Raw genomic sequence first — 224553 nt, forward strand, 5'->3', positions numbered from 1 at the left:
CGCGTTACCGATCACCCCACCAGCATCGGCGAACCACCGCCGCCCCGTCTGATGCGACACACCCGCCGCCCGTGAGGCAGGTTTCACAGCCACCCCCGCCCGCACCCACTCCCAAAACCTCACCTGCACACCACGCGGCAACCGCGCCCGAACCACCATCACAACCTCCGATCACAACCGGTGTTGCAACGACCCCATGAACCCAAGGCCCCTTCGGGGCACCTCGCTTTTGACCTCTACAGGAGCATCCTTCGAGGCATGAGGCCGTCGCCCGCGAGGGGAACTTTTGGGGCGTCTAAGTCCCTGAAGGTGACCTTCGGGGACGAGAAAGTGCCCCCGTATCCGAGGGTAGCGCGGTGGGGTGTCAGAAAGGGCGGGCTGGGGAGAGGGCGCGCACGCGGGGGATCACTTCTTCGGCGAAGCGGCGCATTTCCCGTTCGAACGGCTGGAACTGCAGCATGAAGGTTTCGATGCCGAGGTCCGCCCAGTCCCTGATCCGCCGCGCGACCGTGTCGTAGCTGCCGACCAGTCCCGCGGCCGTGCCGCCGTTGGTGCCGATGTGCGGGTACTTCGTGAAGGTCTGGAACATCACCGCCTTCGGGTCCGCGTCGGCGACCAGGCGTTCCCAGCGCGCCTTTCCGGCTTCGGCGAGTTCCCACAACGAAGCCAATTCGGCCTCCGCCGCCTCGTCGGTTTCCCGCGCAACGGGGAAAGCGGACAGTCCAAAGCGGACTGGAGCGCCTTCGCGGGGCCGTGCCGCCACATCGGAAATCAGCCTGCTCACCTCGTCGCGCGGCTGGCCGTTGATGAACCACACGTCCGCCTTGTCCGCGACGAGCGCGCGGGCCGGATCGGACTCGCCGCCGACGTAGATCGTGGGGCGTTCGCGGTGCGCGTCGATCGGGCGGAGCTGGTAGTCCGAAACCTGGAAGTACTTGCCCTGAAACGAAGTCCGCTCGCCGTTGAGCAACGAGCGCACCACGCTGATCCATTCGCGGCCGTAGGCGTACCGCTCGTCGTGCTCGGCGAAGGCGATGCCCGCGCGCTCCAGTTCCGGCTTGAACCAGGCGTTCACCAGGTTCAGCCCGAACCGGCCGCCGCTGATCTCCTCGATCTGCAGAGCCTGCTTGGCCAGCACGACCGGGTGCACCAGGTACGGCTTGATCGCGGCGATGATCTCGATCTTCTCGGTCAGCGCCGCGAGCGCCGCCGCCGAGGTCCAGGTTTCGAGCTGGTCCAGCTCATCGCCGAACGGGTTCACGACGTGCTGCGCGATCAGGGTCGAGTCGAAGCCGAGCCGGTCCGCTTCGACGACCAGTTCGCGGTTGCGGGCCCACGACGCGTCGACGGGATCTTCGGGATGGTCGAACGGACCCCACGAGCCGTACACGACCGTCCAGACGCCGAACCGGGGATGCGCGACAGCAGTCATGCCGATGACCATGCGACACGCGCCGTACCCGGTCAACGATGTCCAGTAGGTGAACTCAGAACAACCCGTCGCCCCAGTAACCGCCTTCGCGCACACCGGGCGGCACCGCGAAGATCGCCGAACCGGTGTGCTGCACGTACTCCATCATCGCGTCCTTCGAGGACAGCGCGTTCTGCATCGGGATGAACTGCTTGCGCGGATCGCGGTTGAACGCGATGAAGAACAGCCCCGCTTCGAGGTGCCCGACCCCGTCGGAACCGTCGACGAAGTTGTAGCCTCGGCGCAGGATCTTCGCCCCGTTCAGCGTTTCCGACGAGGCGAGGCGGATGTGCGCGTCCTCGGCGACCGCCGGCACCCCGCCCTCGCCACGCACGTGCAGGTCCACCTGGTCGAACTCCTGTGCCTGCCCGAGCGGCGCGCCGGTGCCCTTGGTGCGGCCGATGATCTGCTCCTGGCCCTGCAGGGTTTCCCGGTCCCACGTCTCGATGTGCATCCGGATCCGCCGCGCGACCAGGTACGAGCCGCCCGCCATCCACCGCTGCCCGTCCGCTTCGGTCGCCCACACCTGGTCGCGTACCAGGTCCGCGTCCTCGGCCTTGACGTTGTTGGTGCCGTCCTTGAACCCGAACAGGTTCCGCGGCGTCATCTGTGTCCGCGACGTCGACGAACTGCGCCCGAAGCCGAGCTGCGACCAGCGGACCTCGGTCACGCCGAAGCCGAGCCGCACCAGGTTCCGCACCGCGTGCACGGCCACCTGCGGGTCGTTCGCGCAGGCCTGGATGCACAGATCGCCGCCGCTGCGCGCCGGGTCGAGCTTGTCCTTGGGGAACACGGGGAGGTCCACGAGTGCGGCTGGACGTTTTCCCGCCAGGCCGAACCGGCCGTCGAACAGGCTCGGCCCGAACCCGATCGTCAGCGTCAGCGACGACGCGGGCAGATCGAGCGCCTCCCCGGTGTCACCGGGCGGGGCCGCCGCGGCACCGCTGACCGCGCCACCTGGCGTCACCTCCTGGCCCGCGGTCATCCGCCGCGCCGCGTCGGTCCAGGTGTGCAGCAGCTTCGCGAGTTTCGCTCTGTCCTTTGTGGTCACATCCAGCGCGGCGAAGTGCAGGTTCTCCTGGGTCGGCGTGACGATGCCCGCCTGGTGCTCGCCGTGGAACCCGACGAGATCGGTCGCCGCGTGCGCGGGCGCGTCCTGCCCGAACCGGTCGATGCCGACCCCCGCCGCCACGCCAGCACCGGCGAGCGCGACACCCGCTCCGGTCATGCCCAGCACACGACGCCGCGAAACCGTCATTTCGACACGACCTCCGCGACCTTGCTCAACGGCTCGCTCAGCGAATCGACCGCCGAGGCGAATTCCTTGATCTGGTCCTGGGAAAGCGCGGTGTAGAGCTTGAACACGTCACCCTGGCGCTGCTTGGCGAGCAGGCCGCCCACGTTCGCGAACTCCTTGTCCAAAGTAGACAGCAAGGCCGGATCGCGTTCCTGCACGACGGGGCGCAGCGCCGCGATCGCCGCCTTCGAACCGTCCACATTGGCCTGGAAATCGGAGAGGTCGGTGTGCGAGAACGCCTCTTCCTCGCCGGTGATCTTCCCGGTCGCGACCTCGTCGAGCAGCCCCTTCGCGCCGTTCGCGAGGTCCACAGCGGACAGTTGCAGCGTCTTCGACTTGTCCACGAGCGAGCGCACGTCGGTCATCAGCTTATCCGCGATCTGCCCGCTGTCGGCCTGCAGGCCGGAGACCCACAGGTCCTTTTCCAGCCGGTGGAACCCGGTGAACTGCTGGCCTGCCTCCAAATCGGCCTCGCGCGCGTCGATCTGCGGGTCGAGGTCGCCGAACTTCTCGGCCACCGGCTCGATCCGTTCGTAGTACACCCGGGTGCTGGCGTAACGGGTCTTCGCGTCGTCGACGTTGTGCGCCTTCATCGCGTCGACGAACTTCTGCGTTTCCTCCAGCAGCGCGGTGGATTGGTTCGCGACGTAGCCCGCGTAGCTCTTCGTCGCTTCGGCGAGCTTCGCGTTCGCGTCCGACTGCCGCTGTGCGCCGCCGGTGACGGTGAAGTCGCCGCGGATGCCGGCGCCGACCATGCCCGGCTTGCAGGCCGTCTGGTACTTGCCCGCGTCGGGCACCTCGACGATGAGCCTGCGGTTGAGACCCGGCGCGATGTTCTCCACCTCGCCCATGATCCGGTCGCCTTCGGCGTAGAGGTAGAACTCGGTGATCTTGGTGCCCTTGTTGGTGATCTCGAAGGTCACGTTGCCCGCGTCGGCGGTGGTCGCGGCGACCTTGCACGCGTCGTCGGCGGCTTCGACCGCGATCGGCCCGCCCGCGGCATCCTGCTTCTGCCCGTCGCAGGCGGCGACGGCCGCAAGGAGGCCGACTCCGGCGAGGACGAGGGGGATTCGGGACACGTGCTTACTCCTTAGTGCTCGCCGCGGCCGGTGCCGGGGCGCGTTTTCTGGTGGGGCGCAAGAAGAGCGGCAGCACGATCGCGACGTAGGCGACCCAGGCGACGGCCTGTAGCACCGTCGTCTGCTGCGAATAGTTGAAGATCCCCTTGAGCAGCACGCCGTACCAGCTCGTTTCCGGGATCGCGTTCGAGGCGTCGAAGGCGAGCGTGGTCAGGCCGGGCAGGAACGCGGCCTCCTGCAGGTCGTGCAGGCCGTAGCCGAGCACGCCCGCGGCGACGAACACCAGCAGCACGCCGGTGATCTTGAAGAACTTCCCGAGATCGAACCGGACGGCGCCGCGGTAGAGGAGGTAGGCCAGCGCCACCGCGACCAGGATTCCCACGGCGAACCCGATCAGCGGCTGGGTGGTGCCCTGCTGCGCGGTCTGGACGGTCGAATAGAAGAAGACCGCGGTTTCGAGTCCTTCGCGGCCGACGGCGAGGAAGGACAGCAGCAGCACGGCGAGCGGCCCGACGTCGAGCGCTTCGTCCATCTTGCCGCGCAGTTCCGCGGCGATCGTCCGCGCCGCCTTGCGCATCCAGAAGATCATCACGGTGACGAAGGCGACCGCGATGATCGACAGCCCGCCGCCGAGCAGTTCCTGGTGCTCGAAGCTGAGCTGCGCGGTGGTGTAGGTGAGGATCGCGCCGACCGCGACCGACAGCACCACCGCGGCGCCGATGCCAAGCCACACCCACCGCAGCGCGTGCCCGCGCTCGGTCTTGACCAGGAAGGCGACCAGGATGCTGACCACGAGTGCGGCTTCGAGGCCTTCGCGCAGGCCGATGAGCGCGCTCGACACCAGCACCGGGCACCTCCGAGTCCGCCGAATTCAACCTGTTGGTTTTAGGTAAGGCTCACCTGAAAGTCCAGTCACGCCGGGTGTTCGGCCCAATCGATCCGGGCATATCGGGCTGGTTAGGTTAGGGTAACCGCAGGTCGGCGCGCCGCGAACAGGTCGATAACGAATTGTGTGCTACCCGGCCCCCGGCACCAGTAACCTGGCCGGGTGGCCGAACCCGCCCCAGTGGACACCGATCCGGCACCATCGGCCCTGCCCCCGGGACATCTCCCGCCAAGGCCCCCGTACGTCGGCAGGCTCGCGCTGGCCGGCGGACTGGTCGTGACCGCGCTGATCCTGATCTTCACCGTCGGCATCGACCGGGGTGAGGAAGCCGCGGACGACGGGCCGCCGCCCCCGCCACCCGCGCTGCCGGTACCCGAGCTGAAGCCGCCGAAAGGCGCTGTCGCACCCCGTGCCGCGCTGGTCGCGCCCGTCGACCGGCCCAAGGCCTCGGACGAGGCGGCGCTCGACGAGTGGTCGAAGAAGGTCGCCAAGACCACGCAGATCTCGCACCGCACCCTCGCCGCCTACGGCCGAGCCGAGATGTGGATGCGCACCGAAGCGCCCGGCTGCAAGATCTCGTGGGGCACCGTCGCCGGTATCGGCCGCGTCGAATCGGCACACGGCAACTTCGCCGGCGCGGAGGTCGGCCCGGACGGGCGCGTGACGAAGCCGATCATCGGCCCGCCGCTCAACGGCGCGCCGGGGGTCAAGGCGATCAAGGACACCGAGCACGGCGTGCTCGACGGTGACACCGAATGGGACCGCGCCGTCGGGCCGCTGCAGTTCCTCCCGGTCACCTGGGGGAAGTGGTCCGTGCGCGCCAGCAGCGACGGCAAGCCCGCCGACCCGCAGAACGTCGACGACGCGGCGCTGACCGCGGCGCGGTACCTGTGCTCGGCAGGCGGCGACCTCGCCACCCCGGACGGCTGGTGGCGCGCCGTGCTCACCTACAACCAGTCGGTGTCCTACGCGCAGGACGTGTACAGCGGCGCCGAGGCGTACGCGCAGGCGAGCCTGCGGCCTTGAGGGCAAGCTTGCCGTCATGACGGACGTTGATCGGGTGCTGGACGGGGTCGGACCGCGGCTCAAGGCGCTGCGGAAGGATCGCGGCACCACGCTGTCCGCGTTGTCCGAGCGCACCGGGATCTCGGTGAGCACGTTGTCCCGCCTCGAATCGGGGCAGCGCAAGGCGACGCTCGAACTGCTGCTGAACCTCGCCGCCGCCTACCAGGTGCCGCTCGACGACCTCGTCGGCGCGCCGCCCGTCGGCGATCCGAGGGTCCGCTCCGAACCGCGCAAGATCGGCGACATGCTGGCGATCCCGCTGAGCCGTCAGCCGGGGCAGCCCCAGGCGTTCAAGCTCCTCGTCCCGCCTCGGCCGCTGCCGGAAAAGCTGGCGACGCACGAGGGGTACGAATGGCTCTACGTGCTGAGCGGGCGCCTGCGGCTCCTGCTCGGCGACGCGGACGTCCTGATGGGGCCGGGCGAGGCCGCCGAATTCGACACCAGGACCCCGCACTGGTTCGGCAGCGCCACCGAGCACCCCGTCGAACTGCTCGTGCTGTTCGGGAAGCAGGGTGAGCGCGCGCACCTGCGCGCGGCGGCGCGGAAGTGATTCGGCGCGGCCCGTCGCGGGTAGGCCGGGGGTATGGGCGAAGTCGAGAAACGCGCCGAGACCCGCGCGCACCTGCTGCCGGAGGAAGAGCGCGCCGACAGCGACGACCCGCGCGCGCAGGCGCGGGCGGTCCTGAAGGAATCCGAGGAGCGCACCGAGAAGCCGGAGCCGGAGCAGCGGCGCACCCCGGAAGAATCGGCCTGATTCTTGCGCGGGGGAGCCTTGCCGGGGCGGGCGCGCTGCCCCGAAGGTGCCCGTCAGGGACGGCTGCGCGAGGAAAATCGCGCCGTTTCGCGCGGGAAGATCAATCCTGCAGCGCGATCCGGGCGGTGACCTCGCCCAGCGCGTCCTGGTACTCGGGCGCCGGGTTCATCGCCGACGCCATCTTGAGCTGCGCGAGCGCCTCTACGAACCGGCCGAGCCGCTGCAGTGTCCTGCCCAGCACGAACCGGGCGTAGTGGTCGGAGGGGTCCAGCTCGATCACCCTGGTCAGCGCGCGCTCCGCGCGGTGCAGCTGAGCCGACTTGAAGTACGCGCGCCCGGCGAGGAGTTGCACGCTCGGCTTGTCCGGCTCCGCGTCGAGTACCGGTTTCAGGGCCTTCAACGCGTCGAGCGGGCGCGCCTTGAGCAGCGCCTCAGCTTGACGGAACGCCTGGAACCGGTCCTCGCTGGCATGATTGCCTGTCGGATCCTCGTCAGCCATGGTCCCTTCGACGTTACTCCGCCGCACCGACTTTCTCGACCATCGCGAGCCCTCATCCCGGGGTGCGGTCGCGGCCGCCGGAACCGGACATGATGCACTTGCTCGCCATGAGCGACGACGACCGCCGGGAGGAATCGCTCCCGATGGCACAGAGTGAGAACTCGCAGGACGAGACCGTGCAGGGGGACCCGCGCTACCTCGGACTCGCGCCCTACCTGTACTACGCCGACGCGACCGAGGCGCTGGAGTGGCTCGTGCGCGTGTTCGGGTTCACCGAGAAGGTGCGCTACGTGGATTCGGCCGGTGTCGTGTTCCAGGCGACGGTACTGGCGGGCGACGCCGAGATCCAGCTCGCCGGGGTGGGGTCCGAGTACTGGGAAGCCAAGGGCGTCGACGGCCCGGTCGGCCAGCTGAACATCGTCTACGTCGACGACGTGGACGCCCAGTACGAGAAGATCGGCGCGCTGCTGGAGGAGGTCTCGCAGCCGCAGGACCAGCCGTACGGCGCCAGGCTGTTCACGGTGCCCGACATCGGCGGCAACAGCTGGACCTTCTGGCAGCAGATGTCCGACCAGGTGGATCTGCCGTCCGGCTGGCAGGAGGTCCGCCCCGAATCGTGACGGAGGATCACCCGCCTCCGCGCGCGTGCCTCCAACGGGTGATACAGCGCTGCGGCTACGCTGGGCGGCGTCTTCGCAGGACAACCAACGAGGAGCAGGCGTGGCGGTCATCGAGCAGGTAGGCGCGCGCGAGATTCTGGATTCGCGTGGCAACCCGACCGTGGAAGTGGAGGTGGCCCTCGACGACGGCACGCTGGCGCGGGCCGCGGTCCCATCGGGGGCGTCGACCGGTGAGCACGAGGCCGTCGAGCTGCGCGACGGCGACCCGGCGCGCTACGGCGGCAAGGGCGTGGAGCGCGCGGTCGCCGCGGTGCTCGACGAGATCGGCCCCGAGCTGACCGGGATCGAGGCGGTCGACCAGCGGATCGTCGACCAGAAGCTGGTCGACCTCGACGGCACCCCGGACAAGTCCCGCCTCGGCGCCAACGCGCTGCTCGGGGTTTCGCTCGCGGTCGCCAAGGCCGCCGCGGACTCGGCCGAGCTGGAGCTGTTCCGCTACCTCGGCGGCCCGAACGCGCACGTGCTGCCGGTGCCGATGCTGAACATCCTCAACGGCGGTTCGCACGCGGACAGCAACGTCGACATCCAGGAGTTCATGATCGCGCCGATCGGTGCCGACTCCTTCCGCGAGGCGCTGCGCTGGGGCGCGGAGGTCTACCACTCGCTGAAGTCGGTGCTCAAGGGCCGCGGCCTGGCGACCGGCCTCGGTGACGAGGGCGGCTTCGCGCCGAACCTCGACAACAACCGCGAGGCGCTCGACCTGATCCTCAGCGCCATCGAGAAGGCGGGCTACGTGCCCGGCCGCGATGTCGCGCTCGCGCTCGACGTCGCCGCCACCGAGTTCTTCGCCGACGGCGCGTACACCTTCGAAGGCTCGAAGAAGAGCGCCGAGCAGCTCACCGCGTACTACACCGAGCTGGTGGACAACTACCCGCTCGTCTCGATCGAGGACCCGCTGGCCGAGGACGACTGGGACGGCTGGGTGCGGATGACCGCCGAGCTGGGCGAGCGCGTGCAGATCGTCGGCGACGACCTGTTCGTGACCAACCCGGACCGGCTCGAAGAGGGCATCAACCGCCGCGCGGCGAACGCGCTGCTGGTGAAGGTCAACCAGATCGGGACCCTCTCCGAGACGCTCGACGCGATCTCGCTCGCCACCTCGTACGGCTACAAGAGCATGATGAGCCACCGCTCCGGCGAGACCGAGGACACCACGATCGCCGATCTCGCGGTCGCCACCGGCGTCGGCCAGATCAAGACCGGCGCGCCGGCGCGCAGCGAGCGCGTGGCCAAGTACAACCAGCTCCTGCGGATCGAGGAAACCCTCGCCGACGCGGCGCGCTACGCCGGCGACCTCGCGTTCCCGAGGTTCACCCCCGAGGCCTGAGCGGCCCTGGAGGGGCGTTGACGCGATGACACAGCGAAGCAGGGACAGGGACCGCCGCGGCGCCAGGGCCGAGAGCTCGGCGGCGCGGCGGCCCGTCCGCGCCAGACGTGAGACGACGGGCAGGACCACGCTGCGCCGCGGGCTGAGCGCGAAACGCGCATCCGGTGCCGCGAAGGTGCTCGGGATGTCCAACACGCGGCGTGCCGCCGTCGTCGCCATCGTCGTGTGCGCGCTGGCGTTCACCATCGCGGTGCCGTTGCGGACGTACCTGACCCAGAAGTCCGAGGTCACCGTCCAGGAGCAGAAGCGGGCGGAGCTGCAGCAGGAGGTCGCGAACCTCCAGGCGCGGCAGAACCAGCTCCGCGACCCCGCCCAGATCGAGGCCGAGGCCCGCAAGCGCTTGCGCTACGTGATGCCGGGGGAGACGCCGTACATGGTCCAGCTCCCGGAGGACAAGGCGCAGCCGCAGGCGCCGCAGCCCGGACAGCAGCCCGCCCCGCAGGGCGCCTGGTACGAACGCCTCTGGCACAGCATCACCGGCTGATTCCCCCTTTTTTGATCCGTGAAGGCCACCATGACGGCACTGGACGCCGTCGTGGTGGCCTTCACGGCATGCGGCCCGCGGTGGGGGCGCGGTCCCGCCATGCCCCGAAGGTGACCTTCGCGGCGTCAGATTCCCCGAAGGCGACCTTCAGGGACCTGAACGCTCGCCGGGAGGGGACCTGAGCGCTCCCCGGTGGGGCGTGAGCGCTGCCGGAAGGGGCGGGGGCGCCGCCGGGGAAAGCCCGCCGCTTATTCTTGGGGACCGTGAACACCACTGGGCAGTACGAGGACGTGACCGAGGCCGACCGCGCGGTGATCGCGGAGCAGCTCGGCCGCCCGCCCCGCGCGCTGCGGGCGATCGCCGCGCGCTGCCCGAGCGGGCACCCCTCGGTGGTCCAGACCAGCCCGCGCCTGGAGGACGGCACGCCGTTCCCCACGCTGTACTACCTGACCTGCCCGCACCTCGCGTCCATGATCGGCGGGCTCGAAGCGTCCGGTCTGATGCGCGAAATGACCGAGCGCCTCGCCGTGGACGAGGAATTGGCGGCGGCGTACCGGCGCGCGCACGAGTCGTACCTCGCGGAGCGCGACGCGATCGACTCGCTCGGTCACGAGGTCACCGCGGGCGGAATGCCGGGGCGGGTGAAGTGCCTCCACGCGGTCGTCGCGCATTCGCTCGCGCGCGGTCCCGGGGTGAATCCGTTCGGTGACGAAACCCTTGTCCGGCTTCGGGAACTGGGCTGGCCGTCGGGCGGCTGCGCGTAACGCGCGACCCTGCCCGCACGGGTGAGGATCGGCCGTCCGGAGTAACGATCAAGACGGCTCCGCAGATACTGCGGCCAGACGGGTGAAATCCGAAACGGGCTGCTCGCGGATCCGGCAGGTGGGGGATGAAACCGATCCGGTACTGCGGCAGTCTCAATACCTGGCTTTCACATCGGGTGGATGACCATAGGGCGGGAACTGTGCCACCACTGGGCTGGCCGGTACGGGAGGGCTTGCGTTGTGCGCTTGCGGGTGTTGACGGGCAGAGTCGGGGGCGCGGCACGAAGAGTCGGCGCACGGCATCGGACGATCGTCGCGGTAGTGGGCGGCGCGCTGGCCGTGCTCCCCGCCGTGGCCGCGACGAACAGCACGGCCAGTTTCGTGAACATCTCGAGCACCGAGCACAGCCGTGACGCCGCGCTCGAAGGCGGCTACGACCCCGAGGCCGTCACCTTCGTCGGCGTGGACGGCAGCCTCCCGCAGGCGCCGAAGCCGATCCCGCTGCCCGCCTACGAACTTCCCAGCGGCCCGCTCGGCATCCCGGGCACCGCGCTCAAGGCGTACCACAACGCCGCCGACATGATGGCCAAGCTGCAGCCGAACTGCCACATCGACTGGGCGCTGATCGCCAGCATCGGCCGCATCGAGTCCAACCACGCGCGCGGCGGCTACGTCGACGCGAAGGGCAACACCCTCGAACCGATCCTCGGCCCGGTGCTCAACGGCGTCGGCGCGGTCGCCGCGATCCCGGACACCGACGGCGGCCGCTACGACAGCGACGTGGTGTGGGACCGCGCGGTCGGCCCGATGCAGTTCATCCCGGCCACCTGGTACGGCTACGCCTCCGACGGAAACGGCGACGGCGAGACGAACCCGAACAACATCTTCGACGCCTCGCTCGGCACCGCGCGCTACCTCTGCTCCGGCGGCCTCGACCTGGCGAACCCGGACAACCTGCGCACCGCGATCTACCGCTACAACAACTCCGACGCCTACGTGAACTCGGTGATCCTCTGGGCAGAGGGCTACCGCAAGGGCGTGGCGCCGCTGCCGGACAGCAAGGTCCCGGTCGGCGCGCCGGACGCGGCGGCCCAGCCGCCGCCGCCTCCCGTGCCGCCGCCACCGGCGCCGGTCACCCCGCCACCGCCGCCGGCCACGACACCCGGCGGTTCGGGCACCATCCCGCCGAGCCACACCGGCGGCCAGGGGACCAAGCCGACGAAGCCGACCACCTCGACTTCGCCGCCGCCGACCTGCACCACGAGCACATCACCGTCGCCGACGGCATCGCCGCCGACCACGGGACTGCCGCCGTGCGCCACCACCAGCACCTCGGCACCACCCACCGGCGGTACGTCCGGGAAGACCTCGGCGGCTTCGACGCGCTGACGGCCGGTGACGGTGGTTAGGGTGTCCCCATGCCTCGTGTCGCCGCCATCGACTGCGGAACCAACTCGATCCGCCTGCTCGTCGCCGAACTGACGGTGCGCCACGACGGCACCGCCGACCTGCGCGACCTGCACCGCGAAATGCGGATCGTGCGACTCGGCCAGGGCGTCGACGCCACCGGCAGGCTCGCGCCGGAAGCGCTCGAGCGCACCCGCGTGGCGCTGGCCGACTACACCGTGGCGGCACGGCGCAAAGGCGCCGAAAAGGTCAGAATGGTCGCGACGTCGGCGACCAGGGACGCGTCCAACCGGGACGATTTCTTCGCGATGACGCGGGAAGTGCTCGGCGTGGAAGCCGAAGTGATCTCCGGTGACGAGGAGGCGCGGCTTTCGTTCACCGGCGCGGTCGGCGAACAGGATCCCGACGACGGTCCTTTTCTCGTCGTCGACATCGGCGGCGGGTCGACGGAACTGGTGCTGGGCACCTGGGACGGGCAACGCGCCGAAGTGATCTCCGCACGCTCGGTCGACATCGGCTGCGTGCGGATCACCGAGCGCGCGTTGAAATCGGATCCGCCCGCCGCGGAAGAGATAGGTACCGCGACGGAAATCGCCGCCGAAGTACTGGCGGAAGCGTTCGCCGCGGTCGATGTCGGGAAGGCTCGCACCTTGATCGGCGTCGCGGGCACCGTCACCACGCTGTCCGCGGTGGCCCAGGAATTGCCGGAGTACGACTCCGAACGCACGCACCTTTCCCGCCTTTCGCGCGCGGATATCACGAGAGTGTCCGAAGCGCTCCTCAGCGTCGATCACGCTGCCCGCGCGGCGAATCCGGTGATCCACCCCGGCCGCGTCGACGTGATCGGCGGCGGTGCGGTGATCGTCAACGTGCTGACCGAAGAGCTCGCGCGACGCGGCGGTCCCGGCGAGCTCGTGGTGAGTGAGCACGACATCCTCGACGGCATCGCGCTGTCCTTGATCGGGTGATGAATTCGCGTCCCGCGAACCCGATCGAGGGACGCACGGTAAACGATCGGTAACCTGATGTGTGGCTTGGTGCTTTCGGGGGACTTGGCTACCTGCAAAAGTCCCGTTCCAGCAGCGCGTCTTTAGCTATCGTGATCCTTTCGCAATGGTTTACTCCTGTGATAATGCTTGCCACTACGGCTAGGTTCTTCTCACCTTCCGGGAAAGCCGTCGTTGCTTCCTGCGCGCGGCCCGGTCGAACGAAGTTGGAAGTTGGAGGGAATATGCGGCGATCGCGCTGGGTTCCGGCGGCCGTGCTGCTGACATCGGTGAGTCTGCTGGCTGCGTGCGGGGGCGGCGGTGACACCGGAAGCGGCAGTGACAAGGGCAATGCCGCGGTCACGGTGTACGGCACCGAACCGCAGAACGGCCTGTTGCCGTCGAACACGAACGAGATCGGTGGCACGAAGGCGCTCGAGCCGATGTTCACCAAGCTGGTGAGCTTCGATTCGCAGACGGGTGCACCGTCCAACGCGATGGCCGAGTCGATCGAGTCGTCGGACGCGAAGACCTACGACATCAAGCTCAAGAAGGGCTGGAAGTTCCACGACGGGACCGAGGTCAAGGCGAAGAACTTCGTCGACGCCTGGAACTGGGCGGCCAATGCCAAGAACGGCCAGCTCAACTCCGCCTTCTTCGAGCAGATCGAGGGCTTCGACGCGGTCAACCCCGGCAAGAACAAGACGCCGACCGCGGACAAGATGACCGGCCTGCAGCTCGTGAACGACTACGAGTTCAAGGCCGTGCTCAAGGCGCCGTTCTCGGTGTTCCCGACCAAGGTCGGCTACGACGCCTTCGCGCCGCTGCCCGACTCGTTCTTCACCGACCCGAAGGCGTTCACCGAGCACCCGATCGGCAACGGCCCGTTGAAGTTCGTCTCGCGCACGCCGAACGTGGACATCAAGCTGACCCGCTTCGATGACTACCAGGGCCAGGACAAGGTCAAGTTCAAGGACCTGACCATCAAGATCTACTCCAGCCAGGAGACGGCGTACCAGGACCTCAAGAGCGGTCGCCTCGACTTCATGGAGACGCTGCCGCCCTCGGCCGTCACCGGCGGGAAGTACAAGACCGAACTGGGCGAGAACCTGGTCGAGGGGCACCTGCTCGGCATCAGCACGATCGCGATCCCGTACTACGTGCCGGGGTACAACAACATCCACCTGCGCAAGGCCGTCTCGATGGCGATCAACCGCGAGCAGATCGTGCAGACCGTCATGAACGACACCTACACCCCGGCCGACAGCTGGGTCTCGCACGGCATCGAGGGCTACCGCCCCGGCGTCTGTGGTGAGGCGTGCAAGTACGACCCGGTCAAGGCGAAGGCGGAGCTGGCGCAGTCCGGGTTCACCGGCAAGCTGACCATCACCTCCAACGCCGACGGTGGCCGCAAGGAGCCGCTGGTCGCGGCGTGCAACAGCATCAAGAACGCGCTCGGCATCGAGTGCGACTTCGTGCCAGCCACGAACTTCGGCCAGTACCGCGGCATCGTCGTCGGCAAGCAGCTCACCGGGATGGGCCGGTCGGACTGGTCGGCGGACTACCCCTCGATCGAGGACTTCCTGAACCCGATCTACAAGACCGACGCCGGTTCGAACGACTCGGCCTACTCCAGCCCGGTCACCGACGAGCTGCTCACGAAGGCCGACGGCACGGCGGACAAGGCGGCGGCGATCAAGGCGTACCAGGCGGCGGAGGACCAGGTCGCGAAGGACCTGCCGCAGATCCCGGTGTGGGACGAGAAGGGCGTCGCGGCGAAGTCGAAGCGGCTGAAGGTGGCCAAACTCGACTTCCGGCGCATTCCCGACTACCCGTCGATTGAAGTGGGCTAGTAACCACCCGTGTTAGCGCACTGATCTAATGGTTCCGGCTCCCCCCGACCGGGGGAGCCGGAACCTTCCCACCACTAGGAATTCCACCCATGGTTCGCTATGTTCTCCGGCGACTGCTGCAGTTGATCCCGGTCTTCCTCGGGGCCACCTTCCTGATCTACGCGCTCGTTTGGGCGCTCCCCGGTGATCCGTTCGCGGGAAAATGCGGTCAAACCGCCTGCCCCCAGTCCTTCGTCGACGTGATGACGGCGAAGTTCAACCTCAACGACAACATCTTCGTCCAGTACTTCAAGTACCTCGGGAACCTGTTCACCGGTGACTTCGGCGAGACGTTCTCCGGGAACAACATCGGCCAGATGATCGGTGACTCCTACCCGATCACGGTCCGGCTGGCGCTCATCGCGGTCGCCATCGAGGCCATCATCGGCGTCACCGCCGGCATCATCACGGGCCTCCGCGGCAACCCGTTCCTGGACAACCTCGTCCTCGTGGTCACCCTCGTCCTGATCGCGCTGCCGGTGTTCGTCACCGGTATCGTGCTGCAGCTCGTCCTCGGTGGTGACGGCCTCGGCCTCATCAACGCGAGCGTCTCGGCCGATCCGACGATCGGCGAACTGATCATCCCCGGTTTCGTGCTCGGGTCGCTTTCGATGGCCTACATCGCCAGGCTCACCAAGACGAACATCGCGGAGAACCGCCGTTCGGACTTCGTGCGCACGGCGATCGCCAAGGGACAGCCGAGGCGGCGCGTGGTGGGCATCCACCTGCTCCGCAACTCGGTGCTCCCCGTGCTGACCTTCCTCGGCACCGACATCGGTGCGCTGATGGGCGGCGCGATCGTCACCGAAGGCGTGTTCAACATCAACGGCATCGGCGGTCTGATCTTCCGGGGCGTCTCGGAGAAGGACGGCGCGACGGTCACCGGCATCGTGGTCCTGCTCGTGATCGTCTACCTCATGGTCAGCCTGATCGTCGACCTCCTGTACGCCGTTCTCGACCCGAGGATTCGTTATGACTGACCCCAGCTCGACGGCGATCCAGGCCGATTCCGGCGGCGCGGACGCGCTCGCCCACGCCGGCGGCAGTGGCGGCGACAAGGCGCAGAAGCCCCGCAGCCTGTGGGGCGACGCGTGGCGCGAGCTGCGCCGGAAGCCGACCTTCATCATCTCGGCCGTCCTGATCGTGGTGGTGGTGCTGATCGCGCTGTTCCCCGGCCTGTTCTCGGCGAGGGACGCGGCGTTCAGCGACCTGAACCACGTGAACGAGGCGCCCTCCGGCGACGCCTGGTTCGGCTACGACAACCAGGGCGCCGACGTCTACGCCCGCACGATCTACGGGACGCGGACCTCGCTGCTGGTCGGCCTGTTCGCGGCGCTGCTCACCGTGGTGATCGGCTCCCTGTTCGGCATCATCGCCGGGTTCTACGGCCGCATGGTGGACAGTGTGATCTCCCGGTTCGCCGACATCTTCGCGGCGATCCCGTTCGTGCTCGGCGCGATCGTCATCCTGACCACGTTCAACCCGCCCGGCTCCGATCCCGGCGCGTTCCGCGTGATCAGCCAGGTCGTCGCGTCGATCGCGGCGCTGTCGTGGCCGGTCGCGATGCGCATCATGCGCGCCTCGACCCTGCAGGCGAAACAGCTCGACTACGTGAAGGCGGCGCGAGGGCTCGGCGCCAGCACGGGCCGGATCATCTTCCGGCACCTGCTGCCGAACACCCTGTCCTCGGTGCTCGTCTACGGCACGATCGCGCTCGGCGCGTTCATCGGCGCCGAGGCGACACTGTCCTATTTGGGCATCGGTGTGCGCTCCCCGGTCGTGTCGTGGGGATCGCTGATCAACGACGCCAAGGACTACTTCCAGGCGGCGCCGCACATCCTGCTGTTCCCGGCCGGTTTCGTGACGGTGACCGTGCTGGCGTTCGTCATGCTCGGCGACGCGGTCCGCAGCGCCCTCGACCCCAAGTCCCGATAGGAGGAAGCCGGAGCAATGTCGACGGCGTATGACGGTTCCACCAGTGCGGTGGCCGATCCCAGGGGCTCCGAAGGCGCGGGCCCGCTGCTGGAGGTCTCCGACCTCCGTGTCGAATTCCGCGGCCGGGACGAGGTCGCGAAGGTGCTCAACGGCGTCTCGTACCACGTGGATGCCGGGGAAACCCTTGCCGTGCTGGGAGAATCCGGTTCGGGCAAGAGCGTGACCGCGCAGACGATCATGGGCATCCTCGACTCGCCGCCCGCGGCGGTCACCGGCGGCTCGGTGAAGTTCCACGGCGAGGAGATGCTGACCGCGGCCGAGTCGCGGCGCGTGGAGATCCGCGGCGAGGGCATCGCCATGGTGTTCCAGGACGCGCTGTCCTCGCTGAACCCCGTGTTCACCGTGGGCTGGCAGATCGAGGAGCAGCTCCGCGTCCGGCGGGGCATGAGCAAGGCGGACGCGCGCAAGCGCGCGGTCGAACTGCTCGACCTGGTGCGCATCCCCAATGCGAAGCGGCGGATCAAGGAGTACCCGCACCAGTTCTCCGGCGGGATGCGCCAGCGCGCGATGATCGCGATGTCGCTCGCGCTCGACCCGGAGCTGCTGATCGCGGACGAGCCGACCACCGCGCTCGACGTGACGGTGCAGGCCCAGATCATGGACCTGCTGGCCGAGCTGCGGCGCGAGCGCAACATGGGCATGATCCTGATCACCCACGACCTCGGCGTGGTGGCCGAGGTCGCGGACCGGATCGCGGTCATGTACGCGGGCCGGATCGTGGAGCAGGCCGACGTGCACGAGCTGTTCCGCAAGCCGGGGCACCCGTACACGAAGGCGCTGATGAACTCGATGCCGCGCCTCGACCTGAAGGGGCAGGCGCTGGAGACCATCGAGGGCCTCCCGCCGAGCCTCGCGCACATCCCGCCGGGGTGCCCGTTCAACCCGCGCTGCAAGCGGGCAGAGGACAAGTGCCGCACCGAACTCCCGCCGCTGCACAATCTGGGCCTCGGCCGGACGAGTGCGTGCCATTTCGCTGAAGAGGTTGTGGAAAGCCATGGCTGAGCCGATCCTCCACGTGGACAACGTGGTCAAGCACTTCCCGGTGCAGCAAGGGGTGTTGTTCAAGCGCACGATCGGCCACGTCAAGGCCGTCGACGGAGTCTCGTTCGATCTCGAGCGTGGTGAGACACTCGGCGTGGTCGGTGAATCCGGCTGCGGGAAGTCGACGCTCGCGCAGGTCCTGATGCGGCTCGAGGAGCCGACCTCGGGGGTCGCCGAGTTCGAGGGCAAGGACATCTTCAAGCTGCGCGGGCAGGAACTGCGGAAGTGGCGGCGCGACATCCAGATCGTGCTGCAGGACCCGTACACCTCGCTCAACCCGAGGATGACCGTCGGCGACATCATCGGCGAGCCGTTCGAGATCCACCCGGACGTCGCGCCGAAGGCCGATCGCGCCAAGCGGGTCCAGGACCTGCTGGCGACGGTGGGCCTGAACCCGGACTACATCAACCGGTACCCGCACCAGTTCTCCGGCGGCCAGCGCCAGCGCATCGGCATCGCCAGGGCGCTCGCGCTCAAGCCGAAGGTGATCATCTGCGACGAGCCGGTGTCCGCGCTCGACGTGTCGATCCAGGCGCAGGTGATGAACCTGCTCGGTGATCTGCAGAAGGAATTCGGACTGTCCTATGTGTTCATCGCACACGACCTGTCCGTTGTTCGTCACCTTTGCACCAGGGTCGCGGTGATGTATCTCGGAAAGATCGTGGAGATCGGCACCGAGGACGAGATTTACACCAGGCCATCGCATCCTTACACACAGGCACTGCTGTCCGCGGTGCCGATCGCCGATCCGGCGGTGCGCGGAACGCGGCAGCTCATCCGGCTCGAAGGCGACGTGCCGAGCCCGATGGATCCGCCGTCCGGCTGCCGTTTCCGCACCCGTTGCTGGAAGGCGCAGGACATCTGCGCCACCGAGACACCCGGTCTCGACAACCGCACCGGGCACCTGAGCGCGTGCCACTTCGCCGAAGAGAAATCGGTCGTTCCCTAACTTTGGTCGGAAGTGCCTATCTATTTCGGGCATATCTGACGTAGGTTATTGCCACCGTTTCTCCAGGAGGAGTCAGTGAAGAGATCCAGGATTCTCGCGGCCGTGTTCGCGGTACCGCTGATCGGCGGTATCGCCGCCGTTTCCGCGCCGACCGCGATCGCGCAGCCGCAGTTGTCGGGAGCCACCACCGAATTCACCGTGCTCGCCGCCGAGGGGCAGAGCGCCGCCTCGGCGGAGCAGGCGATCAGGGACGCGGGCGGCACGGTGGTGCACACCAACGCCGCGGTCGGCCTGATCACCGCGACCGCGCCCGCGGTCGGCTTCACCGAGCGGGTCTCGGCGAACCGCGCGGTGTTCGGCGCGGCCAAGGCGAAGGCCATCGGCCAGGCGCCGAAGGACCGCCAGGTCACCAAGCCGGACACGGTGGAGAAGGAAGCAGCGGGCCAGGGCGGCGCGTCGGCGAAGAAGGCGAAGCCCGTCGGGCTGGACCCTCTCGACGACAAGCTGTGGGGCCTGAAGTCGACCCGCTCGGACCTGGCCCGCACCAAGCAGGCCGGTGACAAGCGCGTCAAGGTCGGCATCATCGACACCGGCGTCGACGGTTCGCACCCGGATCTCGCGCCGAACTTCGACGCCGCCGACTCCCGCAACTTCGTCAAGGACATCCCCACCGACGAGAACGGCGCCGTCGTCGACGGGCCGTGCGAGTTCCGCGGCTGCGTCGACCCCGCCGACCACGACGACAACGGCCACGGCTCGCACGTCGCGGGCACGATCGCCGCGGCGGCCAACGGGTTCGGCGTCTCCGGTGTCGCACCGAACGTCACGCTCGTCAACATCCGCGCGGGGCAGGACTCGGGCAACTTCTTCCTGCAGCCCACGGTCGACGCGCTGACCTACGCCGGCGACGCCGGGATCGACGTGGTCAACATGTCGTACTACGTCGACCCGTGGCTCTACAACTGCAAGACGAACGCGGCCGACAGCCCGGCTCAGCAGCTCGAGCAGCGGACCATCATCGAGGCCGTCACCCGTGCGCTGAACTACGCGCACCGCAAGGGTGTCACCGAGGTCGCCGCGCTCGGCAACGAGCACTCCGACCTCGGCAAGCCTCCGTCCGACGCGACCAGCCCGAACTACCCGAGCAACAGCGCGCACCCGCGTCCCATCGACAACGGAAGCTGCTTCTCGCTGCCGGTCGAGGGCCCGCACGTGCTGGGCATCGGCTCCTTCGGGCCGTCGCAGGCGAAGGCCGACTACTCGAACTACGGCACCGAGCAGATCTCGGTGTCGGCGCCGGGTGGGTACGCCAGGGACTACTTCGGCACGGATCAGTTCAACGTCAACGAGAACAAGATCCTGTCGGTGTACGCGAAGAACGTGGCCGTCGCCAAGGGTGACGTCGACGCGGCGGGCAACGTGACCCCGCAGGGCGCCAAGCTGGGCGTGCAGAAGGCGGTCGCGAACGACGGGCGGGTCGGGTACTACCAGTACCTGCAGGGCACGTCGATGGCCACACCGCACGCCGTCGGTGTCGCCGCGCTGATCGTTTCGCAGTACGGCAAGCCTTCCCGCGGCGGTTTCGGGCTCGCCCCCGACGCCGTGCAGCGCGTGCTGGAAGGCACCGCGTCGAAGGTCTCCTGCCCGACGCCGAGGACGGTCGACTACCTGAAGGAAGGCCGGGACGCGTCGTTCACGGCGACCTGTGAGGGCACGCCGGACTTCAACGGCTTCTACGGCCACGGTGCCGTCGACGCCTGGTCCGCCGTGACCCACGGCGCGCCGTTCGTCCGCGGCTGATCCGTCGTTGCGCAAGTGAAGCGGCCCCCGGGTTCTCCCGGGGGCCGCTTTTCGCTTTGTCGTAAGCCTTACGAAGCGAGCTTCACCGGGGTGTTCGGGTCGCCGTCGATCGCGGCGGCGAGCTGCGGGACGAGCCGGTCGAGCTGGAAGGGCAGGCTGAGCACCGAAACGAACGAGGTCGCGTGCCCGTAGGGAGTGCCGTCCTCGACGAACACCTCCCGCTTCTCCTTCGCCACCTTCAGCCCGCTGTAGAGCCGGTCCGACGCGAGTTTCGCCTGGCCCTCCGCGGCCGTGCCGACCACCCAGATCAGCACGTCGCGATCGAGCAGGTCGGTGCGCTCGGCGCTGATGTTCGCGCCGAACTTGTCGCCGATCGCGGCATCGAGGTCCGCGGGCAGCTTGAAGCCGAGCGAGGTCAGCAGCCGTGAGCGCGGGTCCTGGCTGCCGTAGACGAAGTACCCGTCGTAGGTCGTCGCCATCAACGCGCCGGCGCCCTCGAACCTCGGGTTTTCCTTGCGCACCTTGGCGAACCGGTCCTCGACGCCCTGCACGAGCTTGGCCGCCTCCGCCTGCTTCCCGACGATCCGGCCGATCTGCTTCGTGGTCTCCTGCCACGGGATGCCGAAGTCGTTGTACTCCTTCGGCTGTGCCACCGTCGGCGCGATCCTGGCGAGCTTGTAGTAGCTCTCCTTCGTCATCCCCGAGTACAGGCCGATGATCACGTCGGGCCGCAGCGCCGCGATCTTTTCGAACTGCGGGCCGCTGGTGTCCTGCAGCACCTCCGGGACCGGCGCGCCGGCCAGCTTCGCGTCCGCCCACGGGCCGATCTCGCCGGGGAAGGCGCCGACCCACTTCGTCGTCGCCACCGGCACCACGCCGAGCGCGAGCAGCGAGTCCTGCTCGGTGAGGCCGACCGTGACCACCCGCTTCGGCGCGCGCTCGATCGTCGTCGAGCCGTACTTGTGGTCGATCGTGACCGGGTACGCGCCCAGCCCTTGCTGCCCGGAAGCCCGCTCTGGCGCGGACGAGCAGGCGGCGGTGGTCATGAGCGCGGCGGCGAGGGCCCCGGCGAGGATGCGGCGAATCACCCGCTCACCCTATAGGTAAGCCTTACCTATCCGGGGCGCCTCCGGTTGCTCGTGCCCTGGCTCGTGAATAAGCAGATTCGCCGGGCACAGCAAGATCGCCCCTCCAGCGGAGGCGCGCGCCCATATTTCACCCCTGGCAGGACGTCCCCACCAGGGGACACAGATGACTGAAGGCGTCCTTCCGGGAATCTGACGCCGCGATCTCGCCCCTCGTGGCGCGCGGCACGGTGTCGCGCATGCCCTGAAGGGCCCCTTCCAGGTCAGATTCCGTCAAGGGCCCCTTGAGGGCATGCGTGACGAGACCTCGCCTTGACCGGCATAGGACCATCCTTCACAGCGTGCGGCGCGCGCAATCGGCCCTTGCGAGGGGAGGATTCGCGGCGCTCATGCCCCTGAAGGCGTCCTTCCGGGAATCTGACGCCGCGATCTCGGCTTTCGCAACATGGCTCCGGCTGCCGATGTCCCGAAGGGAGCCTTCGGGGCATCGGCGTCCCTGAAGGTCACCTTCGGGGCATGGGGGAAGGCGGGCGGCCTACCGGTTCGAGGAGGACTGGACGAAGGCGGCCAGGTCCTTCGACTGCTGCACCCGTGAAGGTTCGTGGACGTACATCATGTGGCCTGCCGGGTAGTACGCCGACTCGATGTTCTCCCTCAGCTCCTCCGGGATGGCCAGCGCGGCCAGCACGTGCTCGGCGGCGAAGTACGGGGTCGCCCCGTCGTAGTGTCCGAACGCGACGTGCAGCTTCAGGTGCGGGTTCGCCCGCATCGCCGCGCTGAGCGCGCCGACCGCGGTCACCGGCCTGCCCTCGAAGTCCGAATAGGACCAGTTGCGCACGACGTCGAGCGAGAGGACCTGGTACGGCAGGTCGTTCTCGTAGCCGAGCTCCGTGCGGATGTAGTGGTTGAACGCGGCCGAATAGGCGCCGATGATGCGCGACACCGACGGGTCGTCGCTCATGTGCTCGCGGCCGCCGTCGGGCTCCCACGTGGTGAACCGGCCGTCCATCCGGCCGGTGACCAGGCCGCGGTCGCGCAGCAGCTCGGTGAAGAACCGGACGTGCTCGATGCGCAGGTTCACCCTGTCCACATAGGACTCGTCGAGCCCGGTGAGCGAAGCGAGCGTCTGCACGGCCTCGGTACGCGCTTCCGGGGAAAGGCGCGCGCCCTGCGCGAGCGCGTACGGCAGCTCGCGCGAGGCGAACTCCTCCGCGTCGGCGAGCACGTCGTCGAGCGGGCGGTCGCCGTGCAGGCCGTGGTAGTGCGCGATCGCGGCATAGGTCGGCACGAACAGCGAGTGGGCGAGGTCGTTGCCCTCGTGGAAGCGGATCGTGCCCATGTCGAGCACCGACGAGATGAGCATCAGCCCGTTCAGGTACAGCCCGCAGCGCTCCTGCAGGTGCCCGGCCAGCGCCGCGGCGCGCAGCGTGCCGTACGACTCGCCCGCGAGGTACTTCGGCGACAGCCACCGCTCGTTGCGCGACACCCACAGCCGGATCACCTCGCCGACGGACTCGATGTCGGGCGTGAAGCCGTGGTAGTCGGCGGGCTTCTCGCCCGTGGTGGCGCGCGAGTACCCCGTCGAAACCGGGTCGATGAACACCAGGTCGCTGTGCGCGAGGAGGGTCTCCGGGTTGTCCGCCAGCCGGTACGGCGGCGGCTCCGGCGAGTCGACGTCACCGGAGACCACGCGGCGCGGCCCCAGCAGCCCGAGGTGCAGCCAGACGCTCGACGCGCCGGGGCCGCCGTTGAACGCGAAGGTCACCGGCCGGGTCGTCGGGTCGGCGCCGTCCAGGGTGTACGCGGTGAGGAAGACCTCGGCCTTCGCCTGGTGCCCCTCGAACTTGCCGTCGGTGAGCACCTCCTTGCGCAGCACGATCCTGCCCGCCTCCGCGGTGTAGGCCAGCTTGCGGCGCTTCACGGTGATCGTGTGCTGGGTGGCGACCAGGTCGTCGGCGGGCTCCGCGCTGGTGGGCTCGGCGGCTTCGGGCTCGCCCTGCTCCTCTGCTTGCTCACTCATGGGACCAACCTACCGAGCACAATGCGTGTCGTGCCTCAACGACGCCTGCGCTCCCTCGCCGAACTCGACGAGGCCGTCACCACCTGCCGTGCCTGCCCGCGACTCGTCGAATGGCGGGAGCGGGTGGCCCGCGAGAAGCGCGCGGCCTTCGCGGACGAGACCTACTGGGGACGGCCGGTGCCCGGTTTCGGCCCGCACGACGCGTCGCTCGGCATCGTCGGTCTCGCCCCCGCCGCGCACGGGGCGAACCGCACCGGCCGCATGTTCACCGGCGACCGTTCGGGTGACGTCCTGTACCAGGCGCTCTACGACGTCGGGCTCGCGTCGCAGCCGACCGCCGTGTCGATCGGCGACGGGCTGACCCTGCGCGGCACCCGGATCATGTCGCCGGTGCGCTGCGCGCCGCCGCAGAACAAGCCCACCCCCGGCGAGCGCGACCGGTGCCGTCCGTGGCTCGCGCGGGAACTGGAGTTCCTGCGGCCGACCCTGCGCGCGATCGTCGTGCTGGGCGCCTTCGGCTGGCAGGCGCTGCTGCCCGTGCTCGCCGACGCGGGCTGGCCGGTCCCGAAGCCGCGGCCGTCGTTCGGCCACGGCGCGCACGTGCTCCTCGGCGACCTGCACCTGTTCGGGTGCTTCCACGTCTCGCAGCGGAACACCCAAACCGGCAAGCTGACTCCGGCCATGGTGCGCGAAGTGCTCGTCGACGCGGCCGCGGCGGCGGGGCTGCGGGACTGCGGGACTTAGGTCCCGCCACGACGCGACCGTTGATCCCTCGCGCGCCGGAGGGGTTCGGGCGGACCCTGGAGCAGGAAGGGACCCGGCCCCGGCTGAATCGGTGCTGAAGTAGCCGCGACGCTGGTCACAGCGGGATGGGGTCCCCGAGCGGTACCGCCAAAGGAATGGGAGCATGGAACCATGGCCGCAGCGAAGTCGGAACCGACACGGATCTTGGTTCTCGGTGGTGGGTACGTCGGTCTCTACACGGCGTTCGGGCTCCAGAAGATGCTCCGCGCCAACGAGGCCTCCGTCACCGTCGTCGACCCCCAGCCGCACATGACGTACCAGCCGTTCCTCCCGGAGGCGGCGGCCGGTGCGATCGAGCCGCGGCACGTGGTGGTGCCGCTGCGCCGCGTGCTCAAGCGGTGCCACGTGCTGACCGCGCGGGTCACCAAGATCGAACACGAGCGCAAGTCCGTGACCGTCGAAGCGGCCGACGGGCACATCGAGGCGCTCAACTACGACGTGCTCGTGGTGGCGCTCGGCGCCGTCGCCAGGATCCTGCCGATCCCCGGCCTCGCCGAGCAGGGCATCGCCTTCAAGACCATCGGCGAAGCGATCTACCTGCGCAACCACGTCATGACGAAGCTGGACGAGGCGGCCAGCACGCTCGACCCCGAACTGCGCAAGCGCCTGCTGACGTTCACCGTCGTCGGCGGCGGCTTCGCGGGCATCGAGGCGCTCGCCGAGCTCGAGGACATGACGCGGTTCGCCACCCAGTACTACGAAAACATCAACCCCGAGGACATCCGCTGGGTGCTCGTCGAGGCCGCCGGGCGGATCCTGCCCGAGGTGCGCGAGACCCTCGGCGTCTACACCGTCGAGCAGCTCGAGAAGCGCGGCATCGAGGTGTACCTCTCGACGGCGGCGAAGTCGTTCGAGAACGGGCACGTGGTGCTCTCGGACGGCACGGAGTTCGACACCGACACGATCATCTGGACCGCGGGCGTCAAGGCGAACCCGGTGCTCGGCAACTCGGACCTCCCGCTCGACAAGCGCGGCAGGCTGCAGGCCACCGCGGCGCTGCAGGTCGTCGGCAACCCGGACGTGTGGACCGCGGGTGACATCGCCGCCGTCCCGGACCTCTCGCGCACCGAGGCCGATCCCACGGCCACCTGCCCGCCGAACGCGCAGCACGCCGTCCGGCAGGCGCGCCACCTCGCGAAGAACATCATCAAGTCGATCCGCGGCGGGCAGCCGAAGGACTACTTCCACAAGAACCTCGGCGCCGTCGCCAGCCTCGGCCTGCACAAGGGCGTCGCGGACGCGCTGAACCTGAAGATCAAGGGCTTCCCGGCGTGGCTGTTCCACCGCGCCTACCACGTCAAGGCCATGCCCACCTTCAACCGCAAGGTCCGCATCGTCTTCGACTGGATGCTCGGCGGCCTCTTCCGTCGCGAGGTCGTCTCGCTCGGGCAGATCAACAACCCGAAGGAAGAGTTCACCCGCGCCACCAAATCCTGACCTTGCCGCACCGGGGCACCGGTCAGTCCCCTAGGCTGACCGGCGCCCCCGTAGCCCAACCGGCAGAGGCAGTCGACTTAAAATCGACAAAGTGCGGGTTCGAATCCCGTCGGGGGCACTCGATTCACGTGTCGGTGTTGTGTGCGTCAGGGCAGGCCGTCGCGTAGGGCTGTGAACAGGTGGTTCAGGCGCGTGCGGTGAGTCTTCAGCACGGTTTTCGTTGGGGTGCCTGCGATTCGGTGGCGGGCGGTTTCGGTCAGGACGGTGCTGTAGCCCGCGAGGAAGAACGCGGCCAGCAGTGTGCCGTCGCCGGTGAAGGCCGGGTCGTCATTCAGTTCTTCGGCCAGTTCCTGTTGAAGTTCGGCCGCGATGGTTCGTGCGTGCGACACGAGTGCGGGTGAGTTCGCGACCGTCTGGAAGAAGGGCGCGGAAGCGTCGGCGAGGCCGGAGAGCGGGTGCCGGGCGTCTAGGAGGCGGAAGCTCAGGTCTCGCAGGGACTCCAGTGCGTCGACGCCCGGTGCGCGGTCGCGGACGGCCGAGCGCAGCAGGTCCGCCGCGTCGGTCGCGCGGTCCAGGAAGAGGTCTTCCTTGCGCGGGAAGTGGTTGAAGACCGTCACGCTCGAAACCCCGGCTTCGCGCGCGATCTCGGAGACCGTGACGGCTTCGTACCCGCGCTCGACGAACAACCTGTTCGCGACCTCCAGGATCCGTGCGCGTGTCCGGGGGCCGCCGCGCTCGCTGGTCCGGGGCATGGATCCCACTTCCTTGTGTGACTAAATTTAGTCAGTTAATCTAGTGTGGAGGAACAGTTCGATCGAGGGGAGCCGAGTCATGAGCGAGCGTACTTTTCCCGCTCCGTCCACGGTCAGTGAGCAGGCGCGGGCCTGGCTCGCCTTCGACGGCGGTGAGCTGTCGTATCCGGCCGCCGGGGACACCGAGGCGTGGCTCGCGATGGCCGAGCGGGCGAATCGATCCACGGCCCAGCGGTTTCCGGTCTCCGAACTGCCGGTCCACGTCGAGGATCTCGACGCGGGCGGCGCCACCGTGTACGCCGCGAGACCGCACGAGGCCGGGGACGATCCGGTGTTCCTCTGGATGCACCCCGGAGGCCTCCTGGTCGGCGGTGGCGACGCGTGCCGCGCGACGACGGCCAGGACCGCCTTGTCCACCGGCATGCTCGTGTGGGGCGTGGACTACCGGCTGCCGCCGCTGCACCCGTACCCCGCCGCGCTCGACGACGCGCTCGCCGCCTACCGGCACCTGCTGCGGGACCGCGATCCGTCGCGGGTGTTCGTCGGCGGCGATTCCGCGGGCGGGAACATCGCGGCGGCCCTTCTGCTGCGCGCCAAGGACGCCGGGCTGCCGATGCCGGCGGCGCTGGTGCTCAACACCCCGCAGGTCGATCTCACCGAGGCCGGTGACACCTTCCAGACCCTGGCCGGGGTGGACAACGTGCTCCGCAGCCTGCGAGCGACGAACGCCCTCTACGCGGCGGGGGCCGATCTGCGGGATCCGTACCTGTCCCCGCTCTTCGGCGAACTGTCCGGCTTCCCGCCCGCGTTCCTCCGGAGCGGCACCCGCGACCTGTTCCTCTCGAACACCGTCCGGATGCACCGCGGACTGCGCGACGCCGGGGTGGCGGCCGAACTGCACGTGTTCGAAGCCATGCCGCACGGCGGTTTCGGGGGCGACACCCCGGAGGACCGGGAAGCCGCCGCCGAACAGCGCCGCTTCCTCGGCAAGCACGGCGCCTGGCCCGTGCCTACGAAAGTAGGGCAAAACTGTTGCCGGACCTCGTGAATCCCTACCATCGAAGTTCATGGAGCTGGACGCCCGGCATCTCAAAGTGGTTTGCGCCATCGCCGACGCGGGCAGCTTGAACAAGGCCGCGGCCAGGCTCGGGCTGTCCCAGCCGGCGCTGACCAGCCAGCTTCGCCGCGTCGAGCAGGTGCTGGGCGGTCCGCTGTTCATCCGCACCCGCCAGGGCGCCACGGCCACCAGCCTCGGCGAGTTCGTCGTGGCCAGGGCCAGGCCCGTGCTGGGCGTGCTCGACCGGCTGCGGGAGGACAGCATCGACCACTGCGGATCCGCCGGGGGCCGGCGGCCGCTGCGGTACGTCGCCACCCCGGGGCCCCTGGGCGCGGGGCTCCTCCGCGACCTCGAACGGCTGTGGCCGGGCGGAGCCACCTTGCGCACCGAGCCCGACGCCGCCGTCGCCGCGGAGATCACCGCCGACGGGCAGCAGGACCTCGCCGCCGTGGTCGTCTACCTGCCGCCGGGCACCGCGCTACCGGCCGGGCTGGAGAACCTGATCGTGGCCGAGGAGCCGGCGTTCGCCCTCGTCAGCGCTCGGCATCCGGCCGCGAGCAGGGCCGAGGACGGTATCGCGCTGGCAGAGCTGAGCGACGCTGCTTGGGCGTTGCCCCCGCCGTCGAGCAGCGGGCTGATGGCCGCCTTCGTCGAAGAGTGCTCGCGGGCGGGTTTCACCGCGCGGGTCCGCTACGAGGTCGAGGCGAGCGCGGCTCGCGAACTCATCGCGGCCGGGGACGCCGTCGGCCTCGGGCAGGCGACCTTCCACCCCACGGACAACATCGTCGCGGTCGCGCTGCGCGACGAACCCCTGCGCATCCGGCACCTGCTGCTGTGGCGCACCGCCAGCGCGATCGCCCCGATGATGCCCACGATCGCCCACCGGGCACGCGAGGCGTACCAGCGCGCGGTCGACCGCAGCCCGCACTACCTCGCCTGGCTGGCCAGGCCTCGCAGACCGCCGCGAGCGCACCGGCAGACCGCGGCCTCCCGCACCAGGGATCTGGCGCCGCAGGGCTGAAAACCGATTGTCCCGGTCGCGCCGGGGCACGGCCGGGACAATCGGTGGCGGGTCAGTGGACGAAAGTGCCCGCGAGTTCGGCCTGCCGGATGCTGTCGGCGACCAAGCCGCCGCCCGCGTTCCGCTTGACCTGCGCCGCTTCGGTGGAGTGCGGTGCGGTGGTCTTGCACGACGTCGGCGAGCTGTGCCCGGACATCAGGTAGTCGCACCGCCCGTTCCGGTTGTCGGGCAGGCCGAGGATGTGCCCGAGTTCGTGGGCGGCGATGCGCGGCGGGTAGAAGCCCTCGTTGACCGCTTCCCGTCCCATGTAGAAGGTGCCACGGCCGAAGCCGCCGGGGTAGGTCCTCGGCCAGCCGTCGTCGGCGAGCACCTTGACCGTGGCCTGGCTTCCGGTCCCCGGCTTGAGCTGGATTTCCGGCACCGCCTTGTTCCACGCCTCGGCGCCCTCGGTGACGGCCGCCTTGAACTCCTGCGCCTGGCTGGCGTCGTAGTAGATCGTGCGAACCTGGACCGAGGTTGCCGAGGACGCGGGTGCGCCCACCAGAGCCGGGGTCATGACCGCCATGCCGAGCGCGGCGACCAGGGTCATCGCGGCTTTCCGGAACGACATCGTGCCTTCCTCCTTCGGGTAAGGGCGGGCTCAGCCGCCGATCTGCTGGTTGATCCAGGGCAGGTGCGCCGCGATCCCGGTGTACAGCGTCGTGGTCGCGCAGTCGCCCCGGTTGTCGCCAGGGCCGTGCGTCTCACCGGCGAGGGTCCAGTCGCCACGGGTGCCGACGACCGCGGGCCCGCCGGAGTCGCCGTGGCACGCGGAATGCGCGCGGTCGCCGGAAACGCAGAGGTCGTCCGCGGTCCCGCCGCCCGGTGCGCACTGGCGGCTGGCCAGCACGGTCAGGTCGATCTCCTGGAGCGTGGTGGCGTTGCGGCAGGACGGCCAGCTCATGCACCCGAAGCCGAGCAGGCGCACGGCCGTCCCCGCCGCGGGCGCCGACTGCGTCATCTTCACCGGTGCCGACCGCGCCGGTGCGGACAGGTGCATCAGGGTGAGGTCGGTGCCGGGCTTGGTGATGTTGCGATCGATCCGGACGGCCTCGCCGCCGGAGTTCTTGCTGGTGGACCCGACCCGGCCCTGTGCCGCGGAACCGCAGTGGTGTGCCGTGACGATCCATTGCGGCGCGACCAGGCTGCCACCGCACCCGTTGCTCAGCGAGGTCATGAAGGAATAGGTTTCGCTGGCGTTGTGCCCGCCGATGATGCTGGGCTGGGCGGGACTCGAAGGCGCGGCGTCCGCTATGGTCGCACCGGATGCCGCAACAGCCATCGCGCACGCGCCGAGCGCCGCCAAGATGATTCTGCGCATGGGAACTCCCGATCAAGGTTTCGATGAACTGGGACTAAAGCGTTCTCCGTGCTCGAAAATGCGAGACGTCAACTCCGGGCGGCGCGCCGCGGGCCGAAAAGAGTATCTCAACGGATATCCGGTCCGGCCACCGTCTAAAGTAGGTTTTGTCAGTGTGTCGCCATCCTGCTCGATCTTCGCGCACTTCAGGGTGGCTCAACCGGGAAGATGCCCATAGTGGCATTTCGCTATAACGTCATGTTATGACTCCGGTGTGCGCCGGGTATTCCGCGCCGGAAAACGATCCGTGGCCGAACTTCCGAAAAGGGATGAATCCACGCGCCCGCGGCACGGCTCGGCGATCCGGGCACGGGTGCCCGACCGGGGCCTCCCCGAGGGTGGGCTGGTCCATGACTACTGGCTACGGCCGGACGGTGGCGAATGTCCGCTGGCGCTTCGCTTGACGAGCGTCGCCAGGCCGGGGCGGTCCAGGTTGTGGCGGATCCGGCCGGATCGGCCACTGTTCCGTGACCCTTCAAATAGCGGGACCGTCGTGCCAGGTGCTATCGGGGTGTTCGGGCAATGGTGCCGTTCGGACGGTCGGGATCGACCGTCCGAACGGCACCGAAGTGACAATGCTCAGCCTTGGCTCCGCGCAATACCGGGATTTCGGGTGCGGAATTCCAGGGTGCCCGCCCAGGCCGGGCGCGGTGCGATCCGGGCCGTTCTCGTCTCCGCGCGCTCGGCTTCGGCGACGTATCGGGCACCGCCCTCCTCGCCGAAGAAGCGGCATGCCGCCTCGGCTTGTTCGGGCAGCATGCCGCCGAATTCGGTGATCGTCACCTTTCCGCGCAGCAGCAGCACTTCCGGCGGTTGTGGTCCGGTGCCGATCGTGCTGGCGACGTCCGGGCGGATGCCCAGCGGCGGGCAGCGCGGGTACGTGCCCATCACCAGTTCTTCGCCCGTGGTGTGGTCACGGCTGGAGATCGGTCGCGGCGAGGAACGAACCGTCCATGTAGAACGGCGTCGACCGGTGCTCGTCGACGATGAGCCAGCGTTCGCCGTCGCGGCGGAAGCCGATGGTCGAGCGGAACCACATCTCGAACCCGGCCGCGGCCGAGCCCATCCGGTCGAGGCTGCGGCAGAACGCGACGTCCTCGCCCGCGGTGACGGTCAGCTCGCTGATGTCGTAGTGCACGCGGCCGCCGAACTTCGCGAACCAGTTCCGCATGCGGGCCGGGTCGCGCAGTTCGACGGCCGGGTGCAGCAGCGGCGGTTCGAGGTCGAACTGGACGGCGTCCGGCGCGTAGTGCGAGGCGAGCAGGTCCGCGTCGCCGGTGCGCATCGCCTGTTCGCGGTCGGCCATGAGCTGGCGGATTTCGGCGGCTGCCTTGGTGTCGGTCATGGGGTGCTCCCTCGTTCCCGGCATCCGGTGCGGATACCTCTCGTGAGGGATGTAGAAGCTGGCGCGCCGGCTTCGACACCGCGGTGAGAGAATTTCCCGACCTTTCGGAGGCGTTCATGAAGTACCTGATCCTGATCCACAGCAACGAGGCATCCCGGCAGGCCTGGGAAGGGCTCAGCCAGGAGCAGCGGAGTGATCTCGGCCGGGGCCACCTGGCCCTGCGGGAACTGCTCGCGGAGTCCGGCGAGCTGATCGTCTCGGAGGGCCTCGTCGACCCTTCGCACGCGAAGCGGGTGCGTGTCCGCGACGGGGAGACGATCGCGACCGACGGGCCGTTCGCCGAGGTCAAGGAGCACCTCGCGGGTTTCTACCTGATCGAGTGCGACAGCATGGAGCGCGCCGTGGAACTGGCGGCGAAGGCACCGGACGCGGCATGGGGTGAGGTCGAGGTGCGGCCCATCTTCGACCTGAACGGGATCGAGTTCTGAGCACGCCCCGCGCGCTCGAGGACCTGCTGCGCGAACTGGCGCCGCAGGTCCTCGGCGTGCTGCTGCGCCGGTTCGGCGGCGGTTTCGACACCTGCGAAGACGCCGTGCAGGAAGCCTTGCTGGCCGCCGCCACGCAGTGGCCCGCCGAAGGCGTTCCCGCCAATCCGAAGGGCTGGCTGATCACCGTCGCCCACCGGCGGCAGACCGAGCTGTGGCGCAGCGAATCAGCTCGCAAACGTCGCGAGGAAACGGTGTTCGGGCAGCTCCCGCCCGAGCAGGAGCCGGTTCCCGGCCAGGACGACACGCTGACCCTGCTGCTGCTGTGCTGCCATCCGTCGCTGACCCCGGTGTCCCAGGTGGCGCTGACCCTGCGCGCGGTCGGCGGCCTGACCACCGCGGAGATCGCGCGCGGGCTGCTGGTGCCGGAGGCCACTGTCGGGCAGCGGATCAGCAGGGCGAAGCAGCGGATCAGGGCCAGCGGCGCGGTGTTCCGCCTGCCGCCGGAGGCCGAGCTCGCCGACCGGGTTTCCGCCGTGCTGCACGTGCTGTACCTGATCTTCAACGAGGGGTACACCGCGAGTTCCGGGTCGTCCCTGTTCCGGGTCGAACTGAGCGCGGAGGCGATCCGGCTGGCGCGCCAGCTCCGCGAACGGCTGCCCGAAGACGGCGAGGTCGCCGGGCTGCTGGCACTGATGCTGCTCACCGACGCCAGGCGGGCGGCGCGGACCGACGCGGACGGCGGCCTGGTGCCGCTGGCCGCGCAGGACCGCTCGCGGTGGAACGCGGAGGCGATCACCGAAGGCGTCGAGCTGATCACCACGACGCTCGCGCGGGCCCCGGTCGGGCCGTACCAGCTGCAGGCCGCGATCGCCGCCGTGCACGACGAGGCGGCCACCGCGGCGGACACCGACTGGCGGGAAATCCGCGCGCTGTACGAACTGCTGCACACCATCGCGCCGGGTCCGATGGTGACGCTCAACCGGATCGTCGCGGTCGCCATGGCCGACGGCGCGGAAGCGGGGTTGCGCAGGCTCTCCGAGGCCGAAGGCGATCCCGCGCTGGCAGGCCATCACCGGGTGGCCGCGATCAGGGCGCACCTGCTGGACATGTCCGGTGACCGCGAAACGGCGGCGGTGCAGTACCGGCTGGCCGCCAAGCGCACGCTCAGCCTGCCCGAGCAGCGCTACCTCGAACAACGCGCCGTGGAGCTGAGCGAATGACGCGCACGCACCGGGTATGCGCCGACACCGTGCGTACATCGCTTCTGGTGCAACGGTTCCCGGCCGCGGGGCGGTTGACCGCGCCGCCCCGGCGGTAGGGCACACTCGACCACGGCGGTCTGGCTGCCACCAGTGCCGGTTCGGTGGCCACCGTGATCGTGCGCGCGGCCGCGGGGGACGAGAGTGGTTCCGGTGGCACCGAGAGCGCGCCGCTCGACTTGCCGGGAATCCGTCAGGTCCACGGATTCCCAGGGAGCTGTGCATGAACGTCATCGGGATCGCGTTCGCGATGGTCGGCGCCGTCTTCGCCGCGTTGGCCGCGCAGATGCAGCACCGGGCGGTCCACGCCACGAAGGGCGGCGACGAGTCGACGCTGGGGCTGCGCGCGCTCGGCAGGCTGGTGCGCCAGCCGTCGTGGCTGGTCGGCCTGCTCGTGATGACCCTCGGAGGAACCCTGCACGCGGTGGGGCTCGGCCTCGCGCCGGTTGCCGTGGTCCAGCCGGTCGGCGTGATCGCGGTCGGCGCGAGCGCGGTGTTCGGCGCGCGGGCCGGTGGACCGGGGCTCGGCAGGCGGGGCTGGCTCGCGGTGGGCGCGATCGCGGCGGGTGTGGCCGGTTTCGTCGGTTTCGCCGGGAGCAACGCGGAATCGACCGATGTGACCGGCGAGGCCGCTTTGCGGGCGAGCGAGTTCGTCGTCATCGGGGTGATCGGGTTCTGCCTGCTCGCCATGGCGCTCAAGGGGCGAGCGCGCGGCCTCGCCTTCGCCACCGCGGGCGCGATCGGGTACGGCCTGGTGTCGGTGCTGACCAGGGCCGTGCTCCAGCAGTTCCAGTACGGCGGGCCCGCCACGTTCCTGGTCGCCGCGCTGATCGGCATCGGTTTCGCGCTGCTCGTGGGCGCGGTGCTGGTGCAGCAGGCCTACGCGAACGCGTCACCGTCCACGGTGGTCGCCGGGGTCACCGTCGTCGACCCGATCGTGGCCGTGGCCATCGGTGTCGGGCTGCTCGGCGAGGTCGGCGCGGTGAGCGGCGGGGTGGCGGTGGCCGGGGTGCTGTGCGCGGTGGTGGCGGTCGGCGGTGTGCTGGCGCTGCCAAGGCAGGCGCCGCCGAGCCAGGAAGCCGCGCCCGAGCCGCGCCCGCTCGTGGGCACCACGGCCGGATAGGTTCAGTCCACCGCTTGCTGCTTGCGGAAGTCCTGCAGGCGTTGCCACGCCGCACGGGGGTAGAGCCCCATCTGCCGCTGGGCGACCGCGAGTTCGTGGAGGCCGGGCGTGAGCCGCTCCGGTGTCAGCCGGTCGTCGAACAGCGTCAGGACCGTGGCGCAGAAGAGCGCGAAGCACCCGGCGTGCAGGCGCAGTTTCTTTTCCTCCGAGGTGTCGTCCTCGGAGATTTCCCGCACCAGCCGGTCGGCCGATTCGGCCAGTTCGCCGGGGTCGCGGACGGTGGACAGGACGAGCAGGTCCCCGGCGAGTCCCGACGGCCGGGGATCGACGCCGAGTGCCGCGGTCATCGCGGCCAGTGCCGAGGCCTTCGTCGTGAGTTCCTTGTGCACCAGCGTCGCGGTGACCGCGGCGAGCGTCGGCTGGTAGTCGGTGGTGGTCACGTCGACCATGTCGATGGTGAGGCGTTTCAGTTCGCGGGGAAGCCCGCCGGAAAGGCAGTGGGCGAGGTAGCAGAACGCTTCGGGGATTTCGGCGACCCGGAGCGCGACCCACAGCCTGCTTTCGTCGAGCGTGAACGGGTCGAGGCGGAGCTGTTCGGAAAACGCGCTGTCCAGCGCGTCCCGCGCGGCAAGTCCCCGTTGCTCGAAGACGAGCACCGCCTCGTCGGAAACGGAAACGAAGAAGAGGCAGCCCGGTATGCCGAAGACTTCTTTGACGTCGTTGAGGAATTGCTGGGCCTTCTCCGGCTCGCCGATCTTGTCCAGCTCGTCGATCGCGATCACGACCCGCTCGGTTCCCCTTCGCTCCAGCGTTTTCGCGGCCCGCTCGGCGAAGGTCCGGAACGCGTCGACGACCTCGGGATAGGTGAGCTGCTGCTCGGCCCGCTGGGTCGATCGGGTCCGCCCGACGTCCCCGCCGAACGGCAGCGTGACCTTTCCCGCCCAGCCGGAGGTGAAGGTCTGCAGGTACCGGATCCCGCCAAGCTGTTTCATCGCGTCCCGCGCAAGCTGGTGCAGCGAATCCCGGCGCCGGAACCTGGCGCTGAGCACCGCGTTGACCGGGGCCAGTACGGCGAGTGCCAGGCAGCACGCGAGCACCCCGGCCGCCGTCGCCCGCGCGCCGGGCAGGCCGGACCAGAGAGCGGGCAACGAATCGGGGAACTGCGCGAAACCGCGCGCCATGAGATCGCCGAGATCGGCGAGAAAACGTCCCGAAGGCGCCTGCCACAGCAACGCGGAAACGGCGATTCCGCCGAACACGAGCGCCAGCAGATCGGCCGTGGCGCCGATGGCACGTCGAATTCGCGTGGCGCGCGTCCTTCGCTGCTCGCCGATGCGTTTTTCGACCGCGTCGAGAACGGCGTGGCAGAGCTGGGCGTGCAGATGGAGAACGAAGTCGCGGGCTTCGTAGTGGGCAGGCGCGGACGCTTCCACCACCAGGGGTTCCGTCGATTCCCGGTCGTCGAGCCGCCCCAGTTTCATGGTGCGGATCATCGTCGTCTTGCCGGTGCCGCGATGGCCGGCCAGCGCGATCGCGCCGGTGCCGGTGCGCTCCAGGATGCGGCGCAACCGCCGGGCGGCGGGGGTGTGCACGATGGTGTCGTCGTCGTCGGAATAGAGCCGGTCCACGTTCCGGTAGATCAACTTGGTGCCGTGGTAGAGCTGCCGGTTTTCCCGGATGTACTCGCGAAGCTCGGGGAGCACGATCTCGTTGAGCACGAACTGTTTCCGGGTGCCGAGCGCCGCTTGCCGCTCGTCGGGCAGCAGCGTGCCGGGCTGTGGCGTTTCCCATCGGTAGGGCAGATCGGGAATCCGGTGCACCAGGACGCGGCCGGAAAGCAAGAGCACCGAGACACCCCCGAACAGGCCGAAGACGCGCAACGGGACCGGCAGCGCCGACCAGGATTGGGTCAGCAAGGTCAGATAGCCCGTGCCGACGGCCGCGAGCACGGCCAGCCAGCCGGTTTCGCGTGCTGACGGCCGCCATCGCGGAGAATCCCACGTGATGAGCCCGTCCTGCTCCATCCGGATGCGCGCGAGCGCGGTCTCGTTCTCCAGCAGCGCATTCCTGGCCTGGTCGGAGCGGAGGCCCTCACGCCTGAGCGCGCTCACGATCTCCTCGTCGAGCAGGGCCTCGCCGACCAGCATTTCCAGGGCCACGCGCGCGGTCCACGATTCGAAGTCGCTCAGGAACTCCGCGCCCTGTCCGTCGGTCATCGGTACATGATGGCAACCGCTCAGGGCGTGGTGTCGCGGAACGCGGCGGTGATCACGGCGACGCAGGCGTCCGGGGTGGTTTCGGCGGTGACGACGCTGCCGGTGATCGCCACCGGCGGGTCGAGCGGGATCGAGCGGACCCTGGTGCCGCCGGCGGCGGCGATCTGGTCGGCTGGCAGCAGTGCCCAGTTTTCCGGGGTGGCCCCGATTTCGACGACGGTGTCCTGCGGGGTGCCCGCCCGGCGCCCGAGTTTCGGGCGCACGCCCGCTTCGCGCAGCGCGGTCGTGATCGCGTCGTACAGCGGCGGGTCGCATTCGCGGGCGGGGAAGCGCAGCGGGTAGCAGGCCAGCTCGTCGATCGTGACGGTTTCGCGGTCCGCGGCGGGGTGGCGGGTGGAAACGACCGCGTGCAGCGGTTCGGACCAGGTCGGCAACGCCTTCAGGCCGGGCACGGACACGGTGCCCCTGGCCAGCGCGAGGTCGAGTTCGCCGCGCCGCAACGCCGACAGCCTCGCCGCGGCCGGAAGGTCGACGAGGACGGGTTCGAACGCCGGGTTGCCGCGGCGCAGCTCGTCGATCCCGCGTTCGAGGCGGCTCGTCAGCCCGGTGGCGGTGCCGATGCGGACCGTGCCCACCAGAGGATCCGCGACGGCGGTGCGGACCCGTTCGGCGGCGGCGAGCGCGTCACGGGCCGCTTCGAGCGCCCGGCGCCCGGCGTCGGTGAGGCGCACCGTGCGCGGTGACCTGTCCAGCAGCCGGACGCCGAGCTCGCGTTCGAGCCGCGCGATCTGCTGGCTGACCGCGGGCTGCACGATGTTCAGCCGTTCGGCGGCTCGCCCGAAGTGCAGCTCCTCGGCGACCGTGACGAAATAGCGCAAGGCCCGCAGCTCCACCGTTCCTCCTGCCTGCCACGATCACTTCATGTTATCGCTGCGTGGGGGAGCTGGATCTGGTTCGCCCGCGCGGGCCGCGCTGGACTGGCCGCATGCGAATCGGCATCAATGTCACGCCGTCGACCGACGGCATCGAAGGTCTGACCGAAGCGGCGCGCGGTTTCGACAGCGCGTGGACGAACCAGCACCCCGGCGGCTGGGACCCGTTGACCCTGCTGACCGCCGTCGAAGGCGGGCCGCCGGAACTCGGCACCGCGATCGTGCCGACCTACCCCCGGCACCCGGTGGCGACGGCCACCGAGGCGCTGACGGTGCAGGCGCTCACCGGCGGCAGGCTCACGCTGGGCGTCGGGCCGAGCCATTCGTGGTACATCGCCGAACAGCTCGGCATTCCCTACGCCTCGCCCGCCGGCCACACGCGCGAATACCTCGAAGTGCTGCACCCGCTGCTGCGCGGCGAGCACGTCCGGCATTCCGGCCGCTTCTTCACCGTCGACACGCGGCTGACCGCCAAGGCGGACCCGCCGCCCGTGCTGATCTCCGCGCTGGGGCCGCGCATGCTGGAGGTGGCCCGCGACCTCGCCGACGGCACCATCGCGGTGTGGGTGCGGCCGGAGCTGGTCGCCGAGCACCTCGTCCCCGGTCTCGGTGCCGGCGCGCGGATCGTGGTGATGGTGCTGGTCGCGGTCACCGGCGATCCCGATGGCGTGCGCGCCGCCGTCGCCAGGGACTTCGCGAAGGTCGCGGAGATGCCCGCCTACCGCGCCGTGCTCGACCGCGCGGGCCTGGCGGGGCCCGCGGACACCGTCGTCGCCGGTACCGAGGCCGAGGTGGTCCGCGAGCTGCGTCGGTTCCGCGACGCGGGGGTGACGGACCTGATCGTTTCGGGGCTCGGATCGCCGGTGGACCGGGCGCGCGTGCGCGACGTGGTGCTCGGCGGAGTGCGGTAACCAACTAGTCGGTTGACTCTTCTCGAGCAGAGGTGTTCACTGAAAAGGTAACTATCTGGTTGGTTGTCGAACTGGAGCGCACCTCATGCCCAAGACCTGGTTGATCACGGGAAGCTCGCGCGGCTTCGGGCGCGAGCTGGCCCGCGCGGTACTCGAGAACGGCGACAACCTGGTCGCCACCGCGCGCCGCCCGGAAACCCTCGACGCGCTCGTGGCGCGGTACGGCGACCGGGTCCGCCCCTTCGCGCTCGACGTGACCGATGCCGTCGCGGCCGTCGCCGCGGTCGAGTTCGCCGTCGCCGAGTTCGGCTCACTCGACGTCGTCGTCAACAACGCGGGCTACGCGAACAGCGCGCCGATCGAGGAGATGGCGGCCGGCGACTTCCGCGCGCAGGTGGACGCCAACCTCTACGGCACCGTGAACGTCACGAAGGCCGCGCTGCCCGTGCTGCGGCGGCAGCGCGCGGGCACCGTCGTGCAGTTCTCCTCGGTCGGCGGGCGGGTCGGCGGAACCCCGGGGATGGGTGCCTACCAGACCGCGAAATTCGCGGTCGAAGGTTTCTCCGAAGTGCTCGCGAACGAGGTGAAACCCTTTGGCGTCAAGGTGATCATCGTCGAGCCAGGTGCTTTCCGCACCGACTGGCAGGGCTCCTCGATGACACTGCACGAGGTCGGGCGGGACTACCGCGAAACGGTCGGCGCGCTCAACGAGTACCGCAGGGCCACCGACGGCACGCAGCCGGGCGACCCGGCGCGCGCGGCGAAGGTGATCGTCGAAGCGGTCGCCCACCCGGACCCGCCGCGGCGGCTGGTGCTCGGGGCGGGCGCGGTCGAGGCGATCCTGGAGTCCGCGAAAGCGCGCGTCGAGGAAACGGAGAAATGGGCCGCGGTCAGCATTTCCGCGGATTTCCCCGTTGGTTCCTTGGGGTGAATCGGCCGCGCCCGGTATCTGCGCCGCGCCCGGCGGTCCTTGTTGAGTACCCCCGGCTCGCCTGCGGGCCGGGGTGCCGGACGGGGAGGGCGGATACGTGGGGGGTGGCCGCACCCGTGTCGACGGCTGGCCGAAGTGGGCGCGCTCGCGGTGGACGCGCGCCTGGATCGTGCTTGTCGACACGGGTGCGGCCGCGGTGTTCCTGACCGCGCCGTTCGAACGCGGCGGCCGGTACGAGATCGTCGCCTCCGGGGTGCTGCTGGGCTGCGGCGTGGTCGCCGCCGAAACCGCGCGGCGGGTGGAGGGACGGCGGCTGCGGTACGAAAACATGCCGTACGTCAACCTTTCCTCGGTGTGGACGATGGCGGGCGCGCTCGTGCTGCCGCCCGCGGTGGCCGGGGCACTGGCCGCCGCGCTGTACGCGCACGTGTGGCTCCGCGGCCCGCGGGGCATGCACCTGGCGCGCGTGGCGTTCAACGCGAGCAACGTGATCGTGACGTGCCAGGTGACCGCGTGGTGCGCCGCCGGGCTCGGCACCTACGACGGCAGCCCGCTGGGGACGTTCGGGCTCGGCGTGCTGATCGTCGTCTACTTCGCGGTGAACACGGCGATCGCGAGCGTGTTGCTGGCACTCGACGGCGGTGACCGGTCTGCGCGCGGGCTGCTGGGCGCCCGGCCGGACAACGTCCTCGAACTCGCCACGCTGTGCGCGGGCGTGCTGGTGGCGCTGATGCTCGAATGGCACCCACCGCTCGTCGCGCTGGTTCTCCTGCCCGCGTTCTGCCTGCACCGCAGCGGGCTCGTCCGGCAGTTCGAGCGCGCGGCGACGATCGACGCGAAGACCGAGCTGCTGAACGCGGCGCGCTGGCACGAGGTCGCGGACGCCGAACTGGAGCGCGCCCGCCGCGGCGGCACCGGGCTCGGCGTGCTGATGATCGACGTCGACCACTTCCGGCAGGTGAACAACACCATGGGCCACCTGGCGGGCGACGAGGCACTGCGCGCCGTCGGACGCGCCATGCGGGAGACGACCGACCTTTGTGGACGGTTCGGCGGCGAGGAGTTCGTGGTGGCGCTGCCCGCCACCACGGTGGAAGACGCCGCCGATGTCGCCGACCGGATCCGGCGGCGCGTCGAACGGATGCGGGTCACTTCGAGCACCGGCGCGGTGTTCGGGGTGACGGTGTCCATCGGGGTCGCGGGCTTCCCCACGGCGGGGCAGTCCGTGGAAGACGTCATGCACGCCGCCGACAACGCCCTGTTCACCGCGAAAAGACGGGGGCGGAACCGGGTGCACGTAGCGCTTTCCGGCGATTAACGCGCTTATTATGCGCGCGTCGATTTCGCGTCCTTGGGGAATCTGACGCCGCATTCTCGGCCCTCGTGGCGCGGGGCTTGGTGATGCTGATGCCCTGAAGGTCGCCTTCGCGGCGTCGGATTCCCCCCAAGGCGTCCTTCAGGGCGTGCGGCTTCCCCGGCTCGCCAGTGCCTTCGCTTCGGCTTCCGGGGTGAGGCCGGGGCGGGGGCGGTCCGCACGAAGGGGTGCTTCGCCGACGGAGCGCAACCAGTGCCAGGTGTCGGCGACGGTCTCGCCGACCGGGCGGCAGCGCAGGCCGGTGTTCAGCGCCTTCGTGACGTCGGCGCGGTGCATCATGTCGTGGTCTTCGCCGGGCGGGAGCCAGATCGGCAGCTCGGTCCACGGTTCGATGCCCGCGGCGAGGATCTCGCCGGGGTCGAGCCAGCGCAGGTTCGCGGCCGAGCCGGTGACCCGCGCGCACGCGTCGAGCAGCGAGCCCATTGTGGCGTGGCCGGACGGGCTCACCAGGTTGTAGGCCCCGCCGAGACGAGCCGAAGCGGCGTCGAGGACCCACGTGGCCAGGTCGCGGACGTCGATGTACTGCAACGGCAGGTCGCGCGGGCCGGGTGCGAGGACGTCGCCGCCGCGCGCGATCCGGTTCAGCCACCACGGCAGCCTGCCGACGTTCTCGTGCGGGCCGAGGATGAGCCCCGCCCGCGCGAACAGCGCGCTGCCGGCGAAAGCGGCTTCGACGGCCAGTTCCGCGCCACGCTTGTCTTGCGCGTACTCGGTTTGCTCGCCGTCGGGCGAACCTTCGACGAGGGGAGCTTCTTCGGTCGCCCCCGGTGCCACGGGATCGGCGTACACCGAGCGGGTCGAGACGTAGAGGTAGTGGCCCGCCCGGCCGGCGAGCGCCCGCGCCGCGTCGCGAACGACCCTGGGCGCGGCGCTCCAGGTGTCGACCACGGCGTCCCATTCGCCGCCGGCGAGCGCGGACAGCCCGCCGGGCGCGGTCCGGTCGCCGTGCCGGACCTCGACACCGGGCAGGGGCGCGTGCCTGCCGCGGTGGAAGACGGTCACCGGCCAGCCGCGCCGGAGTGCCGCTTCGGTGATCGCGCGTCCGACGAACTCCGTGCCGCCGAGGATGAGGAGCTTCATGGCCCCACCGTCGCGCATTCCGCCGCCGCGTGGTCGGGTATTCGCCCACGGCGAAAACAACCAAGGTTGTTCCGGGGTCATCCAAAATGATGAGAGCGGGATCGACCTGCGGTGTGATGCCGACGCGTCCGGGGTTTGCCAGGCTGTGGTTCGCTTCGTCACCGAGGGAGGGCCCACGTCGTGATCCTGCTGTTCGGCCTTCTCTGTCTCGTCCAAGGCGTTGGCGGGATCATCAACTACTACAACTCCAGCGCGAAGAGCTGGTACCTGCTGAACTACATCCCCGCGCTGCACGAGTACCGGCTCGCCGGGAACATCGTGATCGCGGTGCTCGGCCTGATCTTCCTGCTCGGGTCGAGCCGCAAGCGCTGAACCCGGGCGCGTGCGAGGTCAGCCGCGGCGGCGTTCGAGGAAGGCTCGTTCGGCCGCGTTGCCGGTGCGCGCGATCGCCGTGTCGTAGGCGGCGGTGGCTTCCGCGGTCCGGCCCAGCCGCCGCAGCAGGTCCGCCCTGATCGCGTGGAACAGGTAGTACTCGTCCAGCTTCAGCTCGCCGACGAGGGCGAGCGCGGCTTCGGGGCCGTCGACCTCGGCGACGGCGACGGCCCGGTTCAGCGCGACCACCGGGCCCGGGTCGAAGGCGCGCAACTGGTCGTAGAGCCGGAGCACCTGGTGCCAGTCCGTTTCGGCGGCGGTGCGGGCGTCGCTGTGCACGGCGTTGATCGCGGCCTGGAGCTGGTACGGCCCCGGCCGGTCGCGGCGCAGGCATTCCTTGACCAGCGACCGGCCTTCCGCCACCAGTTCGCGGTGCCACTTCGTCCGGTCCTGGTCGGCGAGCAGGACCAGTTCGCCGTCGGCGTCGGTGCGCGCGTCGCGGCGGGCGTCGATCAGCAGCATCAGCGCGAGCAGCCCGGTGACCTCGGGTTCCGACGGCATCAGTTCGGCGAGGATCCGGCACAGGCGGATGGCCTCCGCGCACAGGTCTTCGCGCACGAGCGCCTCGCCCGAACTCGCCGAGTACCCTTCGTTGAAGATCAGGTACAGCACCGCGAGCACGCCGCCGAGACGGTCGGGCAGATCGGCCTCGCCGGGGATCCGGTACGGGATGCCCGCGTCCCTGATCTTGCCCTTCGCCCGTACGATCCGTTGCGCCATGGTCTTTTCCGGGACCAGGAACGCGTGCGCGATCTCACGGGTGGTGAGCCCGCCGAGCAGCCGCAGCGTCAGCGCGACGCGCGCGGGGACCGCCAGCGCGGGGTGGCAGCAGGTGAACAGCAGCCGCAGCCGGTCGTCGCGCACCGGGCCGGTTTCCGCGGGCTCGTCGCGCACGGCGAGGAAGGCCGCGTCGGCGTGTCTGTCCTTTCTGGACGCTTCGCGGCGGAGGCGGTCGATCGCCCTGTTCCGCGCGGTGGTGATGATCCAGCCAGCGTGGCTCGGCGGGGGACCGCCGGACGGCCAGCGCTCCACCGCGACGGCGAAGGCGTCCTGCACGGCTTCCTCGGCGATGTCGATGCTGCCGAAGGCGCGCACCAGCACGGCGACCGCGCGCCCGTACTCCGCGCGGAACACGCGGGCTATCTCGGATGCGTCCACGGGAGGAGAACCTACGCCGGTCCGATCGTGTAACCGTGGTCCCGCACGGTGCGGATCATTTCGGGCTCGCGCAGTTTCTTGCGAAGCTGTTTGATCACACCGGCGAGCACGTTCGACGCGGGCGCGACGTGTTCGTCCCAGGCGTACTCGACCAGCTCGGTCCGCGAAACCGGCGCGCCCTGCCGGAGCACGAGCAGCTCCAGCACCATGAACTCCTTGGGCGTCACCGTGAGCAGCACGCCCGCGCGGCGGACCGCGCGGCGCCCGACGTCGATTTCGAGGTCCCCGCAGCGCAGCACGGGCGGCAGGCTCGCCGACACGCGGCGGCACAGGCTGCGCACGCGCGCGGTCAGCTCGTCCATCGCGAACGGCTTCACCAGGTAGTCGTCTCCGTGCTCCAGCCCGGCGATCCGGTCGGCGACGCTGTCGCGCGCGGTCAGGAACAGCACCGGCACCGACGGCCGGTTCCGGCGCACGTAGGCGAGCGAGTCACCGGACGGGAGCATGCGGTCGAACACCGCGCAGTCGTAGGCGTTCACGGTGAGCGCTTCGTCGGCCTGGGGCAGGTCGCCGACGGAGTCGACCGCGAACCCCGCGCCGCGCAGCGAGCCGCCGATCGCGAGGCGGAGGTCTTCGTTGTCCTCGATGACCAGTACCCGCACGAGTACGAACAGTAGCGAGCCCGGCTCCGGGGCCGGAGTCAGGTCCGCGGATGCGGGTGCATCGGCTTCATCCTGCTCGCGCGTCGCGAGGGCCGAGTTTGTGGCGTCAGGTTCCCCGAAGGACGCCTTCGGGGAGCACGCGCTGAGCCTCCGGTGGGACCCGCCGCCTCGGCCACCCATCTCACCGGAATCACCGCGCACCCATCAACAAGTCGACTTTCGGGGCGTCACGTAAGAAGCCCGCGGTCTGCCGCCTTGACGCCCGCCATGAAGCGGCTGCGCGCGCCGAGCCGGTTCATGATCGCGGACACCGTGCGCCGCACCGTGCGCACCGAGACCCCGAGCCGGTCCGCGGCGGCGGCGTCGGTGTGGCCCGCGGCGAGGAGCGAAAGCAGTTCCTGCTCGCGCGCGCACATGTCCGCCGTGCCGGGCAGCTCCGACCCGCTCAGCGGCGCCGCCGTGGCCCAGACGCGTTCGAACAGCTCGACCGTCGTGGTGACGACGCTCGCGAGCCCGAACACGGCCACCCCGGCCGGGGTGCCCAGCTCGGTCCTGCCCACCGGGAGCACCGCGACCGACCGGTCGATCACCAGCGCGTCGGTGGGGACCGCGGGCACGGTCCTCGTCCCGGCGCCCGCGACCGAGAGCGCGGCGAGCTGGGCCGAGAGCACGGGTGCGACGCGCGCGGCGTCCGGCACCAGCACGCGGTAGCGGACCCCGCGCCGCAGGTTGTCGCGGTCGATCCCGCGCACGGCGGCGATCGGGTTTTTCACCGCCGTGGTGCCGCTGCTCATCACCAGCACTTCGGACCGGGCCGCCGCCAGCGCGGCGTTGGCGTTGAGCGCGGGTTTCGCCGCCTCCGCGTGGTTGATCCGGTCGAGCGTGGTGGTGGTCATCGGAACCCCTCCGTTGCCGTGGCCGGTACCGGCCAGGTGATCGTTGCCCGCGCCGCTCGGCGCACTACCGGCATACGATCACCCCGGACATGAGGATTTGATGACAAGGCAAGAGGACGAGCGGTGCGAGTACTGGTGGTCGAAGACGACGAGGACCTGCTGGCCGCGGTGTGCGCGGAACTGTCTTCGGCGGGTTTCGAGATCACGCGTGCGCCGGACATCGCCACGGCCGACGCCGCGCTGCGCGAAGGCGGCTACGCGTGCGCGGTGTTCGACAGGATGCTCCCCGACGGCGACGCGATCACCTACGTGCACGGCAGGCGGCTCGCCGGGGACGGGGTGCCGGTGCTGTTCCTGACCGCGCGCGACAGCGTCGCCGACCGGATCGCCGGGTTCGACCACGGCGGTGACGACTACCTGGTGAAGCCGTTCTCGGTGGCCGAGCTGACCGCGCGGGTCCGCACGCTGAGCCGCCGCGCCGGTACCGGCAGGCCGTCGGTGCTGCGCTACGCCGACGTGGTGCTGGACTGCGCGCGCCGGGAGACCAGGCGCGGCGGCGTGCTGCTCACCTTGTCCAACAAGGAGTTCGCGGTGCTGGAGTACCTGCTGGTCCGCCGCGAGCAGACGGTGACGCGGACCGAGCTGATCGAGCACTGCTGGGGCGAGGACGAGGACCCACTGTCCAATGTGGTCGATTCGGTGGTGAGACGCTTGCGGCGCAAGCTGCGCGAGCCGAACCTGATCGACGCCGTGCACGGCGCGGGCTACCGGCTGGGCGCGCGCTCGTGAACTCCTCGGCCGCGGACCGGCTGCGCAGGCTGCGGCTGCTGCTGACGGTCCTGTTCACCGCGATCAACGCGACCGGGCTGATCGTGTTCGCCTGGATCGCGATCGCCTCCGACGAGTCCGGCCCGCGGAGCCTCGACGGCGATCTCCGCCGCGTGACGTCCTCGGCGAACCGGCTGCTCCAGTTCGACGACACGAACCGGACCTTCGTCACCGGCTACATCGGCAACGACGAGCTGGCCGATCAGTGCCCGCAGTTCGCGGTGCTGCCCGGCGGTTCCAGCACCTTCGCGCCGTACTTCAGCAAGCGCACCTGCGTGCCGGTCGATCCCGCGGTGCTCGGCGGCCTCGTCGACGACGCCGTGCGGTCCGGCAGGCTCGTCACCGGCAACATCCACGGCACCGGCGGGCAGCTCGTCAGGGTCGGGGTCGAGCCGTTCCGGAATCCGTTCGGCCAGTACGCGGGCGCGGCGGTGGCGGTGGCCGACGCGGATGCCGCGCAGGCCGCGCACACCCGGTTCGTGGTCTTCGTGGTCGGCGGCTGCGCGGTGCTCGTCGCGGGGCTGGCGGTGGCGGGGCACCTGCTGTCCACCAGGGCGATGCGGCCCGCCGTCGCCGCGCTGGAACAGCAGGAGATCCTGCTCGCCGAAACGGCGCACGACCTGAGAACGCCGGTCGCCGCGTTGCGCGCGCTCGCCGAAACGGCGTTGCGCAACCCCGACCAGCGCACCGAACTGCTGCCCAGAACGGTGGGGCTCGCGGCCAGGATGGGCTCCATCATCGACGGCCTGCTGGTGCGCGCGCGCCTCGCCGCGGGCATGGACCAGCTCGCCGTGCAGCCGGTGTGGCTGGACCAGCTCGTCACCGGGCTCGTCGACGAAACCCCCGCCGACGGCGCCAGTGTCACGGTGACCGCCGCGCCGTCGCTCGTGCAGGTCGACCCGACGCTCGTGCAGCGCGCGATCGGCAATCTGCTGGACAACGCGCTGCGGTACGGGCGGAAGCAGGACGAACCCGCGATCGTGCACATCACCGTCGCGAACGGCAGGGTCACCGTCGCCGACCACGGGCCAGGCGTCGACGCCGCGATCGCCGAGGAACTGCTGGACCGGTTCCGCACGGGCAGCGGTTCGACCGGGCTCGGCCTGTCGATCGTGCGCTGGGTCGCGCAGGCGCACGGCGGCGCGCTCAACGTCTACAACGCCGATGAGGGCGGCGCGATCTTCGAACTGGAATTGCCGGTGCTGCCGCAGGGCAATTAGCGGAGCGCCAATTCTTTCGGAATGGCCTTTTGCGGCCGTCCGGGACCAGTCCCGAACTCGTGCCGTTACTCTTTGTGCCGTGGATCTCAGAGGGGGACGGCTCGCTACGGGGAGCCGGGCGGACGCCGGATCCCGGTCGTGGCGCACGCGCGTTCCCGTCCTGGTCGTGGTTCTCGCGTGCGCGGCCGCGGTCGTCGCCGCGGTCACCGGTGCCGCGAAACCACTGCCGGGCCTGCAGTTCCTCACCTCGGGCCACTGGGTCTACAACACCTTGCTGCAGGCCGCGTTCCACGTGGACGGCGGCACCGCGAACATCGACGCGCAGGCGCAGGTGCCCGGTGACGAGGGCAGTCAGGTCGTGCAGGGCGACACCAGCGGGTACGTGGTGGGCCGGTCGCGGATCACCCAGTTCGGCAAGTCGAACCTGACCGTCGAGCAGACGAACGCGCCGCCCTCCGACGAGATCCCGCTCGGCGTCGAGGCCGCGGGCGGGCCGTACCTGGTGTACCGCCAGGCCGGCCGGATCGTGCGCCTCGGCGACCCGCCCGCGACGGTGGACGCTGGCGATCCCGTCGGCGACCCGGTGGTGACCGCGGACGGCACGATGTGGCTCTTCCGCCCGACGACCGGGCTGATGTGCCGGTTGCCGAAGGACGCGGACCGGATTTCCTCGTGCCCCGCGGCGATCCCGAAGGGGCACGCGGGCGGGCTGACACTGGTCGCCGACCGCCCCCAGTTCGTCGACACCACCACGGGCACGCTGAACCGGCTCGGGGACAAGGGCGTCGAGGCCACTTCGCCGCTGGGCGTCGCCGTTTCGGCCGCCGCGCGCCCGGCGTCGGCCGATGTCGCGGGCCGCATAGCGATCCTGGACCCACCGGCGCGCCACCTGCTCCTCGTCGACGCCGCGACCCCGCAGCGCGCGCCCATCACCGTGGCACTGCCCGACGGCGACTACGACGGGCCGGTGTCGAGCGGTTCCGTGGTCGCGCTCGTCGACAAGAAGAGCAACACCCTCCTGACCTACGACGGCGAAGGCAGACAGGCCGACGCCAAGCCGATCCCGCGCGAATCCGGCCCGTCGCGGCTCACCAAGGGCGAGGACTCCCGGATGTACCTCGAAGGCCCCGAGGGCACGCACGTGCTCGTGGTCGGCCACGACGGCAAGGTCGCCGACGTTCCCGTGGTGGCGCGCGAACCGGGCCCGGTGCCCGCGCCGGGAGAATCGGGCGACAGCGCGAAACCGCCGGTGGCGCCGCCGGATCGGGGACAGCAGCGGACAGCGCCTAACGCGGGGCCGAATCCGCCGGCGCGCGAGCAGGAAAAGCCGAAACCGCCGGTGGAGCGGAAACCCGACCCGCCGGACATTCCCGCGAGCCCTCCCGGCGCGCCGACCGGCGTGACCGCGAAGGCGGGCTCCGGCTCGATCAGGGTCGGCTGGGGCGCGGCACCGGACAACCGCGGCCCGATCACCGCGTACCACCTGTCGTGGCCGGGCGGGTCGATGACGGTCGGCGGCGGCGCGCGCTCGGCGACCGTCGGCTCGCTGGCCAACGGAACCCGGTACGCGGTGACGGTGACCGCGACGAACAAGGCGGGCACCGGCCCCGGCGCGTCCTCACCCGGTGTGACCCCGTTCGCGGCGGCGAGCGCGCCCGGCGGCGTCACCGCGAAGAACGCGAACGGCACCGCGACCGTCACGTGGAACCCGCCCGCGCTGAACGGCGGTGCGCTCGCGCACTACGAGGTGAGCGCGACCGGGCAGGGCACGAAGAACGTCACCGGCACGACCGCCACTTTCGCCGGGCTGGCAACGGGTTCCTACACGTTCACCGTGCGCGCGGTGACCACAGTGGACGGTCAGCAGGTGACGGGTGCGCCGGGATCGGCGTCCCTCACCATCCAGAAGCCCACCATCGCGCTCAGCAGGGGCGGCGCCACGTCGAGTGCCAAGTGCAAGGCCCCGGCCTGCCACTGGTTCCACGTGGTGGTCAAGGGATTCCCGCCGAACACGAAACTCAGCGTGATGCCGCATTCGGACAACGGGGACTTCAGCGAACCGTCGGACATCCAGATCGACGCGGACGGCAACGGAATGCTGGACGGCGACGGAATCCGTTACGACGTACCGGGTGTGCACGTGTGGGTCACGATCAGCACGCCGAGCGGCACGATCACGTCGAACCACTTCCTTTGGCCAGAAGGGTGAACGAGCGCGTGAACCAGATACCGGCCGGTGAGGTCTACGAGCGGATCGCGAAGAACGTGCAGGGCGTGATCCGGGGCAAGCCGCAGCTCGTGCGGCTCGCCGTGGCGGCGCTGCTCGCCGAGGGGCACCTGCTCATCGAGGACGTGCCCGGCCTCGGCAAGACCACGCTCGCGCGGTGCCTCGCGCGCAGCATCGGCGGCACCTGGAACCGCATCCAGTTCACCCCCGACCTGCTGCCCGGCGATATCACCGGCGTGCAGGTGTACCACCAGAAGGAAGAGCGGTTCGAATTCCACGCGGGTGGCATCTTCGCGAACGTGGTGCTCGCCGACGAGATCAACCGCGGCACCCCGAAGACGCAGTCGGCGCTGCTCGAAGTGATGGCGGAGCGCACCGTCACGGTCGATTCGGTGCGCCGCGAGGTGCCGCGCCCGTTCCTGGTGATCGCCACGCAGAACCCGATCGAGCTGGAGGGCACCTACCGGCTCCCCGAGGCGCAGCTCGACCGCTTCCTGATGCGGTTGCGGGTCGGGTACCCGGATCTCGACGCCGAGGTGATGGTGATCATGAGCGACTGCGCCGGCGTCAACCCCGACGAGCTGTCGCCGGTGGTCGACCTGCCCGTGCTGCAGGCCGCGGTCGCGCAGGTGCGGGCGGCGCACGTCGACCGCGCGATCTGCGAGTACGCGGCCACCCTCGCCGCGGCGACCAGGCAGCACGTCGCGCTGCGGTACGGCGCGAGCCCGCGCGGCAGCATCGCGCTCGTCCGCGCCGCGCAGGCCGTCGCGGCCACCTACAACCGCGCCTTCGTCACCCCGGACGACATCAAGGAGGTCGCGCGGCCCGTGCTCGGGCACCGGCTGATCCTGACCTCGGACGCCGAGCTGAACCAGCGCCGCGCCGACGACATCGTGGACGAAGTGCTCGCCGCGACCCCGGCGCCCAGGACCAGCAGCACGGTCTCCTGATGATCCGGCTGACCGGGCGGGGGACGGCGACGGCGATCGGTTCGGTCGTGGTGTTCGCCGCCGGGCTGTGGGCGGGGTACCCGGTCCTGCTCGCGGTGTCCGCCGCGGCGTTCGGCGCGGTCGTCGCCGGGGTCGCGATCGCGGCGAGGCGCCCGCGCGTGACGGTCGCGCGCGACGTCTATCCCGATCGAGTCCATCGTGGACGGCCCGCGTTCGCGAGGCTGAAGGTGGCGAACCCCGGTACGCGGCGGCAGCCGGGATTCACCGCGGGCGACCGGCTCGGCGCGGGCTTCCAGGCTGTCAGCGTGCGCGCGCTGCCGCCGAACGGGCAGGCGGTGCACCACTACGAGCTGCCAACGGAGACGCGAGGGCGGCACGTGGTCGGCCCGCTGACGGTCGACCGCGGCGACCCGCTCGGGCTCGGCGCGGGCAGGCTCACCACCGGGGAGACCGCGACGCTGTGGGTGCACCCGCGCGTCCACCCGATGCGCGCGATCGCGGCCGGGCACCCGCGCCACCACCACCAGGGCCGCAGCACCGACGACTCGCTGCACGGCTCGATCGACCTCCGCGACGTCCGCGAGTACGTCGTCGGCGACGAGGTCCGGCACCTGCACTGGAAGGCGACCGCGCGCACCGGGCAGCTCATGGTGCGCGAATACGTCGACCCCGACCAGCCGCGGTTCACCGCGTTGCTCGACACGCGGCGCGAATCCGTGCGGGCGGACCTGTTCGAGGACGCCGTCGACCTGACCGCGTCGCTGGTGGTGTCCGCGGCGACCGCGGACCAGCGCTGCCGCCTGGTCACCTCGTGCGGGCTCGACGTCGGCACGAACGGCGGCGCCGAAGCGGCGCGGCGCATGCTCGACGAACTGTGCACTTTGGACGTGACGGGGGAGCACGGGCTCGCGCTGGCACCGGGCACGCTGTCCCGTTCCGGCGGGGGAACGCTGGTGGTGGTGCTCACCGCGCTCGCCGAAGCCGACCGCGCCGCGATCGCCGCGCTGCGGCCCCGGTACTCGTCGATGATCGTCATCGTCCTGAATGGACAGTCCGGCCAGGTGCCCGGCGCGAAGGTGGTGCCCGCGACCGACGCAGCGGACGCGGCGCGCCGGTGGAACGCGGTGGTGGCGGCATGAGGGACAGGATCGGCACCGGGTGCCTGCTGCTCGCCACGGCACTGCCCGGGCTGCTGTTCGCGCCGGTCTTCGGCTTCGCGGCGCTCGTTCCGTCGATACTGGCGGTGCTCGTCCTCTGTGGACTCGTCGCGGAACTGTGCCTGCGTGTCCCGTCGCTCCGGCCGTGGCGGCCGGTGCTGGCGCTGCTGCTCGGCCTGCTCGGCATCGCCGAGGTCGAACTGGGGAGCACCACCGCCGGCGGCATCCCGACCGCCGATACCGTGCGGGGGCTGGTTTCCGGCGTCACCGGGTCGTGGCAGCTCACCCTGCAGTCCACCTGGCCCGCGCTGCCCGATCCCCAGCTCATGCTGTTCGTCCCGCTGGCGGTGCTCTTCGCGGCCGTGCTAGGACTCGAACTGGCGCGGTGGTCGCTGGCCGCGCTGCTGCCGAGCCTGGTGGTGCTCGGCCTCAGCCAGGCCTACGTCGCGGTGACGGGTCCGACGGCGTTGCTCGTCGCGCTCGCCTACGCGGGCGTGGCCGGGACGCTCTTGGCCGTGTCCCGGCCACGCCCGGCGATCCCGTCCGGGGCGGCCCGCCGGGGCGCCGCCGCGCTGCTGGTGCTCCCGACCGCGTTCCTCGGTGTCGCCGCCGCCGTCGCGGCGACCGTGGCCGTCCCGGTCCGCGCCGACGCGCTTTCGCTGCACCAGAACGAATCCGTGCCGCTCCCGCCGACGAGGGTGGTGAACCCGCTCGACGAGGTCGCCGCCAGGCTGCGCACCCCCGCCGTACCCGTGTTCGGCTACACCGCCACCGCTCGCGTCGACCGCTGGCGCGTCGCGGTGCTCGACGACTTCGACGGCGCGCGGTGGACCTCGACCGCGGAGTACCGGCGGATGGGCGCCACGGTGGCCCCGCCGCCGGGGCTGACCGCGCGCACGGACACGCGGCAGGCGGACGTCACCGTCGAAGACGGCGAAGACCTGCCGTGGGTGCCGAGCCAGGCGGTGCCCTCGGCGGTCACCGGCGTCGCGCCGCTGATCGACGAGCGGTCGGGGATGCTCATGGTGCCGGGCGCGAAGGGCCCCGCCGCCTATCACCTGAGCTGGCGCGAGCCCGAGGTGAACGCCGATGACCTGGCAGGCGCCGCGATCGATCCCGCCGCGCTCGCGGGCAGGGGGCTCGGCGCCGCGCCGCCGGAGATCGCCGACCTCGCCCGCGCCGCGGTGGCCGGGCAGCCGCCCTCGTTCCGCGCCGCCCTCGTCCTGGAGCGGTACCTGAGCCAGCACTACCAGCTCGCCACCGGAGCCGCGCTGCCGACCGGCAACGGCTGGCAGCAGCTCCGCACCTTCCTGCTGGAAACCAGGCGCGGCACGAGCGAGCAGTTCGCCGCGTCCTATGTGGCCTTGGCGAGGCTGCTCGGCATTCCCGCGCGGCTCGCCGTCGGGTACCGCGCACCCGCGTCGGTGCCGGGGCGGCCGGTGGTGGTGCGCGACGGCGACGTGTTCGCATGGCCGGAGGTCGCGGTGTCCGGGATCGGCTGGGTGTCGCTCGACCCGACCGGCGGCGCCGGCGGCTCCGGCACGGCATCCGACGGGCTCGCGAAGGCCACCGCGCAGGTGCGGGCCGAGCTGCCGCCGCCGCAGGACCTCCGGGTGCCTCCGCTCAAGCCGGAACCCGGAGGAGCGGCGCCGCGGGAGGAGCAGCCGGGAACCCCGTTCCCGTACCTCGCCGCCGTCCTCGTCCTGTTCGGGCTCGCCGTGCTGGTGCTCGCCGCCGTCCCGGTCGCCAAGGCGATCCGGTCGCGCCGCCGCCGCCGCGCGACCGGCCAGCGCGCCGTGGTGGCGGCGTGGTGGGAGGCGACCGACCTGCTGCGGGCGCACGGCGTCCCGTTCACCGAGGGCATGACCGTGCGGGACCTCGCCGCGGCGGCCGGCCCGTTCACCGAACAGTCCGTTGTGGACGGACTGAGGTGGCTGGCGCACCAGGTCGACACCGCGCTGTGGTCAGGGCGCGTCGCCGACGACGGAACCGGGGTGCAGGCGTGGGCCTCGGTGCGGGCCATCCGCGGCGGGCTGGCACGGCTGCCGTGGCAGCGCCGGCTGCGCGCCCTGTTCGACCCGCGCCCGCTGTTCCCGCCGGCCGGGCCCGACGGCCGGTGGCGCCGCCGGGTGCGGCTGGCCCGCCCGGCGATCACGCGGCTGAAGGCACTGCGCCCGAGCCGGGCGGTGTCGCGCTGATGCGCGGCTCAAGCCCGCTCACCGAGCTTCGGCGAGGCCCGGTGGCGACCCTCTACTCCGGACAGTCCGGTGCCGTCGCGGTCAAGGTGTTCCCCGGCCGGTTCGACCGCAGGACGCTCGCCGCGGCGGAGCGCGTGCGGCGCAGGCTCGCCACCGCGCCCGCGGGCACGCCTGTTCTTCCCGTCGACTCGATCGACCTGCTCGACGACGGCAGGCACGCGCTGCGGATGGAGCTGTGCGGCGGATCCCTCGCGACGCTGGTCGCCGCCTCCGGTCCCCTCGCGGTGGCCGACGTGGTGGCGCTCGGCCGCGCGCTGTCCGGCGCGCTCGCCGTCGCGCACGGGCTCGGGATCCCGCACGGCGGCGTCAATCCGAACAACGTGCTCTTCCGCGCGCCGCGGCAGCCGCTGCTGGCCGACTTCGGCGTCGCGCTGCGCCAGGCCTTCCCGCGCGATCCGGTGCACCTCATCGAGTTCGTGCCGCCGGAGGCCCTGCGCACCGACAGCGTGGACGAGCGCACCGATCTGTACGGCCTCGGCGCGGTGCTGCACTTCGCGCTGACCGGTCACCCGCCGCACCCCGGCAGGCTCGGCGAGCAGCCAGGCGAACGGGTGCTGCGCGTGCTGGGCAGCCCGGTGCCCGCGATCAACCGCGACGGCGTCCCGGTTGAACTGTCCACAGTGGTCGCGAGGATGCTCGCGGCCGATCCGGCGCACCGGCCGCCCGGTGTGGCCGCGGTGGCGCAGCAGTTCGCCGCGATGTCGTCGGCTCCCGCCGAACCGGTTCCGGCGCCCATGCCGGTACCAGCGCCTCCACCGGTGGCCGTGCTTCCGAAGTCGAATCCTTACCGGGTGGCCGGAGAAGCACCCGAAGAGTCCACAACGGACAGTCCGTCGAAGATCTTCCCGGAACCGGATGTGGCGCCGCGCGGCGCACGGCCGCCGTCGCGCCGCCCGCTCGTGGCCGCCGCCGTGGGCATGGTGGTGCTCGTCGCGGTCGTGCTGGTGCTCGTGCTGCGGTCCGGCACCGACGAACTCGCGACCACGCCCCGCCCGGTGCCGCCGGTGCCGAGCGCGCCCGCCGTGCCGGGCCCGGCCGCATCGGCGCGGCTGGACCTGGCGGAGCCGGAGGACCTCGGCGACCGGATCGTGCTGAACTGGAGCAGTGACCGGCCGCTGGACTTCGCGGTCGTCATCGCGGGCGACGGCGAGAGCAAGCCGAACCGCGTTCTGCTCGCGCAGCGCAACCACACCATGCGGGTGCCGGTGGACCCGGTGCGCAGGTACTGCTTCCTCGTGCAGGGCACCGACCAGGAGAAGGTGTACGAGAGCCAGTACCGATCCGTGCGCGGCGCGGTCTGCCGCGAGTAACCAGGGAAAAGGGCTTGCCGGGCACAGCGACGATCACCTGGCGGTGTTCGTCATGGGTACGGTGCTCCGCCGCGCCGCGTGCCCGTTCCGCGTTTCCGGACTCCGCCGAGGTGAGTGGCGTCTTCGGTGCGCGCTCCCCGCTGCCGCGCCTGATCGCCGGGCGCGGGCGACGGGGGAAAACCCTATCCGGCCCGGTGGTCAACCGGATTCCCCGAGGGGCGCCCGCCGCCCACTATGTGTCTACTATGGACAACACAGTGAACGGGCGCCTCGCCGACCAGGTGACCCTCGACCTCGTGCACCGGCTCTACCTCGACCACGCCGACGCGCTGCGCGAGGCGCGCACGGCGCAGCGAGCGCACCGGGTGGCGAACCCGTCGATGAAGGTGCAGCTCGACGACGTCGAGGCCGAACTCACCTACTTGCTGCTGCGCCACTTCCGGCCGTCGAAGGCGGTGGAGATCGGCTCCCTGCACGGCTGGTCGACGAGCTGGATCCTGCGCGCGCTCGCCGACAACGGCACCGGCGGGCTGGTCACCATGGACCGGGTCGGCCATGCCGTCGCGACCGTCCCGAAGGCGCTTTCGGCAGGCCGCTGGGAATTCCGGCAGGGCGACGCGAGGAAGCTCAGCGCCGACTGGGTGTCCGATGTGGACTACCTGTTCATCGACGCCGACCACCGCGCGCGCTTCGCGAGGTGGTACCTCGGCGCGGTCTTCCGGAAACTGAGGACGGGCACCCCGGTGAGTGTGCACGACGTGTTCCACCGGGCGCGGCCGCTTCCCCGCACCGAAGGCAGCGAAGTGCTGCGCTGGCTCGAAGACACGCGAACCCCGTACTTCACCGCGGCGCCCGCCCGCGACCCGCACGTGCACGCCTACCTCGGCGAGCTGCGCCGCGACCTCGGGCTGACCGAAAAGATCCACACCGGCCGGGACAACCCCATGCTCTACTTCCGGATGCACCCGTAGCTATCGGGGAGCGCGGCGGAATTCGGATCGGCCGCGCGAAGAGCCCGAGCGCCGTCGAATACCCGGTCGGCGCGTTCCAGTTCACCGGCAGGCGGCGTGCGGCGTGAGGATCAGCTGACCGCCGCGCAGAGATCACGCTCGGCCCAGTGCCCGGACAGCACGGTCCGGTAGGCCGGCGCGATCTTCAGCGTGTACACCCCGTCGAGGATGAACACGCCCGGCGCGTGGTTGTCGCGGTTCGGCTGGAAGCCGACCAGCACCGGGCCCGTGACGTGCCAGATCTGCACCCCGTCGGTGTGGTATTCGACCAGCGCGAACCCGCTGGCGTCGGCGAGCGTGCTCTTCCCGTTCTCCACGTTGGTGAAGCGCTCGACGAGCGGCCCGGCATACGCCTGGAGCGCCGCCGAACCGTCAGGACGGGTTTTCAGGACCTTGCCGTACACCTTGTCCACCACCGGTTCCAGGTGAATGGCGAAGGCGCACCGGGCACCGGCGGGGTAGTCGGCAGGCGCGCTCGGCGCCGGTTCCCAGCCACCGCCCGGCGGTGCCGCGGAAGCGGTGGGCGCCAACCCGGACAGCGCGGCGGCGGCCAGCACGATGACCAGCAGAATACGTTTCACGATTCCCTCCAGAAGTATCGCGACTCCCCATCGAGGATCCTCCGCCCGCGGTCGTTTTCCCACCGCGTCAGCACGGATAAGGTCCGGTCATGGACACGGACCCCAGCACCGCGGCGGAGCTAGCCCGATCCGTCCGCGACGGCAGGCTCGACCCCGTCGACGTCACGAAGCGCGCACTGCACGGGATCGCGGCGGCGGATCGCGTGGTCGGCGCGTTCCGGCGGGTGCGGGCCGGGGAGGCGATCGCCGAAGCGGCCGAGGTCCGCGACCGCGCCGACCTGGCGACCCTGCCGCTCGCGGGCGTGCCGGTCGCGGTCAAGGACGTCACCGATATCGCGGGAGAGCGCACTTCGTGGGGTTCGGCGCACGAGAGCCCGGCCGCCGTCGCGGACGGGGAGATCGCGCGGCGGCTGCGGCGGGCGGGCGCGGTGATCGTCGGCATCACGCGGGTCCCCGAGCTGTGCGCCTGGCCGATGAGCGACGGGCCGGACGGGATCGCGCGCAACCCGTGGAACCCGGCCCGCACCGCGGGCGGGTCCTCCGGCGGCAGCGCGGCGGCGGTCGCGGCGGGGCTCGTGCCGATCGCGCACGGCACCGACGGGCTCGGCTCGGTGCGGCTGCCGTCCGCGATGTGCGGGCTGGTCGGGATCAAGCCGGGCGCCGGGGTGATCGCCGAGCCCGGCCAGGCGGGCTGGTTCGGGATGTCCTCGCACGGCGCGCTCGCCACCACCGTCACCGATGCGGCGCTGCTCCTCTCGGTGCTCGCGGAACGCCCCGACCTCGCCGAGCCGGGCGACCCGAGCCCGCTCAAGATCGCTTTGTCGACAATGCAGCCGACGAGAATGCCGATCCCGCGCCCGCTCGCCGCGGCCGTCGGCACGACCGGTGAGCTGCTCGCCCGCGTCGGCCACCACCTCACCGAGGCGACGCCGCGCTACGGCGTCGAACCGGTGCTGGGCATCTCGACCCGCTGGTTCGCCGGGCCCGCGCAGCAGGTGCGGGACTGGGACCGGAGCGTGTTGCAACGCCGCACCAGGACGCTCGTGCGCGCCGGTGCCGCGCTGAACGCCCTGCACCTGATCCGCCCCGGCACCAAGCGCCGCTGGGTCGCGCGCGCCGAGGAGTTCTTCGCCGAGCACGACGTGCTGGTGACCCCCATGCTCGCGACGCTGCCGCCGAAAGCGGGCCCGTGGCACCAGCGGTCGTGGGCGGCGAACGCGTCCCCGTCGCTGCGGGTCGCCGCGTTCGCCGGGCTGTGGAACCTCGCCGGGTTCCCCGCGCTGACCGTGCCTGCCGGGCGGCATCCGTCGGGCCTGCCGATCGGCGTCCAGCTCGTCGCCGCGCCGGGCGGGGAAGCACGCCTGCTGGGCCTGGCCGCCCAGCTCGAACGCCTCAACCCGTGGCCGCGCCTGCCCTGACGGCGCCTGCCCCGAAGGTGCCCCTCGGGGACTTGGATGCCCCGAAGGTCGCAGTGATGATGTGTGCGCGTCGACTCCGGTGCGATGGGTGGCGGAAGCGCGGAGCCGCCCGGGAGTCGCCGGAGGCTTGGTCCCTGAAGGTCGCCTTCGGGGAAGCTGACGCCGCGATCTCGCCCCTCGCGGCACGCGGCATGGTTCTGCGTATGCCCTGAAGGTGCCCTTCGCGGCGTCAGATTCCCCGAAGGCCACAGTGATGTGTGCGCGTCGGTTCCGGTGAGGTGGGTGGCGGATGCGTGGAGCCGCCCGGGGCCTTGGTCTGTGAAGGGCGCCTTCGGGGAATCTGACGCCGCGATCTCGCCCCTCGTGGCGTGCGGCGTGGTGGTGCTGATGCCCTGAAGGTGACCTTCGCGGCGTCAGATTCCCTCCAGGGCACCTTCAGGGCATGCGCCCTGGAGCGGAGCAGCCCCGGTGAAGGCCGCATCCGCGGCATGCACATCCCTGAAGGCCCCTGCAGGGGCCTTCAGCGCGGACGGGGGAAGAGGCGCGGGCGGCGAAATCCCAGCGCATGCCCTGAAGGTCACCTTCGCGGCGTCAGATTCCCCGAAGGGCACCTTCAGGGCATGCGCAGCGGACCTCACCTCGGCCTCTATAGGAGCATCCTTCAGGGGCATCGCGCGGCGGACCCCACCTTGGCCTCTGCAGGAGCATCCAGAGCGGTGCGGCGCCCTGGGAAAAGCGTCAGCTCTTGGCGGCGGCCTTCACGGCTTTCGCGTTGACGACCGTGGGGTCGTCTTCGCCGACCGGGTTCGCGTTGACCACGGACTCCTCCTTGAGCGCCTTCAGCAGGTGCTCGTCGCGCTTGAGGAGCTGGTCCGCCTTGCTGAGGCTGGTCAGCGCGTGCTCGCGGACCTTCGCCAGCCGCTCCACGCGGTTCGTGGCTTCCTTCGTGCGCCACTCAGCGTCGGCCTTCGCCTTCTCGACGCGGCTCTTCGCCTCCGCGGTCGCTTCGTCGACGAGCCGCTTCGCTTCGGCTGTCGCCTCCGCGATCCGCCGCTCCGCCTGGTTCTTGCTCGCCGTGCGCGTGTCGGCGACGTGCTTCTCCAGCGACGCCCGCTCCGCGGTCATCTTCGCGTCGAACTCGCGCTCGATCGCGCGCCGCTTGCGCTCCGCTTCAGCGTCGAGCAGCTCGCGCCGCCGTGCCGCTTCGACGGTCAGCTTCTCGACCTCGGATTTGGTCGTCGACAACGCTTTCTCGTGCTCGGCGTGCAGCGCTTCGGCGTGCGTGTCCAGCTCGCCGATCAGCTTCTGGTAGCGCTCGCGCAGCTTGCTCGACGCCTCCGTGGTGCCTGCCCAGTGCTCCTCGGTGGCGATCTGCGCCCGCTGGGTGATCTCCTCGGCGCGCGTGTTCGCCAGCGTCGCCGTGCGCTGCATGCGCTCGTCGAGGTCCTCCAGCCGCTCCGGCGGCTTCATCAGCTCGTCGACGCGGGTGCGCAGCCGCAGGATCTCACCGCGCGCGTTCTCCAGCTCGCGCGACAGGGTGCTCGCCTGCGCCATCGAGGCGTCCCGATCGGCGACGATCCGCCTCAGATGCGCCTCGACGTGATCCAGGTACTGGCGCACCTGGTTGCGGTCGAACCCGTGCCACGCCTGGTCGTACTCCCGTCGCAGGGGAAGCAGCCCACCGTCTCGCTCCGAAACCATGGCCCCGACGGTACCCGCGCACAGGGTGTCAGCAGTGTTAGCCCGGGCCGAGACAACCCGCACATGGGATATTTCCTACCCGCACAGCCCAGCTACCCACCGTGAGCGCCTCACCAGTGGAACCCGCGCGTCAGCTTGGCGAGCGTGGCCGCCGCCTTCGACAGGTGCTTTTCACCGCGCCCGATCTTGAGCCCGCCGGACCCGCCCGCGGCCGCGGAGTCGGGGAAGATGCGGAAGCCCTGGTACGCGACGGCATCGGTCAGGCCGGGAAGCAGCGTGTACGCGAGCCCGATGGTGCGGCCCTCCGGTGTCCCGATGTGCTTGGGACGGTCCTTCAGCGCCTTGATGACCATGTCCGCGGCCTGGTCCGGCGACTTCGTCGGGAACGCGTCGTAGATCTTCGTCGGCCGGATCATCGGCGTGCGCACCAGCGGCATGTGGATCGTGGTGAACGTGATCCCGTCACCGTGCGTTTCGGTCGCCGCGATCCGCGAGAAGTAGTCGAGTGCCGCCTTGGACGCCGCGTACGCGGAGAACCGCGGTGCGATGCCCTGCACGCCGATCGACGACACGTTGACGATGTGCCCGAACTTGCGCTCCGACATGTGCGGCAGCACCGCGAGGATCAGCCGCACCGCGCCGAAGTAGTTGATCGCCATCGCGCGCTCGTAGTCGTGGAAGCGGTCGTAGGACAGCCTGATGGAGCGGCGGATCGACCGGCCGGCGTTGTTCACCAGCATGTCGATCCGGCCGTGCTCGGCGAGCATCTTCTCGACCGTCTTGTGCACCGACTCCTCGTCGGTCAGGTCCGCCGGGTACACCGACGCGCTCCCGCCCGCGGCGACGATCTCGTCGCGCACTTCTTCGAGTTCGTGCTGGCGCCTCGCCACGAGCAGCGGGACCCCGCCCGCCGCGGCGACCTTGAGCGCGGCCGCCCGCCCGATCCCGGACGACGCGCCGGTGATGATCACGCGCCTGCCGTCGAGTTCGCCCCGGGGGCCGTGCTTGCGCGCGCGGAACGGGTCGAGGTGCTCGCGCCAGTACCGCCACAGCGTCGCCGCGTAGTCGTCGAGCCGCGGCACGTCGACCCCGGACGCCGCCAGCGCCTTGCGCGTGCTCGCCGAGGCGAACACGGACGGGAAAGCCATGGTTTCCAGCAGCACGGGCGGAATCCCGAACCGCTCCAGCACCGCGTCGCGCGCGATCGTGAACCCGGGAATGTGCTCGCTGAGCTTCACCAGGCCCAGCACGCCCTTCGAGACCCGCTCGTCGAGTTCGACGGTGATCGCCGGCGCGCCGGCGGCCTTCGCGAACGCGTTGTAGACCGAGGTCACCGGCTGCGGCTCCGGGCTGACAAGGTGGAACGCCCGCCCGTCGAGGCCGTCGGTGGTGATGAGCGTCAGCATCGCCTTCGCCACGTAGTCGACGGGCACGACGTTCGTGTCGCCGAGGCCGGGGCCGACGACCGGCAGGTTCGGCAGCGAGGCCAGCCTGCTGATCGCGGGGAACAGGTAGTACGGGCCGTCGATCTTGTCCATTTCGCCGGTCTCGGAATGCCCGACGACGACCGCGGGCCGGTACACCCGCCACGGCACCTCGTGCTGCTCGCGCACCAGCCGCTCGGCCTCGAACTTCGTGCGGTGGTACGGCGTCGGCAGGCGCTGCCCCGCGTCGAACATCTCCTCGGTGAAGACGCCTTCGTGGTCACCGGCGACGGCCACCGAGGACACGTGGTGCAGGCAGCCCGCGCGCAGGTCCGCGGCGAGCGCGATGACCTGCTGGGTGCCTTCGACGTTGGCCTTGACGCTCGTCTCGTCGTCGGCGGTCAGGTCGTAGAGCGCGGCCAGGTGCACGACGTGGTCGACCTCGCCGCGAAGCTGGTCGCGGGCGCTTTCGCCGACGCCGAGCAGATCCCGCGAGAGGTCGCCGGTGACGAGCGTGACCTTGCCGGGGTTCGGCCACTTGGCGACGAGCCCGGCGAGCCGGTCCTGTGAGGACTCGCGCACGAGCAGCGCGACGCGGTCGACGTCTTCGCGTTCGAGCAGCAGCCGCGTGAAATGGCGGCCGATCAGGCCGGTCGCACCGGTCACGAGATAGCTGGCCATTCAGTCGCCTCCGAATCCGTCACGGACACCCGCATTCTGCTGCATGGTCTGCCGGGTGGCCACCGTCGGAGGGTGCCGAAGTTACCGGCGGGTCAGGCCGGATCGGCGAGCACGACCCTGTTCTCCGCGTACCCGGTCTGCCCGCCGACCCATTTCCCGCCGCACGTCACCAGCACGACCCGGTGCGGGCCCGCCTGGCTGAACAGCTCGTCGGCGCGCTGCGGGAGCTCGTCCTTGTGCAGCGTGATGAGCTGCGAAACGCGGTAGGTCCACGGCTTCCCCGCCGCGTCGGTGATGGTGACCTCGCCGCCGGGGCTCGCGTCCCACAGCTCCGCGAACGGGCCGATCCCGCCACCCCAGTTGACGTGACCCGCGAACACGCTCGCCCCGTTCGGCGCGTCGAGCCCGGCGCCCCACCAGGTCGCCTGGTCGAGCCGCTCCGGGATGGGGAGCATCGCGTTCGGGCCCTGGATTTCCTTGCGCACCAAGGTCGCGGTGCCCCCGGCGGGCAGCAGGATGGTGCCGGGCCGCTGCCCGCGGACCGGCTCCTTCTTCGGCGGTGGTGGCGGCGGCGCGGGCTGACTGGCCACAGTGGACGGTGGCGCTTTCGGCGGTGGCGCGGGGGCGGCCGGGGGCGGCGCGACCGCGGCCGCGCGGGGCGTCACGGCCTGCGCGGGCGACGCGGTTCCGGCGATCACGTCCTTCGGCGGCCACGAGATCGACAGCAGTGCCACCGCTTCCACGAAGAGCAGGCTCGCCACCCCGAGGAAGAACGAGGTGACGAGCCTTGAGGGGCGTTGCCGTTGCCTTCGCACGCGGGTTACCTGGTGAACCGCCGCCGCGCGACGAACCCGACCAGCGCCGAGCCGAGCACCGCGATCCCGGCGAGGCTCAGCACCCCGCCGGTGGACGGGCCGGTGTGCACCGCGCTGGTGATCATCGCGGCCGGTTTCGCACCGGCCGGGATCGCGCGCGGCACCTCGTTCGGCACGTTCTTGATCTCCAAAGCCAGCGTCTCGCCCGGTTTGACCTCGCCGCACGCCGACGGCGGGTTCGCCGCGTCGAACGCGTCGCCGTAGCCGTTCGGCGCGCTCACCTCGACCACGCAGATTTCCTGCGGCGTCTTGAGATCCGGCACCGTCGCCTTGCCGCCTTCGCCCTCGGTGGTGAGCACCGCGGGCTTCCCGTCCGGCCCGGACAGCGGCTTGCCGTCCTGGCCGAGCGCGGCGGCGGTCCGGTCCTTCGCGGTCAGCCGCAGCACCGCGCCCGGGATGCCCTTGCCGGTCCTGCTGTCGAGCTTCGTGACGGCGACGATCCCCGGCTTGGTCTTCGCCTTGACGGTGCCCGCCGCGGTGAGCTTCTTCTCGCCGCCGGTGGACACCACGCGCTGGGTGTCGACCTCGACCGGCGCCTGCACGTACGGCCGGTCGGCAGGTCCGGACAGCGTCGTCTCCACCTTCGGGTGCTCACCGGTGGGCAGCACCTTGACGTTCGCCGTGCCGTCCTCGCCGGTGGTGACCGTGCCGGTGCTCTTCCCGTTCTCGAGCGTCGCGCCGGTCAGCTTCAGCGTCACCGGGACCTTCGCGACGCCCTTCTTCGCGGCGTTGAGCACGCCGAGCTTCCAGTCGTCCGCGGTGCCGATCGTCTGCTCTTCCTTGGGCGGCGTCACCGATGTGGTCCACGGGCCGCGGTTGGTCTCGGCCTCCTCGCGCAGCTTGCCGACGGCCTCCTTCGCGGCGGGCGAGACCCCGCCGAGCTGGTCGAAGTGGCGCTTTTCGTCGTAGGCGACCGTGCGGAAGCTGTTCGACGGGGCGAGGTCGTCCTGCCCGTCGCGATGGGGCGAGGTCCACGAATGCAGCAGGTGCGCGAGCGCGGCGGCCTCGTCCTTGTTCTTCGTGTCGCCGTAGCGCAGCAGCAGGTAGGAGATGTCCGCGGCGACGCCGGGGGACAGCGGTTCGCCCCATTTGGTCTTGAGCTCGTCGCCCGGCTGGTACTTCTCGTCCGTGTCCGGCGCCTTGTACTCGAACTCGACGCAGAACACCTGCTTGCCGCCGACCTCGTAGGAGCCGAGCCAGTCCGCGGAGCGGTCCTTGCCGCCGTAGGGCTGGCCTGGCTTCACCTCGACGCCGGTCTTCTGCTTGAAGTCCGCCGACGCGGTGCCCGCCGTCGTCACCAGCGTCAGGCTGCCGAGGAGGGACACGGTCAGTAGTCCCAGTGCCGCGCGCGCGGCCGTGGGTCGCTTGGTCCGGCCCATGACGTGCTGACTCCCGTCCTGAAAGAAAACGACTCGATCGGTTAGGTCCCCGACACGCCTTGTGGTGATCATGCGACCACACCCCGTGAGAATCGCTCGTCAGGTCACCCGATAGCAATCCGCCATGGGACTGACGGCGGATGAACGGCACGTGATCTGCGCCGACCGGCGTGCGGCACCTTTGCGGATAGGTGTCTACTGGGGCCAGCGAGCTGATATGAGTAAAGTCGTCTTTACCCGACGGGAACCGGCGGCCCCCCGCGGACGTTGAACCCGATGCAGGTGCCAGTAGGTCCAGGAGGATCAGGTGCGTTCCACGAGCAACCCCGCGTTCCGCAAGCTGCCGGTCGGCGGCGCGGGACAAGGCCAGTACGGGCCGAACGTAGGCTTCAACCAACCGCAGGGCGGTATCCCCGGATACGGCGCCCCGCAGACGGCTTCGGGCGCCGACGACCGGCCGATGACCGTGGACGACGTCGTCATCAAGACCGGGCTGAGCCTCGGCACGGCGCTGGTCACCGGCGTCATCGCGGCCGTGTGGGCGATGGGCCAGGCCGCGGACAGGGCGCTGGGCCCGGTGCTCGGCGTGATGATCGGCGGCATGCTGGTCGGCCTCGTGCTGTCGCTGGTGATGATCTTCCGCCAGAAGCCGAGCGGCGTGATGACGCTGGCGTACTCGGCCGTGGAAGGCGTTTTCCTCGGCGCCGTCACCGGTCTGTTCGAGTTCATCAAGCCCGGGATCGCGCTGCAGGCGATCATCGGCACCGCCGGTGTCTTCATCACGATGCTGGTCGTCTACAAGACCGGTGCGATCAAGGTCACCCCCAAGCTCACCAAGTGGATCATCGGCGCCACCGCGGGTGCCGCGATCCTGATGCTGTTCAACCTGCTGATGAGCGCCTTCGGCGTGCAGACCGGCCTTCGTGGCGGCGGCACGCTCGGGATCGTCATCAGCCTGGTCATCATCGGCATCGCGGCGTTCAACTTCCTGCTCGACTTCGACATGGCCGACCGGATGATCCGCGAGGGCATGCCGTCGAAGTGGGCTTGGTTCGCCGCGTTCGGCCTGATGACCACGCTGGTCTGGCTCTACCTCGAAATCCTGCGGTTGCTGTACTACCTGAACAACGACTAGCAATCGCCGCGCGGTGAAGGGCATCCGGTACCGACCGGGTGCCCTTCGTCATTTCCGGGCCCGCCACCGGCGGCGCGGCGCGTGCCGTGTTTGATTGCCGGCGTCCCGTTCACTCTTCAGTGTGAGGTGCGCGCCGTGAGCGTTCCCCCTCCTGGCCAGCCCGGCCAGCCGAATCCCTACGGTCAAGGGGCGCCGGGTGGCCAGTACGGCCAGCAGGCGCCAGACCAGGGCGCGCCGCCTCCGGCGCCCGGACAGCAGGCGCCCTACGGCACGCCGCCGCAGGGACAGCAGCCGATGCAGGGCTTCCCGCCCGCGCCGGGCGAGCCGATCCGGCCGAAGCGCAAGCTCGTGTGGCTGCGGATCGTGCTGCCCGTCGTGGTCGTCATCGCGGGCGCGATCGTGGGCATCGTCCAGTTCTCGTCGAGTCCGGTGAACGCCGCGGTCGGCGACTGCCTCAGCGTCCCGAAGTTCACCACCAGCTTCAGCGGCGACAACCAGCCGAAGAAGGTCGACTGCGGTGCCGCGGACGCGAACGTGAAGGTCGCGGCGAAGTACGACGACGGCAACGCCGCCTGCCCCGCGCCCGACTACGACCACCTCACGATGGAAAAGCCGTCGGCGAAGCTGTGCGTGGTGATCAACGCGAAGCAGGGCGACTGCTTCGCCAACGTCACCTCCAAGACCGAGGGCTACCTCAAGGTCTCGTGCGCCGATCCGAAGGCGGAAGCCGAGTTCGCCAAGGTGGTCGAAGGCAAGGCCGACGAGCAGTTGTGCGCCGAAATCGAGGGCGCGACGCCGCTGTCGTACCCGGAGCCGCCGATCACCTTCTGCCTCCGCGAGCCCAAGGCGACCTGAGCCGTTCCGCCGGGCGGGAGTGCTTTCCTTCCGCGAGCCCGCCCGGCGGCTTCCCGTGTTTTCATGGACGGGTGCCTTCGCCGAGCCCCGTCCGAGACCGGTCGTGACCGTTCCCCCGCACGACCGGAACGCTGACCCCGCCCCGCCCTCCGGCGGCCAGCTTGGTCCACAGTGGACTCCCCAGGCGCGGGTCCGCCGCCTGCCGCCGTGGCTGCTCGTCGCCGTCCCGGTCGCCGTGCTCGCCCTCGCGGTGACCTTCCTGGTGGTCAAGCTGTCCTCGCAGCCGTTGTCGGCCGAGGTCGGGGACTGCCTCGACGTGCACGTCGTCGATCCGAGCCCGGCGCGGGCCGACCAGGCGGACCAGGCCGACTGCGGCGCGGCGGAAGCGAACGTGAAGGTCGCGGTGAAATACCCCGACGCCGACCAGGACTGCCCCGCGCGCGGATACGAATTCATCTACGTCGGCAGGCCCAAGAGCAAGCTGTGCCTGGTGATCAACGCGCGCCAGGGCGACTGCTTCGCGGGGCTCAGCTCGGGGACCGAACCCTACCGGCGGGTGCCGTGCACCGACGCGAAGGCGGAACGCCAGTTCGCCAAGATCGTCGAGGGCGAAGTGAACGAAGAACTGTGCGAAGGCGTCGACGGCGCGACCGCGGTGACCTTCCCCCAGCCGCCGATCACCTTCTGCCTGGTGAAACCGAAAACGATCTGACCGGGTCCGCGGACGCGCTTTTTCGCGGGCGCGGGATACCTCGTGTCGCCTGCTCGCGGCGAAGGAGCCGGCGAGCGCGTTTAGCCCGCTAACTGCACGCCGGGGCGCTTTCCGATCGGGAGCAGTGCCCCATTCCCTGAAGGTCGCCTTCAGGGACTTGAGCCCCTCGAAGCCTCCCCTCGCACGCTTCGACCTCGCTGCAGGCATGCCCCGAGGGGAGCCTTGGGGGAATCTGATGCCGCGAAGGCGTCCTTCAGGGCATGGGGGCGCTGTGTCGGATGGCGCGAGGGGCGAGATTGCGGCGTCAGGTGCTCCGAAGGCGTCCTTCGGGGAAGGGGCGTGGTGTCGTGCGCTGCCAGGGTGTCTTGCAGGGGATGCACTGGATTTCCCGAGCTCGCGCTTCTTCCTCGTTGCCACGCGCATGCCCCGAGGGGAGCCTTGGGGGAATTTGATGCCGCGAAGGCGTCCTTCAGGGCATGGGGGTCGCTGTGTTGGATGGCGTGAGGGGCGAGATTGCGGCGTCAGGTGCTCCGAAGGCGTCCTTCGGGGAAGGGGCGTGGTGTCGTGCGCTGCCAGGGTGTCTTGCAGGGGATGCACTGGATTTCCCGAGCTCGCGCTTCTTCCTCGTTGCCACGCGCATGCCCCGAGGGGAGCCTTGGGGGAATTTGATGCCGCGAAGGCGTCCTTCAGGGCATGGGGGTCGCTGTGTTGGATGGCGTGAGGGGCGAGATTGCGGCGTCAGGTGCCCCGAAGGCGCCCTTCGGGGAATCCGCACCCGCGACGCCGCCCCCATCCAGCGCCACGAGACGCCCACGAGACGCGCCACGAGACGCCCAGGTCGAGCTAGCCCTCGTCGTCATCCGATTCGGGAGCGGCGCGCCGGGAGTGGCGGCGCGGCAGCACGAGCGCGGTCAGCAGGAGTGCTCCGGCGGCCATCGCCGCGTTGGTGAACCCGGCCTGCATGTCCGGGATGACCAGCTCGTCGTCGACCGCGCGCAGCGCCCACAGCCCCACCGGGACCACGCACACCAGCCAGCCGAGCACGACGAGCAGCCGCCACCGCGCCAGCACGCCCATCGCGGCGAGCACCACGCTCGCCACGAGCGTCAGCGCGATCGAGGCGAACCAGTTCGGCGTCGTGTGCGAGGGGTTCGAGGTCACCAGGTCGGCCAGCGCCAGATCCGACGCGTGGTGCCCGTCCTGCCACGGTTTCGAGCACCCGACGACCACGCCGGTCACCGCGATCAAGGCGAACAGCACTGCGAGCACGAACCGCACCATGATCGTGAGCCTATGGCCGCACCGCCGGGTCGTCGTGACGGCCTGCCTGGACGTCCGCGATCTGCTGTCCGATCGTCCTTTTCACGCTCCGTGTCGCACTCTGTGGGACGAGCTGCCCCGGCACCGGGATCGGCCCTACCTTGATCCGGTCCTGCTCCGTGATCTAGCACCTCGGGAGTGCACGGTGACCGCGACCGAAACCGACTCCACCGGCAGCTATCTGCTCAGCTCACCGACGTCCTGCGCGGCCCCGGTGCCGTCACCGGAGGAACCGGTGAAGGTCGTGCCGCTCGCCGTGGCGGGTGTGCTCTCGGTGGGCCTCACCTGGTTCGTGTGGGCGAGCTACGGCGCCAAGTTCGGCGTGCTGCTCGCGCTGGGCCTGCTGCTCGGCCTCGCGCTGTTCCACTCGCGGTTCGGTTTCACCTCCGCGTGGCGCCAGCTCATCGCGGTCGGCAACGGGCAGGGCCTTCGCGCGCACACGCTGCTGCTCGGCACCGCGGCCACGGTCATCGCGTTGCTCGCGGGCACCGGCACCGGGCTGTTCGGCAGCGTCCCGAAGGCGACGGCGAGCCCGCTCGGCCTGGCGCTACTGGCAGGCGCGACGATCTTCGCGATCGGCATGCAGCTCGGTGGCGCGTGCGCGTCGGGCACCCTGTTCGCGGTCGGCTCCGGTCAGTCGGCGATCGTGCTGACGCTCGGCGGGTTCGTCGCCGGTTCGGTGCTCTACACCTGGGCGTACCCGGTGCTGTCCGGCTGGCCGGAGCTGCCGGGCGTGCTGCTGGCCGACCACTTCGGGTGGTTCGGCTCGTGGGCGGTCACGATCGCGGTGCTGCTGCTGATCGTGGTGGCGACGAGGTTCGTGCAGCGCAGGCGGACCCCGCCGCCGGTCGGCGCGGTGCCGACCGCGCGCGGGTTCGCCAGGGTGGTCCGCGGTTCGTGGCCGATCCTCGTCGGCGCGGTCGTGCTCGGCCTGCTCGCGGGTGCGGTGTTCCTGGTCTCCGGCGGCATCTGGGGTGTCACGAGCGCGTTCAGCCTGTGGGGCGCGAAGCTGCTGCAGTTGTTCGGCCTGCACCCGGAAAGCTGGGAGTTCTGGCAGCAGAAGACGAACGCGGCGTCGCTGCGCGGCAGCGTCTGGCAGGACAAGAACAGCCTCACCGACATCGGCATCATGATCGGCGCCGCGGTCGCGGCCGCGGCGGCGGGCGCGTGGAAGATCCACAGCGAGATCCCGTGGCGCACCGCGCTCGCCGCGGTGCTCGGCGGGGTGCTGATGGGAATCGGCGCGCGAATGGCGGGCGGCTGCAACATCGGCGCCTACCTCGGCGGCATTTCCACCGGGAGCCTGCACGGCTGGCTGTGGGGCGTGTTCGCGCTCGGCGGCACCTGGATCGGACTGAAACTTCGTCCTGTGTTCGGGCTCACAAACCCCAAACCCTCCGACAGCATCTGCTGACCGAAAGCGACGAAATCCGTTTTCCCGCAACGTATCGCGGTCGGTGGCGCGCACTCCGTCACGGAATTCACCTGGTGCCGAAAAGATTGGCAGCGACCCGCCGGCTTTCGCTATCTTTGACGTACGCGCACTTCACCGCGGTGAAGCGCGCGTAGACCTGACGGGCTCGCCTGTGCAGCCGGGCCCATCACTTCGACGTCACGCGGTACGGGGAACCGCGTCTATCCGGTGCCGGACATCCTCGTCACCACCCGCACCGGGTCGGCCTCCTTCACCAGGAACGGATTTATGTCTACCCAAGAAATGAGCCCCGCCGCGGGCGACGAAAAGCTCGACGGCGCGGTGCTGAAGGTCGCCGGCGTCGTGGTGCTCGGCGCCATCATGGCCATTCTCGACACCACGGTGGTGAACGTCGCACTGCAGACGCTCTCCATCGAGTTCAAGGCCTCCTTCGACACCATCCAATGGGTCGCCACCGGCTACATGCTGGCGCTGGCCACCGTCATCCCGGTCACCGGCTGGGCGTCCGACCGGTTCGGCACCAAGCGCCTCTACCTGATCGCGATCGGGCTGTTCCTGATCGGCTCGATGCTCGCTGGCCTCGCCTGGGACATCGAGTCGCTGATCATCTTCCGGGTGCTGCAGGGGCTCGGCGGCGGCATGCTGATGCCCGCGGGCATGACGATCATGACCAAGGCGGCCGGACCGCAGCGCATCGGCCGCGTGATGGCGGTGCTCGGCGTGCCGATGCTGCTCGGCCCGATCGGCGGGCCGATCCTCGGCGGCTGGCTCGTCGACGCGGTGAGCTGGCGCTGGATCTTCTACATCAACCTGCCGATCGGCCTCATCACGTTGGCACTGGCGTGGCGCATGCTGCCGAAGGACAAGCCGGAGCCGTCGCAGAAGTTCGACTTCCCCGGCATGCTCATGGTTTCGCCCGGCCTCGCGCTGCTGATCTTCGGCGTCTCGAAGATCCCGTCCGCGGGCGGGGTCAGCGCGCCGGAGGTGTGGGCGCCGGTCGTCGTCGGGGTGGCGCTGCTGATCGCGTTCCTGATGCGGGCCGGCAAGGTCCCGAACCCGCTGATCGACCTGAAGCTGTTCAAGGACCGGACCTTCTCGGTCGCGATGATCACCATGACGTTCTTCTCGGTGGCGTTCTTCGGCGCGATGCTGCTGCTGCCGAACTACTTCCTGCTGGTGCGCGGGGAGACCACGCTGCAGGCCGGGCTGCTGCTCGCGCCGCAGGGCCTCGGCGCGATGATCACCATGCCGCTCGCGGGCAGGATGGTGGACAAGATCGGCGTCGGCAAGATCGTGATCCCCGGCCTCGTGGCGCTCGTGGCCGGCCTGGTGGTGTTCACGCAGATCACCGCGACCACCTCGTACCCGCTGCTGCTCGGCTCGTTGTTCGTGCTCGGCCTCGGCATGGGTGCCACGATGATGCCGATCATGTCGGCGGCGCTGCAGACGTTGCAGCCAAAGGACATCGCCCGCGCCTCGACCGCGACGAACATCATCCAGCAGACCGCGGGCGCGATCGGTGCCGCGGTGATGTCGATCATCCAGGCGGCGCTGCTCGCCACGAAGTTCGGCGTGCCGACCAGCGACGGCCAGATCGCGGCCACCATCGCGGTGGCGAACCCCGCCACGCACGAGGCGGCCGCGGCTTCCTCGGCCGACGCGTTCGGCACCACGTTCACCTGGGCGCTCGTGCTGACCGCGGCGTGCGTCATCCCGGCGCTGTTCCTGCCGAAGCGCAAGCCCGCGCTGCCCGCGGGCGTCGAAGGCGGACAGGCCGCCCCGGTCATGGTGCACTGACCTTCCGGACAGCCGGGCCGGATGCCCCCGAAGGGCCACCCTTCGGGGGCATCTGCGTTCCCTGAAGGCTTTTCTCGTGGCGGGTGCCCTGAAGAATGCTCCGGTAGCGGTCGGCGAGGTCCGCCGTGCACTCCCCGAAGGGGGCCTTCGGGGAATCTGACGCCGCGAAGGGCGCCTTCGGGACAAGCGCACACCCTGGATTCGCGGACCCGGTCAGGGGAGCGTCCGTCAGGGGAGGTGCCCGAGCAGATCGCCGGGCTGGCAGCCGAGGACGTCGCAGAGCTTCGACAGCGTGGAGAAGCGGATCGCCTTCGCCCTGCCGTTCTTGAGCACCGACAGGTTCACCACGGTCACGCCGACCCGGTCGGCGAGTTCGGTCAGCGTCATCCCGCGCGCGGCGAGCAGTTCGTCGAGGTGGACGGCGATGCGGTGCGCGTCCTCGGGCGGCATCAGACCGTGCCTTCGAGGTCTTCGTGCATGCGCACCCCGATCCGCAGGATCCTGGCGAAGGTCAGCGCGGCGGCACCGGCGAACGCCGACCACAGCGGGAACGCGCCGGCCCACAGGGACGTCCAGCTCGCCGGGCTTTCGAACGCGGCGCCGAGCAGCGTCGAACGGGCCGTCGCCGCGACGGCGGCGACGACGGCCGCGGCCACCGGCAGGTACCAGCCGAGTGCGGCGAGCCTGCCCGGCACGGCCTGGTCGTACGGGCCCTTCAGCGCGGCTCCGCGCAGGAACCGCAGCAGCAGCGCCAGCGCGCCGGCGGCCCACAGGTACCAGATCCAGCGATCGGCGAACCCGGACAGCCAGACACCGGTGCTCGCGTGGTCGAGGCAGGCTTCGGCGGAAGCCCCGCTGAGCCGCGCGCCCGGTTTGAGCGGGAAGCCGGTGCCGCCGGTGACCGACAGGCTGCCCGCGCTGTCGACGCAGGTCGTCCGCAGGCCGGGGCCGCTGACCAGCCCGCCAGGCCCGAACAGCACCAGCATGATCCCGAGCAGCGCGAACACGTACACGAACCACGAGCTGATCCTCGCGATCCCGGTCAGCGGTTCGAGTGGGTTGCGCTGCCTTGCCATTCTGCCCACCACCATATCGACTTTCGATGCTATCGAAAAACGATAGCATCGAAAGTCGATATGTGCCAGGCGGGTGCTAGCTGAGGCGCTCCAGCACCATGGCCATGCCCTGGCCGCCGCCGACGCACATGGTTTCGAGGCCCCACTGCTTGTCGTGGTGGCGCAGCGAGTTGATCAGCGTCGAGGTGATGCGCGCGCCGGTCATGCCGAACGGGTGGCCGACCGCGATCGCGCCGCCGTTGACGTTGAGCCGGTCGAGGTCGATGCCGAGGTCCCGGTACGACGGGATGACCTGCGCGGCGAACGCCTCGTTGATCTCGACGAGGTCGATGTCGCCGATCTGCTTGCCCGCGAGGGCAAGCGCGCGCTTCGACGCCTCGACCGGCCCGTAGCCCATGATTTCCGGTGACAGCCCGGAAACCCCGGTGGACACCACGCGCGCCAGCGGGGTGATGCCCAGCTCCTTCGCCTTCGTGTCGGACATGACGACCAGTGCGGCGGCGCCGTCGTTGAGCGGGCAGCAGTTGCCCGCGGTCACCCTGCCGTCGGGGCGGAACACCGGCTTCAGGCCCGAAACGCCTTCCAGCGTCACGCCGGCGCGCGGGCCGTCGTCGGCACTCACCACGGTGCCGTCCGGCAGGGTCACCGGCGTGATGTCCTTGGCCCAGAACCCGTCCGCGATCGCCTTCTCCGCGAGGTTCTGCGACCGGACGCCGAACTCGTCCATGTCCTCGCGCGTGACGTTCTTCAGCCGCGCCAGGTTCTCCGCGGTCTGGCCCATCGCGATGTAGACGTCGGGGAGCTGGCCGTTCTCGCGCGGGTCGGTCCACGAGTCCGCGCCCTTTTCGGCGGTCGCCTGCGTGCGGGCCTCGGCGTCGGCGAACAGCGGGTTGTGCGTGTCCGGCCACGAGTCCGCGCTGCCCTTCGAGAACCGCGAGACGGTCTCGACTCCGGCCGAGATGAACACGTCGCCTTCGCCGGCCTTGATCGCGTGCAGCGCCATCCGCGTGGTCTGCAGGCTCGACGAGCAGTACCGCGTGATGGTGCAGCCGGGAAGGTGGTCGTACCCGAGTTCGACGGCGACCGCGCGGCCCATGTTGAACCCGGATTCGCCGCCGGGGAGGCCGCAGCCGAGCATCAGGTCGTCGATATCGGCCGGATCGAGCTGGGGCACCTGGTCGAGCGCGGCGCGCACCATCTGCGCGGTGAGCTCGTCGGGGCGGGCGCTGACCAGCGACCCCTTGTTCGCCCTGCCGATCGGGGAACGGGCGGTGGCGACGATCACGGCTTCGGGCATGGCGGACACTCCCTTGTATCGGCGGCCTAGCGTGCTAAGCGGTTGCTCACCATCTTGCCGCTTCGGGCGCGCCAGACAAACCGAAACGCGACGCCTGCCACTTTCCGCGGCGCGCGCTGGGAGGATCTCGCGCGCGACCACCCGCCGATCAGCTCAACTCGCGGGGCGGTACGCACCGGAGTTCCTCGCGGCCGATCACCCGTCGCAACGGCAGGCCGTCGTCAACCTGCTCCGCGCCTGCCCGCGGATGCCGTTCGACCCGCCTTCACCAGGGGTGCCTTTCCCCGGCCGGTGCCGTCGGTGCTCCGCGCGGGCGGCACCGGCGTTTAGGCTTGCCCGGGCACTACGGCGCCGAGACCCGGCGCGCGAGAACAGGAGCTGTCGTGGAGTACGCCGAGCACATCGTCGACCTGGTGGGCAACACGCCGCTGGTCAAGCTGAACTCGCTGGCCGAGGGCCTCAAGCCGCTCGTGCTCGCGAAGGTGGAGTACGTCAACCCCGGCGGCAGCGTGAAGGACCGCATCGCGCTGCGCATGGTGGAGGCGGCCGAGGCATCCGGCGAGCTGCGCCCCGGCGGCACCATCGTCGAGCCGACCTCGGGCAACACCGGTGTCGGGCTGGCCATGGTCGCCCAGCGCAAGGGCTACCACTGCGTGTTCGTCTGCCCCGACAAGGTCAGCGAGGACAAGCGGAACGTCCTCAAGGCCTACGGCGCGCGGGTGGTGGTGTGCCCGACGGCCGTCGCGCCGGAGCACCCCGACTCCTACTACAACGTCTCCGACCGCCTCGTCCGCGAGATCGACGGCGCGTGGAAGCCGAACCAGTACGCGAACCCGGAGAACCCGGCGAGCCACTACCACTCGACCGGCCCCGAGCTGTGGAAGCAGACCGACGGGCGGATCACGCACTTCGTCGCGGGCGTCGGCACCGGCGGCACCATCTCGGGCACCGGGAAGTACCTCAAGGAGGTCTCCGAAGGGCGCGTGAAGATCGTCGGCGCGGACCCGGAAGGTTCCGTGTACTCCGGCGGCAGCGGCCGTCCCTACCTGGTCGAAGGCGTCGGCGAGGACTTCTGGCCGGAGACCTACGACCGCGGCATCGCCGACGAGATCATCCCGATCTCCGACGCCGACTCGTTCGACGTCACGCGCAGGCTCGCGCTCGAAGAGGGCCTCCTCGTCGGCGGCTCGTGCGGCATGGCGGTCGCCGCCGCGCTGCGCCTCGCCGAACGGGGCACCGAGGACGACGTGATCGTGGTGCTGCTCCCCGACGGCGGCCGCGGCTACCTCACCAAGGTGTTCAACGACGCGTGGATGTCGTCGTACGGATTCCTGCCGCCCGACTCGACCGGCGCCACCGTCGGCGACGTGCTGCGCCTCAAGGACGGCTCGCTGCCGGACCTGGTGCACAGCCACCCGAACGAGACCGTCGCCGAGGCCGTCGCCATCCTGAGCGAGTTCTCGGTCAGCCAGATGCCGGTGGTGAGCGCGGAACCGCCGGTGATGGCGGCCGAGGTGGTGGGCGCGGTCAACGAGCGCGAGCTGCTCGAAAGCCTGTTCACCGGCAAGGCCAACCTCGCCGACCGGCTCGAGCAGCACATGTCCCCGCCGTTGCCGACGATCGGCGCCGGGGAGCCGGTCGGCAGCGCGATGGACGCACTGTCCGGAGCCGACGGCGCGCTCGTGCTCGTCGACGGCAAGCCCGCGGGCGTGGTCACCAGGCACGATCTGCTCGGCTTCCTCGCCGGTCGGTGAGCCACCGGGAAAGGGATAGATCGCACGTCAGGTGCGGGGCGTTACGAGCGTGGTACACCCCTATCCGATAGCGTGTGCCCGAGTCAACGTTTAGGTCCTCTTCGAGGGGGTTCAAGACCCACATGAGTGCTCCGCAGCCACCGAACCAGCCGTGGGGTGGCGGGCAGCCACCGCAGGGCCCACCGAGTGGTCCCCAGCCCCAGCAAGACAGCCCGTTCGGCACACCGGAGCCCACCCAGGTGGTGCAGCCGGCGCAGCCGCAGAGCGGTGGTCAGTTCGGCGACACCCCCGAGCCGACGCAGGTCGTGCAGCCTGCCAAGCCCGATGAGTCGGGCGCGACGCAGATCGTCAACAACCCCAGCCAGAGCGACCCGAACGCCACCCAGATGGTGAGCCCGGCCGGTGAGGGCCCCGGCGCGGAGTCCACGCAGCTCGTGCCGCCCGGCTCGCAGCCGCCCGCGGCGATCCCGTACGCCCCGCCGCCGAGCGCGGCGGACAACCCCGCCGCGATGAACCCGCAGGGCGGCGGCTTCGGCCAGCCGGGCCCGCAGGGCGCCTTCGGGCAGCCCGGCCAGCCCGGTGGTTTCGGCCAGCCGGGGCAGCCGGGCGGCTTCGGCCAGCCGGGCGGGTTCGACCCGTCGCAGGGCCAGCAGGGTCCCGGTGGGTTCGGCCCGCCGCCCGGCCAGTTCGGGCCCCCGCCGGGACAGCCCGGCCCCGGTGGCTTCGGACCGCCCCCCGGCCAGTTCGGCCCGCCGCCCGGCGGTCCGGGCGGCAACAACCAGATGATCGCCATGATCATCGCCGGTGTGGTCGGCCTGCTGAGCTTGATCTCGGCCATCCTGGTGATCACCCTGTGGGCAGAAGTGGCCGACGTGCCGTCGGTGAGCGACGCGGTCGACCAGGCGCTGAAGCGATGCGACAGCCTCGGCAGCCGCGCGGAGCAGTGCCGCTCGATGGTCAACGCGCAGGCGGAGAAGGCCCCGTCCGTGGGGCCGCTCATCTTCTTCCTGATCGCGAGCCTGATCGGCTCGCTGGCCGGGCTCGCCGGTGGCGTGCTGATCTTCCTGAAGCAGAAGTTCAGCCACTTCGTCCTCGTCGGCGGCGGTTTCCTGCTCCTGCTCTTCTCGATCATCACCGGCGCGAAGTACAACTTCGTCGGCCGCATCGTGATCGACCTGATCATCGGCGTCATCATCCTCGGTGTCGGCGTGCTCGGATTCCTGCCGAACACCAAGGGTTTCCTGAACCTCGGCGGTGGCGCACCCGGCGGCTTCGGCGGTCCCGGCGGCCCTGGCGGCTTCGGTGGCCCCGGCGGGTTCGGCCAGCCCGGCCCGCCGCCGCCTCCCGGTGGCTTCGGCCAGCCCGGCCCGCCGCCGCCTCCCGGCGGTTTCGGTCAGCCCGGCCCGCCGTCCGGTGGCTTCCCGCCCCCCGGCGGTCCGCAGGGTCCGCCGTCCGGTGGCTTCCCGCAGCAGGGCCCTCCCGGCGGCTTCGGCCAGCCGGGCCAGCAGCCTGGTGGTTTCCCGTATCCCGGTGGCCCGCAGGGTCCGCCGTCCGGTGGGTTCGGTCAGCCCGGTCAGCCTGGTCAGCCGGGCCAGCAGCCCCCGCAGTGGTGAACTGAGCGGTACCAACGCCGATGCCCCGTCCGGATTCCGGGCGGGGCATCGGCGTTCGCGCAATCGTTGTCGCGAAAAGCGTGTTGCCCGGTGTGCGCCGGGGCTAGGGTGGCCGCACTGACAGCCACGGTCGATGTGGGGGAGAAGTGACCAATCCGTACGGCTACCCGGCTCAGCAAGGCCCCGGATACGGGGGTTACGGCCAGGGTGGCCATGGGGGCTATCCGGCGCCGCGGCAGCGGCCGAGCGGCGTGACCGCGATCCTCGCCGCGGTCTTCGGCCTGCTCGTCGCGGTCGGCGGCGGTCTCATCGTGATCACGTTGCTCATCCAGGTCAACGACCTGGGGCGGGGTATCGGCGATCTTCCCGGCAACGCGCTGACCGCGCTGGGGCTGCTTCTCGCCGCCGCGTTGTTCGCCCTGCTCGGTGCGGTGATCGCGTTCTTCCGCTCGGCAGCGGGCGCGATCCTGCTGCTGCTCGGCGCGGTGGTGGGCATCGCCGCGTTCTTCCTCTACCCCGCGCTGACGAGGATCAAGTTCAGCGTCTTCATGAGCATGATCTTCGATTTCGACAACGCGGTGTCGTTCGGCATGGTCGCGGTGCTCGTGTTCGCGCCGCTGACGCTCGTCTTCGCGGCGCTCCCGCCGACGTTCCGCTACCTGCGCTACCGCGCGCCCGCGCCGGGCCTCGACCCCTCGCAAGGCGGCGGCTACCCGCCGCAGCAGCAGCCACCGGGGTACCCGGGGCAACAGCAGTCACCGGGTTACCCGCAGCAGCAACCGGGCTACCCGCCCCAGCAAGGGCCGCAGCAGCACGGGTATCCGCCGAACCAGGGCTGGTGACCCCGCGCACCGTGGCCGGACCCCTCCCACCCGTTGGGAATCAGGGACCGTGGTCGTACGCTGGTCCGCATGGGTGACGACGCCGCAAGGTTCGGATTCGAGACACGTGCCATCCACGCCGGCCAGAAGCCGGACCCCCGCACCGGGGCGGTGATCGTGCCGATCTACCAGACCTCGACCTACGCGCAGGACGGAGTCGGCGGCACGCGCGAAGGCGACTACGAGTACTCGCGCACCGCGAACCCCACGCGCACCGCGCTGGAGGAGGCGCTCGCGTCGCTGGAGGGCGCGCGCCACGGGCTGGCGTTCGCCTCCGGGATGGCCGCGACGGACGCCCTGCTGCGCAGCGTGCTGCGGCCGGGCGATCACCTCGTGCTCGGCAACGACGCGTACGGCGGCACGTTCCGCCTCATCGACAAGGTGCTCACCCAGTGGGGCGTCGAGTACACCGTGGCCGATTTGTCCCGTGTGGACGAAGTGCGCGCCGCGGTGCGGCCGGAGACCAAGCTCGTCTGGTGCGAGTCGCCGTCGAACCCGTTGCTCGGCATCGCCGATCTTGCCGCGCTCGCCGGTATCGCGCACGAAGGCGGCGCGAAACTGGTGGTGGACAACACTTTCGCCACGCCGTACCTGCAGACGCCGCTCGAACTGGGCGCCGACGTCGTGGTGCACTCCACGACGAAGTACCTCGGCGGGCATTCCGACGTCGTCGGCGGCGCGATCCTGACCGATGAGGACGAACTGCGGGAGAAGCTGTTCTTCATCCGCAACTCCGCGGGTGCCGTGCCCGGTGCGTTCGACGCGTGGCTGACGCTGCGCGGCATCAAGACCCTCGCGGTCCGGATGGAACGGCACTGCGACAACGCCGAGCTGGTCGTCGAGGCCCTTTCCGCGCATCCCAAGGTCGCGAAGGTCTTCTATCCCGGCCTTGGGGACCACCCCGGACACGAGACCGCCGCGAAGCAGATGCGCCGGTTCGGCGGGATGGTCTCGTTCAGCCACGCCGACGGTGAGCGGGCCGCGCTCGACGTCGCCGCGAACACGGAGCTGTTCATCCTGGCGGAGTCCCTCGGCGGGATCGAGTCGCTGATCGAGCACCCCGGCCGGATGACGCACGCGAGCGTGGTGGGGTCGACCCTGCAGGTGCCCGCGGACCTGCTGCGGCTCTCCGTCGGCATCGAGGACGGCACCGACCTGGTCTCCGACCTGCGGAAGGCGCTCGGCTAGGGCTGGAACTTCGCGCCGGTGTTCGGGCCGCTGCCTTCGACGGCGGCCGGGACACCGGGGCGGGCGGGGGTGAGTTCCGCCGTGTTCACACACCCGCCGACCAGCTCGACGTGGTTGTCGTGCCGGATGTACTGGCCGGGATCGGCGCAGGACGCCTGCTCGACGGTGTAGAAGGCGACGCCGGTGAGCGCGGCGGCGGAGACGATGCCGACCAGCATGGAGACCGCACCGGTGGAACGGGGCCCGCGCGCTCTTCGCGTCGCGTCCGGTTCGCTCCCCAGTCGCATGCTTTCTCCCGTTCTCCTCGGTGCCGGTTCGCCAAGGGTACTCGTACCGTGGAACCCCGACGGGGCGGCACGGGCCAGGTGGCATCATCCCGTGTCATGCGACTCGTCAGCTTGGACCGGATCCACAGGGCCCGGACGCTGCTCGAGGGTGTGATCCGTCAGACCCCGATGGAGCACGCCCGCGACCTGCGGCAGATGCACACCGGCGCGGTGTACCTGAAGTGCGAGAACCTGCAGCGCACCGGTTCCTTCAAGATCAGGGGCGCCTACACCCGCATCCACGGCCTCAGTGACGCCGAACGCGCGCGCGGCGTCGTCGCCGCGAGCGCGGGGAACCACGCGCAGGGCGTGGCGCTGGCCGCGTCGCTGCTCGGCACGAAGGCGACCGTGTTCATGCCGGAACGGGCGCCGTTGCCGAAGCTGGCGGCGACCAGGGGATACGGCGCCGACGTGCACCTGCACGGCGCGATGCTGGAGGAGACCCTCGCCGAGGCGATCGCGTTCGGCGAGCGGACCGGCGCGGTGTTCATCCACCCGTTCGACCACGCCGACGTCATCGCGGGCCAGGGCACGGTGGGGCTCGAAGTGCTGGAGCAGGTGCCCGAGGTGGGCACGGTACTGGTCGCGACCGGTGGCGGCGGGCTCGTCGGCGGGGTCGCGTCCGCGGTGAAGGCGAGCAACCCGAGGGTCAGGGTGGTCGGCGTGCAGGCCGAAAGCGCGGCGGCCTTCCCGGCTTCGCTCGCCGCGGGGAAGCCGGTGCGGCTGCCGCACCTGCACACCATGGCGGACGGGATCGCGGTCGGCATGCCGGGCGAGGTCAGCTACGCGCACGTCGAGGCGATGGTGGACGAGGTCGTCACGGTGACCGAGGAATCGCTGTCGCGCGCGGTGCTGCTGTGCCTGGAACGCCGGAAGCTGGTGGTGGAGCCCGCGGGCGCGGCCGCGGTGGCGGCGCTGCTGGAGCATCCCGGCGCGTTCGAGCCGCCGATCGTGGCGATCCTGTCCGGCGGCAACGTCGACCCGCTCCTGCTGCTGCAGATCATCCAGCACGGCATGACCGCGGGCGGGCGGTACCTGAAGCTGCACCTGCGGGTGCCGGACCGGCCGGGCTCGCTGGCCGCGGTGCTGCAGCGGGTGAGCGAACTCGGTGCCAACGTGCTCGACGTCGAGCATTCCCGGATCTCCGGCGCGCTCGAACTCGGCGAGGTGGACGTGTCGCTCGCGCTGGAAACGCGCGGCCCCGAACACTGCCGCGAACTGGGGAAGGAACTCCAGAACGCGGGTTTCACGGTGCAGCCCTGAAACGCGCCGAGCGCCCCGAAGGTGGCCTTCGGGGCGCTCAGGTCCCCGAAGGCCGCCTTCGGGGCATCGAACAAGAGGGGGTCAGAGGTTGCCGCGGCGCTCCTGCTCGCGCTCGATCGCCTCGAACAGCGCCTTGAAGTTCCCCTTGCCGAAGCCGAGCGAACCGTGGCGCTCGATCATCTCGTAGAACACGGTCGGGCGGTCGCCGATCGGCTTGGTGAAGATCTGCAGCAGGTAGCCGTCCTCGTCGCGGTCGACCAGGATCCGGTGCTCCTTCAGCACCTCGATCGGCACCCGCACCTCGCCGATCCTCGCCCGCAGTTCGGGGTCGTCGTAGTAGGAGTCCGGGGTCTCCAGGAACTCGACGCCCGCGGCGCGCATGGCCGTCACGGTGGCGATGATGTCGTTCGTGGCGAGCGCGATGTGCTGGCAGCCCGCGCCGCCGTAGAACTCGAGGTACTCGTCGATCTGCGACTTCTTCTTCGCGATCGCGGGCTCGTTGAGCGGGAACTTCACGCGGTGGTTGCCGTTGGACACCACCTTGCTCATCAGCGCCGAGTAGTCGGTGGCGATGTCGTCGCCGACGAACTCCGCCATGTTCACGAAGCCCATCACGCGGTGGTACCAGTCCACCCAGTAGTCCATCTTGCCGAGCTCGACGTTGCCGACGCAGTGGTCGACGGCCTGGAACAGGCGCTTCGGCGCGCCTTCCGGCCGCTTCACGGTGCTTTCCTTCGGCTCGAAGCCGGGCAGGTAGACACCGTTGTAGCGCGAGCGGTCGATGAGCGAGTGGCGGGTTTCGCCGTAGGTCGCGATGGCCGCCATGCGCACCGTGCCGTGGTCGTCGGAGACGTCGTGCGGCTCCTCCAGCACGGTGGCGCCCTGCGCCCGCGCGTGCGCGATGCACTTGTCCACATCGGACACTTCGAGGGCGAGGTCGGTGACGCCGTCGCCGTGGCGGCGGTGGTGGTCGAGCAGCGGCGAGTCGGGCTGGACGCCGCCGGTGATCACGAACCGCGCCGAGCCGGACTTCAGCACGTACGCCTTGCGCTCGAAGTTCCCGGTCTCCGGGCCGGAGTACGCGACGAGCCGCATCCCGAACGCGACCTGGTAGAACCAGGCGGTCTGGGTGGCGTTGCCCGCGATGAACACGACCGCGTCCATGGCCTTGACCGGGAACGGGTCGGCGGAGGCGTCGTGGTCGACGAGTCCGACGAGCTGACGGAGCTGGTCGTAGCTGACGTCGTCGAGCCCGGAACCCGAAGCTCCCGATCCGAGGGTCTGCGTCATGGCGGCCTCCCTGTGGTGGTGTGTGCGGTACTTCGCAGAATCCACGGGGCGGGCAAGATGAGCAATAGATGCAATAATTGCTGGGCAGTATGGCTAGTTACGCACCGGGATTACCGGTCAGGGTGGGCAATGTGTGTAGGAGGATTTCATGGCACTCGACGCACTGGACGCGCGCCTGCTGCTCCTGCTGACCGACTCGCCCCGCCTCGGGGTGCTCGAATGCGCGCGGCGGCTCGGCGTCGCGCGGGGCACCGTGCAGGCGCGGCTCGACAGGCTGACCGAAAAGGGCGTGCTCGGCGGATTCCCGCCCGAGCTGGACCTGGCCGCGATGGGGTACGGGCTGACCGCGTTCGCGGTGCTCGAGATCCGGCAGGGCAGGCGCGCCGAGGTGACCGAGGCGCTCACCGCGATCGACGAGGTGTGCGAGGTGCACGCCACCACCGGCCAGGGCGACCTGTTCGTGCGGATGGTGGCGCGCGACAACGACGACCTGCAGCGCGTGATCGACGACGTGGTCGGTGTCCCGGACGTGCTGCGCACCTCGACGTCGATCGCGCTGTCCACCCCCGTCCGCCCGCGCGTGCGCCCGCTGCTGGAGCGCACCGCCCGCGATTGAACCCTTCGCCTGCCGCTTCCCCGCGCGCGAGGCCGGCGGGGCGTCGGCGATGCTGTACGCGTGGAGTACGTGTCCAGAGTGCCGCGACCGCCGCTGGACGGGCTGATCGACGACCTCTACTACCTGGAAGGTGCGGCGCCGTACGCCCGGCTGACGCTGCCGGCGGCGCCGTCGGCGTTGCTCATCGTCAACCTCGGGGCGCCGTTCCGCATCCGCGCCGGCACCGGCACCGAGACGGCCGAGTACGCCGACGGCTGCGTGGTCACCATGCCCACCCGCGCGTGGGAGTTCGGCTACCCACCCCGGACCCGGTCCGTCGGCGTGCACTTCAAACCGTGGGGGCCGGCGCCGTTCCTGCCGATGCCCGCGGCCGAACTGTGCGACCGGCCGGTGACGGTGGAGCAGGTTTGGGGCCGGCCCGCCGTCGCTGAGCTGCGCGACCGGCTGGCCACCGCGGGCGGCCCGCACGAGATGCTGACGCTGCTCGAGGAGGAGCTGATGCGACGGCTGTGCGAGACCGCGGGACTGGGGCTGGTCCGCCACACGAGCGGTGTCATCGCGGCGGCCGGCGGGGCGGTGGCGATCGGCGAACTGAGCGCGGCAGCCGGTGTCAGCACCACTCATCTGGCACAGCGGTTCAAGGAACTCGTCGGCGTCACGCCGAAGCGGTTGGCCCGCACCTGCCGCTTCGCCGCCACCGTGTTCGCGATCGACCCCGCCGGACCGGTCGACTGGGGCGAGCTCGCCGGTGGCGCGGGCTACTTCGACCAGGCCCACTTCGGCCACGAGTTCCGGGCGTTCACCGGGCTCACGCCGACCCGGTACGTCGAAGTCCGGCGGCGGTTCCTGCGCGAACATCCCGGCCACACGCTGGACGGCTGGCCGCTGCCTGCCGATTGAATTCTTACAAGAGCCGCAGCTCGCGACGCGCTAATTTGGGGCACCCCAAGCAAAGGAGGGCCTCGTGGGCAAGGTGGTCATGTACAGCTCGGTGTCGGTGGACGGCTTCATCGCGGACGAGCACGACCAGCCAGGACCGCTGTTCGACTGGTTGTCCAGCGGTGACGTCCCGTTGGACGAAAGCGGCGGGCTGAAGGTGTCGCGGACGTCCTACGACTACACACGGGCGTACTGGGACCAGATCGGGGTGACAATCGCCGGCCGCCACGTCTTCGACATGACGGAGGGCTGGGACGGGAAGCCTCCGGGCGGGATCGACCACGTGGTCGTCGTGACGCACCGGCCGGCGCCCGAGGGCTGGGACCCCGGGGCGCCGTTTCACTTCGTCGACGGCGTCGAGGCAGCGATGGCCAAGGCGCAGGAGCTCGCGGGTGACCGCACGGTCGAGGTCGCCGCCGGCGACGTCGGTGGCCAGGCGCTTGCCGCGGGCCTGATCGACGAGGTGCGCATGGACGTCGTACCCGTGGTGTTCGGGTCCGGCAAGCGCTACTTCGGGTCGGTCGACGCGCAGCACCTGCTGGAGGATCCCGACGTGCTGATCCAGGGCAACCGGGTGCTGCACCTGCGCTATCGGGTGCGCCTCAGCGAACGTGGTCGAGGTAGCGCTTGACGGACCGCCGCACGATGTCGTGCCCGCCGGCGGGGATGGCCGAGTCCCACCACGCGCCGTAAATGGCGTCGAACTCGTACGGTTCCAGCAGCTCACCGGCCCGCCGCACGATTTCGGGGCGCTCGGGGATCAGGTTCGGGTAGCTGTACATGAACGCGACGAACTCGCGGTCCGGGATGACCTGCACGATGTCGCCGGACAGCAGCGCGCCCTTGCCCTCGTGCCAGTGCAGCACGGTGCCACCCGCGAAGTGCACGCCGAGGTTGACCAGTGTCAGGTCGTCGGCGAGCCGGTTCGTGCGCCCACCCCAGAACTCGATCGACGGGTCCGGCCGCCCGACCCATTCGCGATCGGACTCGTGCAGGTGGATCGGCACGTCGAAGGCGCGCGCCCACTCGACCATCGTCGTGTAGTAGTGCGGATGGGAGATCGCGATGCCGGTGATCCCGCCCAGTTCGGTGACCCGCCGGACGATCTCGTCGTCGAGGTAGGCGACGCAGTCCCACAGGAAGTTGCCGGACGCGGCGCGCACGAGCAACGCGCGTTCGCCGATCGCGAACCGCGGCTGGGTGCCGATGCCGAGGAGCCCGGGGCCCTCTTCCCCGATCCGGGCGGCGTACTCGCCACTCGCCCGCATCTCGTCGAGACTGGTCCACCGCTGCCCCGCGGCGGGCACGTACTGCCGCTCGTCCTCGCAGATCGGGCAGTCCTCGCGCGCCGCGGTGTACTGCATGCCGCAGGTGACGCAGATCGGTTCGGCGCTCATGGACGTTGTCCCTTCCCTCGTTCCCCGGTTCGGGACAACGTCCGTGCGGCACGAGGGCGCGGTGTCCCCGTGAGCGAAACCAGCGGGAAATATGCACGCCCGGCCATGAACCGGGCGCGCATCCCGCCTTCGTCAGCCCGTGTAGGGGACGGCCTTGACCAGGGTGACCTTCTGCTTGCTGCCGTTGGGCAGCTCGTACTCGCGGGCTTCGCCCTCCTTGGCGCCGAGCAGCGCCTTCCCGAGCGGGGAGTCGGGCGAGTACACGTCGAGCCCGCCTTCGGCGCCCTCTTCACGAGTTGCGAGCAGGAACTGCTCGTCCGCGTCGTCGCCGTCGTAGCGCACGGTCAGCACCTTGCCGGGGCCCGCGGTGCCGTCGTTGGCCGGCGCCTCGCCGACCTTCGCGTTGCGAAGCAGTTCCTGAAGGTGGCGGATCCTGGCCTCGGCCTGACCCTGCTCTTCACGGGCGGCGTGGTAGCCCCCGTTCTCCTTCAGGTCACCTTCTTCGCGGCTGTCGTTGATGCGCGCAGCGATGACCGGACGATTCTCGATCGCTTCGTCGAGCTCGTGCTTGAGCCTGTCGTAGGCATCCTGAGTCAGCCAGGTCACCTTGGTGTCGCTCACGGCCACCATCTCCTCGTTGTGCCTGCCAGGCTTGGGTATGCAAGCCGGCGGCCGCGCGGAACGAGCCCACGCGGCTGGATAAAGGAAAAACACGGCCCGTCTTGGGCCGTGCCGGTAGATCAGGATAACACGGTTGAGCAGGTCAACGCCGCTCAGTTGTCCGCATTTCGGACGCCGGGCGCTTCGTTCACCCCGTTGGCCGCTACTCGCTTGACAAGTACGCGGGTACTTCGTACGAGCACCCGAACACGTCGGACGTGACCGGTTTGCCGATGCTCTTGATCGTCGTCCGCACGGTGGTGACGGTATCGGTGCCGGGTGGGACGAACACCTCCCGGCGGCCACTCTCCGCGCCCGCCTTGTCACGCACCCGTACCACGCAGACGCCTGGTTTGCCCGGCTCGTCCCTGGTCACCTGGAGCGTCATCGACATGGCGTCACCGGGAAGCTCCTCGAAGCCCGCGCGTTCGGCGTCGATGGGCGCCGCGCCGAGGTTCAGGTACGCCACCCAGGTGACGATCCCGCTGACCACCAGCGCGATCGCGCCGTACAGCCACTTCCGCCACTTCTTCGACGTGCGGGTGCGTGCACGGCCGTAGCGGTCGCCCAGTTCCGTGCCAGTGGCGGCGCGGGTGGCCTGGTCGGTGGCCAACGGCGGGCCTCCCATCGGTCTTGTCGTGGTGGCGAGGACAATGGAGCCGGACGGCGGGGTGAGCGCCCCGCCCGATTGTCTCCAGTATCCCCGCCGGCGCGGGGGCGAGAAGCGCGGGGGCGAGGAATACGAACCGGGAAGGGACCGTTGCGGCCATGGTGACTGCTGACGATCTGGGAGCGGCGGGGCGACCCCGCCTGCGTTTGATGGCTGTGCACGCCCATCCCGACGACGAGTCGAGCAAGGGCGCGGCCACGATGGCCAAGTACGTCGCCGAAGGGGCCGACGTGATGGTCGTGACCTGCACCGGCGGCGAGGCAGGCAGTGTTCTGAACCCGGCGATGGACCGCCCGGACGTGCTGGAGAACATGACCGAGATCCGGCGCGAGGAAATGGCGCGCGCGGCGAAGATCCTCGGCGTGCGGCACCGCTGGCTCGGCTTCGTCGACTCCGGGCTCCCGGAGGGCGACCCGCTGCCCCCGCTGCCGGAGGGCTCGTTCGCCGTGGTCCCGCTGGAGGAGCCCACCGAGGCGCTGGTGCGCGTGATCCGCGAGTTCCGGCCGCACGTGATCCTCACCTACGACGAGAACGGCGGCTACCCGCACCCCGATCACATCCGCACCCACGAGGTGTCGATGGCCGCCTTCGACGCCGCGGCCGAGCCCGACAAGTTCCCCGAGGCGGGCGAGCCGTGGCAGGCGCTGAAGCTGTACTACATGCACGGCTTCTCGCGGGCGAGGATGGAGTCGTTCCACCGGGTGCTCACCGAGGCCGGGCTCGAATCGCCGTACCAGGAGTGGCTCGACAAGTGGGACGCCGACCGCCCCGACGTGATGGAGCGGGTCACCACCAGGGTCGAATGCGCCGACTACTTCGAGGCGAGGGACGAGGCGCTGAAGGCGCACGCCACCCAGATCGACCCGGACAGCAGGTGGTTCGCGGTCCCGCTGGAGATGCAGCGCGAGGCGTGGTCGACCGAGGAGTACGAGCTGGTCCGGTCGCTGGTCGACAGCACGCTCCCGGAGGACGACCTGTTCGCGGGGGTTCGTGAGAAGGTGGCCACATGACGTTTTCGTTGCCCGCTGCGGTCGCGGTGCCCGTCACGGCCGCCGCGACCGCGCTGGCACAGCAGCCGAACAACCCCGGCGGCGACAAGGGCGGCCAGGGGGAGGACTTCGGCAAGTCCTCCCCGACCGGCCTGCTCATCCTGATCCTGTTCCTGGTCGCGGTCGCGTTCCTGGTCCGGTCCATGACCAAGCACCTCAAGCGCGTGCCCGCGAGCTTCGACAAGGAAGAGGACGCGGAGACCGCGGCTCGAGCCGAAGGCGATTCCGCCGAGGTCGCCGAGGTCGCGGCTGACCCGGAGCCGGAGAAGCCCGCGAAGGCGGATGATCCGGACGAGGCCCCTTCGTCGTCGAAGCCCGAAAAGGCCGACCACGCCTGACCTGGGCTCGCACTCCTGCATGTCCCGAAGGCGTCCTTGGGGGAATGTGACGCCGCGAAGGCGCCCTTCAGGGCATCGGCGTCGCCGTGCCTCGTGTCGTGAGGGGTGAGATTGGGGCGTCAGATTCCCTGAAGGTGCCCTTCAGGGATCAAGCCCTCGGGCGGCTTTCCGGGTGGCTTCGCGTTTCCGCCAGCCATCTCACCAGAGATCGAGCGCGTGGGTGTCCTGAAGGCGTCCTTGGGGGAATGTGACGCCGCGAAGGCGCCCTTCAGGGCATCGGCGTCGCCGTGTCGCGTGTCGTGAAGGGTGAGATTGGGGCGTCAGATTCCCCCAAGGCCACCTTCGGGGTCGAAGGTGGCCTTGGGGCGGATCACAGTCGCGGGTCGACCGGGTCGGATTCCAGGGCCAGCACGGCGAACACGCATTCGTGCACCCGCCACAGCGGCTCGGCGCGCGCGACCCGCTGCAGTGCTTCCAGGCCCAGCGCGTACTCCCGCAACGCGAGCGCGCGCTTGCGGTCGAGGCTCCGGGTCCGCAGCCGCGAAAGGTTCTCCTCGACGGTGTAGTCGGGGCCGTAGATGATCCGCAGGTACTCCCGCCCGCGCACCTTGACGCCCGGCTGCACGAGACCCCGCGTGCCGCGTGTGAGGTTCGCCGCCGGTTTGACGACCATGCCCTCGCCGCCCGCCGCGGTCAGCTCCTGCCACCACGCGGTGCCCGCGGCGACGGAGTCCTCGTCCGTGGTGTCCACGGAAAGGGTCCTGGTCGCCGTGAACAGCGCGGGATCCGCCGTCCTCAGCCGTTCCGCGAGCGCGAGGTGCCACGCGTGGGGGCGCTCGTGGTGGGACGCGCCCTCGGAGGCCAGCACCTGGAACGGCGCCAGCCGGACGCCGTCGAGGCCCTCGGTCGGCCAGCAGTAGCGCCGGTACGCGGTGCGGTAGGCGTCCACAGTGGACTTCCTGGCGCGCGTGCGGTCCAGCAGCTCGCCCAGGTCCACGCCGCGTGACGCCGCCTCGGCGAGCGCCTCGGTGGCGACCGGCAGCGCGGCCTGCGCGGCGGCACCCACCGACGCGTACTGGTCGGCGATCAGCTTGCCCGCCTTGAGGCTCCACGGCATCAGCTCGGCGTCCAGCAGGAGCCAGCCGGTGTCCAGTTCGGACCACAGGCCCGCCACCGTCACCGCGTCGCGCACCCTCGTGAGCAACGCTGCGGACTCGCCGCCCCGGAAGAACGGGCGCCCGGTTCGCGTGTAGACGACACCGGTCCCGTCGACGCCGAACCGCCGCGGCGCGACCGTCTCATCGCGACAGATGACCACGACCGCGCGCGAGCCCATGTGCTTTTCCTCGCACACCACGGACTGGACGCCTGCCGAGCGGAACTCGGCGAACGCCTGCTCCGGGTGTTCGAGATGACCCTCCACAGTGGACGTGGAACTGGGCGCCATGGTCGGCGGCAGGTACAGCAGCCAGCGCGGGTCGGTCGCGAACCGGCTCATCACCTCCAGTGCCGCCGCGGACTGCTCCGCGGACACGCCGACGCGCCCGTGAGCTTGCGTCTGCAGGATCCGCTTCCCGGTGACGTCCGCCAGCTCCAGCACCGCCGGTTCGCGCTGACGGGTCGCCGACGGCGGCAGGTCCTCGGCGGGCAGCAGCGGCTTGACCGGCTCGTACCAGACCTTCTTCGCCTTGACCGAGACGACCTCGCGCTCCGGATAGCGCAGCGCGGTCAGCTTGCCGCCGAACACGCAGCCGGTGTCGAGGCACATCGTGCCGTTGACCCATTCGGCGTCCGGGGTCGGCGTGTGTCCGTAGAGGACCATCGCCTCGCCTCGGTAGTCCCGTGCCCACGGCAGGCGCACCGGCAGGCCGTACTCGTCGGTCTCGCCGGTGGTGTCGCCGTACAGCGCGGTGCTGCGGACCCGCCCGGAAGCGCGCCCGTGGAACCGTTCGGGCAGCCCGGCGTGCGCGACGACGAGCTTTCCGCCGTCCAGCACGTAGTGCGCGATGAGGCCGTCGCAGAACGCGTCGACCTTCGCGCGGAATTCGTCGTCGGTGGCGGCGAGCTGTTCCAGCGACTCCGCGAGCCCGTGCGAGACCTGGACGCGCCGCCCGTGCAGCGCCCGCACCAGCTTCTGCTCGTGGTTGCCGCACACCACCAGCGCGTGCCCGCGCTCGACCATGTCCATCACGATCCGCAGCACGCCGGGGGTGTCCGGGCCGCGGTCGACGAGATCGCCGACGAACACCGCGGTCCGGCCGCCGGGATGCCCGGTGCCGGGCGCGTACCCGAGCGCGGAGAGCAGTTCCTCCAGTTCCTCGCGGCAGCCGTGGACGTCGCCGATCACGTCGAACGGCCCGGTCAGCTCGCGCCGGTCGTTGAGCAGCGGTTCGATGACGATCTCGGCCCCGGCGACCTCTTCCTCGCTCCGCAGCACGTGCACCCGCCGGAAACCCTCGCGCTGCAAGGACTTCAGCGATCGGCGCAGGTTCTGCCGGTGCCGCTTGATCACGTGCGCGCCGAAGTCGCGGTCCGGCCGCGACGCGTTGCGCGCCACGCAGAGCCGCTCCGGCAGGTCGAGCACGATCGCGGTGGGCAGCACGTCGTGCTCCTTCGCGAGCCGGATCAGGTCGGCGCGGTCGTGCTGCTGCACGTTGGTCGCGTCGACCACGGTCAGCCTGCCGGCCGCGAGCCGCTTGCCCGCCACGAAGTGCAGTGCTTCGAAAGCGTCCTTCGACGCCGACTGGTCGTTTTCGTCGTCGGCGACCATGCCGCGGAAGGTGTCGCTGGAGAGCACCTGCGACGGTGCGAAATGGGTGCGCGCGAACGTCGACTTGCCGGAGCCGGACGCGCCGACGAGCGCGACGAGCGACATGTCGGGAATGGTGAGCTTCATGCCGCACCCTCCTTCGCGGTGAAAACGGCGAGCTGGGTCGGCGGGCCGACCTCCGGGTCTTCGACGCCGACGGGCAGGTACCTGACGTCGTAGGAGTTGCGCGCGGCCACCGAGGACGCCCACGACCGGAACTGCGCGCGCGTCCACTCGAAACGGTGGTCGCCGTGCCGGAACGTCCCGGCCGGCAGGGTTTCGAAGCGCACGTTGTACTCCGAGTTCGGGGTGGTCACCACGACGGTGCCCGGACGCGCGACGGAGAACACCGCGTGCTCCATCGCGGGCAGGCGGTCTTCCTCGAGGTGCTCGATGACCTCCATCAGCACGGCGGCGTCGTACCCGGCCAGCGACGGATCCGCGTAGGTCAGCGCCGACTGCCGCAGCGCGACGCGGCCGCGCGCGTGCTCGGGCACGCGGTCGAGCTTCAGCTTGCGCTCGGCGACGTCGAGCGCGCGAGCCGACACGTCGAGCCCGACGATCTCGGTGAACGACGGTTCCGACATCAGCACCTTCAGCAGCGCGCCGCCGCCGCAGCCGAGGTCGAGCACGCGCCGCGCCCCCGCCCCGCGCAACGTCGCCAGCACCGTGCCCTGGCGCTGCACAGCCAAGGGCTGCGGCTGGTCCGGTGCCTCGGTGACGAGCGGCTCCTCCGGCTCGGCATCGGGCTCGGATTCGGCGAGGCGTTCGAGCGCGTAGTCGACGTAGGCGCGGCGGTGCACGAGGTACCGCTTGGTGATCAGGTCGCGTTCCGGGTGCTCGCCGAGCCAGCCCTCGCCCATGCGCAGCAGCTTGTCGGCCTCGTCCTGGCTCACCCAGTAGTGCTTGGCGCCGTCGAGCGCGGGCAGCAGGACGTACAGGTGGCGCAGTGCGTCGGCGACGCGGATCGTGCCGGTGAGCGTCACGTCGACGTACCGGGATTCACCCCACTCGGGGAACTCCGGGTCGAGCGGTGCGACGGTGCCGGACACGGTCCAGCCCAGCGGCGCGAACAGGCGCTCGACGAGTTCGAGGCCACCTCGCGCGGACAGCGACGGCACGCGGACGGTCAACGGGATCGCCTGCCCGGCCAGTTCGGGACGCGCGTCGCAGCGGCCGGTCATCGCGGTGGTGAACACCGCGCGCAACGCGACGGCGAGCTGGGAGCCCGCCGCGTACGGGCGGTCGTTGACGTACTGGGTGAGCCCGCCGCGCCGGTCGCGCACCATCGCGATCGGGTCGAGTTCGACCATCAGCGCCACCGCGCACTCCTGCTCGGTGGCACGCGGGTAGAACACGTGCGCGGTGCCCGCCGAGATCGGGAACGACTGCGCCCGGCCGGGGTGCTTGTGCAGCAGGAAACCGAGATCGGTCGCGGGCCGGTGGGTGGTGCTGATCATCAGGAACACCGGCTCAGTGTGTCAAAGCGGCCCGCCGCGCACAGGTGGTTTTGGAATGGGACCCTGAAGGCATGCCGAACCGACTCGCGTCCGCGACCAGCCCGTACCTCCTGCAGCACGCGGGAAACCCGGTCGACTGGCGCGAATGGGGTGCCGAAGCGCTGGCCGAGGCGAAGCGCCGGAACGTGCCGATCCTGCTTTCCGTCGGCTACGCGGCGTGCCACTGGTGCCACGTGATGGCGCACGAGTCGTTCGAGGACGCCGAAACCGCGGCACTGATGAACGAGAACTTCGTCAACATCAAAGTGGACCGCGAAGAGCGGCCGGACATCGACGCCGTCTACATGATCGCGACGCAGGCGATGACCGGGCAGGGTGGCTGGCCGATGACCTGCTTCCTCACCCCGGACGGCGAGCCGTTCCACTGCGGCACCTACTACCCGCCGTCGCCGCGGCCGGGAATGCCGTCGTTCCCGCACCTGCTGGTGGCCGTCGCGCAGGCGTGGCAGGAGCGCCCGGACGAGCTGCGGGAGGGCGCCGGCAGGATCACCGAACTGCTCGTCACGCAGACCAAGCCGCTCGAAGAGTCCGTTGTGGACGCGGGCGTGCTCGACGAAGCGGTGCGCGGCCTGGTTTCGGAAGCCGACTCCGAACGCGGCGGTTTCGGCGACGCGCCGAAGTTCCCGCCGTCGATGGTGCTGGAGTTCCTGCTCCGCGCGCACGAGCGCACCGGTTCCGCCGATGCGCTGTCCATTGTGGAGCGCACGGCCGAAGCGATGGCGCGCGGCGGGATCCACGACCAGCTCGGCGGCGGGTTCGCGCGGTACTCGGTCGACGGCGACTGGCAGGTGCCGCACTTCGAGAAGATGTTGTACGACAACGCTTTGCTGCTTCGGTGTTACGCACACCTCGCGCGGCGGACGGGCTCGGCGCTCGCGCTCCGCACCGCGCGGAGCACGGCGGCGTTCCTGAGCACCGGCCTTTCCGCACCGGCCGGCGGCTTCATCTCCTCGCTCGACGCGGACACCGACGGTGTCGAAGGGCTGACCTACGTCTGGACGCCGGAGCAGTTCCGCGAGGTGCTCGGCGAGGACGACGCGAAGTGGGCGGCGGAGGTCTTTTCCGTGACCGAGCGGGGAAACTTCGAGGACGGCACGTCGACCCTGCGCCTGCTGCGAGACCCGGAAGACGCCGAGCGGCTCGAACGCGTGCGGGAAAGCCTGCTCGCCGTGCGGGAACTCCGCCCTCAGCCGAGTCGTGACGACAAGGTCATCGCGGCGTGGAACGGCCTCGCGATCACCGCGCTCGCGGAAGCCGGGATCGCGCTCGGGGAACAGGGCTGGGTCTCCGCCGCGGCCGACGCGGCGAACTTCCTGCTGCGCACCCATCTCGTCGACGGCAGGCTTCGCCGCAGTTCGCGGGACGGCGTGGTGGGCGAGGCCGCGGGTGTGCTGGAGGACTACGCGTGCTTCGCCGAGGGCCTGCTGGCACTGCACCAGGCCACCGGTGCGGCGCACTGGCTGGACGAGGCGACGGCACTGCTGGACGTCGCGCTCGTCCGGTTCGCCAACGACGACGTGCCCGGCGCCTACCACGACACCGCCGACGACGCGGAACTCCTGGTGCACCGCCCCGGCGACCCCGGTGACAACGCGAGCCCGTCCGGGGCGTCGGCGCTGGCCGCCGCGCTGGTCGCCGCCTCGGCGCTCGCCGGGCCGAGCCAGGCGTCGCACTACCGCGAAGCCGCCGAACGCGCGGTGGCCCGCGCCGGGCAGCTCGCGGCCAGGGTGCCGAGGTTCGCGGGCAACTGGCTCGCCGTCGCGGAGGCGCTGCTGGCCGGTCCGGTGCAGGTCGCGATCGTCGGCGCCACCGAACAGGCTCGCGCCGAGCTGCTCTCGGTCGCGGCGCGCGAGGTCCACGGCGGCGGCATCGTGCTGGCAGGCGCCCCCGATGGCGTGCCGCTGCTGGCTGATCGCCCGCTCGTCGACGGCGGTGCGGCCGCGTACGTCTGCCGTGGTTACGTGTGCGACCGGCCCGTGACCACGTCGGAGGAGCTGGCGAGCGCCCTGTAGGCCCCTGTCCGCTCCGGGAGAACAAGCCGCTTTTCTGCTTGATACGCGCGTAGTCTCAGTAGTGTTGTAATCAAGTAATCAAAGGTGGTGAGGTCCGATGGGACGTGGTTGGCACGGACGCGGCCGGGGCTGGCAGCAGACGGAGGTGCCCCCGGCGGACGACGCGGCGGGCTGGTTCGAGGGCAGGCTGCCCGACGGCTGGTTCACCGGCGCCCCCGAGGTCACCGTGGACCGCGAGGAAATCCTGATCGTCGGCGAACTCCCGCCGCTGACCGGCGAACAGGCCGACGACGCGGCGCGCGCCGCCGCCGAAGCGGGCCGGATCAGCCGGTTCCGCGAGGAGACCAGGGACGAGCGCATCGAGATCGCGCGGCAGGCGGAGCACCGCTACCAGCGCAAGGTCGCCTGGGGCGCGCGCCTCGGCGGGACCGAGGAGCTGTTCACGACGCTCGCCGCGCCGGTGATGACCCGGCTCCGGCAGCCCGAGCGGCTGGTGCTCGACACCCTCGTCGACGCGGGTGTGGCGCGGTCGCGGTCCGACGCGCTCGCGTGGGCGGTCCGGCTCGTCGGCCAGCACGCCGACAACTGGCTCGGCGAGCTGCGCGAAGCGATGAGCAAGGTCGACGACCTGCGCACCAAGGGCCCCGATCTCGGCTGAGCGCGCGGGTCCCTCGTACCGGTCAACCGGCCGGGCTCGGGCTGCGGTCCGTTTAGGACTGGGGCAGGCTGGTTACTACTCAGTAGCCAGCCTGTTCCGTGCCCGACGGAGGAACCGTGGACCAGCCAGTCATTCCCTCGAAGGTCGATGTCGGCGCGCTGACCGAGGTGCTGGACGGCCGGTGGGGCGAGCTCCGCAAGAGCGTGCGCGCGCAGATGACCGACAGCACGTTCCGCGAGGCGCACGATCTCGACACCGAGGCGCACCGGATCCAGGTACTGGAGCAGCTCCGGGAACTGGCGAAGACGGACCGCCCCCGGCTCGGGTTCGAGCGCGAATACGGCGGCGGTGGCGACATCGGCGGCTCGGTGACGTCGTTCGAGATGCTCGGTTTCGGCGACCTGTCGCTGATGGTCAAGGCCGGTGTCCAATGGGGACTGTTCGGCGGCGCCGTCCAGCTACTCGGCACCGCGCGCCACCACGAGCGCTACCTGCGCCCGATCATGGACCTCGACCTGCCCGGCTGCTTCGCGATGACCGAGCACGGGCACGGTTCGGACGTGCAGCACCTGCGCACCACGGCCACCTACGACCCGGCCACCCGCGAGTTCGTGATCGACAGCCCGGACAAGGACGCGCACAAGGAGTACATCGGCAACGCCGCGCGCGACGGCAAGCTGGCCGTGGTGTTCGCCCAGCTCGTCACCGGCGGCGAAAGCCGTGGCGTGCACGCGTTCCTGGTCCCGATCCGCGCCGACGACGACGGCCCGGTGCCCGGTGTGTCCATTGAGGACTGCGGAAGGAAGGCGGGGCTGAACGGGGTCGACAATGGACGGCTGGGCTTCGCGGGCGTGCGAGTGCCGCGCGAAGCGCTGCTGAACCGCTACGGCGACGTGACCGAGGACGGCACCTACACCAGCCCGATCGAAAGCGACGGCCGCCGCTTCTTCACCATGCTGGGCACGTTGATCCGCGGCCGCGTCAGCGTCGCCGGGAGCGCGGGCAACGCCACCAAGCGCGCGCTGGCGATCGCGGTCCGGTACGGGGAGCAGCGGCGCCAGTTCTTCCGCCCCGGCAACGAGGAAGAGGTGGTGCTGCTGGACTACCGCGCGCACCAGCGCAAGCTCATGCCCGCGCTGGCGGCGACCTACGCGCTGCACTTCGCGCAGGAAGAACTGGTCGGCGCGCTGCACGACATCCAGGGCGCCGACGACGTCGACGAGCAGCGCCAGCGGGAACTCGAATCGCGGGCCGCGGGGATCAAGGCGGTGTCCACCTGGCACGCCACCCGCGCCATCCAGATGGCGCGCGAAGCCTGCGGTGGCGCGGGCTACCTCGCCGAGAACCTGTTGCCCGCCTTGAAAGCGGACACCGATGTCTTCACCACGTTCGAAGGCGACAACACGGTGCTGCTGCAGCTCGTCGCGAAGGGCCTGCTGACCAGTTACAAGGACCACTTCGAAGACCTGAGCACGCTGGCCACCGCGCGGTTCGTCGCCGAGCAGTTCGTCGGCGCGGTCATCGAACGGACGGCGGCGCGCCAGGTGATCGAACGCCTGGTGGACGCGAGCCACGACGACGAGGACGTCCTGTTCGACCGCGGCTGGCACGTGAAACTGTTCGAGGACAGGGAAGAGCACGTGCTCGACGGAGTCGCCCGCCGCCTGCGCCGCGCCGCGTCCGAGGACCCGTTCGAGGTGTTCAACGACGCACAGGACCACGTGCTGCGCGCCGGCCGCGTCCACGTGGAACGGATCGTGCTGGAAGCCTTCGTCGCCGGTATCGACCGCTGCCCCGACCCCGACGCGAAGGCGCTGCTGGACCACCTGTGCGACCTGTACGTGCTGTCCACAGTGGAGGCGGACCGGGCGTGGTTCCTCGAACACGGCCGCCTCACCGCGGCCCGCTCCAAGGCCGTCGTTGCCGCGGTGAACGACCTGTGCACACAGCTACGCCCGCACGCGCGAACTCTGGTCGACGCCTTCGCCATCCCCGAACAGTTCCTCGACGCCGCATTTTTGTCGCGTGCCTGAATTTTTTATCGCGTGCCGAAATTTGCGCTGCCGGGAGCGCGGCTCTTGAGGTGAGTGGCTGTTGAGTTGCGGGCGCCCCCGCCATCGCAAATTTGGAGGGCCCAGGGGGCCCTGCACGCGACTTGGACGCTCCCCGCCGCGCGGGGCGCGTCGGTGGCATTCGCGACGTTGGAGTCCCGAAGGTCACCCTCAGGGTATGGCGATTTCCCTGCTGCCGCCTTCCGGTGAGGACCAGTGCCGTGCTGGTCCTCACCGGTACCCGCCTCAGGTGGTGACGGTGGCGAAGGTGTCCAAGTCGTAGTTCTTCGCGTACCCGTTCTCGACGCCGACCAGCAGCTCGACGACGTCGAAGTACCGGTCCCAGAAGGGCGTTTCCCGCAGCGCGTCGACGAGGAGCTGGTACGCCTGGTGATCGCGCGCTTCCCACACCCACACGTCGGTCACGCGAGCCGAATAGAACTCCGTGTCGTAGAAGCGCGACCGGACCCCGTTCGTCCTCTTGGTGATCTCGGGGAGCACCTTCGTCTTGAACGCTTCCACCCGCTGCTCGACCGAAAGGCCCAGCCACTCGGGTGTGGTCTTCACCAGCATGAACGCCGTGACGGTCGCTTCAAAAGGTTCCTCTGGCACAGTGATTTCCTTTCTCGTGGTGCGGTTCAGGCGTAGGCGCCGGCCAGGATGTCCTCGACCAAGGTCGTCCCGGAAGGCGTCCAGGTGAGGAGTTCGCGCGTGCGCGCGCTCGACGCGGACATGTCCATGCCGAAGAACCGCGCGACGAAGCCGAAGTGCTCACCCGCGTCCCCGGGTTCGATCGACACCACCGGGAGACCGAGGTGCTGCCCGATGGCCTCCGCGATTTCGCGCGTCGTAACGGCTTCCTCGGCGACGATGTGCAGCCGGGAACCGGAAGGCGCGCCTTCGAGCCCGAGCCGGACGACCTTGGCGGCGTCGAGGCGGTGCACCGCGGCCCACGCCTTGGCGCCGTCGCCGATGTAGGCGGACACGCCGTGCCGGCGGGCTGCCGACACGAGCTGTGCGACGAAGCCGTGATCGCCGACGCCGTGCACCGACGGCGCGAAGCGCGCGCTGACCACGCGGACTCCCTTTTGGACGTACTCGAGCGCGAGATTTTCGGCGCCGCCGCGGTGGGAGTCGGGACCGACCGCGGGCGACGTGTCGGATTCGAGCGTGGGCCTGCCCTCGACCAGTCCCGAAAGCCCTGCTGCGAGCATGAACGGCCGGTTGGTGCCGACGAGCGTGTCCGCGATGGTCTCGACCGCGTCCCGCTCGGCCTTGTTGCTCGCGGCGGGGTTTCCCCAGTCGTGCTTGTTGGCGAGGTGGATGACGGCGTCGGCGTCGGAGGCCCCGGCGCGAATGCCTTCGAGGTCGTCGAGATCGCCGCGTAGTACGCGGGCGCCTTTCTGTTCGAGTGCGGTGGCGGAGGCGTCGGAGCGGGCGAGGCCGGTGACCTGGTGCCCGGTCTCGACGAGGTGGTCGACGACGGCCGAGCCGATCCATCCGGTGCCGCCGGTGACGAACACGTTCATGTGATTCTTCCTTTTCTGGTGGTGCCGCGGCGGGTTGCCGCGGATCAGGCGCGTCCTCGCCGGGACAGCGGGGACTGCAGGACGACGAGGGCGCCGAGAACGAGGACGGCGATGCCGATCACGCGCAATCCGGTGCTGGTACCGGAAACGAAGGCGGTGGTGATGTCGTGCGCGCGGCCGGGTGCGGTGGTGAGCGCCTGGGCCACCGTGTGCGCGTCGCGGACGTCCGCGGGCAGCGCGCTGGTGAACCGCGCGGTGAGGATGGTGCCGATGACGGCGACGCCGAGCGCGCTGCCGAACTCGCGGGTGGTGGCTTGCAGCCCGGCGCCGACTCCGGCCTGCGCCGGGGGAAGCGCGCCCGCGATGGCGCCGGAGAGGGCGGGCAGCGCGAGCGTCACACCGATCCCGGTCACGACAAGCCATGCGGCGTAGACGAAGTAGGACGTGTTCGTGTCGCTTGTAGACAGCCCGAGCAGACCACCGCCGACGAAGGCGAAGGCGAGCGCGGTGGTGCCGCCGAGGCCGATGCGGTGCGTCAGGCGGCCGACGTGGCGCGCGGCGAGGATGACCGGGACGGTCAGCGGGATGATGCCGAGGCCGGTCTGCAGGACGCTGAACCCCTTGCCGTACTGGAGGAACGACGCGTTGACGTAGAACAGCGCGAACATGCCGAAGAAGACGGTGGTCATGCCGAGGCAGGCGCTGCGCAGGGCGGGTAGCCGGAACAGCCTCGGGTCGAGCAGCGGGTGTTCGGCGCGGAGTTCGACGAGCGTCCATGCGGTGAAGAGCACTGCGGCGCTGGCGAACTCGATGATGACGGTGGCGCTGCCCCAGCCCGTTTCGGGGCCTTGGATGATGCCGAGCAGCAGCGCGACCGACGCACCGACGAACAGGGCCGTGCCGAGCGGTTCGAGGCGGCGGTCGTGGCGCGGCGACACCGGGGCGAGGAATCCCACCAGCGCGGCGAGGAGCAGGGAGATCGGCACCGCGGCGGCGAACAGCCAGCGCCACGACCCGCCGGAGAGGACGGCGCCGCCGCCGACGTTGCCGAGTACCCCGCCGATCCCGGTCATCGACGCCCAGACCGCGATCGTCGCGTTCTTGCGCTCGGCGGGGACGGCGTGCAGCAGGACGGCGAGGGTGTTGGGCAGCACCGCGGCGGCACCGGCCCCGGTGGTCGCGCGGCTGACGAGCAGCAGGGCCACGTTCTGCGTGACCGCGGACACCAGCGCGCCCGCCGCGAACAGGATCAGCCCGGTGATCAGGACCCCCTTGCGCCCGAAGCGGTCGCCGGCGGCGCCGCCCGGAATCACCAGGCAGGCGAAGAAGATCACGTAGGTGTCGACGACCCAGAGCAGCCCGGATGCGGACGGGTGCAGCTCGCTCGCGGCGAGCATCGGGACGGCGAGGTTGATCGCGGCGACCATCCCGACGACGAGTGCGACGCAGGCGCACATGATCGTGAGCAGGCCGCGGTGCGAAGCCGGACGGGGGGACCGGTCTGGTGACCGGGGCGCGTGAACACGAGCCGGAATGGTGGAAGGCATGTCCACGACGGTATTGACCAGCACGGCCTCCGTGCCACGCAACTTTGGCAAAGGGCTCTTGCGTATGATGCAACTATGCCCGAGCAACTGGATCTGAACCTCTTGCGCGTGTTCGACGCGCTGCTCCAGGACGGGAGCGTCACGGCCGCTTCCGAACGCCTGCACCTGTCCATCCCCGCGACCAGCCGGGCGCTTGGCCGGTTGCGGCGGGCGATGGACGACCCGATCCTGGTGCGCGCGGGCCGCTCGATGGTGCCGACGCCGTTTGCGCTGCGTACCGCGCCGCGGGTGCGATCACTGCTCGACGAAGCGTCCGCGCTGATCAGCGCCGATCGCGAGGTCACCCCCGCCGAGCTCAAGCGCACCTTCACCATCCGCATCAACGACGGCGTCGCCGCGACGCTGGCCGTCGCGGCGGTCGAAGCCACGGCCGCGACCGCCCCCGGTGTGGTTCTGCGGTTCGTCGCCGAGGGCAGCGAAAGCACCGAAGCGCTGCGCGACGGCTCGATCGATCTGGACATCGGTGCCAGTGGCGACGACATCGGCTCCGACATCCGGACCGCGCTGCTCTACAGCGAGCGGGTGGTCGGCATCGTCCGCGCCGACAGCCCGCTCGGGCGCCACCGCCGCCCGACCCTGGCGCAGCTTTGCCAGCACCCGCACGTTTCGGCGTCCCGCCGCGGACGCAGCCGCGGGCCGCTCGACGACGTGCTCGACGCCGAGGGCCTGCAGCGCCGCGTCGCCGCCGTCGTCCCGACCTCGGCCGTCGCCGCGCTGCTGGTCGGGGCCAGCCACTACGTCGGGCTCGTACCCCAGCGCCTCGCCGAGCAGTACAGCGAAACCCTGGGCCTGCGCTGGTTCGACATTCCCGCGCCACTGCCCGAAGTGAAAGTGGGACTGCGCTGGCACCGGCGGCTCGACGCCGATCCGGCGCAACGCTGGCTACGCGACACCCTTCGCGACGCATTCCGCTGACTCCCGCCGGTCGCCGTCGAGGCGGACGGTGGTGCAGCGCAGGAAGAGCTGGACCAGCGGGCCCATCGCGAACGCGATCAGCACCGTGCCGAAACCGACCGTGCCGCCGAGCAGCCAGCCGACGGCCAGCACGACGATTTCGATCGCGGCGCGCACCAGCCAGATGGGCTTGCCGGACACCCGGACCGCGCCCGTCATGAGCCCGTCTCGTGGCCCCGAGCCGAAGCGCGCGCCGAGGTAGACCGCGTCGAAGAAGGTCAACATGAGCAGGCCGATACCGTAGTAGATCGCTTGCTGCGCAAGGGAATTCGGCAACGGGAGGAATTCCGCGGCCAGATCGGCGGACAGCCCGACGAGCACGACGTTGAGCAGGGTGCCGAGCCCCGGCAGCTCGCGGAGCGGGATCCAGAAGACCAGCACGGCCACCGCGATCAGGTTCGTCGTCCAGCCGAAGGTCAGTCCGGTGTGGAGCGAGATGCCCTCGGTCAGGACGTTCCAGCTCGAGGCGCCGAGCGAGGACTCGACGAGGAAGGTGAGCGAGGTGCCGTACCCCACCAGCCCCACCAGGAGCTGGAGGAGCCTGCGCACCTTCTTCTCGGCGCGTAGCTGCTCGACCGCGGTCATCCGCCGGGACACGGAATGGGTTTTCACCCGGTCAGCGTGCCCGGGATCTGGCCTTGAAAGAAAGGTCCAGATGACAGACACTGGCCCTCGTGCAGACCAGTAGTCACGCGATCGCCCGCCTGCTGGGCGACTGGTCGGGCCCCGGACCGGCGCACCGCAGGCTCGCCGACCTGATCCGGCTGCTCATCCTCGACGGCAGGCTCCCGCTGGCCACCGCCATGCCGGGTGAGCGGGACCTGGCCGCGGTGCTCGGGATCAGCCGGACCACGGTGTCGACGGCCTACGCGACCCTGCGCGAACAGGGCTACCTCAGCGCGCGCGACCGCGCGCGCAGCCGGACCAGGGTGCCGCACGGCACTCGGCGGCCCGAGGTCGTGGCCGGTGACCGCGACCTGATCAACCTCTCGCACGCGGCCCCGCTCGCACCAGGTGAAGCGCTGCACCGCGCGTATTCGAACGCGCTGAACCAGCTTCCCCGGCACCTGCCGCGCCACGGGTATTCGCCGACGGGGCTGCCCGAATTCCGTGCCGCGATCGCCAGGCGGTACGCCGAACGCGGGCTGGAAACGACCCCCGGCCAGATCCTGGTCACGAACGGCGCGCAGCACGCGATCGGCCTGCTCGCCCGCACGCTGCTGCGCCCGCGTGACCGCGTGGTGGTCGACCACCCCAGCTACCCGCACGCGCTGGGGGTGTTTCGCGCGGCGGGGTGCCGGATCGCCCCCGTCGCGGTCACGGACGACGGCTGGGACGTCGAAACCCTGTCGGCGGCCACGCGGGGCGCCGCGCTGGCCTACCTCCTGCCGGACTTCCACAACCCGACCGGCCGCTGCATGTCCGAAGTGGACCGAGTTTCGTTCCGTCCGGAGTGTCCGGTCGTAGTGGACGAAACGATGGCCGAACTCGGTCTCGACGTCGCCCCGCCGACGCCGCTCGCCGTGCACCACCGCGGCGTCATCACGGTCGGTTCGATGGCGAAGACGTTCTGGGGCGGCCTGCGGGTCGGCTGGATTCGTGCGGACCCCGACCTGGTCCAACGGCTGAACCAGGCGCGGGTCGAAGTCGATCTGGGCACCCCGGTGGTGGAGCAACTCGCCTGCGCGGAACTACTGGGCGAAATAGGGGAAATCCTGCCCGCCAGGCTCGCCGACCTCCGCCGCTCCCGCGCCCTTTTGGTGAATCTGGTCGCCGAGCACCTGCCGGACTGGACCATCGGCGAGTCCCACGGCGGCCTGTCGGTATGGGCCGGGTTCCCGGACCCCATCAGCTCGGCACTCGCCGCCGTCGCGCCCCAGTTCGGCGTGCTCCTGGCCGCGGGCCCGCGCTTCGGCATCGGCGGCGCCTTCGAACGCTTCCTGCGCCTGCCCTACTCCCTGGACGCCGATGCCATGAAGACCGGGATCATCGGCATCGCGGAAGCCGTCGCGGCGGTCCGCTCCGGCCGCCGGGCCGACACCCCACCCGCCGCACTGGCCTGATATTCAGATCAGCGTCTCGGCTACCACTATCGCCGATGAACACACTCCGATTCGCCTCCACAGTCGATCAGCGAATCACGGAGATCCGGGAGCGCTACGGGCCGACGGATCTCGTCACCGCATTCATCCGGCAGGCCCGGCCCGAACTCGTCGGTGCGGTGAACCGAACCCAGCGACCGCTGCGGTCCGCCGGAATCGACTACGCGTAGAACGGTTCGGCGCGCTTCTCGAACCCGTGTCGGAGGCGAAGCCGAGTGGACTGGTGGATGGCCAGGTCAGCCAGCTGGTCGCGATCGACCCACAGCACTTCCTTGCTCTCATCGCTGGTTCGAAGTTCGCCGCCGAGCGGCCGGGCGCGAAAGCAGATCGAAAACTCCTGGCGAACCTCACCATCGGTGAACGCGATGATGTGCTCCGGGTCGCTGTAGATGCCGATGAGACCGATGACCTCGACGTGGACACCGGTCTCCTCTTCGACTTCGCGCACCACCGCCTCCGAGATCGTCTCACCGATCTCCTGTACGCCACCTGGCATGGCGTACAGGTCGTTGTCGGTTCGCCGGATCATCAGCAGATGGTCGTGTTCGTCGGTGATGAACGCGGTCGTTGCCACGACGATGCTGTTTGCCCGAGGCGCGTCGGGATCCTGGTAGTGATCGGTACGAGCCACGTGTCTCCTTGAAGACTCCGAGCAGATTTCGCAGAGATTGCCACCGGCAAGTGTCGGCCAGTATATCGTTGTCGACGCCGTAGAGGGAGCTGGGAATGATAGACGAACAGGTGATTTCGGGGCTGCGGCGCCATTTCGAAGCGGCGTGGCAGGAGCCTGTGCAGGTGACCGGCCTGAAGCGGGTGACGGTGGGCACCCGGCGAGATCAGCGGCGTGAGCGGGAAGGCGGGCCGCTGGGGTGTGCCGGGGAGGTCATCGCCGAGGTATTCGCGAACCTCGCCTGGCCGTTCATCGCGCTCGCGGACGTGGCGAGGCGGGTCAAACATTCAGCGCCCAGGAAGCACGCGGCGATCCCCAGCGGCCCGGCGTCCGGTGCGGCTTACCGGGTGGCGGAAGTGCTCAAGCGACATCCCGGCGATATCGCGATCGTCCGGGGACGGACGCGGCTGGCCATCGCCGCGGTCGCCGCACCGAAGACTCCACTGTGGACGAGCCAGGAGAATGACCGTCCACAGTGGAGTCCGAAACCGGTGAGTCTCTATTGGGAAGACGGCTCGATGCTCCTGTTCCGGGTCAGTTGACGCAGGGTGCGTCGCCAGAACCGGGAGCGGGTGCGGCGCCGGGCGCGAACTGGTCTTGGACGAAGGAACGCACCTTCGCCGGGTCGACTCCGAGCGCCGGTCCTGCCGCGGCGGGCGGTGGTGTGTCGCTGACGGGCACCGTCCCGAGGCGGAGGGTGTCGCCGCGGAGCTTGAGCAACTGGCCGGTGAGGTCGAGCAGGTTCCACCCGGGGTCGGTGTGGACCTTGTCGCGCACGGTGGTCAGCAGGGTGGTGAGGGCGTGTTCGCGAGTCGCCTCGGGCGCGGTGAGCACCTTGTTCGCCAGTGAGCGCAGGAACGCCTGCAACCGGACGATCCGGTCGAGGTCACCCTTGGGCAGGCCGTGCCGCTGGCGCACGAACTGCAGCGCCTTGTCCCCGGACACGGTTTGCTGCCCGGCGGGGAACGACACCCCGGTCAGCGGGTCGTCGATGGCGTGTTTCAGGCAGACCGGCACGCCGCCCGCGGCGGTGCTGATCTCGGCGAAACCCGCCATGTCGATGGTGGCGTAGTGGTCGACCGTGACCCCGGTGAGCGTTTGCACGGTGGTGGACATCGCGCGAGCGGCCGCCTCATCGGCGTCGGCCGGGCTCTTCCCCTTGGCGAGTTCGTCGTCTCGGACCTGCGTGTAGGTGCCGTTCAGCCGCTGCTTGCCGTGACCGGGCACGTCCACCCAGGAATCACGGGGGATCGACACGGCGCTCCCGGTGCCGTCCTGGCCGAGATGGGCCAGCACGATCGAGTCGGCGCGCGGCGAGCCAGGGCCGGAATCCAGGCCCATGACCAGGACGTTCAGGTCCTTCGCTGCCAATGCCGCGGGGGCCGCGGGAGCCGCGCCGTGGCGGTCCAGTAGCTGGGGCACGACGATTCCGGCCGCGGCCACCACCACGACGGCCGCGGCCGCCATGATCGGAGCGCGGTAGCGCCGGGCCGGGCGACTGCCTTCGTGCAACCGGGCGCGCACGGCGCCGGGGTCGACGGCGCGGCCGGCCTCTTCGGTCAGCGCGTCGCGGATGAGGGCTTCGGTTCGGTCGAGATTCATGCCCAGGCCTCCTTGGCCGTCGATTCGGCGTACCCGGTGGCGCGAAGCGTGCTCAACGCGCGGGAAAGATGGCTGCGCACAGTGCCGGTGCCGCAGCCGAGCACCTCGGCGATCTCGGCGTCGGTGCGGTCCTCGTAGTAGCGCAGCAGGATCGCGGCCCGCTGCTTGCGCGGCAGCATCGCGATCCTGGCCCGCATCGCGGCCCGCTCGGCGTGTTCGGCGGCCACGTCACCGGTCGGGGCGGCGATCGCGTTGAGGGTGTGGTGCTCGGACGAAATCTCCTTCGCCGCCCGTCGCCGACGCCACGACAGGTACTCGTTGGTGACCATCCGCCGCACGTACAGCTCCGGCGATCTCATCGACCCGATCCGCGCCCACCGCGGCTGCGCGCGCAGCAGCACCTCCTGCACGATGTCCTGCGCGAGATGCGGATCGCAGGTCAACGCGGTGGCGTACCGCAACAGCCGATCGAGCCGTTCGGCGACGAACAGGTCGAAACCTTCGTGCACCAGCACTCCTTCCCAAGCTCCTCCGGTGATCGTTACCTACTTCAAACGCGGTGGAGCGAGCGGAATGTTGAGTCCCGCGCGAAAAACCACAAGATCGTCTCCGTACGACGAAAACCGGCCTGGGAGTCCCTGGTGGACAGGATTCCCAGGCCGGGTGAACGCGCGAAGGGTGGACTTCAGCCGGGTACCTGGCGAGCCAGATCGCGATGAACTGATCCCCGGGTTCGACGACCTGGCCAAGATCGCCGAATAGTGCCCCTGACCTGCGCATGTCTTGTCACCGGTTCTCGCGGATTTTCGCCCTTGCCCGACGCCTGACGGCCTGGCGACCCCCTGCCCACCCTTCCGCCTTCATCCCGACACGACGCCCAGAACGCGGCCGGTGGTGCGACCGGCCGTTGTCACGATATGGCGTCGGGGTGATCGGGTTCCGGACACGGTGCGTAACAGCCTTCGGCGGGCTGGCGACCTGGTGATCACGATGCTCGCCAAGGAGGCCGACGTTGGCCAAGGGAAGACCTGACTCGCCGCCGGGCGGCGCTGTGCGGGGTGACCCGCTCGCGGCCGCACCGCCCGGCCGGTGGGCGGAGCGGAGCGGCAGCCCGCCGTGTCGGACGCGGATGCGGCCGCCCAGGCGAGGGGCTCCCTACGTGCCAGGCGCGCCGCCCGGCGGCGCGCCCTTGATCCCATAGAGCCAAATTCGGCAGCAACTTGATGGTAAATAGGCGTCTATCAAATGATAGGAAGTTCATACGTGGCTGACATCGACCCGAACCAGCATGTTCTACAGCAACTGGTGTTCCCTGCACGCTATGAAGCTCTAGTAGACCGTCTCGGTCCTGAGGTGGTGAGCCTCCTGGTCACGCCAGAGGAGAAAACTCAAAACACTTTGGAAGATGCCGCGTATGCGGTATTTAGCCGAGGTGAAGGCACGCTGCTTCCCTTATATGCCGCTTCTGGAACCGGTAAGACGACCTTAGCGAACAACTTATCTTACTTTCTCCCAAAAGTCTTCTCGCCCACAGTAATGCATGACGGAGGTGTGACGGCTGGGGAACTTCGTGCGTCAACAGGTCGAGCCATAGAAGCGCTGGCAGCAGACGACGCTCGAATTGTGCCGATCAACATTGATCATCGAGAAGGAAGCCCTCCTTCTGGTGTGGAGCTAGCTGAGCTGAAAAGATTTCTTCGAACTCCGGGTGTGGGTTCCAGGTCGATTATTCTGTGGCCGGACACTTCCCGTGAGATATCGATGAACACGGCTAGGTCGTATGAAGATATCGCGGGATCTGCGCCGGTTGGCATCCCGATTGAGGTGCAAGGTCCAATTCGTGAGACTTGGCATGATGTAGCGGCCAATACACTTAAGTTGAGCAATGACTCCAGCTAATCGCTCGTCGATTGCTCAGTATTGTCTCACTAAACTGAGAAATTATGGGCGGGAGTTGGGCTGGATATCAGATTGAAAAGCGCGGCAGGCTAGTTAAAGCGTGCACTGAATACTATCCCATACTAAAGTTTGCAAGATTGACCATATCTCCTGTGATGGTGTCGGTCTGAGCGGAAACAAGACGAGATCGCTTGCCGGACTTGTTGGCATACCCGATTGTTCGACATCCTGCGGATCGAGCCGCCTGGGTGTCTGAGGTTGAGTCGCCTACCAGTATGCAGTCGGTTGTGGCCACGTTCAGATTTTCGGCTGCCTGAAAAATCAGGTGTGGTGCAGGCTTTAGGAGTGAGGCTATCGAGTTACTGCGGCCAGAGAATGCGTCGATGGTCCCATTAAGGTTGTAGAGATCTACGTATACCCCAATGGCTGCGATGCTGTTGTTGCTGACTATGGCGAGTGGGCGGCCAGTGTTGTGCCAAGCGTGGATGAGGGCGTGGGCGCCTGGGGTGGGTTCAGCAGTGGCGATGGCTTCGACTTCGAGTGCGGTGAAGGCGGCTTCGACGTAGCGGGCTTCGTCGTCGCCGAGTGTGGCGGCGTAGCGGAAGACATCGAAAGGGTCGTCGGCGTTGGCGACGGATTCGGGCAGCTCGGTGTGTCCCCCGTCAGCCAGGACTACGCGGAGTTGTTCGGCGACCGCGGATGCCGGGAGTCCGGCGAAGACGGAGCAGATGGGGCCGTCGAAGTCCAGGAGTAGGGCTTTGGCGTTGGCCAGGAGTTCGCGGGCTTTGGCCTCGTCGCCGGTGGTCACCGGGTGTACTCCTTGGCGACGGTGGTCCACATGCTGGTGAACCAGGCTTTGGCCTGGTCGACGTATTGGCTGCCGGTGGAGGTGTCATCGTCGTTGGCGGAGTGGTGGAACAGGATGGCGTCTTTGCCCATCAGGTCGTACATGGCTTGGGTCTTGCCGCCGAAGGTGATGACGTGCTCCCGGACGGGGTAGAAGCCGAAGAACGCCTCTTCCTCGTTGATCAGGTAGAGCTTGAACAGCGGCGCTGTGGGGTGGACTCGGATTTCCGCGGTGGCTTCGTTGACCAGGCCGAGTTCGGCCAGCTCGGTGACGGAGTCGACGATGGCCAGGGTGTGGCGGCGCATGATTTCTTCGGCGCGCTGGCGGAAGGCGGGGCTGTCGGCCTGGTCCTCGACGGTGACCGGGAGGCTCCACGGCTGGCGCGGATCGGGCACAAGGAGTCGCACGGTGATGGACTCCGGGCGCAGTCGACCGATGCGGATCTTGTCCAGCGGTTCGGCGATGACGCCGTGCAGGGTCTCGCCGGAGAATCCGGCGAAGTCGATGGTGACGTGCTGGGCCTCGAAGGCGCGTTCGATGTGCGGGCGCAGGCCGACTGGGCGCTCGGTGCGCTCTCGGACGAAGACGCCGCTGCCCTGTCGGGAGACGATCAGCCCTTCTTCTCGCAGTTCGCGTAGGGCGTTCTGGACGGTCATCGGGGCGACGTTGTACGCCTTCGCCAACTCGTTCCGAGATGGCAGCTTGTCCCCGGCGGTGAACTTGCGGGTGAGGATGGCCGCTCGCAGGGCGTTGGCGACCTGCACGTATGGCGGACGCGGGTCATCCGGGTCGAGTGCCATGAGGGCTGTCCTTCTCCCTGTGTCGACGTGGTGTGCAGGCGCTAATACACGTGTATTACACGCCCATACATGCCTCCACCAGGCTATCGCTCCTGTCTAGGCCAGCTAGCGAGCTAGACCGCTCGCGTGTTGATTGACTTGTCTAGCCAGGCTAGGTAGCCTGGCCGAGTCAGACACGTTGGACAGCACCGAACAAGGGTGCTCGGACTAGGAGCAAAGCCAGATGGCAGTAGCACGCGGAACGCGTTTCGAAATCGACCACGACCAGGTGTTTCCCGAAGGGGCGACGATCGTCGGCCCGGTGTCTCCGGACATGGAATACGTCTCCAACGAGGACAAGGCCAGGGGCAAGCAGCCCAAGCAGAAGATCGACGAGCAGACCGGGCTTCCACAGTGGAAGGTCACCGTGACCGACCCGTCGGCGGAGAAGGACCGCGACAAGTCCACGACGGGCACCCTGCTCGACCGGGTTCAGCCGGTTCCGCCCGCGGCGGCGATAGCGGGTTTCGACTTCCGGCCGGTCGTGTTCGAGGGCCTGACCGTGGAGGCCCGCGTCATGGGCGAGAAGTTCAAGTACCAGGGCTGGGTCCTGCGCGCCTCCGGGATGCGGGAGCCCAAGGCGGCAACCCCGCCGAAGTCCTCGACGGCGAAGACCAGCGGCCCGAACGAGCAGAAGACGGCTGCGTGATGGTCAAGCGGCCGTCGCGTGAGGCGGTCGCTCGGTGGAATGCCGCGTACGCCGAGCAGACAGCCGCGCTGTTCGCCGCGATGCGCTCCGAGGTGGGCGACGTAGCAGCGGTGCGGCGTCTGGCGCTGGCGTATCACTCGGTGGCGGAGTCCTGGCGTGCCCTGGCAGCCGATCTGGCGGCACCACTTTGGTCTCGTCACGCGGCATCCGTTGCCGCTGAGGAATTCGAACGGCGTGCGCGGGTCGAGAACCGTCGCGCCGACTCAGCCCAGAACTAGGAGCAAGGCGGATGACGTCGCACGAGCGGATCAACGCCTGGGAACAGGCGTACCGGGACTACAGCGCCGCATACGACCGACCCGACATCAGCGCGGCGGAAATGGCCGTCCTGTCCTGGGGAGTCGCGGGTGCTTGGCGGAATTTGGCCGCACAGGGCCGTATTCCGTGGTGGGTATTGGCGGCGGTGACGGCGGCGAAAGAGGCGTTCGAGGAACAGGCGCAGCGCTGGAGCTGGTACGCCGCGAGCGAGGAAGGAGAAAGGCATGGCGTTCGAAGGGACGTGGATCCCTGGTCCGGGGGCGGTGGCGGGGGTGCGCAACCTTGGCCGTCACGTGAACCAGGCGGCGCTGGTGATGACGCTGGGTTCGGAGAGCCTGGTGATCGTGGCGCCTCGTGGTTCGGCGGAGTGGCCGGAGTTCGTGCGGTTCCTTCGCCAGCTCCGCGACGGCGCTGAGGAGATGATCGATTTCTTCGACACCAAAGCAATGTTCGCCGAACGCGACGACTGAGCCCGGCGCAAGAGAGGTGACGCGGTGATGTTGGCGGTGGGGAATCCGGGGCATTGCCTGGCCTGTGGGGAGATGTACAAGTTCATCACCTACGACAAGGTCACGGTGTCGTTCGGGGGCCGGCTGCGGCGGATGCGGAAGAAGCTGAAACTGCGGCAGTGGGAAGTTGCCGAGCGGGCGGGCTTGTCGCGGGACTACATCAGCGTGCTGGAGCTGAGCGACAGGCAGCAATTGAAGATCTCGACACTGGTCGCTCTCGCGGCCGCGCTGGAGGTGTCGGCTCGCCACCTCGTCCTGTTGGCGCTGGAGGACTACCAGCACGTTCAGGCGCAAAAACAGGAACTGGAGGGTGAATCGTGACGGTCATACGTCCTGATCCGTACTCGCTGGGATCGCTGGTGCTGTCGAAGGACTGCCACGGCTGCCAGGAGCTGTTCGAATTCGAGCAAGAGCCCCGGGTGCGGTTCGGGGATCGGCTGCGGTCGATCCGGGAGAGCAGCGACCTGAGCGTGGCTGAGGTGTCCGAGCGTTCCGGCTATTCCGCGAACAGCGTGACAGTGCTGGAATGCGTGGCCGCGCCACCGACGGATCTGGTGTCGCTGGTGCGGTTGGCGGATGCGTTGGGGGTGCATCGCAAGGACGTGGTGCTGCTCGCGCTCGGCCGGTTGATCACGGACTTCCCACCACGAGTCCGGCGCCCTGTCTCGGGCAAGTTTCCCCCGGAAAGGCTGTGGTGGTGATAGCGGGCGAGCGAACCTCAGCCGGGGTACATCGCGAGCCAGATCGCGATGTAGTGGCAGGTCGCGGCCAGCACGGTGCAGGCGTGGAAGTACTCGTGGTAGCCGAAGGTTTCCGGGAAGTGGTTCGGCCAGCGGGTGGCGTAGAAGATCGAGCCCGCGGTGTAGAACAGGCCGCCGACCAGCAGCAGTACCAGTGCGGCGACGCCGGCGTGGGTGAGCAGTTCGGGCAGCACGAAGACGGCGACCCAGCCCAGTGCGATGTAGATCGGCACGCCGAGCCAGCGCGGCGCGTGCGGCCACAGGAGCTTCAGCGCGACGCCCGCGATGGCGCCGCCCCAGACCACGCTGAGCACGATGTACCCGGTCGGCTGCGACATCGCCAGCAGCGTGAACGGGGTGTAGGTGCCCGCGATGAACAGGAAGATCATCGAGTGGTCGGCGCGCTTCATCCACTTGTACGCCTTCGGGCTCCACAGGCGACGGTGGTAGAGCGCGCTCACGCCGAACAGGCCGAGCACGGTCAGGCCGTAGACCGAGGTCGCCAGCGCGGCGGTGCCCGAGACGGTCGACGCGGCCAGTGAGATCAGCGCGGCGGCCGCAGCCACCGAGCCGAAGAAGGACCAGAAGTGGATGTGCCCGCGCAGCCGGGGACGAGTGTCGACGACGGGCGAGGACGATGGGGGCTCGGTCGCTACGCTCACATGCTTCAGGCTACGGGACCGTAGGTCATCTGCCACCCCCCGTGGTGCGGCACACGGCGCCGCGGAGGTGCGTAGGCTCCCTTCCCGTGAGCGTTCGGTCCTTTCTTTCAGACGTCGTCTACAGCATCTACAGCCGCAGGCTGATCCAGCAGGCCAGGGGCAAGCACCCCCGGCACGTCGCCGTCATCCTGGACGGAAACCGCAGGTGGGCGCGTGAAGCCGGGTTCACCGACGTCGCCGACGGGCACCTGATCGGTGCGAAGAAGATCGCCGACTTCCTGAGCTGGTGCCGCGAGGCCGATGTCGAAGTGGTCACACTGTGGCTGCTCTCCACCGACAACCTCGGCCGGGCGTCCGAAGAGGTCACTGCGCTGCTGAAGATCATTCCGGACGTAGTGGACGAACTGTCCGGACCGGACACCCCGTGGCGCCTGCGCATCGTCGGCGCGCTGGACCTGCTGCCCTCGGAACCCGCGAAGCGGCTCGCCGAGGCCGCGGCCAGGACCGACGGGCGCACCGGGATGGAGGTCAACATCGCGGTCGGCTACGGCGGGCGGCAGGAGATCGCCGACGCGGTCAAGAAGCTCCTGCGGCAGCACGCCGACGAGGGGACTTCGATTCTCGAGCTGGCGAAGATCCTCGACGTCGACCATATTTCGGAACACATGTACACCTCTGGCCAGCCGGATCCCGATTTGATTATCAGGACCTCGGGTGAGCAGCGGTTGTCCGGTTTTCTGCTATGGCAGTCCGCGCATTCGGAGTTCTGGTTCAACGAGGCTTATTGGCCCGCATTCCGCAGGGTGGACTTCCTCCGCGCGCTGCGCGACTACGCGACCAGGCACCGCCGCCTCGGCCGCTGAGCGGCGGACAGCGCGCGGGCCCGGAATCCAGTGGATTCCGGGCCCGCGGCGGTTACCCGCTAGCGCACCGTGCTCAGTGGTGGCTCAGCGAGTGGGCGATCAGCGACGGGGTGGTGGCGATGCCCGCGTAGGCACCGGCGACCAGCGAGGCGGCACCGTAGCCGAGTGCGCCGCCACCCTCGATGAACTGGTAGTAGGCGTCGGCGAAGGTGATGTCGTCACCGTGGGACGCGGGAACGGAGGGGGACTCCGCCGGAGCAGCGAACGCGGTTCCGCCGATCATCATCATGCCTGCAACCGCCGCTGTCACGAATCCGGCCTTCTTCAGCACTGCGCACACTCCTAGGTCGAGAATGGGAGAAACTGCCGGCCGCCGATGTTGCTCGCGGTATGTCCGGCAGATTACAAATTACTCCACTTGGCCGAGTCGTGATCGTCCGGTTACCCGATTGTGTGAGTAATGCGGCGGCTTGTCACTCGGCCTGGTTAAGTTCATTAATCCACTGGCTGCGCACATGTTCGAACCGTGGTACAGGGCAATGAAAATCCTTCGGGTGAACGCCTGAGTCCCTTTCGGGTTAGCCTATTCGGCCGCATCGCGCTCGACGGGGTGAAAGATGACACTGAGTGATCATCGACGGGGATAGCACACTGCGTTGGTATCCCGCGACTAACCGTGAGATGACGAATTGGCGAATCACCTGTGTGGCTGCCTGCACGATCGCCGATACGGAGGTAGCTTCCGAGGTGACGGACCACGACCAAGGTGGGCCGTCACGGGAGGCCCTGGTCGTGGCTGTGGTTGAGGGAACGGTGAAACCGTTCGCGAAACGCACGAGGGGGCCGGCACCCGGCCCTCGTGGCCGCGCCTGACGCACCGGCGTCAGGGGAGCGGACCAACCAGGGCAGTGCCCGGCCCAGCGAGTGCGGGCGTGGTGCCACGCCCACGAGGGAGATGCCGTCGTGACTGCGCAGCGTTTGCCCCGAAAGGCCTCCGGCCGCTCTTCGACCAGTGCCGTCGGCACTGAGAAAGCCTCGATCGTTCCGAATTCCGCGCGGCAGACCTATGTGCTCGACACGTCGGTGCTGCTGTCCGACCCGTGGGCGGTGACCAGGTTCGCCGAACACTCCGTGGTACTGCCGCTGGTGGTGATCAGCGAGCTGGAAGGCAAGCGGAACCACCCCGAACTGGGCTGGTTCGCCCGCGAAGCGCTCCGGTTGCTCGACGACCTCCGCCGCGCGCACGGGAGACTCGACGCGCCGCTGCCCATCGGCGACCACGGCGGCACCCTGCACGTCGAGCTGAACCACTCCGACCCCACGGTGCTGCCCGCCGGGTTCCGCACCGACGCCAACGACCACCGGATACTGGCCTGCGCGCTGAACCTGGCGACCGAGCTGGACTCCGTCACGCTGGTGACCAAGGACATCCCGCTCAGGGTCAAGGCGGGCGCGGTCGGGCTGGACGCGGACGAGTACCGGGCGCAGGACGTCACGCCGTCCGGGTGGACCGGGATGGCCGACATCGACGTGCCCCGCGAGGCGATCGACGCGCTGTTCCACGACGGGAAGATCGAACTGCTGGACTTCGGGCTCGACGGGGTCGACGAGCTGCCGTGCCACACCGGGCTGCGGCTGCTCGGCGACAGCTCCAGCGCGCTCGGCAGGGTCACCGCCGACAAGCAGGTGCGGCTGGTGCGCGGCGACCGGGAGGCGTTCGGCCTGCACGGGCGGTCCGCGGAGCAGCGCATCGCGCTCGACCTGCTGCTCGACCCCGAGGTCGGCATCGTCTCGCTCGGCGGGCGCGCGGGCACCGGCAAGTCGGCGCTCGCGCTGTGCGCCGGGCTCGAGTCGGTGATGGAGCGCCGCGAGCACCGCAAGGTGGTCGTGTTCCGGCCGGTGTACGCGGTCGGCGGGCAGGAGCTCGGCTACCTGCCCGGCTCGGAGTCGGAGAAGATGCAGCCGTGGGCGCAGGCGGTCTTCGACACCCTCGGCGCGCTGGTCAGCGAGAACGTCCTCGATGAGGTCTTCGACCGCGGCATGCTCGAAGTGCTGCCGCTGACGCACATCCGCGGCCGCTCGCTGCACGACGCGTTCGTGATCGTGGACGAGGCGCAGTCGCTGGAGCGCAATGTGCTGCTGACCGTGCTCTCGCGGCTCGGCACGGCGTCACGGGTGGTGCTGACGCACGACGTCGCGCAGCGCGACAACCTGCGCGTCGGGCGGCACGACGGGGTGTCCGCGGTGATCGAGAAGCTGAAGGGGCACCCGCTGTTCGCGCACGTGACCCTGACGCGCTCGGAGCGGTCCCCGATCGCCGCGCTCGTCACGGAGATGCTCGAAGAGCACTGACCCCGAAGGGTGGCCTTCGGGACGCAGCCGCCCCGAAGGTCACCTTCAGGGACTTCTCACCAGCCCGACGGGAGCGGGCGGCCTTCGGCGAACCCGGCGGCCGACTGCACGCCGAGCACCGCGCGCTCGTGGAACTCCTCGATGTTCCGCGCGCCCGCGTAGGTGAACGAGGACCGGACGCCGGAGCCGATCGAGTCGAGCAGGTCCTCGACGCCGGGCCGCGCCGGGTCGAGGTGCATCTTCGACGACGAGATGCCTTCCTCGAACAACGCCTTGCGCGCGCGGTCGAACGCGTCGTCGCTGCGGGTGCGGGCGCCGACCGCGCGCTTCGACGCCATGCCGAAGGACTCCTTGTACGGGCGGCCGTTTTCGTCGTAGCGCAGGTCGCCGGGGGATTCGTGGGTGCCGGCGAACCACGAGCCGACCATCGCCGCCGAAGCGCCGGCGGCGAGGGCGAGCGCGACGTCGCGCGGGTGGCGGATCCCGCCGTCGGCCCACACGTGCTTGCCCAGCGCGCGCGCCGCGGCCGCGCAGTCGGCGACGGCCGAGAACTGCGGCCTGCCGACGCCGGTCATCATCCGCGTCGTGCACATCGCGCCCGGCCCGACGCCGACCTTCACCACGTCGGCGCCCGCGTCGATCAGGTCGCGCGTGCCCTCGGCGGTGACCACGTTGCCCGCGACCACCGGCACCGACGGCGACACCGACCGCACCGCCTTGAGCGCGGTGAACATCTTGTCCTGGTGGCCGTGCGCGGTGTCCACGACGAGCACGTCCACCCCGGCTTCGAGCACGGCTTCGGCCTTCGCGGCCACGTCGCCGTTCACGCCGACCGCCGCCGCGATGCGCAGGGCGCCCTGGTCGTCGAGCGCGGGCGTGTAGATGTCGGCGCGCAGCGCGCCGATCGCGGTCAGCACCCCGGCGAGCCTGCCGTCGCCGTCCACGCCGACGGCCAGCTTCGCGCCGCGCGCGTGCAGCATGTCGAAGACTTCGCGCGCGGGCGTTTCGAGCGAGCAGGTGACCAGCACCGGCTCGGCGATGTCGGCGAGGCGGGTGAACCGGTCCACGCCGGCGCAGGCGGCTTCGTCGACGATCCCGGCGGGGCGGCCCTCGCCGTCGACCACGACGACCGCGCCGTGGGCGCGCTTGCCGACCAGGTTGAGCGCGTCGGCGACCGCGTCACCGCCGGTGAGCACGAGCGGGGTGTCCCACACCGGGTGCCTGCCCTTGACCCACTCGGTGATCCCGGCGACCGCGGCCGGGTCCACGTCCTGCGGCAGCACCACGAGGCCGCCCCGCCTGGCGACGGTCTCGGCCATCCGGCGGCCGGCCACCGCGGTCATGTTGGCCACCACGATCGGGATCGTCGTGCCAGTGCCGTCCACTGTGGACAGGTCGACGTCGAAGCGGGACTCCACGTCCGACCGGTTCGGCAGCAGGAACACGTCGTCGTAGGTCAGGTCGTTGGCGGGCCGGTGGCCATCCAGAAAGCGCACGAGAACTCAGACTACATGCCGTGGCACAATCGGGACGTGGGCGACCGGGACCGGGACGAAAGCGGCAAAGCGCGCAACGCCAGGCCGCGCGACGGTCTCGGGAGGCCGCTGCCCTACGGCGCCGAAGGGGTCGAGCGCCAGCCGGAAGGCATCGTGCGCAGTCCGGAAGAGACGGTCACCGAAGCGCAGCGGCTGCTCGAAGACGGCAAGCCGTTCCACGCGCACGAGGTCTTCGAGGACGCGTGGAAATCCGGCCCGGACAGCGAGCGCGAGCTGTGGCGAGGGCTCGCTCAGCTCGCCGTCGGCCTCACGCACGCGGCGCGCGGGAACTCCTCCGGCGCGGGGTCGCTGCTCCGGCGCGGCGCGTCGAACATCGCGCCGTTCGAGCCGGAGCACCCGCACGGCCTGGACATCAGCGGGCTCGTGACCTGGGCGAACGCGCTCGCGGACGACCCGGCTTTCGAGGTGCCGCGCCTGCGCCGCCGTACGTGATCGAAAACCCATTCGCCGTTCCTGACCGGTCAAGTAGACTGATCGACGCGGTCGGCACAGTTCTGCCTCCGGCCGCGTCTCGTCGACCACCACGCGCCGCGACCACGGGTCTGCGCCGGGCAGGACGACCTACCAATTACGGAGCACTGCATGGCGGACTCCCGCCCTAATACCTCTTTCGCCGCGCTCGGCGTACCCGCCGAACTCGTCACCGTGCTCGCTGAGCACGGCGTCGACGCGCCGTTCCCCATCCAGGCGGCCACCTTGCCGCACTCGCTCGCCGGGCGTGACGTGCTCGGCCGCGGCCGGACCGGATCCGGCAAGACCTACGCGTTCGTGCTGCCGCTGCTCGCGCGGCTCGCCGAGCGCCCCGTGAAGCGGCGCGCGTCCAGGCCGCGCGCGCTGATCCTGGCGCCGACCAGGGAACTGGCCAGCCAGATCGACGCCGCGATCACCCCGCTGGCGAAGGCGTTGTCCTTGCGCAGCACCACGATCTTCGGTGGCGTCAGCGCGAACCCGCAGATCAGCGCGGTGCGCGGCGGCGTCGACATCGTGGTCGCCTGCCCTGGGCGGCTGGAGGACCTGACCTCCTCGGGTGACGTGCGGCTCGACGACATCGAGATCACCGTGCTCGACGAGGCCGACCACATGGCCGATCTCGGCTTCCTGCCGGTGGTGCGCAGGCTGCTCGACCGCACCCCGCGCGACTCCCAGCGCATGCTGTTCTCCGCGACGCTCGACGCCGGGGTGGACGTGCTGGTCAAGCGGTACCTCACCGACCCGGTCACGCACAGCGTGGACTCGGCGCGGTCCCCGGTCTCGACGATGAAGCACCACGTGCTGCACGTCGTCGAAGGGGAGCGGCTCGAGGTGCTCGCGCAGCTCGCGTCCGCGCCTGGCCGGTCGGTGGTGTTCACCAGGACGAAGCACCGGGCGAAGTCGCTCGCGAAGCAGCTCGTGAAGTCCGGGGTGCCCGCGGTGGAGCTGCACGGCAACCTCGGCCAGAACGCCAGGACCCGCAACCTCGGCGCGTTCTCGGACGGCTCGGCGACCACGCTCGTCGCCACCGACATCGCGGCCCGCGGCATCCACGTCGACGACGTGGCCAGGGTCATCCACGCCGACCCGCCGGTCGAGCACAAGGCCTACCTGCACCGGTCGGGGCGCACCGCGCGCGCCGGCGCCGAGGGCACGGTCATCACGCTCATGACGGACGCGCAGATCGCCGACGTCCGCGACCTGACCAAGAAGGCCGGGATCAAGCCGAACACCACCAGGGTGGGGCCGGGGCACGCGCTGCTGTCGCAGCTGGCGCCCGGTGAGCGGACGTTCGTGCCACCGCCCGCCGCGGCACCGCAAAGCACGGACGCCGGTTCGCGGCGTCCGGCGCGCGGTGGCTCGGGGCGTCCGGGGCCTGCCCGGTCCGGGTCGGGGCGCTCGGGTGCCGGGCGCTCCGGTTCGGCGAACGGGTCCGGCCGCCGGTCGGCCGGTGCCGCTCGCCAGGGCGCGAACGGATCCGCTCGGGACGGTGCGGCCGCGAACGGCTCCGGTCGCCAAGGCGCGAACGGATCCGCTCGCCAGTCCGCCAGTGGTGCCGCCCGGCAGGGTGGCGGTCGCGGCGGTGCGAACGGGTCCGCTCGTGATGGCGCGGCCGCGAACGGTGCCGGTCGCCAGGGCGGAAACGGCGGCGGTCGCCGCGGGGCGAACGGCTCCGCTCGCCAGGGAGCGGCCGCGAACGGATCCACTCGCCGTGGCGCGAACGGTTCCGCTCGCGAGGGCGGAGCTGCCAGCGGCGCCGCTCGCCACTCCGCGAACAGCTCTCCCCGTCGTGGCGCCAACGGCGCCGCCCGCCAGGGCGGCGGGCAACGCTCGTCACGGGGCGCGCGCCGCGGTTGACCGCGGTCGACCCCGGGCGCCCGCCGACGTCCTGACGGTGACCTTGGGGACCTACACGCCCCGAGGGTCGCAATCATGATGTGTGCGCGTCGGTTCCGGTGAGGTGGGTGGCGGATGCGTGGAGCCGTCGGGGCCTTGGTCCGTGAAGGTCGCCTTCGGGGAATCTGACGCCGCGATCTCGCCCCTCACGGCGTGCGGCGTGGTGGTGCTGATGCCCTGAAGGTGACCTTCGCGGCGTCAGATTCCCTCAAGGGCACCTTCAGGGCATGCGCCCTGGAGCGGGAGCAGCCCCGGTGAAGGCCGCATCCGCGGCATGCACATCCCTGAAGGCCCCTGCAGGGGCCTTCAGCGCGGACGGGGAAGAGGCGCGGGCGGCGAAATCCCAGCGCATGCCCTGAAGGTGACCTTCGCGGCGTCAGATTCCCCGAAGGGCACCTTCAGGGCATGCGCAGCGGACCTCATCTCGGCCTCTATAGGAGCATCCTTCGGGGCGTGGCGGGATTTCGTTCGGGGTCAGGGCTTTTCCCAGCCGGAGGAGGCCGCTCGTTCGGCCCCGATCGTGGTGCCCTCGCCGTGTCCAGTGTGGACGGTGGTCTCGTCCGGCAGCGCGAACAGCCTGTCCTGGATGGACCGCACGATGGTCGGATAGTCCGAATAGGACCGTCCGGTCGCGCCGGGCCCGCCGTTGAACAGGGTGTCGCCGGTGAACACGACGCCGAGCGAAGGCGCGTGCAGGCAGACCGCGCCGGGCGCGTGCCCCGGGGTGTGCAGCACGGTCAGCTCGGTACCCGCGATCGACAGGACCTGTTCGTCGCGAAGCTCGCCGTCGGGTGCGCGTTCGGGGTGGGTGAGGTCCCACACCACGCGGTCGTCCGGGTGCAGCAGGATCGGCGCACCGGTCCGCCGTGCCAGCTCGGGCGCGGCGTTCACGTGGTCGTTGTGCCCGTGGGTGCTCACGATGGCGCGCAGCGCGCGCTCGCCGACGGCTTTTTCGATCGCGTCCGCGTCGTGTGCCGCGTCGATGACGATGACCTCGCGCTCGTCGCCGACTAGCCAGACGTTGTTGTCGACGTCCCAGCTGCCGCCGTCGAGTTCGAAGACACCCGAGGTCACCAGATTCACTACGTTCGCCGTCATGGTCGCGACCCTAGTGGACAGTTCGCGTACCGAAGGTATCCTACCTTTGAGTAGACTTACTCTTGGTAGGTTCTGGAGGTCGCGATGTCGCACGAACCCCTGTCCGAGCCGCTGACCCTGCGCTGCGGTGCGACCATCCCGCACCGGATCGCCAAGTCGGCGATGAGCGAACAGCTCGGCGACCGGCGCAACGGCCCGACGCGCGAGCTGGCCGCGCTCTACCGCACGTGGGCGAGCGGCGGGGCTGGCGTGCTGGTCACCGGCAACGTGATGGTCGACCCGAAGGCGCTCGGCGAGCCGCGCAATGTGGCGCTGCCCGCGACGCCGTCCGCGGCCGGCTACCGCGCCTGGGCCGAATCGGTCCGGGGCACCGAGGCGCAGCTGTGGGTGCAGCTCAACCACCCCGGCCGCCAGAGCCCGAGGTTCCTGTCGCGTCGGCCCGTCGCACCGAGCGCGGTGCCGTTCGCCGATCGCGGCGTCCGGTCCGCGTTCGCCACGCCGCGCGCGCTGACCCCGGACGAGGTCGAGGCCATCATCGAGCGGTTCGTGCTGGCCGCGAAGACCTTCGTCGACGCCGGGTTCGCGGGGATCCAGCTGCACGGCGCGCACGGCTACCTGATCTCGCAGTTCCTGTCCCCGTTGACGAACCTGCGCACCGACGAATGGGGCGGTGACGCGGTCAAGCGCCGCCGGTTCCTGCTCGAAATCGTCCGCCGGACCCGCGCCGCGATCGGCGATCGCGTGCCGTTGTCGGTGAAGCTGAACAGCGCGGACTTCCAGCGCGGCGGCTTCGGCGAGGACGAGTCGCTGGAGGTGGTGCGGGAACTCGACGCGGCGGGCCTCGACCTGCTGGAGATCTCGGGCGGCACGTACGAAAAGGCCGTGATGATGGGCGCGGCGAAGGAGAGCACCGTGCGGCGCGAGGCCTACTTCCTCGACTACGCCGCGAAAGCGCGCAAGGTGAGCGAGTTCGCGCTCATGGTGACCGGCGGGTTCGCCACCGCGAGCGGCATGACGGAGGCGCTGAAGTCGGGCGCGCTCGACGTCGTGGGGCTCGGGCGGCCCATGACGGTGGCGCCGGACCTGGCGGGCAGGCTGCTCGCGGGCGAGGACGTGCGCGCGGAGCGGCTGTGCCCGAAGACCGGCATCCGGCTCGCCGACAGCCTGCTCGAAATCCAATGGCACACCCAGCAGCTCCACCGGGTGGCCGGGGGGAAGCCGGTCGACCGGCGCCGCGGCGCGCTGCGGTCACTCGTGCACGCCGGGCTGAACGATCCGTTCAACGCGTTCCGGCGGGTGCGCGGGTAACCCGTTCGTGAGTCCTTTTTGGCCGTTGTTCCCGCGGGCCAATTCGCTGACCTGCGAAGACCGGTGATCAATGGCCGAGAGGGCGTGCTTCGCCTTCCGGCTGGGAAGAACGCTCCTTACGGTCGATTGGCCGGGTATCCACCCGGTGTGGCGATTCGACCGGCCAAGGGGTGACGGCAATGGGTGGCAGGACTCGGCGGAAGTGGCTGACGCGGGGATTCGCGACGGCCTCGGTGACGGCGGCGTTCGTCGGCGCGACCGTGGTCGCGGCCCCGGCGGCGAGTGCGAACTCGCAGGGCTGCACGCAGAGCGAGATCGACGGCGGCGCCGCGCTGCTGTGCACGGCGGTGTACGGGAACAGTCACGGCGTGTACGTCGACAAGGTGTCGATTTCGGCGGACATCAAGGACCACACGTGCAACGGGGTCTTCGAGACCTGGGGCGAGCTGCCGGACGGGAAGACCTGGCGCGACCGCGGCCAGGCGAAGTGCGGCCTCGGCCGGGTGTGGGTGGACTTCGCGCCGAAGCGGGAGTTCAAGAACGACGCGAAGCTGTGCGGCGCGCTCGTGCGGGTGAACGGGAAGGTGCGCCCGGAGCACGCCTGCGTGAAGATCTTCAAGTGATGGGGGTGGGCCGGGAGCCGCGGTGGGGTGTGCCGCGGCTCCCGGTCTTTTCCGTGGTCCGCCACGAATTCGGCCCTCGTGCTTGGGTCCGACGTTGGTGATCCGTGCCGGTGCCCCGGAGGATGCTCCTGTAGAGGTCAAGGTGAGGTCCGCCGCGCAATGCCCTGAAGGGGCCCTTGAGGGAATCTGATGCCGCGAAGGTGTCCTTCGGGGCATGTGCTGGGATTTCGCCGCTCGCGTCTCTTTCTCGTGTCCGCGCTGGTGCCCCGAATGGGGCGGGCCTTCATAGGCGTGGATGTCGCGGATGTGTGGACCGCCCCGGGTTTCGTGGAGACCTGATCATCGCCTTCGCGGGGCTTGCTCGGTTCCGGAGCGTATGCCCTGAAGGGGCCCTTGAGGGAATTTGATGCCGCGAAGGTGTCCTTTGGGGCATGAGGGGCGCCGTGCCGCTTGCTGCGAGGGGTGAGATCGCGGCGTCAGATTCCCCGAAGGCGTCCTTCGGGGAATGCGCCGGACTTCCCGAGCTCAGGCCTTTTCCCCGCACGTGCCCCGAAAGGGGGGGTCTTCGCGGGGGTGAATGCCGCGGATGTGATCTTGTAGGCCCGCTTTGCTCCGGAGCGTATGCCCTGAAGGGGCCCTTGAGGGAATCTGATGCCGCGAAGGTGTCCTTTGGGGCATGAGGGGCGCCGTGCCGCTTGCTGCGAGGGGTGAGATCGCGGCGTCAGATTCCCCGAAGGCGTCCTTCGGGGAATGCGCCGGACTTCCCGAGCTCAGGCCTTTTCCCCGCACGTGCCCCGAAAGGGGGGGTCTTCGCGGGGTGAATGCCGCGGATGTGATCGTGTAGGCCCGCTTTGCTCCGGGGTGGATGTCCTGAAGGTGCCTTTGAGGGAATTTGATGCCGCGAAGGTGTCCTTCGGGGCATGAGGGGCGCGGTGCCGCTTGCTGCGAGGGGTGAGATCGCGGCGTCAGATTCCCCGAAGGCGTCCTTCGGGGATCCAGCCCCGGCGGCTCCTCGGGCGGCTCCGCCACCCGACTCACCCGGATCGACACGCGCACATCATCACGGTGACCTTCGGGAACCTAGCTGCCGCGAAGGTCGCCGCCAGGGCATGAGCGGCCCGGCCGCACACCCGCGAGGGGGGAGAGAAAGTGGCGCTGGATTCCCATTAGGTCATCTTCGGGGACTTCGGGCGGCCATCAGGACATCGATCGATGGTGCGTTCACGTGCGCCGAAGGAAGCGTCAGGAGCGGACGGTGGCGCGTACGGCGTCGATGGTGTCCGCGTCGCCCGCTTCCTTGTCCGGCCGGTACCGCACGACGCGGGCGAAGCGCAGCGCGAGGCCGCCGGGGTACCGGGTGCTGGTCTGCGCGCCGTCGAGTTCGATCTCCACGACCAGTTCGGGGCGGACGTGGACGGTGTAGGAGTCGCGGCGGGTTTCCAGTTCCCGCAGGCGTTCGGTCTGCCAGGCGAGCAGCTCGTCGGTCATGCCCTTGAACGTCTTGCCGACCATGATCGGCGGTCCGCCGTCCGGGTCGCGCGCGCCGAGGTGCAGGTTGGACAGGAACCCGGTGCGCCTGCCGTGGCCCCATTCCGCGGCGAGCACCACGAGGTCGAGCGTGTGCACCGGTTTCACCTTCAGCCACGCGCGCCCGCGCCTGCCCGCCGCGTACGGCGCGTCCAGGCCCTTCACCATCACGCCCTCGTGCCCGGACGCCATCGCCTTCGCCAGTATCGCCGCGGGGTCGGCCGGTTCGATCTCGCCGGGGATCACGTGCTCGCCCGCCACCTCGCGCAGCGCGGCGTTCCGCTCGCGTAGCGGCGCGTCCAGCAGGTCCTCGCCGTCGAGGTGCAGGCAGTCGAAGAAGTACGGCCGCAGCAGCAGCGCGCGCACCTGCTCCTCGCGCGTGCTGCCGAAACGGCTCATCGTCTCCTGGAACGGCCGGGGCCGTCCGTCGTCGGTGAGCGCGAGCGTCTCCCCGTCGAGCACCACCGACCGGCAGGGCAGCGCGCGCACCAGCTCGACCAGCTCCGCGACGTGCCCGGTGATCTCGCGCAGCGTCCTGGTGTAGATGTGCACCTCGTCCCCGTCGCGGTGCACCTGGATCCGTGCACCGTCCATTTTGTACTCGACTATCCGGGAAGTGTTTTCCGCCAACGCCTCTTCGAGCGATTCGGCAGGCGTGGCGAGCATCGGCCGTACCGGGCGGCCCAGTTCGAGGCGGAAATCCCGCAGCGCGGGCTCGCCACCGGTCAGCGCGGCGCTCGCGGTCACGGCCAGCCTGCCGGAGAGCATGAACGCCCGCCGCACGGCCTCGGACGGCACCTCGGCGGCCGCGGCGATGCCGTCGAGCATCACCCCTTCCAGCGCGCCCTGCCGTAGCTCGCCGGTGATGAGCCGGAACAGGAAGTGCTGCTCGCGTTCGGTGGCCCTGCCGAACAGCGCGGTGAGCGTGGCGGCGCGCTGCTTCGCCGAGCCGCTGCCCGCCGCGCTCGCCAGCTCGTCGAGGCTGGTGTCCACCTCGGTCACCGTCAGCGACGATCCGGCCGCGGGATCGACCCCGAGATCGGCGAGCGTGCGCCACCCCGCGTTCAGCCGCGCCTGCGTGGTCTGTCCACTGAGGAACGCCACGGTGGGCCCGAGTTCGGCCCCATCGGCGGCCCGCAGCACGGCGGACAGGGTGGCGACCTTCGCCTTGCGCGACCGCGTGGCGGCCAGCTCGGCGGAGGCGGTGACGACGTCGGCGAACAACATGGACCCATCATGACCCCGGGCACCGACAAAATCCTGCCGAGCGTGCCGGGACGACCTCGCGTTTTCTCGTGTGGACCAGCGCGACCGCGATCGCGCAGACCGCGAGCCCGAGCAGGCTCAGCGTCGTCGGCCGCTCGCCGAAGAGCAGGTAGCCCGCGATCATCGTGGTCGGTGGGGTCAGGTAGAGCAGGCTCGACGTCTTCGTCACCGAGCCGCGCGCGATGCTGAGCCAGTAGAACCCGTAGCCGCCGAAGGTGGACAGCACGACCACCCAGGCGACGGCGAACCAGAACGAGCCGTCGGGCGGTGGTGCCGCCGTCCCGGTGGCGAAGGCGATCCCGCTGAACAGGACCGCGCTCGTCACGCACTGCACCACGAGCGCGTCGCCGAGCGGGACCGCGGTTTTCACCCGTCGTTCGACGAACGTGGCCGCGACGAGCCCGAGCATGCCCAGCACGGGCAGCGCGAACGCGACGGCGGGCGCGTCGCCGCCGGTGAGGTCGCCGCTGACCACGAGTGCGACGCCGCCGAGCCCGATGGCGAGCCCGAGCCACTGCGCGCGGGTGGTGCGTTCGCCGAGCACGATCCCGCCGAGCGCGGCGGCGACGACCGGCTGCAGCGCGGCGATCAGCGCGGCGGTGCCCGTCGGCACACCGGACTCGATCGCCAGTGTGACGCCGAGGAGGTACACGCACTGGGAGAGCAGGCCGATGCCCGCGTGCACGGCGACGTCCTTCGCGCCGAGCCTGCGCTTCTTCAGCACGAACCAGGCGAGCACCAGGAGCGCGGCGACCAGGAACCGCCACATCAGCAGCGTGAGCACGCCTCCGGAGCGGGCGCCGAGCGCCGCGCCGACGAAGCCGGAGCTCCACATGAGCACGAATCCCGCGGGGACCACCGCGCCCACCCCTTCCCGTCGTAGGTATACCGATCTGTTTACTAGCTCTACTAAACAGATCGGTATACAGTCAAGGGATGAGTGCTGAACCAGTGCTGACCCCGGCGGCCGAAAAAGTGCTCGAAGTCGCCGGGGAGCTGTTCTACGCCAACGGAATCCACGCCGTCGGCGTCGACGCGATCGCCGCCGAGTCCGGGGTGACGAAGAAGACGCTCTACGACCGGTTCGGCTCGAAGGACGCGCTCGTCGCGCGCTACCTGCGACGGCGGGACGAGCGCTGGCGCGAACACGTGCTGGCGACGGTCGAGCGGTCACGCGCGGCGCCCGCCCGGCGCCCGCTGCTCGTGTTCGACGCGCTGGAAACCTGGACGGCCACGATGAACCCGCGCGGGTGCGCGTTCGTCAACGCACACGCCGAACTGCCCGACGCCGGTCATCCGGGACGGGAGGTGATCGCCGACCAGAAGCGCTGGCTGCTGGCCTACCTGCGGGCGCTCGTCGCCGAGGCGGGTCTGCGGAACCCCGCGAAACTGGCGCGCGCACTGCTGATCCTGCTGGAGGGCGCCACGGTCACCGGTTCGCTCGACGTGGTCCCCGACGCCGTGCGCGCCGCGAAGTCGATCGCGAAGGACCTGCTCGACGCGGCCTGACCGTCCGATGTGGACCGGCGCGACCCCGTGCCCGCCCGGAAGTGCCGGTGATGTGCGGTAGCGTTGAAATCAGGGGCTCCCCTGGGCGTACGAAGGGGTACCTTCGTACGCTTTTTCGCTCTGTTCCCCCTGGCCGAGGGCTGCGGCGGCCGGAATTGTCGGTGGCCGGCGGTAGTGTTGAATCAAGGGGTCCCCTTCGCCGCCGCACGAAGGGGCATTCTCGTACAGGTCAGCTGGTCAGCGCGGTCAGGTTCGGTACCCAGCAGGCGTTCTCGCCGTCGAACTCGGCGCCCGTCACCAGGCCGGTGGTGACCCCGACGAAGCCCATGCCCGCTCCGCGCGCCGCCCGCAGGTCCATCAGCGCGTCCCCGACGTAGGTCGTGGTCCGCGCGTCGATGTCCAGCGGGGCCAGCAGTTCCAGGCCCTGCTCGAACACGGCGGGATCCGGTTTGTGCGCCATGGTCGAATCCGCGCCGTGCACGAACAGCAGCCGCCGCACCGGGAAACCGTTCGCTTCCAGTTCGGACACCGCGGGCCCGGTGTTGGCGGAGGTGACGACGCCGACCCGGTAACCCCGCTCCAGCAGCGCGGCCACCGTGGCGAGCGCGCCGGGCAGCGCGACCTTGCGGTAGTCGGCGTCCAGCGCGTGGTTCGCCGCCCGCATCTCGGCGAGCGGTGCCGAGTCCCGGTAGAGCAGCGTGATCATCTCGTCGAACGGCTTTCCCCAGTGCAGGCGCAGCTCGTCGTCGGTCAGTTCGATGTCGTAGAACTGGGCCGCGACCGCCTTGTGGTGCGCCCACTTCACCTCGCGCGTGGCCAGCAGCGTGTCGTCCAGGTCGAACACCACCGCGCGGGATCCGCCGACCAGTTCCCGCGCGCGAGTGCTGTGGTCCGGCGCCGGGGAATCGAACGAGGTAGTCATGACCGCCACGGTAACGCGCCTCCGGCGCCCGCTCCCCGATCGGTACTGGCACCCGCGCCGGGGACCGGTCCCGGGCAGGCGGCGTACACATCACGTCGTACCCGTTACCGAAGGAGGCAGCAATGGACGAACAGCACGAACCGCGAACCCTCGAAGTGCCCTACGAGCCGCCCGCACTGGTGGAACTGGGCGCGTTCACCAAGGACACCCTGGGGAATGGCTACTGGAGCCACGACTCGCTCGGTTTCCAAGGGGAGTTCTGAGTGTGTCCTTGATCGAGCGCTGGCTGGTGCTGCCCGACCTCCCGCAGGCCCAGTCCCTGGCGGAAGCGGCGGCACCGGGAGCGCCCGGCGTGGTGCCCTACCCTTCCGGCCGCCCATGGCTGCTCGGCCAGTGGGCCGCCGGCGACCTCACGATGGCCGCGGTGGGGCCAGTACGGGTGGTGGTGATCGGGAACTGCCCGGTCACCACCGCCCGGCTGCGCGAGCTGGTCGCCGGGGTCCGGCGGACGAGCGACCTCGACGCGGTGGTGAGAGCGTTGCCGGGCAGCCATCACGTGGTGGCGGCGGTCGGCGACGAGCTGCGGGTCCAGGGCAGCCTGACCGGGGTCCGGCGCGTCTTCCACGCGGTACTGGACGGCGTGACACTGGCCGGTGACCGGGCCGACGTGCTGGCCGGGGTGGTCGGCGGAGGGCTCGACGAACAAGCGCTCGCCATGCGGGTGGTGTGCGGTGGACAGCTACCGCCGCCGCTGGGGGAACATCCGACGTGGCACGGCGTGCGGGCGCTGGACCCGGACCACTATCTGCGCGTCGACGCCCGGAGCGGCGCGGGCCGCACCGTGCGGTGGTGGGCGCCGCCGGTCCCCGAAACCCCGTTGGCGGCCGGTGCGGAGGCGGTCGGCCACGCACTGCGGACCGCGGTGGCCGGCCGGGGACCCGGCGAGGACGGCGAAACCGCGAGGCGGGTGAGTGCGGATCTTTCCGGTGGCATGGACTCGACCTCCCTCTGCTTTCTGGCCGCCCGCGCGGGGATCCCCCGGTTCCTCACCATCCGCTGGGGCGAAGCCGAAGCCGCGAACGATGACACGGCCTTCGCCGCCTGCGCCGTCACGGCGCTGGCAGAGGCCGAGCACGTGGTTCTGCCGCAGCAAGACCTCCCGCCGGTCTTCGCGGACCCTGGCCACACCGGCGATGTCGAAGCGCCCTACCTCTTCACTCGCACTCACGCCCGGGTCCGGCACACCGCGCGGGAACTGGCCCGGCGCGGCGTGGGGGTGCACCTGGCCGGGCACGGCGGTGACGAACTGTTCCACGGCCCCTTCCACTACGTCCGGGACCTGCTGCGCCACCGCCCCGGCACCGGCCTGGCACATCTGCGCGGACACCGGGCGCTGCACAACTGGCCGTTCGCCGCCACCGTGGCCGCACTGGCCGACTTCCGCGACCTGCGCCGCTGGTGGCGTGACCAAGCCACGCACCTCACCGGCCCGCCGCCCGCCCGCTACACGCCCAACCTGGGCTGGGGGCATCCGCTGCGGGCGCCGGACTGGGCCACCCCCGCCGCCCTGGAGGCCGCCCGCGAGATGCTGCACGCCACGGCGGACCGCGTCCATCCGCTGGCGGCCGAGCGCGGGCAGCACAGCACGCTGAGCGCGCTCAGGACGATGGGATCGACCTACCGCCAGCTGGCGCGGTTGTTCGCCGGGGCAGGGGTGCGGCTGGAGATGCCCTACCTCGACGACCGGGTCGTCGAGGCCGCGCTCTCCGTCCGGCTCCACGACCGCCGCACCCCGTGGCGGTACAAACCCCTGCTGGCCGAGGCCGTGCGGGACACCGTGCCCTCGATCATCACCGGGCGGATCACCAAGGGCGACTTCGGCGAGGACGTTCGCGCCGGGTTGCGCCGCGGCATGCCCGATCTGCTGGAGCTGTTCGCCGACTCCGCGCTCGCCAGGCGCGGCCTCATCGACCCCGACATCCTGCGCGCCCGCCTGCTGGCACCGCGGATCGACAACACCACGACGTTCGCGCTGGAAAACCTGCTCGGCTGCGAAACCCACCTCCGCGGAAGCACAGCGCCCCTTCACCTGAGCACGGGAGGACCGAATGAGCCCACGGCTGCGCCCTGACATCACCACCACCGACACCGGCGACGGCACCGTTCTGCTCGACGAGCGCACCGGCCGGTACTGGCAGCTCAACCCCACCGGCGCCCAGGTGCTCGACGCGTTGCTGAGCGGCCAGCGCACCGAACAGATCGCGGCCCGGCTGGCCGCCGAGAACCACCTGGACACCGAGCAGGCGCTCCGCGACGTCACCGCACTCGCCGACCGGCTGCACGCCGCGAACCTCGTGGTGCGCTCGTGAGCGTCCCCGTCGCACTGGAACCCCGGCACCGTCTCCCGCTCCGGCACCGGATACCGGCTCTGCTCGCCGTCGGCGCCGCCCACCTGCTCAGCCGCCTCCCGCCGCGACGGCTGCGTGCCGTGCTGGAGTTCGCTCGTCGCGGTGCCCGCCCCGCCACGGCCGCTCAGGCGTACTCCGCGCGGTCCGCGGTGGTATCGGTCAGCCTCCGCTGCGCCGGGCGGGGCTGCCTGCAACGCTCGGTCGCCGCCGCCCTGCTCAGCCGGATCCGCGGTACCTGGCCGACCTGGTGCACCGGCGTGCGCACCCAGCCGTTCGCCGCCCACGCCTGGATCGCGGTCGACGGCCACCCCGTCGGCGAACCGCACCCGGCCGGCTACTACCGGACTCTGCTCAGCGTGCCCCCCGTTCCGGCGAAACCCCCACCACCATGACGGTCGCCGTGTCGAGCCGGTTCAGGCCGCGTACTCGGGGAGCGCGTCGTTCGTGGCCAGCGATTTGGTGCCCGAGACCAGCATTCGCTGCACCAGCCGGTTCCCGAACAGCGCGTTGCGCACGCGCAGCCCCGTCGCGGTCCCCGGCGCGAGGAACCGGCCCGGTCCCGCGCCGCGCCGCCACCGGGTGGCGTAGCCCCGCATCCGGCGCTCGTAGGCCGCCAGCGCCGTAGCGTGCTCGCCGCCCGCCGCGGCGAGTTCTCCCGCGAGCACGTAACCCCCGACGACACCGGTGCCGACCGCCATGCCGCCGAAGGTGAGGCCCCACGCGGCGTCACCGAGCAGGGCGAACCGGCCGGTCGTCCAGTGCGGCACTTCGACGCGGCTGACCGAGTCGAAGTACAGCTCGTCGACGTCCCGAAGCCCGTCGAGCAGGCGCGGCGCGTGCCAGCGCATCCCGTCGAGCGCGTCGGCGATGATCTCTTTCTGCCGGTCCAGGTCCTGCCAGCCGCAGTCGAGCCGCGGTGAGGCGAACACCGCGAGCACGCCCGCCACGCCGGGATCGCGGAGGCCGGCGCTCGCGCTGATCATGCGCCCCGGCTCGTTGTAGTGCTTGGCCGTGGCGCCGAGGCCAAGCTCGTTCGGCAGGTCCCAGCCCGCGAGGTGGTACCCGAGGTGCCGCACGAACCCCGCTTCCGGCCCGAACACCAGGCGGCGCACGCCCGAATGCAGCCCGTCCGCGCCGACGACCAGGTCGAACACGCGCGAGGCGGACCGGGCGAAATCGACGCGCACGCCGTCGGCGCCCTCGTCCACCGCGGTGATCCTGTCCCCGAACACGTACCCGGCCCGCGGCGCGCTGTGCTCGTACAGCACCCGCGACAGGTCGCGCCGGTGCACTTCGAGGTCGCCGCCCGCGAACGAGGCGGGCAGCTCGAAGATCTTCCGGTCGTGCTCGTCGACGCACCGCATGGCGCCGCCGTGGGTCCGCACCGCGCGCAGATCGTCCAGCACCCCCATCTTCCCGAGCACGCCGAGATGCGTCGGTCCGCGGAAGTCGACGGCGAAACCGCTGGTCCGCAGTGCGGGCGCGACTTCGACGACGGTCACTTCGGCGCCGTACCGCGAAAGCCAGTACGCCGCCGCGGGCCCGGCGACCCCGGCCCCGGAAACGAGCACGCGAAAGCCGTGCAGGCTCATGATCCACCCCATTAATTGTGTCCAATGGATACAGTTTACTATAGACACAGTTCGGTGACGCGGACAAGGAGTGGGTATGGCGGATCTGATGACACTGCTCTGGGGGGCGGGGGAAGCGCCGAAGCGCGGGCCGAGGCCGACCCTGACGCTGGACGCGATCGCCGGTGCCGGTATCGGGATCGCCGACGCGGACGGGCTGGCCGCGGTGACCATGCAGCGGGTCGCGGACGCGCTCGGCGTGACGAAGATGGCGCTGTACCGCTACGTGCCAGGCAAGGACGAGCTGGTCGCGTTGATGGTCGACCGGGGGATCGGGGCGCCGCCGCGGCACGAGGCCGATGACTGGCGGGCCTGCCTCACGGAATGGGCACTGCACCTGTTCGGCCGGTTCCACCGCCATCCGTGGGCGCTCGGGGCCACCGTCGGCGCGCGCGTGCTCGGCCCCCACGAGCTGGACTGGATGGAACAGGCCGTCGCCGCGCTCGACGGGACGGGGCTGGGCGGCGGGGAACGCCTCGATGTCGCGGCGACGCTGGCCGGGCACGTCCGCGGCATCGCGCAGCAGGCCGCCGCGGTCCCCGACGGCCCGGAAGCGGCCATGGCGACCGGGATCGGCGCGATCCTGCGCGGCCGGGAGACGCGCTTCCCGGCCTTGACCGCCGCCTTCGGATCAGCGGCCGAGGAAGGAACGGGGGACAACGCGCTGGAGTTCGGCCTCGCCCGCATCCTCGACGGCGTCGAACTCCTGCTGGCGGGCCGCGGCTAGTTGTCCGCCACGCACAAGGGGAATGCGGCAGCCCGTCCCCGCCGACGCACGGCGCACCCCGGGTTTGATAAACCGAGCGGGCGGTTTAATAATAGCCGGTATGGAGATGACCATCGACGAGCCGGTGTGGCTGCGCCGCGGCTCGTGGTTCGGGTGCCCGCTGATCGGCGCCGCCCTCGGTGCCGGGCTCTACGGCATCGCGAACTGGGCGGTGACGGTCACGTGGTTCCCGTGGCAGAAGCCGTTCCAGGCGCTGCTCGAGATCCCGAAGCCGTGGGGGCTGGCCGGCCTGCTCGCGCTCGGGCTCGTCGCGGGCTGGCTGTTCGCCGCGGTCTGGGCGGAGCAGCGGCTGATCGTCATCGTCTCGCCGGGCAGCGTCCGGCTCCAGCGGGGGAAGAAGAAGCGCCGGATCGAGGCCAGGCTGACCGCGGTGTTCAAGGACGACAAGGAGCTGGTCCTCCTCGGCGCCGATGGCAAGGAACTGGTCCGCGAGAAGACCGACCTGTCCGAGGCCGCGCTGGCGAAGGGCTTCAGCGGGCACGGCTTTCCCTGGCACGACGAACCGCCCGCGGAACGATGAGGACGGTCGACCCGGCGAAGCACGCGGCGAAACGACTGGCCATCCTCGACGCGGCCGCCGGCTGCTTCGCCGAAAAGGGCTTCGAGAAGACGACGACGGCGGACATCTGCCGCGCGGCCGGGATCTCCTCGGGAAGCCTGTTCCACTACTTCCCGACCAAGCGCGCGGTGTTCGCCGCGATCTTCGCCGAGGACGGGGAACGGACGGCGGGCTACCTCGGCGAGGCGGCGCGGGCCGAGGACCCCCTCGCCGCGCTGTTCGAGGCCGTCGACCAGCTCACGGCCGAGATCACCGAACCGGCCGTGGTCCGGCTCGTGCTCGAAGTCGCCGCGCAGGCCGCGCGAGATGAGGAGTTCGCGGCGCTGATCCGGCGCAACGAAGCCGCCACGCGCGACGGGCTCCAAGTGCTCGTCCAACGCGCGGCCGACGCGGGCCTGATCGACCCGTCGATCCCGCCGCGCAGCGCCGCGAACTGGATGGCCGCACTCGTCGACGCGTTGCTCAGCCGGGCGAACATGGATCCCGACCTGGACGTCGCCGCCGAGCGGGCCATGCTGAAGTTGATCTTGAGCCGGTTCCTGCGCACAACCCCTGCCGACCGGGGCTAGCGCCGCGGAACGCGAAAACGGGCCCGCGAAAGCACTTTCGCGGGCCCGTTCGCAGCGGGCTACTTTCCGCCGCGGGCCATGCGCAGCACGTCGAGCGCCTCGTCGAGCTGGGCCTCGGTGAGCTTGCCGTTTTCGACGTGCCCGCGTTCGAGCACCACCTCGCGGATCGTCTTCAGCTCCTTCAGCGCCTGCTTCGCGACGGCCGCGGCTTCCTCGTAGCCGAGGTAGGAGTTCAACGGCGTCACGATCGACGGCGACCCCTCGGCGTATTCCCGCGCACGGTCCACATTGGCCGTGATGCCCTCGAACACCTTGTCCGCCAGCAGCCGCGAGACGGCGGCGAGCAGGCGCGCCGATTCGAGCACGTTGCGGGCGATCACCGGCAGGTTCACGTTGAGCTGGAAGTTGCCCTGCGCGCCGGCGAACGCGACCGCGGCGTCGTTCCCGATCACCTGCGCCACCACCTGGAGCGTGGCCTCGGGGATGACCGGGTTCACCTTGCCCGGCATGATCGACGAACCGGGCTGGAGATCGGGCAGCGCCAGCTCGCCGAGCCCGGTGCGCGGCCCGGAACCCAGCCAGCGCAGGTCGTTCGCGATCTTGTTGAGCGAAACCGCGACCGCGCGCAGGTTCCCGGACGTCTCCACGACGCTGTCCTGCGTCGCCTGCGCCTCGAAGTGGTTGCGGGCCTCGGTCAACGGCAGGCCGGTCACCTTCGCCAGTTCCCCGGAGACCGCGGCGCCGAACCCGTCCGGCGCGTTCAGCCCCGAGCCCACCGCGGTACCGCCGATCGGCAGTTCGCCGAGCCTCGGCAGCCCGGCGCGCAGGCGCTCGATGCCGAACCGGACCTGCGCGGCCCACGCCCCTGCCTCCTGCCCGAGCGTCACCGGCACCGCGTCCATCAGGTGCGTGCGGCCCGACTTCACCACGTCGGCCCAGTCCGCGGCGCGCGCTTCGATCGCGATGGCGAGGTGGTCCAGTGCGGGGATCACGTCGGTCAGCACGGCCTCGGTCGCGGCGACGTGGATCGTGGTCGGGAAGGTGTCGTTCGACGACTGCGACGCGTTGACGTGGTCGTTCGGGTGCACGTCGTGGCCGAGCGCGCGCGTCGCGAGGGTGGCGATCACCTCGTTGGCGTTCATGTTCGACGAGGTGCCGGAACCGGTCTGGAACACGTCGATCGGGAAGTGCGCGTCGTGCGCGCCTTCGGCGACTTCGTCGGCCGCGGTGGCGATCGCGCCCGCGATTTCGGCGTCGAGCACGCCGAGCCGCGCGTTGACCCTGGCCGCGGCGGCCTTCAGCAGGCCGAGCGCGCGGATCTGCGCGCGCTCCAGGCCACGGCCGGAAATCGGGAAGTTCTCGACCGCGCGCTGCGTCTGGGCGCGGTACAGCGCGCCGGCGGGGACGCGGACCTCGCCCATGGTGTCGTGTTCGATCCGGTATTCCTGTTCAGCCATGACGCCAGTCTGTCCCAGCTCGCGGTGGTTCGCGCCGTGGCGTCCCCCACGCCAGGGCTAGGATCGGCTGTGTTCCCGATCACGCCACCCACCACTGGCGGAAGGACGGTGAGCATGAGCTCGCCCGAGGTTGACCTACTCGTTGTCGGTGCCGGGCCAACCGGCCTGTTCGCCGCCTACTACGCGGGATTCCGCGGCCTTTCCACGGCCGTGGTGGACTCGCTGCCGGAACCCGGCGGCCAGGTCACCGCGATGTACCCGGAGAAGATGATCTACGACGTCGGCGGGTTCGCCGCCGTGCGCGGCAGGGACCTGGTCAAGGGGCTCGTCGAGCAGGCGGCGCAGTGGGACCCGAAGTACCTGCTCGGCCGCAAGGCGGAAGGGCTCGCCACCAGCGGCGACGGCCTCGACGTCACGCTCGACGGCGGCGAGGTGATCCACGCGGGCGCGGTGCTGATCACCGCGGGCATCGGCGAGTTCACCCCGCGCCCGCTGCCGGCGGGCAACGGCTGGCTCGGCCGGGGCATGGTCCACTTCGTGCCGGCGCTCGACGCGCACGCCGGGCAGCACGTCGTCGTGGTCGGCGGCGGGGACTCGGCGTTCGACTGGGCGCTCGCGCTGCACCCGGTCGCGGCGAGCGTGACGATCGTGCACCGCAGGGCCAGGTTCCGCGCCGCGCAGTCGATCGTGCGCGAGGTGACCGGGCTCGGCACCAGGGTCATCACCGACGCCGAGGTCGTCGAAATGCGCGACGACGGCGACGGCAAGCTCGCCGAAGTCGTCGTCGACGTCAAGAACTCGGGTGCGGAAACCCTTCCGGCGCAAGCGGTTGTGGCCGCGCTCGGGTTCACCGCCGATCTCGGCCCGATCGAGAACTGGGGCCTGGAGATCGACCACCGCGCGATCGGCGTCGACTCGACGATGGCGACCGCGCGCGACCGCGTCTACGCCGCCGGGGACGTCGCCGCCTATCCGGGCAAGGTCAAGCTGATCGCCACCGGCTTCGGCGAAGCGGCCACCGCGGTGAACAACATCGCGGTCGCCCTGAACCCCGAGGCGCACCTCTTCCCCGGCCATTCGAGCAACGTCGAGTGAGCTAACCCGCCTTCACGGTGTCGTTGAGCCAGCCCGAATACGCGACCGCGGAGGTGTAGATCGACGGCGAGCTGGCACAGGTGTCACCGTCGTTGCCCGGACGGCTGGTCACGCCGAGCACCTGCCAGCGGTCGTCCGCGCGCACCAGTTCGGGCCCGCCGGAGTCGCCGTAGCACGAGCCCGCGGTGCCGCCGGGGTTGTCGGTGCACAGTTCGTGCGCCTCGTCGAAGTCCGCCACGCACCGCGACGGCTCCACGATCGAGGTGTCGAGTTGCTGCAGCACCACCGGATCCTGGCCGCACGCCTGCGTCGGGCAGGTCTGGCCCCAGCCGAGCAGCCGCGTCTTCGTGCCGACGGCCGCCGCGGTGCCCACCGCGACCGGTGCCGCCGCGGCAGGCGCGGCGAGCTTCACCAGCGCGATGTCCCCACCGGCCTGGTTGCTCTGGTAGCCGGGGTTCGCCACGATCTTCGCCGCGGTCACGACCTCGCCGCCCTGGGTGTGGTCGTTGCTGCCCGCCCGCAGGGTCAGCGCCGCCGGGCTCTTGTCCTTGACGCAGTGCGCCGCGGTCACCACCCAGTCCGGCGCGATCAGCGAGCCGCCGCAGAACGGTCTGCCCGAGTTGTTCTGCAAGGACACGATGAACGGGTAGCTCTGGTCGGCGGCGGCACCGCCGACGATCGCGGGCGCCGCCACGGCTGGCGAAGCCGCACCCGCGAGCAGCGCGGCGAACGCCGTCGCGACCATCCGGGCACGCATCTTTCCGGTCCTCCTCGGAAAACTCAGGGCAGTGGGGGCAGCACGTCGTCGTCGAGGTCCTCGTCGAGCTTGCCGTCGAAGTCGACCGACGCGTACGCGCGAAGCTTTTCGAGACGGTGGTAGCCGTCGATGAGCCGGACGGTGCCGGACTTGGACCGCATCACGATCGACTGCGTGGTGGCGCCGCCCGCGCGGTAGTGCACGCCGCGCAGCAGGTCGCCGTCGGTCACGCCGGTGGCGCAGAAGAACGCGTTGTCCCCGCGCACCAGGTCGTCGTTGGTGAGCACCTGGTCGAGGTCGTGCCCGGCGTCGATCGCCTTCTGCCGCTCGGCGTCGTCCTTCGGCCACAGCCGCCCCTGCAGCTCGCCGCCGAGGCACTTCATCGCGCACGCCGCGATGATGCCCTCCGGGGTGCCGCCGATCCCGAGCAGCATGTCGACGCCGGTCGTCGGCCGCGCCGCCGCGATCGCGCCCGCGACGTCACCGTCGGAGATGAACCGGATCCGCGCGCCCGCCTCGCGGATCTCCTTGACGATCTGCTCGTGCCGCGGCCGGTCCAGCACGCACACCGTGACGTCCGAGACGCCGCTCTGCTTCGCCTTCGCCACCCGGCGGATGTTCTCCGCGATCGGCGCGGACAGGTCGACCAGCCCGGCCGCCTCCGGCCCCACCGCGAGCTTTTCCATGTAGAACACCGCGGACGGGTCGAACATCGCGCCGCGCTCGGCGACCGCGAGCACCGCCAGCGCGTTCGGCATGCCCTTCGCCATCAGCGTCGTGCCGTCGACCGGGTCCACCGCGACGTCGCAGGCGGGGCCGTCGCCGTTGCCCACCTCTTCGCCGTTGTAGAGCATCGGGGCTTCGTCCTTCTCGCCCTCGCCGATCACCACCACGCCGTTCATCGACACCGTCGACACCAGCTGGCGCATCGCGTCGACCGCGGCACCGTCCCCGCCGATCTTGTCGCCCTTGCCGACCCAGCGGCCCGCGGCCATCGCGGCCGCCTCGGTCACCCGGACGAGTTCCATCGCGAGGTTGCGGTCAGGGGCTTCCTTGCGGCGGGGCGCGCTGGTGGACGGGCTGCCACTGGACATGGTGCCTCCTGGAGTCAACTTGGCTCGGCGGGGCACAATCCTCTCAGATCCCCGCCGCCCGGCGCGCTACCGGCGGTCATGGTGAGCGTCACTGTTCGTCGTTCCCGGCGTCCTCTTCGACCGACGCCAGCGCCGCTTCGATGCGTTCACGGGCCCCTTCGAGATGCCGTTCGCACACCTTCGCCAGGTGCTCGCCCTTTTCCCACAGCGCCAGCGACTGCTCGAGCGACAGGCCGCCGGCCTCGAGCTCTCGGACCACTTCGACGAGCTGGTCGCGGGCCTGCTCGTAGCCGAGTTCGGCGGTTTCGGTACTCGGTTCGCTCACGCTCTGCGGCTCCACGCTCGTTCGGGTCAGGTGCGCCGCCGGTGCCGTCCACCCGTGGTCGTCTTCGGTGGAGTGGTCTCCGGCCGGGAACGCGCGGTGGTCTCGGCGGGCTCGGTGCCCGGCGACCCAGCGCACACTACCGCGCTCGCCATCGCGTGGTCGTACCCGACGAACGCCCTGGCGAACTCGCTCCCGTCGCCTTCGGAGATCGCGTCCTCGACCTCGGCCTGCGCGCGGGCGACCCGGAGCCGGTGGCTGGCGCCCTCGGCGAACCACCACCGCGACCCGACGTGCCGCGAGGTCGCTTCGGACAGCCGCCGCAGGCGCGAGTCCAGGCCCCACCGGCTCGCGCCCTCGCACCCGGCGAGCAGCGCCGCCCAGCAGTCGGCGGCCGCCGACTCCGTCTCCTGGGCCATCACGAGCACTTCCTTCGCGCGCGCTCCGGCGGCGGCCTGCGTGGTGAGCGGAAGGAACGCGGCCGTGCTGGTGGCTCGCATCGCTACCGCCCTTCACCCTCTTCGACACCCGTGATCGTCGCGGTGACCGCGCCGTCGGCGACGCGGACGCGCAGCGGCGTCCCGTCCTCGATTTCAGAGACCGATCGGAGCACCTTGAGGTTGCCTCCGGCGTCGGAAAATTGCACGACAGCGTAGCCGCGGGTGAGCGTCGCGGCAGGTCCGAGCGCGGTGAGGCGCGCCCTCGCCGAGGCCAGCGCCGATTGTTCACTCGATAGGGTGGACAGGATCGCGCGCCTGCCGTGCTCGCGGTGGCGCCCGATGTCGTCGTGGCGCCGCTCGATCGGGGCGAACGGGTCCGCCAGCACCGGGCGGCTGCGGATCTGGTCGAGCAGCCTGCGCTGGGTGTCCACCCAGCCGTGCAGCGCCCGCCGCCCGCGGTCCCGCATCTGCCGCACGCGCTGGCTCTCCTCCGCGACGTCGGGCACGATGCGCTTGCCGGCGTCGGTCGGCGTCGAGCACCGCAGGTCCGCGACGTGGTCGAGCAGCGGGGTGTCCGGCTCGTGCCCGATCGCGCTCACCACCGGGGTGCCCGCGGCGGCGACCGCCCGGCACAGCGCCTCGTCGGAGAACGGCAGCAGGTCCTCGACGCTGCCGCCGCCGCGCGCGATCACGATCACCTCGACACCGGGATCCCGGTCCAAAGTGGACAGAGCGCGGAGTATCTGCGGCACCGCCTGCACGCCCTGCACGGCGGTGTTGAGCACCTGGATCCGCGCCGAGGGCCAGCGCGCGTGCGCGTTCACGAGCACGTCGCGTTCCGCGGCGGAGGCCCTGCCGGTGATCAGCCCGATTCCCTTGGGCAGGAACGGAAGCCTGCGCTTGCGCTCGCGCGCGAACAGGCCCTCGGCGCCGAGCAGCTTGCGCAGCCGCTCGATCCGCGCGAGCAGCTCGCCGATGCCGACCGACCGGATCTCGGTGGCGCGCAGGCTGATCGTGCCGCGGCCGAGGAAGAACGTCGGCTTCGCCTGCACCACGATGCTCGCGCCGTCGCGCAGCGGCGGCTCCACCGAGCGGAGCAGGCCGGTGGGGCAGGTGACCGTCATCGAGACGTCGGCGGAGGGGTCGCGCAGTGTCAGGAACGCCGTCGACGTGCCCGGTCGCGCGGAGATCTGGGTGACCTGGCCCTCCACCCACACCGTGCCGAGCCGGTGCACCCAGTCCGCGATCTTGCGCGCCACCGTGCGCACCGGCCACGCGTTGTCCGGGCTCGAACCGTCTTTCGGCGCCGTCACCGGTCTTCGTCTTCGGCAGCGGCGCCTTCGGAGTCTCCGGCGCCTTCAGTGCCTTCAGTGCTTTCGGTGCCTTCGGTGCCCTCGCGCTGCACGTTGCCGAGCCGGCGGGCGAGCATGCCGATGAACGACGGGCGGTTCTCGTGGTCGCGCTCGTAGGTGAGCAGCTCCTCTAGCTGTTCCGCGGACAGCCGCCGGAGGCGGGCGCGCAGCTGGGGCAGCGTGAGGTCGTCGTACTGGGCGATCCCGGCGGGGCCGTCGCCCTGCGCCTCGGCGAGCGCCTGCTCTTCGGCGGCCCACGGGTCGGCGGCGCCGGGATGGCTGCCGTTCACGGTCTGCGCGCGCACCGGGAACGCGGTCGCCGCGGGCACCTCGGGTTCTTCCGGCTCTTCCGGCTCTTCGGTGACGGAACTCACCGGCGGCTCGACGTCCTCGTCGAAGGTCGCCCAGCTCGGGGTGTCTTCGACGGGGCGCAGCGACGACAGCGCGTCGTCACCCTTGATGGCCAGCTCGGTGACGTGCTGCTGGACCCGCATCGAGAACTGCAGCACCTGGCTCGCGACGGTCACCGGGAACCCGGCGACCTGCTTCGGGAGCTCGCGCACCCGCTCTGCCGTGGTGACGGCGAGCCCGGCGGCTACGCGAAGGGGGAGCGGGAGAGGCTTCATGATGACTAGCGTGCCGTACCGGCGCCATCCTGCCCAACCGAATGGGCGATTCGGCGCAGGGCGCGTGACCCGCCGCACACGACCGGTGGCCGTACCCTGGGGGGCATGAGTGCAGCGAGTCCCGGAACCGAGCCCGCGGCCACCCCCGAACCCCGCAAGCGCGTGCTGCTCGCGAAGCCACGCGGCTACTGCGCCGGCGTCGACAGGGCGGTGATCGCGGTCGAGAAGGCGCTCGAGCTCTACGGCCCGCCGGTGTACGTGCGCAAGGAGATCGTGCACAACCGGCACGTGGTGGACACCCTGCGCGAGCGCGGCGTCATCTTCGTCGACGAGACCTCCGAGGTGCCGGAAGGCGCGCTCGTGGTGTTCTCCGCGCACGGCGTTTCGCCCGCGGTGCACGCCGAGGCCGCCGAGCGGAACCTGCGCACGATCGACGCGACCTGCCCGCTGGTGACCAAGGTGCACAAGGAGGTCAACCGGTTCGCCAAGGACGACTACGACATCCTGCTCATCGGCCACGAAGGCCACGAGGAGGTCGAGGGCACCGCCGGTGAGGCTCCGGAGCACGTGCAGCTCGTGGACACCGCGGCCGACGTCGGCAAGGCGAACGTGCGCGACCCGTCCAAGGTCATCTGGCTGTCCCAGACCACGCTGAGCGTCGACGAGACCATGGAGCGCGTCGACCAGCTACGCGAGCGGTTCCCGAACCTGGCGGACCCGCCGAGCGACGACATCTGCTACGCCACGTCGAACCGGCAGGTCGCGGTCAAGGCGATGGCGCCGGAATGCGATCTCGTGCTCGTCGTCGGCTCGACGAACTCGTCCAACTCGAAGCGGCTCGTCGAGGTCGCCCTGCAGGCGGGCGCCCGCGACTCGCACCTGATCGACTTCGCCCGCGAGGTCGACGAAGCCTGGCTCGACGGCGTCACCACGGTCGGCGTCACCAGTGGCGCTTCGGTGCCGGACGTGCTCGTGATGGAGCTGATCGACTGGCTCGCCGAGCGCGGCTACGGCGACGTCGACGAGATCACCACCGCGAACGAGAAGATCGCCTTCTCGTTGCCGCGTGAGCTGCGCACCAAGAGCTGACCTCCCCGGCACGGACCCCGCTGACGACGTTCAGCCCGCTAACCGCAGGCCACGCCGGTCCTGCCGGGTGGTCGGCGCCCCACGACGTTCAGCCCGCTAACTGCGCGCGGGAGCCGGGACGCTGGTGCCTCCGGCGTCCCGGCCGCTGACGACGTTCAGCCCGCTGACTGCAGCGTGCGGGGGTCAGCCCTCGTCGTCCCACGGGCGGTTCGTCCTCGGCGGGCGGCGGGGGCCGCGACGGGGGGCGTCGGGGTTGGGGTTGGGGTTGGGGTTGCCGCCGCGCTGCGGTGGCGGTGGCTTCCTGGTGCGGGGAGTGCCGCCGGTGGCGCCGCGCCTGCGGTCCGCGTCCTCGGGGCGGGGAGCCCGCGGTTTCTGTCCGCGTCCAGGCGGGGGCGGGGTCTTGCGCGCGTCCGGGTCGCGCCTGCGGTCGGCGTCCTCCGGGCGAGGACGGCGCCGAGGTGGCGCGCCCTCCGGCGGCATCGGCCTGCGCTGCGGCCCGGTGGTGCGGCCGTCGGCGGGACGGGGCCCTCGGGTGGGCGGTGCTCCGCCGCGGGGGCCCTTCGCGCCCTCGGCGCGTTCCCGCTCACGGGCGCGCTCCTCCGCGCGCTCCTTCGCCTTGACCGCCTCGGGGTCGCGCTCGCGGTACATCCGCCAGATCCCGAGCCCGAGCGTGATAACCGTGGTGATGGCCATCATCGGGAAGCCGTTGATCAGCGGCGACCCGACCTGGAGGACCTTCGACAGGCCGTCGCTCTGCCCGCTGTTCGGGGCGCCGACGACCAGCAGGATCACGCCGGGGACGCTCACCGCCAGCACCAGGGGCGGTTGCACCATCGGCCCGAACAGGCCGCGCCGCTGCACTGCGGCGACACCGCCGACCGACCCGAGCACGTAGAGCACGTAGAAGAGCGGCCCGGGGTCGGGCCTGCCGGAGAACTTGAGGTCGATCACGGCGCCGACGAGGGCAAGGCCGAACGCCAGCAGCACCGCGCCCCACCAGGGCAGACCTCTTCTGGCGCCGACGATGGGACGGACGTCCCAAGGTACCGGGACACCGTCGGCGTCTGGATCGCTCCGGCGATCGCGAATGGCGGTCACGAGAGAACACCGTATCCCGTTCAGGACGCGTTGCGGCTACCACTGCCGTGAAGTTGCGAAACACAACACTCGGCCAGGTGGTCTCAACCTTTTCGGCTGGACGCCGGACCGCGCCGGGGACCCGGGCAAATCGGGTGCGTGTGAAGTTCTCCGTTCAACCGGCCGCCAGCTCGTCCCCCCTCCTGATCTCGGGCACCGGAGCCGGGCTCGCGGCGGCCTCGGTGAGCGGGGCCACCGCGGCTCGGAAGTTTTCGAGGGCCTCCAGTTCGCGCCGGCGCGCCGAGACGAAGCGCTGCAGGTGCGTGCTGGACAGGTTGAGCGCGTCCACGGCGCCGCCCGCGGCGCGGTGCGCGGACGCGGCACCGGCGCGGACCCGTTCGACGTCCTCGATCACCGCGCGGTCGCTCGCGGCGAACATCGCGGCGGAGGCGACGATGGCGAACCCGGTCGGCCCGCACAGGAACACCCGCCGGTCGATCATCCAGCGCAGCAGCTCGGGATCGGTGTCGAGCGCGGCGACGACCGCCGCGTCGGACGGGACGAACATGATCGTCCCGTAGATCGCGTCCGCCCACCGCTGGTACCCCTTGCCCGCCAGCTCGGCCGCGCGCGAGCGCAGGTTGCGCACGTGCACGCGCAGCGCGTCCATCCGCTCGTCCGCGTCGTTCGTCTCCACCGCCTCGGCCCAGCACGCCATGCTCGCCTTCGCGTCGACGGGGACCGACCGGTCGTCGGCGACCCTGAGCACCATGTCCGGTTTCGCGGCACCGCCGCCCGCGAGATCGGTCTGCAGCGTGAAGTGCAGCCCTTCGCGCAGCCCGAGCGCGCGCGCCGTCTCCACCAGCACCTGCTCGCCGAGTTCGCCGCGGCCGCTGATGGACGCGAACGCGACCTCGTAGCGGCGCAGCGCGGCCTGCTGCTGGTCCACCCGCGACCGCTCGACATCGACCTGGCGCGCCGCCGCGTCGGCCCTGCGGAGGCTGTCGTTGTACAGCCGCCACAACAGGAACACCGCGACCATCAGCGCCAGCGCGACGACCACCGCCGCCGTGCCGAACACCGCCGAACCCACTGGAAACACCCCTTCTCCGTCGACCTTCACCGCATTCTGGCGCAGGGGTCCGACAGAAACCGGCGGACGCGCCGCCCGTCCGGCACCGAAGGTGCCGTCCGTTCGCGCGCGGTGTGCCGCACGAAGTGGGCGATTCCCTTGCGTGGCCCCCGAAGGCGGCCTTCACGGCATCCAGCCGTCATGGTGACCCGATGGGCGCGTCTCGTCCGCGGGCGCTCGCCGGGCGAGGAGCGCACTCATTCCCCGAAGGACGCCTTCGGGGAATCTGACGCCGCGTTCTCGGCCTTCACAGCGCGGGCGTGCGGAGGGCTGATGTCCTGAAGGTGCCCTTCGCGGCGTCAGCGCACTCGATCTCCGCGGCAGCATCCTTCAGGGACCCAGACGCCCCAACGGTTCCTCGTTCGAGTGACTGTAGCCGGGGGTGTGCGCGGAGTTGTCGGTGCGGGGCTCTAGCTTGGGCGGCGTGAGAGTCCTGCACACCTCCGACTGGCACGTCGGCCGCACCTTCCACGGCGCGGAACTCCTTGCCGACCAGGAGGCGATCCTGTCCCACCTCGCCGATCTCGTGGTCGACGAGGCGGTGGACGTCGTCGTCGTGCCCGGCGACATCTACGACCGCGCGGTCCCCTCGGCCGACGCGGTGCGCGTGGCCACCGCCGCGCTCGGCAGGCTGCGCGCGGCAGGCGCGCGACTGGTGCTCACCTCGGGAAACCACGATTCCGCGCCGCGCCTCGGCGCGTTCGCGGACTTCGCCGCCGCGGGCGGGCTCCACCTGCGCACCACCATCGCGCGGCTGCACGAGCCGGTGCTCGTCGAAGACCGGCACGGCACCGTCGCGTTCTACGGAATCCCTTACCTGGAGCCGGAACCGGCGCGGCACGCGCTCGGCGTGCCGGAGGCGCGCGGGCACACCGGCGTGCTCACCGAGGCCATGCGGCGGGTCCGCGAAGACCTGGCCGCTCGCGAGCCGGGTACGAGGTCCGTCGTTCTCGCGCACGCGTTCGTCACCGGTGGCGCGCCGAGCGAATCGGAGCGCACGATCGCGGTCGGCGGCGTCGAACAGGTGCCCGGGGCGGTGTTCGACGGCGTCGACTACGTCGCGCTCGGCCACCTGCACGGGCCGCAGGTGCTGGCGCCGCACCTGCGGTACTCGGGCAGCCCGCTCGCGTACTCGTTCCAGGAAGCCGCGCAGCGCAAGGCGGTCTGGCTCGTCGACATCGACGCGGACGGCCTCGGCGAGGTGCGCCGCCGCGAGCTGCCGGTGCCGAGACGGCTGGCGAAGGTCAGCGGCAAGCTCGACGAGCTGCTCGAGGAGCCCGTTTTCGAGCAGGTCGTGGAGTGCTACCTGTCGGTCACGCTGACCGACCGGGTCCGCCCGGTGGACGGAATGCGCTCTCTTCGGGCGCGCTTCCCACACGTTGTGCACCTCGACTGGCAGCCTGAGGGCGGCGGCACCACCACGGCGCTCCGGTACGCGAAGGCAGTACGCGGGCGATCGGACTCCGAGATCGCGGAGACCTTCCTCTCCGACACCCGGGGGGAGGTGCCCAACCACCGTGAACAGGACCTGCTCACGGAAGCGCTAGAGGCGTCGGGACGGGAAGAAGAGGAATGAGACTGCACCGGCTGGAGGTGGCGGCCTTCGGGCCCTATCCCGGTCACGAGGTCGTCGACTTCGACGCCCTCGGTGCGGACGGCCTGTTCCTGCTGCACGGCGACACCGGTGCGGGGAAGACGACCCTGCTCGATGCCATCGCGTTCGCGCTGTTCGGGGTCGTGCCCGGCGCGCGCGGCCAGGTGAAGCGCCTGCGCTGCGATCTCGCCACCGAGCACACGCCCACCGAGGTCGCGCTCGAGCTGACCGTGCAGGGCCACCGGTTCCGGCTGGTGCGCAGGCCGGAGTACCAGCGGCCGAAGCGGCGCGGCACCGGGACCACGACCGAGCACGCGAAGGCCTCGCTGACCTGGCTGGACGATCCGCCGCACGGCAGCGCGCCGGAGGGGCTGATCCGGATCGACGAGGTCGGCCGGACCGTGCAGGACCTGCTCGGCATGAGCGCCGAGCAGTTCTTCCAGGTCGTGCTGCTGCCGCAGGGCGAGTTCGCGCGGTTCCTGCGCGCCGAGACCACCGAGCGCGAGCAGCTGCTCGAGCGGCTGTTCGGCACCGAGCGCTTCGCCAAGGTGGAGCGCTGGTTCCGGGAACGGCGCACCCAGCGGGGCCGCGCGCTGGAGAACCAGCGGCAGTCCGTCCGGGAGTGGGTCGCCCGCCTCGCGCAGGCGGCGGGCCGGGAGATCCCGGACAACGCCGATTCCGAATGGGTGGCCGAACTGCTCAGCGTGGCGAAGGACGCGGTGTCCTCGGCGGAGCAGGCGGAAAGCCTGGCGAGGTCCAAGAGCAAGAAGGCCGACGAGCTGCTCGCCGTCCGGACCGATGCGGCGCGCCGGGTGGAGCGGGTGCGCGCGGCGCGGGCGAAGCTCACCGAACTGGAGGCGCGGCGCGAAGCGCGCGACGGCTGGGCGGCGCAGGTCGCGGCCGCGACGCGGGCGCTGCCGGTGCTCGACGAGGCCGGACGCGCGGCGCGGCTCGAAACGCAGGCGCGGCAAGCACTCGAGACCGAGAAACGGCGCGAGCAGGCTTTGACCGAGCTGGGTTTCGAGGAACACAGCGCCCCGCTCGAACGGCTGCGGGAGCTGGCGGGCGGCCTTCGCGAAGAAGCGGGTGCGCTCACCGGGCTCGTCGCCGAAGCCGATCGGCAGCGTGAGGACGAACGCGAGGTCGCGAGGCTCCAGCAGGTCGAGAAGACTTCCACGGGCGAGGCCGCCGAAGTGGCCGCGCAGCTTGAGGCGTCGCCCGCGAAGCTGACCGCGCTGCGCGAGCGGTGGATCGCGGCAGGCGAAGCCGAAGCCAAGCTCGAAGGCGTTCGGGCGAAGGAAACCGAGCTGGCCGGTTTGGTCGCCGACGCCGCGAAGCTGCCTGGCGCGCAGGCGAGTCTGACCACCGCCCAGGAGGCGCTGCGCGCCGCCGTCGATCGGCATCAGACCGCACGGGAGCACCGCCTGCGGCTGCGCGAACTGCGGCTGGACGGCATGGCCGCCGAGCTGGCGCGCGGCCTCCAGCCCGGCCAGGACTGCCCGGTCTGCGGTTCCGCCGAGCATCCCGCGCCCGCCGCCCCGTCCGGCGACCAGGTCGACGAGCGGCAGGAAAACCTCGCCGACCAGGCAGAAGCGCGCGCGGAAGCCGCCCGTGCCAAGGCCGAGGCCGCGAAGACCGAAGCCGAGCACGCGGTGGCCGTGCTGCACGAGCGGCTGCGCGCGCAGTCGCCGGACGAGCTGACCGCGGCGCACGCGAAGGCCAAGACCGAGGCAGGGGAACTGGCCGGGCTCGCGAAGGACAAGACGCGGCTGGCCGAGCTGATCACCACGACCGAGGCCGAAGCCGAGCGGCTGTCGGCCCGGCGCCGTGCCGTGGACGGCGCGGTGGCGACGGCCCGAGCCGAACGCGAAGCGTTGGCCACGACGATCGCCGAGCGCCGCGAACGCCTCGAAACCGCACGGGGTGAGCATCGCGATGTCGCCGCACGCCGAGCGCACCTGACCGGCGTGGTGGGCGCGCTCGACGCGCTCGCCGAAGCCCGCACCAGCAGGCTCGCCGCCGAGGAACGCCTCGACGAGCAGCGCGCCGTCGTGCGCGCCGCGCTGGAAAAGGCGGAGTTCTCCGGTGTCGAGGACGTCCAGGCGGCCGCGAGGTCCGCGGAGGCGATCGCCGATCTCGAAAAGCGCATCAGCGAGTTCGCCGCCGAGGAAGCGCGAGCGCGCGGAGTGCTCGCCGAACCCGAACTCGCCGGCGTGGCACCGGAAACCGAAGTGGACGTCGAGGCGGCGCGCGAGGCCGCGGCCGAGGCGCGCGAGGCGGCGCGAGCGGCGTTCGCGATCCTCGAAGCCGCGACAGCGCGTTCGACGGAGCTGTCGACGCTGACCGAGAAGCTGGAGTTCACGCTCGACGAGCTGGCGCCCGCCGAAGCCGAGTTCGCCGAGCTGGACGCGCTCACCGACGTCGTCAACGGCAGGGGGCAGAACGCGCGCCGGATGTCACTGCGCTCGTACGTGCTCGCCGCCAGGCTCGAAGAAGTCGCGCTCGCGGCCACCGCGCGCCTGCGCTCGATGAGCCAGGGCCGGTACTCGTTCGTGCACTCGGACGCGGCGGGCTCGCGGGGCACGCGCGGCGGCCTCGGCCTAGACGTCCTCGACGACTACTCGGGCGCTGTCCGGCCCGCGAAAACGTTGTCGGGCGGCGAATCCTTCCTCGCCTCGCTCGCGCTGGCGCTCGGCCTCGCCGACGTCGTCGCGGCCGAAACCGGCGGCGCGCTGCTCGACACCCTGTTCGTCGACGAAGGCTTCGGCACGCTCGACGCGGAGACGCTCGACCAGGTCATGAACATCCTGGACGAGCTGCGCGCCGGCGGCCGGGTCGTCGGCCTGGTCTCGCACGTGGAAGAACTGCGGCAGCGGATCCCGACCCGCCTGCGCGTGCACAAGGCCCGCAGCGGCTCAAGCGTCGCCCTCGTGGCCTGAACGGGCGGACGCGGGTCAGTAAGCCAGCAGCGCACCCAGTACGAGGCCGAGTACGAAGGCGGCGGCGATGAGCTTGCCGACGAGCGAGACGCTGCACATGATCCGCATCGAGACCCTCCTCCGATGAATCATAGCGAATCAAATCAGATCGTAGTGAAAATTCTGAGCTGAGAGTGACAAGATCGCTGCCTTGAGTACACGGCAGGAGGATGCCAGGGCCAAGCGGTGTAACCCGTTAGGCTTGACGAGTGACGACAACCCTGGTTCACTCTGAATCGTACCGGGTCACGCATGACCGATGGGTGACGGAAAGCGTGTGGAGCTATGGATATCGCCGCGGGTGACAGGGAGCCGGTGTCGGCGGGCAGGCAGGCGCTCGCGGCCGAGCTCCGGCGGCTGCGCGATCTCGAAGGGAGGTCCGGTCGCGATCTCGCGAGCCGGATCGGCATCAGCCAGTCGAAGGTGTCGCGGATCGAGTCCGGCAGCACGGTCCCGTCCCTGCCGGAAGTGATCGCCTGGGGAAAGGAACTCGGAGTGTCGGTTGACGTTCAGGAGAAGCTGGTTTCGCTGACCGAGGCGGCCTACACCGAGGTACACCCCTGGCGGGCCGCCCTGCAGCGGCGCGGCCACCTTCAGGACGATATCCAGGAGCAGGAGTCCACGGCGCGCGCGGTGCACGTGTTCCAGCCCTCCGTGGTGCCCGGCCTCCTGCAGACCGCCGAGTACGCCAGGAAGGTGTGCTCGCTGTTTCAAGTGCCCTACTCGCCGGACGACCTGACGGCCGCCGTGGCGTCGCGGCTGCACCGGCAACTCGCGCTCTACGAGCCGGAGCGGAGGTTCGAATTCCTGATCACCGAGGCGGCGCTGCGCTGGCGCCCTGGGCCGCCGCGGCTGCTGCTGGCCCAGCTCGACCGGATCGCCTCGGTGAGCACGCTGGAGAACGTGTCCATCGGGCTCATCCCGCACGACGTCGAGGCCGTCACGTTCACGTCGCACGGTTTCGTCGTCTACGACGGTGACGACGAGGAACAGGACGCCACCGTGTCAGTCGAAACCATTCACGCCAAGGTGACCGTCAACGCCCCGGAGGGCATCGAACTCTACCGCCAACGGTGGCTGCTGCTCCGCCAGATGGCGGTTTTCGGCGACGAGGCACGCCGGTTCCTCGGCGGGCTGACCACCGAGATCACCGCCGCCGGATGACCGGCGCGGGTGGTGCCGCGGCCGATCGGCCGCGACACCACCCGGTCGTCCAACGGGGTCGCTAGCCGAGATCGAACTCGCCGGCCAGCACCCCGCCCACGAACGCGTCCCACTCCCGGGGAGTGAACCTCAGTACCGGGCCGTCGGGATCCTTGGAATCGCGCATCAGCACCAAGCCGCCGGCGGCAGCCACCTCGACGCAGTCGCCGCCTTCGCTGTAGGTGCTTTTCCGGAACGGAAGGGTGTTGCGCGGGCTTCGGTTCGCATTCGTATCAAACATTGTTTTCTCCCGTCTTTTCCCGACGGCCCGTTGCCGTCGTGACGAGATCCAGAATTGACCTCCCCGCTGGCGAAACACCCGGTGATCAAGTGGGTGCGGAGGTGGGTGGAACTGGGTCACCCACTGGGCACGGCGCTGCCGGAAACGAAGTACCACCAATCCATGGAACCGGAAGGTGTCACGATGACCAAGGAGATTGCGGCCGTACCACCCGAATCTGTGCGATTCCACCTACTTGGCCCTATTGCGGCGAACAAGGACGGCGACCCGGTGGACCTCGGCGCCAAGCGCGAGCGTCGCCTTCTTGTCGCCCTTTTGTCCGCTGCCGGGCGCAGGGTGTCCAGAACCGAATTGGTCGAATGGGTGTGGGACGACGTGCCCGCGGATCCGACGCGTGCGCTGTACGAAGTGGTCAGTGATCTTCGCCGGAAGTGCCTGGACGCCCTCGGGCTCGAACTGGCCGCGAAGGACGGCTGGTACCGATTGGACGTCCTCCCGGAATGTGTTGACGTGAACCGGTTCCGCGCGCTGATCGCACGTGCGCTGGAGTCCGCGGACGAGGACAGGCTCCCGCTGCTGGAAGAGGCGCTCCGGCTCCGGCGCGGCGTGCCGTTGACCGGACTGGACGGTCGCCGGATCGAGGCGTACCGGCACACGCTCGTCGACGACCTCCGCACCGTGGAGGTGCTCATCAGCCAGTCCGACATCAGGCGTGGCCGGGGCGAGGCGCGCGTTCCGCTCCTCAAGCGCCTCGTGCGGGAGCGCCCCGACGACTCCAGGACCGTCGGTCTGCTCATGTACGTCCTGCACCGGCTCGGCAGCACCGCCGAGGCGATCGCGGCCTACCACGGGCACAGGGACCGGCTCGCGGCGAACGGCGCCAAGGTGCCGCAGTCGTTGCGGGAGCTCCACGTGCGCATCGCGCGCGGCGATCGCGATCTCAGCCCGGAAGCCGACGTGTTCCTCGGCGGGCGGGAAATCCCGTCTCCGTCGAGCGCCCAGGACGACGACCGGGAACCGGATCGATCGGCGCGGGTGGTCAACACCATTCACGCGCCGGTCACCGGTGAAAACATCGTGTTCGGCATCCAGAACCAGGTCCGCTGATGCCGGAGGACGTCGAGCAGGCGGAGGCGGAGCCCGCCACGGAAAAGCCTGCCGCTACGACCTTCGACGCCGAAACGGTCAACTGGGTCCAGAACGAGTTCCCGTCGGCCATGTACATCCAGAAGGCGTTGTTCGGGGTCGAGAACGAGTGCTCGGCCCATCGCGTGCGGACCGACTCCGGCAAGATCACCGATGCCGATGTGGCCGACGCGATTTCGTCGTACATCACCCCTGGCACTTTCGCCGAAGCGCGGCTCGCGCTTTCGCGTGACCGCGTCGTGGTGCTCTACGGCCCGGCGGACATCGGCAAGCGGGCGTCGGCGATCGCGTTGCTGCGCGAGGTGACCGATCGGCCGCTGTTCCGCCTCGCGCCCAGCGTGAGCGTGCACCAGCTCGCGGAACGCAAATACGACGCCGGGCTCGGCGTCGCGGTGATCGACCACCTGCCCGAACAGGTCGACGACGGCGACTTCGACTGGCAGGTGCTCCGGGACCGGCTGGCCGATTCCGGGGCGTACCTCGTTCTCACGATGGCGAACAAGCCGGAAGCGGCCGCCGACGCGGTCCAGTGCGTGCCGTGGGCTCGCCCCGATCTCACGCGCGTCCTGCGGGCCCGGATGTCGGTCCCGCCGTCGACCGTTCAGCTCAGCGCGCTGGCGGAATCGCTGGCCGGTTCGCCCGCGATCCGCGACGTCGTCGAGCTGGCGGGGCGGTTGGAGGCGGGAGAGCCGGTGGACAGGGCCGTCGGGCATTTCGACCTCACCGTGCTGAAGACCGTGACCGCGTGGTTCGACGAAAAGCCGAGCAGGCGGGCGATTCTCGAAGTCACGACGCTCGCTTTCGCGGCGGGGGCGGGCGAGCGCGACTTCGAAGCGACGCTGACCGCGCTCGAAGGGCATCTCGGCAAGCATCTGCCGGAGCCGGTCCCCACCGACGACGTGCCCGCGGAAGTGAGCCTGCCGCAACGGCGGCACGGCCTGACCGGCCCCGGTGGCCTGATCGTGCGGCGGACCGTCAACTCGGCCTTCGGCACCAGGGGCGAGCTGGTGTTCTCCACCCCCGCCTGCCACCGGCACGTCCTGCGCACGCTGTGGGACCGCATGGAGGTCGGGTTCTGGGACGCGGTCCGCGCCTGGCTCGACGAACGAGTCGTGCGCGGGAGCTGGCGGATGACCGGCGGGTTGGCGACGCTCGCGGAGTTCGCCTTCGGCGAGGTGCACGACCTGCTCGATTCGTGGGCGAGCGGTTCGCGTGGCAGGGCGGGCCAGCGGGCCGCCGTTCTCGTCGTGTCGGCGATGGTCTACCGCGACGAGCTGGCGCCCGCGGCGTTGCGGATCGCGCGATGGTGGAGCGGCGGCGGTGCCGCGAGGCGGTGGACGGCGGCCTTGATCCTCAGCGGTGACCTCGCCATCCGCTACCCCCTCGAAGCCGTCAGCCGGTTGTGGCGGCTGTGCGCGGAAGGGCCCACCGGCAAGGGAAACGCGACCGTCGCGTTCGGCACGCTCTTCGTCACCCTGACCAGGGGCACCGGTGACGCCGGAGTCGTGCTCAGGACGCTCACCGCGAAGCTGAACCGGTTCGACGGGACGGGCGGCAACGTGGTGCTGCGCTCCGTGGCGGTTTCGGCGACGCTGGCCGTCCTCTCCGCACGGGAGTGGCCCGAGGGCCGCCACGCGTTCCTGATATTCCTCGGGCGCCATCCCGGACGCGTCGACGAGGTCGCCAGGCTCTGGGCGGTGGTGCTGCGGTACCGGCCGACCCGCCTGCGCGCCTTGGTCGCGTTGCGGGCGGCGCTCACCCATCTCGCGGAGCACGCCGCCGACGCCACCGAGCGCGTGGCGCGGCTCGGCACCGCGCTCGGCGCGGAACTGACGCAGTCCGATCGCATCCTGTTCCAGGTCGATCTGCTCCGCGTGGCCGGCCGCGCGACCGACGCGGTGACAGCGTTGCTCAACGCGTTCCTCACCGCGCTGAGTCCCAACAACCCAGCACGGAAGGAACTCCGATGAACCAGGCGTACCCCGTCGTCGAACAGTGCCCCCTCGAGCCGGTGCCGCCGAGGCGGGTGCTCGGGCCGAGGCGCACCAGGACCGTGGACGAGATTCCGCGGAGCAGTGCCAACCAGCGGCTCGTCTACCGGGTCGCCGGCGATTTCGTGCTGGACAATTCGGCTCTCCCGTTGAACTCCCCGACGGTGCTCGGCGCCGACCACGTGAGTGTGGTCGACGTCTCCCGCGAGTGCGAAGTGCTGGCCCAGCTCGACATTCCCTCCGCCGATGCCGATTCGTTCACGATGCAGGCCACGTTCGTCTGCACCGTGACCGATCCCATCGCCGTGGTGCGGGAGGGGCCGAGCAAGGTCGAAACGGCACTGCGGGCCTATCTCAAGGGGCACCACCGCATTTTCGAGCTGGGGCTGGACTACCGGCTCGGCGATATCAACGAAGCGAGGCGGAAGCTCAACGCGCAGGTGAAGGCGTTCACCACGATTTCGCCGCCGGAGTTCCTCGGGCTGTCGGCGGAACTGACCAGCGTCGAGGTCCGCACCCCGGAGGAGCTGGCGAAGTTCCAGCAGTCGCTACGGGAGCAGGAACAGCGGCACGTGATCGACTTCAAACTGCAGGAGGGCCGCCACCACCTGCACCGCGACGAGACCGAGTACGAGCAGCGCATGGCGGCCAGGTCCCAGCGGCACCAGTTCGACCTGGACGCCAACCAGCGCCAGTACGACCGCTACCAGTACCGGGAGCACGCCGGGGCGGTCGGCAGCGATCCGCTGAGCAGCCTGACCTATGCCTATTCCATCGGCAAGCTGGACGCCAAGGAGTTCGCCGAGGAGTTGCTGCGGCGGGACCAGGAGCGACTGGAGACCTCGCGCACCGACGAGCGCAGGCGCCTGGAATGGGAACGCGAGGACATCCGCGCACAGCGTGAAATCGAGCGTGACGAACGGAAGCGCGGCCTCGACTGGCGGCGGGAGGATGCCAAGCTCGATCGGCAGGACCGGCGCCGTCAGCTCGAAGCCAAGATCGAAATCATTCGCGATCTCGCCCAGCGCGGTTTCCTGGACACGGCGAACGTCGATCTGGAGAACGTGGTCAACGCGATGGTGACCGGCGGGACGGAGTTCGAGGCGGATCGGGCCGACGTCGCCGAGATAGCGCCGCCGGCGGACGGTGCCCGGGGTGAGCGCGGCGACGACGTGGAAATGAGGGAAGAGGATGTCCACTGACACCGCCGGCCCCGCCTCGCCGGTGCCCGTCCGGTCGTCGCTGCCGAACGACGCCCCGGTCGGGCTGTACCGGCCGGTTGAACCGAACCGCGGTGGTGGCAGGTGGCTGCGGTCGATCATCGGGATCAAGGAGGACATCCTCGACTGGGCCCCGGAAGAGCGGCCGCGGTACAGCAGGCTGGGCGCGATCGTGCTCAACACCGGGGTGCTGGCCGGCCTTTCGCTGCTGGTCGCGTTGAGCGGGGTGGTGGGCGGGGCGTGGTGGGCGCTGCTTCCGGTGGGCGTTCTCTGGGGCTACCTGATCATGACCTTCGACAGCTGGTTGATCGCCAGCACGCACGGTGCGTTGACCGTCTCCAAGGCGAAGCTGTTCGTGCCGCGCATCGCGATTTCGGTGCTGCTGGGCGTGGCGATCGCGGAACCGCTCGTGCTGTGGGTGTTCAGCCCGTCGATCCACAACGAGATCGCGGAGCACCGCAAATCGGAGATCGAAGGCTACGAAGGCAAGTTGAAGAGCTGCAACCCCGTCACCGGTGCGGCACCGTCCGGTTCGGACTGTGGCGGGTTCCGCGTGAACGTCAAGGACAGCGCGCAGTCGGTCGAAGCGCAGTTCGACGCGGCGGTGCGGTTGCGGGACCAGGCGAGGGGCGCGATCGGCGAGCTGGACCGCAGGCAGGCGGAGCTGGAGAACCTGGCACGTGACGAATGCGCGGGCAGGGCGGGCACCGGCTTGAGCGGGGTGCCCGGCGTCGGCGGCGAATGCAGGCGCAATCGGGAAAAGGCCGATCAGTTCCGTGCCGACAACCAGGTCGACAAGCAGCACGCCGATCTGGTCGGGCTGGAAAAGGAGACCGTCGACCTGACCGGGCGGCTGGCACAGGCGCGCGCGGTCGGCGGCCAGCAGATCAGCCAGGCGATCGCGGACAAGGTCGCCGGGAAGAAGGCTGATCTCACCGATCGTGGCATCCTCGACGAAATCGACGCACTGGGACGGATTTCCGCGGACAGCCCGGTCGTTTCGATCGCGGGCTGGGTGCTGAGGCTGCTGCTGATCGCGGTCGACTGCCTGCCGGTGCTCGGCAAGCTCATGGGCGGCACCACGACCTACGACATCCTCGTGTCCAGGCAGCTCGAGACAGCAAAACGCCTGCACGACAAGAACATCGCGCTGTACGAGCGCAACGACACCGTCGACCTCGACATTCTGCTGCAGCGGGCCGAAAAGAAGCTGCGCGCGAAATCGGGTGACCTTGACCAGGACGAACGCCTGGCCAGGGCGAGGAGCAGGACGGACCGGGCCGCGCAGATCGATCAGCTCGCCGCGGAGCTGGAGAACTCGAAGGACGCGTTCACGCCGCTTCGTGGGCCAGTAGCCAGCGCTTGACGTCCACGCCCCAGCGGAAGCCGCCCATGGCGCCGCCGGTGCGCACCACGCGATGGCACGGCACGAACAGCGCCGCCGCGTTGCGGGCGCAGGCCGTCGCCGCCGCGCGGACCGCGGCAGGACGGCCCGCGAGCGCGGCGTAGTCGGCGTAGCTCACCGGTTCGCCTGCCCGCACCGTGCGCAGGACTTCCCAGGCGTGCTGGCGGAAGTCGCCGGAGCGCTGGCGGACCTCGATGCCGTCGACCGCGTCGAGCACGCCGGCGTGGTACTGGCGGACGGCCTTGCTGACCGGCCCGAGATCACGCCTCTCCCGCAGTTCGCCCGGTGCGACCGCGGGTGAGATCAGCGGGGTCAGCTCGTCGACGTCCTTCGTCCAGCCGGAGGCGAGCACGGCGCCGTCGGTGGCGACGACGGCCGTGAACGGGCCGATCTTGGTGTCCATTGTGGACCAGTGCGCGATGCTCATGCGGAGGCTCCTCGGTCGGCGGCGTGCCACAGGTACATGCCGGCGTAGGTGCGCCACGGCCGCCAGGCCAGGGCGTGTTCGGTGAGATCGGTGATACCCAGCGCGGCGGCTCCGTTTCGGAGCACGAGGTCGCCGGAGAGCAGGATGTCGGGGCTGCCGAGCACCCGCATGAGCGCGTAGTCGGCCGTCCACGGCCCGATTCCGGGCAGGGCGAGCAGTTCGGCGCGCAGGTCGCCGGGGTCGCGTCCGATGTGGACATCGGCCTTCCCGGAGGCGAGCGCGTCGGCGACGGTGATGATCGCGTCGATCCGGCGCCGCGGCCCGCGCAGCACCTCCCTGCCGCGCTCCGCGATCGCTTCGGGCGTGGGGAACAGCGTGGTCAGCGTGCACTCGCCCGGCCACGGCAGCGTGCCGCCGAGTTCGGCGGTGAGCTTCCCGGCCGCGGTGCGGGCGGCGGCGACCGAGATCTGCTGGCCGAGCATCGCCCTGGTCACCAGCTCCGCCCCGTCGACGGCACCGGGTGCCCTGATGCCCGGCACCTCTTCGACGACGGGCGCGAGCGCCGGGTCGGCGGACAGCACGTGGCGGACGCCTTCGGGGTCCGCGTCGAGATCGAGCAGGCGGCGGATCCTGGCGACCGCGCTGCTGAGGTCGCGGACGTCGGACAGCCGCAGAGCACAGCGGAAATGGCCGTCCGCGGGCGAAAGCCACGCCGTCCCGGCGCCGTGCGGGAGCCGGAGCGTGCGGCCGTAGCCGGTGATCCGGCCGCTTTCGGTGGTGATGTTCTCGACGCCGGGCACGGCACGCGCCGCGAAGAACCGGAGCAGGCCGTCCGAGTCGAACGGCGGCCGGTACGGCAGCCGCAGCGTCAGCCTCGCGCCGGTGTTCCCGGCCTCCGCCTCGGCGGAGCCCGCGCGCCGCCGTGCCTTCGCGGCGGCCGCGCGGAGGTGCGACGGCGTCGTCGCGAACACCTCGCGGATCGTGTCGTTGAACTGGCGGACGCTGGCGAACCCGGCGGCGAACGCCACGTCGGTCAGCGGGAGCTCGGACATCTCGATGAGCAGGCGCGCCGAGTGCGCGCGATGCGCCCGCGCCAGCGCGAGCGGCCCGGCGCCGAGTTCGCTGGTCAGGACCCGGCCGAGCTGGCGTTCCGAATAGCCGAGCTGCCGTGCGAGCCCTGGCACGCCTTCGCGTTCGACCGCCCCGTCGGAGATCAGCCGCATCGCGCGCGCGGCGAGATCGGCGCGGACGTTCCACTCGGGGGAGCCGGGCACCGCGTCGGGCAGGCAGCGGCGGCACGCGCGGTAGCCGCCCGCCTGCGCGGCGGCCGAGGTCGGGTAGAAGGTCACGTTCGCGGACTTCGGGGTGACCGCGGGGCACGACGGGCGGCAGTAGATGCCGGTGGTGCGGACGGCCATGATGAACTGCCCGTCGAAGCGCGAGTCGCGAGCCGTGACGGCGCGATAGCACCGTTCGGTGTCACGCCAGACGCCCTGGTCACGGGGGATGGTCAGCTCGGTCATGGGCTCGATACTGCCACCGGAACCCGGCCGGTACTGGCGGGAATCCGCCATGGCGCTGCGGTGCCCGCCCGCCGTCGGCACCGGGGCGGCCACGTAGACTTCGCGGCCGTGAGTCTCACCCTCGGCATCGTCGGTCTGCCCAACGTCGGCAAGTCCACCCTGTTCAACGCGCTGACGCGCAACGACGTGCTCGCCGCGAACTACCCGTTCGCCACGATCGAGCCCAACGTCGGCGTCGTGCCGCTGCCCGACGCCCGGCTGGACAAGCTCGCCGAGGTGTTCAGCTCGGCGAAGACGGTCCCGGCGGTGGTGTCGTTCGTCGACATCGCGGGCATCGTGAAGGGCGCGTCCGAGGGCGCGGGCCTCGGCAACAAGTTCCTCGCGAACATCCGCGAGGCCAACGCGATCTGCCAGGTCATCCGCGTGTTCGACGACCCGGACGTGGTGCACGTCGACGGGCACATCGACCCGATGAGCGATATCGAGACGATCAACACCGAGCTCATCCTCGCCGACCTGCAGACGCTGGAGAAGGCGGTCTGGCGGCTCGAAAAGGAAGCGCGTACGAAGAAGGAAGCCAAGCCCGCGCTCGACGCGGCGCAGAAGGCCAAGGCGATCCTCGACAGCGGCCGCACCCTCTTCTCGGCGCAGAAGGAGGTCGACGTCGAACTGCTTCGCGAGCACAGCCTGCTCACCACGAAGCCGTTCCTGTACGTGTTCAACGCCGACGAAGGCGTGCTCACCGACGCCGCCCGCCGCGACGAACTCACGAAGCTCGTCGCGCCGGCCGACGCCGTGTTCCTGGACGCCAAGGTCGAAGCCGAACTGCTGGAACTCGACGACGAGGAGTCGGTGCGCGAACTGCTCGAATCGGTCGGGCAGGAGGAACCGGGCCTCTACTCGCTCGCGCGCGCCGGTTTCCACACGCTGGGCCTGCAGACCTACCTGACCGCGGGCCCGAAGGAATCGCGCGCCTGGACCATCCCGCAGGGCGCCACCGCCCCGCAGGCCGCAGGCGTCATCCACACCGACTTCGAACGCGGCTTCATCAAGGCGGAGGTCGTCTCGTACGACGACCTGATCGAAGCGGGCTCCATGACGGCGGCCCGCTCGGCGGGCAAGGTCCGCATGGAAGGCAAGGACTACCTCATGGCCGACGGCGACGTAGTCGAGTTCAGGTTCAATGTGTAAGAATTCCGTCTGACCAAGGCCGCACGCGTAGGGCTCGTCGAATCACGGCAGCCGGTGTCCGTACTGGGTGAGCATCGATGCGCGTCCGGGCTTCTGGCAGCAACCCGAGCGCTCATGACCTATGACCGCCGGAATGTGGTCGAGTTCCGCTTCAACGCCTGCCGGTGCGAGGTGACCAGTTGGTACCGCTCGGTTGCGCTGGCATTGGAAAGCCATAGCCAGTGCGACGACGGTCGTGCCCGCGACCGTGCAGTTCACCGGAGACAGCTCCAGTGGCCCGGTTACCTGGGTTCTTCAGTCCGACTGGGCGGAACTCCTGTTCGTTTCTTGGGCGCGGGTAAGGCATCCCGAGCATCCACCGCTGGTGGGCGGCGGCTGGCTGCCACCAGGATGGGTGGAACACGCGCATTTTCATCAACGCCTCCGCGAATCGGCACTGGGAATTCCGTTTGCGCGGGAAGTTGTCGTCGAGGCAGAATCGCCATCGCGGCAATGACTTGCTCGGCAAGTGTGAACCTGGTGAATGTCGCTGAAGAAGTCTTAGTTGGGTGATCATGGCGACATGTGACGAGTCCTCGGTTCAGCGGATCCGTGAAGAGCGAATCCGTGCATTGTCCGAACACGGGCGTGCGCGGTACGCCTCCCTGCTCCGGCGTCTGGCGCGCTCAGGGCAAAGCGGCAGCGAGCGCGTGGCTTGGGGCGGGTGAGGGAGCCTCTTCAGCCGGATATGTTCGCGCCCGAGTGTCCATGGAGCGGGACGAGATGGTGACGCGGACCGAGTACGACGAGGTGCCGCCCTGGGTCGAGTACGAGCTGACGGAGCCGGGGCGGACATTGCTGCCGCGGCTCGCGGCTTGCCGGGTGTGGGCGGCCGAGCATCTCGAGGAGCTGCGTGCGGCGCGCGAAGAGTATGAGCGCAAAGAGAAAGCGGCCTCACGCACGGGGGCGTGAAGCCGCTTCGCTGCGGGTGGTCAGCCCGCGATGCCGAGCACGATGACGCTGAGCAGCGTGATCGTGGTGGCCAGGAAGGTCACCCAGGCGCGCTGGGCGGAGGTCAGGGCTGGGGCAGTGGTGCTGTTCATGGCGATCCCAAGGGGCGTGACGGGTAGTTCCGCGTGTGGTAACGCTTCGATCACGGGTTTTGTTAACAGGTGTGCCCTAAATCACGCCGAGATCGGATAAGCAGTGCTCAACGCGGTTCGTGGTGCCGCTTGCGCGCGGTGAACCAGAGCACCGCGCCCGCCGCGGCGATCATCAGCACGAACGCGAACCCGCCGACTACGAGCGCCTGCGTGACGTCGCCCGACGCGGCCGCTGCTTCCTGTCCGTGCGTGGCCGCCGGGGCCTTGCCGGTGTCCGCGCTCGCGGGCACCGCCACGGTGAGCGTGACTGCCAGCGCAGCCAGTGCCGCGATCGCCCGGGTAAAGAACTTGATCATGTGCAACTCCTTCCTCCTGCAGGGACGCGCGAGACCCGCGATCATGTTGCCCGGGGCGACCAAGGTCACAGATTGTCGATGGCCTCGTCGATCTGCTGGGCGAGCGAGACGTCCTTGGCCGTGATGCCGCCGTCGGAATGGGTGCTGAGCCGGAACGTCAGCGTGCGCCAGCGGATGTCGATATCCGGGTGGTGGTCAACGCTTTCGGCGAGTTCGGCGACGCGGTTCACCACCGCGATCGCCGCCGGGAAGCCGTCGAGCTCCGCCGTCCGCACGAGCGAATCGCCGTCCCGCTGCCAGTCACTCAGCGTGGCGAGTGCTTCGGAAATCTGCGTGTTGTTCAGTAGGTCGGCCATAGCACTCCATGGTGCTACGCCGGCTAGTACGCTGCACGGTTGCCACGGGAGTCCGGTACGACCGGACTGAGAGGCGGGCACCGCACCGCGACCGTTCGCACCTGATCCGGATCATGCCGGTGGAGGGAGGCGTACCCAGCCTCCTGCCGGTCGAAGCGAGGAGGCCCCCATGGGAGTCAAGCGGCTGGCGACTGCGCTGGGCGCGATCGGGGTGCTGCTGGCGGGGTGTTCGCTCGGCGACGAGCAGGGCGCGCCGAAGGGCCCCGCCGTCGTCACACTGGCCACGCACGATTCGTGGGCGGTGCCGCAGGACGTCCTCGACGCCTTCGAGCGGCAGTCCGGTATCCGGATCCAGCCGATCAAGCAGGGTGACGCGGGCGCGCTGACGAACAAGCTGGTCCTCACGAAGGCCAGCCCGGTCGCCGACGCCGCGTACGGGGTGGACTCGACGTTCGCTTCGCGCGCGCTCGCCGAGGGCGTGTTCGCGACGTACACGAGCCCCGAGACGGACCGCGGCCCCCAGCGGTACGCCATCGACCCCGAGCACCGGCTCTCCGCGGTCGACGTCGGCGACGTGTGCGTGAACGTCGACACGGGCTACTTCGCGTCGAAGAACCTCCCGGTCCCCTCGACGCTGGACGATCTCGCCGACCCGAAGTACCGGGACCTGCTCGTGCTGGAGAACCCCGCGACCTCCTCGCCCGGCCTCGCGTTCCTGCTCTCCACGGTGTCGAAGTACGGCGAGACGGGCTGGCAGGACTACTGGAAGCGGCTCAAGGCCAACGGCATGAAGCCGGTCAGCGGCTGGGAAGAGGCCTACACGCAGGACTTCTCCGGTTCCTCCGGCAAGGGCCCGCGCCCGATCGTGGTCTCCTACGCCTCCTCGCCCGCCGCCGAGGTCGGCAACGACGGCAAGCCGCGCACGAAGGCGCTGCTCGACACCTGCTATCGCCAGGTCGAGTACGCCGGGGTGCTCACGAACGCGAAGCAGCCGGAGAAGGCGCAGAAGGTCGTCGACTTCCTGCTCTCCCAGCAGTTCCAGGCGACGGTCGCGGCGAACATGTACGTCTACCCGGCGCGCCAGGGCGTCGACCTGCCCGCGGGATGGGCCGAGACGGCGCCGCTCCCGTCGAAGCCCGCGTCGCTGCCCGGTGACCAGGTGCAGGCGGGGCGTGAACGGTGGATCGGCCAATGGCGCTCGCTCATCGAGTCCTGACCAGGCGCGGCACCGGGCTGGCCCTGCTGGCCGTGCTGCCGATCGGGTTCCTCGCCGTGCTCTTCGCGTGGCCGGTGGCCGCGATCGTCGGGCGCGGCTTCTCCGGCGGTGGCGTCGCGACGGCGCTGGCCGGCGGGGAAACCTGGCGCCTTGCCGCGTTCACGGTGGCGCAGGCCGCCGCGTCGACGCTGCTGGCCGTCCTGGCGGGCCTGCCGGTGGCGTTCCTGCTGGCGCGGGTGCGGCTGCCGGGGGTCGCGCTCGTCCGCACGCTCGTGCTGATCCCGTTCGTGCTGCCGACCGTGGTGGTGGGCCTGGCGTTCCGCGCGCTGTGGCCCGACGGCGGCGTGGTGCCGATCGTGCTGGCGAACGCGTTCTTCAACGTGGCGGTCGTCGCGCGCACGGTCGCGGGGCTGTGGACGCACCTCGACTCGCGCGCGGAGGCCGCGGCCCGCGCGCTCGGCGCGTCGCGGTCGCGTGCGTTCCGCGAGGTGACGCTGCCCGCGCTCGCACCCGCGATCGGATCGGCCGCGGCGGTGGTGTTCCTGTTCTGCGCCACCAGTTTCGGCGTCGTGCTGATCCTCGGCGGTGCGCGGTTCCGGACCCTGGAGACCGAGATCTACCTGCGGACCGTGGACCTGCTCGACCTGTCCGGGGCGGCCGCGCTGTCCCTCGTGCAGCTCGCCGCCGTCGTTGCCGCGCTGGTGGCGGGCGCGGTGGCGCGGCGACGCCGGGAGACCGCGCTCCGCCTCCGCGCGCGTGCCGAAACCGCCCGGCGGCCGGAAGGGCGCGAGTGGTGGGTCGTCGCGGCCGGGCTCGGGGTGGTGGCCTTGACGCTCACGCCGATCGTCGCGCTGCTCGTGAAGTCGGTGTCCACTCCGGACGGCTGGAGCCTCGACGGCTACCGCGCGCTGTCCGGGCACGGGTCGAGCGGCACGCTGGCGGTCTCGGGCTGGGACGCGGCGATCCGGTCGCTGCGCACCGCGACGGACGCCACGTTGCTCGCGATGGTGATCGGGGTGCTGGCCTCGGTGCTGCTCGTGTCGTTGCGCCGCTCGCCGGGCCGGCTCGCGCGCGGGGCGGGGGAGGTGATGGACGCCGCGCTGATGCTGCCGCTGGGGGTGTCCGCGGTGACGGTCGGCTTCGGCTACCTGGTGACGCTCGACGCGCTGCCGGGCGATCTGCGGACCTCGCCGCTGCTGGTGCCGCTCGCGCAGGCGCTGGTGATCATCCCGCTGGTGATCAGGATGGTGCTGCCGGTGCTCCGCTCGGTCGACGAGCGGCTCCGGCAGGCGGCCTCGACGCTCGGGGCGAGCCCGGCGCGGGTGTGGCGGGAGATCGACGTGCCGCTGACGGTGCGGGCGGTGGTGGCCGCGGCCGGGTTCGGGTACGTGGTGGCGCTGGGCGAATTCGGCGCGACGAGCTTCCTCGCGCGCCCGACCTCGCCCACGCTGCCGGTCGCGATCTCGTCGCTCATCTCCCGGCCTGGTGAGCTGAACAACCAGCTGGCCTACGCGGCGTGCGCGCTGCTCATGCTCGTCACCGTGGCCGTGGTAGCGGCGATCGACCGGCTCGGCACCGGCACCGTAGGGGAGTTCTGATGGCGTTGTCGGTGGAGGGCGTGAGCGTGCGCTACGGCTCGTTCGAGGCCGTGCGCGAAGTCGATCTCGACATCGCCGACGGCGAGGTGCTCGCGCTGCTCGGGCCGTCGGGATCGGGGAAGTCCACGCTGCTGCGGGCGATCGCCGGGCTCGAACCGGTGACCGGCGGGTCGGTCCGCTGGGACGGTGACGACCTCGCGCGCGTGCCGGTGCACCGCCGCGAGTTCGGCCTGGTCTTCCAGGACGGGCAGCTCTTCCCGCACCGGGACGTGCGCGGCAACATCGCGTTCGGGCTGCGGATGCACCGGGTGCCGAAGGACGAGCAGGCGCGGCGGGTCGGCGCGCTGCTCGACCTCGTCGGCCTCACCGGGTACGCGGGACGGCGCATCACCGAGCTGTCCGGTGGTGAGGCGCAGCGGGTCGCGCTGGCGCGAGCGCTCGCGCCGAAGCCGCGGTTGCTGCTCCTGGACGAGCCGCTGTCCAGTTTGGACGCGAGCCTGCGCGAACAGCTCGCGGTCGACCTCGCGGAGTTGTTGCGGGGAGCCAAGATCACCACGCTGGTCGTGACGCACGATCAGGAGGAGGCGTTCACGCTCGCGGATCGCGTCGCGGTGCTGGAGCGCGGGGAGGTGCGGCAAGCCGGCGCGGTGCCTTCGGTGTGGCGCGGCCCGGCGGACGACACGGTCGCGGCTTTCCTCGGTGTCACAACGTTTCTCGACGCGCAGGCCGCCGACGGCGTGGCCCGGTCCGCGCTGGGCCCGGTGGACGTGCCGGAAGCGCGCGACGGCGCGGTCCGGCTGGGGTTGCGGCCGACCGCGCTCCGGGTGGCTCCGGACGGGGTAGCGGGCGAGGTGGTGAGCCGGGTGCACCGGCGGGAGCACCTCCGCCTCGTGGTGCGGGTGCCCGCCTTGCAGTCCACAGTGGACACCGTGGACGCGGTGGCCCCGGTGAGCGCCGATCTCCGCGCGGGCGACCCGGTGCACCTCGTCCTGGACCCGGACGGCGTCGCGATCGTCGGCTGAAGGTGGCCTTCGGGGAGTTGTACGCCCCGAAGGCCACCTCCGGGACGGTTACCAGCCGAGGCCGTGCCCGAACGGGTAGAGGATCTTCCCGGGGTCGGTGCCCGAAGGCACGTCGACGGGGAGCTTCCCGGTCGGGGAAAGCTTGCCCCGCAACACCTTCGCCAGCGTCGCCATGCTCACGTCACGCCAGTCGTAGGTGGCCACCCAGGTCGGCAGGTCCGCGAAACCGGGGTCGTACGGCTCCTGGATGGACACCGCGACGACGGGTTTCCCGGTCGCCTGCAAGCCCTTCACCAGTGCCGCCTGTCCCGCGCTGGTGCGCAGGCCGTTGGTCAGCACGACCACGGTGTCCGCCTTCTTCGCGGCGGCCACCGCTTCGCCGACCTTCGCCGCGGCCGGATCGGCGCCGGTGGGCAGCGCGGTGCCGGAAAGCTGCTTGGCCAGCGAGGTGACCGGATCGGCGGGATAGCCGGGGAAGTCGGGCAGATCCCAGCCGGTGACCAGCACCTTGCCCGGCTTCTTCAGCGGCAGCAGGCCCGCGTCGTTGCGCAGCAGGGTGGTCGTCTTCGCGCTGATGCGCGCGATGGCGTCGCGGTGCTCGCGGGTACCGACGACGCAGGGCACTTCGCGCTCGTTGACCAGCGGCTTCGCCACGATGCCGCGCTTGACCTTGACCTTGAGGATGCGTGCCACGCTCTGGTCGATGCGCGCTTCGGTGAGCCTGCCGCTGTGCACCGCGTCCGACACGCCCTTGATCGCCACGCCGAGATCCGGCGGCAGCAGCATCTGGTCCACGCCCGCTTCCAGCGCGAGCACCGGGACCTCCGCGTCGGGGTACATCTTGCGGATCGCGTCCATCCGCAGCGCGTCGGTGACGACGAGGCCGTCGTAGTGCAGTTCGTTGCGCAGCAGGCCGGTCATGATCGGCTTCGACAGCGTCGCGGGCCTGCCGGACGGGTCGAGGCTGGGCACCGAGATGTGCGCGGTCATGATCGAGTCGGCCCCGGCGTCGAGCGCGGCCTTGAACGGGGGCAGGTCGATCCGCCGCCACTGCGCCTCGGTCCGGTTGATCACCGGCAGCCCGGTGTGGCTGTCCTCGGCGGCGTCGCCGTGGCCGGGGAAGTGCTTGGCCGCGGTCGAAACCGTCTCGGTCCGCTTGCCCGAGTTCTGGTAGCCGTCCACCTCGGCGGTGACCATGCCGCTCGCCAGCGCCGGGTCCGAGGAGAACGACCGCGAGCCGATCACCGGGTTGAGCGGGTTCGAGTTGACGTCGGCCACCGGCGCGAAGTTCTGGTTGACGCCCATCGCGCGCAGCTCGCGTGCGTTGACCGAGGCCAGCTTCCTGGCGTCGGCGGTGCTGCGGCCCGCGCCGACCGCCATGTTGCTCGGGTACTCGGTGGCGGGCGCGCTGATCCGGGTGGTCTGGCCGCCCTCCTGGTCGATGGACAGGATCAGCGGCAGGTGCGAGCCGGAGGACAGCGCCGCGCGCTGCAGGCCGTTGGACAGGTGCGCGAGCTGCGCGGGATCGTCGACGTTGTCGGTGTCGGCGCCGGGGTTGTTGAAGTAGATGACCCCGCCGACCTGGTAGCGCCGCACGACCTGCGCCGGGGTGTCGACGCCGTAGAGCTTGCGGTTGCCGGGGTGGGCCTCGTCGGCGGACTTGCCGTAGACCGTCGGCACGAAGAGCTGGCCGATCTTCTGCTCCAGCGTCATCCCGCGCAACGCCTGCGCGGAGAACGCGTCGTCGGCCGCGACGGCCGGGCTCGCGACGGCGATCCCCGACAGCGCGGCGAAACCGGCACAGGAAAGTGCGAGTGCTCTTCTGGAACGGGTGCTCGGATGCCTGGTGGGCACTTCGGATCCCCTCTCTGGTCTGGCGGTGCCGTAGTGGCGCGCCACAGCACGAGCCGATCCGAAATGGTCTAGTCCACGTCGGCTCGGCATCGCGAAGCTACTGACCAAAGCGCGGCCGGTCAATCCACCCCTATGCCATTCGGAGTAAGGGTTTCCCAGGTCCGGAGTGCCGTGATGGCCACCATGGCGGCACGGAACGCCGTCATGGTGGCCATCAGGGACTCCCCCTGCCGGAAGGAAGGATCAGCCGTCGCGGGTGGTGATGCGCGCGTAGGCCAGCGACAGCGCGATGGCGATGTAGCAGACCGCCCGCGCCGCGCCCTCGGTGAGCCCGCCGGAGGGGATCGGGTCCCGCAGGATGTCGGGGATCGCCTCCCACGACTTGTTCAGCAGGAACGGGTGCAGCCACGACACCGCGGAGAGCATGCTCAGCACCTGGAACACGATCGTGCCCGCCAGCACCGAGACCACCACGAGCATCGGGTGCTCGGTGCAGGTGGAGATCGCCAGCGCGACCGCGCCGACGGCCCACAGCTGCAGCACCACCCACGCCGCGGCCAGCCCGACCCGGCCGAGGGTGTCCCAAATGGACAGTGTGTCGCCGGAGAGGGTGAACATCGCGTTGGGGCCGTTGATGATCAGGCCGGTGACGAACCCGGTCACGGCCATCAGCGCGACCGCGGACACGGTGACGGTGGCGACGCCGAACGCCTTCACCGCGAGCAGCCGTCCCCTGCTCACCGGTGCCAGCAGCCAGCCGCGCAGGGTGCCGGTGGACGCCTCGCCCGCGATCGCGTCGGCGCCTGCCATCGCCGCGCACAGCGGCAGCAGCAGTTGCAGTGTCACCACGAGCGCGGCGATCGGCAGCACGAACGCGTTGCCCGCGGCCGCGCTGAGGATCCCGCCGCCCGGGCCGTCCTGTTCGGCGTTCGGGGCGTTCGAGTCGACGAGCGTCAGGCTCACGCCGAGCACGATCGGGATCAGCGCGAGCAGGCCGAGCACCACGAGCGTGCGCGGCCTGCGGAAGATCCAGCGCAGCTCGGCGCGGGCCAGCCGGACCGGCGAAACCCGGTTCGACGGCCGCAACTCGGTCGCGACGGGCGCGAGGGGCACGGTGGTCATCGCTCCTCCTCGATCTCTTCCTCGCCCTGGGTCAGCCGGGCGAAGAGGTCTTCGAGCCCGGTCCGCGCGCGCGAAGCCTCGTGTACCGCGACCTCGCCGCGCACGAGTGCCGCGATGGCCTCCGGCGCGGTGGTCGCCGCCAGGTCGACGCGCACGCCCTCGGGCGTGAGCCTGGCCGAGATCCGGTTGTCCCGCAGTACTTCGATCGCCCTGTCACCGTCCGGTGTGGACACCAGGAGGCCGGGGCTGCCGGATTCCAGCAGCTCGGAGAGCTCGCCCTGGGCGACCACGGATCCCGCGTTGAGCACCGCGACGTGCGTGCAGGTCGCTTCGACCTCCGCGAGCAGGTGGGAGGACACGAGCACGGTCACACCCTCGGCGTGCAGCTCACCGATGATCTTGCGGATCTCCCTGGTACCCGCGGGATCCAGCCCGTTCGTCGGCTCGTCGAGCACGATCATCCGCCGCGGCACGAGCAGTGCGCTGGCGAGCCCGAGCCGCTGCTTCATGCCGAGCGAGTACGCCCGGTACCGCCGGTGCGCGGCACCGGTCAGCCCGACGCGCTCCAGTGCCTCCTCCACCGCGGAGGGCACCGAGTTCGACGCCAGCCGCGGCTCCGCGGCGGCCATCCGGAACAGGTTCTCCCGCCCGGAAAGGAACGGGTGGAACCCCGGTCCCTCCACGAGCGCGCCCACGTCGGGAAGGGCTTCTCCCGCGCCCTCCGGCATCTTCTGCCCGAGCAGCTCGACCTCGCCCTCGGTCGGGCGCACGAGCCCGAGCAGCATCCTGATCGTGGTCGTCTTCCCCGAGCCGTTCGGCCCGAGCATGCCCAGCACGGCCCCCGAAGGCACGTCCAGGTCGACCTGGTCCACCGCGACCGTGCCGCGGTAGACCTTGCGCAGTCCCCGAGTCCGCGCGGCTGGGGTGGGGACGGGCGTGCCCGCGCCTTCCGGCGCGGACACGCCCGCCTCGACCGAAACGGTCACTTCGTCCCCAGTGCCTCGACGAGCACCTGCTCGGGCACGAAACCGGCGGCGACCCTGCCGTCGTCGGTCAGCAGGGCGGTGCCGACCTTGGTGGTCACCACGTGGCCGGTGCCGAACGCACCGCTCACCGGCTTGCTCACCCGGTCCAGGATCGCCTTCGGGTCGACGTTCCGGCCGTGCTCGCCCGCCTTGCCCTTGCCCATGTCCGACAGCGCGTCCGCGGGAAGCTGCCCGACGAGCACGGTGTCCCAGCCGGTGCCGACGGTCTTCAGGTTCTGCTGGATCTCGGCCTTCGCCTTGTCCTTGTCCCGCTGGTCGATCTTCGGCTGCTGCTCGGTCACCTTGGCGCCCGCGGGCGGGGTGAACTCGAACAGGTTCGCGGCCTGCGGCGTGAACGACACGTCGGTGAAGCCGACCTGCAGCGCCGGGTCCGGCGAGCCGTTGGACAGCACCGAAAGCTCCAGCGGCAGCCGCTTCTCGGCGTCGACCGCGACGCGGACCTCGCGCAGCAGCGTGCGTTCCGTCGGCTTCGGCGTGAGCACCAGCTCGTAGGCGGCGCGGCCCGCGACGTTCGCGGTGCCCTCGACGCTGACCGTGCTGCTTTCCCGCACCGCGCCGAGCACCTTGGAGGCGATGGCGGCCGGGTCGGCGGCCTGGCCGCCGGCCTCCGGCGCGTGCTTGCCGTCCGCGCCGGCGGGCAGGGTCGTCTTCGTCGCGGTGTTGCTGCCGGAGTTGTAGGTCCACACGGTGCTGCCGTTGTGGACCACGGTCTGCTCGCCGGCGCCCTTCTGCGTCGTGATCTTGCTGTGGCCCTGCCCGTCGGTGAACACGCGTGCCGAGTCGGCGGTGAGCGCGCCGGTCCCCGGCAGCCCGACCGGCAGGCCAAGGTTGTTGGTCAGCTTGACCGAGCCGTTCAACGCCGGCGGCGGCGTGGTGATCACCGACTGCACGAGCTCCTCCGCGCTGACGGCGGGCAGCTCGGGGGCTTCACCCGCGTCGGCGGGCATCGCGATGATCGCGAGCCCGGCGACGCCTGCCGCGGTCCCCACCGCCGCGGCGGCGAGCGCCTTCTTCTTCGGATTCATGCTGTTTCTCCCTGTGGTCGTTGAGCCCGATTGTGCTCGTTTCCCGACACTCAGGCTTCCCTCCCGAGGCTGAGATCGTACTGAGACGGCTTCGTACGCTGAGAGAACGCTGAAAGCCTGCGGGCGTGACCACGCAGGACAGGGCATGCTGAACCCGTGAATCCTCGGGTACTGGTGGTCGACGACGAGCCTGGCGTCCGCAAGGCGCTGCAGCGCGGCCTTCGCGCGGAGGGCATGGACGTGGTGACGGCCTCGGACGGGCCGAGCGCGCTGCGGCTCGGGCAGACCGGCGCGTTCGACGTGCTGCTGCTCGACATCATGCTGCCCGGCCTCTCCGGCTACCGGGTGCTGCAGCAGCTCCGCGCCGAGGGCGTCCGCACGCCGGTGCTGATGATCTCGGCGAAGGACGGCGAGGTCGACCAGGCCGACGGCCTCGACCTCGGCGCGGACGGCTACCTGGTGAAGCCGTTCTCCTTCGTGGTGCTGGTGGCGCAGGTGCGCGCGGTGCTGCGCCGCGCCGCGAACGACGGGGTGCGCGGCTCGCTGCGGGTCGGCGAGCTGGAGGTGGACCGCGCGGTCAAGCAGGTGCACTGGCGCGGCGAGCCGGTCGCGTTCAGCCCGCGCGAGTTCGCGTTGCTCGAGGTGCTGGTGGGACGCGCGGGCACGGTGGTGACGAAGGACGAGCTGCTGCGCGCGGTGTGGGGCGACGAGCAGGCCGCGACGCGCAACGTCGTCGAGGTCTACGTCGGGTACGTGCGGCGCAAGCTGGACGCCGCCGGTGCGGGCGCGCTGGTGCGGACCGTGCGCGGGCACGGGTACGTGGCGTCCGATCCGAACCTGGACGAGGTCATGAGCCCGGCCGGTCCTGCGTGACACGGGCGCCGCGGTGGTGGCTGCGGCGGTCGTTGCGGTTCCGGATCACCGCGATGGCCGGTGCGGTGACGCTGGTGTTCCTGCTCGCCCTCGCCCTGCTCGCGGGCAAGGGACTGAGCCCGCTGCTGGTCAGATCCGTCGACGGCGAGCTGCGGGGCGCGCTGTCGTCCGCGTCGGCGATGGTCGCCGAAGGGAAACCGATCCAGGCGCGTTCCGGGGTCACGATCAGGGTGCTCGACACCGCGGGCGCACCGGTGGACGGGCTGCCGCCGCCGGGGCTCCGCCACGACGAGGTGCGCGTGCTGAAGGCGGGCACGCCGGTCAAGACCGACGAAGGCGCCGCCGAAGGGGCGAAGTGGCGCTGGCTCGGGTCCGTGGTGACCGCGCCGGACGGCTCGCAGCGGCTCGTGGTGGCCGGGGCGGGCCTGGTCGGGTTCGCCTCCGCGGCGGCGGGCGGCTCGCACTGGCTGCTGTGGGTCGCCTCCGTCGGCGCGCTGCTCGCCGCGACGGCGACCTGGCTGGTGGTGCGGTCGGCGCTGCGGCCGGTCGGCCGGATGCGGCGGGCCGTGCAGGGGCTGCCGCACGGTGAGCGGCTCGACCTGCCGGAGGCGCACGACGAACTGCGTGCGCTCGCGGCCGAGTTCAACGGCCTGCTTTCGCGCCAGGAGGACGTGAGCGAGCGGTTGCGCCGGTTCACCGGCGACGCCGCGCACGAACTCCGCTCGCCGGTCGCGTCGATCCGCGTGCAGGCCGAGGTGGCCGTGGCCAACCCGGACCCGGAGCTGGCGCAGGAGACGCTCGCCGACATCCTCGCCGAGTCCGAACGGCTTTCGGCCCTGCTCGACGGCTTGCTGACGCTGGCGAGATCGGATGCGGGCGAGGTGCCGCCCGCCGAGCCGGTGGAACTGGTCACCGAGGCGCGCGCGGCGATCGCGCGGCTGCCGCCGGGCTCGCCCTCCGCGCGGGTCAGCGGCGTCGCGGGCAGGTCGTGGGCGCACGCCGCACCGGCCGAGGTCGAGCTGATCCTGAACAACCTGCTGCGCAACGCCTGCCGGTACGCCCGCGCGCAGATCGTGGTGTCGGTGCTGGCGTCGAAGGCGACCGTGCGGGTCGTGGTCGACGACGACGGCCCCGGTATCGCGCCGGAGCACCGCGACCTGGTGTTCGACCGGTTCTACCGGGTCGCCGACGATCGCGCGCGGACCTCGGGCGGCACCGGGCTCGGCCTGGCGATGGTCTCCGAAGCGGTGCGGCGGCGCGGCGGGCACGTCACGGTCGGCGAGTCCCCGGAGGGCGGCGCGCGGTTCGTGGTGGTGTGGCGGAAGGCCACCGGCGAACCCGGCTGACGTAACGTCACCGCCGTGAAATCGGGTGTGGTGGTGGGCGCCGCGATCGTGCGCGCCGGGAAACTGCTCGCGCAGCAACGGGCCTGGCCAGCCGACGCGGACGGCAAATGGGAGCTGCCCGGCGGCAGGGTCGAGGCAGGTGAGTCCGATGTGGACGGACTGGCTCGTGAATGCGCCGAGGAACTGGGCGTCGCGGTGACCGTCGGCGCGCGGGTGGGCGCCGACGTCGACCTGCCGGGCGGGAAGGTGCTGCGCATCTACGCCGCCGGACTCGCCGATGACGGGGAAGAGCCGCGCGCGGTCGAACACCGCGCGCTGCGCTGGCTCGACGTGTCCGAACTGGACGGTCTCGACTGGCTTCCCGCGGACCGGATCCTGCTGCCCGATCTCCGCGCGCTGCTGACGGGCCGCTGAGGGCGCGTTACCTCAGCGGCCCGTGCGCTCAGCCGCCGAACAGCACCCAGAGTTCCCAGCCGGGGGTGACCGAGCGGCATTCGCTGCGGACCACCGCCGGGTCGCCCTGGTATTTCGCGTACCGCTCGTTCTCGCACGCGATGAGCTCGCGGTCGGACCAGTACCGCTTCATCATGCGCCACCCGGGCCCGGCAGGCGTCGACGCCTGATCCGCGACGGTCGTCGCGGGCGTGGCCGGTGCGGCCGAGGCGACCGCGGGTGCGCTCGCCCCGCACACGGCGGTGGCCGCGGCCGCGGTGAGTACCGCCTTCTTGAGCAGTGTCTTCTTGTGCAAAGTGCTCCCCAGTTCCTTCTCGCCCCCGGTGTTCACCGGGGGCGAGAAGAAGATGGCAGGGGGCAGTTTCACATCGGTTTCATCCCGCGCCGATGAGCCGGAGCGCGCTCTGCAGGCGGTGCTCGCCCCGTGCGGACGCCCGCGCCGCGCCCGCCTTGCGCACCCGGTCCAGCTCGGCCGCGTCGGCGAGCAGGGCCGCCGCGCCCTCCCGCACCGGGCGCAGCACTTCGATCACCGCGTCCGCGACGGTCTCCTTGAGCGCGCCGTAGGAGGAGTGCTCCTCGGCGAGGTCCGCCGGGGCGCGTCCCGTGCACGCGGCGAGGATGTCCAGCAGGTTCGCCAGCCCCGGCCGCGTTCCCGGCTCGTAGGCGGGGGTCCGCCCCGCATCGGTGACCGCGCGCATGATCTTGCGCCGCACCAGGTCCGGCTCGTCGAGCACGAACACCACACCCGCCTTGTCCTGGGTGGACTTCGACATCTTGCGCGTGGGGTCGGCGAGGTCGCGCACGCGTGCGCCCACCTTCGGCAGCACCGCCTCCGGCATCGTGAACACCTCGCCGTAGGTGCCGTTGAACCGGCGCGCCAGCGCACGCGCGAGTTCCACGTGCTGGCGCTGGTCCTCGCCGACGGGCACCTCCGACGCGCCCTGCAACAGGATGTCCGCCGCCATCAGCACCGGATAGGTGAGCAGGCTGAGCCGGACGCCGCTGCGCCCTTCCGCCTTTTCCTTGAACTGGATCATTCGCGCCGCTTCGCCGTAGCTCGCGGTGCATTCCAGCACCCAGGTGAGCGCGCCGAGTTCGCGCGCGAGATCGGACTGCACGAACATCCGTTCCTCGGGTATCCCGGTCGCGATCAGCACCGCGAGCTGTTCACCGGCGAGCGCGCGCAGCTTTCCCGGGTTGTGCGTGGTGGTCATCGCGTGCAGGTCGGAGATGAAGTACAGATCCTGCTCGCCGCCCTCGACCGCCCACCGCCGCAGCGCGCCGAGGTAGTTGCCGAGCTGGACGTGTCCGGACGGGGTGATGCCGGAAAGCCTGGTCATGGTGGTGCGTCTCCTCTTCGGGTCACCGCCGCCCCAGGAGAAGGCGCCCCCCAGACATGCGAAAGGCCGCCCGTGCGGGGCGGCCTGGTCTGGTGCGCTGTGCCTCAGGTGCGCAGAGTCAGTGGCCGCCGGTCGGGGGCCACCACTGGTTACGGAAGGTCAGCACGCGGCGAGTGTAGCGCAGCCGCACGGTCATCGAAAGGCAAACCGGGGTCAAGCGCGGGCAAAGAAAAGAACGTACGTACGGTTTCATTCGAAAAAGAATTCGTATCGACTCGGGCGCCGGCTGGTGTCATCGGGATCGCGCGGGTTTAACCTTCGAATATGTTTGTCGTACTGCTGACCTACACAGCGCCCATCGAAGAGATCGACTACGTGCTGCCCGATCACGCCGACTGGCTGACGAAGCAGTACGAGAACGGACATTTCCTCGCGTCCGGTAAACGCAATCCCTGTATCGGGGGAGTGATTGTCACCCGTCCGATGGCAAGGGGGAAACTCGACGCGATACTGGCCACCGACCCGTTCGCGCTCCAGCACCTCGCCACCTACGAGGTGATCGAGTTCTCCCCGACGAGGACCGCGCCCGAACTCCGCCCGGTGAACGAAGCCGTCGCGCACTGAGCCGTCGCTCACGGGGTTCCCGCCCGCTCCGACGGCACGCCGACGAGGAAGAGGCGGGGGAGGTCAGGCGGCGAGCTTCTCCTTCGCCTTCTTCAGCGCGAGCACGGGGCACTTCTTGCAACGCGACTTCGACCGGCAGCACTTCTTCTTGACCTTGCCCGCCTTGATCAGCTTGCGGACCCGCTCCCGAGGGTCCTTCGCGCCCTTTTTGCCCATGGGCACACGTTAGGTGAGGCTAACCGAAAGGTGGGCGTGGCGCTGGTCACAAAGGGGTCACGGGTATCCTGGGACGCGACTGCGTGTGGCCACTGTGGGCCGCTTGTGCATACCGACTGCCGCGGTCACCACACCAGCAGGTTCAGTCTTTTGGAGTCTCGCGTGCCCGCAGCCAGCGTCATCGACAAGAGCGCCGGTGAGTCCGTGCCCACCCGTACCCGTCCCGATCTGCGCAACGTCGCCATCGTGGCACACGTCGACCACGGTAAGACCACCCTGGTCGACGCCATGCTGCGCCAGTCCGGCGCGTTCGCCGAGCGTGCCGAGCTCGTCGACCGCGTGATGGACTCCGGCGAGCTGGAGCGAGAAAAGGGCATCACCATCCTCGCGAAGAACACGTCCATCCATCGCCAGACGCCGGACGGCCAGGTCACCATCAACGTGATCGACACCCCCGGCCACGCCGACTTCGGCGGCGAGGTCGAGCGCGGGCTCGCCATGGTCGACGGCGTGGTCCTGCTCGTCGACGCGAGCGAGGGCCCGCTGCCGCAGACCAGGTTCGTGCTGCGCAAGACCCTCGAAGCCGGTCTCCCGGTGATCCTCGTGGTCAACAAGACCGACCGGCCCGACGCCCGGATCTCCGAGGTCGTCGACGAGACGCACGACCTGCTGCTCGACCTGGCGGGCGACATCGAGGACGCCGACCACGACGCGATCCTCGACCTGCCGGTCGTCTACGCCTCCGCCCGCGCGGGCAAGGCGAGCCTCGAACAGCCCGCCGACGGTGACGTTCCCGACAGCGAGAACCTCGACTCGCTGTTCGACACGCTGCTCCGCCACGTGCCGCCGCCGGTCGCCGACGTCGACGGCCCGCTGCGCGCGCTGGTGACGAACCTCGACGCGTCGAACTTCCTCGGCCGCATCGCGCTGATCCGCATCCACTCCGGCGAGCTGCGCAAGGGCCAGACGGTGGCCTGGATGCGCGAGGACGGCACGGTCCAGAACGTCCGCATCTCCGAGCTGCTGGTCACCGAGGCGCTGACCCGCGTCCCGGCGACCGAGGCCGCGGCCGGCGACCTGGTCGCGATCGCGGGCATCCCGGACATCACGATCGGCGACACCCTCGCCGACGTGGAGAACCCGGAGGCGCTGCCCCGGATCGCGGTCGACGAGCCGGCCATCTCGATGACCATCGGCGTCAACACCTCCCCGCTCGCCGGGCGCAGCGGTGGCGACAAGGTCACCGCGCGGCTGGTGAAGGCGCGGCTGGACTCCGAGCTGATCGGTAACGTCAGCATCCGCGTGCTGCCCACCGAGCGCCCCGACACCTGGGAGGTGCAGGGCCGTGGCGAGCTGGCGCTGGCGATCCTCGTCGAGCAGATGCGCCGCGAGGGCTTCGAGCTGACCGTCGGCAAGCCACAGGTGGTCACCAAGACCATCGACGGCAAGCTGCACGAGCCGTTCGAGCGCCTGTCGATCGACACGCCGGAGGAGCACCTCGGCGGCATCACGCAGCTCCTCGCCGCGCGCAAGGGGCGCATGGAGCACATGGGCGGGCACGGCACCGGCAGGCTCAAGCTGGACTACGTGCTCCCGGCGCGCGGCCTGATCGGGTTCCGCACCGACTTCCTCACCGAGACCCGCGGCACCGGGATCGCGAACCACGTGTTCGAGGGCTACCACCCGTGGGCGGGCGAGATCCGCACCCGGCACAGCGGCTCGCTGGTCGCCGACCGGTCCGGGCCGATCACCGCGTACGCGATGATCCAGCTCGCCGACCGCGGCACGTTCTTCGTCGAGCCGGGCGCCGAGGTGTACGAGGGCATGGTCGTCGGGGAGAACCCGCGCGCCGAGGACCTCGACATCAACATCACCAAGGAGAAGAAGCTGACGAACATGCGCCAGTCCTCCGCCGACGTGATGGAGACACTGGCCAGGCCGCGCAAGATGGGCCTGGAAGAGGCGCTGGAGTTCTGCTCCGTCGACGAGTGCGTCGAGGTCGCGCCGGACGTGGTCCGGATCCGCAAGGTCACCCTCGACTTCAGCACCCGTGCGAAGGAGCGGTCGCGCGCGAAGAGCCGCGACAACGGCGCCAACTGACCGTCGCGGTACTGTGCGCCCGGGTCACCCGTTCGCGGGAGGCCCGGGCGCACCGCGCTTTTACCGGTCATCTGGAAATCTCGCGGACACGCCACGGGGACACATGGCACCATTGCGTGCTCCGGCTGGAACCTGAACGAGACGGGAGGCGGCGTGCGCGGGACCGGGAAGCGGGTGCGGACCCGTCGGATCCTCCCGCCGCTGGCGGCTCTGCTCGCCGCGGTGCTCGGGGCCTGCTCGAACACCCCGCCGCCGCCCGTGGTCACCTCGCCCGCCGCGCAGACCACCACCGCGAAGAACCCGTCCCAGATCGTCTTCGGCGTCGACGACATCAGCGGCGGGTTCAACCCGCACAACATCGCCGACTCCTCCACGGTGACCTCCGCGCTCTCGCAGCTCGTGCTGCCCTCGGTGTTCCGCTCCGACGAAACGGGCAAGCCGGTGCTCGACAAGAGCCTGATGCGCTCGGCGGAGGTGATCTCGCAGCAGCCGTTCACGGTGGCCTACGAGATCAAGCAGGAGGCGTCGTGGAGCGACGGTGCGCCGATCGCGGTCGAGGACTTCATCTACCTCTACAACCAGATGCGCGACAACCCTGGCGTGGTGCAGCCCGCCGGGTACCGGCAGATCAACAACATCCAGCCGGGTGAAGGCGGCAAACGCGTCGAGGTGACCTTCACCAAGCCCTACCCCGGCTGGCAGACGCTGTTCTCGAACCTGATGCCCTCGCACCTGCTCAAGGACGCGCCCGGCGGCTGGCAGAACGCGCTGGAGGGCGGTTTCCCCGCGGTCGCGGGCCCGTTCTCGGTGAAGACGATGGACCGGGACCGCGGCGAGATCGTCCTCGAACGCAACGAGCGCTACTGGGACAAGGTGGCCGCGGTCGACCAGATCGTGCTGCGCCGCACCGATCAGGTCGGCATGGTCGACGCGCTGCGCAGCGGCAACGACCAGTTCGCGCTCTACCGCACGGACGAAACCGGCCTGAAGCGGCTCAGCGAGCTCGGCACCGCCGTGCGGCTGCACACCATCCCGCGCCCGTTCGTCGCGGAGCTGCTGCTGCGGCCCGCGGGCGGCGTGCTCACCGACGAGCGCACGCGGGCCGGGGTTTCCGCGCTCATCGACCGCAAACAGCTCATCGACCAGGGCGTCGCGGGCGGCCCGTCGGCGACGCTGCACGCCGACGCGCAGGTGCTCGCGCCGTCGATGCCGGGGTACGCGCCGACGGTGCCCGCCGCGGGCGCGCCGGGCACGCCGGACCCGCAGCGCGCGCAGGAGCAGCTCGCCGCGGCCGGCTACACCAAGGAAGCGGGCACCTGGCGCAAGGACGGCAAGCCGCTGTCGCTCGTGATCGGCTCGCCTGGCCAGCAGGAGCCGTACGCCACGATCGCGAAGAAACTGGCGTCGCAGCTCGTCGCGGCCGGTGTCGAGGTGCGCACGGTCGCGCCGCAGCCGCGGGACCTGTTCTCCGGCCAGCTCGCGATGCCGGTCAAGACCAGCCAGCCGTCGTCGTCGGCGACGCCGAGCACCACCCCGGAGACCGGCGGCAGCAGCGGAGTGGGCATCGACATCGCGGTGGTGCCGCAGCCCGTCGGCGGTGATCCCGCGTCGGTGCTGGCGTCGCAGTTCGGCTGCCGCCCCGCCCCGCAGAACTCCGACGACCAGGCGCCGGCGGTGCCCGCGAACTCGGCCGCCTTCTGCCAGAAGAGCCTGCAGCCCGCGATCGATTCCGCGCTCAGCGGCGCGACGCCGATGCCGGAGGCGCTGGCCACGCTCGAACCCGAGCTGTGGCGCCAGCACGTCGTGATCCCGTTGTTCCAGCTCGCCGACACGCTCGCGGTCGGAAACGGGATTTCCGGCCTGACACCCGGTCCGCCGCTGATGGGGCCATTCGGGGGAGCCGTCAACTGGACTCGTGGCGCGAAGTAACAGCTTTTCCGGGAATTGTTCGAAAGAGAAATTACCCTTTGGTCACAATGGCCGCCCAAGCCGTGACTCAGTGTGTTTGTCTTCGTAGCGTGCACCCGGAGTGCGAGGGGCGGGTACTGGTTCAGTGCTAGGAGGGCACATCCACGATGAGAAGATCCCGAGCTGTCCGCGCCGGGTCCGTGCTGACTGCCGCGGTGCTCGCGTTGAGCGCGTGCAGCGGCGGAACGGACGGCAAGGCGGGCGCGAACGTCGACGTCAACGCCATGAAGACCGGAAAACTCGAAAGTGGTGACGATTACAAGCTCGCCGAAGCCCCGGAAAGCGAAGAGGTGAAGGTCGGAGTCGACGATTCCTTCACCTCCTACAACGCGAACGTGCCCGGCGCCGGGCATCCCGGTGCCAATGCGGTGCTGACCACCGTGCTGGCGAAGCCGTTCGAACTCGACGGCGCGAACAAGGTGCTGCTGAACCGGGACGTGATGGATTCGGTCACGGTGCTGGCCAAGGACCCGCAGGTGGTCCAGTGGAAGATCAAAGCGGACGTGAAGTGGTCCGACGGGCGGCCGTGGAGCTGCCGCGATCTCTATCTGAGCTGGCTCGCGCAGAGCGGCCTGCCGAAGGGCGCCGACGGAAAACCGGTGTTCACCCCTGGTGACTCCGGCGGGTTCAACCTCGTCGACAGCGCGGCCTGCAAGGACGAAACGACCTTCGAGGCCCACTTCAAAAAGCCCTACCTCGACTACAAGGGCCTGTTCTCCACCACGGGATGGGTGCTGCCGTCGCACATCCTCGAAGCGAAGACCGGAATTCCGGACGTCACCGCGCTGACCCCGGCCGGCGACCCGGCGGCGCTGAAGAAGGCGGCCGATTTCTGGAACAAGGGCTGGCTCGAATTCAACCCCGAACTGATGCCGGCGTCGGGGCCGTACAAACTCGTCGCGGTCGACAAGAACGCCGAATCGGTGACGCTGGAAAAGAATCCGCAGTGGGCGGGCGCGAAGGGTGGCCCGAAGAAGATCACCGTGCGCGTCATCAAGGACCGGAACGAAATGGCGTCGGCGCTGGAGAACGGCGAAATCGACGTGGTTTCGTCCAGTCAGCCGGACGAAAGCGTGACGAAGAAACTGCAGGGGCTCGCCGGGAAGGGCATTGTCTGCGGTTCCGCGCAGCTCCTTTCCTTCGAGCACCTCGACTTCAACTACAAGCGCATGTTCGGCGATGTCGTGCTGCGCAGGGCGTTCATGGCGGCGGTGGACCGCAAGGCGATCGTGGACAAGCTGATCAAGCCGGTCTACGCCGACGCGCAACCGCTCGGCAGCGTGCAGTTCTTCCAGGGTGAGCCCGGTTACCAGGACCGGTACGGCGCGAAGTCGGGGCTCGGCCCGGAGGCGGCGGCGAAGATCCTCAGCGACGCGGGATGGGTGAAGGACCCCGACGGGATCTTCGCCAAGAACGGCAAGCGGTTCGAGGTGACCATCACGCACGCGGCGAGCGAGCTCCGCACGAGCACGGTCCAGTTGATCACCACGCAGGCCAAGCAGGCCGGGATACTGGTGCACGACGAGCTGGACCCGAAGTTCACCAAGGGCCGCGCGCAGCAGGGCGGGTACGACATCGCGCTGTTCGCCTGGAGCCAGGCGCCGTTCAAGGCGGAAGGGGCCCCGGTCTACAAGTCGGCGGGGAACGGTCCTTCGCAGAACTGGCAGGGCCTGTCCGACCCGAAGGTCGACCAGGCGTTCACCACCGCGGTCTCGACGACCGATCCCGCCGAGGCCGCCAGGCAGTACGCGGCGGCGGACCAGGCGATCGCCGACCAGTACGCGACGCTCCCGCTGTACGCGGCGCCCTCGCTGTGGGCGTTCCGCGGTATCGACCGCGTCTACCTGCAGTCCTACAACGGCGTGCTGTGGAACGTCGGCGAGTGGGCGAGGACGAGCTGAACCTGACGCGGTATGTGCTGCGCCGGCTCGCGATTTCCGTGCCGACGCTGCTGGTGGCCACCTTCGTGTGCTTCCTGCTGGTGGCCGCCGCCGGTGATCCGCTCGCCGAGCAGCGATCGCGTCCTGGTGCGAACCAGGACGCGATCGCGGTGCTCGCGCACGAACTCCGGCTCGACGAGGGCGTGGTGCCGAGGTACTTCCACTGGCTCGGCGGATTCCTCAGCGGTGACTGGGGTTCTTCGATCGCGCTCGAGCCGGTGTTCGACAAGGTCACCAGCGCCTACGGGGTGACGTTCGGCCTGGTGATCGGCGCCGAGGTGCTGGCGCTGGTGACCGGGGTGCTGGTCGGCGTGGTGGCCGCGGTGCGCCAGTACCGGCTCGCCGACCACGTCGCCACGGCGCTGGCGTTCCTGCTGTTCGCGATGCCGGTGTTCTGCATCGCGCTGGTGCTCAAGGACTTCGCGGTCCAGCTCAACGACTGGGTCCGCGACCTCGGGCTCACCGGCCTGCTCGGCAACCCGTGGATCAGGACGTCGAGCCCGGAAAGCCTGGAATCGCACGGGTTCGGCGACCTCGTCGTGAAGTACATCGGCGCGTACCTGCTGCCGACGCTGGCGGTCATGGCCGTCAGTTTCGCGGGCTACAGCCGTTTCCAGCGCGCTTCGATGCTCGAAACGCTGAACACCGACTACGTGCGCACCGCGCGGGCGAAGGGGATCTCACCGGCGCGCGTGATCTTCCGGCACGCCTTCCGGAACGCGCTCATCCCGGTCGCCACCCTGTTTTCGCTCAACTTCGGCGTGGTGCTCTCCGGTGCCGTGATCACCGAACGCGTGTTCAACTGGAACGGCATGGGCTCCGTGCTCGTCACCGCGGTGAACGCCGACGACCCGTACCTGCTGATGGGCTGGATCGTGCTGATCGGGGCGACCGTGGTCGTCGCGAACCTCGTCGCGGACGTCTGCTACGGCGTGCTGGACCCGAGGATCCGCGTTGGCTGACGACATGAACGCGCTTCTCGCGCAGCGACCCCCGGACCCCCCGCGGAGCCAGGTGCGGCGGGGGCGGCTCGTGCTGCGGCGGTTCCGGCGGCACCGGCTCGCGATGGCCGGCGTCGTGGCGCTCGCGGTGCTCGTGCTGGCGGTGCTGATCGTGCCGCTGTGGTGGCCGCACGACTACGGCGACGCGAGCTTCCCCCCGTTCGTGCCGCCGAACGCGGAGTTTCCGCTCGGCACCAACAAGATCGGCCTGGACATGCTCGCGCAGATCGTGCGCGGCACCCAGCTTTCGCTGCTGATCGCGGTCACCGTGTCGATCGTGGCGACGACGCTGGGGGTGGCGCTCGGTTCGCTCGCGGGGTACCGGCGCGGGTTCACCGACGCGGCGGTTTCGCGGCTGACGGACCTGTTCCTGATCGTCCCGCAGATCGCCGTCGCGGCGATTCTGGTGAAGGTGTTCGACGGTAGCTGGTTCACCGTCGCGCTGATCCTCTCCGCGTTCTACTGGACCCAGTCCGCCAGGATCACGCGGGGCGAGGCGATGTCCCTCGCGCAGCGCGAGTTCGTCGAATCGGCGCGGGCGGCGGGCGCGGGCACGGCGCGGATCATCACCAGGCACCTGCTGCCCAACATGACCGGCACCATCGCGGTCAACGCCACCCTCGCCGTCGCGCAGGCGGTGCTGCTGGAGGCGGGCCTGTCGTTCGTCGGCCTCGGCGTGCAGCTACCGGACACCTCGCTCGGCAGGATCATCTTCGACAACTACACCCAGTTCAGCGGCCGCCCGTGGCTGTTCTTCTGGCCGTTCGGCGTGCTGGTGCTGATCTCGCTGGCGCTGAACTTCATCGGCGACGGCCTGCGCGACGCGTTCGACGCGCGGACTTGAACCTCACGTAACGGGAGGATCTACCGTGGGTCCCATGACCGGGACCGAGGGCAAGGCGCGCTGGAGCGTCGGCGCACTGGCGAAGGCCGCCGGTCTGACGGTCCGCACGCTGCACCACTACGACGAGATCGGGCTGCTGTGCCCCGGCGAACGGTCGCCGTCGGGGCACCGCCGCTACACCGAACCCGATCTGCACCGGCTGTACCAGATCAGGCTGCTGCGGCAGATCGGCATGCCGCTGACCGAAATCGGCGACGCGCTCGATCGCGGCGTACTGCGCGAAGTGCTGACCGCGCGCGTCGAACTGCTCGACCAGCAGGCGCGGCGGCTGACCGCGCTGAGCCAGCAGACCAGCGCGCTGCTCGACCAGCTCGACCGCTCGGACTGGGCGGACCCGGTGCTCCTGCAGGCCAAGCTGACGGTGTTCGAGGAGTACCTCACGCCGGAGCAGCACGCGCTGATGGACGCGCACGTCGAAGGTCTCGACGAGGCAGCAAAGTCCACTATGGACACCGAGTGGTTCGTGCTGTTCCGGAGGATGGTCGAGCACTACCGCGCCGGGACACCGGAAGCCGACCCGGCGCTGCTGGCGGACGCGGCACGCCTCGCCGATCTGGGGCGGACGTTCACCGGCGGCGACGCCGGGATCTGGGACTCGATGGTCAAGTTCTTCCGTGAACGGGGCGGCGGCGTGCTGAACTCGCTCACCGGGGAAACCGATTTCGAGCTGGACGACGATTTCTGGGATTATGTGAGTTCGGCGATTTCCGCCGCGCTTTCCGATAGGTAATTCGCACTGGAGGGAATATGTTTCGCAGGACAAGTGTGCTTTTCGCCGCCCTGCTGATCGCGGGCGGTGGGGTCGCCGGTGCCGCCGGGCCACCGGTTTCGGTGCCCCTTTCGCTGCCCGCGCCGAGCGGGCCGGACCGGGTCGGGGCCACCAGGCTGCACCTCGTCGACGCGGCGAGGAAGGACCCGTGGCGGCCGGACACCGTGCGCGAGCTGATGGCCACCGTGTTCTACCCGGCCCGGTCGGCGCGCGGCTACCCGGTCATGCCGCAGTTGACGGCGAAGGAGGGAAAACTGTTCGGGGAGACGGCGGTGATCCCGCATCCGGAACTGCCGCCGAACGAGGACTGGGCCGCCACGATGACGCATTCCCACCTCGGCGCGCCCGTCGCGGCAGGGCGGCACCCGGTGCTGCTGTACACCCCGGGGCTCGGGGATCCGCGCACGGTCAACAGCGGGCTCGCGGAGGAACTGGCGAGCCGCGGCTACGTGGTGGTCGCGATGGACCATCCCGGTGAGACGTTCGCGGTCGAGTTCCCGGACGGGCACGTCCGCGGGTTCGAAATCCCCGGCGACCCTGGACGGACGCCCGAGCTGTACCGGAAGGCGATCGAAACCCGGCTCGCCGACGTCCGGTTCGTGCTCGGCCAGGTGACCGCGCTCGCGGCGGGGCGGAACCCGGATGCGGAGCGGCGGCCGCTGCCGAGCGGTCTCACCCGCGCGCTCGACCCGCGCCGGATCGGCGTCTTCGGGCATTCCGGGGGTGGCGCGGCCGCGTCCGAGGCGATGCACGAGAACCCGGCGATCGACGCCGCGGTCAACCTCGAAGGCTTCCTCGACTACATCGAGGGCGATCCGCTGCCGATCGCCGCCGAGGGCACCCGGCGGCCGCTGCTGCTGTTCGGCACCGCGGACTACCAGAAGGCGTACCCGAGGTTCGAACGCTCGTGGCAGGCCGTGCTCGCCAAGTCCCCGTGCCAGGTCGGCAAAAGCATTCTCGGCGACGCGTCGCACTGGGCGCTCACCGACTTCGCCTCCATGGTGCCGCAGCTCCAGGCGGCCGGGCTGATGACCGAGCAGGGCAGGGATGCCTTCGTCGGCGCGATCGATCCGGCGGTGTCGGTCCCGGCGGTCCGCGCCGCGGTGGTGGCCTTCTTCGACCGGCACGTGCGCCGGTCAGCGTCTTAGCCTGCTGAGCGCGTCGAGCAGCAGGACCGTGTCGTCGGCGTTGAGCGGCGGTTTGGCCAGCTTCCGGCCGCCGTTCCAGAAGTGGGAGCCCTCGGCGCTCACGGTGGTCGCGGAGCGGACCGTCAACGGCTGCTCGCCGCGCGCCGCGGTGTAGAAGTAGCCCTGGATGTCCGCGGTGGTCGTTTCGGTGTGGTCGAGGAGCTGGACCACACCGTTGGCCACCGCCCGCACCTCGCACGGGTTGAACGCGGGCAGGCAGGCCGAATCGCCCGTGGTGGCGGGCGGCTCCTCCAGCTCCACCGCGACCGACCCGTATGCGGCGCGCTCGTCGGCGACCAGCGCGGCCGCGTGCCGTTTCGTGGACCGCTCGGACTGGGTGACCGAGGACAGCACGTTCTGCACCCGCAGCCCGGGAGAATGCCGCGAGATGAACGTGTGCAGCACGTCCGCGAGCTGCTCGGCCCGCTGGTCGGAAGCGACTTCCCCGGTGCTGAGCCGCTCCGGCGCGGAGGGCCGCACCCCGGGATCCGGCCTCGACGGCGGGGGCGTGCCGGTACCCGCGTCGGACTCGCCCGCCGGCGCGCAGGCCGCCAGTGCGATCGCGAGCGCCGATCCGAAGACCAGCACACGGGTGCTGTTGAGCCGCATGGGCATGTTCCCTCCCCGAAACATGACCCCATCGTGCCCCTGGAGATACGTCGAGGGCGGTACGAGTTCAACCGCGCCGAAGATCGCTCAAGAAGGTGCGCCACGCGGCGCGGGTGATGCTCAAGTTCCCGCCAAGGCGGTCCTTGGTGTCCCGCACGAACGTGGTGGCGGAGGTATCGGACACCTCCACGCACGCCCCGTTGGCTGCGCTGTAGCTGCTGGTTCGCCAGCCGACCTCGACGCACGACCCGTTGGCCGTGCTGTGGCTGCTCGTTTGCCAGGCGATACCGCTCGGCTCAGTCCTGCTCATCAGGGTCCTCTCGGTCTAGGTACAGCTCCGTTGCCAAGCTGCTGACCAGGTCCCTCGATTGTGCCTCGGGCAATGCGGTCTCCGCCAGGCTCGCCAGCACTTTGCGGTAGGACCGGATTTCCTCCGGTTCTTCCAAGAACAAGGCTGAGGTCTCCGCTTCCAGGTAGACAACCGGCTTGATCTCCGAGAATTCCATGAAGACGAATGATCCCGCAGCCCCGGCATGCACGCCGACATCAGCGGGTAGTACTCGCAGCGAGATGCTCTGCCGAACCGACATGCGCAACAGGTGATGTAGTTGATCGGACATGACTGCTGGCCCGCCCGCCGGTAGTCGCAGTACGAACTCGTGCAAGTAGAAAATGCAGCGTGCTGGGCGACTGCGGTTGAAGATGCTGGCGCGATCGATCTTAGCGGCGACCCGGTTATCTATCTCGTTGCCAGGCATGTTGGCACTGCACGCAATCACCGCTCGTGCGTAGTCGCTGGTCTGAAGCAACCCTGGCACGACTGTCGGCGCAAACTCATGGATGGCGATCGCTTTGTCTTCGTGGTCGAGGTAGGTGCGGAGCTGCATGGGCAGGCGTGAGCCGTACTGCTGCCACCAGCCGGGTTTGTTGGCCTCTTCGCAGAGTTTGAGCAGGCGCTTGTGCTCGGCACCGCCGATGCGGCAGTACCCGAGCAGGGTCGCCACGTCCGACTCTCTGACCCCGCGCTTGCCGCTGAGCATGCGGGACACCTCGCTCTGCGACCACTGCAACTCCCTCGCGACCTCTTTGCCGGTGACACCCGCCTTCTCCAACGCGGCGCGAAGCGCCTCGCCGAGTTCGCGGGCACGGACGGTGGGCCTCTGATCGGTCATACCCTGAAAAATAGAACGCCAGCCCGGCTGTTTCCGTCGACAACACGGTGCGACCACCGGAAAGAAGCAGCCTATGTCCGCGACGAAATCTCCTTACGAGCGCCGAGAAACCAGGCTTCATGCGTACGCGCTCTCGACGCTCGTAAGAGCCTCTCGCGACTCTCAAGCTGCGCGGGGTTGGGCGGTGTGGATGGTGTTGGTTCTGGGTCTTCGCCACGGGTCTACGAACGCTGGTGGGATGAATTCGGGGTGGCCGTTGACCATGCGGACTTTCCAGTCGCTGTTGTGGAGCAGGCGGTGGTGGTGTCCGCAGAGCAGGACGAGGTTGCCGAGGTCGGTTGTGCCGCCGTTCCACCATTCTTGGACGTGGTGGGCGTCGCAGTGGCGCGGCTTTCGGGTGCAGCCGGGAAAAGCGCAACCGGAATCGCGGATTGCCAGCATGATGCGGAGTGCCTCGGTCACCAATCGCTTGGCGCGCCCGAGTTCCAGTGGTTGCCCGTCGGTGCCGAGCACACCGGGAATGATCTTGCAGTCGCACGCCAGGATGCGGGCTTCGCTCGCGGTGATGTTCGTGACCATGTCCAGGCAGGCCTGCCCGAGCCCTTGTTGGAGGAACTGGAGGGGGATGGTCACGACGATGTCGCCCCGGCCGCTGCTGTGGTTGGGGGCGTCGGGGTGGCTGGCGGCGAGGTGCACGATCTCCATGAACGCATCCCCGTACCGCTCCGCCTTCCCCCGCACCATCGGATTGTCCTCTTTATGCGGCTTGGCCAGCGGTTCCAGGAGCGCCAGGGTTTTCGCGCCGGACACCGGATCGAGTTCGCAGTCGAGCCTGACGGAGCCGTCTTTGCGCTGGCGGACGTTCATGGTGCGTTTGGGCTCGGGGGCGTCGCGGGGTTCGGGGCCGTCGGGGTCGAGGGTGTCGCGCAACCGCTGACCCGCTGCGGCGACTTCCGCTGTGGTCGCGTTGCGGGCGAGGTCGACCAGGGTCTTCTCGGTCTTTTCCCGTTCTTCTGCGGGCATGGTGGCCGGGATCGCTTGTAGTGCCGAGATGATGCCCTCCGCGTGCAGCGGTGAAATCGCACCCTCGGCGGCCGCTTCTCCGGTCAGCGGTGCCGCGGCGGGAATCTGCACACCGCCGACACCGATACCGGGGTTGAGCGCGATCGCCCGCGCGACCAGTTTCCGCATCGCACCTGACGATGTCCGCGCCACCTCGGCCACCAAAGCCGTGGTCGAGGGATAGCCGAGTTCGCGGGAGTCGCCGTTGTCCAGCTGCGCGATCACGCGGCAGAGCCGGGATTCCTGCTGCCACCAGGCCAGCATCTCTTCCCGCAGCAGGGCGACCTTCTCACGCGCGGCGAGCTGCCACAGCTCCCGCTGCGGTTCGGGGGAAGAGTTCTCGGACACGACTCCATTCTACCGCGATCGCACACAGGTTCGACTGATCCATCCAGGTGAACCAAAATAGAAAGTCCAAACTGGACAGTCAAATTACGAATCTGCTTCATGATAGGCGGGAAAAGGCCATAAAATTCGAAGCGAGGGGAACAATCGCGGCGTTAGATTCCCTCAGGGTGGCCTTCGGGGACAATGAAGCCCCCGGTTCCGCCCAAAGTCCGGGATCGTCCATCCGGTTCGAGAGGTGCACCCCGGCGGCCGAACAACGCAAGCCGCTCACCTCGTTCAGTCGAAAGCCTTCTGTGAACCGTCACCCAACACGACACCCGGCCCCGCGACGCGGCACGCTCAAGACGTCCCACCCCAAACTCTGGTAACGTCGTGTTTCTAGAAACACACTGTCACTGAAAGTGAGCGAAGATGCCCCGCATGACCCGCGCCGAGCAGCAGGAACACACGCACGAGCGCCTGCTCGAAGCGGGCCGATCGGTGCTGACGCGGCGGGGGTTCCTGGCGGCCACCGTCGAGGAGATCGCGGTCGAAGCCGGGTACACGCGCGGCGCGCTGTACAAGCACTTCGGCGGCAAGGAGGGGCTGCTGCTGGCCATCCTCGACGCGCACGCCGAGGCCCACCTGCGACTGCTCTCCGAAACGCTGGACGAAGTCACCGACCAGGAAGAGCTGATCGCCGCGTTCGTTCCGAGCGGGTTCACTGACGACGAGGACGCGGCGCGCTGGAGTGCGACCACGGCTGAGTTCAGGGCGTCGGTGATCAGCCAGCCCGAGATCGCCGCGACGGCACTGGCTGCCCAGCGAAAGCACGAGGGACAGATCGTGGCCATGCTGGAGAAGCACTGCGCCCGCCTGGGCATCCGGCCCGCGCTGCCGTTGCCGCAACTGGTGGTCGTGCTGGGCGCGCTGGGCGGCAGCCTGTCCCTGCGCCGCGGCGTCGATCCGGACACCGACGTGGCGGCCATCCTGGGCAACGTCCTCGCGGTCATCTTCCCTGGGACGAAGAAATGAACACCACGAACAACGGTGACATCGACCTCGCCTACGAGACTTTCGGGGCCGCGAAAGGACTTCCCCTCCTGCTGATCCAGGGCGCGAGCGCGCCGATGATCGGGTGGCACGACGAGTTCTGCGCGGCGCTGGTGGCGCGCGGGTTTCACGTCGCCCGCTTCGACAACCGGGACGCGGGCCGGTCTTCTCGTGCCAGGAAGCGTTACACGCTAACGGAAATGGCCGCCGACGGGATCGCCGTACTCGACGCGCTCGGCTGGTCCGGCGCGCACCTGGCTGGCGTGTCGCTCGGCGGCATGATCGCCCAGGTCATGGCCGCCCGGCACGTCGATCGCGTGCTGAGCCTGACTTCGATGTCCTCGGCGCCGGACCCGTTCGTGCGATGGGATCGGCGCACCACCCTCGCCATCCTCAAGTTCCTCGCCGCCACCAGGAAGAAACCCGGCGGACCGAAGGCCGCGGAGGAGAAACTGCTGAAAGTGTTCCGGATCTTCGGATCCACCGGCTACCCGCACGACGAAGCGTGGATCCGGCGGATCGCCCGCGACGGGTTCGAGCACCGGACCGATTTCGCCGCCGCCAAACGCCAGGCGCGCGCGGCGCGCGCGTCGGGGGACCGGACGGCGGAACTGGCCGCGGTCGAGGCGCCGACGCTCGTCATCGCCGGAGAGGCCGATCCGGTTCAGCCCGTGCGGGCCGGGCGGGCGACCGCCGATGCGATCCCCGGCGCGCGGCTGGTCACCTACCCCGGCATGGGGCACGACCTGCCGCGCGAGCTGTGGCCAGCCGTGATCGACGAGATCCACGCACTGGCGGCGAAAGGCTGAGGGACATGGACGTCGCGGTGGTCTGGGTCATGTCCGTGCCCGGCCTGATGTTCCTGCTGCTGCTCGGAATCGTGCTCGAACGCATGATCCGCCGGTGGCGCGACCGGCGGCGGGGCGTCGAGCACGTGACCGGGATGGGACGGGGAAAGCGCTTGGCCGCCGCGCGCGGCACGGAGGAGCTGTTCGCGTTCTTGTTCGGGACGAAGCGCAACGAGCTGGAACACCGCGACGTCGAACTCGTGCTGCGGCAGGACGAGGAAGACGGCGCGCCGCCGGGGAGCCGGATCGACCTCGACTCCGGCGTGGTGCGGCTGAGCGCCCCGAAAAGCCCGAAGTTCAGAGGTACCGGCCAAACCGATCGTCGATGACGCGCGGCGTTCCCGCACGAGACGGCCTTGGCACCGTCGATCGTGCCCTCGACGTTGAGGTCGCCGTTCTGGGTAGTCGCTGGAATCCTTGCCCTTCGGCGCGTTCTTCTCCGTCTCGGTGACCGCGCTCGCGGGCTTGCCGAGGTAGCGCCAGAGCAGCGCGGCGATCGTCCCGCCAGCCGGTATCCGCTGATCCTGGCCGGATCGGTCGCGCGCAGCGGTTCCATCGACGGGCGCCTCCCAGTGTGCCGTCCCGCAATACTGCCCTACGCGACACCAGGGGAGTGTCAGAGTGCGGCCGCGAGTAGCTGCCGCGTGTACGGGTCCTTCGGGTCCCGCAGCACTTCCTCGCGCGTCCCGGTCTCCACGACCTTCCCGGCCCGCAGCACGGCGACCCGGTCGGCCACCGTGTCGACGACCGCGAGGTCGTGGCTGATGAACAGGCAGGCGAACCCCAGGTCCCGGTGCAGCCCGGCGAGCAGGTCGAGGATCGTCGCCTGCACGGAGACGTCCAGCGCCGAGGTCGGCTCGTCGGCGATCAGCAGCCGGGGCGACAGCGCCAGCGCCCGTGCGATCGCGACGCGCTGGCACTGCCCGCCGGAGAGTTCGTGGGGGTACCGGTTGCGGTAGCCCTTGCCGAACTGAACCTGGTCGAGCAGTTCGGAAACCCGTTGGTCCACAGTGGATTCCCCTTGCAGTACAAGGGGTTCGGCGATCGAATCGGCGACGGTCATGCGCGGGTCCAAACTGGACACCGGGTCCTGGAAGACGATCGAGAACGCGCGCCGCAGCGGGCGCAGCTTCTTCGCCGACAGGGTGGTGATGTCCTCGCCGAGCACCGACACGGTGCCGGAGGCCGGTTTCAGCAGCCGGATCGCGCAGCGCCCGATGGTGGACTTCCCCGAGCCGGATTCCCCGACCATGCCGAGTATTTCGCCCGCCCCGATGGTCAGCGAGACGTCGTCGACCGCGCGCCCGCCGCGTTTGCCGGGGTAGTCGAACACGAGGTTGCGGATTTCCAGCACCGGGTCCCCCGGCGGGCGCGGCGGTTCGTCGCGGCTGCCCAGTTTCGGAACCGCGGCCAGCAGTTCGCGCGTGTAGGCGTGTTGCGGCGCGTCGAAGAGCTGCCGCACCGGCGCCTGCTCGACGAGTTCGCCGCGCCGCATCACCACCACGCGGTCCGCCAGCGCCGAAACCACGCCCATGTCGTGCGTGACGAGCACGATCGCGGTGTCCATCGTGTCGCGCAGCGTCCTGAGCAGGTCGAGGATCCCCGCCTGCACCGTGACGTCGAGCGCGCTGGTCGGCTCGTCCGCGATGATCACCTTCGGGTCGCACGCGATCGCCATCGCGATCACCACCCGCTGGCGCAGGCCGCCGGAGAGCTGGTGCGGGTACTGCTTCGCCCGGCGCGCCGGGTCCGGGATGCCGGCGAGTCCGAGCAGTTCGAGCACGCGCGCGTCGGCGGCCGCCCGCGTGAGGTCGCGGTGCGCGCGCACCGCCTCCCTGACCTGCCAGGCGACGGTGTGGACCGGGTTCAGCGCGCTCGCCGGGTCCTGGAAGACCATCGCGACGTCGTTGCCGCGGACCCGGCGCAGTTCCTTCGGGGACAGCGCGGACAGCTCGCGGTCGTCCAGTTTCAGCGTGCCGTCGACCTGCCCGTTCGACGGCACCAGCCCGAGCACCGACAGCGAGGTGAGCGTTTTCCCCGACCCGGATTCGCCGACGACGGCGAGGATCTCACCCGCGGCCACCTCGAAGGTGATGCCGTTCACCGCGTTGACCGGGCCGTCCTCGGTGCCGAGGGTGATCCGCAGGCCGGACACCGACAGCACCGGTTCACCGCGCACGACAGGCCTTCCGCCGGGGATCTGGTCGCGGTGAGGATAACGCGCACGCACCTGCCCCGTGCGGTACCCGAACTGGATCGGGTGGCCGCGCGAGCGCGTTCTCCCAGGTGGCGGGTGCGGGGCGGCTCGCGGGCGGTGAGCGCCCGACTAACCTGACCCGGTGACCTCAGCCGAACCGCGCAGGCTCCTGCTCGTGCACGCCCACCCCGACGACGAGAGCATCACCACCGGCGGGGTGATGGCCCGCTACGCGGCCGGCGGCGCCGAAGTGACGCTGGTGACCTGCACGCTCGGCGAGGAGGGCGAGATCATCCCGCCCGAGCTCGACGGGCTCGGCTCGTGGGCGAGCGACCAGCTCGGCGGCTACCGGGTGGGGGAGCTGGCAGCCGCGTGCGCCGCGCTGGGCGTCACCCGGCAGCGCTACCTCGGCGGGATCGGGCGCTGGCGCGACTCCGGGATGGCCGACGCCGGCGTGAATCACCCGAGGGCGTTCACCGCGGGCGCGCTCGACGAGCAGGTCGCGCAGCTCGCGGAGATCCTCGACGAGGTCCGCCCGCAGGTCGTGGTCACCTACGACGCGTTCGGCGGCTACGGCCACCCCGACCACATCAGGGCGCACGAAATCACCACGGCGGCGGTCGGCGGCACCGGCGCCAGGCTCTTCCACATCGCCGCCTCGGAGCAGGCGACCAAGCGGGGCCTCGCCGAGTTGCGGGAGCGCGCGGACCTCGGGTTCAGGATCGCCGAAGACGGGGAACTCCCCACTACGCCCGACGCCGAGATCACCACCTCGATCGACATCACCGGCCACCTCGGTGCCAAGATTTCGGCACTGCGCGCGCACGCGACGCAGGTGTCGGTGCCGGACGGGGCGAACTGCTTCGCGCTGTCCAACGGCATCGCGCAGCCGCTGCCGCCAGCCGAGTGCTTCGTGCACGCCGGGGGCAGCGCGGAAGGCGTTTCGACGGATCTGTTCGGAGGACTGTGATGGCAGGCATCACGGCGGCGGGCGAGCCCCGCGGCTTCGAGCGCGGCGGGATGCTCGCGGTACTGGTGCTCGACACGATCCTGCTCGCCGTGCTGGAGCTGTTCTTCCTGCCGCTGCGGCTCGACGGCGTGTTCCTGCCGAAGCTGGGTGACCTCCCGGCGCCGATCACGATCGTGGTCGCCGGGGTGACCACCCCGCTGCTGGTGATCGCGGCCGCCAAGCTCGTCGGGCGCAGGGCGTCGGCCGTGCCGCTGGTGGTGTGGGTCCTCGCGGTGCTCGTGGTCGGGCTGTTCGGACCGGGCAAGGACACCGTGCTGCTGCAAGACTGGCGGTCGTTGCTGCTGCTCGCGAGCGGCACGCTGCCGGGTGCGATGGTGCTCGGCGGCGCACTCGCGGGCGGTGCGGGGACCGGTGCCGGTACCGGTGCGGTCAAGAGCGCCACGGGAGGCAAGCGTGGGTGAGTCCATTTCGGACCGCCAGGTGGTGGCCGTGCTGCGGCCGTTCGTCAGGGCGACCGGGCCGATGCTCGACGCGTTGCGCGAGTCGGACCCGATGGGACTTCGCGACCGCCGCCGCGGCGAGCAGGACGACCTGCACGAGGTCGACTCCACCCTGCGGGACAAGCTGCTCGACGGGCTGGCCTCGGTGAAGGTGCCCGGTACCGCGGCGTGGGCGGACATGGACGCGGACGCACGGGCGAACTGGTGGGTCAACCGCGTCGGCCGCTTCACCGCGCTGCTGACCGCCATCCCCGGCCTCGGCGGCGCGCTGGCGGACCGGCTGCCGGTGCAGGACGCGCTGGGCGCCGCGTCGCAGGGGCTCCTGCTGTGCGCGCTGGCGGGCGAGCGCGGCGTCTTCGAACTCGGCGACCGCGTGCGGCTCGTCGCGTGGGTCCTGTTCGAACGGGACGTCGACCCCGTCCTCGCCGCGGGCAAGCACGCCGAGCACGACGCGAAGGCGGAGGACGAGGAAACCGCGCAGCTCACCGAAGAGCTGTCGGAATCGTCCAAGAAGCACGGGAAGATCACCCCGAAGGCGACCGCGCGCACGCTGTGGCGGCTCGGCAAGTCGTTGCTGTCGATCACCGACGAGCTGGAAAAGCGCCCGCGCGGCCGCTTCTACCACCGGGCGATCGGAATGGTGCCGGTGGTCGGCATGGCAGGGGACTACCTCGGCGAGCGGTCGGGGCTCAAACGCGTCGCCAAGCGCGCGCACAAGTGGTTCGCCGCGCACGCCTGACCCAGTCCTCTTCGGACGGTTCAGCGCACGACGAGCACCAGTTTCCCCGTGGTACGGCCGGTTTCGCCGAGTGCGTGCGCCTTCGCGGCCTCGGCCAGCGGAAAGGTTTCCGCGATCTCCGGGCGCAGCTCGCCGGATTCGGCCAGTGCCGCGATCGCGGTCATCCCGCCGTGGTCCGCTTCGACCAGCAGCCCTTCGGCGCGTACGCCAAGCCGGTCGGCTTCCGCGTGCAGCTCGTCGAGCCCGCGCGGCAGGATGGTGACCAGCACGCCGCCGGGGCGCAGTATCCGCAGCGAGCGGAGCGCGTTCTCGTCGCCGATGGTGTCGAGCACGACGTCGGCATCGCGGACCGCCTCGGCGACATCCACCTCGCGGTAGTCGATCGGCTCGTCCACGCCGATGCGGCGCAGGAACTCGTGCTTGCCCGCGCTCGCCGTGCCGAGCACGTGCGCGCCGCGCGCCTTGGCGATCTGCACCGCGAAGTGCCCGACCCCGCCCGCGGCCGCGTGGACGAACACGCGCTGGCCCTTTTCCACGTTCGCGGTGTCCACCAGCGCCTGCCACGCGGTGAGCGCGGCGAGCGGGATCGCGGCCGCTTGGGTGTGGTCGAGGGAAAGCGGTTTGTGCGCGAACGCCCGCGCGGTCCCGGTGACGTATTCGGCGAAGGCGCCCCTGCCGTGCGGGTAGGGCAGCATGCCGAAGACCTCGTCACCCGGTTTGAACAGCGTGACGCCGACACCCACCGCCTCGACCACCCCGGACACGTCCCAGCCGAGCACCATCGGGAGTTCGGCGTGCATGTCGCCCGCGCGGTGCTTCCAGTCCGTCGGGTTCAGCCCGGCCGCGTGCACGCGGACGAGCAGTTCGCTCAGTCCCGGCTCCGGTCGCGGCAGGTCCACCTCGGTCAGGACCTCCGGGCCGCCGACGACGTCCTGGCTGATCGCGCGCATCGTGTTTTCGCTCATGCACCCATGCTGCCGACGGCGGGCGCGCACCGAAATGGCATGATCGCCATCATTCGATAAGATCGTGCCATGCATCGCATCGTCGTGTTGGCACTGCCGGGCGTGTACCCGTTCGAACTGGGCATCCCGAAGCGGATCTTCGGCTCGCTCCCCGAGCACTACGAGGTGCTCACCTGCACCGCCGACGGCCGCCAGGTCGCCACCAACGCCGACTTCGCGCTCACCGTCGAGCACGGCCCCGAAGCGCTGGAGACGGCAGGCACCGTGGTGATCCCGCCGTTCGACGTGTCGCTGGTGACCGGGGAGCTGCCGCGGGAAGTGACCGGCGCGCTCGCGCGGATCCGGCAGGGCACCCGCGTGGTGTCCATCTGCACCGGCGCGTTCGTGCTCGCCGCGGCCGGCCTGCTCGACGGCCGCCCCGCCACCACGCACTGGGCACTGACCGAGGAGTTCCGGAGCCGGTATCCCGCCGTCCGGCTGGACCAGGACGTGCTGTTCGTCGACGACGGCGACCTGCTCACCTCGGCCGGTGCCGCCTCCGGCGTGGACGTGTGCCTGCACGTGGTGCGCCGCGACCACGGCAGCGGCGTGGCCAACCGGGTCGCCCGCCTGTGCGTGGTGCCGCCGTGGCGCGACGGCGGCCAGGCCCAGTACATCGAGCAGCCGGTGCCTTCCGCGGCGGCGAGCAGCACCTCGGCCACCCGGCAGTGGGCGCTCGCGCGGCTGCACCTGCCGCTGACCCAGTCCGATCTCGCCAAGCACGCGCGGATGAGCCTGCGCACCTTCGCCCGCCGGTTCCGGGACGAGGCGGGCGTCAGCCCCGGCCGCTGGCTCATCCAGCAGCGCCTGGTGCGCGCACGCGAGCTGCTCGAAACCAGCGACCTGCCGGTGGACGAGATCGCGGCGCGGGTCGGGTTCGCCACCGGCACGTCGCTGCGCCAGCACCTGCGCGGGGCGATCGGCGTCTCGCCGCTGGCCTACCGGCGCACGTTCAGCGCTTCGGCCAGTGCCAGCCAGGCCGGTCGAGCCGTCCCTGTCCACTGAGGACGGTCTGGCCGAGTTCCTTTTCCAGTTCCAGCGTGGTCGCGTGCTCGCTCACCTGCTCCAGCGCGCGGATCAGCGGACGGGCGTGCGAGACGACGACGAGCTGCGTCCGCTTCGCGGCGTTCGCGATCAGCGCGGCGAGCGCGGGCAGCAGGTCGGGGTGCAGGCTGGTCTCGGGCTCGTTGAGCACCAGCAGTTCCGGCGGGCTCGGCGTGCACAGCGCGGCCACCAGCAGGAGGTAGCGCAGCGTGCCGTCGGACATCTCGGCGACGCCGAGCGGGCGCAGCAGGCCCTGCTGGCGCAGGCACAGCTCGAACCGGCCGTCGGAGTTCTTGACGAGCAGCCGCGAGCCGGGGAAGGCGTTGTCGACCGCGGTGGCGAGCGCGCCCGCGTCACCGGATTCGTTGATCGTCTCCAGCGCCGCGGCGAGGTCCCCGCCGTCGTGCCCGAGCACCGGGGTCCTGGTGCCGATCCGCGCCTGCCGCGCCGGTGCGCCGGCGTCGGTGCGGAACTGGTCGTAGAACCGCCACGACCGGATCCGTTCGCGCAGCACGAGCAGTTCCGGGCAGGCGCGCGGGTCGGCGAACTCGCTGAGCATGCTGTCGGTGAGCCGGATGCGGTCGGGATCCTCGCGCCACGAGCCGTCGGCGCGCCGCGTCCACACCGCCGAGCCGCCGCGATCGGCCAGCAGGGCCGACTTCCGCAGCGTCGCGCCGCGCCACACGCATTCGCGCTTGATCTCGGGATCGAGCACGAACGGGCTCGGCGGCGTCGGGGCGATGTTCGGCAGCCCCAGGTCGAGCGCGTACCCGAACTCGTCGCCGGTGAACCCGAGCCGCAGCGCCACCCGCTTCGTCCGCACGGTGCCCTGCACCGGCGCGTGCCCCTCGCGCACCGCGCGCCCGTGCGTTTCCGGCCCGGCCCACAGCGTCGACTGGAGGCCGCCCTCCCGCGCCAGCGCGGCGACGGCGCCGTTGCGCGAAGCGTCGGCGAGCAGCCGCAGCGCGCGGTAGAGGCTCGACTTCCCGCTGCCGTTCGGACCGGTGACCAGCGTCAGCCCGGACAACGGCAGCACGAGATCGCGCAGCGAGCGGTAGTTCTCGACGGCCAGCGTGGTGAGCACTTCTCGACGCTAACCGCTCGCGCCGGTGGATGCCGTCCACCGGCGGGGTTGTCGCGTCGATGCCCCTGGCTCAGCGGGGCCTCGCATGCCCTGAAGGTGCCCTTGAGGGAATCTGACGCCGCGATGGTGCCCTTCAGGGCATGGGCGTTGGGCGCCGCCATGTCGCGCGCCGTGAGGGGCGAGATTGCGGCGTCAGGTTCCCCGAAGGCGACCTTCAGGGACCAAAGCGGGAGAAGTCAGCGCGCGGAGGTGGCGGCCGTTTCGGCCCGGGCGCCGGTGCTGAACCGCATCGCCCCGTCCTCGACGGCGCCTCGGCGGATGGTGACGATGTCGCGGAGGTAGTTCTGCCGCAGCCGCCAGGGTTCCCGCGCGCCCTGCTTCGGCAGCGCGTCCTGCGAGCGCAGGATGTAGCCGGACATCAGGTCCATGAACGGCTCCTCCCCGACCGCCGGGTCGCGTTCCGGCACGCACACCCGGTACCCGTGCGCGTCGAGGTGGCCGAGCAGGCGGCACACGTATTCGCACACGAGATCCGCCTTCAGGGTCCACGAGGCGTTCGTGTACCCGATCACGAAGGCGAAGTTCGGCACCCCGGACAGCATCATTCCCTTGTACATCATGGTTTCCGCGAGCTCGACCTCCGCGCCGTCGACGGTGAGGCCGAAGCCGCCGAAGGGGCGCAGGTTGAGGCCGGTCGCCGTGACGATGATGTCGGCTTCGAGTTCTTCACCGGAGCTGAGCTCGACGCCGTGCTCGGTGAAGGTGCCGATGGTGTCGGTGACCACCGAGGCGGTGCCGCGCCGGATCGCGCGGAACAGGTCGCCGCCCGGCACGATGCACAGCCGCTGGTCCCACGGGTCGTAGCGCGGCTTGAAATGCGTGTCGACGTCGAACCCGGCGGGCAGGCTGCGCTTGGTGACCCGCCGGATGACCGCCTTCGCCAGTGCGGGGCTGCTCCTGCTGAGCTGGTACGAGCCGATCAGCGTCAGCACGTTCTTCCAGCGCGCGATCCCGTAGGCGAGCTTCTCCGGCAGCAGGTCGCGCAGCTTGTTGGCGATCTTGTCCTTGGCAGGCCGCGCCATGATGTAGGTCGGCGACCGCTGCAGCATGGTCACGTGCGCCGCGGTCGCCGCCATCGCGGGCACCAGCGTCACCGCGGTCGCGCCGCTGCCGATCACGACCACGCGCTTGCCCGCGTAGTCGAGGTCCTCCGGCCAGTGCTGGGGGTGCACCACGGTGCCGGCGAACCTGTCGCGGCCGGGGAACTGCGGCGTGTACCCCTCGTCGTAGTCGTAGTAGCCGCCGCAGGTGAACAGGAAGGCGCAGGTGAAGGTGACCGTCTCGCCGCCGCGCCGGACGCGGACCGTCCATTGGGAGTCCACAGTGGACCATTCGGCGCCGACGACGCGGTGGCCGTACCTGATCTTCTCGTCGACGCCGTAGTCCGCCGCGGTCTTCTCGACGTAGCGCAGGATCGACGGCCCGTCGGCGATCGCCTCCTGCTCCGGCCACGGCTTGAACCGGTAGCCGAGGGTGAACATGTCCGAGTCGGAGCGGATTCCCGGATACCGGAACAGGTCCCAGGTGCCGCCCATCGACTCGCGCGCCTCGAGGATCGCGATGCTCTTCCCCGGCAGCTCGGTGCGGAGGTGGCAGGCGGCGCCGATGCCGGACAGCCCGGCTCCGACGATCAGCACGTCGACGTGTTCTGCCGTGGTCATGTGTCCTCCGGCGCGCAGGCGTTGTTGACCGCTCGACTATAGGTCCGCACCTACTCCCGAGTCCAGATACCCGAGGAATCTGAATCGAGGGCGGAGACCGCCTGCCGAGCCGGTTTGCCGAGGTCGAGGGCCGGGTGCCGCTAGTTCCAGAAGCGGAAGAGCGAGCCGCCGAAGCCCGCGAACGTCGAGTCGCCGCCGATGGCGTCGAACACCAGGCGCGCGAGGCCGAAGAAGGCGTTGCTCACGAACGGCACCGCGATCAGCAGCGCGAACAGCACGAGCGGCGCCCACGGCCGCGCCTTCGCGCCCAGTTCGCGCGCCTGCGGCGAAAGGTACGGCTCGATCGCGCCGTACCCGTCGAGGCCGGGGACCGGGAGGATGTTGAGCACGAACGCCAGAATCTGCAGCAGCGCGAGGTAGGACAGCCCGCACACGAGCCCGACCGGGATGCCGGGGATATAGGCGACGCCGACGGTCAGCACGATGCCGAAGCCGAGGTTCGTCAGCGGGCCGGCGAGCGACACCCACGAAGACACCGCGCGCGAGCGCAGCGCCCAGTTGTTGATCCACACCGCGCCGCCGGGCAGCGGGATCCCGCCGACCGCGAGCAGCAGCAGGGGGATCACCAACGAGAACACCGGATCGGTGTACTTGCGGACGTCCATCGAGAGGTAGCCCTTGATCGCCACCTCGTGGTCGCCGCCCTTGAACGCCACGAACGCGTGACCGAACTCGTGCAGCGTGAGCGAAAGCGCCCACCCGGCGAGCACGAGGAGGAACACGCCGCCGACGATGAGCGGGTCGTGGTTGACGGTGAACAGCGTCGACTGGTCGCCGACCGCGGCGAGTACCCCGCCTGCGATCGTCGCGGCGAGGATGCCGAAGAAGACGGGACTGGGGCGCACTGCGGAACGTTGCACGCCGCCAGTGTTCCAAAGACCGTCCGAACGGGTGCGGCCAACCGGGGTATACGTCACATCCGGGACGGGAACCGCCGCGTGTCGTACGGCGTGTCCGCTTGCGCCGGGCGCGTCGGGTATCCCCCGAACTCGCTACTCCGCTTGACCTGGCCGCACTACACGGGTGTAATCACATTGATGTCATTCGCTGCGGGCAAGGGGGCGGCGAAGGACTGGATTCACACCGCCAGCCTGGGGAGTGCGTGGAAGCGGAGGAGGCGGACATGCGGTTGGACGCCGAAGGAAGGAACTTGGCACCGGTCGTGGACTGGCGAGAGGACCCGGCTGGGGAGCTGGGCGAGCTCACCGATCTATTCGATCCTGCCGAGGAACAGGAATGGCAGGACCGCGCCCTGTGCGCGCAGACGGATCCGGAGGCGTTCTTCCCCGAGAAGGGCGGTTCCACCCGTGAGGCCAAACGGATCTGCCAGGGCTGCGAAGTCAAGGACGAGTGCCTGGAGTACGCGCTCGGCCACGACGAGCGGTTCGGCATCTGGGGCGGCCTTTCCGAGCGCGAGCGGCGAAAGCTGAAGAAGCGCGCGGTCTGACCGCCGGGCGGTACCGCGGGCCGTGGCAGGCGGGGTTTTCCTTACCTCGTAGGGTGATCGCGATTCCTGCCCATCCGCGGAGCACTGGAGCGGTTGTTGCCACGCACGCCAACGCCACCGACGCAGCGAACCGCGCCGGTGCTCGCGATTCTCGTCTGCCACAACGGAGAGCAGTGGCTTCCGCTCGCGCTGTCGGCCTTGCGCCGCAGCACGGTGCGGCCGCGGCACATCCTCGCCGTCGACACCGGTTCGACCGACCGCACCGCGCGGCTCCTCGCCGAAGCGGCGGACACGCGTGACGTCGTCACCGGACCGGACGCGTTCCCGGTCCTCGATAAAGTGCTCACTCTTTCGGGTGAGATCGGGTTCGCGTCCGCTGTGGACAGTGCCGTCGAGTACGCGGTCGAGCGCTGGGGCGATCCCGGCAGGCACCTGTGGCTCCTGCACGACGACTGCGCGCCGGAACCGGACTGCCTCGACAATCTGCTGAAAGCGTCCGAGGCGGCACCGTCGGCGGGCGTGCTCGGCCCGCTCGCCGTCGACTGGGCGGATCCGCGCCTGATCGTCGACGCGGGGCTCTCGCTCGACGCGTCGGGGAACCGCCAGCCGACGCTCCCGTTCGACGAGGAACGGCCGGAGCAGAGCACCGAGGTGCTCGCCACACCGAGCGCCGGATCGCTCGTGGAACGCGAACTCTGGCACGCGCTCGGCGGTTTCGACCGCCGTTTTCCGTTGCTGGGCGAGGACATCGACTTCGGCTGGCGCGCGAACGCGGCCGGGCGGCTCGTGCTGTGCGTGCCGAGGGCGAAGCTCCGGCACGCCCGCGCGCTGACCACCGGGCGGCGCGCGGCGGGCGCGGTGTCCGGCTCGCTGGCCGAGACCGAGCGCGCGCACGGCATGCGGGTGTTCCTGGTGAACTGCTCCGCGTTCTCGTACTGGCTCGGGCTCGTCCGGCTGTCGCTGCTGTGCGTGCTGCGCGGGCTCGGGTTCGCCGTCGCCCGCCGCGGCGACCGGGCCACCGCGGAGTTCGAGGCGATCCGGTACGTGGTGAGCGGGCAGGGCGAACTGCGGGCGGCACGCGCCGAGCGCAAGGCGGCCGGGTTGCGCGGCGGCACCGTGAGCGGGCTGTTCACCAGCAGGTTCACCAGGATCCGCAACGCGACCCGCGCGGGCGTGCACTCGCTCGTGCGCCGCCGCGTCGCCAGTGAGGCCGCGCTCGGCAGGCTCCCCGAGCCCGGCGCGGACGAATCGGCGTGGATCCCGCCCGAAGCGATGCGCCCGGAGGCGCCCAAACCGGTCGGCCCCGACGCGCTGCCCGGCGGCGCGCTGCCGTCCAGCGGGATCCGCGCCGCCGGGCTGCGCAGGCCCAGCGCCGTCGTCGCGGTCGCGGTGGGCGAAACCGAGCGGGACGACGGCCAGGACACCGAAGACGCCGGGGACGGGGACGCCGAGGCGCGCCCGTCACCGGGGCCCACCGCGGGCGACGGCCGCGAGCTGGTGTTCGTCGAGGTCAACCGGCGGCGGGTGCTGTCGGCGACGCTGTTCGCCCCGCCGGTGGTGCTGTTCGTACTGCTCACCGCGCTCACGCTGGTGGTCAACGGGAGCAGGCTCGGCCTCGACCTCTCCGGCGGCAGGCTGCTGCCGGTCGGCGGCCTCGGCGAGCTGTGGACCGAGTACCTGGCGCCGTGGCACGCCGTCGCGGGCGGCACCGGCAGCTCCGCGCCGGCCACCTTCGGCGTGCTCGGCGTGGCGGGCGCCGTGTTCGCCCCGCTCGGCGGGCCGGCCGCGTTCGTCGCCGTGCTGCTGCTCGGTGACGCGCCGCTCGCCGCGCTCGTCGCCTACGCCGCCACCCGCGGGATGCGCGTGCACCGGTGGGTGCGCGCCGGCGTCGCGGCCGCGTACGCGCTGCTCCCCGCGGCCACCGCGTCCGTCGCGCAGGGCAGGCTCGACGTGGTCGCGGTGCACATCCTGCTGCCTGCCGTGATCGCGGGCATCACCTCGGTGCTCACCCGCTCCGACGGTCGCTGGCTGCACATTTCGGTGCTCTCCGCGCTCGGCCTCGCCGTCGTCGGCGCCTTCTCTCCGCTCGCGCACGCGCTGGCGCTGCTCGGCCTCGTCATCGCGTTCGTGGTGCTGCCGTCGCCGACCGGGCTGCCGAGGCGGATCGCGTCGGTCGGGATCGTCGTGCTGCTCCCGCTCGCGCTCGAACTGCCGTGGCCGACCGTGCTGTTCAACCACCCCGAGCTGCTCCTGCACGGCACCGGCGGCGCGGGTGCCGTGCCCGCCACCGCCGATCTGCTCGGGCTCTCGCCAGGCGGGCCGGGTGCGTGGCCGATCGGCGTCGCGGTGGTCGCGGCCGCGCTCGTCGCCGTCGTGTTCCGGCCGACCACGCGCGCCGTCGCCGGGCTGTGCGTGCTCGTGCTCGGCGTCGGCGGCCTCCTCGCGGTGCGGATGGTGCCGGTCACCGGGCTGCAGGGCGGCGCGAAGGCGATCGGCTTCACCGGTGTCCCGATGCTCGTCGTCGCCGCGGGCCTGCTGTGGATCGTGCTCGCCGTGTGCCACCGCGACTACGTGCCGGACCCGGCCGCGACACCGTCCCCGCTGCTGCCGAGGCTCGGCGCGGCCGGTGGCGTGGTCGCGCTCGTCGCGCTCGCTTCGAGCGCGGTAGTGGTCGGCGGGGACGGCCCGCTGCGGCACGGCCGGGGCGACACCCTGACCTCGCCGCTGTCCGCCGAACTCGCCATGACGGGCCGCTCGGCGCTCGTGCTCGGCACCGCGACCGAGCCGCCGCGCCAGGCCGCGGGCAGGCTGCCGCAGTACGGCGACGACCAGTACGCGCTGCTCGCCGCGACCCCGTCGAGGCTCGCGGGCTGGCAGCGCGATCTCGGGAGCGGCACCGCCGAGCAGGCGAAGGCCGCGCTCGCCTCGGCCGCAGCCAACGGTGTGCTGTTCGTCGTGCTGCCGCCCGGTTCGGACGTCTCCGCGTTCCTCTCGCTCGGGCAGAACGTCGTCACCGGCGCCGCGTCGACCACCTCCGGCAGGCCGGTGCTGCGGCTCGTCCCGCCGTCCGGCCAGGTCGCGCTCATCCCGTCGGAGCTGGCGAAGCAGGCCGTCACCGGTAAGGCGCCCGGTGACAGCACGGGCGTCACCCCGGTCGACGCCCGCCTCCCGGACGTCCGCGTCCGGGTTTCCGACGGCCCCGAAGGCAGGCTGCTGGTGCTCGCCGCCGAGCAGGAGGGCGGCTGGCAGGCCAGCGTCAACGGCAAGCGCGTGCCGATCGTGCCCGCGTGGGGGCACCAGGTCGCGGTCGCGGTACCGGCAAGGCAGTCGGAGGTGCTGGTGGAGCACCCGTCGACGCTGCGCAACATCCTGCTGCTCGCTCAGGTGGCGGCGGTCCTGTTCACGCTGCTCACCGCGATCCCCGGCCGCTCGTCATCGAGGACGGCTAGTCGCCGCCCTCGATGACGTCCGGCTCCACGCCGAGGTAGCCCGCGACCTGCTCGACGAGCACCTCGTGCACCAGTTCGGCCAGGTCGGCGGGGTCCTTCGCGCGCGCCTCCAGCGGGCGGCGGTAGAGCACGATGCGCGCCCGCGTCGGCATGCCCGTGCGGTCCACCCCCGCGGGCACCAGGCGCGAGAGCGGGACCGCGCCGTCGTGCAGCACGCCGTCGGTCTGCGCGGGGGCCTGGCCCTTGCGCACCTCGGGCACGTCGTCGACCGCGACGTCGAGCTTGGTGAGCTGGTCACGCCAGCGGGCCTCGATCGGTTCGAGCGCGTCGAGCACGAGCGTGTCGAACCGTTCGGCCCTGCTGGCCGCGGCGGGCAGCGACGCCGGGTACAGCGGGCCGCGCAGACCTCGCCCGTGCCGGTCCCGGCGCATGCCCTGCCGCTGTCGGGAACTACGAGCCATCGCCACGAACGGAAAGAGTACGCGCACGGCCCGACAGCGCGCGGTCATGCACGGCTTTACGCACGGTCATGGCGGGATTCACCGGTGTGCCTGCGCGCCTAAGAGGCGGCGACGCGCTATCGTCCTTGATCGTGTCGAGCGTACGAAAGTGTTCGCGGACGGGGTGTCTCGAGCCCGCGGTCGCCACGCTGACCTACGCCTACAGCGATTCCACGGCGGTGGTCGGCCCACTCGCGACGGCGTCCGAGCCGCACTCCTACGACCTGTGCGAAGAGCACGCACTGCGGCTGACCGCGCCCAAGGGGTGGGAAGTGGTCCGCCACGAAGGCGAGTTCGCCGCACCGGACCGCTCCGACGACGAGCTGACCGCGCTCGCCGAGGCCGTCCGCGAGGCCGGTCGCTCCGACGGGGCCCCGCCGCCACCCGAGCAGGACGGCCCGTCCGGCCGCCGCGGGCACCTGCGGGTGCTGCCCGGACGCACCTGAAGGCCCCGACGGCCTCGCCCGCCGGTAGGCTTCGGCACGCGCAACGAGCGCGTTGTCGAGTAGTTCGGGGAGAGGGCGTGTCGGACCTTTCGGGGATTGTGAAGGCCTACGACATTCGCGGGGTGGTCGGCGAGCAGATCGACGCCGGGCTGGTGCGGGACTTCGGCGCCGCGTTCGCCCTGCTCATCAAGCCGGACTCGCCGTCGGTGGTGATCGGCCACGACATGCGCGACTCGTCGCCGGGGCTGGCCGAGGCGTTCGCCGACGGCGTGACGTCGCAGGGCCTCGACGTGGTGTCGATCGGGCTGGCCAGCACCGACCAGCTCTACTTCGCCTCCGGCTCGCTCGACATGCCGGGCGCGATGTTCACCGCGAGCCACAACCCGGCGAAGTACAACGGCATCAAGCTGTGCCGCGCCGGTGCCGCCCCGGTCGGGCAGGACTCCGGCCTGTCCGAGATCAGGGACACCGTGGAGAACGGCGTGCCCGCGTTCTCCGGCCAGCGCGGCACCGTCACCGAGCGGGACGTCCTCGCCGAGTACGCCGCCTACCTGCGCGGACTCGTCGACCTCACCGGCAGCAGGCCGCTGAAGATCGTCGTCGACGCCGGCAACGGCATGGGCGGGCACACCGTGCCGACCGTGCTCGGCGGCGCGGGCGATCTCGCCGCGCTCCCGTTCGAGATCGTGCCGCTGTACTTCGAGCTGGACGGCAGCTTCCCCAACCACGAGGCGAACCCGCTCGACCCCAAGAACATCGTCGACCTGCAGGCCAAGGTACGCGAGGTCGGCGCCGACCTCGGGCTCGCCTTCGACGGCGACGCGGACCGCTGCTTCGTCGTCGACGAGAAGGGCGACCCGGTGTCGCCGAGCGCGGTCACCGCGCTCGTCGCGACCCGTGAGCTGGCCAAGGAGCCGGGCGCGACGATCATCCACAACCTGATCACCTCGCACGCGGTGCCCGAGATCGTGGCCGAGCACGGCGGCACCGCGGTCCGCACCAGGGTCGGGCACTCGTTCATCAAGCAGGAGATGGCCGCCACCGGCGCGATCTTCGGCGGCGAGCACTCCGCGCACTACTACTTCCGCGACTTCTGGCGCGCCGACACCGGCATGCTGGCCGCGCTGCACGTGCTGGCCGCGCTCGGCGAGCAGGAGCGCCCGCTCTCCGAGCTGACCGCCCAGTTCTCGCGCTACGCCGCGTCGGGTGAGATCAACTCCACGGTGTCCGACCAGGTCGCCAGGCTGAACGCGGTGAAGGACACCTTCGGCGCCCGCGACGGCGCCACCCTCGACGAGCTCGACGGGCTGACCGTGCGGCTCGGCGACGGGTCGTGGTTCAACCTGCGCGCGTCCAACACCGAGCCGCTGCTCCGGCTGAACGTCGAGGCGCCGGACACCGCCGCCGTGCGGGCGCTCACCGACGAAGTGCTGGCGATCGTCCGTGCGTAGGGGACGTTCCGCCGCACACCCGCAATCGAGGGGTTACTCCGTCCTGGTAGGGAATACATATGGCCCTCAAGCTTGACGCGCAGCTGCTGGAGATCCTCGCCTGCCCGTCGCCAGACCACGCGCCACTGCGCCCCGGCACTCCTGACGACCACGAGGCCGAGGCGCTGACCTGCACCGAATGCGGCCGGGTGTTCCCGGTCCGCGACGGGATCCCCGTCCTGCTGCTGGACGAGGCGACCGAACCGGATGGCCGTCATGCCGATGGTTCTTGACGACACGCTCCTCGACGACCCGGCGCGGCTCGCCGAGACCGACAGCGCCGGGCTGCTGCGGCACGCCGCGATGGCGGGCGCGCAGGTGCGCTCCACCGCCGAGTCGGCGGCCGAACTGGAGCTGAGCGACCGGCTCGACGTCGGGCGGCCGCGCGCGTTCGTGCTGCTCTCGCGCCCCGGTGCGGGACGGGCCGCGGTGCGGGTGCTGCACGCGCTCATCGCCGCGCAGTGCCCGGTGCCGGTCGTGATCAGCGACGTCGTGCCCAACTGGGTCGGCGCGCTCGACGTGGTGTTCGGGCACACCGACGACCCCGGCGACCGCGAGCTCGCCGCGTCGCTCGACCGCGCGAGCCGCTACGGCGCGCGGGTCGTGCTGTCCGCCCCCGGCGACGGGCCGGTGGCCGCGTCGGTGGCGGGCAAGGGCGTGGTGCTCACGCCGCGCGTGCCGGTGCCGCCGGAGTTCGCCTTCCCCCGCGCGCTCGCGTCCGGGCTGCTCACCGCGAACGCGCTCGGCGTGCACGTCGCCGACGTCGAATCGCTGGCCGACCAGCTCGACGACGAGGCCGAGAAGGACCACCTCGGCCGTGAATCGTTCGCGAACCCGGCCAAGGCGCTCGCGCTGCGCGTCGCCGAGCGCACCCCGCTGCTGTGGGGGTTCGACCCGGTGGCGGTCGCCGTCGCCGAGCACGCGGCGTTCGCGTTCGCCGCGCACGCCGCGACGGTCTGCGACGTCGCGGGATACCAGCAGGCGCTGGCGAGGCCGGCACTGCACCGCGCCGCGCTCGCGGGAAACAGCGCGCAGGACATCTTCGCCGACCCGGACGACGAAACCGGGGCGGGCGCGGCACGGCCGAGGGCCATGCTGCTGTCGGTGCGGACCGGCCCCGCGGCCGACACGGCCCGGTTCGAAGCGGGCGACCGGTTCCCCGGGATCGAGGTCATTTCCCCCGCCGAGGAGCTGGACGCGGAGGAGCCGGTACGGGCGGGCGTGCTCGCGCTGCGGTTCGAACTGGCCGCGGTCTACCTCGGTCTCGCGGCGGGGACGGGCGCCGGGCACTTCACGTCCGTCACGGCCTGACCACCCGGTGCGAGCAGGCCGGAACTTGGGCCCCGCCGGAGAAGGTCGCGGGCCGCAGAGGAGTTGAGAACACAGTGGAGCTGCTGCGCAATGCTGTGCGGCCCTACGCGTGGGGCTCGAGAACCACGATCCCGGAGCTGCTCGGCAGGCCGGTGCCCGCACCGCACCCGGAGGCGGAGCTGTGGCTGGGCGCGCACCCCGGCGACCCGTCGAAGGTGCTCGGCGCGGACGGCTCCGAGCGAAGCCTGCTCGACCTGCTGGAGGCCGACCCGGTCGGCCAGCTCGGCGACCGCTGCGCGAACCGGTGGGGCAACCGGCTCCCGTTCCTGCTGAAGATCCTCGCCGCCGAAGAGCCGCTGTCGATGCAGGCGCACCCGTCGGCGGCGCAGGCCGCGGAGGGGCACGCGCGCGAGGAGAAGCTCGGCATCGCCCGTGACGCGCCGAACCGGAACTACCCCGATCCGACCGCGAAACCCGAGCTGGTGTGCGCGCTCACCGAGTTCCACGCGCTCGCGGGCTTCCGCGCGCCGGAGCGGACCGTGGCGCTGCTGCGCGCGATCGAGACGCCGGGACTGGCCAAGTACACCGAGCTGCTCTCCGGACAGCCGGACCCGGACGGCCTCCGCGCGCTGTTCACGACGTGGATCACGCTGCCGCAGGCCAAGCTCGACGAGCTGCTGCCCGACGTGCTCGACGCGTGCGTCCTGCACATCAAGGACCACGGCGAGTTCGACGTCGAGTGCCGCACCATCCTGGAACTCGGCGAGGCGCACCCGCGCGACGCGGGCGTGCTCGCCGCGCTGCTGCTCAACCGCCTCACCCTCTCCGCGGGCGAGGCGATCTACCTCCCCGCCGGGAACCTGCACTCCTACCTGCACGGCACCGCCGTCGAGATCCTCGCGAACTCGGACAACATCCTGCGCTGCGGGCTCACGCCGAAGCACGTGGACGTGCCGGAGCTGCTGCGCGTCGTCGACTTCGGCTGCGGCGACATGCCGGTGCACACCGGCGACCCCGGCCCGCACGGCGCCGTCTACCGCACCGAAACGCCCGAGTTCGAGCTGTCCAGGGTCGAATGGGCCGCCGGTGACGGCGGCGACGACAGCGAGGTCCGCTTCGCCGGGGGCGCCCCGCAGATCCTGCTGTGCACCGCCGGGGAGCTGGTGGTGACCGCCGAGGACGGCGAGCGCGCCGAACTGCACCGCGGCCAGTCCGCCTGGCTGCCCGCGAGCCATCCCGCGGTGCGCGTCCGCCCCGCCGGCGGCCCGCGCACCCAGCTCTTCCGCGCCACCCCCGGCACCTGCGACAGCCTCGCCCCGTAGTCCTGTTCTGCCCGTGGCCGGCTCGGGTGGCGGTGCGAGCATGAGCGGCCGAGCCTGAACGCGGGCACCGGCATTCCGGGCGCGAAGCCCGGAAGCCGCGAGGACACCCGCGCCGAGCTGACGCCGCGACCGGCCTTTAAGCTGCAACCCGACAAAACGCCAGCGCGATCCAGGGGGCTGTTCCAGTGTCAGCAAACGGCGGGACGAAGGCGATTCTGGCCGCGCTCGGCGCGAACGCCGGGATCGCGGTGGCGAAGTTCGTCGGGTTCGCGTTCACCGGGTCGTCGTCGATGCTCGCGGAGGCCGTGCACTCGGTCGCGGACACCTCGAACCAGGGCCTGCTGCTGCTCGGCCAGAAGACCTCCCGGCGCACGGCGACCAAGGAGCACCCGTTCGGCTTCGGCCGCGACCGGTACTTCTACTCGTTCATCGTCGCGCTCATGCTGTTCACGCTCGGCGCCGCGTTCGCGATCTACGAGGGCGTCCACAAGGTCGCCGAACCGGAGCCGCTGACCACCCCGCTGGTCGCGGTGCTCATCCTGGTCGTCGCGATCGGGCTGGAGGGCTTCAGCTTCTACACCGCGATCGGCGAATCCCGCCAGCTCAAGGGCACCTCGACCTGGTGGGGCTTCGTCCGGCAGTCGCGCACGCCCGAGCTCCCGGTGGTGCTGCTCGAGGACGCGGGCGCGCTGCTCGGGCTCGTGTTCGCCCTGATCGGCGTCGGGCTGTCCGTGCTCACCGGCGACCCGGTCTGGGACGGCGTCGGCACGCTGATGATCGGCGCGCTGCTCGCCGTCATCGCGGTCATCCTGATCGTCGAGATGAAGAGCCTCCTCATCGGGGAGGGCGCCACCGACGCCGAGCTCGAAACCATCGTCGACGAGCTGGCCGCGGGCAAGGTCGAACGGGTCATCCACATCCGCACCCAGTACCTCGGCCCGGACGAGCTGCTGGTCGCCGCGAAGCTCGCGCTGGCGCCGCGGCTGGAGACCGACCAGATCGCGAAGGCCATCGACGACGCCGAGGCGCGCGTGCGGGCGAAGGTGCCCTCGGTGCGGCTCATGTACCTCGAACCCGATCTCGATCGCGGCGCGGTCAACCCGAAGTGACGCGGAGTTAGCCGCCCATTAGGGTGACGTGCACCCTGCGATCCAGGTCACCCAGGAGGTCAACGTTGCCCGGCACCGGTCTTTGGCGCACCAAGTCGATCGAACAGTCCATTGCGGACACTGACGAGCCCGATACCAAGCTGCGAAGAAACCTCAGCGCATGGGACCTGACCGTGTTCGGTGTCGCCGTGGTGATCGGGGCCGGCATCTTCACGCTGACCGCGCGCACCGCCGGTGACTTCACCGGCCCGTCGGTTTCGCTGGCCTTCGTCTTCGCGGCGATCGCGTGCGCGCTCGCCGCGCTGTGCTACGCGGAGTTCGCGTCCACCATCCCGGTGGCGGGCAGCGCGTACACGTTCTCCTACGCCACCTTCGGCGAGTTCATGGCCTGGATCATCGGCTGGGACCTCATCCTCGAGTTCGCGGTCGCCGCGGCCGCGGTGTCGAAGGGCTGGTCGACGTACCTGGAAACGGTGCTCGGCTACATCTTCGGGCCCGGCGCCAAGAGCTCCTTCGAGGTCGCGGGCGTCACCGTCGACTGGGGCGCGCTGGTGCTGGTGCTGCTGCTCGCCACGCTGCTGGTCAAGGGCACCAAGCTGTCGTCCCGGTTCTCCATGGTGATCACCGGGATCAAGGTCGCGATCGTGCTGTTCGTGATCGTGCTCGGCATCTTCTACATCAAGGGCTCGAACTACACCCCGTTCATCCCGGACCCCCAGAGCGGCGGTGACAGCGGGGGCGGCGGTGTGGACCAGTCCCTGTTCTCGCTCCTCGCGGGTGGTTCGGGCAGCTCGTTCGGCGTGTTCGGCCTGCTGGCCGGTGCCTCGCTGGTGTTCTTCGCGTTCATCGGCTTCGACATCGTCGCCACCACCGCCGAGGAGACCAAGAACCCGCAGAAGTCCGTGCCCCGCGGCATCTTCGGCTCGCTCGCCATCGTCACCGTGCTCTACGTCGGCGTGTCGCTCGTCGTGGTCGGGATGGTCTCGTACAAGGACCTCTCCACCTCCGCGGGCAGTGGCGGCAAGAAGACGCTCGCCACCGCGTTCTCCGAGAACGGCGTCGACTGGGCGGCCAACGTCATCTCGGTCGGCGCGCTCGCCGGGCTCACCACCGTCGTCATGGTGCTCATGCTCGGCCAGGTCAGGGTCCTGTTCGCGATGTCGCGCGACGGCCTGATGCCGAGGCAGCTCGCGAAGACCAGCAAGGCGGGCACCCCGAAGCGCGCCACCCTGATCGTCGCCGGCGTCGTCGCGTTCGCGGCCACCTTCTTCCCGGCAGACAAGCTCGAGGAAATGGTGAACGTCGGCACGCTGTTCGCGTTCGTCCTGGTCTCCGCGGGCGTGCTGGTGCTGCGGCGCACGCACCCCGACCTCCCGCGCGCGTTCCGCGTGCCGCTGGTGCCGCTGATCCCGATCCTCGCGATCATCGCCTGCCTGTGGCTGATGCTGAACCTGACCGTGCTCACCTGGGTGCGGTTCATCGTCTGGATGATCGCCGGCGTCGTCATCTACTTCGCCTACAGCAGGCGCCATTCCCTGCTGGGCAAGCGCATGGCGGCGGGCGAAGTGGTGGCGGCCGAGGGCAGCGCGCTCACCGACCAGAAGGCTCCGCCGAAGGACACCGCCGGGGACGACTGACCCCCGGCCCGGTACCTGACTCGTACCCTCCGCCCGTCCGCCCCGATCGGGGCGGACGGGCGGAGGTTTTTTGCGAGGGGCGAGTTCGCGGCGCTGGATGCCCCGAAGGCGTCCTTCGGGGTATGCGCTGGGATTTTCGCAGCTCGCGCCTCTTGCTCGCGCTCCTGCCCCGAAAAGGGGCTTTCAGGGATGTGAATGTCGCGGATGTTGGCCTTCGCGGGGCCGCCTCGGCTCCGGGCGCATGCCCTGAAGGGGCTCTTGAGGGAATCTGAGGCCGCGAAGGGCACCTTCAGGGCATGGTGCCGCGGCGGCCATCCGGGACGAGGGGTTCCGTTGGGGCGTCCACGGCCCCGAAGGTCGCCTTCGGGGACAGGCGAAAGGCGGGACCGCCGACGTCCGCGGGTGTCAGCGGTTTTCCCTCGGGAAGTTCGGGAAGTCCGCGAACAGCGGGACCTGCTCGCCGAGCGGCCTGCTCGCGGGCTTCCCCGGACGTTCGAGCCCGGCGGCCATCGCGACCGCGCGGTCCCATTCCGGGTCGACGACGTAGTCGAGGTGCCGCAGCACCCCGGCGGCCCAGCGGCGGTTCCCGGTCGACGGCGGCAGCGGGTCCGGCAGCCAGTGGTCGCCGCCGAGGACGAGCGCGCCGGTCGGCGCGGGTTCGGCGGCGGGAAGCGGGCCGATACCGCCGTCGGGGAGGTACCCCACGCCGACGAGCTTGTCCGTCACCACCTGGTGCCGCCACGTGGTGACGCCACCGCCGAAGATGTCGGTGCCGCGGGCGAGCCCGCGCCAGCGCCCTTCCAGTGCCCCGTAGAGATCGGAGAGCGACTCCAGCGGCAGCACCGCGGGGAACGCGCGCTGGTAGCCCCACTGCAACGGGGCGCCCGCGGTGACCAGCCCGACGCGGGACAGCTCTTCCGGCGTGAGGACGTGCGTGAGCCTGGCCGCGGTGACCGTCGCGAGCAGGCCGCCGAGGTTGTGCCCGGCGAGCACGACCCGCGTGCTGGGTTCGGCGAGGTGTTCGCGCGCGCGGGCGGCGAGGTCCGGCACGACCTTGAGCGCGTAGCAGGGCGGGACGGTCGGGTGCGCGGTCCGCGGCCAGAAGCACACGAGATCGGCGAGCGCGCCGAGGTGGCGGCTCCGGCCGGGGGACTTCGCCGCCGTGTAGACCACACGCAGCAGCCCGGCGGCCAGCGCGCCGAGGGTGACCACGCCCGCCGCCGACAGCGGTTCGAGCCAGCCGGGCACCTTGCCGTCGACGATGCGGAGCACGATCAGCCCCGCGGCGCCCGCGGCCATCCCGAGCGAGACCGCCAGCGCGATCCGGTGCAGGTGCCGCCGCTCCCACGCGGAGCGCGCCCACGCCTTCGCGGCGACCTGTTCGTCGTGCGGCCTGGTCTCCATCAGCCGCACGATCGCCGGGATACCGCGCGAGCGGCGCCGCAGCGGCAGCGCCACCGCGAAGCCGATGAGCGCGAGCAGCGCGGCCAGCAGGAAACCCGCGCCCCACAGCACGGTCACGAGCTGGTAGCTGTCCGGCAGCTTGAGGTCGTCGTCGCCGACGAGCTGGCGGACGGCGCCCGCCAGGCCCGCTCCGAACCCGCCGCCGAGCAGCCCGGCGAGCGCGAGCACCGGCGCCGCCGCCCAGCCGCCCGCCCATGGCCGGAGCCGTTTCGGCAGCGCGCGCCAGGCGGGTCTCGCCAGCAGCGCGGCGGGGACGAGCAGCAGCGCGAACAGGAGCCACACCACGACGAGCGACGCCCCGAGCGCTTCGACCGTGCCGTCGATCCCGGACGGCGTGCCGGGGCCGGTGAGCCCGGAGCCGGACAGCCCCGGCGGCAGCGGGGTGTGCCGCACCGCGACCAGGACGACGTCGGCGAACGCGAGTGCGATCACCGCGCGCCGCCCCCACTTGCCGAGCAGCCTTGCCCTGGTCGTCTCGCCGGGGATGCCCGCGATCACCAGCGGCAGCGCGATCATCGCCAAGGTGGCGTACCAGCACACCGCGTCAGTGGTGTTGCCGGTGTTACCGGGCACCCGGAACGGGCCGCCGAGCGTCAGCAGCGCCACCGAGGCGAGCGCGACGACGGTGTGCAGGCAGCGCAGCACGCCGACGTCGTGCGCGGCGCGCAGGTCGTCACCGGGCAGGCCGCCGCCCGGTGCCGCCGGGGACTCCGACCGCACCTTCCAGTCCGCCGACGAGATGCGGTGCAGCACGAAGATCACCACCAGCAGCGGGCCGAACCCGGCCAGCGTGCGCACGGGTGCCGCGGTGCGGAGGCCGTCCGGCACCCAGGACAGGCAGTCAGCGCCGGGTGTGAGGCATTGCACAGCGACGAGATCGAGCGTCACCACGGCGAACTGGCTCACCAGCAACATGGTCAGCAGCAGCGACGCGATCCGCAGCAGCCTGCGCAGCAGCGCGCCGAGCACGGCGGCGGTCCGGCTGCCGCGCCGGGCAGGCGGGAGCATCCACTGCGCGACGTTGGCGAGCGAGAACGGGAACAGCAGCGCCCAGGTGGCTTTCGCCGCTCCGCCCGAGGTCATGCCGCTCCACAGGTACCCCTCGAGCGTGCGGGGGATCGCCCTGCCGAGCGCCTGCACCACCGGGCCCGGCGCGGGCCTGCGCAGGCGGTCCGACGGGCGGATCACCTTGCCGAGCTCGTCGCCCGCGACCTCCACCGTGCTGACCGTGTCCAGCAACGACTCACCGCTCGTGCCGGTCAGTCCTGGCACGCGCAGTTCGGCTATTCGGGTGTCTGGTCCGGGCAAAGCCACCTAAGGGTCACCTAACCTTCGAGTGGGTGTTGAACCGACAACGGTACTGTTCATCTGTCGACGAGCCTTGGAGGAACTGCCCTATGACCCCCGAAAGCGTTGCCAAGCGGCACGACACCCGCAACGGCATCGAATTCGCTGTCGCCGATCTGGACGCCGCCGAGTTCGGCCGCAAGGAGATCCGCCTTGCCGAGCACGAAATGCCCGGACTGATGGCACTGCGACGCGAGTACGCCGAGGTGTTCCCGCTGCGCGGCGCGCGGGTCGCGGGTTCGCTGCACATGACGGTGCAGACCGCGGTGCTCATCGAAACCCTGGTCTCGCTCGGCGCCGAGGTGCGCTGGGCGTCCTGCAACATCTTCTCCACCCAGGACCACGCGGCGGCCGCGGTGGTGGTCGGGCCGCACGGCACGCCCGAAGAGCCCAAGGGCGTGCCGGTGTTCGCGTGGAAGGGCGAAACGCTCGAAGAGTACTGGTGGTGCACCGAGCGCATGCTCACCTGGGACGGCGAGGGTCCCAACATGATTCTCGACGACGGTGGCGACGCCACGATGCTCGTCCACAAGGGCACCGAGTTCGAGAAGGCGGGTGTCGTCCCGACCGCCGACGAGAACGATCCCGAGGAGTGGCAGGTCTTCCTGGAGCTGCTGCGCGCTTCGGTCGCCGCGGACAAGGGCAAGTGGACCGCGGTCGGCGAGAGCGTCCGGGGTGTCACCGAGGAGACCACCACCGGCGTGCTGCGGCTCTACCAGCTCGCCGCCGCCGGTGAGCTGCTGTTCCCCGCGATCAACGTCAACGACGCGGTCACCAAGTCGAAGTTCGACAACCGCTACGGCATCCGGCATTCGCTGATCGACGGCATCAACCGCGGCACCGACGTGCTGATCGGCGGCAAGGTCGCGGTGATCTGCGGCTACGGCGACGTCGGCAAGGGCGCCGCGGAATCGCTGCGCGGCCAGGGCGCGCGCGTGATCGTCACCGAGATCGACCCGATCTGCGCGCTGCAGGCCGCGATGGACGGCTACCAGGTCAAGCAGCTCGAAAACGTGCTCGGCGAAGCCGACATCGTCATCACCACCACCGGCAACAAGAACGTGGTGATGGTCGAGCACATGGCGCGGATGAAGCACCAGGCGATCCTGGGCAACATCGGCCACTTCGACAACGAGCTCGACATCGCGGGCCTGCAGCGGTACCCGGGCATCCAGCACGTCAACATCAAGCCGCAGGTCGACGAGTGGACCTTCCCCAGCGGCCGCTCGATCATCGTGCTGTCCGAGGGCAGGCTGCTCAACCTCGGCAACGCGACCGGGCACCCGTCGTTCGTGATGTCGAACAGCTTCTCCAACCAGGTGATCGCGCAGATCGAGCTGTTCACCAAGCACGAGGAGTACGACAAGGAGGTCTTCCGCCTCCCGAAGAAGCTCGACGAGAAGGTCGCGAAGATCCACCTCGACGCGCTCGGCGGCGAGCTGACCAAGCTCACCAAGGAACAGGCCGAGTACATCGACGTCGACGTCGAAGGCCCGTTCAAGTCGGACCACTACCGCTACTGATTTCCCCGCGGCGCCCCCTCCCCGGAAAAGGGGAGGGGGCGCCGCGCTTTCGCGGGTAGACTCGCCGCCGTTCTTGGCTGGACGAACCGCACAGCCCGGTAGGTAGTCCGGGCGGCCCGCGGCGGTGCGAACCCGCCCTCGCTCGTTGTCCCGGGACGTGCCGGGAAACCAGTTGCGGCCAGGCTGATTCGTCACGCCTGGAGGTTTCCCGATGCACGGGGTGTTCACGCTCTTTCACGACGGCCGGTTCTGGGTCGGCGTTTACGAAATCCACGAAAACGGCTTCGTTCGCGCGGGGCGGCACGTGTTCGGCGCCGAGCCGACGAACGCCGAGCTGGCGTTGTTCGTGGCCGGCCGGGAGTTCACCGCGCTCGGCGACGAGGCGCGAACGGCGCCCGCCGTTCCGGCGCCGTCTCGCGCCGAGGCGCGCACGAACGCGAGGCGGCTCGCGAAGACCGCGGCGAAGACGCAGGACGACGTCGGCGTGGGCACCGCCGCTCAGCGCGCGCTGAGCGAGGCCGTCACCGCGCGGGCCGGTGAGAACAAAGCCGCCCGCAAGCGTCGTGAAGCGGAGGAGGCGCGCCGCCGCCGTGAACTGGCGCGCGGCAAAGCCAGGGCGAAGCGGCGCGGGAGGTGACTCGTATTGTGTGCCAGGTGGGACGACTCCTCGTGATCGAAGGCCTCGACGGCGCCGGAAAGCGCACGCTCGCCGAAGCGCTGACGAAGGCGCTCGCGGACAAGGGGGCGACCGTCGGCACGCTCGCGTTCCCCCGCTACGGCCGGAGCGTGCACGCGGATCTGGTGGCCGAGGCACTGCACCGGCAGCACGGCGACCTGCCCGATTCGGTGTACGGGATGGCGCTGCTGTACGCGCTGGATCGCCGCGGCGCCGCCGATGAGATCGTCGAGAGCCTGCGTTTCCACGACGTCGTCCTGCTCGACCGGTATGTCGCGTCCAACGCGGCCTACGGTGCCGCGCGGCTGCGCCAGGGCGCGGACGGCGAGTTCGTCCGCTGGGTCCGCGAGGTCGAGATCGAGCGGTTTTCCCTGCCTGTTCCGGATCTCCAGCTCCTGCTGCGGGTCACGCCCGAGGTGGCCGCCGCCCGCGCCGCCGGGCGCGCGGCGGCGGACGCTTCGCGGGCGAAGGACTCGTTCGAGTCCGACGACGCGTTGCAGCAGCGGTGCTCGGTGGTCTACGACGAGCTGGCCGCCGCCTCGTGGCTGGGACCGTGGCAGGTCGTCGACGGCGGTTCGGCCGACGCGACCGCCGTTGCTTCGCTGCTCGGCTTCTGAGCCGTCATGACCGGCGCCGCTTCGGCGCGAGGTCCTCTTCGCCCGGCACGAGCATGAGCGGGTGGGTGCCCGCCTCGGCGGCGGCGGTGAGCTTGCGCAGCAGCCGCACGAGCTGCTTGCGTTCGCTCGTGCCCAGCGGCGCCAGCAGCTCGTGCTCGGCGTCGGCCTGCGCGCCGATCGTGGCCTCCCAGGCGCGGTGCCCCTTCGCGGTGAGCGTGACCAGCAGCTTCCGCCGGTCGTCCGCGTCGTGCGTGCGGGACACGTAGCCGGATTCCTCCAGCCGTTCCAGGCGGTTCGTCAGTGTCGCGGGCGCCACGTCGAGGCCGGCGGTCAGTGCGGTCGGCGTCATCCGGTACGGCTTGCCGACCGAGCGCAGCCGCCAGAGGATGTCGTATTCCCAGCTCTTCAGCGGGTACGACGCCAGTGCTTCGGCCCGGCGGTGCGCGAGGTGGCGTACCAGCATCTGCATCCGGGTGACCGCGCCCTCCACGTCGGGGTCGAGGTCGGCGACCTCACGCGACCAGAACTCGATGTGCCGGTCAATGGAGTCGACTTCACGCATCGGGTCAGTGTACCGTTCGAGTCGGAATACTTCGATTTCGTACTAGCTGGGGTGATGGTCTATGGACGGCAGGATCGACGAGCACGAGATCGAGAGCGCACTGCTGGCGGGAAATCCGCTCGGGGACAGCCACCGCAGGCCGCTGTGGGTGTACACCCCGCCGGGGTACGACGGCGGCTCGCGGCGCTATCCGGTGGTGTACCTGCTGCTCGGGTTCACCGGGCGGCTCGAAGCATGGCGCAACCGCGGCCCGTACCGCGAGCCCGTGCCCGAAACGATCGACGGGGTGTTCGCGCGCGAAGAGGCGCCGCCGATGATCCTGGTCTTCGTCGACGCGTGGACGGCCTACGGCGGCAGCCAGTACGTCGACTCGGCGGGCACCGGGCGCTACCACTCCTACCTCTGCGAGGAGGTCGTGCCGTGGGTCGACGCGCACTACCGGACCCTCGCCGCGCGGGAGCACCGCGCGATCGCGGGCAAGTCCAGCGGCGGGCTCGGCGCGATGATCACGCCGATGCTGCGGCCCGACCTGTTCGGCGCCTTCGCGACGCATTCCGGCGACTCGCTGTCCGAGGCCCAGTACCTCCCGCACTTCTTCGCCGCGGTGCGGGACCTGCGCGCCTACGACGGCGACATCTTCCGCTGGTGGGACGACTTCCGCTCGAGGGTCGCCTTCACCAAGCAGGAAGACCTGCGGCTGCTCGAAATCCTCGGCGTCTCCGCGTGCTTCTCACCCGGTGCGGACGGCACGCCCGAACTGCCGTTCGACCCCCGCACGGGGGCGATCCGCGAAGAGGTCTGGGCGCGCTGGCTCCGCTGGGACCCGGTGCGCATGGTCCCGGAGCACGCCGACGCGCTGCGGTCCCAGCGCGCGATCTGGATCGACGCGGGCGTCCGCGACGAATGGTTCCTCGACCTCGGCGCCACCGCGTTCCGCGAAGCGCTGACCGGGATCGGGGTCGACTCCACCGTCCACTTCGAACTCTTCGACGGCGGGCACGTCGGCGTCGAGTACCGCCAGCCCCTTGCCCTGGCCTGGCTCGCGGAGCGGCTTTCGCCGTAACCGCCGAGAGGGCCCGAAGGCGACCTTCGGGGGCATGCGCGCTGGGTTCAGGGCATCCCCCGAAGGTCACCTTGGGAGCATGGACGGGGACCTGGCTCGGCGTCAGGAGAGCATTTTCTGCACCCATTCGTGGAACTCGCCGATGTGGTGCTCCGACGGCATCAGCACCCCGCCCTCGGCGTAGGCGCGCGAGCTCATCGCGGGCTGGCAGCGTTCGCAGGCGTCGAAGTCCTGCTGGTTCACCCGGTGGAACAGCTCGACCGACCGCGACACGTCCTTGCCGGAGGCGACCACGTCCTTCGAGTAGAGCCAGTCGCATTCGACCACGGTGCGGTCCACGGCGAGCGGGTACATCCGGTGGAAGATCACGTGGTCGGGCACCAGGTTCACGAACACCTGCGGGCGCACGGTGATCGCGTAGTAGCGGCGGTCGTGGGCTTCGCCGACGTTGTCGAGCTTGCCGAAACCGGCGCTGCCGTCGACGGTGAACCCGGCGATCTCGTCGCCGAACTCGGCGCCGTGGCCGACGTAGTACTGCGCCGCGTACCCGTCGGCGAACTCTGGCAGCACCTCGGTCAGCTCGGGGTGGATGGTGGCGCAGTGGTAGCACTCCATGAAGTTTTCGATGATGAGCTTCCAGTTCGCCTTGACGTCGTAGGTGATGCGCCGTCCGATCTCCAGGTCGCCGACCTCGTAGCCCTCGATCACCTCGGTGCCGCCGAGCCGCTCGGCGACCGGGGCGATCACGGTGTCCGAAAAGGACGGTGGATCGGCGGCGAGGCACACCCACGCGTAGCCGAGCCACTCCCGCAGGTGCACCCGGTTGAGCCCGTACGCGGTGCGGTCGAGGCCGGGCATGCTCGCGAGATTGGGCGCCGCGACCAGTTTCCCGTCCAGCCCGTAGGTCCACGCGTGGTACGGGCATTGGAAGGACCGTTTGACCGAACCGGTTTCCTCGACGCACAACCGCGCGCCGCGGTGACGGCAGACGTTCAGGAACGCGTTCAGCGCACCGTCGCGGCCGCGGCTCACCAGCACGCTCTCCCGTCCTACCTGGACGGTCCGGAAGTCGCCGGGCGAAGGCAGTTCCGCGCCGCGCAGCGCGCAGAACCACAGCGACTCGAAGATCCGTTCCTGCTCGCTCGTGAATGTTTCCCGGTCGGTGTAGGTCCGGCCGGGAAGAGTGGGGATGAGGCCGGTCGGCTGGTCTGGCGAAGTCATGCACACTCCTCATGGCGGAACCGCGCCGGGTCGAACAGGGAGATCGGGTGGGCCGTGCCGCCCTCGGTCACGAGATCGGCCAGTACCTCGCCCACCACCGGGGTGAACTTGAAACCGTGCCCGGAGAACCCGCACGCCACGACCACGCGTTCGGCCGACGGGTGGCGGGAAATCACGAAGTGCTCGTCGGGCGTGCTGGTGTACAGGCAGGTCACCGCGCGCAGGAAGCGGCCGGGCAGCGCCGGGATCCGCGCACCCGCGTGGGCGCCGATCTCCGCGATCTCGTGCGCGTGCACGCGCCGGTCGATGTCTTCGGGCGTGCAGTCCCCGCCCTCGCCGAAGAACGCGATCTTCACGCCTTCGCCGAGCCCGTTGTGCGCGGGGAACCCGTAGAGCAGCTTCCCGGCGCCGGACCACAGGAACACCGGGTGCCGCTCGGGGAGGAACTCGGCGGGGTCGCCGCCGGGCGCGAACCAGTACTGCACCCTGCGCTGCACCCGCAGCGGCACGCCGAGGCCGGAGAGCAGGCTCGGCGCCCACGCCCCGGGGCAGATCACGAGCTGGTCCGCGGTGTAGTAGTTCTGCGTCGTGCCGACCCTGACCCCCGACGAGTCCGAGGTCCAGGTCACGACCTGCTCTTCGTAGTGCAGGTCCGCGCCCGCGCGCTTCGCCAGGTGCAGGTGCGCCGCGACGCTCGCCTCCGGTACGACGAACCCCGCGTTCTGTTCGTACAGCGCGACGTCGTCGTCGGCGGGACGCATGGTCGGCAGCCGTTCGCGCAGCCGGTCCGCGTCGAGGACCTCGTGCGGCAGGTTCCACTGGCGCGCGCTGCGCAGGCTCCCGCTGAACGGCACCGAATCCGGCTTGCCGATGGTGACGCCGCCGCAGCGCCGGAAGATCCGGCGCCCCGAATCGGCTTCGATCTCGTCCCACAGCTCGTGCGCCCGCAGCATCAGCGGCACGTACGCGGGATCTTCGAAGTACGCCTGGCGCGTGATCCGCGACCCGCCGTGGCTCGAACCGCGGTTGTGCACCGGCGCGTACTGCTCGATGCCGAGCACCCGCTGCCCTCGCTGCGCGAGCCGGTACGCGGCCGCGCTGCCCATCCCGCCGAGCCCGATGACGATCGTGTCGTAGCCGGTCATGCGATCGCCTCGCTCCGCGAGACAGCGTTGAATTCCTTCTGGCGCATGGTGTCTTCGATCCGCTCGCAAGCGTCGCTCATGACCGCAGCCTCGTCATCTTCGGGTCGAAGAGAGGTTCCTCCGCGACGGTCGCGGCGACCTTCTCTCCGAAGTACTCGATCTCGACGCCGCGACCCGGCACCGCGACCTCCGACGGCAGCCACGCGTACGCGATGCCCCTGCCGATCGTGTAGCCGTAGGCCGCGCTCGTGACGTACCCGCACGGCCGCCCTTCGGAGAACACCGGTTCCTTCCCGAGCACGACCGCGCCCGGCTCGTCGAGGGTGAGGCAGGTGAGCTTGCGCCGCGCGGTGCCGGCGGAGCGGCCGACGAGCGCCTCCCGCCCGATGAAGTAACCCTTGTCCATCCGCACCGCGAACCCGACCCCCGCCTCGTACGGGTCGTGCTCGGTGGTCATGTCGGTGCCCCACGAGCGGTAGCCCTTCTCCAGCCGCATGCTGTTGAACGCCTCCCGCCCGGCGGCGATGATCCCGTGCCGCTGGCCGGCCTCCCACAGCGTGTCCCACAGCTTCCGCCCGAAGTCGGCCGTGGTGTAGAGCTCCCAGCCGAGTTCGCCCACATAGGACAGCCGCATCGCGGTCACCGGAACCGTTCCCACGTAAGCGTTCTTCGCCTTGAAGTAGCCGAGCGCCTTGTGCGAAAAGTCCGCTGTGGACAGTGGCTGGAGCAGGTCGCGGGCGAGCGGGCCCCACAGCCCGACGCAGCAGGTGCCCGCGGTGACGTCGCGGACCTGCACGCTGCCGTCGCCGGGCAGGTGCCTGCGCAGCCAGTCCAGGTCGAGCTGCGAGTTCACGCCGACCTGGAAGTCCTCCGGCCCGAGCCGGGCCACCGTCAGGTCGCTGCGGACGCCGCCGTCCTCGCCGAGCAGGAGCGTGTAGGTCACCGAACCCGGTTTCTTGTCGAGCTGGTTCGTGGTCAGGGCCTGCAGGAACGACAGCGAACCCGGCCCGGTCACCGAAAGCCGCTTCAACGCCGTCATGTCGAACAGCGCGACCCGCTCGCGTGCCACGAGCGCTTCGGCGCCGCCGATCGGAGACCAGTACCGCGCCGCCCAGTCGTCGCGGACGGGGATGCGCTCGACCTCGGGCAGGTTCGCGTTGGCCTCGTACCAGTGCGGGCGCTCCCAGCCGTTCGCTTCGAGGAAGAACGCGCCGAGCTCCTGCTGGCGCTCGTAGAACGGGCTGGTCCGCAGCGGCCGCGGGTCGGCCATCGGCTGCAGCGGGTGCACCACGTCGTAGACCTCGGCGAACGCCTGGCAGCTTCGCCGGTGCACGTAGTCCGGCGCGAGCTGGGCGGGCTCGAACCTGGCCAGCTCGCAGCCGTGCAGGTCGAGCGCGGGCTGCCCGTCCACCAGCCACTCGGCCATCGCGCGCGCGACACCGGCGGAATGCGTGATCCAGACCGCCTCGGCCACCCAGAACCCGTCGAGATCGGGGTGCTCGCCCAGCAGCGGCATCCCGTCGCTGGTGAACGAGAAGAGGCCGTTGATGCCCTGTTCGACCTTGGTGTCGCCGAGCACCGGCAGCAGGTCGGTGGCCGCGGCCCAGGACTCCTCGAAGTCCTCCGGGGTGAACGCCAGCTCCGAGGGCATCCCCGGTGAAGTGCGCGGGTCGGCGATCTCGCCCGGCGCGACCGGCATCGGCCGGTGCCCGTACGCGCCGATCCCGATCCGGTCGACGTGCTCGCGGAAGTACAGGTCGGCGTCCTGGTGCCGCAGCAACGGCTTGCTCGCCTCGGTCAGCTCGTCGTTGTCGCCCGCGAGCACCGGCAGCGGGTTCGTCTTCGCGTACTGGTGCGCCATCGGCACCAGCGGGATGTCCAGCTCGACCAGCGAGCCGATCAGCGGGCCCCACATGCCGGTGCAGCACACCACGATGTCGGCCCTGAAGTGCTCGCGCTCCGTGGTGACCCCGGTGACGCGCCCGGCGGAGCGGTGGATCTCGGTGACCTTCTGGTGTTCGAGGAACCGCGCGCCGCGTGCCATCGCGCGCCGCGCCTGCGCTTCGACCGCGCGCAGCGGTTTCGCCAGCCCGTCGCTGGGGATGTGGAAGCCGCCGAGGATCTTCGACTCGTCGAGCAGCGGGTGCAGCTCGGCGCACTCGCCCGCGTCGCGCAGGTAGCCGCGCACCCCCGACGCGGTCGCCCAGCCGTGCCGCCGCTTCAGATCCGCCCAGCGCTCCGGCGTGGTGGCCACTTCCAGCCCGCCGAGCTGCTGGAAGCACCACTTCCCGTCCAGGGTGAGGCCGGTGTACTTGGCGACGGTGTAGCGGGCGAACTCGATCATGGTGCGGCAGCCGGTGGTCTGGAAGACCAGGCCGGGCGCGTGCGAGCTCGACCCGCCGGTGGCGAACAGGTCGCCCTGCTCCAGCACCGTCACGTCGGTCCAGCCGCGTTCGGTGAGCTCGTCGGCGAGCGCGCAGCCGACGATGCCGGCTCCGATCACGACCACGCGGGGTTGGGCTGCCATCGCGGTACCTCCTGCTTCTTCAGTGCAGGCCAAATAACGGTCCACTGTGGACCGTTACCGGGGGTGGGTGGCACGCGGGAGCCCTCGGATGAGGGACGCCCGAGTTGCGGATTAAGAGATACGTTCCGTCTTAAGCAACAAGGTGCGGGATGTCACGAGTCGGTGTCAAGAGGTACGAGGCAGTAGGTCCTGGCGGTTTTTCAGCGCGGAGAACGGCCCGTTACCGGTGCTGAAGACCGGTAACGGGCCGCCGGGGTGAAGCGATGGGATTCCGGGCTACTCCGTGAAGTAGCCGAGCTGCGACGAAAGTTCCGCCGCCGCCTCGGTCATCGGGCGCACGATCTGGCGCACCCGCTGCCGGGAGAGCCGGTAGGACGGTCCCGACGCGCTGATCGCGGCGACCACCTCACCGCCCGGTCCGAAGATCGGCACCGCGACGGCGTGCATGCCGAGCTCGAACTCCTCGAAGCACGCGGCGTAGCCCTCGGCCACGATCCGCTCCAGCTCGCCCGCGAGATCGCCGGGATCGACGGTGGTGCGGGGCGTGTAGGACTCGAGCTTGCGGCGCAGCAGCCTGCGCCGTTCGGCCTCGTCCAGGTGGGCGAGCAGGATCTTCCCGCTCGACGTCGCGTGCAGCGGGGTGCGCTGGCCGGTCCAGTTCTGGGTGGTGATCGCGGCGTGCCCGCGCGCCTGGCTGATGTTGATCGCGACGCCCTCGTCGGCGACCGCGATGTTCACCGTCTCGCCGAGCGACTCCGCCAGCTCCTGGCAGGTCTGCCTGCCGAGTCTGGCCAGGTCCATCCGCCCGGTCGCGGCGCCGGCGAGCCGCACGATGCCGAACCCGATCGCGTACTTGCCGCGTTCGCCGAGCTGCTCCACCAGGCCGCGCGACTCGAGCACGCTGACCAGCCTGGACGCGGTCGACTTGTGCACGCCCAGCTCACCGGCGATCTCGGTGATCCCCGCTTCGCCGTTGCGGGCGAGCATTTCGAGCACGCTGATCGCGCGGTCCACCGACTGGACCTGGCTGGGGGCCGCCTTTCCTGAGTCCTGGTTCCGCATGACGCAACACTAACCGCTTCGAGCGGCTCCGCTCGGCTGACCGGGCGAACCCCTTGACGAGCAGGGGGGATGACCGGGATTGTTGCGCATAGCACGACGTGACGCGTAATACGCAACACGAACGGGCTTCCAGGCAAACTTCCCCGCATCATCCGGAGGCCGAAGATGATCCGTGCCTGCGACGTCGATGACCTGCCAGAGGGGGAGGCCGTCCGCGTCCTCGCCCACGTCCCGATCTCCGTGTTCCACACCGAGGGCGAGTACTACGCGATCGACGACACCTGCAGCCACCAGGACGCCTCCCTCGCGGACGGCTGGGTGGAAGGCTGCTTCGTCGAATGCCCGTTGCACGCCGCTTCCTTCGACCTCCGCACCGGCAAGCCGACCTGCCTGCCCGCGAAACGCCCGGTGCGCACCTATCCCGTCGTCGTGTCGGACGGCGCGATCTACGTCGACACCGCCGTACAGGAGATGACCGCATGAGGACCGTGACGATCGTCGGCACCTCGCTCGCCGGGCTGCGTGCCGCGCAGGAACTCCGCGCACAGGGCTTCGACGGCGAGCTCGTGCTCGTCGGCGACGAACCCCACCGCCCCTACGACCGGCCGCCGCTGTCGAAGGACTTCCTGCTCGGCAAGATCGGCGTCGAAGACCTCGAACTCGCCGACGCGGCGGGGTTGCTGGAACTGGGCGCGCGCTGGCACCTGGGCAAGCGG

212 protein-coding genes, 1 tRNA gene, 1 pseudogene and 1 riboswitch (1 of these 215 only partly in view) are annotated in these 224553 nt (G+C 70.4%); of the genes and pseudogenes, 125 read left to right on the forward strand and 89 right to left on the reverse strand.

The genetic code is table 11. The features are described 5' to 3' along the window. From ABD256_RS44425 to efeU, 5 genes and pseudogenes are all read right to left on the reverse strand, one after another. A pseudogene (locus ABD256_RS44425) lies at positions 1–159 on the reverse strand (IS30 family transposase); the annotation flags it as partial. Between the two features lie 205 nt (positions 160–364). Beyond that, positions 365–1432 (reverse strand): LLM class flavin-dependent oxidoreductase, encoded by a 1068-nt coding sequence (locus tag ABD256_RS18715; protein ID WP_344419938.1) that lies wholly within the window; start codon positions 1430–1432, stop codon positions 365–367. A gap of 55 nt (positions 1433–1487) precedes the next feature. Continuing rightward, positions 1488–2729 carry an iron uptake transporter deferrochelatase/peroxidase subunit gene (gene efeB / locus ABD256_RS18720; protein WP_344419941.1) on the reverse strand — a complete coding sequence of 414 codons (1242 nt, stop codon included), beginning with the start codon at positions 2727–2729 and terminating at the stop codon, positions 1488–1490. Beyond that, complete coding sequence (gene efeO, locus ABD256_RS18725; protein ID WP_344419944.1) at positions 2726–3847, reverse strand: iron uptake system protein EfeO; 1122 nt, start codon at positions 3845–3847, stop codon at positions 2726–2728. The genes efeB and efeO overlap by 4 nt, the downstream gene beginning before the upstream one ends. 4 nt (positions 3848–3851) lie before the next feature. Further along, entirely contained in the window at positions 3852–4694 is an 843-nt protein-coding gene (gene efeU, locus ABD256_RS18730; RefSeq protein ID WP_344419946.1) for an iron uptake transporter permease EfeU, read from the reverse strand. A gap of 201 nt (positions 4695–4895) precedes the next feature. Between efeU and ABD256_RS18735 the strand changes: the two genes are divergently transcribed. The 3 genes from ABD256_RS18735 to ABD256_RS18745 are packed head-to-tail and all read left to right on the forward strand — an operon-like array spanning position 4896 to position 6552. Beyond that, on the forward strand, positions 4896–5759 hold the full coding sequence (locus tag ABD256_RS18735; protein ID WP_344419949.1) for a lysozyme family protein: 864 nt from the start codon (positions 4896–4898) through the stop codon (positions 5757–5759). A 16-nt stretch (positions 5760–5775) separates the two neighbouring features. Then, a complete protein-coding gene (locus tag ABD256_RS18740; protein WP_344419952.1) occupies positions 5776–6348 on the forward strand; it encodes a helix-turn-helix domain-containing protein in 573 nt (190 codons plus the stop codon). A 33-nt stretch (positions 6349–6381) separates the two neighbouring features. Then, entirely contained in the window at positions 6382–6552 is a 171-nt protein-coding gene (locus tag ABD256_RS18745) for a hypothetical protein (protein ID WP_344419955.1), read from the forward strand. Between the two features lie 100 nt (positions 6553–6652). On the opposite strand, the gene ABD256_RS18750 is transcribed toward ABD256_RS18745, so the two are convergent. Continuing rightward, positions 6653–7051: a tetratricopeptide repeat protein gene (locus ABD256_RS18750; RefSeq protein WP_344419958.1), complete on the reverse strand. Its 399-nt coding sequence runs from the start codon at positions 7049–7051 to the stop codon at positions 6653–6655. Between the two features lie 143 nt (positions 7052–7194). Between ABD256_RS18750 and ABD256_RS18755 the strand changes: the two genes are divergently transcribed. From ABD256_RS18755 to ABD256_RS18810, 12 genes are all read left to right on the forward strand, one after another. After that, on the forward strand, positions 7195–7671 hold the full coding sequence (locus tag ABD256_RS18755) for a VOC family protein (protein WP_344420506.1): 477 nt from the start codon (positions 7195–7197) through the stop codon (positions 7669–7671). A 100-nt stretch (positions 7672–7771) separates the two neighbouring features. After that, positions 7772–9058: a phosphopyruvate hydratase gene (gene eno, locus ABD256_RS18760; protein WP_344419961.1), complete on the forward strand. Its 1287-nt coding sequence runs from the start codon at positions 7772–7774 to the stop codon at positions 9056–9058. 25 nt (positions 9059–9083) lie between these two features. Further along, positions 9084–9602: an FtsB family cell division protein gene (locus tag ABD256_RS18765; protein WP_344419964.1), complete on the forward strand. Its 519-nt coding sequence runs from the start codon at positions 9084–9086 to the stop codon at positions 9600–9602. 290 nt (positions 9603–9892) lie between these two features. Beyond that, positions 9893–10366, forward strand: coding sequence for a DUF501 domain-containing protein (locus ABD256_RS18770; RefSeq protein ID WP_425546475.1), 474 nt, complete (start codon positions 9893–9895; stop codon positions 10364–10366). Between the two features lie 240 nt (positions 10367–10606). After that, positions 10607–11755: a lytic transglycosylase domain-containing protein gene (locus ABD256_RS18775; protein ID WP_344419970.1), complete on the forward strand. Its 1149-nt coding sequence runs from the start codon at positions 10607–10609 to the stop codon at positions 11753–11755. A 29-nt stretch (positions 11756–11784) separates the two neighbouring features. Further along, positions 11785–12741 (forward strand): Ppx/GppA phosphatase family protein, encoded by a 957-nt coding sequence (locus ABD256_RS18780; RefSeq protein WP_344419973.1) that lies wholly within the window; start codon positions 11785–11787, stop codon positions 12739–12741. Positions 12742–13004: 263 nt separating this feature from the next. Further along, the gene (locus ABD256_RS18785) at positions 13005–14612 is read left to right on the forward strand and encodes a peptide ABC transporter substrate-binding protein (RefSeq protein WP_344419977.1); all 1608 of its coding nucleotides are present in this window, start codon (positions 13005–13007) and stop codon (positions 14610–14612) included. Positions 14613–14701: 89 nt separating this feature from the next. Further along, positions 14702–15631: an ABC transporter permease gene (locus ABD256_RS18790; RefSeq protein WP_344419980.1), complete on the forward strand. Its 930-nt coding sequence runs from the start codon at positions 14702–14704 to the stop codon at positions 15629–15631. Further along, a complete protein-coding gene (locus ABD256_RS18795; protein WP_344419983.1) occupies positions 15624–16586 on the forward strand; it encodes an ABC transporter permease in 963 nt (320 codons plus the stop codon). Before ABD256_RS18790 ends, ABD256_RS18795 begins: the two co-directional genes overlap by 8 nt. Positions 16587–16601: 15 nt before the next feature. Further along, the gene (locus ABD256_RS18800; RefSeq protein ID WP_344419986.1) at positions 16602–17648 is read left to right on the forward strand and encodes an ABC transporter ATP-binding protein; all 1047 of its coding nucleotides are present in this window, start codon (positions 16602–16604) and stop codon (positions 17646–17648) included. Further along, positions 17641–18636: an ABC transporter ATP-binding protein gene (locus ABD256_RS18805; RefSeq protein WP_344419989.1), complete on the forward strand. Its 996-nt coding sequence runs from the start codon at positions 17641–17643 to the stop codon at positions 18634–18636. The genes ABD256_RS18800 and ABD256_RS18805 overlap by 8 nt, the downstream gene beginning before the upstream one ends. 75 nt (positions 18637–18711) lie before the next feature. Further along, a complete protein-coding gene (locus tag ABD256_RS18810) occupies positions 18712–20436 on the forward strand; it encodes a S8 family serine peptidase (protein ID WP_344419992.1) in 1725 nt (574 codons plus the stop codon). 68 nt (positions 20437–20504) lie between these two features. On the opposite strand, the gene ABD256_RS18815 is transcribed toward ABD256_RS18810, so the two are convergent. Together ABD256_RS18815 and ABD256_RS18820 are read right to left on the reverse strand one after the other, a co-directional pair. Next, the gene (locus ABD256_RS18815) at positions 20505–21482 is read right to left on the reverse strand and encodes an iron-siderophore ABC transporter substrate-binding protein (RefSeq protein WP_344420509.1); all 978 of its coding nucleotides are present in this window, start codon (positions 21480–21482) and stop codon (positions 20505–20507) included. A gap of 574 nt (positions 21483–22056) precedes the next feature. Further along, entirely contained in the window at positions 22057–23541 is a 1485-nt protein-coding gene (locus ABD256_RS18820) for a S10 family peptidase (RefSeq protein WP_344419995.1), read from the reverse strand. Positions 23542–23571: 30 nt separating this feature from the next. Here ABD256_RS18820 and ABD256_RS18825 point away from each other — a divergent pair, with 30 nt between their 5' ends. The 3 genes from ABD256_RS18825 to ABD256_RS18835 all read left to right on the forward strand — a co-directional run bounded on the left by ABD256_RS18825 (position 23572) and on the right by ABD256_RS18835 (position 25900). Continuing rightward, complete coding sequence (locus ABD256_RS18825) at positions 23572–24285, forward strand: uracil-DNA glycosylase (RefSeq protein ID WP_344419997.1); 714 nt, start codon at positions 23572–23574, stop codon at positions 24283–24285. A gap of 171 nt (positions 24286–24456) precedes the next feature. Further along, positions 24457–25782: an NAD(P)/FAD-dependent oxidoreductase gene (locus ABD256_RS18830; RefSeq protein ID WP_344420000.1), complete on the forward strand. Its 1326-nt coding sequence runs from the start codon at positions 24457–24459 to the stop codon at positions 25780–25782. A gap of 44 nt (positions 25783–25826) precedes the next feature. After that, a tRNA-Leu gene (locus tag ABD256_RS18835) sits at positions 25827–25900 on the forward strand. Positions 25901–25928: 28 nt separating this feature from the next. On the opposite strand, the gene ABD256_RS18840 is transcribed toward ABD256_RS18835, so the two are convergent. After that, on the reverse strand, positions 25929–26534 hold the full coding sequence (locus ABD256_RS18840) for a TetR/AcrR family transcriptional regulator (RefSeq protein WP_344420003.1): 606 nt from the start codon (positions 26532–26534) through the stop codon (positions 25929–25931). Between the two features lie 79 nt (positions 26535–26613). On the opposite strand from ABD256_RS18840, the gene ABD256_RS18845 reads away from it, so the two are divergent. Further along, positions 26614–27582, forward strand: coding sequence for an alpha/beta hydrolase (locus ABD256_RS18845; protein WP_344420006.1), 969 nt, complete (start codon positions 26614–26616; stop codon positions 27580–27582). 19 nt (positions 27583–27601) lie between these two features. After that, positions 27602–28612 carry a LysR family transcriptional regulator gene (locus ABD256_RS18850; protein ID WP_344420009.1) on the forward strand — a complete coding sequence of 337 codons (1011 nt, stop codon included), beginning with the start codon at positions 27602–27604 and terminating at the stop codon, positions 28610–28612. A 52-nt stretch (positions 28613–28664) separates the two neighbouring features. Here ABD256_RS18850 and ABD256_RS18855 read toward each other — a convergent pair whose 3' ends face one another. The 4 genes from ABD256_RS18855 to ABD256_RS18870 all read right to left on the reverse strand — a co-directional run bounded on the left by ABD256_RS18855 (position 28665) and on the right by ABD256_RS18870 (position 31356). Continuing rightward, complete coding sequence (locus ABD256_RS18855; protein ID WP_344420012.1) at positions 28665–29222, reverse strand: snapalysin family zinc-dependent metalloprotease; 558 nt, start codon at positions 29220–29222, stop codon at positions 28665–28667. 30 nt (positions 29223–29252) lie between these two features. Further along, positions 29253–29972 carry a S1 family peptidase gene (locus ABD256_RS18860; RefSeq protein ID WP_344420015.1) on the reverse strand — a complete coding sequence of 240 codons (720 nt, stop codon included), beginning with the start codon at positions 29970–29972 and terminating at the stop codon, positions 29253–29255. Between the two features lie 618 nt (positions 29973–30590). Then, positions 30591–30899, reverse strand: a complete 309-nt coding sequence (locus ABD256_RS18865) for a hypothetical protein (RefSeq protein WP_344420018.1) — start codon at positions 30897–30899, stop codon at positions 30591–30593. Between the two features lie 25 nt (positions 30900–30924). Then, positions 30925–31356 carry a YybH family protein gene (locus ABD256_RS18870; protein WP_344420020.1) on the reverse strand — a complete coding sequence of 144 codons (432 nt, stop codon included), beginning with the start codon at positions 31354–31356 and terminating at the stop codon, positions 30925–30927. Between the two features lie 116 nt (positions 31357–31472). Between ABD256_RS18870 and ABD256_RS18875 the strand changes: the two genes are divergently transcribed. From ABD256_RS18875 to ABD256_RS18885, 3 genes are all read left to right on the forward strand, one after another. Then, positions 31473–31844, forward strand: a complete 372-nt coding sequence (locus tag ABD256_RS18875; protein ID WP_344420024.1) for a YciI family protein — start codon at positions 31473–31475, stop codon at positions 31842–31844. Continuing rightward, a complete protein-coding gene (locus ABD256_RS18880; protein WP_344420512.1) occupies positions 31841–33064 on the forward strand; it encodes an RNA polymerase sigma factor in 1224 nt (407 codons plus the stop codon). Before ABD256_RS18875 ends, ABD256_RS18880 begins: the two co-directional genes overlap by 4 nt. Positions 33065–33326: 262 nt before the next feature. Further along, on the forward strand, positions 33327–34226 hold the full coding sequence (locus ABD256_RS18885; protein ID WP_344420027.1) for a DMT family protein: 900 nt from the start codon (positions 33327–33329) through the stop codon (positions 34224–34226). A gap of 2 nt (positions 34227–34228) precedes the next feature. Here ABD256_RS18885 and ABD256_RS18890 read toward each other — a convergent pair whose 3' ends face one another. After that, positions 34229–36442: a P-loop NTPase fold protein gene (locus tag ABD256_RS18890; protein ID WP_344420030.1), complete on the reverse strand. Its 2214-nt coding sequence runs from the start codon at positions 36440–36442 to the stop codon at positions 34229–34231. Between the two features lie 20 nt (positions 36443–36462). Next, positions 36463–37335, reverse strand: coding sequence for a LysR family transcriptional regulator (locus tag ABD256_RS18895; RefSeq protein WP_344420033.1), 873 nt, complete (start codon positions 37333–37335; stop codon positions 36463–36465). Positions 37336–37427: 92 nt separating this feature from the next. On the opposite strand from ABD256_RS18895, the gene ABD256_RS18900 reads away from it, so the two are divergent. From ABD256_RS18900 to ABD256_RS18910, 3 genes are all read left to right on the forward strand, one after another. Further along, entirely contained in the window at positions 37428–38285 is an 858-nt protein-coding gene (locus tag ABD256_RS18900) for a TIGR03564 family F420-dependent LLM class oxidoreductase (protein WP_344420035.1), read from the forward strand. Positions 38286–38370: 85 nt separating this feature from the next. Then, positions 38371–39216 (forward strand): oxidoreductase, encoded by an 846-nt coding sequence (locus ABD256_RS18905; protein WP_344420038.1) that lies wholly within the window; start codon positions 38371–38373, stop codon positions 39214–39216. A gap of 97 nt (positions 39217–39313) precedes the next feature. Beyond that, on the forward strand, positions 39314–40534 hold the full coding sequence (locus ABD256_RS18910) for a GGDEF domain-containing protein (RefSeq protein WP_344420040.1): 1221 nt from the start codon (positions 39314–39316) through the stop codon (positions 40532–40534). A 138-nt stretch (positions 40535–40672) separates the two neighbouring features. On the opposite strand, the gene ABD256_RS18915 is transcribed toward ABD256_RS18910, so the two are convergent. After that, positions 40673–41671 (reverse strand): NAD-dependent epimerase/dehydratase family protein, encoded by a 999-nt coding sequence (locus tag ABD256_RS18915; RefSeq protein WP_344420043.1) that lies wholly within the window; start codon positions 41669–41671, stop codon positions 40673–40675. Between the two features lie 180 nt (positions 41672–41851). On the opposite strand from ABD256_RS18915, the gene ABD256_RS18920 reads away from it, so the two are divergent. Continuing rightward, positions 41852–42043: a hypothetical protein gene (locus ABD256_RS18920; RefSeq protein ID WP_344420045.1), complete on the forward strand. Its 192-nt coding sequence runs from the start codon at positions 41852–41854 to the stop codon at positions 42041–42043. An 18-nt stretch (positions 42044–42061) separates the two neighbouring features. Here the strand turns inward: ABD256_RS18920 and ABD256_RS18925 are convergent, their stop codons facing one another. The 3 genes from ABD256_RS18925 to ABD256_RS18935 form a co-directional block, all read right to left on the reverse strand. Beyond that, positions 42062–43261, reverse strand: a complete 1200-nt coding sequence (locus ABD256_RS18925; protein ID WP_344420048.1) for an RNA polymerase sigma factor — start codon at positions 43259–43261, stop codon at positions 42062–42064. A gap of 11 nt (positions 43262–43272) precedes the next feature. Then, positions 43273–43923 carry a response regulator transcription factor gene (locus tag ABD256_RS18930; RefSeq protein ID WP_344420050.1) on the reverse strand — a complete coding sequence of 217 codons (651 nt, stop codon included), beginning with the start codon at positions 43921–43923 and terminating at the stop codon, positions 43273–43275. 227 nt (positions 43924–44150) lie between these two features. Continuing rightward, the gene (locus tag ABD256_RS18935) at positions 44151–44819 is read right to left on the reverse strand and encodes a LuxR C-terminal-related transcriptional regulator (RefSeq protein ID WP_344420052.1); all 669 of its coding nucleotides are present in this window, start codon (positions 44817–44819) and stop codon (positions 44151–44153) included. A gap of 123 nt (positions 44820–44942) precedes the next feature. Here ABD256_RS18935 and ABD256_RS18940 point away from each other — a divergent pair, with 123 nt between their 5' ends. The 8 genes from ABD256_RS18940 to ABD256_RS18975 all read left to right on the forward strand — a co-directional run bounded on the left by ABD256_RS18940 (position 44943) and on the right by ABD256_RS18975 (position 55740). After that, positions 44943–45608: a response regulator transcription factor gene (locus tag ABD256_RS18940; RefSeq protein ID WP_344420055.1), complete on the forward strand. Its 666-nt coding sequence runs from the start codon at positions 44943–44945 to the stop codon at positions 45606–45608. Further along, positions 45605–46867 carry a sensor histidine kinase gene (locus ABD256_RS18945; protein ID WP_344420058.1) on the forward strand — a complete coding sequence of 421 codons (1263 nt, stop codon included), beginning with the start codon at positions 45605–45607 and terminating at the stop codon, positions 46865–46867. The genes ABD256_RS18940 and ABD256_RS18945 overlap by 4 nt, the downstream gene beginning before the upstream one ends. Positions 46868–46946: 79 nt before the next feature. Then, complete coding sequence (locus ABD256_RS18950) at positions 46947–49076, forward strand: fibronectin type III domain-containing protein (protein WP_344420061.1); 2130 nt, start codon at positions 46947–46949, stop codon at positions 49074–49076. Positions 49077–49084: 8 nt separating this feature from the next. Beyond that, positions 49085–50044 (forward strand): AAA family ATPase, encoded by a 960-nt coding sequence (locus ABD256_RS18955; RefSeq protein WP_344420064.1) that lies wholly within the window; start codon positions 49085–49087, stop codon positions 50042–50044. Then, positions 50044–51183: a DUF58 domain-containing protein gene (locus tag ABD256_RS18960; protein ID WP_344420067.1), complete on the forward strand. Its 1140-nt coding sequence runs from the start codon at positions 50044–50046 to the stop codon at positions 51181–51183. The genes ABD256_RS18955 and ABD256_RS18960 overlap by 1 nt, the downstream gene beginning before the upstream one ends. Then, positions 51180–53399, forward strand: a complete 2220-nt coding sequence (locus tag ABD256_RS18965) for a transglutaminase-like domain-containing protein (RefSeq protein ID WP_344420070.1) — start codon at positions 51180–51182, stop codon at positions 53397–53399. The genes ABD256_RS18960 and ABD256_RS18965 overlap by 4 nt, the downstream gene beginning before the upstream one ends. Then, entirely contained in the window at positions 53399–54769 is a 1371-nt protein-coding gene (locus ABD256_RS18970; RefSeq protein ID WP_344420072.1) for a serine/threonine-protein kinase, read from the forward strand. Before ABD256_RS18965 ends, ABD256_RS18970 begins: the two co-directional genes overlap by 1 nt. A 245-nt stretch (positions 54770–55014) precedes the next feature. Beyond that, complete coding sequence (locus tag ABD256_RS18975) at positions 55015–55740, forward strand: class I SAM-dependent methyltransferase (RefSeq protein ID WP_344420074.1); 726 nt, start codon at positions 55015–55017, stop codon at positions 55738–55740. A gap of 110 nt (positions 55741–55850) precedes the next feature. Here ABD256_RS18975 and ABD256_RS18980 read toward each other — a convergent pair whose 3' ends face one another. Further along, a complete protein-coding gene (locus ABD256_RS18980; RefSeq protein WP_344420076.1) occupies positions 55851–56360 on the reverse strand; it encodes a hypothetical protein in 510 nt (169 codons plus the stop codon). A gap of 89 nt (positions 56361–56449) precedes the next feature. Between ABD256_RS18980 and ABD256_RS18985 the strand changes: the two genes are divergently transcribed. Then, complete coding sequence (locus tag ABD256_RS18985) at positions 56450–57778, forward strand: amidase (protein WP_344420078.1); 1329 nt, start codon at positions 56450–56452, stop codon at positions 57776–57778. Positions 57779–58516: 738 nt separating this feature from the next. Here ABD256_RS18985 and ABD256_RS18990 read toward each other — a convergent pair. From ABD256_RS18990 to ABD256_RS19005, 4 genes are all read right to left on the reverse strand, one after another. Further along, entirely contained in the window at positions 58517–59479 is a 963-nt protein-coding gene (locus ABD256_RS18990) for a coiled-coil domain-containing protein (protein ID WP_344420080.1), read from the reverse strand. 110 nt (positions 59480–59589) lie between these two features. Next, positions 59590–61584 (reverse strand): SDR family oxidoreductase, encoded by a 1995-nt coding sequence (locus ABD256_RS18995; RefSeq protein ID WP_344420082.1) that lies wholly within the window; start codon positions 61582–61584, stop codon positions 59590–59592. Between the two features lie 92 nt (positions 61585–61676). Then, positions 61677–62399 (reverse strand): class F sortase, encoded by a 723-nt coding sequence (locus tag ABD256_RS19000; RefSeq protein WP_344420084.1) that lies wholly within the window; start codon positions 62397–62399, stop codon positions 61677–61679. Positions 62400–62404: 5 nt separating this feature from the next. Then, entirely contained in the window at positions 62405–63838 is a 1434-nt protein-coding gene (locus ABD256_RS19005; protein ID WP_344420086.1) for an MSCRAMM family protein, read from the reverse strand. Positions 63839–64145: 307 nt separating this feature from the next. Between ABD256_RS19005 and ABD256_RS19010 the strand changes: the two genes are divergently transcribed. The 3 genes from ABD256_RS19010 to ABD256_RS19020 all read left to right on the forward strand — a co-directional run bounded on the left by ABD256_RS19010 (position 64146) and on the right by ABD256_RS19020 (position 66540). Further along, a complete protein-coding gene (locus tag ABD256_RS19010; protein ID WP_344420088.1) occupies positions 64146–64973 on the forward strand; it encodes a Bax inhibitor-1/YccA family protein in 828 nt (275 codons plus the stop codon). Positions 64974–65108: 135 nt separating this feature from the next. Beyond that, entirely contained in the window at positions 65109–65828 is a 720-nt protein-coding gene (locus tag ABD256_RS19015) for an LppU/SCO3897 family protein (protein WP_344420090.1), read from the forward strand. Positions 65829–65931: 103 nt separating this feature from the next. Next, the gene (locus ABD256_RS19020) at positions 65932–66540 is read left to right on the forward strand and encodes an LppU/SCO3897 family protein (protein WP_344420092.1); all 609 of its coding nucleotides are present in this window, start codon (positions 65932–65934) and stop codon (positions 66538–66540) included. An 843-nt stretch (positions 66541–67383) separates the two neighbouring features. Here ABD256_RS19020 and ABD256_RS19025 read toward each other — a convergent pair. Continuing rightward, positions 67384–67821, reverse strand: coding sequence for a hypothetical protein (locus tag ABD256_RS19025; RefSeq protein ID WP_344420094.1), 438 nt, complete (start codon positions 67819–67821; stop codon positions 67384–67386). 184 nt (positions 67822–68005) lie between these two features. Between ABD256_RS19025 and ABD256_RS19030 the strand changes: the two genes are divergently transcribed. Both ABD256_RS19030 and ABD256_RS19035 read left to right on the forward strand, forming a co-directional pair. Next, complete coding sequence (locus ABD256_RS19030; protein ID WP_344420096.1) at positions 68006–69274, forward strand: YeeE/YedE family protein; 1269 nt, start codon at positions 68006–68008, stop codon at positions 69272–69274. Positions 69275–69562: 288 nt separating this feature from the next. Then, a complete protein-coding gene (locus tag ABD256_RS19035) occupies positions 69563–71092 on the forward strand; it encodes a DHA2 family efflux MFS transporter permease subunit (RefSeq protein WP_344420098.1) in 1530 nt (509 codons plus the stop codon). A 228-nt stretch (positions 71093–71320) separates the two neighbouring features. Here ABD256_RS19035 and ABD256_RS19040 read toward each other — a convergent pair whose 3' ends face one another. The 3 genes from ABD256_RS19040 to ABD256_RS19050 form a co-directional block, all read right to left on the reverse strand. Beyond that, positions 71321–71542, reverse strand: coding sequence for a helix-turn-helix domain-containing protein (locus ABD256_RS19040; protein ID WP_344420101.1), 222 nt, complete (start codon positions 71540–71542; stop codon positions 71321–71323). Next, entirely contained in the window at positions 71542–72168 is a 627-nt protein-coding gene (locus ABD256_RS19045) for a hypothetical protein (protein WP_344420104.1), read from the reverse strand. The genes ABD256_RS19040 and ABD256_RS19045 overlap by 1 nt, the downstream gene beginning before the upstream one ends. 76 nt (positions 72169–72244) lie before the next feature. After that, complete coding sequence (locus ABD256_RS19050) at positions 72245–73465, reverse strand: acetyl-CoA C-acetyltransferase (RefSeq protein ID WP_344420107.1); 1221 nt, start codon at positions 73463–73465, stop codon at positions 72245–72247. Between the two features lie 383 nt (positions 73466–73848). On the opposite strand from ABD256_RS19050, the gene ABD256_RS19055 reads away from it, so the two are divergent. The 4 genes from ABD256_RS19055 to ABD256_RS19070 all read left to right on the forward strand — a co-directional run bounded on the left by ABD256_RS19055 (position 73849) and on the right by ABD256_RS19070 (position 78901). Further along, positions 73849–75219: a cystathionine beta-synthase gene (locus ABD256_RS19055; protein WP_344420111.1), complete on the forward strand. Its 1371-nt coding sequence runs from the start codon at positions 73849–73851 to the stop codon at positions 75217–75219. Positions 75220–75341: 122 nt separating this feature from the next. Next, a complete protein-coding gene (locus ABD256_RS19060; RefSeq protein WP_344420113.1) occupies positions 75342–76832 on the forward strand; it encodes a hypothetical protein in 1491 nt (496 codons plus the stop codon). 146 nt (positions 76833–76978) lie between these two features. Beyond that, positions 76979–77674, forward strand: a complete 696-nt coding sequence (locus ABD256_RS19065) for a hypothetical protein (RefSeq protein WP_344420116.1) — start codon at positions 76979–76981, stop codon at positions 77672–77674. 69 nt (positions 77675–77743) lie between these two features. Continuing rightward, positions 77744–78901, forward strand: coding sequence for a cystathionine gamma-synthase (locus tag ABD256_RS19070; RefSeq protein WP_344420118.1), 1158 nt, complete (start codon positions 77744–77746; stop codon positions 78899–78901). Here ABD256_RS19070 and ABD256_RS19075 read toward each other — a convergent pair. Next, positions 78898–79188, reverse strand: coding sequence for a hypothetical protein (locus ABD256_RS19075; protein WP_344420122.1), 291 nt, complete (start codon positions 79186–79188; stop codon positions 78898–78900). The two genes, ABD256_RS19070 and ABD256_RS19075, sit on opposite strands and share 4 nt — an antisense overlap. 96 nt (positions 79189–79284) lie before the next feature. Between ABD256_RS19075 and ilvA the strand changes: the two genes are divergently transcribed. Then, positions 79285–80490, forward strand: coding sequence for a threonine ammonia-lyase (ilvA, locus tag ABD256_RS19080; RefSeq protein ID WP_344420125.1), 1206 nt, complete (start codon positions 79285–79287; stop codon positions 80488–80490). Positions 80491–80571: 81 nt separating this feature from the next. Here the strand turns inward: ilvA and hppD are convergent, their stop codons facing one another. Then, positions 80572–81780: a 4-hydroxyphenylpyruvate dioxygenase gene (gene hppD / locus ABD256_RS19085; protein WP_344420128.1), complete on the reverse strand. Its 1209-nt coding sequence runs from the start codon at positions 81778–81780 to the stop codon at positions 80572–80574. A 148-nt stretch (positions 81781–81928) separates the two neighbouring features. Here hppD and ABD256_RS19090 point away from each other — a divergent pair, with 148 nt between their 5' ends. From ABD256_RS19090 to ABD256_RS19100, 3 genes are all read left to right on the forward strand, one after another. Continuing rightward, positions 81929–82396, forward strand: coding sequence for an Lrp/AsnC family transcriptional regulator (locus ABD256_RS19090; protein ID WP_344420131.1), 468 nt, complete (start codon positions 81929–81931; stop codon positions 82394–82396). A gap of 78 nt (positions 82397–82474) precedes the next feature. After that, complete coding sequence (locus ABD256_RS19095; RefSeq protein WP_344420515.1) at positions 82475–83296, forward strand: helix-turn-helix domain-containing protein; 822 nt, start codon at positions 82475–82477, stop codon at positions 83294–83296. Between the two features lie 64 nt (positions 83297–83360). Further along, positions 83361–83966 (forward strand): dihydrofolate reductase family protein, encoded by a 606-nt coding sequence (locus ABD256_RS19100; RefSeq protein ID WP_344420134.1) that lies wholly within the window; start codon positions 83361–83363, stop codon positions 83964–83966. On the opposite strand, the gene ABD256_RS19105 is transcribed toward ABD256_RS19100, so the two are convergent. The 3 genes from ABD256_RS19105 to ABD256_RS19115 form a co-directional block, all read right to left on the reverse strand. Continuing rightward, positions 83938–84732: an MBL fold metallo-hydrolase gene (locus ABD256_RS19105; RefSeq protein ID WP_344420137.1), complete on the reverse strand. Its 795-nt coding sequence runs from the start codon at positions 84730–84732 to the stop codon at positions 83938–83940. The two genes, ABD256_RS19100 and ABD256_RS19105, sit on opposite strands and share 29 nt — an antisense overlap. Before the next feature lie 132 nt (positions 84733–84864). After that, entirely contained in the window at positions 84865–85362 is a 498-nt protein-coding gene (gene greA, locus ABD256_RS19110; RefSeq protein ID WP_344420140.1) for a transcription elongation factor GreA, read from the reverse strand. A gap of 193 nt (positions 85363–85555) precedes the next feature. Beyond that, positions 85556–86020 carry a DUF4307 domain-containing protein gene (locus ABD256_RS19115; protein ID WP_425546470.1) on the reverse strand — a complete coding sequence of 155 codons (465 nt, stop codon included), beginning with the start codon at positions 86018–86020 and terminating at the stop codon, positions 85556–85558. A 140-nt stretch (positions 86021–86160) separates the two neighbouring features. On the opposite strand from ABD256_RS19115, the gene mca reads away from it, so the two are divergent. Next, complete coding sequence (mca, locus tag ABD256_RS19120) at positions 86161–87072, forward strand: mycothiol conjugate amidase Mca (RefSeq protein ID WP_344420146.1); 912 nt, start codon at positions 86161–86163, stop codon at positions 87070–87072. Then, positions 87069–87449, forward strand: coding sequence for a hypothetical protein (locus ABD256_RS19125; protein ID WP_344420148.1), 381 nt, complete (start codon positions 87069–87071; stop codon positions 87447–87449). Before mca ends, ABD256_RS19125 begins: the two co-directional genes overlap by 4 nt. A 370-nt stretch (positions 87450–87819) precedes the next feature. Here ABD256_RS19125 and ABD256_RS19130 read toward each other — a convergent pair whose 3' ends face one another. Together ABD256_RS19130 and ABD256_RS19135 are read right to left on the reverse strand one after the other, a co-directional pair. Continuing rightward, on the reverse strand, positions 87820–90345 hold the full coding sequence (locus ABD256_RS19130) for a polynucleotide kinase-phosphatase (RefSeq protein WP_344420151.1): 2526 nt from the start codon (positions 90343–90345) through the stop codon (positions 87820–87822). Further along, positions 90342–91727, reverse strand: coding sequence for a 3' terminal RNA ribose 2'-O-methyltransferase Hen1 (locus ABD256_RS19135; protein ID WP_344420155.1), 1386 nt, complete (start codon positions 91725–91727; stop codon positions 90342–90344). Before ABD256_RS19135 ends, ABD256_RS19130 begins: the two co-directional genes overlap by 4 nt. Positions 91728–91789: 62 nt before the next feature. On the opposite strand from ABD256_RS19135, the gene ABD256_RS19140 reads away from it, so the two are divergent. The 3 genes from ABD256_RS19140 to ABD256_RS19150 all read left to right on the forward strand — a co-directional run bounded on the left by ABD256_RS19140 (position 91790) and on the right by ABD256_RS19150 (position 96481). Continuing rightward, positions 91790–93790, forward strand: coding sequence for a thioredoxin domain-containing protein (locus ABD256_RS19140; protein ID WP_344420158.1), 2001 nt, complete (start codon positions 91790–91792; stop codon positions 93788–93790). A 97-nt stretch (positions 93791–93887) separates the two neighbouring features. Then, positions 93888–94448 carry a hypothetical protein gene (locus tag ABD256_RS19145; RefSeq protein ID WP_344420160.1) on the forward strand — a complete coding sequence of 187 codons (561 nt, stop codon included), beginning with the start codon at positions 93888–93890 and terminating at the stop codon, positions 94446–94448. 116 nt (positions 94449–94564) lie between these two features. Continuing rightward, complete coding sequence (locus ABD256_RS19150; protein WP_344420162.1) at positions 94565–96481, forward strand: acyl-CoA dehydrogenase family protein; 1917 nt, start codon at positions 94565–94567, stop codon at positions 96479–96481. Positions 96482–96745: 264 nt separating this feature from the next. Here the strand turns inward: ABD256_RS19150 and ABD256_RS19155 are convergent, their stop codons facing one another. Genes ABD256_RS19155 through ABD256_RS19165 form a run of 3 tightly spaced genes read right to left on the reverse strand, consistent with a single transcriptional unit; the run spans position 96746 to position 99485 of the window. Further along, entirely contained in the window at positions 96746–97111 is a 366-nt protein-coding gene (locus ABD256_RS19155; protein ID WP_344420164.1) for a darcynin family protein, read from the reverse strand. 26 nt (positions 97112–97137) lie between these two features. Further along, positions 97138–98028 (reverse strand): SDR family oxidoreductase, encoded by an 891-nt coding sequence (locus ABD256_RS19160; protein WP_344420167.1) that lies wholly within the window; start codon positions 98026–98028, stop codon positions 97138–97140. A gap of 44 nt (positions 98029–98072) precedes the next feature. Next, a complete protein-coding gene (locus ABD256_RS19165) occupies positions 98073–99485 on the reverse strand; it encodes an MFS transporter (protein WP_344420518.1) in 1413 nt (470 codons plus the stop codon). Between the two features lie 165 nt (positions 99486–99650). Between ABD256_RS19165 and ABD256_RS19170 the strand changes: the two genes are divergently transcribed. Next, positions 99651–100550, forward strand: coding sequence for a LysR family transcriptional regulator (locus ABD256_RS19170; RefSeq protein ID WP_344420170.1), 900 nt, complete (start codon positions 99651–99653; stop codon positions 100548–100550). Here the strand turns inward: ABD256_RS19170 and yczE are convergent. After that, positions 100518–101201 (reverse strand): membrane protein YczE, encoded by a 684-nt coding sequence (yczE, locus tag ABD256_RS19175; protein ID WP_344420173.1) that lies wholly within the window; start codon positions 101199–101201, stop codon positions 100518–100520. The two genes, ABD256_RS19170 and yczE, sit on opposite strands and share 33 nt — an antisense overlap. 62 nt (positions 101202–101263) lie before the next feature. Between yczE and yczR the strand changes: the two genes are divergently transcribed. Continuing rightward, entirely contained in the window at positions 101264–102652 is a 1389-nt protein-coding gene (gene yczR, locus ABD256_RS19180) for a MocR-like transcription factor YczR (protein ID WP_344420176.1), read from the forward strand. A gap of 35 nt (positions 102653–102687) precedes the next feature. Next, positions 102688–102861, forward strand: coding sequence for a hypothetical protein (locus ABD256_RS19185; protein ID WP_344420179.1), 174 nt, complete (start codon positions 102688–102690; stop codon positions 102859–102861). On the opposite strand, the gene ABD256_RS19190 is transcribed toward ABD256_RS19185, so the two are convergent. Beyond that, positions 102852–103322 (reverse strand): NUDIX hydrolase, encoded by a 471-nt coding sequence (locus ABD256_RS19190; protein WP_344420182.1) that lies wholly within the window; start codon positions 103320–103322, stop codon positions 102852–102854. The genes ABD256_RS19185 and ABD256_RS19190 overlap by 10 nt on opposite strands. Positions 103323–103417: 95 nt before the next feature. On the opposite strand from ABD256_RS19190, the gene ABD256_RS19195 reads away from it, so the two are divergent. After that, entirely contained in the window at positions 103418–103903 is a 486-nt protein-coding gene (locus ABD256_RS19195) for a hypothetical protein (RefSeq protein WP_344420186.1), read from the forward strand. Here ABD256_RS19195 and ABD256_RS19200 read toward each other — a convergent pair. Both ABD256_RS19200 and ABD256_RS19205 read right to left on the reverse strand, forming a co-directional pair. Further along, entirely contained in the window at positions 103896–104963 is a 1068-nt protein-coding gene (locus ABD256_RS19200; protein WP_344420189.1) for an LCP family protein, read from the reverse strand. The genes ABD256_RS19195 and ABD256_RS19200 overlap by 8 nt on opposite strands. Further along, complete coding sequence (locus tag ABD256_RS19205; protein ID WP_425546471.1) at positions 104960–105478, reverse strand: SigE family RNA polymerase sigma factor; 519 nt, start codon at positions 105476–105478, stop codon at positions 104960–104962. The genes ABD256_RS19200 and ABD256_RS19205 overlap by 4 nt, the downstream gene beginning before the upstream one ends. 748 nt (positions 105479–106226) lie before the next feature. Here ABD256_RS19205 and ABD256_RS19210 point away from each other — a divergent pair. Further along, on the forward strand, positions 106227–106862 hold the full coding sequence (locus ABD256_RS19210) for a hypothetical protein (RefSeq protein ID WP_344420195.1): 636 nt from the start codon (positions 106227–106229) through the stop codon (positions 106860–106862). A gap of 112 nt (positions 106863–106974) precedes the next feature. Here ABD256_RS19210 and ABD256_RS19215 read toward each other — a convergent pair whose 3' ends face one another. Next, positions 106975–107670, reverse strand: a complete 696-nt coding sequence (locus ABD256_RS19215; protein WP_344420198.1) for an HAD family hydrolase — start codon at positions 107668–107670, stop codon at positions 106975–106977. Further along, entirely contained in the window at positions 107667–108509 is an 843-nt protein-coding gene (locus ABD256_RS19220) for a GntR family transcriptional regulator (RefSeq protein WP_344420201.1), read from the reverse strand. Before ABD256_RS19220 ends, ABD256_RS19215 begins: the two co-directional genes overlap by 4 nt. A gap of 223 nt (positions 108510–108732) precedes the next feature. Here ABD256_RS19220 and ABD256_RS19225 point away from each other — a divergent pair, with 223 nt between their 5' ends. From ABD256_RS19225 to ABD256_RS19245, 5 genes are all read left to right on the forward strand, one after another. Then, entirely contained in the window at positions 108733–109197 is a 465-nt protein-coding gene (locus tag ABD256_RS19225; protein ID WP_344420204.1) for a hypothetical protein, read from the forward strand. Beyond that, complete coding sequence (locus tag ABD256_RS19230; protein WP_344420521.1) at positions 109197–109475, forward strand: hypothetical protein; 279 nt, start codon at positions 109197–109199, stop codon at positions 109473–109475. The genes ABD256_RS19225 and ABD256_RS19230 overlap by 1 nt, the downstream gene beginning before the upstream one ends. A 264-nt stretch (positions 109476–109739) precedes the next feature. Then, a complete protein-coding gene (locus tag ABD256_RS19235) occupies positions 109740–109985 on the forward strand; it encodes a hypothetical protein (protein ID WP_344420207.1) in 246 nt (81 codons plus the stop codon). 27 nt (positions 109986–110012) lie between these two features. Then, positions 110013–110345 carry a helix-turn-helix domain-containing protein gene (locus ABD256_RS19240; RefSeq protein ID WP_344420524.1) on the forward strand — a complete coding sequence of 111 codons (333 nt, stop codon included), beginning with the start codon at positions 110013–110015 and terminating at the stop codon, positions 110343–110345. 38 nt (positions 110346–110383) lie between these two features. Continuing rightward, the gene (locus ABD256_RS19245) at positions 110384–110725 is read left to right on the forward strand and encodes a helix-turn-helix domain-containing protein (RefSeq protein WP_344420210.1); all 342 of its coding nucleotides are present in this window, start codon (positions 110384–110386) and stop codon (positions 110723–110725) included. Between the two features lie 17 nt (positions 110726–110742). On the opposite strand, the gene trhA is transcribed toward ABD256_RS19245, so the two are convergent. After that, complete coding sequence (gene trhA / locus ABD256_RS19250) at positions 110743–111426, reverse strand: PAQR family membrane homeostasis protein TrhA (protein ID WP_344420213.1); 684 nt, start codon at positions 111424–111426, stop codon at positions 110743–110745. An 86-nt stretch (positions 111427–111512) separates the two neighbouring features. Here trhA and ABD256_RS19255 point away from each other — a divergent pair, with 86 nt between their 5' ends. Next, positions 111513–112289 carry an isoprenyl transferase gene (locus ABD256_RS19255; RefSeq protein WP_344420216.1) on the forward strand — a complete coding sequence of 259 codons (777 nt, stop codon included), beginning with the start codon at positions 111513–111515 and terminating at the stop codon, positions 112287–112289. A gap of 73 nt (positions 112290–112362) precedes the next feature. On the opposite strand, the gene ABD256_RS19260 is transcribed toward ABD256_RS19255, so the two are convergent. After that, complete coding sequence (locus tag ABD256_RS19260; protein ID WP_344420219.1) at positions 112363–112599, reverse strand: hypothetical protein; 237 nt, start codon at positions 112597–112599, stop codon at positions 112363–112365. Positions 112600–113357: 758 nt separating this feature from the next. On the opposite strand from ABD256_RS19260, the gene phoH2 reads away from it, so the two are divergent. After that, positions 113358–114641: an RNA 5'-3' helicase PhoH2 gene (gene phoH2 / locus ABD256_RS19265; RefSeq protein WP_344420222.1), complete on the forward strand. Its 1284-nt coding sequence runs from the start codon at positions 113358–113360 to the stop codon at positions 114639–114641. A gap of 56 nt (positions 114642–114697) precedes the next feature. Here the strand turns inward: phoH2 and guaB1 are convergent, their stop codons facing one another. After that, on the reverse strand, positions 114698–116137 hold the full coding sequence (guaB1, locus tag ABD256_RS19270) for a GMP reductase (protein ID WP_344420225.1): 1440 nt from the start codon (positions 116135–116137) through the stop codon (positions 114698–114700). Between the two features lie 36 nt (positions 116138–116173). Here guaB1 and ABD256_RS19275 point away from each other — a divergent pair, with 36 nt between their 5' ends. Together ABD256_RS19275 and ABD256_RS19280 are read left to right on the forward strand one after the other, a co-directional pair. Then, a complete protein-coding gene (locus ABD256_RS19275; protein WP_344420228.1) occupies positions 116174–116629 on the forward strand; it encodes a DUF309 domain-containing protein in 456 nt (151 codons plus the stop codon). A 150-nt stretch (positions 116630–116779) separates the two neighbouring features. Continuing rightward, entirely contained in the window at positions 116780–118525 is a 1746-nt protein-coding gene (locus ABD256_RS19280) for a DEAD/DEAH box helicase (protein ID WP_344420231.1), read from the forward strand. A 513-nt stretch (positions 118526–119038) separates the two neighbouring features. Here ABD256_RS19280 and ABD256_RS19285 read toward each other — a convergent pair. After that, the gene (locus tag ABD256_RS19285; RefSeq protein ID WP_344420234.1) at positions 119039–119662 is read right to left on the reverse strand and encodes an MBL fold metallo-hydrolase; all 624 of its coding nucleotides are present in this window, start codon (positions 119660–119662) and stop codon (positions 119039–119041) included. Between the two features lie 84 nt (positions 119663–119746). On the opposite strand from ABD256_RS19285, the gene ABD256_RS19290 reads away from it, so the two are divergent. Together ABD256_RS19290 and ABD256_RS19295 are read left to right on the forward strand one after the other, a co-directional pair. Next, positions 119747–120970 (forward strand): NADH:flavin oxidoreductase/NADH oxidase family protein, encoded by a 1224-nt coding sequence (locus ABD256_RS19290; RefSeq protein WP_344420237.1) that lies wholly within the window; start codon positions 119747–119749, stop codon positions 120968–120970. A gap of 179 nt (positions 120971–121149) precedes the next feature. Further along, positions 121150–121593: a hypothetical protein gene (locus ABD256_RS19295; protein WP_344420240.1), complete on the forward strand. Its 444-nt coding sequence runs from the start codon at positions 121150–121152 to the stop codon at positions 121591–121593. 1242 nt (positions 121594–122835) lie between these two features. Here the strand turns inward: ABD256_RS19295 and ABD256_RS19300 are convergent. Beyond that, complete coding sequence (locus tag ABD256_RS19300; RefSeq protein WP_344420243.1) at positions 122836–124347, reverse strand: ATP-dependent DNA ligase; 1512 nt, start codon at positions 124345–124347, stop codon at positions 122836–122838. A 7-nt stretch (positions 124348–124354) separates the two neighbouring features. Beyond that, entirely contained in the window at positions 124355–125254 is a 900-nt protein-coding gene (locus tag ABD256_RS19305; protein ID WP_344420245.1) for a DMT family transporter, read from the reverse strand. 68 nt (positions 125255–125322) lie between these two features. Here ABD256_RS19305 and ABD256_RS19310 point away from each other — a divergent pair, with 68 nt between their 5' ends. Continuing rightward, complete coding sequence (locus ABD256_RS19310; RefSeq protein WP_344420248.1) at positions 125323–125895, forward strand: TetR/AcrR family transcriptional regulator; 573 nt, start codon at positions 125323–125325, stop codon at positions 125893–125895. 229 nt (positions 125896–126124) lie between these two features. Here the strand turns inward: ABD256_RS19310 and ABD256_RS19315 are convergent, their stop codons facing one another. Further along, positions 126125–126817: an HAD family hydrolase gene (locus ABD256_RS19315; RefSeq protein WP_344420251.1), complete on the reverse strand. Its 693-nt coding sequence runs from the start codon at positions 126815–126817 to the stop codon at positions 126125–126127. A 122-nt stretch (positions 126818–126939) separates the two neighbouring features. Here ABD256_RS19315 and ABD256_RS19320 point away from each other — a divergent pair, with 122 nt between their 5' ends. Genes ABD256_RS19320 through ABD256_RS19335 form a run of 4 tightly spaced genes read left to right on the forward strand, consistent with a single transcriptional unit; the run spans position 126940 to position 129617 of the window. Then, on the forward strand, positions 126940–127080 hold the full coding sequence (locus ABD256_RS19320) for a lasso RiPP family leader peptide-containing protein (protein ID WP_344420254.1): 141 nt from the start codon (positions 126940–126942) through the stop codon (positions 127078–127080). A 2-nt stretch (positions 127081–127082) separates the two neighbouring features. Then, complete coding sequence (locus tag ABD256_RS19325) at positions 127083–128948, forward strand: asparagine synthase-related protein (RefSeq protein WP_344420257.1); 1866 nt, start codon at positions 127083–127085, stop codon at positions 128946–128948. After that, a complete protein-coding gene (locus ABD256_RS19330) occupies positions 128926–129186 on the forward strand; it encodes a lasso peptide biosynthesis PqqD family chaperone (RefSeq protein WP_344420260.1) in 261 nt (86 codons plus the stop codon). The genes ABD256_RS19325 and ABD256_RS19330 overlap by 23 nt, the downstream gene beginning before the upstream one ends. After that, positions 129183–129617, forward strand: a complete 435-nt coding sequence (locus ABD256_RS19335; RefSeq protein ID WP_344420263.1) for a lasso peptide biosynthesis B2 protein — start codon at positions 129183–129185, stop codon at positions 129615–129617. The genes ABD256_RS19330 and ABD256_RS19335 overlap by 4 nt, the downstream gene beginning before the upstream one ends. 21 nt (positions 129618–129638) lie before the next feature. Here the strand turns inward: ABD256_RS19335 and ABD256_RS19340 are convergent, their stop codons facing one another. Next, a complete protein-coding gene (locus tag ABD256_RS19340) occupies positions 129639–130817 on the reverse strand; it encodes an FAD-dependent monooxygenase (protein WP_344420266.1) in 1179 nt (392 codons plus the stop codon). A gap of 76 nt (positions 130818–130893) precedes the next feature. On the opposite strand from ABD256_RS19340, the gene ABD256_RS19345 reads away from it, so the two are divergent. From ABD256_RS19345 to ABD256_RS19355, 3 genes are all read left to right on the forward strand, one after another. Beyond that, complete coding sequence (locus ABD256_RS19345; RefSeq protein ID WP_344420269.1) at positions 130894–131583, forward strand: TetR/AcrR family transcriptional regulator; 690 nt, start codon at positions 130894–130896, stop codon at positions 131581–131583. Between the two features lie 100 nt (positions 131584–131683). Continuing rightward, positions 131684–132163 (forward strand): YqeB family protein, encoded by a 480-nt coding sequence (locus ABD256_RS19350; RefSeq protein ID WP_344420272.1) that lies wholly within the window; start codon positions 131684–131686, stop codon positions 132161–132163. Continuing rightward, entirely contained in the window at positions 132160–132771 is a 612-nt protein-coding gene (locus ABD256_RS19355) for a TetR/AcrR family transcriptional regulator (RefSeq protein WP_344420275.1), read from the forward strand. The genes ABD256_RS19350 and ABD256_RS19355 overlap by 4 nt, the downstream gene beginning before the upstream one ends. 59 nt (positions 132772–132830) lie before the next feature. Here ABD256_RS19355 and ABD256_RS19360 read toward each other — a convergent pair whose 3' ends face one another. Further along, positions 132831–134228: a class II fumarate hydratase gene (locus ABD256_RS19360; protein ID WP_344420278.1), complete on the reverse strand. Its 1398-nt coding sequence runs from the start codon at positions 134226–134228 to the stop codon at positions 132831–132833. A gap of 114 nt (positions 134229–134342) precedes the next feature. On the opposite strand from ABD256_RS19360, the gene ABD256_RS19365 reads away from it, so the two are divergent. Further along, a complete protein-coding gene (locus ABD256_RS19365; RefSeq protein ID WP_344420281.1) occupies positions 134343–135323 on the forward strand; it encodes an NAD(P)/FAD-dependent oxidoreductase in 981 nt (326 codons plus the stop codon). A 1-nt stretch (position 135324) separates the two neighbouring features. On the opposite strand, the gene ABD256_RS19370 is transcribed toward ABD256_RS19365, so the two are convergent. From ABD256_RS19370 to ABD256_RS19395, 6 genes are all read right to left on the reverse strand, one after another. Continuing rightward, the gene (locus ABD256_RS19370) at positions 135325–136080 is read right to left on the reverse strand and encodes a S1 family peptidase (RefSeq protein ID WP_344420284.1); all 756 of its coding nucleotides are present in this window, start codon (positions 136078–136080) and stop codon (positions 135325–135327) included. 23 nt (positions 136081–136103) lie between these two features. Continuing rightward, a complete protein-coding gene (gene glpX, locus ABD256_RS19375; RefSeq protein ID WP_344420287.1) occupies positions 136104–137174 on the reverse strand; it encodes a class II fructose-bisphosphatase in 1071 nt (356 codons plus the stop codon). A gap of 88 nt (positions 137175–137262) precedes the next feature. Continuing rightward, positions 137263–137499 (reverse strand): exodeoxyribonuclease VII small subunit, encoded by a 237-nt coding sequence (locus ABD256_RS19380; RefSeq protein ID WP_344420290.1) that lies wholly within the window; start codon positions 137497–137499, stop codon positions 137263–137265. 26 nt (positions 137500–137525) lie between these two features. Beyond that, positions 137526–137996, reverse strand: a complete 471-nt coding sequence (locus tag ABD256_RS19385) for a hypothetical protein (RefSeq protein ID WP_344420293.1) — start codon at positions 137994–137996, stop codon at positions 137526–137528. A 2-nt stretch (positions 137997–137998) separates the two neighbouring features. Next, entirely contained in the window at positions 137999–139249 is a 1251-nt protein-coding gene (xseA, locus tag ABD256_RS19390) for an exodeoxyribonuclease VII large subunit (RefSeq protein WP_344420296.1), read from the reverse strand. After that, positions 139246–139914: a lipid droplet-associated protein gene (locus tag ABD256_RS19395; RefSeq protein WP_344420299.1), complete on the reverse strand. Its 669-nt coding sequence runs from the start codon at positions 139912–139914 to the stop codon at positions 139246–139248. Before ABD256_RS19395 ends, xseA begins: the two co-directional genes overlap by 4 nt. A 105-nt stretch (positions 139915–140019) precedes the next feature. Here ABD256_RS19395 and ABD256_RS19400 point away from each other — a divergent pair, with 105 nt between their 5' ends. Further along, positions 140020–141003 carry a 4-hydroxy-3-methylbut-2-enyl diphosphate reductase gene (locus ABD256_RS19400; protein ID WP_344420302.1) on the forward strand — a complete coding sequence of 328 codons (984 nt, stop codon included), beginning with the start codon at positions 140020–140022 and terminating at the stop codon, positions 141001–141003. A gap of 183 nt (positions 141004–141186) precedes the next feature. Here the strand turns inward: ABD256_RS19400 and ABD256_RS19405 are convergent, their stop codons facing one another. Together ABD256_RS19405 and rmuC are read right to left on the reverse strand one after the other, a co-directional pair. Next, positions 141187–142101, reverse strand: a complete 915-nt coding sequence (locus ABD256_RS19405; RefSeq protein WP_344420305.1) for a DUF6542 domain-containing protein — start codon at positions 142099–142101, stop codon at positions 141187–141189. Between the two features lie 154 nt (positions 142102–142255). Further along, positions 142256–143122: a DNA recombination protein RmuC gene (rmuC, locus tag ABD256_RS19410; RefSeq protein WP_344420526.1), complete on the reverse strand. Its 867-nt coding sequence runs from the start codon at positions 143120–143122 to the stop codon at positions 142256–142258. Between the two features lie 514 nt (positions 143123–143636). Between rmuC and ABD256_RS19415 the strand changes: the two genes are divergently transcribed. The 3 genes from ABD256_RS19415 (at position 143637) to ABD256_RS19425 (ending at position 148948) form a co-directional block, all read left to right on the forward strand. Beyond that, the gene (locus ABD256_RS19415) at positions 143637–144788 is read left to right on the forward strand and encodes an exonuclease SbcCD subunit D (protein ID WP_344420308.1); all 1152 of its coding nucleotides are present in this window, start codon (positions 143637–143639) and stop codon (positions 144786–144788) included. After that, entirely contained in the window at positions 144785–147745 is a 2961-nt protein-coding gene (locus ABD256_RS19420) for an AAA family ATPase (protein WP_344420311.1), read from the forward strand. Before ABD256_RS19415 ends, ABD256_RS19420 begins: the two co-directional genes overlap by 4 nt. 324 nt (positions 147746–148069) lie before the next feature. Then, positions 148070–148948 carry a helix-turn-helix domain-containing protein gene (locus ABD256_RS19425; protein WP_344420313.1) on the forward strand — a complete coding sequence of 293 codons (879 nt, stop codon included), beginning with the start codon at positions 148070–148072 and terminating at the stop codon, positions 148946–148948. Positions 148949–149009: 61 nt separating this feature from the next. Here the strand turns inward: ABD256_RS19425 and ABD256_RS19430 are convergent, their stop codons facing one another. Continuing rightward, positions 149010–149228, reverse strand: a complete 219-nt coding sequence (locus ABD256_RS19430) for a DUF397 domain-containing protein (protein ID WP_344420316.1) — start codon at positions 149226–149228, stop codon at positions 149010–149012. 183 nt (positions 149229–149411) lie between these two features. Between ABD256_RS19430 and ABD256_RS19435 the strand changes: the two genes are divergently transcribed. The 4 genes from ABD256_RS19435 to ABD256_RS19450 are packed head-to-tail and all read left to right on the forward strand — an operon-like array spanning position 149412 to position 154951. Then, positions 149412–150335 carry an AfsR/SARP family transcriptional regulator gene (locus tag ABD256_RS19435; RefSeq protein WP_344420319.1) on the forward strand — a complete coding sequence of 308 codons (924 nt, stop codon included), beginning with the start codon at positions 149412–149414 and terminating at the stop codon, positions 150333–150335. Further along, entirely contained in the window at positions 150335–152344 is a 2010-nt protein-coding gene (locus ABD256_RS19440; RefSeq protein WP_344420322.1) for a hypothetical protein, read from the forward strand. The genes ABD256_RS19435 and ABD256_RS19440 overlap by 1 nt, the downstream gene beginning before the upstream one ends. After that, entirely contained in the window at positions 152341–153567 is a 1227-nt protein-coding gene (locus ABD256_RS19445) for a hypothetical protein (RefSeq protein WP_344420325.1), read from the forward strand. Before ABD256_RS19440 ends, ABD256_RS19445 begins: the two co-directional genes overlap by 4 nt. Continuing rightward, positions 153557–154951: a DUF4407 domain-containing protein gene (locus ABD256_RS19450; protein ID WP_344420328.1), complete on the forward strand. Its 1395-nt coding sequence runs from the start codon at positions 153557–153559 to the stop codon at positions 154949–154951. The genes ABD256_RS19445 and ABD256_RS19450 overlap by 11 nt, the downstream gene beginning before the upstream one ends. Here the strand turns inward: ABD256_RS19450 and ABD256_RS19455 are convergent. Next, positions 154917–155417: a methylated-DNA--[protein]-cysteine S-methyltransferase gene (locus tag ABD256_RS19455; RefSeq protein ID WP_344420331.1), complete on the reverse strand. Its 501-nt coding sequence runs from the start codon at positions 155415–155417 to the stop codon at positions 154917–154919. The two genes, ABD256_RS19450 and ABD256_RS19455, sit on opposite strands and share 35 nt — an antisense overlap. Next, entirely contained in the window at positions 155414–156940 is a 1527-nt protein-coding gene (locus ABD256_RS19460) for an AlkA N-terminal domain-containing protein (protein ID WP_344420334.1), read from the reverse strand. Before ABD256_RS19460 ends, ABD256_RS19455 begins: the two co-directional genes overlap by 4 nt. A gap of 108 nt (positions 156941–157048) precedes the next feature. On the opposite strand from ABD256_RS19460, the gene ychF reads away from it, so the two are divergent. Both ychF and ABD256_RS19470 read left to right on the forward strand, forming a co-directional pair. Beyond that, entirely contained in the window at positions 157049–158131 is a 1083-nt protein-coding gene (ychF, locus tag ABD256_RS19465) for a redox-regulated ATPase YchF (protein WP_344420337.1), read from the forward strand. 747 nt (positions 158132–158878) lie between these two features. Next, positions 158879–159082, forward strand: a complete 204-nt coding sequence (locus tag ABD256_RS19470; RefSeq protein WP_344420340.1) for a winged helix-turn-helix transcriptional regulator — start codon at positions 158879–158881, stop codon at positions 159080–159082. Positions 159083–159320: 238 nt separating this feature from the next. On the opposite strand, the gene ABD256_RS19475 is transcribed toward ABD256_RS19470, so the two are convergent. Together ABD256_RS19475 and ABD256_RS19480 are read right to left on the reverse strand one after the other, a co-directional pair. Continuing rightward, positions 159321–159569, reverse strand: coding sequence for a hypothetical protein (locus ABD256_RS19475; RefSeq protein ID WP_344420343.1), 249 nt, complete (start codon positions 159567–159569; stop codon positions 159321–159323). 65 nt (positions 159570–159634) lie between these two features. Continuing rightward, a complete protein-coding gene (locus tag ABD256_RS19480) occupies positions 159635–159925 on the reverse strand; it encodes a 4a-hydroxytetrahydrobiopterin dehydratase (protein ID WP_344420346.1) in 291 nt (96 codons plus the stop codon). A 34-nt stretch (positions 159926–159959) separates the two neighbouring features. After that, positions 159960–160070: riboswitch (TPP riboswitch) on the forward strand. 24 nt (positions 160071–160094) lie between these two features. Between ABD256_RS19480 and ABD256_RS19485 the strand changes: the two genes are divergently transcribed. Genes ABD256_RS19485 through ABD256_RS19495 form a run of 3 tightly spaced genes read left to right on the forward strand, consistent with a single transcriptional unit; the run spans position 160095 to position 163761 of the window. Then, positions 160095–161141 carry a thiamine ABC transporter substrate-binding protein gene (locus ABD256_RS19485; RefSeq protein ID WP_344420349.1) on the forward strand — a complete coding sequence of 349 codons (1047 nt, stop codon included), beginning with the start codon at positions 160095–160097 and terminating at the stop codon, positions 161139–161141. Then, positions 161117–162739 (forward strand): ABC transporter permease, encoded by a 1623-nt coding sequence (locus tag ABD256_RS19490; RefSeq protein WP_344420352.1) that lies wholly within the window; start codon positions 161117–161119, stop codon positions 162737–162739. Before ABD256_RS19485 ends, ABD256_RS19490 begins: the two co-directional genes overlap by 25 nt. Beyond that, positions 162739–163761: an ABC transporter ATP-binding protein gene (locus tag ABD256_RS19495; RefSeq protein ID WP_344420355.1), complete on the forward strand. Its 1023-nt coding sequence runs from the start codon at positions 162739–162741 to the stop codon at positions 163759–163761. Before ABD256_RS19490 ends, ABD256_RS19495 begins: the two co-directional genes overlap by 1 nt. A 48-nt stretch (positions 163762–163809) precedes the next feature. Here the strand turns inward: ABD256_RS19495 and ABD256_RS19500 are convergent, their stop codons facing one another. The 4 genes from ABD256_RS19500 to ABD256_RS19515 all read right to left on the reverse strand — a co-directional run bounded on the left by ABD256_RS19500 (position 163810) and on the right by ABD256_RS19515 (position 168808). After that, the gene (locus ABD256_RS19500; protein WP_425546472.1) at positions 163810–165615 is read right to left on the reverse strand and encodes a glycoside hydrolase family 3 protein; all 1806 of its coding nucleotides are present in this window, start codon (positions 165613–165615) and stop codon (positions 163810–163812) included. Positions 165616–165858: 243 nt separating this feature from the next. Beyond that, entirely contained in the window at positions 165859–166737 is an 879-nt protein-coding gene (locus tag ABD256_RS19505; RefSeq protein WP_344420358.1) for an ABC transporter permease, read from the reverse strand. Next, positions 166734–167723, reverse strand: a complete 990-nt coding sequence (locus ABD256_RS19510) for an ABC transporter ATP-binding protein (protein ID WP_425546473.1) — start codon at positions 167721–167723, stop codon at positions 166734–166736. The genes ABD256_RS19505 and ABD256_RS19510 overlap by 4 nt, the downstream gene beginning before the upstream one ends. Beyond that, positions 167720–168808 (reverse strand): LolA family protein, encoded by a 1089-nt coding sequence (locus ABD256_RS19515; protein ID WP_344420361.1) that lies wholly within the window; start codon positions 168806–168808, stop codon positions 167720–167722. Before ABD256_RS19515 ends, ABD256_RS19510 begins: the two co-directional genes overlap by 4 nt. Positions 168809–168964: 156 nt before the next feature. On the opposite strand from ABD256_RS19515, the gene ABD256_RS19520 reads away from it, so the two are divergent. From ABD256_RS19520 to ABD256_RS19530, 3 genes are read left to right on the forward strand one after another with little or no spacing between them, the layout of a single operon-like run. Further along, positions 168965–169681: a response regulator transcription factor gene (locus ABD256_RS19520; protein WP_344420364.1), complete on the forward strand. Its 717-nt coding sequence runs from the start codon at positions 168965–168967 to the stop codon at positions 169679–169681. Further along, positions 169678–171027, forward strand: a complete 1350-nt coding sequence (locus tag ABD256_RS19525; protein ID WP_344420366.1) for a sensor histidine kinase — start codon at positions 169678–169680, stop codon at positions 171025–171027. The genes ABD256_RS19520 and ABD256_RS19525 overlap by 4 nt, the downstream gene beginning before the upstream one ends. A gap of 15 nt (positions 171028–171042) precedes the next feature. Further along, positions 171043–171441: a (deoxy)nucleoside triphosphate pyrophosphohydrolase gene (locus tag ABD256_RS19530; RefSeq protein WP_344420368.1), complete on the forward strand. Its 399-nt coding sequence runs from the start codon at positions 171043–171045 to the stop codon at positions 171439–171441. A 28-nt stretch (positions 171442–171469) separates the two neighbouring features. Here ABD256_RS19530 and ABD256_RS19535 read toward each other — a convergent pair whose 3' ends face one another. Further along, positions 171470–171847: a hypothetical protein gene (locus ABD256_RS19535; RefSeq protein ID WP_344420370.1), complete on the reverse strand. Its 378-nt coding sequence runs from the start codon at positions 171845–171847 to the stop codon at positions 171470–171472. Positions 171848–171854: 7 nt separating this feature from the next. Then, entirely contained in the window at positions 171855–172820 is a 966-nt protein-coding gene (trpS, locus tag ABD256_RS19540; protein WP_344420372.1) for a tryptophan--tRNA ligase, read from the reverse strand. A 324-nt stretch (positions 172821–173144) separates the two neighbouring features. On the opposite strand from trpS, the gene ABD256_RS19545 reads away from it, so the two are divergent. Beyond that, positions 173145–173444 (forward strand): YciI family protein, encoded by a 300-nt coding sequence (locus tag ABD256_RS19545; RefSeq protein ID WP_344420375.1) that lies wholly within the window; start codon positions 173145–173147, stop codon positions 173442–173444. 63 nt (positions 173445–173507) lie between these two features. Here ABD256_RS19545 and ABD256_RS19550 read toward each other — a convergent pair whose 3' ends face one another. Then, entirely contained in the window at positions 173508–173660 is a 153-nt protein-coding gene (locus tag ABD256_RS19550; RefSeq protein WP_215541848.1) for a hypothetical protein, read from the reverse strand. Between the two features lie 162 nt (positions 173661–173822). Between ABD256_RS19550 and typA the strand changes: the two genes are divergently transcribed. The 7 genes from typA to ABD256_RS19585 all read left to right on the forward strand — a co-directional run bounded on the left by typA (position 173823) and on the right by ABD256_RS19585 (position 183490). Beyond that, positions 173823–175760: a translational GTPase TypA gene (gene typA, locus ABD256_RS19555; RefSeq protein ID WP_425546474.1), complete on the forward strand. Its 1938-nt coding sequence runs from the start codon at positions 173823–173825 to the stop codon at positions 175758–175760. 174 nt (positions 175761–175934) lie between these two features. Continuing rightward, a complete protein-coding gene (locus ABD256_RS19560) occupies positions 175935–177689 on the forward strand; it encodes an ABC transporter family substrate-binding protein (protein ID WP_425546476.1) in 1755 nt (584 codons plus the stop codon). Between the two features lie 146 nt (positions 177690–177835). Then, positions 177836–179629 carry an ABC transporter substrate-binding protein gene (locus ABD256_RS19565; RefSeq protein WP_344420384.1) on the forward strand — a complete coding sequence of 598 codons (1794 nt, stop codon included), beginning with the start codon at positions 177836–177838 and terminating at the stop codon, positions 179627–179629. Continuing rightward, on the forward strand, positions 179626–180630 hold the full coding sequence (locus ABD256_RS19570) for an ABC transporter permease (protein ID WP_344420538.1): 1005 nt from the start codon (positions 179626–179628) through the stop codon (positions 180628–180630). Before ABD256_RS19565 ends, ABD256_RS19570 begins: the two co-directional genes overlap by 4 nt. A gap of 4 nt (positions 180631–180634) precedes the next feature. Continuing rightward, the gene (locus tag ABD256_RS19575; RefSeq protein WP_344420541.1) at positions 180635–181513 is read left to right on the forward strand and encodes an ABC transporter permease; all 879 of its coding nucleotides are present in this window, start codon (positions 180635–180637) and stop codon (positions 181511–181513) included. A 34-nt stretch (positions 181514–181547) separates the two neighbouring features. After that, positions 181548–182303, forward strand: coding sequence for a MerR family transcriptional regulator (locus tag ABD256_RS19580; protein WP_344420387.1), 756 nt, complete (start codon positions 181548–181550; stop codon positions 182301–182303). Positions 182304–182338: 35 nt separating this feature from the next. Continuing rightward, positions 182339–183490 (forward strand): alpha/beta hydrolase family protein, encoded by a 1152-nt coding sequence (locus tag ABD256_RS19585; protein ID WP_344420390.1) that lies wholly within the window; start codon positions 182339–182341, stop codon positions 183488–183490. On the opposite strand, the gene ABD256_RS19590 is transcribed toward ABD256_RS19585, so the two are convergent. The 4 genes from ABD256_RS19590 to ABD256_RS19605 all read right to left on the reverse strand — a co-directional run bounded on the left by ABD256_RS19590 (position 183479) and on the right by ABD256_RS19605 (position 186636). Then, a complete protein-coding gene (locus tag ABD256_RS19590; RefSeq protein ID WP_344420393.1) occupies positions 183479–184144 on the reverse strand; it encodes a hypothetical protein in 666 nt (221 codons plus the stop codon). The genes ABD256_RS19585 and ABD256_RS19590 overlap by 12 nt on opposite strands. Positions 184145–184205: 61 nt before the next feature. Then, positions 184206–184448, reverse strand: a complete 243-nt coding sequence (locus ABD256_RS19595; RefSeq protein WP_344420396.1) for a DUF397 domain-containing protein — start codon at positions 184446–184448, stop codon at positions 184206–184208. Next, on the reverse strand, positions 184435–185310 hold the full coding sequence (locus ABD256_RS19600; RefSeq protein WP_344420398.1) for a helix-turn-helix domain-containing protein: 876 nt from the start codon (positions 185308–185310) through the stop codon (positions 184435–184437). The genes ABD256_RS19595 and ABD256_RS19600 overlap by 14 nt, the downstream gene beginning before the upstream one ends. 162 nt (positions 185311–185472) lie before the next feature. Further along, positions 185473–186636: an HNH endonuclease signature motif containing protein gene (locus ABD256_RS19605; RefSeq protein WP_344420543.1), complete on the reverse strand. Its 1164-nt coding sequence runs from the start codon at positions 186634–186636 to the stop codon at positions 185473–185475. A 504-nt stretch (positions 186637–187140) separates the two neighbouring features. On the opposite strand from ABD256_RS19605, the gene ABD256_RS19610 reads away from it, so the two are divergent. The 3 genes from ABD256_RS19610 to ABD256_RS19620 are packed head-to-tail and all read left to right on the forward strand — an operon-like array spanning position 187141 to position 188929. Further along, positions 187141–187734, forward strand: a complete 594-nt coding sequence (locus ABD256_RS19610) for a TetR/AcrR family transcriptional regulator (protein ID WP_344420401.1) — start codon at positions 187141–187143, stop codon at positions 187732–187734. After that, the gene (locus tag ABD256_RS19615; protein WP_344420403.1) at positions 187731–188561 is read left to right on the forward strand and encodes an alpha/beta fold hydrolase; all 831 of its coding nucleotides are present in this window, start codon (positions 187731–187733) and stop codon (positions 188559–188561) included. The genes ABD256_RS19610 and ABD256_RS19615 overlap by 4 nt, the downstream gene beginning before the upstream one ends. A gap of 5 nt (positions 188562–188566) precedes the next feature. Beyond that, on the forward strand, positions 188567–188929 hold the full coding sequence (locus ABD256_RS19620) for a DUF6191 domain-containing protein (RefSeq protein WP_344420406.1): 363 nt from the start codon (positions 188567–188569) through the stop codon (positions 188927–188929). 287 nt (positions 188930–189216) lie between these two features. Here the strand turns inward: ABD256_RS19620 and ABD256_RS19625 are convergent, their stop codons facing one another. Beyond that, positions 189217–190779 (reverse strand): ABC transporter ATP-binding protein, encoded by a 1563-nt coding sequence (locus ABD256_RS19625; protein WP_344420409.1) that lies wholly within the window; start codon positions 190777–190779, stop codon positions 189217–189219. A 160-nt stretch (positions 190780–190939) separates the two neighbouring features. On the opposite strand from ABD256_RS19625, the gene mshB reads away from it, so the two are divergent. Genes mshB through ABD256_RS19640 form a run of 3 tightly spaced genes read left to right on the forward strand, consistent with a single transcriptional unit; the run spans position 190940 to position 193006 of the window. Beyond that, positions 190940–191767 carry an N-acetyl-1-D-myo-inositol-2-amino-2-deoxy-alpha-D-glucopyranoside deacetylase gene (gene mshB / locus ABD256_RS19630; RefSeq protein ID WP_344420412.1) on the forward strand — a complete coding sequence of 276 codons (828 nt, stop codon included), beginning with the start codon at positions 190940–190942 and terminating at the stop codon, positions 191765–191767. Beyond that, positions 191767–192228, forward strand: a complete 462-nt coding sequence (locus tag ABD256_RS19635; protein WP_344420415.1) for a hypothetical protein — start codon at positions 191767–191769, stop codon at positions 192226–192228. Before mshB ends, ABD256_RS19635 begins: the two co-directional genes overlap by 1 nt. Then, entirely contained in the window at positions 192221–193006 is a 786-nt protein-coding gene (locus tag ABD256_RS19640) for a hypothetical protein (RefSeq protein WP_344420418.1), read from the forward strand. Before ABD256_RS19635 ends, ABD256_RS19640 begins: the two co-directional genes overlap by 8 nt. A 20-nt stretch (positions 193007–193026) precedes the next feature. Here ABD256_RS19640 and ABD256_RS19645 read toward each other — a convergent pair whose 3' ends face one another. Next, on the reverse strand, positions 193027–193956 hold the full coding sequence (locus ABD256_RS19645; protein ID WP_344420546.1) for an NADP-dependent oxidoreductase: 930 nt from the start codon (positions 193954–193956) through the stop codon (positions 193027–193029). Positions 193957–194040: 84 nt separating this feature from the next. Between ABD256_RS19645 and ABD256_RS19650 the strand changes: the two genes are divergently transcribed. Continuing rightward, positions 194041–195015, forward strand: a complete 975-nt coding sequence (locus ABD256_RS19650) for a GlxA family transcriptional regulator (RefSeq protein WP_344420421.1) — start codon at positions 194041–194043, stop codon at positions 195013–195015. Here the strand turns inward: ABD256_RS19650 and ABD256_RS19655 are convergent. The 3 genes from ABD256_RS19655 to ABD256_RS19665 form a co-directional block, all read right to left on the reverse strand. Further along, entirely contained in the window at positions 194963–196138 is a 1176-nt protein-coding gene (locus ABD256_RS19655) for an AAA family ATPase (RefSeq protein ID WP_344420424.1), read from the reverse strand. The two genes, ABD256_RS19650 and ABD256_RS19655, sit on opposite strands and share 53 nt — an antisense overlap. A gap of 236 nt (positions 196139–196374) precedes the next feature. Beyond that, the gene (locus ABD256_RS19660) at positions 196375–197859 is read right to left on the reverse strand and encodes a flavin-containing monooxygenase (protein ID WP_344420427.1); all 1485 of its coding nucleotides are present in this window, start codon (positions 197857–197859) and stop codon (positions 196375–196377) included. Between the two features lie 140 nt (positions 197860–197999). After that, positions 198000–198779, reverse strand: coding sequence for a site-2 protease family protein (locus tag ABD256_RS19665; RefSeq protein ID WP_344420430.1), 780 nt, complete (start codon positions 198777–198779; stop codon positions 198000–198002). A gap of 263 nt (positions 198780–199042) precedes the next feature. On the opposite strand from ABD256_RS19665, the gene ABD256_RS19670 reads away from it, so the two are divergent. Both ABD256_RS19670 and ABD256_RS19675 read left to right on the forward strand, forming a co-directional pair. After that, positions 199043–199366 carry a WhiB family transcriptional regulator gene (locus tag ABD256_RS19670; RefSeq protein WP_344420432.1) on the forward strand — a complete coding sequence of 108 codons (324 nt, stop codon included), beginning with the start codon at positions 199043–199045 and terminating at the stop codon, positions 199364–199366. A 96-nt stretch (positions 199367–199462) separates the two neighbouring features. Next, on the forward strand, positions 199463–202831 hold the full coding sequence (locus ABD256_RS19675; protein WP_344420434.1) for a glycosyltransferase: 3369 nt from the start codon (positions 199463–199465) through the stop codon (positions 202829–202831). On the opposite strand, the gene ABD256_RS19680 is transcribed toward ABD256_RS19675, so the two are convergent. Continuing rightward, positions 202812–203276 carry a metallopeptidase family protein gene (locus tag ABD256_RS19680; RefSeq protein WP_215550174.1) on the reverse strand — a complete coding sequence of 155 codons (465 nt, stop codon included), beginning with the start codon at positions 203274–203276 and terminating at the stop codon, positions 202812–202814. The genes ABD256_RS19675 and ABD256_RS19680 overlap by 20 nt on opposite strands. Before the next feature lie 131 nt (positions 203277–203407). On the opposite strand from ABD256_RS19680, the gene ABD256_RS19685 reads away from it, so the two are divergent. The 7 genes from ABD256_RS19685 (at position 203408) to ABD256_RS19715 (ending at position 210630) form a co-directional block, all read left to right on the forward strand. Then, entirely contained in the window at positions 203408–203761 is a 354-nt protein-coding gene (locus ABD256_RS19685; RefSeq protein WP_344420439.1) for a DUF3499 domain-containing protein, read from the forward strand. A gap of 77 nt (positions 203762–203838) precedes the next feature. Further along, on the forward strand, positions 203839–205212 hold the full coding sequence (locus tag ABD256_RS19690) for a phosphomannomutase/phosphoglucomutase (protein ID WP_344420442.1): 1374 nt from the start codon (positions 203839–203841) through the stop codon (positions 205210–205212). A gap of 59 nt (positions 205213–205271) precedes the next feature. Beyond that, complete coding sequence (locus ABD256_RS19695; RefSeq protein WP_344420445.1) at positions 205272–205484, forward strand: Trm112 family protein; 213 nt, start codon at positions 205272–205274, stop codon at positions 205482–205484. Next, on the forward strand, positions 205468–206562 hold the full coding sequence (locus ABD256_RS19700) for a hypothetical protein (protein ID WP_344420448.1): 1095 nt from the start codon (positions 205468–205470) through the stop codon (positions 206560–206562). Before ABD256_RS19695 ends, ABD256_RS19700 begins: the two co-directional genes overlap by 17 nt. Before the next feature lie 74 nt (positions 206563–206636). Continuing rightward, complete coding sequence (manA, locus tag ABD256_RS19705; protein ID WP_344420451.1) at positions 206637–207884, forward strand: mannose-6-phosphate isomerase, class I; 1248 nt, start codon at positions 206637–206639, stop codon at positions 207882–207884. A gap of 185 nt (positions 207885–208069) precedes the next feature. Beyond that, entirely contained in the window at positions 208070–208993 is a 924-nt protein-coding gene (locus tag ABD256_RS19710; RefSeq protein ID WP_344420454.1) for a cation diffusion facilitator family transporter, read from the forward strand. Positions 208994–209058: 65 nt separating this feature from the next. Then, complete coding sequence (locus ABD256_RS19715; RefSeq protein ID WP_344420457.1) at positions 209059–210630, forward strand: amino acid permease; 1572 nt, start codon at positions 209059–209061, stop codon at positions 210628–210630. Between the two features lie 405 nt (positions 210631–211035). Here the strand turns inward: ABD256_RS19715 and ABD256_RS19720 are convergent, their stop codons facing one another. After that, positions 211036–213402: a hypothetical protein gene (locus tag ABD256_RS19720; RefSeq protein ID WP_344420549.1), complete on the reverse strand. Its 2367-nt coding sequence runs from the start codon at positions 213400–213402 to the stop codon at positions 211036–211038. Between the two features lie 89 nt (positions 213403–213491). On the opposite strand from ABD256_RS19720, the gene ahcY reads away from it, so the two are divergent. From ahcY to ABD256_RS19735, 3 genes are all read left to right on the forward strand, one after another. Beyond that, positions 213492–214964, forward strand: coding sequence for an adenosylhomocysteinase (gene ahcY, locus ABD256_RS19725; protein ID WP_344420460.1), 1473 nt, complete (start codon positions 213492–213494; stop codon positions 214962–214964). 211 nt (positions 214965–215175) lie between these two features. Continuing rightward, on the forward strand, positions 215176–215601 hold the full coding sequence (locus ABD256_RS19730; RefSeq protein WP_344420463.1) for a YjdF family protein: 426 nt from the start codon (positions 215176–215178) through the stop codon (positions 215599–215601). 17 nt (positions 215602–215618) lie between these two features. Beyond that, the gene (locus tag ABD256_RS19735; protein ID WP_344420466.1) at positions 215619–216257 is read left to right on the forward strand and encodes a dTMP kinase; all 639 of its coding nucleotides are present in this window, start codon (positions 215619–215621) and stop codon (positions 216255–216257) included. A gap of 4 nt (positions 216258–216261) precedes the next feature. On the opposite strand, the gene ABD256_RS19740 is transcribed toward ABD256_RS19735, so the two are convergent. Continuing rightward, positions 216262–216819: a MarR family winged helix-turn-helix transcriptional regulator gene (locus ABD256_RS19740; RefSeq protein WP_344420468.1), complete on the reverse strand. Its 558-nt coding sequence runs from the start codon at positions 216817–216819 to the stop codon at positions 216262–216264. A gap of 61 nt (positions 216820–216880) precedes the next feature. Here ABD256_RS19740 and ABD256_RS19745 point away from each other — a divergent pair, with 61 nt between their 5' ends. Continuing rightward, positions 216881–217882, forward strand: a complete 1002-nt coding sequence (locus ABD256_RS19745) for an alpha/beta hydrolase (protein ID WP_344420471.1) — start codon at positions 216881–216883, stop codon at positions 217880–217882. Between the two features lie 102 nt (positions 217883–217984). Here ABD256_RS19745 and ABD256_RS19750 read toward each other — a convergent pair whose 3' ends face one another. From ABD256_RS19750 to ABD256_RS19765, 4 genes are all read right to left on the reverse strand, one after another. Beyond that, complete coding sequence (locus ABD256_RS19750; protein ID WP_344420473.1) at positions 217985–219103, reverse strand: aromatic ring-hydroxylating oxygenase subunit alpha; 1119 nt, start codon at positions 219101–219103, stop codon at positions 217985–217987. Then, complete coding sequence (gene solA / locus ABD256_RS19755; RefSeq protein ID WP_344420476.1) at positions 219100–220248, reverse strand: N-methyl-L-tryptophan oxidase; 1149 nt, start codon at positions 220246–220248, stop codon at positions 219100–219102. The genes ABD256_RS19750 and solA overlap by 4 nt, the downstream gene beginning before the upstream one ends. 76 nt (positions 220249–220324) lie before the next feature. After that, a complete protein-coding gene (locus ABD256_RS19760; protein ID WP_344420479.1) occupies positions 220325–222775 on the reverse strand; it encodes a GcvT family protein in 2451 nt (816 codons plus the stop codon). 276 nt (positions 222776–223051) lie between these two features. Continuing rightward, the gene (locus ABD256_RS19765; RefSeq protein WP_344420482.1) at positions 223052–223837 is read right to left on the reverse strand and encodes an IclR family transcriptional regulator; all 786 of its coding nucleotides are present in this window, start codon (positions 223835–223837) and stop codon (positions 223052–223054) included. A 165-nt stretch (positions 223838–224002) separates the two neighbouring features. On the opposite strand from ABD256_RS19765, the gene ABD256_RS19770 reads away from it, so the two are divergent. Both ABD256_RS19770 and ABD256_RS19775 read left to right on the forward strand, forming a co-directional pair. Further along, the gene (locus ABD256_RS19770; RefSeq protein WP_344420485.1) at positions 224003–224320 is read left to right on the forward strand and encodes a bifunctional 3-phenylpropionate/cinnamic acid dioxygenase ferredoxin subunit; all 318 of its coding nucleotides are present in this window, start codon (positions 224003–224005) and stop codon (positions 224318–224320) included. Then, positions 224317–224553: the 5' portion of an NAD(P)/FAD-dependent oxidoreductase gene (locus tag ABD256_RS19775; protein WP_344420488.1), read on the forward strand. The gene runs 927 nt beyond the window's last position; only the first 237 of its 1164 coding nucleotides appear in the window; its start codon is at positions 224317–224319; the stop codon falls past the right edge of the window. The genes ABD256_RS19770 and ABD256_RS19775 overlap by 4 nt, the downstream gene beginning before the upstream one ends.

The sequence above is a fragment of the Amycolatopsis minnesotensis genome (genome assembly GCF_039529815.1).
GTDB classification, from domain to species: domain Bacteria; phylum Actinomycetota; class Actinomycetes; order Mycobacteriales; family Pseudonocardiaceae; genus Amycolatopsis; species Amycolatopsis minnesotensis.

Bases quoted from the DNA above. Each gene is read 5' to 3' on its own strand.
- ABD256_RS19545 (WP_344420375.1), top strand. From the start codon at position 173,145: ATGTTTGTCGTACTGCTGACCTACACAGCGCCCATCGAAGAGATCGAC.
- ABD256_RS19455 (WP_344420331.1), bottom strand. From the start codon at position 155,417: ATGAGCATCGCGCACTGGTCCACAATGGACACCAAGATCGGCCCGTTC.
- ABD256_RS19035 (WP_344420098.1), top strand. From the start codon at position 69,563: ATGTCTACCCAAGAAATGAGCCCCGCCGCGGGCGACGAAAAGCTCGAC.
- ABD256_RS19445 (WP_344420325.1), top strand. From the start codon at position 152,341: ATGAACCAGGCGTACCCCGTCGTCGAACAGTGCCCCCTCGAGCCGGTG.
- greA (WP_344420140.1), bottom strand. From the start codon at position 85,362: ATGGTGGCCGTGAGCGACACCAAGGTGACCTGGCTGACTCAGGATGCC.
- ABD256_RS19370 (WP_344420284.1), bottom strand. From the start codon at position 136,080: ATGCGTGCCCGGATGGTCGCGACGGCGTTCGCCGCGCTGCTCGCGGGT.
- ABD256_RS19005 (WP_344420086.1), bottom strand. From the start codon at position 63,838: ATGGGCCGGACCAAGCGACCCACGGCCGCGCGCGCGGCACTGGGACTA.
- ABD256_RS19360 (WP_344420278.1), bottom strand. From the start codon at position 134,228: ATGGCTGAACAGGAATACCGGATCGAACACGACACCATGGGCGAGGTC.
- ABD256_RS19280 (WP_344420231.1), top strand. From the start codon at position 116,780: ATGGCGGACTCCCGCCCTAATACCTCTTTCGCCGCGCTCGGCGTACCC.
- ABD256_RS19650 (WP_344420421.1), top strand. From the start codon at position 194,041: ATGCATCGCATCGTCGTGTTGGCACTGCCGGGCGTGTACCCGTTCGAA.
- ABD256_RS19365 (WP_344420281.1), top strand. From the start codon at position 134,343: ATGAGCTCGCCCGAGGTTGACCTACTCGTTGTCGGTGCCGGGCCAACC.
- ABD256_RS18985 (WP_344420078.1), top strand. From the start codon at position 56,450: ATGGACACGGACCCCAGCACCGCGGCGGAGCTAGCCCGATCCGTCCGC.
- ABD256_RS19220 (WP_344420201.1), bottom strand. From the start codon at position 108,509: ATGGCACTCGACCCGGATGACCCGCGTCCGCCATACGTGCAGGTCGCC.
- ABD256_RS19090 (WP_344420131.1), top strand. From the start codon at position 81,929: ATGGCACTCGACGCACTGGACGCGCGCCTGCTGCTCCTGCTGACCGAC.
- ABD256_RS18900 (WP_344420035.1), top strand. From the start codon at position 37,428: ATGCGAATCGGCATCAATGTCACGCCGTCGACCGACGGCATCGAAGGT.
- ABD256_RS18795 (WP_344419983.1), top strand. From the start codon at position 15,624: ATGACTGACCCCAGCTCGACGGCGATCCAGGCCGATTCCGGCGGCGCG.
- ABD256_RS19485 (WP_344420349.1), top strand. From the start codon at position 160,095: ATGGGAGTCAAGCGGCTGGCGACTGCGCTGGGCGCGATCGGGGTGCTG.
- ABD256_RS19430 (WP_344420316.1), bottom strand. From the start codon at position 149,228: ATGTTTGATACGAATGCGAACCGAAGCCCGCGCAACACCCTTCCGTTC.
- ABD256_RS18745 (WP_344419955.1), top strand. From the start codon at position 6,382: ATGGGCGAAGTCGAGAAACGCGCCGAGACCCGCGCGCACCTGCTGCCG.
- ABD256_RS18860 (WP_344420015.1), bottom strand. From the start codon at position 29,972: ATGCGCAGAATCATCTTGGCGGCGCTCGGCGCGTGCGCGATGGCTGTT.
- ABD256_RS18850 (WP_344420009.1), top strand. From the start codon at position 27,602: ATGGAGCTGGACGCCCGGCATCTCAAAGTGGTTTGCGCCATCGCCGAC.
- ABD256_RS19770 (WP_344420485.1), top strand. From the start codon at position 224,003: ATGATCCGTGCCTGCGACGTCGATGACCTGCCAGAGGGGGAGGCCGTC.
- ABD256_RS18865 (WP_344420018.1), bottom strand. From the start codon at position 30,899: ATGGGCACGTACCCGCGCTGCCCGCCGCTGGGCATCCGCCCGGACGTC.
- ABD256_RS18870 (WP_344420020.1), bottom strand. From the start codon at position 31,356: ATGACCGACACCAAGGCAGCCGCCGAAATCCGCCAGCTCATGGCCGAC.
- ABD256_RS19105 (WP_344420137.1), bottom strand. From the start codon at position 84,732: ATGAGCGCCGAACCGATCTGCGTCACCTGCGGCATGCAGTACACCGCG.
- ABD256_RS18905 (WP_344420038.1), top strand. From the start codon at position 38,371: ATGCCCAAGACCTGGTTGATCACGGGAAGCTCGCGCGGCTTCGGGCGC.
- ABD256_RS19695 (WP_344420445.1), top strand. From the start codon at position 205,272: ATGGCCCTCAAGCTTGACGCGCAGCTGCTGGAGATCCTCGCCTGCCCG.
- ABD256_RS18740 (WP_344419952.1), top strand. From the start codon at position 5,776: ATGACGGACGTTGATCGGGTGCTGGACGGGGTCGGACCGCGGCTCAAG.
- ABD256_RS18765 (WP_344419964.1), top strand. From the start codon at position 9,084: ATGACACAGCGAAGCAGGGACAGGGACCGCCGCGGCGCCAGGGCCGAG.
- solA (WP_344420476.1), bottom strand. From the start codon at position 220,248: ATGACCGGCTACGACACGATCGTCATCGGGCTCGGCGGGATGGGCAGC.
- ABD256_RS18790 (WP_344419980.1), top strand. From the start codon at position 14,702: ATGGTTCGCTATGTTCTCCGGCGACTGCTGCAGTTGATCCCGGTCTTC.
- ABD256_RS19315 (WP_344420251.1), bottom strand. From the start codon at position 126,817: ATGACTACCTCGTTCGATTCCCCGGCGCCGGACCACAGCACTCGCGCG.
- ABD256_RS18890 (WP_344420030.1), bottom strand. From the start codon at position 36,442: ATGACCGACGGACAGGGCGCGGAGTTCCTGAGCGACTTCGAATCGTGG.
- ABD256_RS19480 (WP_344420346.1), bottom strand. From the start codon at position 159,925: ATGGCCGACCTACTGAACAACACGCAGATTTCCGAAGCACTCGCCACG.
- ABD256_RS19400 (WP_344420302.1), top strand. From the start codon at position 140,020: ATGAGTGCAGCGAGTCCCGGAACCGAGCCCGCGGCCACCCCCGAACCC.
- ABD256_RS19700 (WP_344420448.1), top strand. From the start codon at position 205,468: ATGCCGATGGTTCTTGACGACACGCTCCTCGACGACCCGGCGCGGCTC.
- ABD256_RS18830 (WP_344420000.1), top strand. From the start codon at position 24,457: ATGGCCGCAGCGAAGTCGGAACCGACACGGATCTTGGTTCTCGGTGGT.
- ABD256_RS18885 (WP_344420027.1), top strand. From the start codon at position 33,327: ATGAACGTCATCGGGATCGCGTTCGCGATGGTCGGCGCCGTCTTCGCC.
- ABD256_RS19295 (WP_344420240.1), top strand. From the start codon at position 121,150: ATGGGTGGCAGGACTCGGCGGAAGTGGCTGACGCGGGGATTCGCGACG.
- ABD256_RS19670 (WP_344420432.1), top strand. From the start codon at position 199,043: ATGCGGTTGGACGCCGAAGGAAGGAACTTGGCACCGGTCGTGGACTGG.
- ABD256_RS19160 (WP_344420167.1), bottom strand. From the start codon at position 98,028: ATGAACGTGTTCGTCACCGGCGGCACCGGATGGATCGGCTCGGCCGTC.
- ABD256_RS19385 (WP_344420293.1), bottom strand. From the start codon at position 137,996: ATGCGAGCCACCAGCACGGCCGCGTTCCTTCCGCTCACCACGCAGGCC.
- ABD256_RS18935 (WP_344420052.1), bottom strand. From the start codon at position 44,819: ATGACCACCACCACGCTCGACCGGATCAACCACGCGGAGGCGGCGAAA.
- ABD256_RS19165 (WP_344420518.1), bottom strand. From the start codon at position 99,485: ATGTGCGCCTGCGTCGCACTCGTCGTCGGGATGGTCGCCGCGATCAAC.
- ABD256_RS19450 (WP_344420328.1), top strand. From the start codon at position 153,557: ATGTCCACTGACACCGCCGGCCCCGCCTCGCCGGTGCCCGTCCGGTCG.
- ABD256_RS19230 (WP_344420521.1), top strand. From the start codon at position 109,197: ATGGTCAAGCGGCCGTCGCGTGAGGCGGTCGCTCGGTGGAATGCCGCG.
- ABD256_RS19635 (WP_344420415.1), top strand. From the start codon at position 191,767: ATGGCAGGCATCACGGCGGCGGGCGAGCCCCGCGGCTTCGAGCGCGGC.
- ABD256_RS19750 (WP_344420473.1), bottom strand. From the start codon at position 219,103: ATGACTTCGCCAGACCAGCCGACCGGCCTCATCCCCACTCTTCCCGGC.
- ABD256_RS19045 (WP_344420104.1), bottom strand. From the start codon at position 72,168: ATGGCAAGGCAGCGCAACCCACTCGAACCGCTGACCGGGATCGCGAGG.
- ABD256_RS18990 (WP_344420080.1), bottom strand. From the start codon at position 59,479: ATGGTTTCGGAGCGAGACGGTGGGCTGCTTCCCCTGCGACGGGAGTAC.
- ABD256_RS19235 (WP_344420207.1), top strand. From the start codon at position 109,740: ATGGCGTTCGAAGGGACGTGGATCCCTGGTCCGGGGGCGGTGGCGGGG.
- ABD256_RS19565 (WP_344420384.1), top strand. From the start codon at position 177,836: ATGAGAAGATCCCGAGCTGTCCGCGCCGGGTCCGTGCTGACTGCCGCG.
- ABD256_RS19730 (WP_344420463.1), top strand. From the start codon at position 215,176: ATGCACGGGGTGTTCACGCTCTTTCACGACGGCCGGTTCTGGGTCGGC.
- ABD256_RS19440 (WP_344420322.1), top strand. From the start codon at position 150,335: ATGCCGGAGGACGTCGAGCAGGCGGAGGCGGAGCCCGCCACGGAAAAG.
- ABD256_RS19240 (WP_344420524.1), top strand. From the start codon at position 110,013: ATGTTGGCGGTGGGGAATCCGGGGCATTGCCTGGCCTGTGGGGAGATG.
- ABD256_RS18845 (WP_344420006.1), top strand. From the start codon at position 26,614: ATGAGCGAGCGTACTTTTCCCGCTCCGTCCACGGTCAGTGAGCAGGCG.
- ABD256_RS19330 (WP_344420260.1), top strand. From the start codon at position 128,926: ATGAGCCCACGGCTGCGCCCTGACATCACCACCACCGACACCGGCGAC.
- ABD256_RS18815 (WP_344420509.1), bottom strand. From the start codon at position 21,482: ATGACCACCGCCGCCTGCTCGTCCGCGCCAGAGCGGGCTTCCGGGCAG.
- ABD256_RS19145 (WP_344420160.1), top strand. From the start codon at position 93,888: ATGGGACGTGGTTGGCACGGACGCGGCCGGGGCTGGCAGCAGACGGAG.
- ABD256_RS19475 (WP_344420343.1), bottom strand. From the start codon at position 159,569: ATGATCAAGTTCTTTACCCGGGCGATCGCGGCACTGGCTGCGCTGGCA.
- ABD256_RS19740 (WP_344420468.1), bottom strand. From the start codon at position 216,819: ATGCGTGAAGTCGACTCCATTGACCGGCACATCGAGTTCTGGTCGCGT.
- ABD256_RS19025 (WP_344420094.1), bottom strand. From the start codon at position 67,821: ATGGTGCGGTTCGTGCTCGCAGTGCTGTTCGCCTTGATCGCGGTGACC.
- ABD256_RS19580 (WP_344420387.1), top strand. From the start codon at position 181,548: ATGACCGGGACCGAGGGCAAGGCGCGCTGGAGCGTCGGCGCACTGGCG.
- ABD256_RS19645 (WP_344420546.1), bottom strand. From the start codon at position 193,956: ATGCGCGCGATCAGCCAGGACGTCGTCGGCGGCCCGGAGGTCCTGACC.
- ABD256_RS19060 (WP_344420113.1), top strand. From the start codon at position 75,342: ATGAGTGCTCCGCAGCCACCGAACCAGCCGTGGGGTGGCGGGCAGCCA.
- ABD256_RS19515 (WP_344420361.1), bottom strand. From the start codon at position 168,808: ATGAATCCGAAGAAGAAGGCGCTCGCCGCCGCGGCGGTGGGGACCGCG.
- ABD256_RS18970 (WP_344420072.1), top strand. From the start codon at position 53,399: ATGCGCGGCTCAAGCCCGCTCACCGAGCTTCGGCGAGGCCCGGTGGCG.
- mca (WP_344420146.1), top strand. From the start codon at position 86,161: ATGGTGACTGCTGACGATCTGGGAGCGGCGGGGCGACCCCGCCTGCGT.
- ABD256_RS18785 (WP_344419977.1), top strand. From the start codon at position 13,005: ATGCGGCGATCGCGCTGGGTTCCGGCGGCCGTGCTGCTGACATCGGTG.
- ABD256_RS19300 (WP_344420243.1), bottom strand. From the start codon at position 124,347: ATGTTGTTCGCCGACGTCGTCACCGCCTCCGCCGAGCTGGCCGCCACG.
- ABD256_RS19130 (WP_344420151.1), bottom strand. From the start codon at position 90,345: ATGAAGCTCACCATTCCCGACATGTCGCTCGTCGCGCTCGTCGGCGCG.
- ABD256_RS19760 (WP_344420479.1), bottom strand. From the start codon at position 222,775: ATGGCAGCCCAACCCCGCGTGGTCGTGATCGGAGCCGGCATCGTCGGC.
- ABD256_RS19340 (WP_344420266.1), bottom strand. From the start codon at position 130,817: ATGAGCCTGCACGGCTTTCGCGTGCTCGTTTCCGGGGCCGGGGTCGCC.
- ABD256_RS19395 (WP_344420299.1), bottom strand. From the start codon at position 139,914: ATGAAGCCTCTCCCGCTCCCCCTTCGCGTAGCCGCCGGGCTCGCCGTC.
- ABD256_RS19765 (WP_344420482.1), bottom strand. From the start codon at position 223,837: ATGCGGAACCAGGACTCAGGAAAGGCGGCCCCCAGCCAGGTCCAGTCG.
- ABD256_RS18780 (WP_344419973.1), top strand. From the start codon at position 11,785: ATGCCTCGTGTCGCCGCCATCGACTGCGGAACCAACTCGATCCGCCTG.
- ABD256_RS19050 (WP_344420107.1), bottom strand. From the start codon at position 73,465: ATGCCCGAAGCCGTGATCGTCGCCACCGCCCGTTCCCCGATCGGCAGG.
- ABD256_RS19550 (WP_215541848.1), bottom strand. From the start codon at position 173,660: ATGGGCAAAAAGGGCGCGAAGGACCCTCGGGAGCGGGTCCGCAAGCTG.
- ABD256_RS19610 (WP_344420401.1), top strand. From the start codon at position 187,141: ATGACCCGCGCCGAGCAGCAGGAACACACGCACGAGCGCCTGCTCGAA.
- rmuC (WP_344420526.1), bottom strand. From the start codon at position 143,122: ATGGTCGCGGTGTTCCTGTTGTGGCGGCTGTACAACGACAGCCTCCGC.
- ABD256_RS18995 (WP_344420082.1), bottom strand. From the start codon at position 61,584: ATGGCCAGCTATCTCGTGACCGGTGCGACCGGCCTGATCGGCCGCCAT.
- ABD256_RS19680 (WP_215550174.1), bottom strand. From the start codon at position 203,276: ATGGCTCGTAGTTCCCGACAGCGGCAGGGCATGCGCCGGGACCGGCAC.
- ABD256_RS19115 (WP_425546470.1), bottom strand. From the start codon at position 86,020: ATGGGAGGCCCGCCGTTGGCCACCGACCAGGCCACCCGCGCCGCCACT.
- ABD256_RS19075 (WP_344420122.1), bottom strand. From the start codon at position 79,188: ATGCGACTGGGGAGCGAACCGGACGCGACGCGAAGAGCGCGCGGGCCC.
- ABD256_RS19435 (WP_344420319.1), top strand. From the start codon at position 149,412: ATGACCAAGGAGATTGCGGCCGTACCACCCGAATCTGTGCGATTCCAC.
- ABD256_RS19070 (WP_344420118.1), top strand. From the start codon at position 77,744: ATGGGTGACGACGCCGCAAGGTTCGGATTCGAGACACGTGCCATCCAC.
- ilvA (WP_344420125.1), top strand. From the start codon at position 79,285: ATGCGACTCGTCAGCTTGGACCGGATCCACAGGGCCCGGACGCTGCTC.
- ABD256_RS19605 (WP_344420543.1), bottom strand. From the start codon at position 186,636: ATGCTGGCCTGGTGGCAGCAGGAATCCCGGCTCTGCCGCGTGATCGCG.
- ahcY (WP_344420460.1), top strand. From the start codon at position 213,492: ATGACCCCCGAAAGCGTTGCCAAGCGGCACGACACCCGCAACGGCATC.
- ABD256_RS18805 (WP_344419989.1), top strand. From the start codon at position 17,641: ATGGCTGAGCCGATCCTCCACGTGGACAACGTGGTCAAGCACTTCCCG.
- trpS (WP_344420372.1), bottom strand. From the start codon at position 172,820: ATGACCAGGCTTTCCGGCATCACCCCGTCCGGACACGTCCAGCTCGGC.
- ABD256_RS18855 (WP_344420012.1), bottom strand. From the start codon at position 29,222: ATGTCGTTCCGGAAAGCCGCGATGACCCTGGTCGCCGCGCTCGGCATG.
- ABD256_RS19170 (WP_344420170.1), top strand. From the start codon at position 99,651: ATGCCCGAGCAACTGGATCTGAACCTCTTGCGCGTGTTCGACGCGCTG.
- ABD256_RS18875 (WP_344420024.1), top strand. From the start codon at position 31,473: ATGAAGTACCTGATCCTGATCCACAGCAACGAGGCATCCCGGCAGGCC.
- ABD256_RS19285 (WP_344420234.1), bottom strand. From the start codon at position 119,662: ATGACGGCGAACGTAGTGAATCTGGTGACCTCGGGTGTCTTCGAACTC.
- ABD256_RS19595 (WP_344420396.1), bottom strand. From the start codon at position 184,448: ATGAGCAGGACTGAGCCGAGCGGTATCGCCTGGCAAACGAGCAGCCAC.
- ABD256_RS19195 (WP_344420186.1), top strand. From the start codon at position 103,418: ATGATAGACGAACAGGTGATTTCGGGGCTGCGGCGCCATTTCGAAGCG.
- ABD256_RS19495 (WP_344420355.1), top strand. From the start codon at position 162,739: ATGGCGTTGTCGGTGGAGGGCGTGAGCGTGCGCTACGGCTCGTTCGAG.
- ABD256_RS19660 (WP_344420427.1), bottom strand. From the start codon at position 197,859: ATGACCACGGCAGAACACGTCGACGTGCTGATCGTCGGAGCCGGGCTG.
- ABD256_RS18840 (WP_344420003.1), bottom strand. From the start codon at position 26,534: ATGCCCCGGACCAGCGAGCGCGGCGGCCCCCGGACACGCGCACGGATC.
- ABD256_RS19125 (WP_344420148.1), top strand. From the start codon at position 87,069: ATGACGTTTTCGTTGCCCGCTGCGGTCGCGGTGCCCGTCACGGCCGCC.
- ABD256_RS18800 (WP_344419986.1), top strand. From the start codon at position 16,602: ATGTCGACGGCGTATGACGGTTCCACCAGTGCGGTGGCCGATCCCAGG.
- ABD256_RS19620 (WP_344420406.1), top strand. From the start codon at position 188,567: ATGGACGTCGCGGTGGTCTGGGTCATGTCCGTGCCCGGCCTGATGTTC.
- ABD256_RS18820 (WP_344419995.1), bottom strand. From the start codon at position 23,541: ATGAGTGAGCAAGCAGAGGAGCAGGGCGAGCCCGAAGCCGCCGAGCCC.
- ABD256_RS18960 (WP_344420067.1), top strand. From the start codon at position 50,044: ATGATCCGGCTGACCGGGCGGGGGACGGCGACGGCGATCGGTTCGGTC.
- ABD256_RS18975 (WP_344420074.1), top strand. From the start codon at position 55,015: ATGGACAACACAGTGAACGGGCGCCTCGCCGACCAGGTGACCCTCGAC.
- ABD256_RS19200 (WP_344420189.1), bottom strand. From the start codon at position 104,963: ATGAATCTCGACCGAACCGAAGCCCTCATCCGCGACGCGCTGACCGAA.
- ABD256_RS19140 (WP_344420158.1), top strand. From the start codon at position 91,790: ATGCCGAACCGACTCGCGTCCGCGACCAGCCCGTACCTCCTGCAGCAC.
- ABD256_RS18750 (WP_344419958.1), bottom strand. From the start codon at position 7,051: ATGGCTGACGAGGATCCGACAGGCAATCATGCCAGCGAGGACCGGTTC.
- ABD256_RS19350 (WP_344420272.1), top strand. From the start codon at position 131,684: ATGGAGATGACCATCGACGAGCCGGTGTGGCTGCGCCGCGGCTCGTGG.
- ABD256_RS19460 (WP_344420334.1), bottom strand. From the start codon at position 156,940: ATGACCGAGCTGACCATCCCCCGTGACCAGGGCGTCTGGCGTGACACC.
- efeB (WP_344419941.1), bottom strand. From the start codon at position 2,729: ATGACGGTTTCGCGGCGTCGTGTGCTGGGCATGACCGGAGCGGGTGTC.
- ABD256_RS19575 (WP_344420541.1), top strand. From the start codon at position 180,635: ATGAACGCGCTTCTCGCGCAGCGACCCCCGGACCCCCCGCGGAGCCAG.
- ABD256_RS18715 (WP_344419938.1), bottom strand. From the start codon at position 1,432: ATGACTGCTGTCGCGCATCCCCGGTTCGGCGTCTGGACGGTCGTGTAC.
- ABD256_RS19505 (WP_344420358.1), bottom strand. From the start codon at position 166,737: ATGACCACCGTGCCCCTCGCGCCCGTCGCGACCGAGTTGCGGCCGTCG.
- ABD256_RS19425 (WP_344420313.1), top strand. From the start codon at position 148,070: ATGGATATCGCCGCGGGTGACAGGGAGCCGGTGTCGGCGGGCAGGCAG.
- ABD256_RS19420 (WP_344420311.1), top strand. From the start codon at position 144,785: ATGAGACTGCACCGGCTGGAGGTGGCGGCCTTCGGGCCCTATCCCGGT.
- ABD256_RS19345 (WP_344420269.1), top strand. From the start codon at position 130,894: ATGGCGGATCTGATGACACTGCTCTGGGGGGCGGGGGAAGCGCCGAAG.
- ABD256_RS19355 (WP_344420275.1), top strand. From the start codon at position 132,160: ATGAGGACGGTCGACCCGGCGAAGCACGCGGCGAAACGACTGGCCATC.
- ABD256_RS19185 (WP_344420179.1), top strand. From the start codon at position 102,688: ATGAACACACTCCGATTCGCCTCCACAGTCGATCAGCGAATCACGGAG.
- ABD256_RS19490 (WP_344420352.1), top strand. From the start codon at position 161,117: ATGGCGCTCGCTCATCGAGTCCTGACCAGGCGCGGCACCGGGCTGGCC.
- glpX (WP_344420287.1), bottom strand. From the start codon at position 137,174: ATGTCCAGTGGCAGCCCGTCCACCAGCGCGCCCCGCCGCAAGGAAGCC.
- ABD256_RS18965 (WP_344420070.1), top strand. From the start codon at position 51,180: ATGAGGGACAGGATCGGCACCGGGTGCCTGCTGCTCGCCACGGCACTG.
- ABD256_RS19290 (WP_344420237.1), top strand. From the start codon at position 119,747: ATGTCGCACGAACCCCTGTCCGAGCCGCTGACCCTGCGCTGCGGTGCG.
- ABD256_RS19040 (WP_344420101.1), bottom strand. From the start codon at position 71,542: ATGCCGCCCGAGGACGCGCACCGCATCGCCGTCCACCTCGACGAACTG.
- ABD256_RS19470 (WP_344420340.1), top strand. From the start codon at position 158,879: ATGGAGCGGGACGAGATGGTGACGCGGACCGAGTACGACGAGGTGCCG.
- ABD256_RS18755 (WP_344420506.1), top strand. From the start codon at position 7,195: ATGGCACAGAGTGAGAACTCGCAGGACGAGACCGTGCAGGGGGACCCG.
- hppD (WP_344420128.1), bottom strand. From the start codon at position 81,780: ATGACGCAGACCCTCGGATCGGGAGCTTCGGGTTCCGGGCTCGACGAC.
- ABD256_RS19320 (WP_344420254.1), top strand. From the start codon at position 126,940: ATGGACGAACAGCACGAACCGCGAACCCTCGAAGTGCCCTACGAGCCG.
- ABD256_RS19745 (WP_344420471.1), top strand. From the start codon at position 216,881: ATGGACGGCAGGATCGACGAGCACGAGATCGAGAGCGCACTGCTGGCG.
- ABD256_RS18915 (WP_344420043.1), bottom strand. From the start codon at position 41,671: ATGAAGCTCCTCATCCTCGGCGGCACGGAGTTCGTCGGACGCGCGATC.
- ABD256_RS19615 (WP_344420403.1), top strand. From the start codon at position 187,731: ATGAACACCACGAACAACGGTGACATCGACCTCGCCTACGAGACTTTC.
- ABD256_RS19225 (WP_344420204.1), top strand. From the start codon at position 108,733: ATGGCAGTAGCACGCGGAACGCGTTTCGAAATCGACCACGACCAGGTG.
- ABD256_RS19590 (WP_344420393.1), bottom strand. From the start codon at position 184,144: ATGCCCATGCGGCTCAACAGCACCCGTGTGCTGGTCTTCGGATCGGCG.
- ABD256_RS19600 (WP_344420398.1), bottom strand. From the start codon at position 185,310: ATGACCGATCAGAGGCCCACCGTCCGTGCCCGCGAACTCGGCGAGGCG.
- ABD256_RS19310 (WP_344420248.1), top strand. From the start codon at position 125,323: ATGAGTGCTGAACCAGTGCTGACCCCGGCGGCCGAAAAAGTGCTCGAA.